Consider the following 227,384-nt stretch of genomic DNA (forward strand, 5'->3'; position numbering starts at 1 on the left):
TATAGGCCAGCACGGTGTTCCACTGGTTGGAACCCGCATACGGGGTGGTCAGCATGTAGCCGACGCCCGGGTCGAAGAACGACTGGGTGTAACCGAAGGTGAAGCCCGAGAACTGGATGAACGCGCGCTCGAAGTACGGGTTGTTCGCAGGACCGACGCCAGCGCCCGAAGACGAGTTCCACTCGATGCCGAAGCGGACGTAGGAGCGGAGGGTGCCGTAATCGGTCTGGGTGCGGGCGTCCATGTCGAACACGCCGCGGACGCGGGTCAGGTAATCCGGATCGTCGCCGTCGCGGAAGGGATAGGCGAACACGCCGACGCCGGGACCGTTGAAGTAGGTGCCGGTCGCGGAAGAGATTGCCGGGTTAAAGGTGCCGACCGCGTTCACATAAGTATCGAAACGGGCATAGCCGCCGATCTTGATGCAGGTGTCGGTGCCGGGGATGTAGAAGTAGCCCGCGCCGTAGGCAGAGCAGACCTTCACGTATTCAACCGGCTTTGCCTTGACAGGCAGGTCGGCGGCCTGGGCTCCAGCGACCGCGACGAGACCCGCCGCGCTGCCGAGGAGAAGGCTCTTCACCATCTTCATCGTGACCTCCAAGTTGGTTCCGAGGGAGCGAGTTCCGCTTCGCCGGTGCGGCTGCACCCCGAGAGGGTTCTTGCCCCGATTCCCATTCCGCTCTCAGACCCCCCGAGCGCGGACCGGTCGACCGGGGACTGCCCCCCTTCGTCGCAAAGCCAACATACAAAAGGCCAACCTGTGTTCAATCCAAACCACGCCGTTCACGGCCCCGAGAGGCTGCTTTTCCAGTAGGTGTTGCAGGAATGGCACGCCAGGTCATCGCCTACCTCGGTACCATGAGCAGCTTTCAGCCGTTTTCGGGCCGATCATGGTTAAGCGATTGATAAAAATAGTGTATTTCTGCAACACACGGCGTTTCCTCCCCACTTGAGGGAAGCTTTCGGGGGCGCCCATCCCCTGCAAATGCGGGCTCGATCGGGATACCGCCGATGGCGCGGCTGAGGGGTTTCCTTCCCCTACGTCCCGGCCCTGCCCGTGAGGGCCGCGACGTCGGCGCCAAACGCGAATACGGCAATTTTTCCGCGCGCAGCCATACGGCATAAGGGTTTCCCCATCTGGGCCGCGTCGAATCGGAGACAGCGCGGCTCAGCGACGGGCGAAATGCCGTGCGCCGGCCACGCAGAGCACCACCACCCCGGTGGCGGCGATCATCGGCCAGGCGATGGTCTCGCCGAGCACGACGGCCGCGAGCATCAGCCCAAGGAATGGCTGGAGCAGTTGCAACTGGCCGACGCCCGCGATTCCTCCCAACGCAAGGCCGCGATACCAGAAGACGAACCCCACAAGCATGCTGAACACCGAGACGTAGCCAAGGCTCACCCAGGCCGGCAGGCCGATGCCCGTCCAGTGGTCGGGGCGAACGGCCAGGGCGATGGCCGCCATGAACGGCAGCGCCAGCAGCAGCGCCCAGGAGATGACCTGCCAGCCGCCGAGGCGCCGTGAGAGCGTCGCCCCTTCCGCATAGCCGAGCCCGCACAGCACGACCGCCCCGATCATCAGGAGATCTCCCGAGATCGCGCCCTCTCCACTTCGCGCGAGCGCGAACCCGGCCACCGTCGCCGCCCCGAGACAGGAGAACAGCCAGAACGCCGGCTTCGGCCGTTCGCCGCCGCGCGCCACGCCGAAGATGGCGGTCGAAAGGGGCAGCAGGCCTATGAAGACGATGGAATGCGCCGCCGTGATGTGTTGGAGCGCAAGTCCGGTGAGCAAGGGAAACCCGACCACCACGCCGACGGCGACGATCACCAGCGAGAAGAGATCACCCGCGGCCGGCCGCACCTGCCGATGCGCCGCCAGGAACAGCCCGGCGATGAGCGCGGCAATCACCGCCCGTGCCGAGGTGAGAAACAGCGGAGAGAAATCGACGACGGCAAGCCGCGTCGCCGGCAACGACCCGCTGAAGATGACCACGCCCAGAAATCCGCTGCCCCAGCCGGCTGCACTGCGTTCCATGGTTCCTCGCTTTCGCGGCCCGCGATACGCCTGCGCTGGTGGCGGAAACAGCCACACTCACATACAATTCTGCCAAACTGTATTAGATTACGGAGCCACACAGTGGCATTGCCAAAGCCCGGCACCACACGCACCGAGGCCCTGATGGCGGAGATCCGGAGCCGTATCGCAGGCGAAGCGCTGCCTCCCGGTGATCGGCTGCCCTCGGTCCGCCGCTTCGCCGCGGCAATGGGCGTCTCGCCTTCCACGGTGGTGGAGGCCTATGACCGGCTGGAGGCGGAAGGGGTTATCCGGGGGCGGCGGGGCTCCGGCTTCTACGTGACGAACGCCGGCCTCTCGCCCCACGATCCACCGCGGATGGCGCTTGCCGAGGCAGGCGCGGCGCGCACGCCGGACATTGACCCCTTCTGGGTGTCGAAGCAGTCGCTCGATGCCGAGCCATCCGTCCCCAAGCCCGGGTGCGGCTGGCTCCCGGACGACTGGATGCCCGTCGCAGCCCTGCGCAAGGGCCTGCGGACGCTCGCCCGCGCAGACGGCGCGCTGCTCACGGAATACGGCGGCACACGCGGCCCGGTGGCGCTGCGCCGGCTGCTGCTGGGGCGGTTCGCCGAAGAGGGCATCGGCGCAACAATCGACCAGGTGATGCTCACCGGCTCGGGCACCCAGGCCATCGATCTCATCTGCCGGCTGCTGCTGCGTCCGGGCTATGCGGTGCTGGTCGACGACCCCTGCTACTTCAATTTCCAGGCGCTGTTGCGCGCCCATCCCGTCCGCATCGTCGGCGTGCCGATGACGCCGTCAGGGCCGGATCCGGCCATCTTCGAGGAGGTGCTCGCGAAGGAATCGCCGCGCCTCTACATCACCAATTCCGCGCTCCAGAATCCGACCGGAGCGACGATTTCTCCCCAGGTGGCCCATCGTGTCCTCATGCTCGCACACGCGCATGGGCTCACCATCGTCGAGGACGACATCTTCGCCGACTTCGAACCGGCCCCCTCCCCCCGCCTCGCCATCCTCGATGGCCTGAGCCGGGTGATCCGCATCGGCAGCTTCTCCAAGACCCTCTCCTCGGCCATCCGCTGCGGCTACATCGCGGCACGGCCGGAGTGGATCGAGGCGTTGAGCGACCTGCAGATCGCCACCAGCTTCGGCGCCGTCAGTCCCGTGGCGGGCGAACTGGTGGCAGGCATCCTCACCGGTGGCGGCTATCGCAAGCACATGGAGGAGGTGCGTCATCGCCTGACCCGCGCCCGGCTGGCGGCCGCCGAACAGCTCGGCCGGCTCGGCATCGTCCCTTGGCTGATGCCGCGGGGCGGCTTCTATCTGTGGTGCCGCCTGCCGGAGGGGCTGGATTCCGCAATGATCGCGGGGCGCTGCAGGGAAGAAGGGGTGATCCTCGCCCCCGGCAATGTGTTCAGCGTGGCCCAGACCGCCGGGGCCTTCCTGCGCTTCAACGTGGCGCAAATGAGCGATCCGCGCGTTCTCACTGCCCTGAAGGCGGCGCTGCGGTAGCAACCGCGCCGAAGATAATTGCTATGCGGATCAACAAGAGTGGCGGAGACGGAGGGATTCGAACCCTCGAGACCCTTTTGGGGGTCTGCTCATTTAGCAAACGAGTGCCTTCAGCCTCTCGGCCACGTCTCCAACGCTCCCTCCTATGCCGGACCGCTGCGCCCTTTGCAAGGCGCGATAGCCGTACTGTGGACGGCTTCTCCCCGCCAAACGGCTCTGCGGCATCGAAATTCACACTGCCAATCAGCCGCGGGCCAGCTCAGCGCGCTGCCGACATGGCACGGATTTCCGCGGCGATTTCGTTGAAAACGCCGCCCCAGTCTCCCGCTTCGGACTGACGGAAGAGACGCACGCTGGGAAAGAATATGCTTCGGTCGCCGGAGTATCCCCATCGCCAGTCCGGCACCGCTCGCAGAGCCGCAAACGTCGGGTGCGCCCGTGCACCGCACAGGTGGGTCAGTGCCGTGTCACTCGATACGACGAGATCCAGGTGATGGAGAATGCCGACGGTATCGATGAAGATGCCGTCCGCGTTGAAATCATCCCCAAGCTCGATGATGGAATTGGCGAATGCCACCTCGCGGAGCTGCTCCGTCCCCGGCCCGTGCTGAAGGCTGACGAGACGAACGCCGGGAAGGTTCGCGAGCGGCGCGAATGCATCCAGCGGAATGGAGCGGCCGACATCCACGTTCCGGGACGGGTTACCCTGCCAGTTGATGCCGACGTTGAAGCTCCCCTCGTCACGCACCCAGCGCCACTTCGCGATGCGCTCCGGCGGGGCTGTGAGATAGGGTGCGGCGGGCCATTTCGCCGGATCAGGCTGCAGCAGGAGCGGCAGGCTGCCAGCGGGAACCCAGCGCAGACCCGGCTGTGTGGTGTCGATTGTGGACAGGTCCCCGGTGACAGCAACGCGCGCATCGAGGTTCTTCAGCAGCGGCACGAGCCCAGGCCGCGTCAGAAGCACCGTGCGGATGCCGTCGTCGGCGAGCGACCGGGCCAGACGGAAGAACAACAGCTCGTCGCCAATTCCCTGCTCGCCAACCACCACGAGCAGTTCCGGCCTTTCGCGCCCATCCCACCGGATGAAATCCAGCGGTCGAAAGGGCGGCGGAAGAAGGCCATCGCGCGATTCGTAGGCCGCCCATCCCACCTCCCAGCGCGCCCGCGCCAGATCGTCGGCGGCAGCCATGAAACGGCCGTTAGGCTCTTGGGGGTCAAACCGAAGAGCCGTATCCAGGGCCGCGCGCATCTCATCTGGGCGGCCGAGGTCGCCGAGAAGGCGGGCACGGGTGACATGGCCAGAGGCAAGCCCCGGATCGGCGGCGAGGCAGGCTTCCACATCGGCCAGCGCCCCGGAGAAATCCCCCTCCGCCCGGCGGACTTCGGCGCGATGCTGCAGGAAGAGGGCCGCACCAGGGGCTTGGGCCAGAGCAAGGTTGCACTGTGCAAGCGCGGCTGGGAACTCCTCCAGATGCCGCAACACGATGATGAGCACCTCCCGCGCCTTCAGGTCCGCAGGGTCGCGCTCAAGGCCGGCCAAGAAGCAGTCCCGGGCCTCCTTGAGTTGACCGCTCGCCATGAGGCTTCGGCCCTTGATGATGTACCCCTCCGCTGATCGCGGTGCGAGGCGGATCGCCTGAGTTGCCGCATTCACGGCTTCACCCGGACGATTGAGCTCGTAAAGCGTGGTCGCCTTGGCCGCCCAGAATCGCGTTTCACCCGGCCGCTGGGCGATGAGCAATTCGATATCGCTGAGCGCAGCCTGCAGACGGCCGAGCTGGAGCGAGGCCGTCGAGCGGTTCGCGCGCGCCTCGACAGACTTGCCATCGATTTCAAGCACGCGGTCATAGCGCGCCACGGCCTCTTCCAGCCGGTTCAGCCGCGCTAGTGTGTTGGCGGCGAGGTATTGGGCCTCGGCGAGACCCGGGTCGAGCTCCGCCGATTTCTCGAAGGCGGCAAGGGCGCGGTCCCACTTCTCCTCGGCCTGATAGACCGCGCCCATGATGAGCTGGGCGTGTGGGTTGGTCTTGTGGCCGTCCCGCGCCTTGCGCGCGACGGCGTGGGCTTCCTTCGCACGGCCGGACTGGAGCAGCGCCAGCGTCAGCAGCCGGGCGACCTCGAAGGAATTCGGGGCCTCGCGCAAGATTGCCCTATAGATAGGGATCGCCTGATCGAGGCGCCCCTCCCGATGTAGTGCACCGGCGCGGGCAAGATCGGCCCGAAAATCCTTCTGCATCGCGCCCCCCAAATGGCGTGCGTGGTCAGTCTGCGAGGTCGCGGAATCCGGACTGCCGTCAGGTGCGGGCGCGCTGGCCGAACAGGATGCTCTGGGCTTCCTTGTCCTTGGAGAGATCGTGCTTGGCGCGCTCCTCCTGGTTCACAGCAAGGCCCCGCTGCACCGCCGGTCGGGCGAGCACCCGCTCCAGCCAGGCCTTGAAGTGCGGGAATTCCTCGATGTGCTGGCCCTGCCGCTCCCACAGCTTTGCCCACCCGATGCAGGCGATGTCGGCGATGGAATAGTCGCCGGCCAGGTACTCGCGATCCTTCAGGCGCGTGTTCATGACGCCGTAAAGGCGATGCACCTCATTGGTGTAGCGCTCGACCGCGTAGGGGATTTTTTCCGGCGCATAGATGCGGAAATGGTGCGCCTGCCCAGCCATGGGGCCGAGGCCGCCCATCTGCCAGAACAGCCACTGCTCCACCTCCACCCGCTTGCGCTCGTCGGCGGGATAGAACTGCCCGGTCTTGCGGCCGAGATACTGGAGAATGGCGCCCGACTCGAACACCGAGATCGGCGCTCCGCCGGGACCGTCGGGATCGACGATGGCGGGCATCTTGTTGTTGGGGGAGATGGCGAGGAAGTCGGGCTGGAACTGGTCGCCCTTGCCGATATTCACGAGCTTCACCGTGTAGGGAAGCCCGCACTCCTCGAGCATGATGCTGATCTTGTAGCCGTTTGGCGTGGGCCAATAATAAAGCTCGATCGGCGAAGTCTCGACTGCGGCCATCATGCCCTCCCTGCGGCCTGTGCCGCCGCTTCGGTAAGACGTAGACACCGCTCGGTGCCGCGGCAAGGGGGGAGGCGCCGAAGGCGCCGGCCCCTTTAGGCCAAGGCGATCTTGAAGCCCTCATGGGAGTTCGAGAACCCGAGCCGGCGATAGAATCGATGGGCATCACCGCGCAGCTTGCTGGAGGTGAGCGCGAGCGTGGCCGCGCCTTCGGCAGCGGCCCTCTCCATGGCGAAGCGCACCATCGCCTCGCCGATGCGCTGTCCGCGCAGGCTTTCATCCACCTGCACCGCCTCGATGAGCGCCCGCTTTGCCCCGCGGCCCGGCAGGCTGGTCACGAATACCAGCTGGAACGTGCCCACCACCCGCCCGTCCTTCTCGGCGACGTAGAGCTGCGCCCGCGGATCAGCGGCGATTGCTGCGAAGGCGGCGCGATAGCAGTCGGCCGCCTCCGGCGCCGTGGTGTCGCCATGACCGCCGAGCGCGTCGGCGGCAAACAGCGCGACCAGTGCGGGAAGGTCGCCGGGGCAGGCCTCGCGGATCAGGAGACCAGCGGGCGCCGCGGGCTCAGCCGTCACCGGCACAGCGGATCGTCGGGCGGGAGGATGGTCATCTGCCAGTCGCTCCAGCGATGGGGATTCATCCAGGGAGACCACCATTTCACCGAGACTTCGATGGTGCTCTGATCGGCCGGCGGCAACAGCAGCTTGGGCAGACCGTTGAAGATGCCGGTGACGCGGGCGCAGCCGGTGGCGGGGCGCGACGGCGGACGATACTGGTTCTCGCGCACGATCACGACCCGGGCGCCGGGAATGGCGGCCCTGAGCCGGCCGGCGGACGTGCGGTCGTCCGCGACCAGGGTCGGTGCGTCGCCGAGCTTGTTCGCGATGGCGACCTGAAGCTTGTAGAGCGGCTCGGCGGCGATGCAGCGCCCGCACAGCCGCGGATCGGGCCACAGTGGCACCACCATGCGCGAGAGCATGATGCCGCCGCTGACCACCGCCAGCAGGGTGAGATAGATCCAAACCCTCTGGCGCCAGCCCCCGAGCCGTTCCAGCTCCGCGAACAGATAGACCGGCAGCAGCAGCAGGAAGACGTGGAAATAGCGATCCCGCAGGCTGGACGTGCCCATGGCCAGCGTCGCCGCCAGGGTCGCGAGGATGCCGATGAGGATGATGGACCTGAGCACGCGCCGCGGCGCCCCGCGCTCGGCGTCGTCGGGAATGGCTCCCTCACCCCGGTTGTAGGGGAGGAACACCAGCGCAACGACCAGCACCAGCGGCAGCACGTAGCCGAACAGGGCGCCGACCATGGTGGAAACCACCGCGTCCCATCCCGCGCCGGTGGCGCCGATGGTCTGGGCCGTGGCCTCGGCCACGTTCTGGCCGTAGCGCCAGAGCGCGAAGCCGTAGATGCCGAGCGGCAGCCCCGCCACCGCGAACGTGACGAGAAGGCGCGGGTCGAGGATCACCTTCCGGTAGGACGGCTCCAGCAGGCAGGCCACCACCAGCACGCCGAGGAAGGCGACAAAGCCGAACTTGCCCAGCACGCCGGCAGCGATCCACAGGCCGAGTCCGGCATAGAGGCCAAGGCTGCGCTGGCGGCTCAGCGCCATCACAGTGAGGAAGGCGCCGGCGATCGCGACGATCATCACGTTTGAATGGGTGAGGATGCGGTGGCTGTGATAGCCGATCACCCAGATGAACGAGAGCGAGAACGTGGCCAGCGCCTGCAGCCGGGGATCGGCGATCACCCGACGGGCCACCCGGTAGACCAGCATGGCGCAGGCGAACAGCAGCGTGTAGCGCAGCACCGCGAAGGACAGAGTGCCGACACCGAACACCCGCTGCAGGCCCCAGAGCAGCCAGTCGAACAGCGGCGGATTTCGCGGAACGTAGGACAGCTCCAGCGACTGGACCATGTAGCTTTCGATGGCGTCGTCCGCGTTCACCGCGATCTCGAACACCACCGCGATCACCGCATGCAGAACCATCCAGAGGCCGACGATGAAGGCGACGCCTTCCGGCCGGGCCCAGAAGGGGACTGCCCCCTGCGCGCCTGTCGCGGCGGGCGCGGGCGCATCCCTGTCGAGATAAGTGTCGGTCACGGGGCACTCCTCATCCGCGCCTCTATACCGGCGCCGACGGCGCGGCGCCACCGCGCGGAGCGCGGGGCTCCGGCGCCGAGCGATGCCGGAACGGCCGGAAAACAGCCAGCGAAACTAGAGGGTTTCGAGCACGGTGAAGCGGTCGCCCCCGCCGGCAGCCAGCGCCGCGTCGGAGACTTCATGCACCAGCATCTCGTCGACGCGGCTCCCGGGAGGGCCCGCGCGGCAGGCCGTGAGCATGGCTTCCACCACCTCCGCCGGGCCGGCGAAAGCCGCTTCCACGGCGCCGGAACGGCGGTTGCGCGCGAAGCCGAGGAGACCGCGCCCCTCCGCCTCCCGCGCGCACCAGGCGCGATAGCCGACGCCCTGCACCCGGCCGCGCAGCATCACGTGGACATAGCGCATGGGCACCTATTCCGTGCAGGCGCCGGGGGGCGTCAGCGCCTCGAACGACGCCATGGCGCCGACCAGGGCGAAGCGGCCATAGTCGATCTTGAGGCTGTTGACGACGCCATTGTCATAGAGCGCGAAGCTCATGACATAGGCGGGCGTGCGGTCCACCCCGCCCTCGTCGAAATAGCTGATCGTCACGGGATAGAAGGTGCGGCCGGCCAGCGCGGCCTTGGCCGGGGCAGCGATGCGGCTGTCATCGGTGCTCGGGCGGCCGATCACGGCCAGCGTGTCAAACACCTTCTGGGGGTCGCTCGCGCCGTCGTACACCTTGGCCTGATAGACGCTTTCCCCGGCGGCGGCCGCGGCCAGCACCTTCTTCACATGCTCGGTGGGCATCAGGATATCGCCCTTGAGCGTGAAGGTGGCCGACTCGGGCTTGGTGACGATCACCCTCAATGCCGGCGGGTCCTGCCGCTCGACATTGGCCTCAAGCTCCAGGCCGTCGTCGTCGCCGCCCGTGGTGGTGGAGAGGAAGCGGTAGGACTTGCCTGTGCCGTCTTCCCACGCCTTGGAGGTGATGGTCTGGCGTAGCGGTTCGCCTCCCGTGGACGCCGCGCTCTGCTGGCTGGTGACGGTGGTGTATCCGGCGCAGACGTCGCCGGTGATCTCGTAGCGAATTTCGCCGTTCATTTCCTCGAGTTGGCCCGAGGGCTTGGACCCGTCGAGGGAAAGGCGATAGGTCGCCTTGTGCGGCAGCAGGGTCACCGCGCCGGCCGGCAGCGCGGAGAAGCACCACAGGCCGGCCACCGTCGCCGCGGCGAGGCGCAAATGCTTGGTCATGTCTCAACTCCTTCCGGCCATCCGGCGCCAGCGAACCACACGTGCCGCCCGCCTGGAGCCGTGCTTGCGCCGGCGCGGCTCTTCGGCGAAGAGGATGGCCTAATTGCGCGCTGCATATGGCAGGAGGCCATCATGACTTCATCCGTCGAAAAGAAGCTCGCCGAACTCGGAATCACCCTGCCGAGCCCCAAGCCGCCCATCGCCAATTATGTGCCGGCGGTGCGGACCGGCAACCTGCTGTTTATTTCCGGCCAGGTTTCCATCGACGGTGAAGGCAAGATCGCCACCGGCAAGCTCGGCGCCGGGGTCAGCATCGAGGCCGGCCAGGCTGCCGCGAAGCTCTGCGCCATCAACATCCTCGCCCAGGTAAAGGCGGCCATCGGCGATCTCGACAAGGTGGTGCGGATCGTGAAGCTCGTGGGCTTCGTCAATGCCACCGGCGACTTCACCGACCACCCCAAGGTCGTCAACGGCTGCTCGGACTTCTTCGTCGAGGCCCTGGGCGACAAGGGCCGCCATGCCCGCTCTGCTGTGGGCGTTTCCGGCCTGCCCTTCGATGCCTCGGTTGAGGTGGAAGCCATCGTCGAGATCGCCTGAGCGGATAGGACCATGGGCGACCTGAGCTGGATCACCGCCCGCCCGGTCGCCCATCGCGGCCTGCACGACAAGGCGCGCGGCCTCATCGAGAACTCCCTGTCGGCCGCCGAGGCAGCGGCCATCGCGGGCTATCCCATCGAGTTGGACATCCAGATCAGCGCCGATGGCGAGGCCATGGTGTTCCACGATTTCACCCTCGATCGCCTCACGGCGGCCAAGGGCGCGGTCTCGGCGCTGAGCGCGGCGGAGCTGGAGCGCACGAGGCTGGCGGGCACGCCGGACACGATCCCCACCCTCGCCGACTTCCTCGCCCGCGTCGGCGGCCGGGTGCCGCTCTTCATCGAGATCAAGAGCGCGTTTCCCGGCGATACGCGGCTCGCGGCGCGGGCGGTGGACGCGCTCGCAGGCTACGGCGGCAAGGTCGCGCTGATCTCCTTCGATCCGGCCATGCTGGCCGAGGCCAGGGCCAGGGCGCCGCAGATCCCGCGCGGCATCATCGCTCAGGCTCGCTATGACGGTGCCCACTGGCCGGGCATGACGCCCGAGCGCGCGCGGATGCTGGCGGACATGGATCACCACGCCGCCAGCGGCTACGATTTCATCACCTATCACTTCACCGATCTGGACCATCCTGCGCTGATCGCGGCCCGCGGGCGCGGCGTACCCGTGACCGCCTGGACGGTCCGCAGTCCGAATGATGCCGCTCGCGCGCTGGCGGGGGCGGACCAGATCGTGTTCGAGGGGTTCACGCCGCAGGGATAGGGGCGTAAATCTGCGGCGTCCTGTCGCGGTGGTCAGTCTCTGCCGCAATGCACACTTAAGCTCGATGCCCGACGCCCACATCCGCATCCTGCCCAACCTGTCCGAGATCAAGGCGGCCGACTGGGACGCCTGTGCGGCAGGCGGGGCGGCCCGCCCCGAACCGTTTGTGAGCCACGCTTTCCTCTCCGCCCTGGAGGAATCCGGCTGCGCCGCCGCGCGCACCGGCTGGCTGCCGCAGCACCTCGTGCTCGACGGGCCGGACGGCAAGGCCGCCGCGGTCTGCCCGGCCTATCTGAAGTCCCATTCGCGCGGGGAATATGTCTTCGACCAGGGCTGGGCCGACGCCTATATGCGGGCCGGCGGCGAATATTACCCCAAGGTGCAGGTGGCGGTGCCCTTCACCCCCGTCACCGGCCGGCGCCTGCTTCTGAAGGACCCGGCCGATCCGGTGGGCCGGCTGGCGCTGGGCGCGGGCATCAAGCAGCTGGTGCGGCTGCGCGGCGCCTCCTCGGCCCATGTGACCTTTTCCACCGAGGAGGAATGGGAGGAACTGGCGTCCCTCGGCTTCCTCAAGCGCACCGACCGGCAGTTCCACTGGACCAACGCGGGCTACGCCACCTACGACGATTTCCTCGCCGAACTCGCCTCCCGCAAGCGCAAGGCGCTCAAGAAAGAGCGGCGGGAAGCCATTTCGGAGAGCATCTCCATCGAATGGCTCACCGGCAAGAGCCTGACGGAAGAAGCCTTCGACGCCTTCTTCATGTTCTATCTCGACACCGGCGGCCGCAAATGGGGCACGCCCTATCTCAACCGCCAGTTCTTCCAGCACGCCGCCGAGCGCATGGCCGACCAGATCCTGCTGGTGATGGCCCGCCGGGACGGCCGCTACATCGCCGGCGCCTTGAATTTCATCGGCGCCGAGACGCTCTATGGCCGCTACTGGGGCGCGGTGGAGCACCACCCCTTCCTGCATTTCGAGGTCTGCTACCATCAGGCCATCGACTACGCGATCGCCACCGGGCTCAAGGTGGTGGAGGCCGGAGCGCAGGGCGAGCACAAGCTGGCGCGCGGCTATCTGCCCAAGGCCACCTATTCCGCTCACTACATCGTGCACCAGGGCCTTGCCGGTGCCGTCGCGCAATATCTGGAGCGCGAGCGCACCCATGTGGAAGAGGATTCGGCGGTGCTGACCGAACTTGGCCCGTTCCGGCGCTGCGTCGAGGACGAACAGGACTGAAGCGCCTCCCAGACAGCATCCCGCTTTCGTCCACTCGGTTGCCAATGCGACATCATCCGCCGGTTGCCCGGCTCACGGGCGGGTCGCTATAGTCCCCCCGCCAATCTGGGGACAGGCGATGACGTATTGCTGTGGGGTTCTGGTTCGGGATGGTCTGGTGCTGATCGCCGACACCCGGACCAATGCGGGCCTCGACAACATTTCCACCTTCCGCAAGCTCCACATCTTTGAGGAGCCGGGCCACCATGTGCTCGGCCTTGCGACCGCGGGCAATCTCTCCGTCTCCCAATCTGTCGTCAGCATGCTGCACGAGGGCGTCGAGGACCACGAGATCGGGGAGCGCAGGCAGTTGCGCGACTGCCGGACCATGTTCCAGGCCGCCCAGCTCGTGGGCACCGCCATCCGCCAGGTCCACAAGGTCAACGGCGCGTTCATGGAGCAGTCGAACGTCAGCTTCGACGTGTCGTTCCTGCTCGGCGGCCAGATCGCGGGCGACAGCCTGCGGCTCTACATGGTGTATTCCGCCGGCAATTTCATCGAATGCACGCAGGATACGCCCTTCCTGCAGATCGGCGAGCACAAGTACGGCAAGCCGGTGCTGGACCGCGCGGTGAACTACGACATGGAGATTTCCGAGGCGCTGAAATCCAGCCTCATCTCCATGGATTCGACCATGCGCTCCAATCTCGGCGTCGGCCTGCCCATCGACGTGATGGTGGTCACGCCCGATGCGCTCCGGTCCGAGCTGATCTACCGCATCGAGCCGGGCGAGCCCTATTTCCACGATCTGCGCGAGCGCTGGTCGGCCGCACTGCGCTCCGCCCATGCGTCTATCCCCAAGCCGCCCTACCTCAAGAACGGTCGCCCGCGGGTCGTCAACGAGGTCTGAGGCTCAAGCCTTTCCCGGCGCAACGAAAAAGGGCGCCCCAGCGGGCGCCCTTCTCGTTTTCAACGGACCCAAAGGCCGTAGATCAGGCCGCCTTGGGGGCGAGCTTGGCGGTGACGATCTTGTCCGGATCCTTCACGGGCTCGCCGCGCTTGATCTGATCGATGTTGTCCATGCCGTCGATCACCTCGCCCCACACCGTGTACTGGCGGTCGAGGAAGCGGGCGTCGGTGAAGCAGATGAAGAACTGGCTGTCGCCCGAGTCCGGGTTCTGCGCGCGCGCCATGGAAACGGTGCCGCGGACGTGGGGCTGCGCGTTGAACTCCGCCTTTAGCTTCTTGCCCGAGCCGCCCATGCCGGTGCCGGTCGGATCGCCGGTCTGGGCCATGAAGCCCTCGATCACGCGGTGGAACGGAACGCCGTTGTAGAAGCCCTGGGAGACCAGCTCCTTGATGCGGGCGACATGGCCGGGGGCGAGGTCCGGGCGGAACGCAATGGTCACCGGGCCCTTGGTGGTTTCGAGGATCAGGACTTCATCGCTCATCAATCTCTTCCTTCACTTGCAGCGCACCGGGCGCCGGTCGGGGAATTTGCTGCGGCGGCTGAGCCAGCGGCAGCGGGGCATCTTCTTGCTGGCAGTCGCGTCGGCCCTCACTTGGCGTCGGCGGCGACCTGCATCTTCACGATCTTGTCGGGATTGGACACCGTGCCGCCGGCACCGGAGCCCTTCTTGATCTTGTCCACGAACTCCATGCCCGACACCACCTGGCCGACGACCGTGTACTGGCCGTTCAGGCTCGGGGTCTCGTCGAACATGATGAAGAACTGGGAATTGGCGCTGTTGGGCGAGGAGGCGCGGGCCATGCCGACGATGCCGCGCTTGAACGGCACGTTGGAGAATTCCGCCGGCAGGTTGGGATACTTGGAGCCGCCGGTGCCGTTGCCATACTGGCCGTCGCCGGTCTGGGCCATGAAGCCGTCGATGACGCGGTGGAAGGGCACGTTGTTGTAATAACCCTCGCGGGTCAGGAGCTTGAGCCGCTCCACGTGCTGCGGGGCGAGGTCGGGGCGCAGCGCGATGACGACGCGGCCATAGGGCGTGTCGAGATAGAGCGTGTTCTGCGGGTCGGGCTTGGTCTGGGCCGCCGCCGGCAGCGCGAAGGCGAGCACGACGAACGCTGCGGCGAGGAAACGGCCGAGAAGGCGCGTCATATGGGTCTCTCCCGGAAAGCCCCGGCCTCGGGGCGGTTTGGCCGCATGGGCGCGGCGGCGAACGAGGGCGCTATCGCTTGAACTTGGCATTGAGCCGCGCCAGCACTTCGGGCGGCACGAAGGCGGAGACGTCCCCGCCCATGGACGCGATCTGGCGCACGAGAGTGGCGGTGATGGGGCGCACGCGAGGCGAGGCGGGCAGGAACACCGTCTGGATGCCGGGCGCCAGCGTGCCGTTCATGCCGGCCATCTGCATCTCGTAATCGAGGTCCGTGCCGTCGCGCAGGCCGCGGATGAGCAGTGTGGCACCGAGCTGCTGGGCGGTGGTGATGATGAGGTTGTCGAACGTGACGGCCTCGAGCGTCGCATGCTCCTCCGCCGCCACCGGCCCGCACACCTCGCGCAGCATGGCGAGCCGCTCCTCGGCGGTGAACAGCGGCGCCTTGCCGGGATGGATGCCCACCGCCAGCACCAGCCGGTCGGCGAGGCGGCAGGCGGAGCGCACCACGTCCAGATGGCCGTTGGTGAGCGGATCGAAGGAGCCGCCATAGATGGCGGTGCGCAGGGTATGTTCGCTCATGCGGCCTGTCTTCAGCCTGTTCTCGTCCCGCAAGGCCTAGCCTCGCGGGCGCCGGGACGCAATGGGCGGGGCTGCGAGGCCCCTCCCCGCTCAGACCTCGAACGAGCCGCCGCTCTCCGGCACCACCACCTTCACGGGGTGGCCCTTCAGCGCCTCGACGAAGGCGGAGGCGTCCTGCACCAGAATGGGGAAGGTGCCGTAGTGGATGGGCACCACGATCTCCACGCCCGGGAGGAAGCGCTTCACTGCCAGCGCGGCCACTTCCGGCCCCATGGTGAAGCGGTCGCCGATGGGGATGAACACCACCTTCGGCGTGTGGATCTCGCACAGCAGCGCCATGTCGGAGAAAATGTCCGTGTCCGCCATATGCCACACGGTCGGCTCGCCCGGCGCCTTCACGATGAGGCCGGTGGGGTTGCCGAGATATTCGGATGGCGCCGCCGGGCCGCCCGAGGAATGGTCCGCGCGCACCATGGTCACCGAGAAGCCGCCAAGGTCGAGCTTGCCGCCGGTGTTCATCATCTGCGGCGCATTGCCGGCGCCCTTGGCCGAGAGGTAGGCGCACAACTCGGGATTGGCGACCACCGGCAGGGTCCGGCTGGCGTCGGCGGCGTCTTCCACCAGGGAGAGCGTGTCGCCGATATGGTCACCGTGGCCGTGGGTGAGCAGGATGTGCGTCACCCCGCGCGCGGCTTCCTCCACGGTGGAGCGGAAGCTGGGGTTGCCGGTGAAGAAGGGATCGATGAGGACGGCCTTGTCGGCGAAATCGAGCCGGAAGGCGGCGTGGCCGTACCAGGTGATCTTCATGGGATTGCCTCTGGTGGCTGGGCGTGCGCGGGAAGGTCCGGCGGTGGGCCGGCGCGCAAGGACGTGTTCGGGGCGCGGAGTATCCCGGAAGCCCCGCGAACGCGCAATCTCCTCAGCCGATGGTGGACAGCGAGGGGAACGTCTCGATCAGCCAGTAGCTCACATGGGCGATCCAGCCGGACATGAAGGCGATGCCGGTGAGCACCAGCAAAGCGCCCATGGCTTTCTCCACCATCGGCAGCATCTTGCGCATGTGGACGAGGCTGCGCAGGAACGGCCGCACGGCAAACGCCGCCGCGAGGAAGGGCACGCCGAGCCCCAGCGAATAGATGGCCAGCAGCCCCGCCCCCTTCGAGACCGTCGCTTCCGAGCCCGCCACCGCGAGGATGGCACCGAGAACCGGGCCGAGGCACGGCGTCCAGCCGAAGGCGAAGGCGAGGCCCATCACGAACGCGCCCCACAGCCCCGTCGGCTCATGCACATGCGCCCGCGCGGTGCGATGCAGAAGATGGATACGGAATACGCCAAGGAAGTTCAGCCCCATGACGATGATGGCGAGCCCGGCGATGATGGACAGCACGTCGAGATGGGCGCGCAGAAGGTCGCCGATGGCCGAGGCCCCCGCCCCCAGTGCCACGAACACCACGGTGAAGCCCGAGACGAAGAGCCCCGCCCCGACCAGCGCGCGCCGCTCCACCTCCTTCACCGGCTCGGCGCCGGCGAGGTCTTCCAGCGTGCTGCCGCCGAGAAAGCACAGATAGGGCGGCACCAGGGGCAGGACGCAGGGGGAGACGAAGCTCGCAAGGCCGGCGAGGAAGGCGGCAGGCAGGGTCACGTCGGCCATTCTTGGGTCGCGGCTCTCTTCTGGTGGACGGGAACGCCCCTCTTTGCGCTCCTATTGGCGCCCCCAGCCTGCCGGAGCAAGCCACACATCGCCGCGCTCGCCGGCTTGTGAGCGGCGCCCTGCGCCGATGGCGCGCAACGCCGGCCCTTGCGGACGCCGCAATTGAAGGACATTTCAGCACCATGAGCGACGAGCGCACTTCCCCCCGGCGGCCGCAGGTGTTCCGCCTCGACGAGGCGAACATCACTTTGGCTCCGCCCGAGATGGCGGAGGTGGAAGCCGCCTTGCCCGTCCCTGTACCGGCAAAGCCGAAGCGCGGCTGGGGCATGTCGCTCGCGGGCCTGTTCTGGTCTGCCCTCGGCGGCGTCCTGAGCCTTGCCGCCTATGTGGGACTGAGCAAGCTGATCGAAGACCTCTATGCCCGCGCGCCGTGGCTCGGCTGGGTCGGCATCGGCGTCACCGCCCTGCTTGTCATCGCCGCCGTGCTGATCGTGGCACGCGAGGTGGCCGGCCTGTCGCGGTTGGCGCGCCTCGACGACATCCGCGACCGCGCCGAGCGCGCCCTGGCCGAGGACGACCGGCCGCTTGCCGAAGGCGTGGTCAAGGATGTGCTGAAGCTGTCTTCCCACGCACCGACCCTCGCCCGCGCGCGCATGGATCTGGAAGGCCATCTCTCCGGCATCATCGACGGCGCCGACCTTGTGCGCCTCGCCGAACGCACGCTGTTGCCGTCTCTCGATGCGCAGGCCCGGCAGATGGTGTCGGATACCGCCCGCAACGTTTCCGTGGTCACCGCCGTGTCGCCGCGCGCGGTGGTGGACCTCGCCTTCGTGCTCTACAGCGCCGTGACGCTGATGCGCCGCCTCGCCTATCTCTATGGCGGACGTCCGGGCGCGCTCGGCACCTTCCGACTGGTGCGCCATGTGCTCGGGCATCTCGCCGTCACCGGCGGCATGGCGGCGGGGGATACGCTGGTGCAGCAGCTCGTCGGCCAGGGCCTTGCCGCGCGGCTCTCCGCCCGGCTGGGGGAGGGCGTCGTGAACGGCCTGCTCACGGCCCGGCTCGGCCTTGCCGCCATCGCGGTGACACGGCCCCTGCCCTTCACCGCCCTCCCCGCCCCGCGCCTCGCCGACGTGGCCACCGGCCTGATGCGCAAGGTGGAGGAAGAGGAAGCCGCCGCCTCACGCCGGTAAGAGGTGCCGCGGCAGCGCGTCGGGCGTGTAGCCGACGGGACGGTTGCGCCAGATCATCTCGGCCGTGGGCCACACCACGAACGCGCCCAGCGCGCCCAGGAACAGGGCGAACGCCCATTCCCGCTGAAGCATGGCGAAGCCGAAGACCGCTAGCAGCCCCGCCAGCGCAGCGAGGCCGGCCGCGACCATCATCCAGAAGCGCAGCGGGGCATAGCCGCCCCGGCAGCGGGGTGCCACGGCCGAAGCGGCGAGCGCCCGGTGCAGCGCCCGCACGAAGGCTGCGTAATCCTCCCTTTGGTCGCGCACGCCGGTCAGGGAGATGCGCGAGGCGGACCCCGCCTTGAGCCGCGTGCCGTCGCGCCCGGCAATCTCCATCTCGAAGCTCGGCGCGGCGAACTTCGCCGGCTGGAAACGCAATTGCACAGCTGTGATGTCCGCCAGCGCCAGCCGCCCCTCGCGCGGGCCGATGCTCCAGAGCAGCGCCTCCGGCACCAGCTCCAGCCGCACGCCCGCACCGCCGAGGCGGGGAAGATGGGAATAGGCGATCGTTCCCGGAGGATAGGCGGCCGTCACGTCAGCTCCCGCATGGCGGCGTCGATGCCCTGCACGGTGAGGGGGAACATGCGCCCTTCCAGAATGTGGCGCATGAGGCGGATGGATTCCGTATAGCCCCAGTGGGGCTCCGGCACCGGGTTCAGCCAGACCGCCTTCGGGTAAGTGGTCAGCAGGCGTTCAAGCCAAAGCTTCCCCGGCTCTGCATTGTTGTGCTCAACGGAGCCGTTGGCGAAGGTGATCTCGTAGGGGCTCATGGACGCGTCGCCCACGAAGATCAGCTTGTAGTCGTGGCCATAGGTGTGCAGCACATCGAACAGCGGAATGCGCTCGGACGCCCGGCGGGCATTGGATTTCCACACGCTCTCATAGACGCAGTTGTGGAAATAGAAGTGCTCGAGGTGCTTGAACTCCATGCGCGCGGCGGAGAACAGCTCCTCCACCTGCTCCACATGCCAATCCATGGAGCCGCCCACGTCGAGGAACAGCAGCACCTTCACCGCATTGCGCCGCTCCGGCCGCAGCTTCACGTCGAGATAGCCCTGGCGGGCGGTCTCCCGGATGGTGCCGTCGAGGTCCAGTTCGTCCGGAGCGCCGACGCGGGCGAACTTGCGCAGGCGACGCAGCGCCACCTTGATGTTGCGGGTGCCGAGTTCCACCCCGTCGTCCAGGTCCTTGAACTCGCGTTTGTCCCAGACCTTCACCGCGCGGAAGTTGCGGTTGCCGTCCTGGCCGATGCGCACGCCTTCGGGATTGTAGCCATAGGCGCCGAAGGGCGATGTACCGGCGGTGCCGATCCATTTCGAGCCGCCCTGGTGCCGCCCTTTCTGCTCCTCGAGCCGCTTCTTGAGCGTCTCCATGAGCTTGTCGAGGCCGCCCATGGCCTCGATCTGGGCCTTCTCCTCGTCGGTGAGGTGCTTCTCGGCCAGCTTGCGCAGCCACTCCTCGGGGATGGAATGGCCGTCCTCCCCCAGCGCCTGCTCCAGCCCCTTGAAGCAGCGGCCGAACACCTGGTCGAAGCGGTCGAGGTGGCGCTCGTCCTTCACGAGGCTCGCGCGCGCGAGATAATAGAAGGCGTCCACCTGCCGGCCCGCCACGTCGCGGTCCATGGCCTCCATGAGGGTGAGATATTCCCGCACCGAGACCGGCACGCCCGCAGCCTTGAGCGCCTCGAAGAAGGCAATGAACATCCCGCCCTCGTCCTTCCAACGCCATGTGTCTCCGGCGAACCGGGACCGGATCGCAAGCATAGCGCGCCCGGCCACTGCGACGCAAAACGAGCTTCCGCCACGGCGGCCTGCCCAAAAGAAAATGCCCCGGCACCGGCCGGGGCATTTCTGATCGGGTGAGGTCCGCCGCCCTGATGGCGGCGGAATTGCTCAGTTGTAGCCGAAGAGGTTGTTGTTGCTGCTCGTCATGCTTTCCACGGTCAAGGCGCCGAGGAGCACGAGGTTCAGGAACTTGGTGAGTTCCACCGAACCGGCGTTGCCGATGTAGAGGATGTCCTTGTCTCGCATGGGCACTTTCGTCGAGAGCAGGTAGCCCGTCGGCTCGCGGAAGTTCACCTGATAGATGGTGGCGATCCGCTTCTCCGGGAGGTTGGAGACGTCGACGCCCATCCGCTCCAGCGTGGTGCGGTTCTCGATCCGGAACAGGAAGGCCGACTGCGGGTCCGCCTGCGTGTCCACGAGGCCCGACGCCTTGGCCACTGCCTCGCTGAGGCTGATGGAGTCGTTGTCGAAGTTGATCTGGCCCTGCTTGCCGGTGGCGCCAAAGGCCAGGAAGGTCCGCGGGCGGCTGAAGATGTAGATGGTGTCTTCCGGCTGCAGATAGACGTTGTTCGCGGGCTCGCGCACCAGCCGGTTGAAGCTGATGGTCGCCTCGCGGCCACCGCGCTGCAGGGTCACGAACAGGTCGTAGCCCTTGCTGGACGTGGCGCCAGCCCTGCCGAGGGCATCCAGAACCCTCACGCCGGTCGAGGTGAGCGGGAAGCGGACCGGGGCGCTCACCTCACCGATGACCGTCACCGAATTGGCCCGCTGCTCCTTCACCGCCACCACCGCCTGTGGCTCGATGGCTCGGTTGCGGAGCCGCTCGACGATTTCCTTCTCCACCTGAGAGGGCTGGAGACCGGCGGCCCTCACCTGTCCAGCGTAGGGCACGGAGATATTGCCGTTCGGATCCACGGTCTGGAGGGGGATGTCGACAAAGTTGCCGGCGCGGGACGCCGCCTCGGCCGGGATGAACAGGCCGCCCGAGGAGGCTTCGAAGATCGACACGCCGACGACGTCGCCGACACCGATCTTGATGTCCGGAACCGGACGGCGATCGTTGCGGAAGGTGCCGATCAGGCCCTGAGAGTCCATGGTGGCGAGCACGCTGACCACTTGGGCACTCAGCGGCACGAGCTTGTAGCTCAGGCCGTCCGTGTCCTGCGTCGCGGGATTGGTCACCTCGACCGAATACGGACCGGATGCGGGAAGGAGATTGCAGCCGGCCAATGCGACGGATACGGCGACCGATACGGCCATCCCCGTCGCGCGACGGAACCGTCCAAGCCAATTTTCGGTGGCAAAAAGCACTGCCAGAACCCCCGTGGGATACGTGCTTCTACCTAACACGACGGGCAGGGAGGGCATATTGCAGAGCAGCACAGAAATGGCTCAACGACGCCGTTTCACACCCCATGTGGCTCAATGGCAACAGGAAAAACCGTACCTCGGTAACGCCGTGATCGGGTGTAAAGGTTAATGGTGCCGGAGGAGCGATAGTCTCGCTTTTTGCGAGCTTTGCCGAGGCCGCGACTCAGCGTCCACAGCCACATGCCGCAACGGCATGGATTCAGGTTGCGATGAGGAACCGGTCCGCGCCCTCGAGCACGAGGCAGGTCAGGTGGCCCGTGGCATAGGCGCCGGTATCGATGTTGATGCGGTTGCTGAGAACCTCCGGGTCCTTCATCGGCGTATGGCCATGAACGACGCAGTGACCAAACCAGTCCGGATGGTCGAGGAACTCCCGCCGGATCCACATCATGTCTTCTCGGCTCTGCTCTTCCAGGGGGATGCCCGGGCGCAGGCCGGCGTGGACGAAAGCGTAGTCGCCACAGACGAAGTAGCTGGAGAGCTGGCGCAGGAACGAGATGTGCTCAGCAGGAACGGCGGCGCGCCATTCGTTCCACAGCCGCGCCTCGTCGGCGCCCGGCGCCGGACGGATATAGGAATAGACGGTCTCGAGCCCGCCCATGCGCAGCCAGCGCGAGAAGGAGTCCTGCGACAACAGGGACTCGAGCATCACCGCTTCATGATTGCCGGAGATGCAGATCGCCTTGTGGTCGCTCTTCCGCTGCAGCAGGGCATCCAGCACGCCGGACGATTGCGCGCCGCGGTCCACATAATCGCCGAGGTAAACCTCGACGCAGTCGGGACCGGGATGAGCGGCCATGTCCTCGTCGATGGCGGCCTGGAGGGACGTGAGCAGGTCGAGACGGCCGTGGACGTCCCCAACGGCATAGATGCGCATGTGGTCCGGGACGAGCGGGATGGCCGGATCGTGGAAGTGTTCTGTCACGGTGCTGTTCGGGCGGATCTTCAGCATCGTCATGTCCGCAACATCCCTGCTGGTGTCAATGCCCCCGCACGAACCACTGGCAAGTCCCTAATATAACGCACGAGTTCGATTCTGGCGATCATTTAGTTGCAGCGCAACAATAACAACACACACAAGCGTGAGTGGTGCAGCATTCTACCGCAATGCGGTAGCGGGGGAGAGAATGGCGTTTGATGTCGCGGCCCTGTCGGTCCTTTTTGAGGCCCTGCTTGGCTATCCGGCCGGCCTCGTGCGGCGGATCGGTCATCCCGTGATCTGGATTGGCCGACTCATCCTTGTGCTGGACCACCGGCTCAACAGGCCGGGATTTGCCCCCGGCCGGCGGCGCCTGATGGGTGTCGTGACCGTTGCGCTCGTGCTCGCGGCGGCCGCCCTGCCGGCTCTCGCGCTGGAAGTCCTTCTGCGCCCCCTCCCCTTCGGCATCATCATTCTCGGTCTCGCGGGGTCGAGCCTCATCGCCCAGCGCTCGCTGCACTGGCACGTGGCGCGGGTGGCCGAGGCGCTGGAAGGCGGCAGCCTCGCTGCGGCGCGCGAAGCCGTCGGCCATATCGTGGGCCGCGACCCTGAGACGCTGGACGCCTCGGGCGTCGCCCGCGCCGCCATCGAGAGCCTTGCGGAGAATTTTTCCGATGGCGTCGTCGCGCCGACCCTCTGGCTCAGCGTGGCCGGTCTTGCGGGGGGCGCGGCCTACAAGGCGCTCAACACCGCCGACAGCATGATCGGACATCTCACCGAGCGTCACGCCGCCTTCGGCTGGGCGGCAGCGCGGGCGGACGATTACGTGAACCTGCCCGCCTCGCGCCTTGCGGGCATGCTCATCATTGCCGGAGCGGCGCTGACGCCCGGCGCCCGTCCGCGCCATGCCCACCGGGCCATGCTGCGCGATGCGCCGCGCCACCGCTCGCCCAACGCGGGCTGGCCGGAGGCGGCCATGGCGGGGGCGCTCGGACTGCAGCTCAACGGGCCGAAGGTCTATGCGGGCGTGCTCACGCAGGACGCCTACATGGGCGACGGCCGGCGCGAGGCCACGGCGCAGGACGTGCGCATGGCACTCAAGGTCTACCGCCGCGCGGATGCCCTGATGATCCTGCTGGTGCTGGCCGGCGCGGGCTTGACGCTGCTGGTCTGATGGCTCAGCGCGCAAGAGCCAGCAGACGGTCGAGATCGAGGTGCGCGGCGAGATGCGCCGCCAGAGCGTCCAGCGTCGCCTCCACGCCATCCTCATAAGCGATGCCGCCGCCCTCCCCGCCCAGCCGGCGGAGCACGGCCGCGCGGAAGGCATCGGAGGCGAACAGGCCATGCACATAGGTGCCAGCGACACGGCCCGAAGCCGAGCGCGCGCCTTCCGGCCGCCCATCGGAGAGATGCCCGTAGGGCCGGGCGCAATCGACGCCATGGGTTGCGCCCATGTGCATCTCGTAGCCGTGGAATTGTGCCCCCTCGGCGGTCCCGCTCACCTCCTCCAGCCGCTTTTCGCCGGTCAGCACCGTATGGACATCGAGCAGGCCGAGGCCGCGGGCGATTGTCGTCTCGCCCTCCACGCCCTCGGGATCGGCGATGGTCTGGCCCAGCATCTGGTAGCCGCCGCACAGGCCAAGGACCGCGCCGCCGCGCCGGGCGAACGCGAGGATGTCGTGATGGAGGCCTCCGGCTTTCAGCGCCGTGAGATCGGCGATGGTCGCCTTGGAGCCGATCAGCAGCACGAGATCGGTGTCGAGTGGCAAGGTCTCATGGGGGCGGATGCGGCGCACCTCGACGGCCGGCTCGGCGTCGAGTGGATCGAGATCGTCGAAATTGGAGACGTGGGGCAGGATCGGCACGGCGATGCGGAGCCGCGCCCCGGCCTTGGGCGGCGGCGGTGCAGACAGGGCAAGGGCATCCTCCGCCGGCAGGCGGGCGGCATCGGGAAAGTGCGGCACGAGGCCGAGGGCATCCCAGCCGGTCAGGCGCGCGATCAGGTCCATCCCGGAGGTGAACAGCGCCGGGTCACCGCGGAAGCGGTTGACGATGAAGCCCCGGATCATGGCCGCGTCGGCCGGATCGATCACCGCCTTCGTCCCGGCGAGGCTGGCGATGACCCCGCCCCGATCGATGTCGCCGATGAGCACCACGGGCACGTCCGCCGCCCGCGCGAAGCCCATGTTCGCGATGTCGGCGGCGCGGAGATTGACCTCGGAGGCGCTGCCCGCCCCTTCCACCAGCACGAGGTCGGCCTCCGCCTTCAGGCGCGCGAAGCTGTCCAGCACGGCGGGCATGAGGGTCGGCTTGAGGGACTGGTAGGCGGCGGCCTTGGCCTTGCCGTGGACCTGTCCCTTCACCACCACCTGCGCGCCGCTCTCGCCCTGCGGCTTCAGCAGCACGGGATTCATGTGAACGCTCGGGCGCACCCGCGCGGCCCGCGCCTGAAGCGCCTGGGCGCGGCCGATCTCCCCGCCGTCCGCCGTCACGGCGGCATTGTTGGACATGTTCTGCGGCTTGAATGGCCGCACCGCGAGGCCGCGCAGGGTGAAGGCACGGGCGAGGCCGGCGACGATGAGGGACTTCCCCACATCCGACCCCGTGCCCTGGAACATGAGCGTGCGCGCCATCAGAACTCGATGCCCGGCTGCGCCTTCACCCCGGCGGCGAAATGGTGCTTCACCAGCCCCATCTCCGTCACCAGATCGGCGGCGGCGAGAAGCTCCGGCTTCGCATTGCGCCCAGTGACGACAACATGCAGGCCGGGGCGCCGCGCCTTGAGGGTGGCCACCACGTCGGCGAGGTCGAGATAGTCGTAGCGCAGGGCGATGTTCAGTTCGTCGAGGATGAGGAGGGCGATGGTCTCGTCCGCCATCAGCTCGCACGCCTTGCCGAAGGCACGGGCGGCAGCGGCCTTGTCACGGGCGAGGTCCTGCGTCTCCCAGGTGAAGCCCTCGCCCATGGTGTGCCAGCTCACGCGATCGCCGAAGGCCTGGAAGGCCTCCTGCTCGCCGGTCTGCCAGGCACCTTTGATGAACTGCACCACGCCGACCCGCCCGCCACGCCCCAGCATCCGCAAAGCGAGGCCGAACGCCGCCGTGCTCTTGCCCTTCCCGGGGCCGGTGTGGACCACCAGCAGGCCCTTCTCGATGGTCTTCTCGGCCACCTCCTTGTCCTGCACCGCCTTGCGCTTCTCCATCTTGGCGCGATGGCGGGCGGCGGCCTCGTCATCGAGGGGGGGCGGGGCGACGGGATCGCTCACGGGGTTACGTCCTTCACGGTCAGGGGCAGCCCGGCCACCACCAGCACCACCTTGCGGGCGCGGGCGGCGAGGCGCTGGTTGAGGAGGCCGGCGGCGTCACGGAAGCGGCGGGCCAGCGCATTGTCGGGCACGATGCCGAAGCCGACCTCGTTGGCGACGCAGAGGGTCGGCCCCGGCCGGGCGGCGAGGGCAGCCTCCAGCGCCGCCGCCTCGGCGTCGAGGTCGTGCTCGGCGAGGAGGTGGTTGGTGAGCCAGAGGGTGAGGCAATCCACCAGCACCGGCCGATCCGGAGGGAGCGCGCCGAGGGCGGCGGCGAGATCGAAGGGCGCCTCCACTGTCTCCCACCCCGCACCGCGACGGGCGCGATGAAGGGCGACGCGCGCCTCCATCTCCGGGTCCGGCTGGCCGCCATAGCCGAGTTGGGCGGTGGCGACATAGGTCCATGGACCCGGGTGCCGCACGGTTTCGCCTTCCGCGAACCGGCTTTTCCCCGAGCGCGCACCGCCGAGGACCAGGACGAAATTTGCCTCGGCAGGACCGTTGCGGGGCGCCAGCGCCATCAAACGCACACTCCTGAGCGGGGACCAGGTGGCGTACGTGTCGCCCTGGAATTGGGGCGGCCTGCAGGGCCGATCCGGCACATCCTCATCCCGTTTCCCCTCAACCCCAGCTTGGCGGACCAGGCGCGACTATAGGGGCCACCCCCATGCCCGCAAGGCAGGCCGACGATAGCGAGGAGAGCAGGATACCTCTTTCCTCTGGCCGACTCGGTGTTTCGTCCAGCTGCCGCCGGGGACCTGCGACCGCCCTCGGGGCAGAGACGACGAGCGGCAAAATGCTTTAACAAACGAATTATTATGTATATTTCTCAATGGTTTATGGTTAATATTTAACTTTAAGAGGCACTCGCAATTTAGATAATGCCATTTCTCAAAGAAGAAATGCTATATTTTTCAGAATCTTACCGCGATATCCCGCTACAGATTAGGGGAAAAGATGCACTTAAAGTGCTGCATTAAGACTTTATGTTTTTATGATAATGGACTGATTTAAATAGATAATTTCTTGATAGGATTAAAGTCTTAGATCCTGGGTGGGCTTATGGCTTTTCGGCTTCGGACAATCTGCCCCCCTACCCCGGTCCAAAATACGCGCCGCCTCTCCCCGCTCATGAGTCGCCCCGGAGCAGGGTCTCACGTAGGGGAAAAGGTTCATTGGCCGCATAAGCCGCGCAACCTGCTTGCTCGCCTAGGCATTAAACCCGCGGCGTGGATCAGCCGGCGCAATTGTTGGCCTGACGCAGGGTAAGACTTGCCCCCACCCGCAACAGGCGGCTCAGGCCGCCGCGCTCAGCCTCTGTAGGGCCTGCCACACGTCGGCAGCGGAGATGTCGGCGAGGCAGGGCGGCCCTTCCCGCACCTCCGGGGCGATGCGGCAGCTGGCCTTCTCGCAGGGGGCGCACTCCCGCCGCGCCTTCAGTTCGCGGACGCGGGCTCCGAACAGGCCGGTGAGGACCGGATTGGTCGGCCCGTAAAGACCGACAGTCGGCACGCCACAGGCCGCAGCCAGATGGCCGAGGCCGGTGTCCACCGTCACCACGCCTGCGGCGCCGGCGATCTGCGGGGCAAGTCCCTCCAGCCCCTGCGGCGGCAGCAGGCGGACATTGTCACGCCCTGCGGCGATGGCCTCGGCACGGGCGCGCTCTTCGGCGCCGTGGGCGAACAGGCGCACCTCCATGCCCGCCTCCCCCGCCAGCGCGGACAGGGCGCGCCAGCCGTCGAGGGTCCAGGTCTTCGTCGGCCAAGTCGTGCCATGCAGGAAGACGAGATAGGGCGCGCCGGCGGGCGCCGGACGCAGCCCCGTATCAGCGGACAGGCCCTCGAGCCCGTAGCCGAGCGATGCCGCGAACAGCTTGCGGATGCGCACGGCCATGTGCTCCACCTCGGGCACATGGTGACGCGCGCCGTAGAGCAGGCTGGCCAGCCCCTCCCGCGCGCTCTGCCGGTCGAATCCGTGTCGGGGGCCACGGGCGAGGGCGGCCACCGCCGCGCTCTTCATCAGACCCTGCCCGTCGATGACCAGATCATAGGGCTCGGCCGCCAGCGCCGCCCTCACCCGTCCGGCCTCCCCATTGGAAAGCGCGGCCATCGGCCGGCGCAGCATGCGGCGGAGCGGAACGGTGATGGTGCGGCGGACGGCGGGATGGAGCCGGGCCACCGGCGCGAAGGCCTCCTCCACCGCCCAGTCCACCGTGAGGCCGGGCACGCGGGCGGCGGCATCCGTCAGCGCGGGGAAGGTGTGAACCACATCCCCCAGCGACGACAGCTTCACCAGCAGCAGCTTCATCGGCGCATTTGCTCGGCCGCGGCGAGGACTTCCTCAGCGGCGATGCCTTCGAGGCACGCCAGCGTCTTGAGAGGGCATTCCCGCTTGTGGCAGGGCCGGCACGGCAGGTCGCGCGAGACCACGCGGGCGAAGGGCGAGGCAGGAGGCGTCATCTTCTCGGACGACGCGCCGTAGATCACCACCAGTCGGCGGTCGAAGGCGCCGGCGATGTGCATGAGGCCGGAATCGTTGGAGATCACCACGTCCGCGCCGGCGAGGATGGCCGCAGCCTCGATGAGCGTCGTGCGGCCGACCAGATTGTCCACCGGAACGCCCGCCGAGGCCTCGATGGCGCTCGCCGCCTCCGCATCCTTGGGCGAGCCGAGGATGCGGATGCGGTAGCCGTCCTTCACCGCCAGCGCGGCAAGGGCGGCGAATTTGGCGGCCGGCCAGCGCTTGGCAGGACCGTATTCGGCACCGGGGCACAGCACCATCACCGGCCCTTCGCCAGCGAGGGGGTATTTGGCGGCAGCAATGTCCACGGCGCCGTCCGGCAGCATCAGGCGCGGGCGCGGCGCGCGGGCGATGGAGCCGGGCGGCAGGCCAAGGGCGACGAAGCGGTCCAGCGTGCGGGCGGTCTTGCGGTCGGGATCGGGGCGGGCATCGGTGAGGAGCGCGCTGCGCAGCTCGGCGCGGTAGCCGACACGCTCGGGAATTTCTGCGGCGAGCGGAACGATGGCGGCCTTGAATGCCCGCGGCAGGATGATGGCCTTGCCATAGCCCTCGTTGCGCAGGGCACGACCCGCCTTCCAGCGGGCGAGGAGGCCGAGTTCGCCATGGCCCAGCCCCAGCGGGATGGTGCGGCGGACGCCGGGGATCATGCGGGCGACGGGAAGGGCGGCGGGCGGCGCCAGCACATCGATGGGGCGGCCCGGCTCACGCAGCCGCAGCACGTCCACAAGGCTCGCCGCCATGACCATGTCGCCGACCCAGGACGGGCCGACGAGCAGAAGCGGCGAAACGGAACCGAGGGCACGCATGCGAAAACTCGCGGGGTGGAACGCCCCGCGTCATGACAAGGCGGACCCGCCGCGTCAAGCACGCTGGCCCGGACGCGGCGGCCGTTGAGGAGCGGAAGCTCAGGCGGCCGGACGGATCGTCTTCTCGACCGACGACTTGATCGGCTCGGACGAGTCGGCGGCGACCTTCTGCGCGAGCGCGGAGAGATCCTTGGCCTGGCCGGTCAGCGCCTCGAACTGCTTGCGGGCGTGGCCGGTGGAAAGCTCCACGGCTTCGGCGACGGTCTTGGCGGTCAGCAGCGAATTGAAATAGTCGAACGCCGAGTTCACGTTCGATTGAACCGCCTCGAGCACCTTCGCATTGTACTGGGCCACGCCCTTGGAGGCGGTGGTGGCGCTGTCTTCGAGGGCGGCATTCACCTGCTCGGCCGCGGCCTTGAGCTTGCCGTAGTTCTCGCGGTAGGCGGCGAGGCCCTTTTCGGCGATCTCACGCACCGCCGGCGGCACTTCGACGCCGGGCACGGAATGGGTCGAGAACGCCTTTTTCGCCGCCTCGATCTGATCCTGATAAGCCTTGATGAAGGTGTCGTTCATGTCATCCTCGGAAACGGGGCATGGCGATCCGTGCCGAGGTGCATTGCTGCAGTGCCAACTTTGACGAGACGCAAGGCGCAGCGCCGTGCAACGACTTGCGTGTTGGACGTTCAAAGGTGAGCTGTGTTAACCCCGACGCTAGGGTTATACAGCAGTAAACGTGCAGCGCAAAATGAAATTCTGCGCTGCACAAGTCAAGCTTCCGTGCGTACAGCGGTACGGCCCGGACTGGTAGAGTAATCCCGTCAGCCCTGCTGGTTGGGATCCGTGGCCTTGGCCGCGGCGGCCTGGGCCTCGCGCACCGCGGTCTCGCCCACCGTCTTGAGATCCTGAGCCACTGCCTGCGCGCTCTGGGCGGCGGAGGCGGCGAGGGTCTTGAGCCGCTCGGCAAGGGTGCGGGCGTGCTCATCCATGGTGCGCACGGCGTTCTCGCCGAGCGCCTTGGCGTCGTCGCCGAAGGCCTTCGCCTGTTCGGAGACGTTCTTGAGCTGGTTGGTGAGGAACTCGGCCTGCAGGCCCATCATTTCCTGCGGGCTCTTGGCCGCGACCAGCTTGTGCAGGAAATCAAAGCTTGCCTCGACATTGGCTTCCATCAGGCCGATGGCCTTCTGGCGGAAGTCCTTGATATTGGAGCGGACCTCCTCGATATGACCTTCGCTCTCGCCGACCGTTTCCCGCGCGTTCTGAAACAGGGTCTCGAACGCCTGCCGGGCCTGCGCCACGTTCTTCTCGGCAATGGCCCGCATTTCGGGGGGCAGTTCCAGCTCCGGACCGAACTTTGTCGTCATGACGTCTCTCCTCCGGTGTCGGGCGGCGCAAGCCACCGCGAAGCGACCGATCTTAGTCTACGGTACTGCCGCTTCGCCAATATGAATGGCGGCCAACGCTGCGAAGTTGCACTGACGTTAATCAATAGGGGCGAGAATATGAGCCGGCGGGATTGGGCCCGCCTCCGTTCACTCCTCCACCGCAAGGTGCGATCCTGCAGAATATGACGCAGCACAACGGCAGCCCGGACGACCCGCCTCCCGCCTCGGAGAAAGGCGGGGACGCCATCACGTCCACGCTGCCCGGCGCCGACGCGGTGCTGGCGCCCCTGGCGCGGCAGGACTTCGTCTCCTTCCTCCTCGACGCCGGCTCGGGCCGCGTCCTGGCCGCAACGTCCGCCGCCGCGCGGATCGCCATCGAGCCGGGCAAACCCGCACCAGAGCCCGTGCTGGCGGCGGCCCCTCGCCTGGCGCGACGCACCGCCGCCGGTTTCGGCGTCGCGCGCCTGCGCCTGCCCGGCGATCTTTCGCCCCGCACCGTGCGATTTGCGGCGCTCGCCCTGCCCTCGGGTCCGGCGCTCCTGTTCGCGGACCCGGCCGCATTCGCCCCTTCCCGTGCCGCGCCTCCCGTCGTCCGCCCAGACACGGCGCCGGCCGTGCCGGCGGCGCTGCGCCCCCTGCTCGCCCAGCCCCTGCGGGTGACGTGGGAAAGCGATGCCGACGGCAGGCTGCGCGCCCTCTCTCCCCTGTTCGCGGCGGCACTCGGCGGCCGCGCCGCCACCTTCCTCGGCGCCAGCTTCGCGGAGCTGGAGCGCGCCGGCGACCTCGTCGACGCCGATGCCCTGGTGGAAGCCATGGCCTCCGGCGAAAGCTTCACCGAGCGAACGGCGACGGTCCCGGCGATGGGCGTCGAATCCCCGCTCGACCTCAGCCTCGGCGGTGCCCCGCTGTTCGATGCGGAGCGTCGGTTCAAGGGCGTGCGCGGCTTCGGCATCGTCACGGCTGCCGAGGCGCCGCTTCCGCTGTCCGCGCACGCACCCCATCCTGCCCCCCGCGCGCCTGAACCCGCGGTCTCCTTCGGCCGGAATGTGGTCCCGCTCAGACAGGGCAGCCTGTCGCCGCAGGAAAGCTCCGCCTTCCGCGAGATCGCCCGCACCCTTGCCGCCGCCATCGAAGACTGGCCGAGGATTCCGCCGGACACCGAACCATCCGCCGATCTCGATGCGGCGCAGGCCGAGCCGCAGCCGCAGTCTGCCTCCGGCGACGAGGCGGAGTTGCTGGACAAGCTTCCGGTGAGCCTTCTGGTGCAGCAGGAGGGCGCGCTGGTCCATGCCAACCGCGCCTTTCTCGCGCTGACCGGCTGGACCGGGCTCGACGCGCTCACGGAGGCCGGCGGACTGGAGGGGATCCTCACCCGGGAATCCGGTGCCCTTCATGTGCTGACGCCCGAAGGCACCCGCCTGCCGATCGAGGTTCGCCTCGTCGCCGCACCGTTCATCGGCCGGCCGGCGCTGATCCATGTTATCCGCCCGCTCGACAAGGCCGGCGACGACCGCGAGGCCCGGGCGAGTGCCCGTCGTGCAGCGCTGGACATGGTACCCTGGCCCGTCTTCCTTCTGGAGATGGACGGCACCATCCGCCTCGCCAACCTGGCGGCGGCGCAGCGGCTGGGCTTCCCGGCCAATGACCTCGCCGGCGAGCCCTTCACCACCGCCATCGCCCCGACCGATCGTGCGGAGGCCGTCGCAACCCTCGACCGCGTGCGGGACGAGGGCGCCTCCGCGCAGGTGGTGCTGGCGCTGCGCAACCGCGAGGGCGAGGTGCTGCCGGGGCTCGCGGCCGTGACCCGCGCCGGCGCCGAGGACCAGCTTCTGTGCGTCGTCATCGGTCCGGTCCCGGAGCCGTCCCGCTCCGAGCCGCCGCCCGAAGCCGCTCCCGCGGCGAACCTCCTGCCGCGGCTCGCCGGCCGCCTGCGCGCGGGCATCGAAGGCCCCATTGCGATCCTGCGGGAGGCGCCCGCCGAGGGCCTGAGCGATCCCCTCCGGCAGGCCCTCAAATCCCTGAGCGACACCCTCGACGACCTCACCGCGCTGTCCGAGCCATCGACGGCGGAAGCGGTTACCTGCGACGTGTCGGCGGCGGTGCGCGCCGCGGTGGCCACGCTCGTTCCCACTGCGCGGCGGCGTCGGCTGGCGCTGCGCCTCGACGATGCCGGAGGCGTCACGGCCAAAGCCGCCGAAGAGTCTCTCAACGAGCTCGTGGCGATGCTGGTGGAAGAGGCCGTCGCGGCCACGCCGGCGGGCGGGGCGGTGGCGGTCTCGGTCTACGCCGTGGACGACGGGGACATGGGACCGCGGGCCATGGTGCAGTTGAGCGACGCCGGCGCAGGGCTCGACGCTACGGCAGCGGCGGCGGCGCTCGATCCGCTATCGGGGCTTTCGGCGGACGACCGTTTCGCCGCCGAGGGACGTCCCCTGCGTCTTGCCCGCATGGCGGAGGCCGCGCGCAGCCTCGGTGGCGCGCTGGAGATCGACCCGGTCGGTATGAATCAGGCCGGCGAAGACCTTGGCCGGCGCCGGGGAATGATCGCCCGGCTCACATTGCCTGCCTGAACCCACCCCATTGAAGGTGCCGGGCCACCAATTGGGTGGGATCCGTACAATGGAACAACTCCATTGTGCAGGCGAAAGCCTGTCCAGGCGGCGTGCGACGCACCATGTCGCATATCTACGTAGTTGACGAAACCGGCGAGCTTCTGCGAAAAACGTAATAGAAACAAGTTTTTAGAAGCCTTCCAAGTTAGCTTCGAGCCGCGCCATGATCGTTTGTTCATGCAACGTCTTTTCAGACCGCCAGGTGCTTGATGCGCTTGCCGGCACCCCTTTGCGCTCCCCCAGCGAAGTTTATCGCTGCCTCGGCTGTTCGCCCCAGTGCGGACGCTGCGCCCGGACCATCCGCACGCTGATGGATCAGGTTCAGGCTCACGACTGCGGCGCCTGCGCCGACGAATGTCCCGTCGCGGGACTTACCGGAATGGTCGCGGCCGAATAAGCTTCCTAAAAGCACGGCCAATCGCCCGGTGACCCGCCGGGCGTTACCGCTGGGTACCTTGCCACCACATTAGAATTAGTCTAACGCTTAATCCAAACTAACTGTCCTTACGGCACCAGGAGCTGATAATGAAGGGCGATCCGAAGGTTATTGAATACCTCAATCGGGGCCTGCGCTCTGAGCTGACCGCCATCAATCAGTATTGGCTGCATTACCGAATGCTCGACAATTGGGGCTACAAGGCGCTGGCCAAGAAGTGGCGCGCCGAGTCCATCGAGGAGATGGTGCACGCCGATAAGTTCACCGACCGCATCCTGTTCCTCGACGGCTTCCCGAACATGCAGGTGCTCGACCCCCTGCGAATCGGCCAGGACGTGAAGGAAATCCTCGACTGCGATCTCGCCGCCGAGCTGGACGCCCGCGCCCTCTACCAGGAAGCGGCCACCTACTGCCACTCGGTGAAGGACTATCCGAGCCGCGACCTCTTCGAGGAGCTGATGGCGGACGAGGAAGGCCACATCGACTTCCTCGAGACCCAGCTGGACCTCGTGTCCAAGCTCGGCCTGCAGCTCTACGCCCAGCATCACATCGGCGAGCTGGACGAGGATTGATCCCTCCTCCCTCTGCCCGATACCGACACAAAGCCCGGCCCTTGCGCCGGGCTTTTTGTTTGGACCTCCAACTAGATTGGAGAAAGTATAAACTGGACGATCAAGCCCCAAAGCATTTCGGAATTAGATAATTTCCAATGTTTCCGGCCTCACACCCTTCTTCATTGACCCTTCGTAACGCCCCGGGCTAGCCAATTCTCCGCAGTCTTGTCGTGCTCGTTCCGAGCCCGCGTGTGGGGATTTCAATGGGTCGCCTTCATCTCTTGCGCAGCCTTCTCGCCGGTGGCGCACTGCTTGTCGCGGCGCAGACCGCCAGCGCCCAGCAGGTCGTCAACGTCTACACCACCCGCGAGCCCGGCCTTGCCGCCCCCCTGTTCGAGGCCTTCACCAAGGCGACGGGCATCGAGGTGAAGAGCGTCTTCATCAAGGATGGCCTCGCCGAGCGCGTGAAGGCCGAGGGCGCCGCCTCCCCCGCGGACGTGCTGATGACCGTGGACGTGGGCAACCTGCTCGACGTGGTGGATGCCGGCGTCACCCAGCCGGTGACGTCGCCTGCCCTCTCCGCCATTCCCGCCAACCTGCGCGATCCGGCGGGCAACTGGTACGCCCTCTCCCTGCGCGCCCGCCTCGTCTACACGGCGAAGGATGAGGTGAAACTCTCGGCCATCACCTACGAGGATCTGGCCGACCCCAAATGGAAGGGCAAGGTCTGCATCCGCTCCGGCCAGCACCCCTACAACGTGGGGCTGGTGGCGGCCTACATCGTCCATCACGGTGAGGAGAAGGCCGAGGCGTGGCTGCGCGGCCTCAAGGCGAACCTCGCCCGCAAGCCCGCCGGAGGCGACCGCGAGGGCGCCCGCGACATCCTCGGCGGCATCTGCGATCTGGCCGTGGGCAATTCCTACTATGTGGGCCTGATGCGCTCGGGCAAGGGCGGTGCGGATCAGAAGAAGTGGGGCGATGGCATCAACGTTCTGCTCCCCACCTTCCAGGGCGGCGGCACCCATGTGAACGTCTCCGGCGCCGCCGTGGCCAAGAACGCGCCCCACAAGGACGCGGCCGTGAAGCTGCTGGAATTCGCCATCTCGCCCGAGATGCAGGCGGTCTACGCCAAGCAGAACATGGAATATCCCGTCATCACCTCCGCCGAGGTCGATCCCATCATCGGGGCTCTGGGCCCGCTCAAGGTCGATCCCATCCCGCTGGTGGACATCGCCAAGAACCGCAAGCGCGCGAGCGAGCTCATCGACAAGGTCGGCTTCGACAACTGACGGCCGATGGCTGAGACCACACTGACCGGCGAGCCGCGCACGACGCGGCTCCGCCTCCCCCGCCACCTCTCCCCGCTCCTTCTGGCGTCGGGAGTGGTGGCTCTTTTCGTTATGCTGCCGCTTCTTGCCCTCGCCGGCATCGCCGCGCGCGGGTCCGGCGACATGTGGCCCCACCTCATCGCCACCGTGCTGCCCGATGCGCTGGCCGAGACCGGGCTGCTGGTACTCGGCGTGGGTGTGATGACGCTGGTGGTGGCCGTGCCGTGCGCGTGGCTGGTGGCCACCTGCACCTTTCCCGGCCGCTCGGTGCTGGAATGGGCGCTGCTGCTGCCGCTGGCAGTGCCGGGCTACATCGTCGCCTTCTCCTATCTCGATGTGTTGCACCCCCTCGGGCCGGTGCAGGAGGCGCTGCGCGCCATGCTCGGCATCTCCAGCCCGCGCGGCCTGCGCCTGCCGGATGTGCGCTCCACCGGCGGCTGCATCCTCGTGCTCTCGGCCGTGCTCTACCCTTATGTCTACCTCTCCGCGCGAGCGAGCTTCGTGCTGCAGTCGGCGGCCGCGCTTGAAGTGGCGCGCACACTGGGCGCCAGCCGCTGGCGCGCCTTCCTGCGCATCGGCCTGCCGCTGGCCCGCCCGGCCATCGTCGCAGGGTTGACGCTGGTGCTGCTGGAGGTGCTGGGCGATATCGGCGCCTCGGAATTCCTCGGTGTGCGCACCCTCACCGTCTCCATCTATTCCACCTGGGTGAACCGCTCGAACCTGCCCGGCGCGGCTCAGATTGCACTCGTCATGCTGGCCCTCGTGCTGGGCCTGATTCTTCTGGAGCGATGGGCGCGGCGGGCCCGGCGCTTCGTCGCCACCGGTTCGGCCCGGCCGCAGGCGCCGCTGCGGCTGACCGGGCTCCAGGGCCTCGCCGCCGCCGCCTTCTGCGCCCTGCCCGTGATGCTCGGCTTTCTCGTGCCGTTGCTGCACCTCTCCATCTCGGCCGCGCGGCGGATGGCGGAGACCGGCTTTCCCACCCGAATCGTCGGCGAAGCCGCGACCACCGCCGCCCTCGCCGCCGGCACCGTGACCCTCGCCCTCGGCCTCGGCCTCGTGGTGGCGCTGGGACAGCGGCTGACGCGCGTGCCGCTTGCCTCCGGCTTCGCCCGGGTGGCGAGCCTCGGCTATGCGGTGCCGGGCACGGTGCTCGCCGTGGGCCTGCTCAGCCCCCTCGCCGGCTTCGACAACGTGGTGGATGGGGCGATGAGGCAGGCGTTCGGCATCTCCACCGGCCTCCTGCTGTCGGGCTCGGGGGCGGCGCTCGTGATGGCCCTCGCCATCCGCTTCCTCGCCATTCCCGTCGGCGGCATCGAAGCGGGATTCGCCAAGCTCTCCCCGCACCTCGACATGGCGGCCCGCAGCCTCGGCTCGTCGCAGCCGCGCACAGTGCGGCGGGTGCTGCTGCCGCTGCTGCGGCCGGCCCTCGCCACTGCCGCCCTGCTGGTCTTCGTCGATGCCATGAAGGAGTTGCCGGCCACCCTCCTGCTGCGCCCCCTCGGCCTTGAGACGCTGGCGACCCACGTCTATGGCGAGGCGGCGCGCGGCACCTATGAGGACGGTGCGCTGGCCGCGCTGGTGATTCTGCTCATCGGGCTCGGGCCGGTGATGCTCCTCGCCCGCATGACCTCGTCCGCCCTCGCGGCCTCTTCCGACGGCGCACGCGGCGGCGCCTCGGCCCGCGACTAGCCGGCCGCCCCGTCCGCCCCCCAGCCATCAAAGCGACACAGAGCCCGCTAAAGGTGCGGCCACGATCCAACGTGGCCTCAGGCGTCGCGCGCATCGCCCCGCCTGCTCCCTCGGAGACCTCTGTATCTTCATGCTGCGTGTCGGCCAGAACACCCGCCGGGCCGGGCTCATCGCTGCATCCGCGCTGGGCGCGGGCGCTGCGCTGCTGCTCGTTGCCATGGCGGTGCTGCCTTTCCTGGTGCCGGCCGCCGAGCTCCGCCGGGTTGCGGCGCAGGCGCTCGCCGGCTCGACCGGCCAGAAGGTGGAGATCCTCGGCGAGCCGTCGATCCGCCTCTTCCCCTCCCCCCGCGTCGTGCTCGGAAAGGTCAGCTTCCCGCTCCCCGCCGGCCAGTCGCTCGACGCCGAGAACGTGGTGACCCGGCTCGATCTGCTCGAACTCGCAGCCGGGCGGGTGGCGGTGAACGACGTGATCGTCGAGCACCCCACCCTCGTGCTCACCGGCGAAGGCATGGCGCCCGCGCTCGGCATCGCGCCGGTGCTTGCTGCCACCGACCGGCCAGAGCTGCGTATTATCGACGGCACCATCGCGTGGCGCAGCGGCAGCGGCCTGACCCGCGAGCTGGTGAGCGGCATCACCGCCAGCCTCGACCGGGTGCTCGACCGCGCGGGCATCGCCGTCGCCATCCAGTTCGACTGGCGCGAGCAGCCGGTGAACGCGACGCTGTTCATCGACGACATCACCGCCTTCATGGCCGGCACGCCGGCGCCCATGCGCGTCTCCGTTGCGACGGACGGCGCCAAGGCCCGCTTCCACGGCCGCGCCGCGCTCGGCAAGGCGCCCACCATGGACGGCGCGGTGACGGCGGATGCCGATTCACTGCGCGACCTGTTCGACTGGGCCGGCATGGAAGCGCCGACCCGCAGCGGCTTCGGGCCGTTCTCCCTCTCCTCCCGCCTGAAGCTGGAGAAGGGCGAGGTGGCCCTGACCGAGGCAAGCGTCGATCTCGACGGCAACCGCGGCGATGGCGGCCTTCTGGTGAAGGTCTCCGGCGCGCGCCCGCTCATCCAGGGCACGTTTGCCGCCGATCACATCACGTTTGCTCCATACGGCGCCATGCGCCTGACCGGCGGCGAGCGGCAGGGCTGGGACCGGGGACCGGTCGATCTCTCCGCCCTCGGCGCCTGCGACCTCGACCTCAGACTCTCCGCGGCGCGGGTGGATGTAGGCGACACCGCGCTGTCCACCGTCGCCGCCAGCGCCGTCCTTTCGGCCGGCCGGCTCGTGCTCGCCATCGGCGAGGCCCATGGCTGGGGCGGACTGCTGCGCGCCTCCCTGACGCTGGCACCCGCGGCTGCAGACGCTTCCGGCACCCACACGCGACGGCCGGGCGCGGAACTGCGGCTCGAGGCGGAAGCGACCGACGTGGAACTCGCCCGCGCCCTCGATGACATCGGCGGCTTTCGCCGTATCGACGGCACCGGCACCCTCCAGCTCGACGTGACGGGGGCGGGACGCAGCATCCAGGACATCGCCGCGAACCTTCAGGGCAGCGCCGCTCTTACGGCGTCCAACGGCTATCTCAACGGCTTCGACGTGGCGCAGTTGCTGCAGCGGATCGAGCGCCGCCCGCTCTCCGCCGCCAGCGACTGGCGCGGTGGCCGCACCGCCTTCGCCGATCTCAACGGCCGCATCGCCATCAACGACGGCGTTGGCACCATCGAGGAACTGGCCATGCGCGGGCCGCGCGCGCAGATCGAGATGACCGGCTCGCTCTCCATCGCCCAGCGCGCGCTGGATCTCGCCGGCCACGCCGCGCTGCCGGCGACCAAGGGCGCGAAGACGGGCGCGATCGACCTGCCGTTCAGCGTCCGCGGGCCATGGGACGAGCCAAGCATCATGGCCGATCCGCTCAGCCTCATCGAACGCTCGGGCGCAGCCCTGCCGCTGCTGGAGGCAGTGAAGGGCCGCCTCACCGCGCCCGCAGCCGAGCGGGCGATGGATGGCGGCGCGTCGGCGGCCGACCCCCAGCAGCCTCCGGCGAACTGAGCGCCTCGCAGGAAGCCGAGACAAGCAGCAGACATGAAAAAGGCCGGCGCATTGGCGCCGGCCTTTTGATGTCTGTGACGTCCCCGGACGGATCAGCCCTTGAGGCTGGCCTGCATGGCGGCGCCGAGGCCCTTGAACGAGAGCGGCAGGATGACCGGCTGGCGCGAACCGTTCTCGAACACGATATCGCCCTTGCCGGAGCTGGCCTTGAGCGCCGCGAGCTGATCCTGCGTCAGCTCGGTCGAGGCGACGCAATGCTGGCCGCAGCGCTTGAAGGTCAACACCACATCGGCGACGCCGGGCACCTTGAGAGATACGTTGGACGGCAGCCACACGCCGGGCGGGGTGAGGACGATGAGGCGCACCGGGCCGCTCTTCTCGGCCCGCACCGCCACATGGGCGAGGATGTGCGCGAGATCGGGCGTCTGCAGCGTCTGCACCGCCTCGCAGCCGCGCTTGTCGTCCTTGCCCTTGCAGCGGACGGTCCAGTCGTCGTGCACCGAGTGGGTCTCGGTGGGGTCGGCAGGAGCAGCAGCAGGCGCAGCGGCCGGAGCCGGCGCGGCAGCCGTCTGGGCGACGGCGGGAAGGGCGAAGGCCGAAGCGGCAAAGACAGCGGACAGGAGCGAGAGACGGAAGGAAGGGATGAGACCGATAAGCGCCATCATTTACGTCCTCTCAATCGCACCCGCGCCCCGCAGCGGTGCCATTGGCGGGACATATCCGACAGCGGGCCCGTCAGGCAACGCAAATTGCGGTGGCCGCCGACGCTGACACTGGGGAAGACGGCGCGCGCGGCTCCCTTCGCAACGGGACAGGCGGGCGATCACGGTGTCCAGATGCCATTTTCCGGCCCCGCGTTCACGCGCATGCGGTGCCCTCTCGCCGCGCCGCGACGGAGGCCAGCACCCGCTCCGGTGTCGCTGGGGCATCCAGATGCACCGGCCCCTCCCCCGGCAGGCCGGCGATGGCGTCACGGATGGCGAGCCATACGGAAATGGCGAGCATCAGCGGGGGCTCGCCCACCGCCTTGGAGCGTAGCACCGTTTCCTCCGCATTGGGCTTGTCGAGGAGATGGACGTTGAGCACCGGCGGCACGTCGCGCGAGCCGGGGATCTTGTAGGTTGAGGGGCCGCGCGTGGCGAGGCGACCGGCGGCGTCCCACTTCAGCTCCTCGCAGGTGAGCCAGCCCATGCCCTGCACGAAGGCGCCCTCGATCTGGCCGATGTCGATGGCCGGGTTCAGCGAGCGCCCGCAATCCCCCACGATCTCGGCCCGAAGCACCCGTACCGCGCCGGAGAGCGAATCCACCGCCACCTCGGCCGCAGCCGCGCCATAGGTGTAATAGTAGAAAGGTCGCCCTTCCGACTTCGCCATGTCGAAATGAATCTTCGGCGTCTTGTAGAAGCCGGTGGCGGAGAGCGGCACGCGCTGCTGCCACGCCATGTGCGCCGCTTCGCCGAAGGAGAGGCTGCGGTTGCCCACGCTCACGCGTCCCTCGGCGAACACCACGTCCTCCACCGCCGCATCGAAATGCGCCGCCACCACGCCCGCCATGCGGCCTCGGATCTCCTTCGCCGCGATCAGCGCCGCCATGCCGTTGAGGTCGGAGCCCGAGGAGGCCGCAGTGGGGGAGGTGTTGGGCACCTTCGCGGTGCTGGTTGCGGAGACGCGCACATGGTCGAGCGGAATGCCGAAGGCGTCCGCGACGACCTGCGCCACCTTCACGAACAGCCCCTGCCCCATCTCCGTGCCGCCGTGGTTCAGGTGGACGGAGCCGTCCATATAGACATGCACCAGCGCCCCGGCCTGATTCAGCGTCGTCAGGTTGAAGGAGACGCCGAACTTGATGGGCATGGTGGCGAGGCCCTTGCGGATCACCGGGCTCTGCGCATTGAAGGCGTCGATCTCTGCGCGCCATGCGGCGAGGTTCGCCTTGGCGTCGAGGAGGGCCATGGCCTCGGCGATGAGGCTGTCCTCCACCTCCTGCCCGTAAGGCGTGATGTTGCGCGGGGCGTCGCCATAATGATTGGCGGCGCGCACGACCTCGATCGGCTTACCGAGGTGACGAGCGATCTCGTCCATCACCGCCTCGATGGCGAGCATGCCCTGCGGCGCGCCGAAGCCGCGAAAGGCGGTGTTGGAGACGGTGTTGGTCTTCACCAGCACGCCGCGGAAGCGCGTGGCCGGAATGAAATAGCAATTGTCCGCGTGGCACAGGGCGCGGGAGACAACGGCGGGCGAGAGGTCCGCCACGTTGCCGCAATCGGCGGCGAATTCCATGTCGAGCCCGGCGATGTGGCCGTCCGCATCGAAGCCGGCTTCCCAGCGCACGCGGAAGGGATGGCGCTTGCCGGTGGCTTCCATGTCCACCTCGCGGGGCAGGCGCAGCTTCACCGGCTTTCCGGCGTGGTGGGCGAGCAGCGCTGCGATGGCGGCGATGATGGTGGCCTGGCTCTCCTTGCCCCCGAACGCCCCACCCATGCGACGCACCTCCACCGTCACCGCCGCGAACGGCAGGCCGAGCACATGCGCGACGCCGTGCTGGGCCTCGGTGGGATGCTGGGTGGAGGAATAAACCTGCATGTCCCGGTCCTCGCCGGGGACGGCGATGGCGATCTGCCCTTCCAGATAGAAATGGTCCTGGCCGCCGCAGCGGACCTCGCCGGAAAGGCGCAAGGGCGCGCCGGCCAGCGCGGACGCCACATCGCCCCGCCCCACCTGCTGGTCCGGCCCGACGCGGGCGCCGGCCTCATAGGCGGAATCCAGATCGAGCAACGCCGGCAGCGCCTCATACTCAACCCGCACTAGAGCGGCGGCGGCGCGGGCGGCATCGAGGGTCGGCGCGGCCACGGCGGCGACGGGGTGGCCCACGTAGTCCACCTCGCCCGCCGCCAGCAGAGGCTCGTTGGTGCGGATCGGGGCGATGTCGTTGACGCCGGGAATGTCGCCCGCCGCCACCGCCACCACGCCCGGCAGAGCACGGGCTGCGGAGAGGTCGATGGAGACGATGCGGGCACGGGCATGCGGACTGAGCACCAAAGCGGCGTGGAGCAGGCCGGGCGGCTCCGGCATATCGTCGAGATAGATGGCGCGGCCGCTCACATGGGCGTTGGCGCTTTCGTGCCGGGCGGGGACATGGACGGCGCGGGTCATAGCGCTTCCAGCTCCAGCGGCACGCCGGGGCGCGTGGTTGCCAGATGCAGGCGACGCACGAGGTTGGCGGCGGCGGCACGGCGGTAGGTGGCGCTGGCGCGGTGGTCGGACAGGGGCGCGAAGTCTGCGGCCAGGGCCGCTTCGATGCCAACGGGCGGAACGTCGGTCCATGGCGCGCCCGTAAGAAGAGCTTCCAGCGCCGGCGCGCGCTTCGCCCGCTCCGCCATGCCGCCGAAGGCTGCGGCCAGATCAGCAAGACGTCCGCCCTCCACTCGCACGCGAAAGGCGCCGAGCAAGGTGGAGATGTCCTGATCGAACCGGCGCGAGAGCTTCCAGGCGCAGAGCGCTTCGCCCTCCGCGAGGCGGGGCAGTCGGATCGCGGCGATCACCTCGTCCGGCGCCAGCGCCGTCTGGCGATAACCGGTGAGGAAATCCGCGATCCTCTTGCGCCGCATCCCGGACGGCCCGGCAAGCTCCACCTCCGCATCGAGCGCCAGCAGCACCGGCAGCGTGTCGCCGACCGGAGAGGCGGTGCCAAGATTGCCGCCGAAGGTGCCCATGGTGCGGATCTGCCGCGAGCCGATGCGGCGGATGAGGGCGCCGAAGGCCGGGAAGGCCGCCTCCACCGTCTCCAGCCCGTCCGCATAGGTGACGGCGGCGCCGAGGACGAGGTGGCCGCCCTCCCATCCGATCTGCTTCAATTCAGCGACGCGGCGGGTGGAGATAGCGAGGGGGAAGCCGCGCCGCTTCTTGGCGGGGATGAGGCCAAGGTCGGTGGCACCGGCGATCAGCGTCGCGGTGGGATAGGCGGTGCGCAGCGCCACGAGTTCCGAGAGCGTCTGCGGCACCAGATGCAGCTCCCCTTGCCCCGCGATACGGGTGCCGGCAATCGGGGGGATGCACTCGGGCTCTGTCACCGGCGGCGCGGCGCAGAGCGCGCGGGCGGCATCCACGATGGGGCGATAGCCGGTGCAGCGGCAGAGGTTGCCGGCCAGCGCCTCGTGGATGTCGGCATCGCTCACCGGCCGACCGTCCGCGCGCCCCTGCGTGAACGCATACAGCGACATGACGATGCCAGGCGTGCAGAAGCCGCACTGGGTGCCGTCGCTCTCGGCCAGCACGGTCTGAACGGGATGGAGGCCGGACGCGCCGGCGAGCCCCTCCACCGTCTTCACCTCAGTGCCGTCGATTTGGGACAGAAGCAGGATGCAGGAATTGGCGACCTGCCAGCGCGCCGCCCCGCTTTCCTGACGGCCGATGGCGATGGTGCAGGCGCCGCAATCGCCTTCCGCGCAGCCTTCCTTGGTGCCGGTTAGGCGCTCGCGGGTGCGCAGGAAGTCCAGCACCGTCATGGAGGGGGCGGCGTCCGCCACCTCGATCCGCTCGCCGTTCAGGAGGAAGGCGATGGCCACGCCCTCAGCCTCCCGCGCTCTGGGACGAGCGGAAGGCCCAGGCCACCATGCGGCGCTCGAACACCGCAAAGACCGCGTACATGAGGATGCCCTGGATGGCGAGGGAGATCAGGCCGGCGAACACCAGCGGCATCTGGAAGTTGGAGCCCGCCTGCACCATGAGATGGCCCACCCCCGCATTGGCGCCGATGGTCTCGGACACCACCGCGCCCACGAAGGCGAGCGTGATGCCCACTTTGAGCGCCCCGAAGAGATAGGGTCCGGTGCGGGGAATGCCAACCTTGCGCATGATGTCGAGCTTGGAGGCGCCGAGCGCGCGCAGCACGTCCTCCAGCTCCGGCTCGGTGGTGGCAAGGCCGGTGGCCACGTTCACCACGATGGGGAAGAAGGAGATGAGGAAGGCGGTGAGGATGGCCGGCACCTCGCCGATGCCGAACCACATGATGAGGATCGGCACCACGGCCACCTTCGGCACCGAATTGAAGCCGATCATCACCGGATAAAGCCCGCGATAGATGGTGCGCGACCAGCCCACCACCACCCCCAGCGCGATGCCGAAGACCACGGCAATGGCGAAGCCTGCCATGGTGGTCCAGAGCGTGACGAAGGAATTCTTCAAAAGCGGCCACCAGTATTTCACCATGGCGGCGAAGATCTCGGTGGGGGCCGGCAGGATGAAGGTATCGATCCTGAACAGGCGGCACGCCGCCTCCCAGATCACGAACAAGGCGACGGTGAAGTAGACGGGGGCGAGGTTCTCGACAGAGAGCTTCTTCATCATGTCACGCCGCCTGCCGCACTTCGGCGATCTTGTTGCGCAACTCGTGGACCAGTTCGGTGAACTGGGGCCGGTAGCAGACATCGAGATCGCGCGGGCGCGGGAAGGGCACCTGCCGCGTCTCCACGATGCGACCGGGGCGCGCGCTCATGACGTGGATCGTGTCTGCAAGGAAGGCCGCCTCCCGCAGATCGTGGGTGACGAGGATGACCGTGAAACCGAACTCCTGCCAGAGGTCGCGCAGCACGCACCACAATTCCTCGCGGGTGAAGGCGTCGAGCGCGGCAAAGGGCTCGTCCAGCATCAGCAGCGCCGGCCGATGGATGAGCGAGCGGCAGAGCGAGGCGCGCTGCTGCATGCCGCCGGACATCTCCCACGGGAAGCGATCGGCGAAGGCGCCGAGGCCCACCACGTTGAGGAGCGCCATGGCCTTGTCCTGGAACTCGGCCTTGTCGCGAGAGAAGCGGCGGCGGTAGGGCTCGACGATCTCCAGCGGCAGCATCACGTTCTGCAGCACGGTGCGCCATGGCAGCAGGTTGGCGTGCTGGAAGGCCATGCCCGCCACCTTCACCGGCCCCTTCACCTCCTTGCCATCGATGGAGACGGTGCCGGCGGTGGGGCGGATGAGGCCGGTGACGAGCTTCATCAGAGTGGACTTGCCGCAGCCCGAAGGCCCCACCACCGCCGCGAACTCGCCCTTGCGCACGGTGAGCGTGGTGCCGGCGAGCGCCGTCACGGGCCCGGTGCGGCCGGGATAGGTGAGGGTCACGTTGTCGAGGACGATCACGGGAAGCCTTTCGGTTCGGCGTCGGCCGTTCCCCGGACAAGCGACACCGCAGGTGGAGCGCTGATCCGGGGTCCAGGAGAAAGGTCGGCGAAGCCGGCGATCGCCCCGGCAGCCTCAGGTCAGGTCGCCTCCGGCGCACCCTTGCGCTGGACCCCGGCTCGCATTCCGCTCGCGCTGCATGCGTCCGGGGTACGAGATGACCTCACATCTTCCGCTCGCTCGCCGGCGGCAGATATTCGCTGGTGAAGATGTCCGCGGCGGTGGGCTTGGCTTTGAAGTCGTAGGTGATGCCCACCTGGTCGATGGACTTCGCCAGCCGGGCCGGGTCCACGTCCCCGATGCCGTTGGCCTTCACCCAGTCGGTGACGATGTTGTCCTTCAGCGCCATTTCGAGGCGGGCCAGCTCGATGGCCTCGTCGGCCGTCTCATTGCGCTTCATGACGGACTTGATGGCGCCCTTGGGATCCTTGGCCGTGTCGATGATGCCCTTGATGGTGGCCTTCACGAAGCCCTTCACCACCTCGGGGTGGGCTTTAGCGAAGTCGGGATTGACCATGATGGCGTTGCCGTAGAGCACGAGGCCGTACTTGGACATCAGCATCACCACGATGTCGTCCGCCGGCACGCCCTTCTGGCGCAGGTTGAAGAAGGAGGAGAAGGAGAAGCCGGTGATGGCGTCCACCTTGCCGTCGGCCAGCATGGGCTCGCGCACCGGGAAGCCGATGTTCTCGATCTTCACCTTCTCGGCGTCGATGCCATTCTCCTTCACGAAGGCCTTCCACTGGGCGAAGGCCCCGTCCGGCGCGGGGGCGCCGAGGATCTTGCCTTCGAGGTCCTTCGGCTTTGTGATGCCGGTCTTCTTCAGGCTGACGATGGCGAAGGGCGGCTCGTCATAGACCATGAGCACGCCCTTCACCGCCTTGTCCGGGTTCTGGTCGCGGAACTTCATGAGCGAATTGATGTCGAAGAAGCCGATGGGATAGGTGCCCGCCGCCACCCGCGCGATGCCGGCCACCGAGCCGGGCCCGCTGTCGATGGTGACGTTGAGGCCCTCGGCCTTGTAGTAGCCCTTGTCCAACGCCACGAAATAAGGCGCGGACGGCCCCTCGAACTTCCAGTCGAGCGCGAATTTCACGTCGGTCTCGGCCAAGGCCGGCGCCGCCGCCAGGGTGGCGAGGACCGCGGCGAAAACGGAACGCATCAGGCTCATGAAAAGGCTCCTCGGTTTCGCTGCGACGACTGCAACCGCCATGCCAGCGGCCCATCACGCCGTAGCGGCAGGCGGGGCGCGCCGGCAGCAGCGGGGATCGGCGACTGCCGCACGATGAGGCAGACAGCGCCTGCCCTCAAGATCGGCAGATTGCTTAGACAGTGAGCATCGCCCGCGGCTGGACAGGCGTGGCGGCTTGGGCCATCCATCGGTGACCTTCAGAAGGAGCGGCGATGACGCGGCGGGTGCTGCTCGCCTGGGAGCAGGGGGCGGGCTTCGGCCATACCATTCAGCTGGCGCGCCTCGGCCGGCGGCTCGCTGATGCCGGCGTTGAGGTGGTGGCCGCGGTGCGCCACCTTCAGAATGCCGGGCCGCTGGCCGAAGCGGGAATCCGCCTCCTCCAGGCGCCGCCATGGCCCGCCCCTGCCCCCCGTGCCAACGACCACATCCCGGCGTCCGCGACACTGACCGACAGCCTCGCCCGCGTCGGCCTGCGCGACCCCGACAGCGTGCGCCCCGTGCTGCGCGCCTGGCTGGATGTGCTCGATGCCGAGCGGCCGGACCTGATGGTCTGTGACTATGCCCCCCTCGCTGGCCTTGTGGCGCGCGGACGCTGCCCGGTGATGCAGGTGAGCACGGCCTATTGCCTTCCACCGGCCGAGCTAGAGACCATGCCGGTGTTCCATGATTTCGTGCCGCCGCTGCACACCGATGCGGAGGTGGTGGCGGCGGTGAATGCCGCACTGGCGGACAACAGCCTTGCCCCCATCGACCGCATCGGCGCCCTCTTCACCGGTGACGACGCCTTCGTGCGCAGCTTCCAGTTGCTCGACCCTTACGCCGACCTGCGCAGCCGGCAGGCGGAAGGGCCGGTGATGGCCGAGGCGATGCGCGAGGCCTCGCCCGGCGCCCGCACCGTCTTTGCCTATATCCACACCGACGTGGCCTCGCGCCCGGACGTGGCCGCCGTGCTGATGGCGCTGGCGCCACGGCTGGAGATCTTCGTGCCCGGCGTCGATCCCGCATGGCTCGCGCCGCTCTCGGCCGCCGGGGCCACCGTCCATGGACGGCCGGTGTCCATGGCCGAGGCCATGGCCCGCAGCCGCCTGCTGATCCATCAGGGCAGCGCCGGCGTGGCGGCGGATGCGCTGGCGGCGGGCGTGCCGCAGGTCACCTTCTCGGTGCATGTGGAGCATTGGCTGAACGGCGAAGCGCTCGCCGCCGCAGGGATCAGCCGCAACTTCCCCCTGTTCCATCCCGATGCGCGGGTGGCGCCTGAGCCGGTTCTGGCCGCGCTGGAAGACAGGGACATGGCCATGATCGCCGCGGCGGCCGGCCGGATGCACCGGGCGGAACTCGCCGCCCGCGATCCGCTGGACGTGCTGACGGAACGCTGCCGCGCGCTCCTCTAGGATCGCTCAGTAGCCGATCGGCCCGCCGCCGCCACCGCCGCCGATGGGCCCGCCGCCCGGGAAACCGGGGATGTTCGGGAAAGTCGGCAGGTTGGGGAAGCTGGGGAAGCCGCCACCACCGCCATAGCCGCCGGGGAAGCCGCCGCCGCCACCATAGCCATAGGGTGGCGGGGTGACGGGGATGACGAGGTTGCCCTGGTTCTGCTGGGAGGCCTGCTGGGCGATGGTGTCCGCCTCACCCTGGAGCTGGGTGTTCACCGACCGGCAGGTGGCCGCCGCGAGATCCATGGTGGTCTGGCCCTGCACCGGCACGCCGCACGGATGGCTGGAACCCCGGTCGAGGCCGGTAATGTCCGCGATGGGACCACGGCGCCCACCATTCTGGCCGGTCTGGCTGCGGGTCTGCGCGATGACCGCGTCGATCTGCGCCTGCGACACCCGCACCGGCCCCGTCATGCCGCCGCGGCCCACCGTGACCATGAAGCCGGGCCGGCGGATGATGATCGTCTCCCCGCCCGGCCCCACCACTGTGAGCGTGCCGAACTGCAGGATGGCCTGGGTCTCGCCATCGCGATGGATGATGGCCGCGACGCCGCCGCGGATGCCGATGGTCGCCACCGGCGTCTTCACCTCGGCCCCGCCGGTGTGGCTGGCATTGCCGCCCACGAACCGTGCCGCGCCCTTGGTGAGAGTGAGCGCCATGGATCCGGCCTTGGCGTTGGGATCGTAGACGAACTCGTCGATGACGAGGTTCGAGTTGGGGCCGATGTTCAGCGTGGTCTTATCCACGAACAGGACCTGCACGCTGCCGGCGGAACTGGTCTCGATGCGCTCGCGGTGGATGATGCTGGAGCCGAGTTCCAGCGTCCGCACGCCCGAGCCGGCATTGCCCGTGGAGCGGGGATTGACCGCGGCGGCCGTGCCGACGCTGTTCTGCGCGAGGGCCGGTCCGGTGGCGGCCACGATGGCAAGGGAGGCGACGGACGCCAGGAGACGGGCCAGGAGACGGGCGGGGGTGCTGATGGGCATGATGCGTTGCTCCTCAGAACCGCACGTTCGGGCCGATGGAAACGCTGAAATTGTCGAACGCATAGTTCGGCAAGGTCGAGGTGGACCAGCTGTACTGGACCTGCGTCAGCAGTCCCCACTGCTCGTAGACCGGCATGTCGAGCGCAAGGCCCACCCGGTACTGGTTGTCCTGCTCGGTGATGAATTTGGTGATGAACGGGTTGGGCGCGTCGTAATTGTAGCGCGTGTAGCCAACGCTCGGGATGACGATCCAGCGCTTCACGCCCCACGGCCCCTGGAACTCGTAGGGCAGCGCGAGGTCCACCGCGAAGGTGTTGTAGGAATACCAGGGCAGGTCGCCCGAGGCGTCGTTGTAGGACAGCCGCGCGCGCCAGCGCCAGTCGTCGGTGATGCGGCCGAAGGCGTTGCCGCCCACCGTCCACATCTCGCCGCTTTGGAAGGAGGCGGTGGGATAATCCTGGGACGACTGGTAGTCGCGCTGGCGGATCTCTGCGAAGGGCTCCAGCCCGAACCAGGCGCTGAAGGGCAGATAGAGCGAGACGCCCGCGCCGTAGGTGCCGAGATAGCCCGAGCCGCCCAGCGCCACGCCGCCGGCGAGCACATAGGCGCGGATGGATGAGCCCGGCAGCGCATCCGGAGCCAGCGCGAAGCGCGGGCCGGTGTTGAACTCGGCGAAGCCGAGGTTCAGCTGCTGCAGCTGGAACTGCTGCGAATAATAGAGATTGAGGTTGGTTTCCCAGACATCGCCGCGCTGGTTGCCGAAGTCGTAGACGTGGCGGATGGAGGCGAGGGCGAAGGCGTTGCCGTCCGCCTGCGCGGCCGCGCTCGGCGGCAGCAGCGCGCCCACGTCCTGGCCGATCACGAGGCGGCTGGAGGGGCCATAATTGGCGTTGGACTGGTAGCGCACGCCCACCTGCCCGTAGACGCTCCACTGATTGGTGGAAAGACGGCGGTCGATCTCCACCAGATAGGCGGCGATGTTGTCCCGCTCCTGGCCGGTCAGTTCCGGCGACTGGGCGATGGGCTCGAAATAGGCCCGCGCGGATTCGTAGGCGCCCAGCCGGTAATAGAGCCGCGCCAGTTCGAGGCGCACGCGCACCAGCTTGGGATTGTAGAAAAGGATGCGTTCGTAGACGCCGATGGCCGCTTCGTAGTCGCCGACCTCCACCGCGCGCCGGGCGAGGCGGAAAGCGAGATCCACGTCCGCCGGACGCTTTAGCGACTGATCGAACAGGGCGTTGAATTCCGGGTCCGCGTCCGCCAGTGCGGTCTGTTGCGCCGCCAGCGCCGGCCCCATCATCGCGCACAGAGCTGCAGCCAGCACCGCGCCACGCACGGCCGCCCGCGCGCCCAAGCCACCCCGGCTCGGGTCCGCACCCCGAGTATTGTACCGCTTTACCAGCATGCCTGACCATCCGGCTCTTGCTGGCAAGGCCCCGCCCCTTGCCCGTAAAGCGATCCTTACCATTGCGTGTGACGGAAGGGGATTCCACGTCACCCACCAAGCTAAGGATTCATGCGCATTTCCGGAGGGCAAAAGCATTTTTGCCACAGGCGCATAGGACACGCGCCACGATCATACCGCCACCAATCGCTGCTCTCGCGATTTGCGGAAGATGCGATGGAAGCGACGGACGCCGGCGCATTCTCGGATTGCACGCATGCAATTCAATCCAGCTTTCAATCCGAAATTGCTTGCATAGATTGATGTCCAACGGCGGCCGCGGTGCCGCCCAGAGGATCAAGGAGCAGACCATGCGCAGCATCGGACTTCACCACGTGACCGCCATCGCCGGCCCGGCCCGTCGCAATCTCGACTTCTACACCCGCACCCTCGGGCTGCGGCTGGTGAAGAAGACGGTCAATTTCGACGATCCCGGCACCTATCACTTCTATTTCGGCGACGCCGCCGGTTCGCCCGGCTCCATCCTCACCTTCTTCCCCTGGGAAGCCGCCGGCACCGGGCGGGCAGGCGTGGGCGAGACGCAGGAGACCGCGTTCCGCATCCCGGAGGCAGCGGTGAGCTACTGGACCGAACGCCTCGTCACCGCCGGCCTGTCCCCGGACCTGCCGGAGAAGCGCTTCGGTGAGACCGTCCTCGCCTTCAAGGACCCGGACGGAATGCGCATCGCCCTCGTCGGCGTCCCCGGCATCGAGGCCGAGCCCGCCTGGGGCGGCGGCGAGGTGCCCGAGGCGCACGCCATCCGCGGCATGCACTCGGTGACCCTCCTTCTGAAGGAAGCCGGCGCCACCGCGGACATTCTCACCGATGTGTTCGGCTTCGAGGAGGCCGGTCGCGAGGGCACCCGCATCCGCTACCGGGCGCCGGGTGTCGCGGTCGGCGGCATCGTAGACATCCGCGAGGCCGGCGGCTTCCTCTCCGGCCGTCAGGGCCGCGGCAGCGTCCACCATATCGCCTTCCGCGCCGCCGACGACGCGGCTCAGGCCGAGATGGTGGAGAAGCTGACGGCCCGCCACGGCCGCCACGTCACCGAGCAGCGGGACCGGAACTACTTCCGCTCCGTTTACTTCCGCGAGCCCGGCGGCGTCCTGTTCGAGATCGCCACCGACGATCCCGGCTTCGCCGTGGATGAGGCGCCCGAGCATCTCGGCGAGGCGCTGAAGCTGCCGGTCCAGTACGAGGCGCACCGCGCCGAGATCGAGCGGATCCTGCCGCAGGTCGCCTGATCGGACAGGCTCGATACCCATCATCGCCCGGCCGCGCCAGCGGCCGGGCTGGAAAGGAACTGCCCCAATGAACACGCTTGCCGCCCCCGCGCGGGGCGCCCTCTCCTTCACCCATCGCTTCGTGCCGGCGACCGATCCGGCCGCCGCGCCGCTGCTGCTGCTCCACGGCACCGGTGGTGACGAGAACGACCTCATCCCCCTCGGCCGGATGCTCTCGCCCGGCGCGGCGCTGCTGTCGCCGCGTGGCAAGATCAGCGAAGGCGGCATGCCGCGCTTCTTCCGCCGGCTGGCGGAAGGCATCTTCGATGAAGAGGATGTGGTGCGGCGCGCCCACGAGCTGGCCGATTTCATCGGCGAGGCGCGCACCGCCTATGGCCTTGCCGCCCCGGTGGCGGTGGGATTCTCCAACGGCGCGAACATCGCCGCGGCCATGCTGATGCTGCGTCCGGACGTACTCTCCGGCGCGGCCTTGCTGCGGGCCATGGTGCCGCTGGCGAACCCGCCGGCAGGCACGCTTCCGGGAACGCCGGTGCTGATGCTCTCGGGAGCCGCCGATCCCATCGTGCCCGCCGCCAATGCGGCCCGCCTCGCCGCCCAGCTCAATGAGCGGGGCGCCCGCGTGGAGCACCGCGTGCTGCCGGGTGGCCACGGCCTCACGCCCACCGACATGACGGCCATGCGCGACTTTCTCACGCGCACGGGCGCCACTGCAGCCTGAGGCTCAGCGCGGCGGCTTGGCCGAGGCCGTGCCGCCACCGCCCTGCTTCGCGGCCGCGATGATGGCCGGCGCCAGGGCATCGGCCAGGCAGGTGTAGCCGGCGTCGTTCATGTGGAAGCTGTCCCACGACAGGGTGCCGCGGAACCCCTTGGGGTCTTCCGCGGCCCACTGCTTCATCATCGCGTAGCGGCGCAGCAGCGGCACGCCGCGCGCCGAGGCCGCCGCATTCACCGCCGCGACGAACGCCTCGTAGCGGCCGAGATCGTTGATGCCGGGGAAATACTGCTGGTCGATGACCACCACCGCCGCACCGGACGCCGCGATGGCGGCAAGGCCATCGGCGACCGTGGCGCGCAGCCGGGCCGGATCGCCGCCGAAGATCACATCGTTCGTCCCCACCTGCCACAGCACCAGATGCGGCGCCGGCTGGGTCTGCACGAGCGACTGCAGGCGCGCCAGCGTGGACGGCCCGGTCTCACCCGAGACGCCGGCATTCACCATGACCACCCTGCCCTCGCCCAGAGCGGCCGTCAGGCGGCGGGCGAGCTGGCTCGGATAGTTGGTGTCGCTGCTCGATGCGCCCACGCCGGCCGTGGTGGACGAGCCGATGGCGAGGATGCGCAGAGGCTGGCCCTCCCTGAGCGCCCCCGCCCCCGCAGGCATCGCCAACGCCGGCGAGGGCCGCGCCGTGCAGCCTGCGGCAAGGACGGCGCTCGGCGTGCCGGCGACAAGGGCGCAGCCCAGAACGGCGAGCAGCGGGAGGGCAAGGAAGGGAAGGCAGCGCATGGGGAAGGACCGATCCGGATGACACGGCGCCCGCCGGCGGGCGCCGGGCCGGATTGAACCCAAGGTGTCCGCGGCGTCAACTGCAAAGCTCTGCTGGGCACCCTACGCGACCGCGCCTCACTCCGCCGCGCGCAACGGCGATGCCCCGCCTTGCGCCGGCCCGGCGACCTCACGGCGGGGATCGATCCACCGGCCCGCCTCGATCTCGGCGATCTGCCGCGAGACATCGCGCACCACCTTTCGGGAAAAGGGGCCGAGGTGCATGTAGAACAGCGCCAGCGAAAGCAGCTGCTCCAGCCTGTCCAGCCGCTTCAGCCCGCGCAGCGCCACCAGCCAGATGTGGACCGCCACGCGCGGATGGCGCCACGTGACGGTGGCGAGCACGCCGAACAGCCGCGCGAGATCTGCGACCAGCTGCCGGACATCGACGGGCGCTGGCGGGGCCGGCGGCTCGCTCGAGGCGGCCTCCCCCTCCTGCCGCCCGACCAGCTCCGAGAGCCGGCGGATGCGGCCGAAGAAGGCGCCCGGCGCATACACCCGGGCATAGACCTCGCGGTAGCGCCGCAGCACATCGATGCGCGGCTCCAGGGTCGCGAAATTCAGGCCCGCGCCGGTCTGGTCCCCGTGGCGGAAGTCCTCTTCCTTGAGCGGGAACATGCGCCCTTCCCGCTCCAGCCTACGGGAGAGCTGGGTGTCGGGGAGCGCATAGAGTAGGCCCAGCGAGACCACCGGGATGGCCGCCTCCTCGATCAGCTCCGCCATGGCGTCCGCCGCGTCGGGCGACTCATTGTCGAAGCCGACGATGAAGCCGGCGATCACCACGATTCCGGCCGCATAGATCCGATGCACGCTGGCGGCGATGTCCCGCCGCGTGTTCTGCTTCTTCTGGGTCGAGCGCAGCACCTCGGGATCGGGGCTCTCGATGCCCACGAACACCAGATAGAACCCGGCCTGCGCCATCAGATCGAGCAACGCGGAATCATCGGCGAGGTTGAGCGACGCCTCGGTGGAGAAATGGAAGGGGTGACCGCGCGCCCGCTGCCATTCGATCAGGTGCGGCAGGAAGGCTTTGACCGCCTTCTTGTTGCCGATGAGGTTGTCGTCGACGAAATCCACATGGCCACGGTAGCCGAGCGCATACAGGGCCTCCAGTTCGGCCAGCATCTGCGCCGTCGTCTTGGTGCGTGGCACCCGCCCGTAAAGCTCGATGATGTCGCAGAATTCGCAGGTGAAGGGGCAGCCCCGGGAAAACTGCACGCCCACGAACAGATAATCCGGCAGGTTGAGCAAATCGAAGCGCGGCACAGGCGTTCGGGTCACGTCCGGCCGCTCCTCGGGTGCCGTGATGAGGCCGGACCGGGCACCGCCCTCCCAGGCTGCGACGAACGCGTCGAGGGTCGCTTCGGCCTCGCCGAGAACACGGAAATCAGCCGCCGCATAGGCCTCGGGGCTGGAGGACACATCCGGCCCGCCGACCACCACCACCTTGCCGGCGGCCTGCACGGCAGCGACGGCGGCAAGCGCCTCCTGGCGCTGGGGCAGCATTCCGCTGACGAATACCACATCCGCCCATTCCAGATCGGCGGGGTCCAGCGCGCGGGCGTTCAGATCGCATAGCCGCGCCTCCCACCGGGCCGGCAACAGCGCGGCGACGGTGATGAGGCCGAGCGGCGGCGCCATGCAGCGGGCACCCTTGAGCCGCGCGAGGTCCAGATTGCGCCAGAAGCTCTCCTGCGCGAACCGCGGATAAAGAAGCAGAACCCTGACGTCCGACATCGCCGCTCCACATGAGTACACGGCGGACCATAGGGCGGTTGCGCCCCCCTGTCATCGCAACGCGCGGGAAACCCGACGATCAAGTCGCGTGACGTCCTTCAGGGATATCGGGGAGGATATTGAAATGGCGGGAGTGACGGGGCTCGAACCCGCGACCTCCGGCGTGACAGGCCGGCGCTCTAACCAACTGAGCTACACCCCCTGACCGGCGGAAGGTCTTGCCGACCGCCGAGGAGAGCGGCGTGGTACGGCACCCCTCCGCCCAAGTCAAGCAAGCCGCGCATTTTTTGCCAGGAAGTTGTCCACAGCCCAGACAAAATCAAATGATTTCAGAGCCTTGTGCCACAGCTCGCGTGTCGCGCCCTTGGCGTAAAATGGGAGGTTTTGCCGGGCGGCGCGACCCCAGCGATGCAAGAGGGCTATGGGCGGAATCGCGGATGCCGAAGCAGGGAGCTCAGGAACCGGACATGGTGGGCGGTGACGGGCTCGAACCGCCGACCCTCTCGGTGTAAACGAGATGCTCTACCAACTGAGCTAACCGCCCGGTCGTCGCAGGACCTTTCGGCGCTATAGTCCGCCCGGGCCGCAGCGGCAAGAGCGAGCGCGCGTCAACGCCGATAGAACGGCGAGCGCACACAGGCGCACTCCGTGCTGGTCCATCCCGCCGGATCGAAAAATATCAGGAAATTGTGGTGGGCGCCGGGACCATCGGCTGGCGTTCGCGCGGAAACGTCATCGCCCCGGGCATTGTGCTCCGGGCATCGCGCTTGAGGCGTCGTGCGACGCGGCGCTGGGGGCTTGGTCGGATCGGGGACGCTCCGCCCGGTACGGCCGGGCCGGGAGCGTCCGGATAGCCCCCCGGAAAGCATTCCGGAGAGGCACATGACACGGCAACGGCGGCCGGCGCAGCGTGCGCCCGGGCCGCAGGGCCGGATCAGTCGTTGACGGCTTCCTTGAGGCCCTTGCCGGGGGTGAACTTCGGCGCCTTGGAAGCCTTGATCTTCACCGGCTTGCCGGTGCGCGGGTTGCGGCCTTCACGGGCAGCGCGCGTCACCACGGAGAAGCTGCCGAAACCGATCAGCTTGACTTCCTCGCCATCCTTGAGCGCCTTGGCGATGATGTCGAAGGTCGCGTCCACAGCCGCAGCCGCAGCGGTCTTCGTCAGCTTCGCCTCTTCGGCCACGGCGGCGATCAGTTCGTTCTTGGTGGTCATCTGACCTTTCCTTCCGTTGTCAGAACGCGAATCGTGCAGGGCGTGCCCTGACGAACGGCGCGAGCATCACGGAAAATAAGGCTTTTGCAAGCGCGATTGGCGCCAAACCCGCACCAATGCACGATTTTGCGCCTTGCGCCTGCGAAGGGGAGCGGCGCGGAGGATGCGCAGCGCAGCGGCATATGGGGCGTTAAGTGCTTGAAAAGACTGAGGGCGCGCCCCGCACACCCCGGTAGCCCGGAGATGGCGGCGACACGCCCTCTGAAAAAGTTTCAGAAACTGTTGATACAGGCCGGGTTGCGGACAATCCGGCCTGTTTTTCGCGTCAGTGGGCGACCACGCCCGCGTTGTCCTCGTCGGCGACCGGCGGGTTGTTCACCGGGCGCTCTTCCCAGGTGATGGGCTCGGGCGGGCGAACCAGCGCGTTGGCCAGCACCTCGTCCATGCGCGACACCGGGACGATCTCCAGCGCGTTCTTCACGTTGGCCGGGATGTCCGCCAGATCCTTGGCGTTCTCCTCGGGGATCAGCACCTTCTTGATGCCGCCGCGGAGCGCCGCAAGGAGCTTTTCCTTGAGGCCGCCGATGGGCAGCACCCGACCGCGCAGGGTGATCTCACCGGTCATCGCCACGTCGCGACGGACGGGGATGCCGGTGATGACCGACACGATGGCGGTGGCCATGGCGACGCCGGCGGAGGGGCCGTCCTTCGGGGTCGCCCCCTCGGGAACGTGGACGTGGATGTCGCGCCGCTCGAACAGGGGCGGCTCGATGCCGAAGTCCACCGCCCGCGAGCGGACGTAGGACGCCGCCGCGGAGATGCTCTCCTTCATCACGTCACGCAGGTTGCCCGTGACCGTCATCTTGCCCTTGCCGGGCATCATGAGGCCTTCGATGGTCAGCAGCTCGCCGCCAACCTCGGTCCAGGCAAGGCCGGTGACGACACCCACCTGGTCCTCGGTCTCCACCTCGCCGTAGCGGAAGCGCGGGGCGCCGAGGAAGTCCTCGAGATTCTTGCCCGTGACCTTCACCGACTTCTTCTTGGAGAGCATGAGCTCCTTCACCGCCTTGCGGGCGAGGGTGGAGATCTCACGCTCGAGGTTGCGCACGCCCGCTTCCCGCGTGTAGCGGCGAATGAGGGTGAGCAGGGCCTCGTTGTCGATGGTCCACTCCTTCTCGGTCATGCCGTGCTTCTGGAGCGAGTTGGGGATCAGGTGCTTGCGCGCGATCTCCACCTTCTCGTCTTCCGTGTAGCCGGCGATGCGGATCACCTCCATGCGGTCCAGAAGGGCCGGCGGGATGTTCAGCGTGTTCGCCGTGGTCACGAACATGACGTTCGAGAGGTCGTAGTCCACCTCCAGATAGTGGTCGTTGAAGGTGTGGTTCTGCTCGGGGTCCAGCACCTCGAGCAGGGCCGAGGACGGATCGCCGCGGAAATCGGCGCCCATCTTGTCGATCTCGTCCAGCAGGAAGAGCGGGTTCGACTTCTTCGCCTTGCGCATGGACTGGATGACCTTGCCCGGCATGGAGCCGATGTAGGTCCGCCGGTGGCCACGGATCTCCGCCTCGTCACGCACGCCGCCGAGCGCTACGCGCACGAACTCACGGCCCGTCGCCTTGGCGATGGACTTGCCGAGCGAGGTCTTGCCGACGCCGGGAGGACCGACGAGGCACAGGATGGGCCCGGTGAGCTTGTTGGCGCGGCTCTGCACGGCCAGGTACTCGACGATGCGCTCCTTGACCTTGTCGAGGCCGTAGTGATCGCTGTCGAGAATCTCCTGCGCGTAGTTCAGGTCCTTCTTGACCTTGCTCTTCACGCCCCACGGGATGGAGAGCAGCCAGTCCAGATAGTTGCGCACCACGGTGGCTTCGGCCGACATGGGCGACATCTGGCGGAGCTTCTTCAGCTCGTGCGTCGCCTTTTCGCGGGCTTCCTTGGTCAGCTTGGTCCGCTTGATGCGGTCCTCCAGCTCCTGCAGGTCGTCCTTGCCGTCCTCGTCGCCCAGCTCCTTCTGGATCGCCTTCATCTGCTCGTTCAGGTAGTACTCGCGCTGGGTCTTCTCCATCTGCCGCTTCACGCGGGTCCGGATGCGCTTTTCCACCTGGAGCACGGAGATCTCGCTCTCCATCAGGCCGAGCACCTTCTCCAGGCGGTCGGACACCTTCAGGGTCTCCAGCACGCCCTGCTTCTCGGGAATCTTCACCGCGAGATGCGAGGCGACGGTGTCGGCGAGCTTGGAGTGGTCGTCGATCTGGCTGACGACGCCGACCACCTCGGGCGACACCTTCTTGTTGAGCTTCACATAATTCTCGAACTCGGTGACCACCGAGCGCGCGAGGGCCTCGCCCTCGACGCGGTCACCGACCTCGTCGTCGAGCGTGATGGCCTCGGCCTCGTAGAGGTCGGTCCGGTCGGTGTAGCGGGTGACCTGGGCGCGGCTGACGCCTTCGACCAGCACCTTCACGGTGCCGTCGGGCAGCTTCAGCAGCTGCAGCACGGTCGCGAGCGTGCCCACCGGGAAAATGGCCTCGGGGGCGGGATCGTCATCCGACGCATTTTCCTGGGTGGCGAGCAGGATATAGGTATCGCCGCGCATGACCTCTTCGAGGGCGCGAATGGACTTTTCGCGCCCCACGAACAGGGGGACGATCATGTGCGGAAACACCACGATGTCGCGAAGCGGGAGGACCGGGAAGGTCTGGGACACTCCGGCAACGAGCGGCGGGCGCGGCTTCTGGCTCGTCATGACGCAATCCTTTCAAGAAGTGCACGCGCTGGATTTGGGCGCAGAACTGCGTTGCCGCGCGTGCACGCGGCCGGAGACGGGCGTGGATTTTCAATGCTGAAGCGGCTTGCGCCGCAGGAGGCACGAGGTCCGACCCCCGAGACCGGAACTTTCGAAAAGTAGATGGACACGCAACCTGCCCGTTTCAAGGGCACACCATTGACCTCTTTGGAGGATCGTCCCTTGCGGGCGAGCCCCCCGAGAAGAGGGCGAACCGGCGCATCGGCCCCGGTCGTCATCTCCCGCCTCATGCCCCGGGCCCTGACCCGAACCGGGACCATCCGCCGGCCGGAACGGATCCGTGCCGGCTGAACTCCGGTCGTGTCCCGCCCTCTCCCGAAACCGCGAGGTCTGGGGAGAGGCGCGGGGCCCGACACGTCACGCACTGGCGCCCGCGTCGCCGACGCGATCGGCGTAGATGTAAAGCGGGCGCGCATTCTGCTCGACGACTTCCCGGCTGATGACGACCTCTTCGACCCCTTCCAGACCGGGGAGGTCGAACATGGTGTCCAGCAGGATGCCTTCCATGATGGACCTAAGGCCACGGGCGCCGGTCTTGCGCTCGATCGCCTTGCGGGCGATGGCGCCGAGGGCCTCCTCGTGGATGGTGAGGTCCACGCTCTCCATCTCGAACAGCCGCTGGTACTGCTTGACCAGCGCGTTCTTCGGCTCGGAGAGGATCTTCTTCAGCGCCTCCTCGTCGAGATCACCCAGCGTCGCCAGCACGGGCAGGCGGCCGATGAACTCGGGGATGAGGCCGTACTTCAGCAGATCCTCGGGCTCGACCTCGCGGAACACCTCGCCGGGCCGGCGATCCTCGGGCGGTGCCACCTTGGCCTGAAAGCCGATGGAGGTGGAGCCCTTGGAGCGGGACGAGATGATCTTGTCGAGGCCGGCGAAGGCGCCGCCGCAGATGAAGAGGATGTTGGTGGTGTCCACCTGCAGGAATTCCTGCTGGGGATGCTTGCGGCCGCCCTGGGGAGGAACGGACGCCACCGTGCCTTCCATGATCTTCAGCAGGGCCTGCTGCACGCCCTCGCCCGAGACGTCACGGGTGATGGACGGATTGTCGGATTTGCGACTGATCTTGTCGATCTCGTCGATGTAGACGATGCCGCGCTGCGCCCGCTCGACATTGTAGTCGGCCGCCTGGAGCAGCTTGAGGATGATGTTCTCCACGTCCTCGCCCACGTAACCGGCTTCGGTCAGCGTGGTGGCGTCGGCCATGGTGAAGGGCACGTCGAGAATGCGCGCCAGCGTCTGCGCGAGCAGCGTCTTACCGGAGCCAGTGGGCCCGATCAGCAGGATGTTGGACTTCGCTAGCTCCACGTCGCCATGCTTGGTGGCGTGGTTGAGACGCTTGTAGTGGTTGTGCACCGCCACGGAGAGGACCTTCTTCGCGTGGTCCTGGCCGATGACATAGTCATCGAGGACCTTGCGGATCTCCTTCGGGGTCGGGATGCCATCCCGCGACTTCACCAGAGAGGACTTCGACTCTTCCCGGATGATGTCCATGCACAACTCGACGCACTCGTCGCAGATGAACACGGTGGGTCCGGCGATGAGCTTCCTGACCTCATGCTGGCTCTTGCCGCAGAACGAGCAGTAAAGCGTGTTCTTGCTGTCGCTGCCGCCGGTCTTGCTCATCTTACGTCTCCTAACGCCCTCACGAACCGGACATATGACCGGCCATTTCGTCAGGGCCTCATATGGGGTTTGTACGAAGCAAAAACCTCGCCAAGCCCGAATGTGGTGATCGACTTTTCACAAGCCAACCACCTTGAGGCGACGCGATCAAGGCAGGCGGGCGACATTCCCCAGACCAAGGGATGCACCGCCGCCGACCCTGGGGTCGCGCCGTCCGCCGATCGTCTGCCCACGACCTTTCGCAAGTCTGAACCCGGAACTCTCTACGAAGTCCGGCCCCCGACGGTTCATGGCCCTGAAACGCGAAGGCCCCCACCATCAGGCGGGGGCCGACAACGCGGCATCCGATGCCGGCTTAACGACATGCAAGCGCGATCTTGCACCGCACGCAAGTGGGGCAATGCGAGAACGCCGGGCCTGTTGCCCAACTATCGCAATTGCCCGACCCCGCCCTGCGGCCAAGCTCGTGCTCGACCTCAGGCGGCCTTGGCGGCCTCGTCAGTCGGGCGCTTGTCGATCACGGAATCGATGAGCCCGAACTCCTTGGCGGCTTCGGAGGTCATGAAGTTGTCGCGCTCGAGCGCATTCTCGATGGCCTCGAAGGGCTGGCCGGTATGCTTCACGTAGATTTCATTCAGCCGCTTCTTGAGGCTGAGGATTTCCTGGGCGTGGAGCATGATGTCCGTCACCTGGCCCTGGAAGCCGCCGGACGGCTGATGGACCATGATTCGGGCGTTCGGCAGCGCGAATCGCATCCCCTTCTCGCCCGCGGTCAGCAGCAGCGAGCCCATGGAGGCCGCCTGGCCGATGCAGAGCGTCGACACCGCCGGCTTGATGAACTGCATGGTGTCGTAGATGGCGAGGCCCGACGTCACCACTCCCCCGGGGGAGTTGATGTACATCGAGATTTCCTTCTTCGGATTGTCCGCCTCAAGGAACAGGAGCTGCGCCACCGCGAGGGTGGACATGCCGTCCTCAACGGGGCCGGTCAGGAAAAGGATGCGCTCCTTCAGGAGGCGGGAAAAGATGTCGTAGGACCGCTCGCCACGGTTGGTCTGCTCGACCACCATGGGGATCAGGTAATTCATGTAAGTATCGACAGGATCACGCATCTTAAATCCCCCGGGGGGCGCATGGGAGGGCGCGGGTAAGGGCACGCCGCCACCGGCGTGCCGCGCGATTTCGTCGCAGGACGGATCGCGACCCGAGCCTCAGGCCGCCTTCTCGTCCTCGTCATCCTTGAAGAGCTCTTCCTTGGTGACCGTCTTCTCGGTCACGTTGGCGAGCTCCAGGAGGAAGTCGACAACCTTCTCCTCGAACAGGGGGGCGCGCACGGACGCCAGAGCCTCAGGGGTGCGGCGGTAATAGTCCCACACCTGCTGCTCCTGGCCGGGGAACTGGCGGGCCCGTTCGACCACCGCGCGCGTCACCTCGTCGTCGGAAACCTGGATATTGTTGCGCTCCCCGATTTCCGCAAGCACCAGGCCGAGACGCACACGGCGCTCGGCGATGCGGCGGTAATCCTGGCGGGCCTCTTCCTCGGTCGTGCCTTCATCCGCGAAGGTGCGGCCCTGGGCGGCGAGATCTTCGTTCACCCGGCTCCACACGCCGTAGAATTCCTGCTCCACGAGGCCTTCCGGCACGTCGAACTTGTGGGTCGCATCAAGGCCGTCCAGGAGGGCGCGCTTCACCTTCTGGCGGGCGGCGCCGGCGTATTCCTGGGAGATCCGCTCCTTCACGGTCTCCTTGAGCTTCTCGAGGCTCTCCTGGCCGAGGGTCGCGGCGAACGCGTCGTCGATCGCAACCGCGCCGGGCGCGTCGACGGACTTCACGGTCACTTCGAAGGTCGCGGCCTTGCCTGCCAGTTCCTTGGCCGCATAGGCCTCGGGGAAGGTGACGCTCAGGGTGCGGTTCTCACCGGCGGTGGCGCCGACGAGCTGCTCCTCGAAGCCGGGGATGAAGCCCTTGGAGCCGATGAGGACGTCGATGTCCTGGCCTTCGCCGCCCTGGAACTTCTCGCCGTCCACATAGCCGGTGAAATCGATGGTGACGCGATCACCCTCGGCGGCCGCACCTTCCTTGGTGGCGAAGGGGCGGTTGGCGTCGGCGATGCGCTGCACCGCCTCGTCGACCTCGGCCTGGGTCACCTCGACCACCGGCTTCTCGACGGAGATGTCCTTGAAGTTGCCGAGCTCGATCTTCGGCAGAATCTCCAGCTCCACGTCGTAGGCGAGGTCCTTGCCGCCATCGAGCAGGGTCTGGAACTGCGGATCTTCCTCGGGCCCCTTGATCCGGGGCTGGAGCGCGAGCTTGAAGCCGTGCTCCTCGACGATCTTGCCGTTGGTCTCGTTGACGGTCTGCTCGATGATCTCGGACATCACGGACTTGCCGTAGACGCGCTTGAGATGGGCCACGGGCACCTTGCCGGGGCGGAAGCCGTTCAGCTTCACCTGGCCCTTCAGCTCGTTGAGCCGGGCGTCGGCCCGGGCGTCGAGGTCGGCGGCGGACACCACCACACGGAAAGCGCGCTTGAGGCCCTCGGCCCCGGTCTCGGTCACCTGCATCGTCTTGCCTTCACATCCTCATCGCGCCAGGCGCGTTAACTTGAATTCAGCGCTGTCACCGGCATCCCGCGGCAATCGCCGGAGGCCGCGCGGCACGGTGGACCTGCCCCCGACCGGACCGCCTTGCGGCGGCCGACGCGCGGGCATGCGGCGGCATTGGTGCGGGCGGAGGGTTTCGAACCCCCACGACTTGCGTCACGGGAACCTAAATCCCGCGCGTCTACCAGTTCCGCCACGCCCGCGGCCCCGTCTCGCCAAAGGCCCGTCGCGCCCAAAGGCCCGTCATGCCCGCGAAGGGAGGCCGGGCACGGGAAAACGTCAACGCGCTTGAGCGCAAGACGCCTCCGGGCACGGCTCCACCGCTCGCGCACGAGGCCGCACGCGCCGTTCGGGTCGCGGCTTATATCATGCCCGCGCGGGCGCGCAGCAAGAAAATGGCGCGCACGGGCGGAGGCTCCCATCCCGCTGGCGCAACGGCAGGACGCCGCATCCCGCGCCGGCGAAGCCCCGGCCGAAACGCGCCGGTCCGCAGGCCGAAAGCGAGTGCTGCCAAGCTCCCGCTCCTCGGTGACATGCGCAGCCCCCGCCCGCGCGGCGCGCGCCACCATCCACGGCGATGCGAAGCGCATGAGCAAAGCCGCTTGCCCTTTTTCCGGCCGCGTAACATGGTCCACCCACCCTGCCAGGAGATGCAGCGTGAGCACGCCGATTCCCTCTCGTCGCAACGTTCTCAAGGGGGCTGCGGCCCTGTCTTTTGCCGGGGCCGCCGGCGCCTTGATCCCGGATTGGGCGCTTGCGCAGGGGCCGGCCAACGGACCGGTTGCGCTTACGGCCGCAGAGGGTAGCCGGCCGGCCATTGCCGGCCAGGGCAACCTCGCGCTGTTCAACGACTCACTCCCCGGCCCGCTCCTGCGGGTGAAGAAGGGCAGCCAGCTCGCGGTGCAGTTCGCCAATTCGCTCAAGGAGAGCGTGGCTCTGACATGGCAAGGCGTGCGCCTGCCGGCCGACGCGGCCACCGCCGCCTCTGCCTCTGTCGCCGGCGGGCAGAGCAAGCTGCTCCAGTTCTCGCCGAAGGACGCCGGCACCTTTTGGTACCACGCGAGCTCCCCGACCCTCGCCCGCCGCGCGCTCTGCGGCGCCCTGATCGTGGATGAGCCCGGCACGCCGGCCTACGCCTCGGACAACCTCCTGTTCATCCAGTCGTTTCCGCCTGAGAGCGGGGTCCCGATCTTCCCCGTGAACGGCGAGTTCTCGCCGACTTTCCAGGGCCCGGCCAGCGGACGCAGCCGGTTGCGGCTGGTGAACGCCACGCCCCTGTTCCTGCGTCTGCGGCTCAAGGGGCCGGCAGTCTACGCCATTGCCATCGACGGGCAGCCGGTTGCCCAACCCTTCGAGCTGAAGGAAGGCCGCCTGCAGATCCCGCCGGGCGGCCGGGTGGACGTGGCCGCGACCATCGACGATGCGGACGCGACCATCATCGAGATCGAAACCTCGCAGGAGCCGATCCGGCTCGCGGTGGTTACGCCCGTCGGTCCGGCCGGGCCGATGCCCTCCGGCCCGCCCGCGCCGCTCCCGCCGAACGATTTGCCGGCTGATATTCCGCTGAAGGATGCCGTTCGTGTCGAACTCGCCATCGGCGGGAAGAGCGGCGCGCCCGCTTCGCTCGGCACCGTGAAGTCCGGCAAGGCAATGGTTTTGACCCTCGCGAACAGCCTCGATGCACCCGTCTCGGTGCATGTGGCCGGCCACGCCGTGCGGCTTCTCGATGGGCTTGACGACGGCTGGAAGCCCTGGTGGCACGACACAGTTCCTGTGCCGGCTAAAACGACAGTAAGGGTTGCCCTTCTCGCCCAGGCGGCGGGCACCTGGAACGTGACCGCGCAGCGCGGGGGTGATGGCGAAGTTGTCGCCTCAGCCACCTACCAGGTCACTGCCTGAGCCGTTTTGGTCGCAGAATCAGGGGTTTCGTCGCCGGACCCATCCGGCGGCTGCAAGTGGCTTGCGGCCATCCCCTGAAATCACCGATGAACAAGCGCCATTCCGACCACCCCAAGTGGCGTTCCGATTCGTGCGATTCGGTCAAGCCCTTTCGATCATAGAATATAGCCGGCTATAGACCCCTCGCAGTGCATCGGGCAGGTCGTCGGCGATCAATCCGGGTCCGGCCTCCCGCGCTGCCTCGCCATGCAGCCACACCGCCGCGCAGGCGGCCTCGAACGGGGGCATACCCTGCGCGAGCAGGCCGCCCGCGATTCCAGCCAGCACATCCCCCGCCCCCGCCGTCGCCAGATATGGCGGTGCATTCTCGGCAATGGCGGCGCGGCCGTCGGGATGGGCAATCACCGTGTCGGGCCCTTTCAGCACCACCACCGCCCCGAGCCGCCGCGCGGCGGCGCGGGTGCGGGCGAGCTTGGACGGCGCGTCCAGAACCTCGGGATCGCTGCGGAACATGCGGGCGAACTCACCCTCGTGGGGGGTCACGATGAGTCCCGCACTGCGCCCGGCCACATCGGCCAGCGCCCATGGCACGCCTTCGTAGCTGGTCAGTGCATCGGCATCGAGCACCAGACGGCGGCCGGGAGCGGCAACGTCGATCTTGCGGCGGGTTTCCGCACCGCTGCCGAGGCCCGGCCCAATCACCACCGCGTTCAGGCGCCGGTCGGACAGCAGGTCGGCCAACTCCCCTGCCCCGTCCACCGGGCGCGGCATGATGGCCGCGTAGGACGCCGCCTGCAGCGGCAAAGCCTCCCGCGGCAGTGCAATGGTGACGAGCCCGGCGCCGGCCCTGAGCGCCCCTCGCGCCGACAGCCGCGCCGCGCCTGAGGTCCAGGCCGGCCCGCTCACCACCACCGCGTGGCCCCGGGAATATTTGTGGCCGCTCGATGCGGGCATGGGGAAGGTGTCACGCCAGAGGTCCGGCGTATCCACAAAGGCCTGCGGGCGAATCGTCTCCAGCACTTCGTCGGGAATGCCGATGTCGGCCACCCGCACCCGGCCGCACAGGCTGCGCCCGGGCTCCAGCAGGTGGCCCGGCTTGCGGCGGAAAAAGGTGACGGTCTCCACCGCCTGCGCCGCCGCGCCCCGCACCTTGCCGGTGGCGCCATCGAGGCCGGACGGCAGATCCACGGCGATGATCGGCCTGCCGGATTGCGCCATGCGCTCCACCAGCGCCCGCGCCGCGCCGTCGAGGTCGCGGGCGAGTCCGGCACCGAAAAGGGCATCGACGATCACCCCCGCCTCGCCGAGATCCACGGCCGCCGGCTCCTCCACCGCGCCGCGCCAGCGCTCGGCGGCCCGGCGGGCGTCGCCGGTGAGCCTGTCCCGGTCGCCGAGAAGGGCGAGGCGCACCTTGAACCCGCGTTGCGCCAGCACCCGCGCCGCAACGAATCCGTCGCCCCCGTTGTTGCCCGGCCCGCAGAGCACCAGGATACGCGTGGGATAGGGATAGCGTGCGACGGCATCGGCAACCGCCGTGCCGGCGCGGTCCATCAGCGTCATGGACGGGGTGCCCAATTCGACGGCTAATTTATCCGCGTGCGCCATTTCGTTTGGATCAAGCAGTGCGTCCACCGATGCCCCCGTCCTCAGATGCTCAGATCATGCTCATGTCTGCAGGCTGAAAACCCAGGTGTAAGCCCAATATTTCATCACTAAGATCAAGAACTAGGCATTGTGACCCATCCCCGTTGCCTGTCTTCTGCATGGGCAAATGACGCAAGGCATGGCACATATCATGCTTACAAAAGGCGTCTCGACCGTGCGGCGGCGGATCGGGTCAGGGAGACGGAGCGGATGAAGAAGATCGAGGCAATCATCAAGCCCTTCAAGCTCGATGAGGTGAAGGAAGCCCTTCAGGACGTCGGCCTGCAAGGCATTACGGTTACGGAAGCCAAGGGATTCGGCCGCCAGAAGGGCCATACCGAGCTGTACCGCGGTGCCGAATATGTGGTCGATTTCCTGCCGAAGGTGAAAATCGAGGTTGTCCTCTCCGACGATATGGTAGACCGGGCCGTCGATGCCATTCGCCGCGCGGCCCAGACCGGGCGGATCGGAGACGGGAAGATCTTCGTGTCGTCCATCGAAGAGGCGATCCGTATCCGGACCGGCGAATCCGGCCTCGACGCGATCTGACGCGTCCGAAAACAAATCGTCCAAGAAACGAACTGCAGGCCAGCAGAAAGGTAGCTAACCCCATGACGACCAAGACGGCCAAGGACGTCCTCGACCTCATCAAGAGCGAGGACGTGAAATATGTCGACCTGCGCTTCACCGATCCGCGCGGCAAGTGGCAGCATGTCACGTTCGACATCAGCATGGTCGACGAGGAATTCCTGACCGAAGGCACCGCCTTCGACGGTTCGTCCATCGCCGGCTGGAAGGCCATCAACGAGTCCGACATGCTGCTCATGCCGGATCCGACGACCACCTGCGTCGATCCCTTCTTCTCGGAGACCACGCTCTCCATCGTCTGCGACGTGCTGGAGCCGACCACCGGCCAGCCCTACGGTCGCGACCCGCGCTCCATCGCCCGGAAGGCCGAGGCCTATGCCAAGTCCACCGGCGTCGGCGACGCGGTGTATTTCGGCCCCGAGGCCGAGTTCTTCATCTTCGACGACGTGCGCTTCAAGGCGGACCCGTACAACACCGGCTTCAAGCTCGACTCCATCGAGCTGCCGACCAACGGCGACACCGAATATGAAGGCGGCAACCTCGGTCACCGGGTGAAGACCAAGGGCGGCTACTTCCCCGTGCCCCCCATCGACTCGGCGCAGGACATGCGCTCCGAGATGCTGGCCGCCATGGCCAAGATGGGCGCCAAGGTGGAGAAGCACCACCACGAGGTGGCCTCCGCCCAGCACGAGCTCGGCCTCAAGTTCGGCTCGCTCGTGACCATGGCCGACCACCTGCAGGTCTACAAGTACTGCATCCACCAGGTGGCCAACATCTACGGCAAGACGGCGACCTTCATGCCGAAGCCGGTGTTCGGCGACAATGGCTCGGGCATGCACGTGCACCAGTCGATCTGGAAGGAGGGCAAGCCCCTCTTCGCCGGCGACAAGTATGCCGATCTCTCCGAGTACTGCCTGTGGTACATCGGCGGCATCATCAAGCACGCCAAGTCGCTGAACGCCTTCACCAACCCGCTGACCAACTCCTACAAGCGTCTGGTCCCGGGCTATGAGGCTCCCGTGCTGCTCGCCTATTCGGCGCGCAACCGCTCGGCCTCCTGCCGCATCCCCTACACCAACAACCCGAAGGCCAAGCGCGTCGAGGTTCGCTTCCCCGATCCCGGCGCGAACCCCTACCTCGCCTTCGCGGCCCTGTTCATGGCGGGCATGGACGGCATCCTGAACCGGATCGACCCCGGCCAGGCCATGGACAAGGATCTCTACGACCTGCCCCCGGCCGAGCTGAAGCAGATCCCCACCGTCTGCGGCTCGCTCCGCGAGGCCCTCGCCTCCCTCGAGGCGGATCACGAATACCTGCTGAAGGGCGACGTGTTCCAGAAGGACTTCATCGAGTCCTACATCGACCTGAAGATGACCGAGGTGATGCGCTTCGAGATGACGCCGCACCCGGTCGAGTTCGAGATGTACTACTCGGTCTGATCGACCTTCATCCGAAAGAGAGCGGGCGCCCCTTCGGGCGCCCGTTTTCGTTTGATACGGTCTCTGTGAAGGCCCGGCTCAGCTCGCCTCGCCGGAGCCCGCCTTGCGGGCGGCGGCGCGGGCGTTGTTCTCGGCCTTGCGCGCCTCGCGCCCTTCCCGCCCCTCCTCCAGCGCCGTCACCGCGCCATGCAGGGTGGCAAGATCCTGCCGGGTGAGACCCAGGCGGTGGAAGATATTGCGCAGGTTGCGGATGGTGGACGGCGCCTTCTCCGGCGAGCGGAAGAAGCCGGAGGTCTGCAGCGCCGTCTCCAGGTGGTCGAAGAAGGCGAACAGATCGCCCTTGTCGGCGAGCGGCGAGCGATCCGGCGGAGCGAAGGGCAGCGCGCCGCCGTTTTCCGCCTTCGACCATTCATAGGCCGCGACCGCCACGCAAGTGGCAAGGTTCAGCGAGGCGAAGGCCGGGTTCACGGGAAGGGTGAGGATGGCATCGCAAAGCGATACCTCCTCCGTATAGAGCCCCGTGCGCTCGCGGCCGAACACCAGCGCCACCTCCTCGCCGGCCGCCATGCGGCTGCGGGCCTCCTTAGCCGCGGCGTCCGCGCCCACCACGGTCTTGGCCATGCCGCGCTCGCGGGCGGTGGTGGCGAAGGCGAACTTCACGTCATGCAGCGCCGCGCGCAGGTCCGGGAAGAGTTGCGCCTCGTCGAGGATGCGGTCGGCGCCGGCAGCGAAGGTGCGTGCGCGGTCGTTCGGCCAGCCCTGGCGGGGATTGACGATGCGCAGGCGCGACAGGCCGAAATTGCCCATGGCGCGTGCCGCCGAGCCGATATTGTCCCCGAGCTGCGGCTCCACCAGGATGACGAGCGGCCCTCCGGCCGTCCACGGCTTGGTGCTGTCGGTACCCGAACCCGGCATGTGATCTCCTTGTGGCCGCCTTGGTCGCATAAGGCGGCCAGACGTGTCGAGGGCTGGCCTCCGGGGGCGCGCCGGCGTGGGAAACGATCTCACGGCATTAGCCGGGTTTCCGTCTTGCGCCGCACTGCACCGGTGCTATAGCGGCCCTTGCCGGAGGCCGGCTGGCGCTCACCGCGTCGTTGCGCCCTCCCCCGCTCTACCAAGGCTCATTGAGCAGTCGCGAAAGGCCGTCCCATGGCGAAGATCAAGGTGGCAAATCCGGTCGTCGAACTCGACGGCGACGAGATGACCCGGATCATCTGGCAGTACATCAAGGACAAGCTGATCCACCCCTATCTCGACCTCGACCTCGAGTATTACGACCTCTCCGTCGAGAACCGCGACGCCACCAACGATCAGGTCACGATCGCCGCCGCCGAGGCCATCAAGAAGCACGGCGTGGGCGTGAAGTGCGCCACCATCACGCCGGACGAGGCCCGCGTCGAGGAATTCAAGCTCAAGGAAATGTGGAAGTCGCCCAACGGCACCATCCGCAACATCCTCGGCGGCGTGATCTTCCGCGAGCCCATCATCTGCAAGAACGTGCCGCGCCTGGTGCCGGGCTGGACCCAGCCCATCGTCGTCGGCCGCCATGCCTTCGGTGACCAGTATCGCGCCACCGACTTCAAGGTGCCCGGCAAGGGCAAGCTGACCATCTCCTTCGTGGGCGAGGACGGCACCAAGATCGAGAAGGAAGTCTACAGCTTCCCCGGTGCCGGCGTGGCCATGGCCATGTACAACCTCGACGAGTCGATCCGCGAGTTCGCCCGCGCCTCGCTCAACTACGGCCTGCTGCGCAATTATCCCGTCTACCTCTCCACCAAGAACACGATCCTCAAGGCCTACGACGGCCGCTTCAAGGATATCTTCCAGGAAGTCTACGAGGCCGAGTTCAAGGCCGAGTTCGACAAGCGCGGCCTCACCTACGAGCACCGCCTCATCGACGACATGGTGGCCTCGGCCCTCAAGTGGTCCGGCGGCTATGTGTGGGCCTGCAAGAACTATGACGGCGACGTGCAGTCGGACATCGTGGCCCAGGGCTTCGGCTCGCTCGGCCTGATGACCTCCGTGCTGATGACGCCCGATGGCAAGACGGTGGAGGCGGAAGCCGCCCACGGCACCGTCACCCGCCACTATCGCGAGCACCAGAAGGGCAAGGAGACCTCCACCAACTCCATCGCCTCCATCTTCGCCTGGACCCGGGGCCTTGCCCATCGCGCCAAGCTCGACGGCAACGAGGAACTCGCCAAGTTCGCCGCGACGCTCGAGAAGGTGTGCGTGGACACGGTCGAGGCCGGCGACATGACCAAGGACCTCGCGCTCCTCGTCGGTGCCGACCAGAAGTGGCTCTCCACGACCGGCTTCCTCGACAAGGTGTCCGAGAACCTCACCAAGGCCATGGCGGCCTGAGGCAGCAACTAGATTGCAGATGCACGAACGAAGAAGGGGTCGCATTGCGACCCCTTTTTTGTTAGCCTTCGGTCAGTGCACAACTTCAAATTGGCAGATCGACGACCACATGGGAGCTATCGCTTCAGCTATCGTTGGTATTGGCTTCTTCCTCGCCGGGTGGGTCGTCCCGCTTATCGTGCATGAGCTGGCGGCGTGGATTCAATATGGGCTTTTGGCTCTTGGAATTCTCCTAATAGGACTAGGTATATTTCTCGGTCGGACAAAACCTGAAAGTCAGAACAGCATCTCCGTTACAATGAAAAACGGAAACTCGATAGGCCAAATAGGAAACATCTATGACCGAGGAAAAGAAATTCGGTGACATCAACGCTAAGATCGGAAATGGAAACACGATAGGTCATATCGGGCATAAGATTGTTTTCCACGAGCCACCGCCCAATCCAAACTCAATTTGGCAAAATGGCCGCGTTGTTGGCTTGATCGGTTCAGCACCCGAAACAGTCGCTCGCGGGGTGGTTTTTCAGAAGCTCTTTATTGACGCCCCCTTCGACGAAGGCAGTGAGTTTTCTGTTCAGGGCGTCCGGATGGTAATTGAGCATTATTACGGATTGACGAGTGGTAGCTCTGGCGGTCGCCCGCCACAGAGCACATACTGGAATGTTTCCTGCCGAGTCATCGGATAGATTGTAAGTCTCTATAGTTTTGGCGCTCCGCCCTCCGGCTTCGCGTCTGAATGCAGTTCCGAGAGGCGGCCGATCACGTCGGGGTGTCGCAAGGCGAGCATATAGAGCTCGTTTTCCTCTATGGAGAGGATCTTGGTCTTGGCCATTGCGCGGACCGTGACGGGATCTGGCTTCGTATGTCCCGGCAGCAGGCCGAACACCTCGCCCGGCCCCAGCGTGCGCACGCCCTCCGCGCCCTCCATCTCCACCTTGCCCTCCAGCACCACGAACAGGTGCGCCGCCTCCTCGCCTCGCCGCATGACGTGGTGGCCGCGGTCGAAGCTGCGCGAATGCAGGATGGGCAGGATGTCGCCGAGCACCGGCGCATCCAGATCCGAGAAGGGCGGCAGGCGTGAGATCATGGAGAAAGTGACGACGAAGTTGTGCTTCGAGATCACCTCCGAGAAGGAGCCGGCGATGATGGCAATGGGCAGCGCCAGCATCATCAGGCCGGAAATCATGGTGATGCCGCCGATGAACCGCCCGAGATTGGTCACAGGCACCACGTCGCCATAGCCCACCGTGGTGAGGGTGGTGATGGACCACCACATGGCCAGCGGGATGGAGCCGAACTTGTCCGGCTGCACATTTCGCTCCGTCAGGTACATGGCGGTGGCCGACATGAGCACGCCCGAGCACAGGATGATGAGGCAGGAGAGCAGCGCATAGCGCTCGCGCTTGATCGCGAGGTAGAGCGCGTTGAAGCCGGACGAATACCGCGCGAGCTTGAGGAAGCGCACGAGGCGCAGCACCAGCAAGGCGTGCGGGTCGAAATCGGTGGCAAGGGCCACGAACCACGGCAGGATCGCGATCAGGTCGATGAGTGCCGGTACGGTCATCGCGTAGCTGAGGCGGGCGCGGGCGTTGGACATGCCGCGCCGCAGCGGGTGCTCGGGCGCCACCCACAGGCGCAGGCCGTACTCCACCGTGAAGATCAGCAGCGCGCAGAACTCGCCGAGCTTGAACCACCACGCGTCGTGGATTTCCAGCGAGCGCACCGTCGCCAGCACCGCGCCGGCCACCGACAGCAGGACCATGGCGATGAGGAAGTAATGGACGAAATCCGCCGTGCGGTCGCCGGGCAGGTCGCGCTCCAGAATGTCGAATACCCGCCGGCGGGCCGATTGCACCTTCATCTCGTCCTCAATTTCCCTGCCCGCCCTGGCTTCGCGCATTGCCGAGCGCCGTCTCGATGCGGGCGCGGGCGCGCTCGGTGCGCGCCGTCACCACCTCGTCCGGCAGGCCGAGCTGCGTCAAGAGGCGGGCGGCGAGCTGGAGGCTTGCCTCCTGCGCCTCGGGGATCACGCCGGACACCCCGAGCGCGGAGAGACGGTGGGCGTGCTCCGTATCCTTGGCGCGCGCGAGGATCGCCGCCGCCGGCCAGTGTTGCCGCACCGCGGCCGCCATGCGCTCGGCCGCATTGGGGGCATCGAGGGTCACGACGAAAACGCTCGCCCGCTCGGCCCCGAGCCGCGCCAGCATCTCCGCCCGCCCGGCATCGCCGAAATAGACAGGAAGGTTGACGCCCCGAGCCTCGGCCACGCGGCGGGGGTCGTTGTCGAGCGCCACATAGGCGACCCCTTCCTCCTCCAGGGCCTCGGCCACCATGCGGCCCACCCGCCCGAAACCGCCGATCACCACGTGCCCAGCGACGCTGCTGTGTGGCGGCGCGGCAAGGTTGTCGTTGAGCCGCGCGTCGAGGGTCCGTCCCAGCCGGCGGCCCAGCCGCGCCAGCAGGGGCGTTGCCGCGAGGCTGAAGCCCACCATGGCGATGAGGACGCCGGCATCCGCCCGGGACAGCGCACCGCTGGCCGCCAGAAGCGCCAGCACCACGAGGGCGAACTCCCCGGTCTGGGCCAGCAGAACCGCCGCCTCCGCCGCAGCCGGCGGCGCAACCTTCATGAGGCGGCCAGCGGCATAGGTGCCGACGATCTTCACGGCGAGAATGCCGGCGACGCCCGCCACAACCCAGCCGAGGCGCGGCAGCACGACGGCAAAATCGACGCTCATGCCGACGGTCACGAAGAACACGCCGATGAGCAGGCCCTTGAAGGGTTCAAGGTCCACCTCGATCTGGTGGCGGTAGGCCGTCTCCGACAGCAGCATCCCCGCCAGAAAGGCGCCGAGGGCGCTGGACAGGCCCGCCCGGTGGGTGATCGCTGCGGAGCCCACCACCACGACCAGCGTGATGGCCATGATGAGGTCACGCGAGCGCGTGGACGCCGCGGCGGCGACCAGCGGTGCCAGCACGAAGCGCCCCGCGACCAAGATCAGCGCCACCGCGCTCACCGCCTTGACGAGCGCGAGGGCGGCCAGGGTGAGGACATCCGGCGCATTGCCGGTGAGAAGCTCGGCCGCCAGGAGGATGGGCACTACCATCAGGTCCTGGAACAGCAGGACGGCGATGACGAGCTGGCCGAGCGGCGCAAGCGCCCGGTGCTGATCGATCAGCAACTGGCTCACGACCGCCGTCGACGACAGCGCCAGCGCCAAGCCCAGCACCAGCGCCACCCCCGGCGGATAGCCGGCGAGCGCGGCCCCCAGCGCCAGCGGCGCACCGCACAGGACAACCTGCAGGCAGCCGACGCCGAACACCTCGCGCCGGAGTGCCCACAGCCGCGCGGTGGAGAATTCGAGGCCGAGCAAAAACAGGAGGAAGACGATGCCCAGCTCGCCAAAGGGCGCCGCCCGCGCGGGACTGGAAATGGTGACGAAGCGCACCAGGGGCAGCGTATCGGCGAGACGTCCCAGCCCGTGCGGGCCCACGAGCGCGCCCACCGCGATGAAGCCCACCACGGCACCGATGCGGGCGCGGTGAAACAGCGGCACCAGCACCCCGGCGGCGAGGAGATAGACGAACGCATCCTTCAGGAAGCTGTCGTTCAACGCACCGCCACTCCGCTGCCTGCTGCCGGCGCCCCGACCCCTGTGTGGCAAGAAGCGATGGCGCTGCGCAAGGGGCTTGCGTCAAATCCACGTCGCGCGCGTCGTGGACCGGTCGCACGAACGCTACCCACCAGGCCGGACCGGGTCCGGCCTGTCGCGTGCGCGGCGAGGGCGAAGCCGCCCGGCCGTTCAGCCCGCGAGGGCCGCCTCGATGGCGGAGAGTGCCGCGTCGGCCTTGTCGCCGTCGGGGCCGCCGGCCTGGGCCATGTCGGGGCGGCCGCCGCCGCCCTTGCCGCCCAGGGCCTCGGCGCCCAGCCGCACCAGAGAAACGGCATCGACGCGGGCGGTGAGGTCGGCGGTAACGCCCACCACGATGCCGGCCTTGCCATCGGACGTGACGCCGACGATGGCGACGACGCCCGAGCCGATCTGCTTCTTGCCCTCGTCCACCAGGCCCTTGAGATCCTTGATCTCGATGCCTTCCACCTGGCGCGCGAGCAGCTTGATGTCGCCGACCGTGCGCACGGCGTCTCCCGCGCCCTGGCTGCCGCCCATGGCCAGCTTCTTGCGGGTCTCGGCCAGCTCACGCTCCAGCTTGCGCCGTTCCTCGACGAGGGCGGCGACGCGCGCCTCCACCTCGCCAACCGGCGCCTTGAGCGCGGAGGCCGTGGCGATGAGGGCGGCATTCGCGCCGTTCAGGTGCTTGCGCGCCGCGCGGGCGGTAAGTGCCTCGATGCGGCGGACGCCGGAGGCCACCGCGCCTTCGGAGACCACGGAGATGAGGCCGATGTCGCCGGTGCGCTTCACATGGGTGCCGCCGCACAGCTCCACCGAATAGGGCGCGCCGTTGCCGTCGTCGGTACCCATGGAGACGACGCGCACCTCCTCGCCGTACTTCTCGCCGAACAGAGCGCGGGCGCCGGACTTGATGGCATCGTCCACGGCAAGGACGCGGGTTTCCACCGGCTCGTTGCGCAGCACGAAGCGGTTGGCGATCTCCTCCACCTCCGCCACCTCGGCCTCGCTGAGGGGCTTGGGGTGCGAGAAGTCGAAGCGCAGGCGGTCGGGCGCGACCAGCGAGCCCTTCTGCGCCACATGCTCGCCGAGAACACGGCGCAGCGCCTCGTGCAGCAGATGGGTGGCGGAATGGTTGGCGCGCACGGCGGCGCGGCGATCGTGGTCGACCTCCAGCACCAAAGCGGTGCCGGGCTTGAGCGTGCCGCTCTCCACCTTCACATCGTGCAGGAACAGGTCGCCCAGCTTCTTCTGGGTGATGCGCACCTCGGCAACGAGGCCGCCCTCTCCCGTCATGCGGCCGGTATCGCCGACCTGGCCGCCGGATTCGGCGTAGAACGGGGTCTGGTTGAGCACCACGAGGCCGGTCTCGCCAGCATTGAGAGCCGCCACCTCGGCACCGTCGCGCACCAGCGCGGTGACCACGCCTTCCGCCTTCTCGGTATCGTAGCCGAGGAAGTCGGTGGCGCCCACCTTGTCGCGAAGGCCGAACCACAGCGTGTCGGTGGCCGCCTCGCCGGAGCCGGCCCAGTTGGCGCGGGCCTCGGCCTTCTGGCGCGCCATGGCCGCATCGAACGCCGCCGTGTCGACGCCGATACCGCGGGCGCGCAGGGCATCCTGGGTCAGGTCAAGCGGGAAGCCGTAGGTGTCGTAGAGCTTGAACGCGACCTCGCCGGGGAAGCTGGCGCCGGAAACGAGGCCCTGGCTCTCCTCCTCGAGGATCGAGAGGCCGCGCTCGAGCGTGCGACGGAAGCGCGTCTCCTCCAGCAGCAGCGTCTCTTCCGCCAGCGGCTCGGCGCGCACGATCTCGGGATAGGCCCGGCCCATCTCGCGCACCAGGATAGGCACGAGGCGGTGCATCAGCGGGTCCTTGGCGCCGAGCAGCTGCGCGTGGCGCATGGCCCGGCGCATGATGCGGCGCAGGACGTAGCCGCGCCCCTCGTTCGAGGGCAGCACGCCATCGGCGGTGAGGAAGACCGACGCCCGCAGGTGGTCGGCGATCACCCGGTGGCTCGCCTTCTGCGGGCCCTCGGGATCCACGCCGGTGAATTCGGCGACCTCGGCGATGAGGGCGCGCATGAGGTCGGTTTCGTAATTGTCGTGGGTGCCCTGCAGCACCGCCGAGATGCGCTCGAGGCCCATGCCGGTGTCGATGGACGGCCGCGGCAGGCCGACGCGCTCGCCGCCCGGCAGCTGTTCATACTGCATGAACACGAGATTCCAGATCTCGATGAAGCGGTCGCCGTCCTGGTCCGCCGAGCCGGGCGGGCCGCCGAAGATGTGCGGGCCGTGGTCGAAGAAGATTTCCGAGCAGGGGCCGCACGGGCCGGTGTCGCCCATGGACCAGAAATTGTCCGACGACGCGATGCGGATGATGCGGTCGTCGGAGAGGCCGGCGATCTTCTTCCACAGGCCGTGGGCTTCCTCGTCCTCGCTGTAGACCGTGACGAGCAGGCGGTCCTTCGGCAATTCGAAGGTACGGGTGACGAGGTTCCAGGCGAGCTCGATCGCGCGATCCTTGAAATAATCGCCGAACGAGAAATTGCCGAGCATTTCGAAGAAGGTGTGGTGCCGCGCGGTGTAGCCCACATTGTCGAGGTCGTTGTGCTTGCCGCCGGCCCTGACGCACTTCTGCGACGTCACCGCCCGCGAATAGGGCCGCTTCTCGACGCCGGTGAAGACGTTCTTGAACTGCACCATGCCCGCGTTGGCGAACATGAGCGTGGGGTCGTTATGCGGCACGAGGGGCGACGAGGCGACGGCCTCGTGGCCCTCCTTGACGAAGTAGTCGATGAAGCTCGACCGGATCTCGTTGACGCCGCTCATGTGCCGGCACTGTCCCTCGGAGGCCGGGCCTTGCGGCCGCCGGCTCTGGTGATCGCTGCGCGCGCCAGCGCCTCGGGCCAACCTCCGGCCACCCCTCGGGCGTCGCGCGGTCCCCTCGACCGTGGCGGCCGGCGGAACCGGGTTCGTTTAACGATGGGCCCGCCGCTTGTCCAGAAACGCGAGGGCGCAACACGAAGCTGGGCCCCGGACACATCACGCTCCTCGATAAAAACGGGCGGGCACCGTTAGGTCCCCGCCCGCCCTGTAACCGTCACGACGCACTCCGCATCCGCCCCTCAGGCGTCGGCAGCGGAGCCCTCGGCATCTTCTTCGGGATCGCCGGCGAGGATCTTTTCGGCGATGAGGCCGGCGTTCTGGCGGATGGCCGCCTCGATGCGCCCGGCGATCTCCTGGTTCTGCTTCAGGAAGGTCTTGGCGTTCTCGCGGCCCTGGCCGAGGCGCTGGCTGTCGTGGGAGAACCAGGCGCCGGACTTCTCCACCACGCCGGCGCGCACGCCGAGGTCAAGAAGCTCGCCGGTCTTGGAGACGCCCTCGCCATACATGATGTCGAACTCGACCTGCTTGAAGGGCGGCGCCAGCTTGTTCTTCACCACCTTCACGCGGGTCTGGTTGCCCACGACCTCGTCGCGCTCCTTGATGGCGCCGATGCGGCGGATGTCGAGGCGCACGGAGGCATAGAACTTCAGCGCGTTGCCACCCGTGGTGGTCTCGGGCGAGCCGTACATCACGCCGATCTTCATCCGGATCTGGTTGATGAAGATGACCATGGTGTTGGACTTGGAGATGGAGGCGGTGAGCTTGCGCAGCGCCTGGCTCATGAGGCGAGCCTGCAGGCCGGGCTGGTTGTCGCCCATCTCGCCGTCGAGCTCGGCGCGCGGAGTGAGGGCGGCCACCGAATCGACCACCAGCACGTCGATGGCGCCGGAGCGCACCAGCGTGTCCGCGATCTCCAGCGCCTGCTCCCCAGCGTCCGGCTGGGAGATGAGCAGGTCGTCCAAATTCACGCCGAGCTTACGGGCATAGACCGGATCGAGCGCATGTTCGGCATCGATGAAGGCACAGGTACCGCCGCGCTTCTGCGATTCGGCGATGGTGTGCAGCGCAAGCGTGGTCTTGCCCGAGGATTCCGGGCCGTAGATCTCAACGACGCGCCCCTTGGGCAGCCCGCCGATGCCCAGCGCGATGTCGAGCCCCAGCGAACCGGTGGGAATGCTCTCGATCTCAAGGGCTTTCCCCCCCTTACCGAGCCGCATGATGGAGCCCTTGCCGAAATGCCGCTCGATCTGCGAGAGCGCGGCATCCAGCGCCTTGGTCTTGTCCATGGAAGAACCTTCGACGAGTCGGAGTGTCGCCTGAGTCATCGCCGCGCTCCGGTGCGGGTGCAAGGGGAATTAAGAACGTGGCAGTTGTACCTGTTTTGTTCTAAGTTCGCAATATGTTCTCTTTCGTCCACAGCATGTGGATAACATTTCGTAACGCGGCGCGTCCCGCACACCTGCCCTAACGCCGAGCTGCCGCTTCGGCGCGGCCTTCTTTCGCAGGTGCGGTGAAACCCTGAGCCGGCCTGCCGCGTTCAGGCCGAAGAGCACGGGACAAGCGCCCGCATCCTCGGTTCACATCGCGCCGGCGACGCCGGAGGAGACACATATGCGCATCGCCCAGATCGCGCCGCTCATCGAGAGCGTGCCCCCGCGTCGCTACGGCGGAACCGAACGCATCGTCTCCTATCTGTGCGAAGCGCTGGTGGCGCAGGGCCACGACGTGACGCTGTTCGCCAGCGGGGACTCCCTGACTTCGGCGCAGCTCGAACCCATGTGCGAGATGGGCCTGCGACTGTCGCCGGGGCCGGTCGATCCCATCGTCTTCCACATGCTCATGCTGGAGCAGGTGCGGCGGCGCGCGGACGAATTCGACATCCTCCACGTCCATGTGGACGTGCTGCACTATGCGGTGCTGAAGGAGCATGCTCCGCGCACGCTCACCACCCTGCACGGCCGGCTCGATAGCGTGGCCGCCCACCGGCTCTATGCGCTCTATGACGAGTTCCCGCTGGTCTCGATCTCGAACCACCAGCGCAAGCCCATGCCGCCGGTGAACTGGGCCTCGACCATCTATCACGGCCTGCCGGAGACCCTGCTGCCGTTCAATCCCCAAGGCGGCGACTACCTCGCCTTCCTCGGCCGCATCTCGCCGGAAAAGCGGCCCGACCGGGCCATCGAGATCGCCGCCCGCGCCGGCCTGCCGCTGAAGATCGCAGCCAAGGTGGACCGGGTGGACGAGGACTATTGGGAGCAGAAGATCCGCCCCATGGTGGAGGCCACGCCCGGCATCGAATTCATCGGCGAGATCGACGAGCGGCAGAAGGCGCACTTCCTGGGCAATGCCAAGGCCCTGCTCTTCCCCATCGACTGGCCGGAACCCTTCGGGCTGGTGATGATCGAGGCCATGTCCTGTGGCACGCCCACCATTGCCTATGGCTGCGGCTCCGTGCCCGAAGTGCTGGAGGACGGCCTCACCGGTTACATCGTCTCCGGTCAGGATGAGGCGGTCGCCCGTGTTGCCGACCTCGATCGGCTTGATCGCGCCGCGATCCGGCGGACCTTCGAGAAGCGTTTTTCCGCCGGGCGGATGGCGCGGGACTATGCGGCCCTTTACGAGCGCCTCGCCACCCCCGCGAGCCCGCGCAAGAAGCGCGAGCTGGGCGCAGGAAGTCTGAATGTCTCCGTCTGACGCGGCGGCCCGGGTCGCCGGTGCAGACCCGCAGGAACCGGGCTATGCGATCGCGGCCAGCGCCTCACAGATCGAGGCGGTGCCGCGCACGCTCAAGCACGACGACACGTTCGCCGTGTTCGATGCCCATGGTGATGCCGTCCCCGGTCTGGCCAGCAACCACGGCCTGTTCCATCGCGACACGCGCCATCTCTCGCAATTCTTCCTCACCATCGATGGCGTGCGGCCCCTGCTGCTCGGTTCCACCGTGCGGGACGACAATGCCACGCTAAGCTGCGACCTCACCAATCCGGACCTGCCGGCCCGCAGCGGGCGGGACGAGCTGGCGCACGATCTCATCCATCTGCGCCGCTCGCGCTTCCTGTTCCGGGGCGCGTGCCACGAATGCCTCTCCATCCGAAATTTCGATGGCGAGACCCGCACGTTCGAGATCGGCCTGTTCTTCGATGCGGACTTCGTGGACCTGTTCGAGGTGCGCGGTTCCCATAGGGCGAAGCGCGGGCGCGTCGCGGTGCCGGTGGTCGGGGAAAGTCATGTGGGCCTCGCCTATCGCGGCCTCGACGCCCGCACTCGCACAACCCGCCTCGCATTCGCGCCGCGGCCCAGCGTGCTCGCAGCCGACCGGGCGCTTTACCAACTCACCCTCAAGCCCGGCGAGGGGTTCGTGATCTTCGCCGAAATCCGCTGCGACGGGGCCGAGCCGGAGCGCGATGCCCGGCAGGCCTTCCGGCTGGGACTGAAAGATATCCGCGCCGACATGCGAGCGCGGACCGCGCGCTCGGCCGGCGTTTCCTCCTCGAACGATCACTTCAATGAGGGACTGCGGCGGGCGGTCAGCGATCTGAACGTGCTCATCACCGACCTGCCGGAGGGACCCTACCCCTATGCGGGCGTGCCGTGGTTCTCGACCGTGTTCGGGCGGGACGCGCTCATCACCGCCTTCGAGACCCTGTGGCTCACGCCCTCCCTTGCGCGCGGCGTGCTGCTGCACCTCGCTGCCAACCAGGCCACGACCTTCGATCCTGAAGCCGATGCCGAGCCCGGCAAGATCCTGCACGAGGTGCGGTTCGGCGAAATGGCGGAGCTGGGGGAGGTGCCATTCCGCCGCTATTACGGCAGCATCGATTCCACCCCGCTGTTCGTGATGCTGGCCGGCGCCTATCTGGAGCGCACCGGCGATCTGGAGACGGTTCGCATGCTGTGGCCAGCCGTCGAGGCGGCGTTGGGCTGGATGCGCGAGCACGGCGACCGCGACGGGGACGGCTTTATCGAATACGGCCGCCGGCGCGGCGACGGTCTGGTCAATCAAGGCTGGAAGGACAGCCACGACAGCATCTTCCACGCGGATGGACGGCTCGCGAAAGGCCCCATCGCACTGGTCGAGGTGCAGGGCTATGCCTATGCCGCGTGGAATGCGGCGGCGGCCATCGCCCACGCGCTCGGCGCGCCGGCTGCGGCGGAGACCTACGCGGCGCGGGCACGGGACATGCGAACGGCCTTCGATGCCGCCTTCTTCGATCCGGCCCTGGGCACCTATGTGCTGGCGCTGGACGGCGACAAGGCGCCCTGCCGGGTGCGCACCTCCAATGCCGGGCACGCCCTGTTCGCGGGCATCGCCTTGCCGGAGCGGGCGGAAGCGGTGGCGGCGACCTTGATGACCAGCAGTTCCTTCTCCGGCTGGGGCGTGCGGACGCTCGCGGCGGGCGAGGCGCGGTTCAATCCCATGAGCTATCACAATGGCTCGGTGTGGCCGCACGACAATGCGGTGGTCGCGCTGGGGCTTGCCCGCTACGGCTTTCGGGCCGAGGCGGCGCGCATCTTCGAGGGGCTGTTCCGCGCCTCGGTCTATTTCGACCTGCGACGCATCCCCGAGCTGTTCTGCGGCTTCGCGCGCCAACGCAACAGGGGGCCGGTGGGCTATCCGGTCGCCTGCGCGCCGCAGGCCTGGGCAGCAGCGGCGCCGCTGGCGCTTCTGCAGGCGTCCCTGGGCCTCGGCTTCGACGTGGCGGAACGGCGGGCGGTGTTCGAGAGGCCCATGCTGCCGGAATTCCTCGATACGCTCACTCTCACAGGCCTCGCCGTCGCGGATGGGAAGATCGACGTGAAGGTGGAGCGGGTGGGCACCACCGCCGCCCTGTCGGTCATCGACCGCCAGGGCAACGTGGGCATCCGGGTGGAGGCGTGAGCGCTAAAGGGCGGCGTGGTCGCGCACCGCCTCCCCGAGCGCATCCTTGAGCGTCGCGAAGCGGGCGTCGAGCGCGAGCGGGTCACTGCGGTTGAGGGCGATCATCTGCGCCCGCGCCTCGCCGCCCCGCACCACCTCGAAGGCGTCGGACGCGATGCCGGCCACGACCGCCTCGGCCACCGCCTCGGCCGGCTCGCGGCTGAAGCCGACCTCCGGTCCGGCGCGGCTGCTGCGCATCATGGGCGTGTCAGTCGCACCGGGATAGACGGTGAGCACCCGCACGCCTTCCCCCGCCAGTTCCCGCCGCAGCGCCTCGTCGAAGCGCGCGAGCCCCGCCTTCGCCGCCGCGTAGGTGGCGTAGAACGGCATGCCGATGAGCGCGATGGCGGAGGTGATGTCCACGATCAGCCCCTCCCTGCTCGCGCGCAGCGCCGGCAGCGCCGCGCGGGTGAGGAGGATGGGCGCGATCAGGTCCACTTCGATCATGGCGCGGATGTCGGCTTCGCTCGTCTCCTCCAGCCGGCCGGCGCGCACGCCACCCGCGTTGTTGATGAGGATGTCGAGCCCTCCGAGCGCCGCCACCGCGCCGTCCAGCATGGCCGCCCGGGCGGTTGGGTCAGTCACATCGCCGGCGATCCCGTAGACCTCGGCACCGGTAGCCTTGAGCGCGCCCACCGCCTCCGCCAACACGTCCGGCCGGCGGCCGGTGAGCACGAGGCGCGCCCCCTCCGTCGCCAGCGCGGTAGCGATGGCACGGCCGATGCCGCTTGATCCTCCGGTGAGGAGGATCCGCTTTCCCTGAATGTTCATGGCCGCTCTCTTCGTCCCTCACTCCGCCGCGGGCGGATAGTTGGAGGGGAAGAGCGCGCGCCGGGAGGCTTCGTCGCCCGAGGCCTTGAACGTGTGATCCTTGCCCACCTCACGGGCGCGGACGGCGGCGGGACGGGCATCGACATCGGCGAACCAGCGCTTGATGTGCGGGAAGCGCGCGAGGGGATCGTCCTCGCCCTTCAGCACCCGCGATGCCCGGAGGACCCAGCCCCAGGCCGACATGTCGGCGATGGTGTAGTCCTTGCCCGTGATGTAGGGGCGGGTGGCGAGGAGGTCGTCGAGCACCTGATAGTGCCGCTCCGCCTCGCGCCTGTAGCGGTTCACGGCATAGCCGAGCCCATCGGGCGCAGCGTGCTGGAAATGCACCGCCTGACCGGAGAACGGCCCGAGCCCGCTGGCGATGAAGAGGAGCCAGGACAGCAGTTCCGGACGGTCCTTGGGGTCGCCGCCGAAGCTGCCAGTCTTCTCGGCGAGATAGAGGAGGATGGCGGTGGAATCGAACACCCGCGCCTCGACGCCCCCCGGCCCGTCCGTATCCACGATGGCCGGCACCTTGCCGTTGGGATTGATGGCGCGGAACGCCGGCAGGTGCTGCTCGCCCTTGGCGGTGTCCACGGGGATCACCTCGTAGGGAAGGCCCGTCTCCTCCAGGAAGAGCGCGACCTTGGCCGGGTTGGGCGTGGGATGGAAATAGAAGCGGATCAACGGGATCACCCTTCGCTGGCAGCCGCCGAAGCGGGCGCGTTTGCGTTTTAGAACGACTGATATAGAATGCACGCATCGGACGTCCGCGCAAGCTGTCCGCCTCGCAAATTTCTGTCGCGTGCCAGATCCCGGCGGCGACATGACACGCCATGGATGATCCAGAATGATCGACTTGCATTATTGGCCGACCCCGAACGGTCACAAGATCACGATGTTCCTGGAAGAAACGGGCATCGACTACAACGTCATCCCCGTCGACATCAGCGCGGGCGATCAATTCAAGCCGGATTTTCTTGCCATCGCCCCCAACAACCGCATGCCGGCCATCGTCGATCATGCGCCTGCGGACGGCGGCGCGCCCATCTCGATCTTCGAGTCCGGCGCCATCCTCCTCTATCTCGCGGAGAAGACCGGCCGCTTCATTCCCGCCGACGTGCGCGGACGGAAAAGCGTGCTGGAATGGCTGTTCTGGCAGGTCGGCGGGCTCGGCCCCATGGCGGGGCAGAACCACCATTTCGTCCAGTACGCGCCGGAGCGGATCCCCTATGCCATGGAGCGCTACGTGAAGGAGACCAACCGTCTCTACGGCGTGCTCAACACCCGCCTCGGCAAGAGCGCGAACGTGGCGGGGGAGGACTATTCCATCGCCGACATGGCCATCTATCCCTGGATCGTGCCCTACCTGCGCCAGCAGCAGGACCTCGACACCTTCCCGCACCTCAAGCGCTGGTTCGATGCGGTGGCGGCGCGCCCGGCGACCATCGCCGCCTACGCCAAGGGCGAGCCCTTCACCAAGCGGCCAACGGTGACCGAGGAAGGCAAGAAGATCCTGTTCGGCCAGACCGCGCGGCAGGCCGGATGACGCCGCACCCGGCGCGGGTTACGCTGCACCGGGTGTCAGGCGGAAAGACGCGGGAAAGACGGGTTACGATGGCGCGGCCGAGGGCATTCGACGAGGGCGAGGTACTGGACGCGGCGTTGCGCTGCTTCTGGACCCGCGGCTACGAAGCGACCTCGGTGCGTGACCTTGCCGCCTCCATGGGCCTCACCGGCGCCAGCCTCTACAACGCCTTCGGCGACAAGCGCACGCTCTATGAGAAGGCGCTGGAGCGCTATGCCAGCCACAGCATGGCGGAACGCATCCGCCGGCTGGAGGCCCCCGGCATGGCCCCGCGCGACGCCATAACCGGCTTCTTCCGGGAGACGCTGGAGCGCGCGCTGGACGATCCGGACATGAAGGGCTGCTTCGTCGTGAATGCGGCGGTGGAGATGGGGCCGCATGATCCCGAACTGCGTGCCGCCGCCCTCGCCTCCCTCGGTGAGGTGGAAGCCTTCCTCACCCGCCGCGTCGAGGCCGGCCGCAAGGATGGGACGATCCAGAAGCGGGAGACCGCGCAGGAGTTGGCGCGCATGCTCCTCGGCGTCCACCTCGGCCTGCGCGTGCTGGCACGCCTGCGCCCCGGCCGTGAACTGCTGGAGGGGGTGGTGAAGCCCGCCCTCGCCGCCCTCGATCCGCGCCCGCCGGGCTGATCCGGCAGGCGATCCCTCCCCCGCAGCAGGACGCCTCCCATGATCCGGGCCTATGTGTTCGATGCCTATGGCACGCTGTTCGATGTGCAGTCGGTGAGTGCCGTTACCGATGCAGCCTTCCCCGGCCATGGCGAGATCATCACGCAGGTGTGGCGGATGAAACAGCTGGAATACAGCTGGCTCTGCTCGCTCATGGGGGATTATCAGGACTTCTGGTCCGTCACCCGCCGCGCCCTCACCTACACGCTCGGCATCCTCGGGCTCCAGCCGACCGAAGCGCTGTTCGATGCCCTTGCCGAGGCCTACAACCGCCTGACGCCGTATCCGGACGCCGCCGAGGCGCTGGCCGCCCTCACCGGCGTGCGACGGGCGATCCTCTCCAACGGAAGCCCCGGCATGTTGCAGGCGCTGGTGGGCAACTCGCCGCTGGCGCCCTTCATCGAGGACACCATCAGCGTCGATGCGAAGCGCAGCTTCAAGCCGGACCCTCGTGCCTATGAGCTGGTGGAGGAGCGCCTTGGTGTGAAGCCCGGCGAGGTGATGTTCGTTTCGTCCAACGGGTTCGACATCGCCGGCGCCAAGAAGTTTGGGTTCAACGTCGCCCGCATCTCCCGCGTGCCGGAAGCCGCCCTCGCGGCGGAGCTGGCGGCGACCGGGCCGCTGACGGCCTCGGCCTTCTACCGCGCCTTGCGGACGCAGGAGGAAGCCCTCGGCCATGCGCCGGACGTGGTGGTCGCCAGCCTGTCAGAACTGGTGAGCCGCCACATCGCGGTCTGAGGCGGGGCGCTATTTTGGCAGCGCTTCCATGAAATCCTCCTGAAACTCCTTCAGTTCCACCGGATTGAGATCGGACACCGCCCAATAGGAGAGCCCCGCCTCGCTCCAGCCCATGAGCGTGTAGCCGTCGCGGCCCTTCACCGTGTGGGCGCCGGACGCGCCGGGCCAGACGAAGACGTTGATGACATGGCCATTGCGGCGATAGACCAGCGCCGCCACGACCCGCCCCCCCACATAATCGAGCCGCCCGCCCACCAGCGGAAAGCCGCGGGCGGACAGGTCCACCACCGGCGGGGAGAAATCGATGCGGCCGCCGAACCACGGCTTCACCGTGTGCTGGTTGGAGGAGGCCACGTCGGTGAGGTGGTCGGCCAGTAAGGAGCGCACATGGCCGGCGACCAGTTCGTCCTCCAGCGCGCCCCCGCGCGGCGGCAGAACGGCGATGAAGAGCGCGACCGCCAGCACCGCGAGGGAGGGCACGAGGCTCCAGCGCGCAAAGCGCTCGCGCGAGACGGCCGGCGCGGCGCCCCACAGCCGCCGCCAGAGAGCCGTTGCGGTCCATTCGGTCCCCCGCGTAGTCGAGGCCTCCTCCGCCGCCAAGGCGGCGACCACGCTCCCGTGCAGCCCCTCGGGCACGGGCCAGCGTGCCGCGCCGGAGGAGAGCAGCGCGTGCGCATCTTCCAGCCGCCGCAGGTGCGCCGCGCAGGCGGGGCAGGAGGCCAGATGCCGCTCCACCTCCATCACATGGACGGCGTCGAGTTCCCCGTCGAGGTAGGAATTGAGAAGCGCGTCCCACTCCGCGCAGGGCTCGGGCGTGCGACCCGGATCTTCGCTCATCGCACCGCCTCCGCCCCTCCGGCGACGCGTTCCCACAGGTCGGCGAAATGGCGCCGCGCGCGGGAAAGGCGCGACATGACGGTGCCTACGGGCACGCCCGCAACGTCCGCGATTTCGCGATAGGAGAGGTCATCCAGCTCGCGCAGCACCAGCACCTCGCGCAGGGGCTCGGGCATCAGTTCGAGAGTGCCGCGCACCCGGTCCGCCTGCGCGCGGCGGAGCAGGATGGTTTCGGGCGTCTCGCCGTCCACCAGCAGATCGAGCGCATCCTCCATCCCTGCGTCCTCGTGCGCGGACGGGAGGTCCGGCGCGCGGCGCTGCATCTCGCGGCGGCGATCTTCCCGCCAGTTCAGATGGCAATTGCGCACGATGGCCAGCAGCCAGGCGCGCGCGCTGCCGCCCCGGAAATCGGCGAAGGCGCGATACGCGCGCAGATAGGCCTCCTGCACGATATCCTGCGCGGCGTCCGCATCGCGGGTGAGATAGCGGGCGAGCGTATAGGCGGCGTCGAGATGCGGCAGCATGCTGGCCCGGAAGCGCGCCGCCTCCGTCGAGGTGAGAGGCCGGCCGGGACGCGTCTCCTCGGCGCGCGGGGCAGCGCCCTCCACCGGTGCGGCGCCCACGGCGAAGAGGGCGCGCACCGCAGGGGCAACGGCAGCGAAGAGGCCGCGCAGCCCGCCCGGGCCCGCGCCGCACCACCGCCGCCCGCTTGCCAGCGGGAAGGTCGCAATCGAGATCATCCCATGCCCATTCCAGATGGAGGGAGCGGCCGCAGCCGCTCCCAACAGGGCGTCAGCCGCCCGCTTTCACGATGACCTTTCCGACCATGTGCGGGTGAAGGGAACAGAAATACGAGTAATCTCCCGCATTCGTGAAGGTGAAAGAGAACTTCCCTTCCGTATCGAGAGCCTTCGAGCGGAACGCCTGCTTTTTATCCACCACGGTGTGTGGAATATCGTCATTGTTGATCCAGGTGACCGTGGTCCCCGGCGTCACGGTGACTTCGGCGGGCGTGAAGGTAAAATTGTCGATGCTGACCGTGACGTCCTCGGCGATGGCCGGCGTGGCGAGTGCACCAAGGGCGAGACAGATTGCGAGCGCCGCGACCTGCGGCGGGATGAGAAGACGCGACGGTTTCAAGGGAAGCTCCTTGCTGGATGAGGCCGGCCGCAGCCGGCCGTAACGCGGCGGCGAACGGCGCCTCAGCCTTCAAGGGGGCTGTCGATGATGGCGAGCGGCTCCGAGCCGCGAATGAAATTGACCGTGGCGATGCCGAGATTCTTCCTCAGCTCACCCGCCGGCAGCTTCAGCGGCCCCGGCGAGGGGGCAGTGCCGGGCGCGGGTTGCGGGAAGGCGGTGGAGCGCGCGGTGTGGAAGGAGATGTTGCCCTCCACCTTCTGCATGACCTGATGGATGTGCCCGTTGAGCACCGTCACCGAGCCGAACCTTTTCAGGTAGGACAGGGCCTCCAGCCCATCGGCGGTGCCCCAGCCCCATTCGGGATAGACGGTCCAGAGCGGGATGTGGGCGAACACCACGAGGGGCGTCGAGGATGGCAGGCCGGCGACGTCATTCTCCAGCCATTCCAGCTGCTCGGCGCCGAGATTGCCGAGCCCGCCGGCCTTCAGGTTCACCACGTTGACCAGCGCGATGAAATGCACGCCGCCATGGTCGTAGCTATACCAGCCCGCGCCCTTCGATCCCTTGCCGTAGCGGTCGAGATAGGCCTTGCCCTGCCCCTCATCGAGCAGATCGTGCTCGCCCGGCACGTAGAAGACAGGGATGCCGGCTTCCTTGATGATCTGGTCGGCGTCGTCGAACTCCTTGTCCTTGGACAGGTGGCTGATGTCGCCGGTGTGGATCATGAAGGCGGGCTTTTCCTTCAGGGTTCGGATGCGCGCCACCGCCTCGCGCAGCGTGCCCAGCGCATCCGGATTGGCGGCCTTGTCGAAGCCCACATGGCTGTCTGAAATCTGCAGGAAGGTCAGCGTCTTCGCCGGCTCCGCCGCGAGCGCGCGCCCGAGGCCGACGCCACTTGCCACCCCGCCGGTCACGGACCACAGGATGCCGGTGCCGGCCCAGGTCATGCACTCGAGGAAGCCGCGCCGGTCGATGCCGTCCGCGTCGCGCAAGGGGGCGGTCTCGGAGGACAGCCGTTCGTGTCTGCTCATGGATCTCTCCGCATGGCGCCGGGTGCTCCCGGCGCTGGGACCGCGCGCCCGTTCGGAGCGGCGGCGGTCGAGGCGTGGGCGTCGCCTCAGGGCGTCCCACAGGGGCCAAGACCGGGGAGCGGGACGGTTTATTCCCGACCGGAGAGATTTTTTGCGGCGGAGGACACCGGCAAAGCGGCGAGCCGGCTGCGCAGGCGGGGCACAGTGAACGACACGAAAGCGCGCAGCTTCGCCGCCGGCAGGCGCGCCTCGGGGTAGACGATGGCCACCGGCAAGGGCGGCCCTTCATAATCTTCCAGAAGCAGCACGAGGCGCCCGGCGGCCACCGCCTCTTCCACCTGATAGGAGAGCACGCGCGTGATGCCACGGCCGCGCACGGCGGCGTCGATGGCCGCCTCGGCGCCGTTCACCACATAGTGCGGGCGCACCGTCACTTGCTTGCGCGAGCCGCCGCCGGGACCGGGCGCGAAGCTCCAGATGGCATTGTCGGTGATCTGGGAGAAGGAGACGACGCGGTGGCCGGCGAGGTCCGCCGGCACAAGCGGCACGCCATGGGCGGCGAGATAGGCCGGGCTGGCGCAGACCACGCGGCGCACCTCCCCGACCCGGGTGGCCACGAGGCTGGAATCCGGCAGAGGACCAATGCGCACCGCCGCGTCGTGGCCTTCATCGATGAGGCTCACCACGCGGTCCACCAGCAGCAGACGCGCCTCCAGCTTTGGATTTGCTTCCAGCAATTCCTCCACCAGCGGCGCCACATGCAGCCGCCCGAAGGTGACCGGCGCGGTGAGGGAGAGCAGGCCGCGCGGATCGGTGCGCTCGCCCGCCGCGAGCTGATCCGCCTCGGCGAGTTCGGCGAGGATGGCGCGGCAGGCGGCGAGATAGCTCTCGCCGGCCTTGGTGAGATGCAGCGCACGGGTCGTGCGGTGGAGGAGGCGCGTGCCAAGCCGCTCTTCCAGGAGGGCAACCGCCCGCGTGATGGCCGCCGGCGAGCGCCCGAGCCGCCGTGCCGCACCGGCAAGGCTCCCCTCGTCCAGCGCGGCGACGAAGGCGGTCATGGCGTCGATGCGGTCCATGGTTCGATTTCAGATAATGAAACAATAGCTTTCAGATTATAGCCATTCAGCACAAGAGCGGGAAGCCCTAGCTATTCGTCACCGGGCCGCGATCGAACGCCGGCCCGACCCCAAGCGAAACGCGAAAGGCGCCCCCATGGACCACACCAGCCGCATCCCGGCCCTCGATCCCGCCACCACCGCCGGCAAGGCCAAGGAGCTGCTCTCCGCCGTCCAGGCGAAGTTCGGCGCCACGCCGAACCTGTTCAAGGTCGCCGCCAATGCCCCCGCCGCCCTGGAAGGCCTCATCGGTCTGTCGGGCGCGCTGGGCGGCGGTGCTCTGCCGACGAAGACGCGCGAGAGCCTCGCCATCGCCGTCGCCGAGGTGAATGGTTGTGACTACTGCCTTTCCGCCCATACCCTGATCGGCAAGAGCGCCGGCCTCACCGACGCCGATGTCACCCTCGCCCGCGCCGGACGCGCGGCGGACAGCAAGGCGGAGGGCGCCCTGGCCTTCGCCCGCGCGGTGGTCGCCAAGCGCGGCCAGGTGAGCGATGCGGAGCTTTCCGCCGCTCGCGCTGCCGGCCTCGACGATGGTGCACTGGTGGAAGTGGTGGCGCATGTCGCCGTGAACATCTTCACCAACTACCTCAACAACGTCGCCGGCACCGAGATCGACTTTCCCGTGGTGCGCTCCGGCGCGCCGCGGGCTGCCTGAGGCCTGCGGCCGGCATCCGAACGCGCTCCGCCGGACGAACCGCCCCTCAAACGGCGGAGCGTGGACGGGTGCCAGCCGAAGCCTCACCGCCGGGCCCCTCACGGGGCCCGGCACCTCGTGTTTTCCGAAGGAGGCTGCCATGTCCGAACCCCATGCGATCCCCCCGTCCAGCGATGTCGCCTTCACGGCGGCGGTGAAGGCGGCGCAGCAGGCGCGCGGCTCGCGCCAGGCCTATGCCCGCGTCGAGGCGCGCGGCGGCTTCCGCACGGAGCTGACGCCGGATTTCGTGCAATTCCTCGGCGCCATCGACACCGCCTTCCTCGCCACCGCGAACGCCGCCGGCCAGCCCTATGTCCAGCATCGCGGCGGACCGAAGGGCTTCATCCGCGTGCTGGATGAACACACCCTCGGCATGGCGGACTTCAGCGGAAACCGGCAGTACATCACGGTCGGCAATGCCTCGGAAAACCCGAAGGCCTTCCTCTTCCTGATGGACTACACCCACCGCCGCCGCATCAAGGTTTGGGGCGAGCTTTCCGTGGTGGAGGGCGATGCGGATCTCGTGGCCCGCCTGATGCCCGAGGACTATGGCGCCATTCCCGAGCGCGCCCTGCTCCTCAAGGTCTCGGCGTGGGACGTCAACTGCCCCCAGCACATCCCGCAGAAGATCGACGCCGTGCTCGTCGCCGCCGCCTTGCAGGAGCGCGAGGCGCGCATCGCCGCCCTGGAAATGGAAGTCACGCGCCTGCGCGGCCTCGTCGGCGCGGGCGACACCGCAGTTACGTGAAGCGAAGCTCCCGTTCACTCGTTCGTGAGCGACGTAACGGGGGCCGCTTCCACCACGAATTCTTCCACAGACAAGCAAAACCGGAACGGGGACGAGCCATGATCGACCTGCGCGAGGACGCGCGTGCCTGTGCCATCGCCGTGATGGCGAAGGCCTCGGCGCCGGGCCGCACCAAGACACGGCTCTGTCCGCCTCTCTCCCCGTCGGAGGCGGCGGCGTTCAACACCGCCTTCATTCAGGACATCGTCGGCAACATCCTCGCCGCCGGACGAACGGCGCCGGTCTCGCCTTATGTGGCCTACGGACCGACCGGAGCTGCGCATTTCTTCGATGCCGTGCTCCCTCCGGGCGTCGGGAGGATGGAGGCCGTGGCCGCCAATTTCGGCGCCTGCCTCACGATGACCCTCGCCCATCTCTTCGCCCTCGGTCATCCCGCGGCGGCCGTTTTGAATTCCGACAGCCCGACGCTGCCCCCTGCCCTGCTCGCGGAGCTCGCGGAAGTTCTCGCCCGGCCCGGCGACCGCGCCGTGCTCGGCCCCTCCACGGACGGCGGCTATTATGTGCTCGGCCTGAAGGCGCCGCACTGGCACCTGTTCGCGGACATCGACTGGAGCACCGAGCGCGTCTTCGAGCAGACGCTGGCCCGCGCCGCCGAGATCGGCCTTCCCGTCCATGTGCTGCCCCCCTGGTACGACGTGGACGATGCACACGCGCTGCGCCTGCTCCATGGCGAGCTGATCGCCGGCGTCCCCTTCGGCACCACGCCCTTCGCCCGCGGCGCGGCGCGCAACAGCGCGGACCTGCTCCGGCGCCTTCTCGCCCAGGGACGCCTCGCCAAACGGCTCGGCCTGCCCATCGCCGACATCGATCCTCCCTGCCGCCGCGCCTCCTGATCGCGGCCGCCTCTCCTTCCAGCAACGGACCTTGCCGATGAACGCCCTCACCCCCGGCGCGCCCGCCATCTCCAAACGCTATTTCGAGCGGGTGGAAACGGACCGCACCAGCGTGCCGGTCCGGAAACCGGTGTGCCTCTATCTGGAGACCACGAACCGCTGCAACCTGCTCTGCACCACCTGCCCGCGCACCTATGAGGAGCTTGAGCCGCCGGCGGACATGAGCTGGGAGCTGTTCACCTCCATCGTGGACCAGATCCCCGACCTCGAGCGCTGCGTGCTCCATGGCGTGGGCGAGCCCATGCTGGTGCCAGACCTCGACCGCATGGTCCGCTACCTGAAGGACCGCGGCACCTACGTGCTGTTCAACACCAACGGCACGGTGCTGACCGAGAAGAACGGCCGGGCGATGATCGCCGCCGGCCTCGACGAATTGCGCGTCTCCCTCGACGCCGCCAACGCCCATTCCTACCGCGCCATCCGCGGCAAGAACTACTTCGACCGCATCCTGAAGAACGTGCGCGCTTTCCGGGAATTGCAGGAGCGGGAGGGCCACACCAATCCCCGCGTTTCCGCCTGGCTGACGGGCCTCAAGGAGACCATCTCCGAGCTGCCGGACTTCGTGCGCGTGGCGGCGGAGCTGGGGGTGCGGGAGGTCTATCTCCAGCGCCTCGTCTTCTTCGAGCAGGAGGCCATCGGCCGGGCCCGCCCGGACCAGGCGCTCTACGAGCAGATCAACACCGATGAAGCCGCCTATATCGCCGAGGCGGCGCGGGTGGCGGCGGAATTGGGGATGGTCTTTTCCGCCTCCGGCGCGGCCGCCGAGCCTGGCATGAGCCTGAAGCGGCCGGAGGACGGCTCGCCCTGGTCCATGTGCCGGCGGCCGTGGACGGTGATGTACTTCACCGCCAACGGGCGCGCTTTGCCCTGCTGCATCGCGCCCTTCTCCCAGCGCGGCTACGAAAACTACACGCTGGGCGACGCGACAACCCAGTCGCTGTACGACATCTGGCACGGCGACGCCTACAAGGCGTTCCGCGCCGGCCTCCTCTCCGAAACGCCGCCGGCCGCCTGCGCCAATTGCGGCCTGCGCTGGAGCCTCTAGATGGCCCGCGCAGGCGCTCCGAGGGTCGCCCTCGTCATCCCGACGCTGAACGAGGCCGAGGCCATCGCAGCCACGCTCGCGGAGATTCCCACCGGCGTCGTCGATCTCGTGGTGGTCGCCGACGGCGGTTCCACCGACGGCACGCGCGAGATCGCGGCAGCGTCAGGCGCCACCGTGCTCGCCTCAGGCCGCGGCTTCGGCCGCGCCTGTCTGGAAGGCGTGTGCGAGGCCCGCGACGCCGACATTATCGCCTTCATGGATGCGGACGGGGCGGACGATCCCGCCTTCCTGCCGGCGCTGCTGAAGCCGCTCGCCGAGGGCAAGGCGGACTTCGCCATCGCGTCGCGCACCCGGGGCGTGCGCGAGCCGGGCGCAATGGCCTGGCACCAGGTCGCGGCGGGACGGGCGGCAGGCTTCGGCATCCGCGCGCTCTACGGCGTCGCCTATTCGGACATGTGCACCTTCCGCGCCATCCGCCGCGAGGCGCTGGTCGGCCTCGGCATGCGGGAGCTGACCTACGGCTGGAACATCGAGATGCAGATGCGCGCCGCCCGCGCCGGGCTCGCCGTCGTCGAGATTCCCGTCGCCTACCGCCGCCGCAGAGGCGGTGTCTCCAAGGTGGCCGGCAACCTCTCCACCACCCTGACCGCCGGCACCCGCATCGTCTCCACCTTCCTGCGGGTCGCGACCCAGAGCGCCGCGCCCGCCGTCGCGCCGAACAAGATGTGAGTGATCGCCATGCTGCTCCAGCCCTTCGACGATGCCGACGAAATCACCCGCGTTCACCGCGCCGTGCCGGTGCCCTCCGGCTTTCTGCCGCTGATCGAGCGGGCCGACCACCGCGCGCCGTCGGTGTTCCGGCCCGAGAACATGATGCGCGAGGCGCGCCGCCAGAAGGGGCTCGATGCCGGCCCGGTGCCGCGCGTGGTGCTGCTCGATCCCGACGGGGACATGGTGGACTATGTGCGCGCGCATTTCGGCGCCGTCCGCTCGCCTTACTGGGCCTGCTACCACACGGATATGTGGACCTGGGAGGCGGAGGGCCTCTCCTTCGGCATCGTCGGCTATGCGGTGGGCGCGTCCTTCTCCGTGCTGGTGGCGGAGCAGGCCTTCGTCTGCGGCTGTGAGCTTCTGATCTCGGTGGCCTCGGCCGGGCAGATCGCCGCGCACGCGCCGCCCTCCTACCACATCATCATCGAGCGGGCGCTGCGCGACGAGGGCACCAGCTACCACTATCTGCCGCCCGCCGCTTTCGCCCCGGCAGACCCGGAGGTCATCACCATCGCCCGCGCGGCCTGCAGTGATGATACCGGGCCGGTGCTGACCGGCGCCACCTGGACCACCGACGCCCCCTTTCGCGAAACCGAGGCCGCCATCGCCCGCCGCAAGGCGGAGGGCCTGCTGGCGGTCGAGATGGAGGCGGCCGCGCTCTACGCCTTCGCACATGCGCAAGGAAAGCCGGTGCTGTGCCTTGCCCATGTCACCAACCAGCTTGGCCGCGTGCATGGCGATTTCGAGAAGGGCGACCACAACGGCGCGGCGCGCTCCATCGCCCTCGCCGCCGGCTTCGCCACCGCCTGGATGGCGCACTGCGCCGTTCACCCCCGCTGAGAGGACGGCCCGATGCTCGACCGCACCGCCTATCTCGCCCTCGACGCCGAAAGCCTGCCCCACCGCCTCGGCGAACGGCCGGAGCTTTTCCACCGCCTCGGCCCGGCAGAGGCGTGGCAGGTGCGGGAGGTGGGGGACGGCAACCTAAACCTCGTCTTCATCGTCGTGGGGCCGCAGGGCTCTGTCGTGGTGAAGCAGGCGCTGCCCTATGCCCGCGTGGTGGGCGAGAGCTGGCCCATGTCCCTCGACCGCGCCTTCTTCGAGCATGAGGCGCTCTCGCGCCTCGGCGCGCGCGATCCCGGCCGCACGCCGGAACTCCTCTTCTTCGATCCCGCCCAGGCGATGCTCGCCATGGAGCACCTCAGTCCGCACAAGGTGGTGCGCCGCGCCTTCATGGCGGGAGAGGAGCTGCCGCTGCTCGGCACGCATCTCGGGCTCTATCTCGCCCGCACGCTGTTCCGGGGCTCGGACTGGTCGATGCCCACCGTGGCCCGCAAGGCCGACCTCGCCTTGTTCGCGGGCAATGCGGAACTCGCAGGCATCACCGAGGAGCTGGTCTTTTCCGACCCGTTCAAAGCGGCCCCCCTCAACCGGCACACGCCGGGGCTGGACGATATCGCCACCGCCTTCCGCGTCGACCGCGCGCTGAAGCTCGCTGCGGTGGAGATGAAGGCGCGCTTCTGCACCTGCGGCGAGACCCTGCTGCACGGCGACCTGCACACCGGATCGGTGATGGCGACGCCCACCGATACGCGGGTGATCGACGCCGAGTTCGCCCTCTATGGCCCCATGGGCTTTGATGTGGGCGTGTGCCTCGCCAACCTCTGGATGGCGGCATTCGCGCAGGAAGGTCACCGCGCCGATGCGCGGGCGGCGGCCGCCTATTGCGAATTCCTGCTGGCCACCGCCGGCATCCTCTGGCGGACCTTCGAGGCGGAATTCTCCCGCCTCTGGGCCCATGAGCGCACCGGCATCCTCGGCGGCTCCGACCTGTTCGAGGCGCAGGGAGACGAGGCCGGCGCGCAGGTGGCGCTGGCTGCCCATCTCACGTCCGTCTGGCAGGATGCCCTGGGCTTCGCCGGCATGGAGATCAGCCGCCGCATCCTGGGCCTTGCCCATATCGCCGAGTTCGAGACCATCGCGGACGTTAGCCTGCGCGCACGGCTGGAACGGCGCGCCCTCGCCTTCGGCCGGCACCTTGCGCTGAACCGGCGGCAGATCCCCTCCATCGAGGCGGCGAACCTCCTCGCGGAAACGCAAAGGGCGCGGCCATGACCGCGCCCTTTCCCCATCAGCGCCGGGTGATGGCGATGCGGATGATGTCGTCCGCCGGCACGCTTTGGCCTGCGGCCGGCGTCCAGGAGGCGAGCTTCGGCAGGTCATCGCGCGGGATGTCGAGCAGCGCGATCTGCCGGCCAAGGATCGCCACCGTCTCGATGGGCACCGGCACCGCCCGGCCGCCGCGGCCGAACCAGCCTCCCACCGGCACCACCAGCACGATGCCCCCCTCCGGCGTGCGCGCCACCTCGGTGACGAAGCCCAGCGTGCGGTCGTCGAAATCAAGCAGCGGCAGGCCCACGAGATCTCCCACGCGCACCTTCTGGGGAAAGCGCTCGGCCATCCGCTCGGCGGGGGTCAGGTCGTCCTCCCCCGGCGCGGTCTGGGTGTTGGCGTGGGGTGGGCCGGCCGCGAACGCCGGCGCTCCGGCGGCGGTGACGCCGAGGACAAGAGCGAGGGCAAGAACAGAACGACTGGGGCGCATTCGAAGTCTCCAAGATCGTTTGATTGATTATACACACCTATATTTACGATGAACGGTCAACAGTTATTACGCGACACGAAATTAAATTCAATAAATCCGGAGCGAGAGCGATGCACATGAAAGAATACACATCAAGGCGCATGCATCCGCTCCCCTTGCGGATCATGCACTGGACCAACGCCATCGCCATGATCGTGATGATCGGCAGCGGCTGGAAAATCTATAATGACGAGGTGATCTTCGGCTTCCTGCACTTCCCGCAGGCCATCGTGCTCGGCGTCTGGGCGCAGCATGGGCTGCAATGGCACTTCTTCGGCATGTGGGTGCTGGTGCTGAACGGCCTTGCCTATCTCGCCTACGGCATCGTCACCGGCCGCTTCGCGCGCCTGTTCTTCCCCATCCGCTCGAGCGAGGTGGTGTCCGAGGCGCTCGCCGCTTTGACCTTCCGGCTGAAGCACCAGGATCTCACCCACTACAATGCGGTGCAGAAGCTGCTCTATGTGGGCGTGATCACAATCATCGTGGTGCAGGTGGCCTCCGGTCTCGCCATCTGGAAGCCGGTCCAGTTCTCGGGGCTGGTCTCGTTGTTCGGCGGCTTCCAGTCGGCGCGGCTCATCCACTTTCTCGGCATGGCGGCCATCGTGCTGTTCATGGTGGTGCACATGGCCCTCGCGCTGCTGGTGCCGAAGACGCTCGTCGCCATGTTCACGGGCGGCCCGCGCCTGCCCGATCCCGACACGATCCCCGCCGATGGCGCGCCCGCGCCCGATCCTTCGCGCTGACCTGAGGCCACGCCAATGTCCCTCCGCTCCTTCTTCCGGCCGAACCGGGCCTCCATTGCGCGGCCCGACCAGAGCCTGCTCGTGGAGAACCGTGCCCTCCTCGAGCGCATCGACCGCCGCAAGCTGCTGCGCGGCTCGCTGAGCCTCGGCGCGCTGTCGCTTCTTGCCGGCTGCGACATCTCCAATCGCGAAGAGGTGCAGGGCGTCCTGCGGACCGTTTCCGATTTCAACGACGGCGTACAGGCTGCCCTGTTCGATCCAAAGCGGCTCGCCCCCACCTATTCCCGCGACCTCGTGGTGAAGCCGCCGCGCTTCAACGCCTATTACGAGATCGACGAGGTGAAGCCGGTGGACCTCTCCACCTGGCAGCTGGAACTCTCCGGCCTCATCAAGGACAAGCGCCCCTGGACGCTGGATCGCATCAACGCCCTGCCGCAGCAGGAAGTCATCATCCGCCACATCTGCGTGGAGGGATGGGATTATATCGGCCAGTGGTCCGGGCCGAACCTGAGGGACTTCCTTACCCGCGTGGGCGCGGACCTTTCAGCCAAGTATATCGCCTTCTACGGCAATGACGACTACATGGAGAGCATCGACATGGCCTCGGCGCTCCACCCGCAGACCATCCTCGCCACGCACTATGCGGGCGAGCCCATCACCGACCCGTTCGGCGCGCCCATGCGGCTGCGCACGGCGGTGAAGCTCGGGTTCAAGAACCCCAAATGGATCCGCGCCATCGAGGTGACCAACACCTACCCCCTCGGCTTCTGGGAAAAGCAGGGCTTCAACTGGTTCGCGGGCCTGTGACGGCCGGCGCCGCCCGGTGATGGTGCCGCTCGCGAGCCTCCTCCTGTGCCTCCCGCTCGCGCTCCTGCTGTGGGGGGCGCCGGGCTGGTTGCTGGCGCGCGGGCTGGGTTACGGCCGGACAGCCGCGCTCGCGTTGGCTCCGGCGCTCGGATGGGCGACCCAGACGCCGGTCGCCCTCGCCGCGGCGCACCTGTTCGGCCTGTCGCCGGTCGTCATCATCGGATCGGCGGCGGCGGTGGGCCTGTGCGCGCTCGCCCTTCCCCGCGCACGGACTGAAGGGCGCTTTCCGCTGGTCGCGCTGGTGTTCGCCGGCCTCCTCGCGCTGGTGCCGATGCTGGGCGTGCTGCCGAAGGTGCTGCCGGGCGGCGCCATCGCCCTCGCCTCTCCCATCTACGACCACGCCAAGATCATCCTCATCGACGAAATCGCGCAGAACGGATCCATCCCGCCCGCCAACCCGGTGTTCGGGGCGGACGGCGCGGCGGGGACGGTGGCCTATTATTATCTCTGGCACTTCGGCGCGGCGGAACTCGCCATCCTGTCTGGCGCGCACGGCTGGGCCGCGGACGCGGCGGCCACCTGGTTCACGGGCTTCGCGGCGCTCGCCCTCGCGGCGGGGCTCGCCTTCCACCTGCGCCCCGGCATGTCCGCCCCACTCCTCGCGCTCCTCGCCGTGTCGGCCGGGTCCCTCCGGCCGGTGGCGGCGGCGCTGTTCGGCGGCGCGCGGGTGGACCTCGCGCTCGAACCCGCCTCGGGCCTCGCCGGCCTCCTCTATCAGACCAGCTGGAGCCCACATCATGTCGCATCGGCCACCGCCTGCGTGATCGCCGTGCTGCTGATGGCGCGGTTGCGCGCGGGCTCCGATGCCAGGCAAGGAGCGGTACTGGCGGGATTGATCGGGCTGGCGGCAGCGGCGGCCTTCAGCAGTTCGCTGTGGGTGGGTGGCGTCACCTTCGCGCTGGCAGGAACGGCGGCGGCGCTGGTGGTGGTGTTCTTGCCTCCGGCCAGGGGACGCCTGCGCGTCCTTGCGGCATTGGCGGGGGCGGCGCTGGTAGCGCTCGCACTCACCGCGCCCTTGTTGATGGCGCAGATTCAGGCGGCGACGGCGCGGGGCGGCGGCACGCCCATCCAACTTGCCCCGATGCCCGTGCTCGGCCCCGCCTGGACGGACGCGGCAAGGGCGGTGCTCGATCCCCTCGCCTACTGGCTGGTGCTCCTGCCGGTGGAGTTTCCGGCCATCCTGTTTGCCGGCGGGGCGGGTGTGGCGCTGGGGCTTGCCGGGCGTCTGGGCGGAAGGCCGGCCCGGCGCCTCACGCCTCCTCTGGCGGCGCTGGCGGTTGTCGCGCTGGTGGTGAGCGCCACCCTGCAGAGCACGGCGGGCGAGAACAACGATCTCGGCTGGCGCGCCGTGCTGCCCGCGGTCCTGGTGCTCGCGGCCTTTACGGGCGCCGCGCTCTCGGCGGCGCTGTCGATGGCGGTACAGACGATGCGGTCTCGGCGCGCGCGCGCCCTTCTCGCCGCCGGCCTCGCCCTCATCGCCCTCGGACTGCCGGACACCCTCGCCCTCGCCCACCGCAACATCACGGGCGAACCGAGCCCGGACGGCCGCGTCTTCGCCGGCGACCCGGTCCTGTGGCGGGCGGTGCGGCGGGAGGTGGGCCCGAAGGTGCGGATCGCCAGCAACCCGGGGCGACTGGAGAAGCTGACGCCCTGGCCCATCAACCTGTCCTGGGCGCTCCTGTCACGCCGCCGCTCCTGCTTCGGTGGACAGGAGATGGCGCTTGCCTTCGCGCCCCTCTCCGCGTCGGAGCGGGTGGAGGCGGCGGGATTCTTCGACCGGGTGTTCTCCGGCACCGGAACGGCAGAGGACGTGGCGACCTTGCGCCGGGCCTTCGGCTGCGGCGCCATCGTCGTCACCGCGCAGGACGGCGCCTGGACCGCCGATCCCTTCGCGTCCAGTCCGCTTTATCGGCTGACACAAGAGGAAGACGGACGCTGGCGCATCTATGTGGCGCGCGAGGCCGCACGCTGATTTCCCTCTCGAACGCAAAAAGCCGGCAGCGATGGGCGAACCACCGCGGCCGGCTCTTTCAGGCCCGATCAGTTGCTGCCGAGGCCGCGATCACCGAGCTTGAACAGCGCGCGGTCGGCGTCGGAAAGGGTGTGCTCGGCGCTCTGCGCGCCGGCGAAACCGTGGTGACCGCCGGAGATGGCGCCATAACCGAGCGGGGCCTGATCGGCGGGGCCGATGCCGGCGGCGACGCGCAGGCTCTCGCGGTTCACCGCGGTCTCGGTCTCGTCCGCGAAAGCGGCGGTGCCGAAGGCCAGCGCGGAGGCGAGGACGACGAAGGGCAGGATCGACTTACGCATGTATTTTCTCCAGTATCGAAGCGATGATGCTGGATATTCCGCAAGTCTAGGCACCCTGGTTACAGGGAGCGAGAAAGACATGTTCAACAGATTTTGAGGCCGCGCATTTCCCCTTAGCCCCCTCCGCAAACGCTGGCACGTCGAGGTCTCTTCGCTCCGCCGCCGACGCCTCGCATCCTCGTGATCGCGCGGGGCGTAACCTCTGAACACCGGCCCGCGAAGACGAGCTCATGAGGGGGAATTTCATGAGCCGAGAACCCGACCTGGAAGCGCTGATGCGCGCGAGCCAGTCCGGCGATACGCAAGCGCACCGTGTGCTTCTGCAGCATGTGTCCGTGCGCCTGCGCAGCTATTTCCGCAACCGCCTGCGCCGCAGCGGCGCCGGACCGGACGATGCGGAGGATCTGGTGCAGGACACGCTCCTGGTGATCCACACCAAGCGCCATACCTATGACGGCTCCTCGCCCGTCCTCGCCTGGATCTACGGCATTGCCCGCTACAAGCTCATCGATCATCTGCGCCTCAATGCGCGGGCGCTGCGCAATGTTCAGATCGACGAGATGGACGATCTCGCCGACGTCGACAGATACGAGGCGGTGGATACATCGCGGGAACTGCACCGGGCACTGGAGACGCTGCCCCGGCATTTTCGGCTCCCCATCGAATACGTGAAGATCGAAGGCCTCAGCATCGCCGAGGCCGCAGCCCGCATCGGCATGAGCGATGCCGCGGTGAAAATCGGAATCCATCGCGGCATGAAGAAGCTTGCTGCCCTTTTGTCGGAGGCACGCCCATGAACACCGACGACCTCATCGATTTCCTCGCCACCCGCGTCGAGGCCGTGGACCCCGCCCGGCAGGACCGGCTGCTGACGCTCGCCATGGCCGGCTCGCTCTGCCTCGCGGCGGTCGCCTGCATCTTCGCGCTGGGGGTGCGGCCGGACCTGCTGAAGGCCATCGGCACGTTCGGCTTCGTGGTGAAGGTCGGCTTCCTCTCGGCGGTGGTGGTCATCGCGGCCCATGGCCTGCGCCGCGCGGCCCGCGCAGGCCGGGCGAACGGACGGCTGCTGCGCCTTGTGCTCCTGCCTCTGGCGCTGGTGTGGTTCGCGGCGGTGATCCAGATCGTCGCCCTGCCGGCGTCGAGCGGCCTCGGAGGCATGTTCAAGGACTGGCTGGTCTGCGTGGTCGCCATCCCGCTCCTGTCGGTCATTCCGCTCGTGGTGCTGACCCTGGTGCTGCGCGAGACGGCGCCGACCGATCTGCATTATTGCGGCGCGCTGCTTGGTCTCGTAGCCGGCGGCATCGGCGCCCTCGCCTATGCGTCTTTCTGCGTGAATGACGCGCCGGCCTATGTGGGCGTCTGGTATGCGGCCGCACTCGCCATCGTCGCCGGCTTCGGCTGGCTGACGGGACCGCGCTTCCTCAAGTGGTGAGCCCAGCCCGGCCACCGCCCGCCCGCGAAGCGCGGACGATGGCCGGTCATGCCCTTCTCAACGCGCCGTGGGCTTTGCGGGCGCGTCGGCCGGGAGCGAGCGCGCGAGGAAGTCGCGCATCAGGACGGCGATCTCGGCGCCCTTGTCCTCCAGGGCGAAGTGGCCGCTGTTCAGGAGGTGAAGCTCCGCCTTCGGCAGATCCCTCAGATAGGCCCGTGCGCCGGCCGCCGGGAAGATCTCGTCATTGGCTCCCCAGACGATGAGCGTCGGGGGCTTCCGCTCGCGGAAGAAGGCGTGGAACTGCGGATAGAGAGCGATGTTGCTCGCATAGTCCTTGAAAAGATCGAGCATGATCTCGTCCACGCCGGGCCGATCGAGCAGGGCCTGATCCACCAGCCAGGTGTCGGGATCGACCCGCGAGACGTCGGCGACGCCGTTCACATATTGCGAGCGTGTCGCCGCAAGGGTCAGGCCTGCACGGAGCGCCTCGCGGTTGGCCTGTGATCCCTCTGCCCAATAGGCCTTGAGGGGCGACCAGAACGGGCTCAGGCCCTCCTCATAGGCATTGCCGTTCTGCACCACCAGCGCTGTCACCCGCTCGGGATGCTTGAGCGCCAGCCGGTACCCCACCGGCGCGCCGTAATCCATCACGTAGAGCGCATAGCGGTCGGCCTTAAGCGTGCCCATGAGGCCGTCGACCAGATCGGCGAAGGCGGCGAAGCCATAGGTGAACTGCGCGCGGTCCGGCACGCCGCTGTGGCCGAAGCCGGGATAGTCCGGCGCGATCACCCGGTAGCGGTCAGCGAGCAACGGGATGAGGTTTCGGAACATGTGGGAGGATGAGGGAAAGCCGTGCAGCAGCAGAAGCACGGGCGCATCCACCGGCCCCGCCTCACGATAGAAGACCTCCACGCCGCCGATGCTCTTCGAGCGGTAGTGCACCGTGGGCGAGAGCGTGGCCGGCGCCGCGGTTGCGGGCGCAGGCGGCGGGGCCGCGGAGGTGGGGGTCGGCAGCGACAGGGCCACCAGCGCGGCCATCGCGGCAAGTGACATCCGTCCCAAGACGGAAGACGGGGAAAGGATCAGGGGCACGGGGCTGGCTCCATTGAGGGGGAGGCCGCGCCGGATTCTCCGGCGCGGCGAGGACCGGGGTGGGCGTCAGGCGACGCGGGCGAGGAAGCCGCGGATGGCGCCAGCGATCTCGGGCAGGTGGGTTTCCAGCGCGAAGTGGCCCGCGTCGTAGGCGTGCACCTCGGTGGCGGGCACCAGTGCCTTGAACAGGTCGCGCCCCTCGGCGGTGAAGAAGGGATCGTTGTCCCCCCACACCACCAGGATGTTGGGCTGGCGGTCCTTCAGGTAGGACTGGAAGGCGGGATAGGCGCCCACATTGTCCTGATAGCGATAGAGCAGCTCCAGCTGGATGCGGTCATTGCCGGGGCGGTCGAGCAGCGCCTGATCGTGGGTCCAGGTGTCGGGCGAGAGGCGGTCGGCGCGGCTGGACGAGCCGTGCTCGTACTGGAAGCGGGTGGTCTCGGCGGCGAGGAAGCCGCGGACGGGCTTTTCGGTTTCCGCGTTGCGGTCGGTCCAGTAGGGGCCGAAGGCGGCGGCCGCATTGGCGTGGAAGCCTTCGAGGTTCGCCACCGCATTCTGCACGACGAGCCCAGTCACCCGCTCGGGATGCCGGACCGCGAGCCGGAAGCCCACCGGACCGCCGTAATCCTGCATGTAGAGCGCATAGCGGCGGATGCCGAGGCCTTCGAGCAGCGCCTCCACCACGTCCGCGAGCTTGTCGAAGCTGTAGGCGAAAGCCTCCGGCGCCGGCGCGCTGGACTGGCCGAAGCCCGGATAGTCGGGCGCGATCACCCGGTAGCGGTCGGCGAGGGCCGGAATGAGGTTGCGGAACATGTGCGAGGAGGAGGGAAAGCCGTGCAACAGCACGACCACCGGCGCATCGGCCGGGCCGGCCTCCCGGTAGAAGATGTCCTGCCCCTGGATGGAGGCACGGTGGTAGGCGACCTCGGTTCCGGCACCGGAGCGCGCGGCGGTGTTGACAGCGTGCATGGGATATCTCCACGTAACTGGCTTAATGCCAATTATGGGGTTACATGCCCAATCAAACCTGTCAATGTGAATTTTAGTGGTTACGGAGACGCTGCCCGCTTGTGCCCGACCGGTAATGGCCTATCTTTCCGGTTACACCTCCATTCCGAGCGGCCCAGAATGGGCAGAGACGAGAGGATCGCGTGACGACACCGCAAGAGAGCGATTTCCGCGACGGGATGCCCTTCCTGGGCAGCCGCCTGTGGATCGATCTCGTCAATTCCGCCCCGGTCGCGCTGGGGGATTTTCTGGGCACCGACGAGGGCTGGCAGCGCTGGCTGAAAGCGGCCGGCCTCGAAGGGGCCAGCGCCGATGCGCTGCGTCGGGAGGCGCTCGCCCTGCGCGAGACGCTCGCCCGCCTGTTCGAATGCCTGAGCACCGGCGCGAAGCCGAAGCCGGCGGATGTTGAGGTCATCAATGCCCTGCTGGCGGCGGGTGCGCCCCAGCCGCACCTTGTCTGGCGGGGTGACGCGCTGGAGGTGGAGCATCGCCGGCCCGAAGGCGCCGGGCCGCTGGCCGCCATCGCTGCCGATTTCGCCGATTTCGCCGCCTATTATGAGCGTGCGCGGCTCAGGCACTGTGCCAATCCCGAGTGCAGTCTCGTCTTCTACGACACCGCCCGCAACGGCACCCGCCGCTGGTGCTCCATGGCTGCCTGCGGCAACCGCAGCAAGGTGCGGAGCCACCGCCTGCGGGCTTCGGCGGTCACCGAGGGCTAGCGCGCCGATAGCTGCGTCGCTTCGCAAGCGCCCCTGCCGGCGGTTGGCAGTCCGCATCGACCGGCGGCACGAAGAAGGTTGCGCGGCCCAGACGGGCCTCGAACTCCAGCGCCGGGACGGGCCGGCCGAAGAGATAGCCCTGTCCCTCCGGACACCCGCGCTCGGTGAGGTAGGCGCGCTCGGCCTCGGTCTCGATGCCCTCGGCGATGACATCCATGTCCAGCGCCCGCCCCATCTCCAGGATGGCGGAAATCACCGCCGCCTCGCGCGGCGAGCGCAGCATGGCCTGAACGAAGCTGCGATCGATCTTGATGCAGTTCACCGGGCACCGCGTCAGCATGCTGAGCGAGGCATAACCGGTACCGAAATCGTCGAAGGCGATGCGCACGCCCATCTGCCGGAGCCGCGTCAGCACATCCATGGCGGTGGAATGGTCCGACAGGACGATGTTCTCGGTGATCTCGAGCTCCAGCGCCTCCGGCGGCAGGCCGTGCCGGGCCAGGGCCTCCGCCACCTCGCGGGGCAGATCGCCGGTGCGGAATTGCGACGCGAAGAGATTGACGGCGATGCGGAAATCCGTGGCCCCCTGCCGCCGCCAGCGGGCCGCCTGTGCGCACCCTTCCTCGATCACCCAGTGCCCGACCGGGAGCGCCAGCGCGCCCGCTTCCAGCGCCGGCAGGAAGGCCGCGGGAGACAGCAGGCCACGGCTGGGATGCAGCCAGCGGATGAGCGCCTCCGCGCCGACCAGCGCCCCATCGGACAACCGCACCTGCGGCTGGTAGAAGAGCACGAACTCCCCGTTGGCCACCGCCCGGTGGAGATCGATGCTGGAGAGGCGGCGGTCGAGCGCATCGGTGCGCAGCGCCGGCGAATAAAGCGCGATGCTCGCGCTCCCTTTCGCCTTGCCGGCATGGAGCGCGAGGTCGGCGTCGCCGATGAGTTCCACCGGCTCCAGGGCATCCCGCGGCGAAAGCGCAATGCCGCAACTGGCAGAGATCTGCATCTCCTCGTGCCCGGTGGGCGCGAGCTCGGAGATCCTTCCGAGGAGCCGGCGGGCAAAGGGCTCCGCCGCATCCTCCGTCAGACCGCCAACCAGAACGGCGAACTCGTCGCCGCCCATGCGGGCGACGGCGGCCCCCTTCGGCACCTCGGTGGACAGCATTTGGCCGATCGCTCTCAACACGTCATCGCCCGAGGTGGGGCCGAGGATGTTGTTGATGTCCTTGAAGCCGTCCACATCGATCATCAGCAGCCCGCACGGCCGGCCGGTGAGAAGCGCCGCCTCCACCGCTCGGTAGAAGTGGCGGCGGTTGGGCAGGCTCGTCAGGGCATCGATTTGGGCGAGATGTGCGAGCTGTTCCGGTCCCACCACCCGGCTCGGTGTCGCCATGCCGCCCACCGAGGCGGCGATGGCCATCCGGCGCATCTCCAGCCGGTCCATGACCATGTGCGCCAGATCGCTCAGGCGGACACGATCCTCGTCGGTAAAGCCGTCATAGGGGACTGTATCGAGGATGCAGAGCACGCCGATGGCATGCCCGTCCGACGAGAGCAGGGGGAATCCGGCATAGAAGCGGATGTTGGTAGCCCCGGAAACCAGGGGATTGTCGTGGAAGCGCTCGTCGTGCGTGGCATCCGGCACCACCATTGTGGCGCCCTGGAGGATGGTGTGGGCACAGAAGGAGACTTCCCGCCGCTTGTCCACATCGTCGCCGAAGCCCGCGCTTGCGGCGAAAAAGACGCTGTCGGCGCCGATCATGTTCACGGCGGCCATCGGCACATTGAAGATGCGCAGCGCAATCTCCACCAGCGGCGTGAGCCCCGCGACCGTTCCCTCCCCGGCAAGGCCGTAGCTATCGAGCGCCGCGAGCCGGTCCTTCTCGTGGGGAGGTATTGGAGGACATTTCATCCCTTTTCCCCTTTTCGCCAGCAGGTTAAGCCAAACGAAACCGGGTCGTTATTTCGCTTTAAAGTAGCACCAAACGGCCGGGAACGCGAGGAGAGCGTGCGCCGAGCCGTCTCAGGATTGATACGTAAGCTTGGGCTTACCCGGGTCCCGCCGCGCCCGGCCGAAACGCAAAAGGGCCGCCTTGCGGCGACCCTTTAAGACCTTGAGATCAAGGATTTTTGGTTGCGGGGGCAGGATTTGAACCTGCGACCTTCAGGTTATGAGCCTGACGAGCTACCGGGCTGCTCCACCCCGCGTCAGAACCGAGACTTTGCCGGCGAACCGGTGTTCGGCGAGGCGTATGTAGCAATCCCCGCCCCCGATGGAAAGGGCACGCGCCATTATTTATGGCCCGTCACGCCTGCCCTGTGGATGACGCATGACGACGGAGACCGGCCTCCCTCCCGCAACGCCTTCCCCCGCAACGGCTGGCGAAGGTACGGCGCAGCCTCAGCCATGAAGGAGATAAGCTCCGCCCATGAGCACGATCTCGCCCACCACCACGCCGACGAACACGGAGCGGCGCACCACGAGGAAGCCCGCGACCCCCGCCACGACCGCGCCGAGGCGCAGCGCCAGCGGCACCTCGGCGAGGGCGCCGGCCGGCGCGAACAAAAGGCGCGCGATCACGGCCGCGAGCAGTGCGGTGGCGACCGCCTTCACCCAGTGGAAGACGGCGCTGCCCTCCTCCACCCGGCGGCCGGCAATGACGGCGAGCGTGCGCCAGACCTCTGTCGGCAGGAAGCCGATGAGGACGACCAGCAGCAGAGCGGCGCCTTCGCTCATGGGGGTGATCGTGGGAGCAATCATGGGGTGACCCCTCGCCGCCGCTCCAGCAGCCGGCCGGCGATGAAGGCAAGCGTGCCCCCGCCGATGCCGGAGATCATCAGGTCGAGGCCGCCCTCAAGGTTCAGCGTCAGCGGCATCAGGATGAGACCGGCGGCGAGCGCCAGCCAGTCGGTGACGGATACGGAATTGCGCACCATCAGCACCGTGAAGGACAGGGGCGTCAGCAGCAGCAGCCCGGCAGCGACCCAGCCCGGCACCTCGCCCGCCACCGTATAGCCCGCCACGGTGCCGAGGCAGCTCACGCCGATCAGCGACAGGCCGAGGCCGAGGGTGAAGGGCACCCGCGCCTCGCCCGGCAGGTGCGGGAGCATCCGGAGCCCTTCGAGCCAGACCGTCATCGCGACGAAATGCGCGCAGACCAGCTCCCAGAACAGGCTGCGGCGCGGGCCGCGCATGTACGGCGCCACCGACACCACCATGGGCAGGAGGCGTATGGAGGACAGACCGACGGCGAGCGCGATGGCCGGCAGCGCCGTGCCCGCCGCAAGGCCGCCGATGAGGATCAACTGCGCCGGCAGCGCCCACACCAGCAAGGTCGAGGCAACGCCGGCCCCGAGGGGAAAGCCCACCCCCTGCAGCACCGCGCCGAATCCGAGATAGCTCGCGAACAGCACCAGCGCAGGCACCGAAACGGACCGGCGCATCCCCTGGAGGAAATAGACCGGCGGCGCATGATGCGCGTGGTGGAGGGACGGCGGGGCGTTCACGCGGCGTGGGTCCGGGGCGAGGGGCAGAGGAGATGCTGGTCGCCAGAAGCCGGCGAATGCCTCCCAATAGCACTTCCGCCCATCGCCGGGGAGTGAGGCCGCCGCAGGGCGCCGACGCCGGTCATGCGGGAATGGAACGTCTGGCGCGGGAGTCAGTGGGTGGTGCGGACGGCGGGACTCGAACCCGCACGCCTTGCGGCGCAAGATTTTAAGTCTCGTGCGTCTACCGGTTTCGCCACGTCCGCGGGGCCGGGCACAGGGCCCGGCGGACGTGTCTTAGAGCATGTTTCGCGGCGGGAGTGTACCTCCCGCCGAACGCGCCGTGCGCGGGGGTCAGCGCTTGCCGGTGCGCTCTTTCTCCAGGCGCCAGCACAGGATGGCGCCGATCATCAGGCCGCCGATCAGGCTGATGTGCTCCACCACCACGTGGAACTCGAACAGGCGCTGCTCGCCCTGCATGGTCCAGAAGGGGTGCGCGATGGGGATGGTCAGCGCGGTGAACACCGCCAGCATGCCGAAGCCGAGCCAGGCCATGCGGTTGGCGATGACCATGGCCGAGCCGCCGAGCAGCACGACGATGGCCAGCGGTACGAAGAACAGCGCAGGCTTCACGCCGAAGAACTCGAACAGCGCCAGCGCCTCGCCGAAATTGAACAGCTTGTCCAGGCCCGCTCCCCAGAAGATGAAGGTGAGCAGGGCACGGGCGACGATGCCGAATGCGGGGCTCGACAGGAGTGCGGCGATGGGACGAGGGGTCAAGATGGCACCTGTGGGCAGTTGATGCAGCGCGCACGAGCCGCCGGCCGAAGCCGGCGCCATGCGACGCCCCTCCTCTTGCCCGGGCCAGTCTGAACGGCGGCTGAACCGCCCTTCCCGTCCTGCGCGCGGCCGGCCCTCAGGACGCGTCGGCGGCCGCCGGAGTGATGGCGACAGATTCGCCGCAGCCGCAGGAGGACGTCTGGTTGGGATTGTTGAAGACGAACTGGGACGAGACCTTGTCCGTCTTGAAATCCATCTCGGTGCCGATGAGGAAGAGCACCGCCTTGGAATCCACCACCACCTTCACGCCCTTGTCCTCGACCACCGCGTCGAGCGGCGCCACGTCGGTGGTGAAATCGAGCTTGTAGGACATGCCGGCGCAACCGCCGTTCTCGATGCCGACCCGCACAGCCGTTCCCGGCTCGGCATCGGCGAGAATCTCGCGCAGGCGCTCGGCGGCGATGTCGGTGATGCGGATAACCGGCGGCAGGCTGCGCCGGGCGGGGCGGACGGGGGGCGTTTCGGCGACACTCATGGCAGACCTCCAGACCCGGCCGGTTCAAGGTCGGCGGGCCAGCCTCATACAAATGGTGGATGATCGCGGCAGGAGCAAGTCTCAGGATAAGGGTGCGGAAATGCCCTCATCCCCACACCGGCGCCACGCAACGCACGTTCGGTATTCTAAAACCTTTTCATCAGGGAAATTGCGTGGTTTCGCTTTTTCCCGGCAAAGGCCAAGATATAGGTCCAGGATACGGGCATCAGAGCGGCGGCTTAACGCCGGCCCGAAGGCGGCAGAACGAGGCATCATGAGGGCGCAACCGGCCAGCGGGCGGTTCCGCGCGGCGACCGCCATCATGGCGATTGCCGTGCTGTGGAGCCGTGCGGCCGAAGCCCAGCCCTCCCTATCCCCCGGCAGCCTCGGCGGTGCGCCCACGCTGAAGACCACGCTGATCGCCCTCGTTGCAGCCGCCGCAATCGGCGCCGCCGCGTTCATGGCCACGCTCCTTGTCTCCCGGCGTCGCGCGGCAGCGGGGATGGCCGGCACGCGCCAGCCGGCGACGGGCGCGGCCGTAACGGTAGAGGCTGCGACGGAACGAGCCGCGACCGGGCGTCCGGCCGCGGGACAGCCAAGGATGAACGGCGCAGCCCCGGCCTTGCCCAGCGGCGCCATGCGCGCCGTGCTCCTGCTGCTGGGGCTGGGCGCGCTCCTCCTCGTGGTCACGGTCCTCGTCTATCAGGCGAGCGTGCAGTCGGCGATCGCCGACACCCGCCGTCTTCTCGCCACCCTCGCGGAGGTGCAGGTGCGCAGCCTCGCCCAGGAGCGGCAGCGGCTGGAGACCGGAGCGCTTGCCCTCGGGTCAAGCCGCTTCCTGGCGGACGACGTGGCCGGCTGGCACGCCGAGCCCTCATCCGAGCGGCGCGAGCGCCTGCGTCTGCTGCTGGGGGAGAGCGCGCGCGCCTTCGGCTTCACCGGAGCCGAACTGTGGGCCAACAACGGGGCCTTCATCATGGCCTCCGGCGCGGAGCCCGGCCGGCCGGACGTGGCGGAGGCGGTGCGGCAGGTGGCGGCCACGGGCCAGATGGCGGAGGCGCCACCGCCGCGCGATTCCGCCCGCGCGCACGGCTTCGCCTTTCTCGTCAACGTGCCGGTGCGGGATGCCACGCATGATCCGTGCTGCGTGCTGTTCCTGCAGTCGGCGGTGCGGCCGGAAGCCCACCCCATGCTCTCGGCCGTGTTCCGCACCGCCCGCACCGCCGAGGCGCTGCTGGTGGGGCCGGACCCGCGCGGCGGCGTGCGCGTCACCTCGGCGGTCTCGCGCGATCAAGCCGCCCCGCTGCCGCGGACCTTCATCGCCGATCCTTTTGCCTTCGCGGCCGGCAGCGATCGGCCTGGCGTCGCCGGGACGGGCGCCGATCCTTCCGGCCGCGCCGTGCTGGCCGTGCGCACGGCCATCCCCGGCGATCAGTCGGCCCTGGTGCTCAAGGTGAACCGCGACGAGATCCTGAGCGGTGCGCGCACCTCTGCCTTTTTCTCGGCGGCGCTCGCCTGCGTGCTTCTGCTGCTGGCCCTGGCCGTGGGGCGCGGCCTGCTGCAAAAATCGCGGATGCGCGAGGCGGCGCGGGAGCTGTCCGCGGCCCGCGCGGTAAGCGAGGCGGAAGCGCGCTTCCGCGCCGCCTTCGATCAGGCCGCGACCGGCATCCTCCACCTCGACCTCGACGGCACCATTCTGCGGGCCAACGACAAGGCCTGCGGGATGCTTGGCCGGCCGGCGAGTGCGCTCGCCGGCGAAAGCCTCTGGCACCTGAGGGGGCCGGACCACGCCGCGGCCGGCACCGACGTGATCCGCCCACTGCTCGAAGGCCGGGCGGCCGAGATCGACACCGAGGAGAGCCTCGTGCGGCCGGACGGCTCGGCGGTCTGGCTCGCATTCACCTTCTCGCTGGTGCGCAATGCCGATCGCGAGGCGGACCACATCCTTCTGGTGGCGCAGGACATCTCCGCCCGGCGCGCCGCCGAGGCCGCACTGCGCGAGAGCGAGGAGCGCTTCGGGCTGGCGGTGAAAGGCTCCGACCAGGGCGTGTGGGATCTCAACCTGCGCACCGGCGGTCTCTATCTCTCGCAGCGGGCGCGCGAGATGCTCGGTGTCGGCGCGGACGAGGCCGTGGACGTCCAGCGCCCCTGGCACGAGCTGCTTCACCCCGACGACCGCCGCAAGGTGGCGGCTGCCTGGAAGGCCTTCCTGAGCGGCGGGGCGCCGACGCTGGAGCTGGACATCCGCCTGCGCCGGCCCGACGGCAGCTATCACGATTTCCGCTGGCACGGCCTCGCCGCCCGCGACGCCGCCGGCTCCGTCAGCCGCGCGGTCGGCCTTCTCGCGGACATCACGGGCTCAAAGCAAACCGAGCGCCACCTGCGGCTCGCGGCGGCGGTGTTCGCCAATTCCCACGACGGGCTGGTGGTGACGAACCTCAGGTCCGAGGTGTCGGCCGTCAATCCGGCCTTCTCGCGCATCACCGGCTACACCGAGGAGGAAATCCTTGGCCAGAACATGCGGCTCCTGCATTCCGGCCGACACGACCGCGAATTCTACCGCAGCCTGTGGAGCGAACTGACCACCACCGGCATCTGGCAGGGCGAAATCTGGAACCGCCGCAAGAACGGCGAGATCTTCCTCCAGCAGCTCAACATCACCACCGTCTATGACGACAGCGGCGCTCCGCAGAATTTCGTCGGGGCCTTCCAGGACATCACCCAGACCAAGCATTCCGAATTCGAGCTGGACCGGATCGCCCATTACGACCCGCTCACCGATCTGCCGAACCGGACGCTTCTCGCCTCGCTGCTCGACCTCGCCCTGAGCCGGCCGGGATCGCGCTGCGCGGTGCTGTTCGTGGACCTCGACCGCTTCAAGACCGTCAACGACAGCCTCGGCCACATGGCCGGCGACACCGTGCTGCAGATGGCCGCCCAGCGCATCCAGGACGGGCTGGAGAGCGGCGCGACCCTCGGGCGCCACGGCGGCGACGAGTTCGTCATCATCCTCGAAGGCATCGAGGGGCCGGAGACGGCCGCCACCGTCGCGACCCATATCATCCAGGAGATGGGCCGGCCCTTTGCCATGCCAAACGGCGGGGAAATCTACCTCGGCGCCAGCGTCGGCATCAGCCTGTTCCCCGAGGATGCGGACACGCCGGCGAGCCTGCTCCAGCACGCGGATTCGGCGCTGGCGGAGGCGAAGTCCCACGGCCGCGGCGGCTACGCCTTCTACACCCAGGCGCTCACCCGCGGCGCCCGGGTGCGCATGGAGATGGAGGCGGACCTCCGGCGCGCCCTGGCCCGCGAGGAATTCATCCTGAACTTCCAGCCGGTGGTGAACCTTGCCACCGGCCGCATCAGCGGCACCGAAGCGCTGGTGCGCTGGCAGAGCCCGACCCACGGTCTCGTCACCCCCAACCGCTTCATCCCGCTCGCCGAGGAAACCGGCCTCATCGAGCCGCTGGGCAACTGGGTCATGGAGGCGGCCTGCCGGCAGATGGTCGAATGGCTCGACAAGGGTGCCGATCTCGACTTCGTCGCGGTCAACCTGTCACCGCGCCAGTTCCAGCGGGGCGCCCTTTGCGAGTTCGTGGACGACGTGCTCCGCCGCACCGGCCTGCCCGCGCACAAGCTGGAGGTGGAGATCACCGAAAGCCTGTTGTTCGACGCCCGCGCGGCCGCCGAGCGCAAGCTGCGTCAGCTCAAGGAAACCGGCGTGCGCATCGCTCTGGACGATTTCGGCACCGGCTATTCCTCGCTCGCCTATCTCAAGCGCTTCCCCATTTCCAAGCTGAAGATCGATCGCAGCTTCGTACGCGACCTGCCGCGCACCGCCGACGCGGAGATCGCCACGGCCATCATCTCCATTGCCCGTGCGCTCGGCTTCTCGGTGGTGGCGGAGGGCATCGAGGATCCGCGCCAGCACGATTTCCTGCAGGCGCGCGGCTGCGACTTCGGCCAGGGCCACCTGTTCAGCCGGGCGGTGACGGGCGACCGCCTTCTGCGCCTTGCGCTCAGCGGGCCGCTGGCGCCCGGGCCTGCACCGGGCGCGCCGCGCGGCGCGGGACCGATCGGCAGCACCTCCCTGCACTGATGCCGGGAAGCTGGTTTCGGAAGGCAGCGCTTATTCCCGGTTCTTGCCTATTCCTGGGTCTTGAAAGGCATCGGGATGTCTTCCAGCGAGATGATGCCGCTGGTCATGATGTAGACGATGCCGGCGGTGATGATGAGCGCGATGACGCTGGTGGCGATCACCTTGTAGAGCATCAGCGGCCGCACCGGCGCGCCGGGATCGGTGCCCGGCGTGACGTCCGCGCTCTCGGCCTGGGAGCGCACGCCCCACGGCAGCACAGCGAACAGGCTGGTCCACCAGACGATGAAATAGATGGCGACGACGGCACCGACCGACACGGCGTCTTCCTTGACTGGCGGCGCCGCGAGGCCGGCGCCGCGAAGGGGATTTCAGGCCATCGGCCCCGGTCTTCGACCGGCGCCGAAAGGGCTCGCTCTCGCGCCGCGCGGGCTGGGCACGGCCAGTGAGACAAGCACGCAGGCCGTGGCCTCAGGCCTGCTCCAGTTCCACCAGCGTGCCGTTGAAATCCTTCGGATGAAGGAAGAGCACCGGCTTGCCGTGGGCGCCGATCTTCGGCTCGCCCGAGCCGAGGACGCGCGCGCCCTTCGCCTTGAGCTGGTCGCGGGCGACGATGATGTCGTCCACCTCGTAGCACAGATGGTGGATGCCGCCGTCCGGATTGCGCTCCAGAAACTTGGCGATGGGAGAATCCACGCCGAGGGGCTCCAGGAACTCGATCTTGGTGTTGGGCAGGGTCACGAACACCGTGGTCACCCCGTGCTCCTGCTGGGGCACGGCGGCGGAGACCTCCGCGCCGAGCGTATCGCGATAGAGCGCCGAGGCGGCCGCGATGTCGCGCACCGCGATGGCCACGTGGTTGAGCCGTCCGATCATGTTTCCCTCCGGTTCCTCACCGATCCATAGCGCAACGAGGCGAGCCGAGAAACACGACCTCCGCAGGAGAGCGGGAGGAGATAACTCACACCTCCAGCACGTGGACGTGGCAGACCGGCTTCTTGCCCCACGCCGCATTCACCGCCGAGCGCACCGCCCGCTCCAGGCTCTCCGCGAGCGCTTCCGGGTCACGGCGGCGGGCCTTGGGAAGGTTGTCGAGGGTCGCGACCACCGTGTCCAGCACGTGGTCGAGCATGTCGATGCCGCCCTCCCCGCGCTCCGGCACGCCGGTGATCTCGACGGAGGGATCGCCCGCAAGGCCGCCCTGCTTGTTCACCGCCACGGCGATGGAGATGGCGCCCACATAACCGAGCTTGCGCCGCTCGGGAATGGCGCGGGCGCCCTCGGCGAGCAGCAGGCGGCCATCCTTGTAGAGGCGGCCAAACGGCACGTCGTCCACCCGCTCGGCCGGGCCGGGGGCGAGCCGGATGACATTGCCGTCGTAGCAATTCACCACTTCCGGCACGCCGAGGCGGCGGGCGAGCAGCGCGTGCTCGTGCAGATGCAGCGCCTCGCCATGCACCGGAATCGCCACCTGCGGGCGGATCATGCGGTACATCTCCTCCAGCTCCCCGCGGCGGGGATGACCGGAGACGTGGACGAGGGCCGTGCGGTCGGTGATGACCTCCACTCCGCGCTTGATGAGCGCGTTGACGATGTGGTTCACCACCTTCTCGTTGCCGGGAATGGTGCGCGAGGAGAACACCACCTGGTCACCCGGCGAGAGCGCGATCTCGGGATGGTCATCGTCGGCGATGCGGCGAAGCGCGGCGCGCGGCTCACCCTGGCTGCCGGTGAGGATGGCCACCACGCGCTCGCGCGGCAGGTATCCGTAGGCGTCGGCGCCGCGGAAGGCGGGAATGCCGTCCAGCAGCCCCTGCTCGCGCGCGACGCCGATGACGCGCTCCAGCGCGCGGCCGACGAGCACCACCTCGCGCCCGTTGGCATGGGCGGCCTCGGCGATGGCGCGGATGCGGGCCACGTTGGAGGAAAAGGTGGTGAAGGCGATGCGGTGCTTCGCCTTGGCGACGATGCCCTTCAGCGAGGCGGCCACGTCTGACTCGGACGGGGAGATGCCGTCGCGGATGGCATTGGTGGAATCGCAGATGATGGCGCGCACGCCCTCATCTCCCAGCGCCTTCAGGCGCGCCACGTCGGTGGCCTCGCCCACGAGGGGGGTCGGGTCGAGCTTCCAGTCGCCGGTATGCACCACCAGACCCGCCTTGGTGCGGATGGCGAGGGCGTGGCTGTCCGGGATGGAGTGCGAGACCGGCACGAACTCGACGCTGAAGGGTCCGATCTGCACCGGCTGGCGGGCGCGCACGACCTCGATGGGCAGCTCGGACGGCGCGCCCGGCTCGCCGGCGCGCTTGGCTTCCAGAAGGCCGGCGGTGAAACGGGTGGTGTAGATGGGGCACTTCAGGCGCGGCCAGAGGTCCAACACCGCGCCGATATGGTCCTCATGACCATGGGTCAGCACAAGGCCGGCGATCTTCTTGCGCTCCCCTTCGAGGAAGCGGATGTCCGGCAGCACCAGGTCGACGCCCGGGGCCTCCTCGCCCGCGAAGCTCATGCCGAGGTCGACCACGAGCCATTCCCGCGCCTTCTTCGGGCCGAAGCCGTAAAGGCCGAGGTTCATTCCGATCTCGCCCACGCCGCCGAGGGGCGCGAAGACCAGTTCATCCGTGGGTGCCATCAAGGGGTCACTTCCAAACGCGGCGCCCTGCGCGCCGGCGCATGGGCGTGCCGGCAAGCGCGTGACGCGCCAAACAGGAAGAGCCCCGCGACGCGAGGCTCAGGAAAAGGCGGGCGGCCGTATGATGGGGTCCCGCCGCCGCAATGCAAGCCTTCAGAGCCCGGCCGCGACGATCAGTCGGGCTTGCCGAGGGAGACATCGCCCGCGGTGATGATCTCGGCCACGCCGTCCCGACGCCGCAGCATCATGGCGCCGCGCGTATCGATATTCTCGAAGCGCCCGACCACCTCGCGCTCGCCGATCTTCACGCTCACCTGATCGCCCATGCCCAAGGCGTGGCGCATCCAGTCCGAGCGGATGGCGGGGAAGCCGGCGCCGGCGTTCCACTGATTGAGCCGCACCGCCATGGCGAGGTCGAGGGCTTCCAGCATCCGGTCAGGCGCAGTGGGCGCGCCCAGCGCCTCGAGGCTGGTCGCCTTGTAGGGCAGGTCCTCGGGATGGTGCAGGCAATTGACGCCGAAGCCGATGACCGCAGCCGGGCGGCCGTGCGGATCGGTGCCGCCTTCCACCAGGATGCCGGCCACCTTGCCGCCGTCGATCAGGAGATCGTTCGGCCACTTGAGCTTCATGTTGTCCGTCGCGATCTGCGGCGCGGCGGAGATCACCGCATCCCGCAGCGCGAGGCCGGCGACGAAGCAGAGCTGCGCCAGATTCGCCACAGGCGCCGGGTTGGGCAGCACGAGGGTGGCGAAGAGATTGCCGAGCTCGGACGTCCAAGGGCGGCCGCGACGTCCCCGCCCGGCCGTCTGGATGTCGGCGACCAGCCACACCGGGAAGGTCTCGCCGCGTTGCAGGCGCGCCATCCCCTCGGCGTTGGTGGAGCCGATCTGGGTGAAGCGGACGATGGGAACCGTGGAACCCTGGAATTCGTAATGAGCCATCGTCTCAGAAGAGCGAACGGGCAGCGGCACTCGCAGCCTCAATGAGAGGAGCGGGATAGACGAAATAGAAGATGGTGAAAAGGCCGCTCACCGCCAGCACCGCCTTCAGCTCGGTCGGCATGGGGTCGAAGGCGTCCACCGGCTCGTCGAAATACATGATCTTGACGACGCGCAGGTAGTAGAAGGCGCCCACCACCGAGGCGAGCACGCCCACCACGGCGAGGCCGTAGAGGCCGGCCTGGATGGCGGCGACGAAGACGTAATACTTGGCGAGGAAGCCCGCGAGCGGCGGGATGCCGGCCAGCGAGAACATCAGAGCGCCGAGCATCAGCGCCATCAGCGGATTGCGGCGGGCGAGGCCGGCGAGGTCATCCACCGTCTCCACCGCCTGGCCCTTGCGGCGCATGGTGAGGACGCAGGCGAAGGTGCCGAGCGTCATTACCAGATAGATGGCCATGTAGAGCAGCACGCCACGCACACCCTCGGTGGTGCCGGCGGCGAGGCCGACGAGGGCGAAGCCCATGTGGCCGATGGAGGAATAGGCAAGCAGTCGCTTGATGTTGCGCTGGCCGATGGCGGCGAAGGCGCCGAGCACCATGGAGGCGAGCGAGACGAAGGCGACGATCTGCTGCCACTGGTGCGAGACGTGCGGGAACGCCTCGATCAGCACGCGCACGAAGATGGCCATGCCGGCGACCTTCGGGGCGGAAGCGAAGAAGGCGGTGACCGGAGTGGGCGCGCCTTCATACACGTCCGGCGTCCACATGTGGAACGGCACAGCCGACACCTTGAAGCACAGGCCCGCCACCAGGAACACGAGGCCGAAGATGAGGCCGATGCTCGGCTCCTTCGCCACGGCGGCGATCTGCAGGAAGTTCACCGAGCCGGTGAAGCCGTAGATCAGCGAGGCGCCGTAGAGCAGCATGCCCGAGGAGAGCGCGCCGAGGACGAAATACTTCAGGCCCGCCTCGGTGGAGCGCACCGAGTCGCGGTTGATAGCCGCCACCACATAGAGCGAGAGGCTCATCAGCTCCAGGCCGAGATAGAGGGCGATGAGGTCGCCGGCCGACACCAGCATGAACATGCCGAGCGTGGCGATGACCACCAGCACCGCATATTCAAACTTCGCCTGCTTCTCGCGCGCCTGCCAGTCCACCGACATGATGAGGGAGACCAGCGCGCCGATCGAGGCGAGCACCTTCATGAAGCGGCCGAAGGCATCGATGACCAGCGAGCCGTTGAAGGCGGCGACTTCGGTGCCCGGCTGAAGCAGCACCAGCACGCCCGCCGCGGCCAGCACCGCGATGGCGAGGCCGGTGACCAGATTGGCCGAGCCCTCCCCGCGGAACGCGCCGATGAGGATCAGCACGATGGCGGAGACGGCGAGCACCAGTTCCGGCAGGACCGCGCCGAGGGGAGGCAGGAGCTGCGACATGAGGCGTCCTCGAAAATCAGAAGCTCAGCAGCAGGGCGGTCTTCACCGCGCCCGCCACGGAATCGGTGCGCGCGACGACCGCGTTCACCGCATGGGATGTCATGTTGAGGATGGGCGCGGGCCACACGCCGAACAGGATGGTGAGGATCACCAGCGGGACCATGATGGCGATCTCGCGGGGCGAGAGATCCATCATGGACTTCAGCTTTTCCTTCTCCAGCGGGCCGAACACGACGCGCCAGTAGAGCCACAGCGCGTAGGCCGCGGAGAGGATGACGCCGGTGGCCGCGAAGAAGGCGACCCAGGTGTTGCGCTCGAAGGCGGCGAGCATGGTGAGGAATTCGCCGACGAAGCCCGAGGTGCCCGGCAGGCCCACGTTCGCCATGGTGAACACCATCAGCACCGTCGCGTAGAGCGGCATGCGCTTCACGAGGCCGCCATAGGCGGCGATCTCGCGGGTGTGCAGCCGGTCGTAGATGACGCCGACGCACAGGAACAGCGCGCCCGAGACGAAGCCGTGGGAGATCATGAGGAACATGGCGCCCTGCAGGCCCTGCTCGTTCATGGCGAAGATGCCCATGGTCACAAAGCCCATGTGGGCGATGGACGAGTAGGCGATCAGCTTCTTGATGTCCTCCTGCACCAGCGCGACGAGCGAGGTGTAGATGATGGCCACCACCGACAGGGTGAACACCAGAGGCGCGAAATAGTGGCTCGCCTCCGGGAACATGGGCAGCGAGAAGCGCAGGAAGCCGTAGCCGCCCATCTTCAGCAGCACGCCGGCCAGGATGACGGAGCCGGCGGTGGGCGCCTCCACGTGGGCGTCGGGCAGCCAGGTGTGCACCGGCCACATGGGCATCTTCACCGCGAAGGAGGCGAAGAACGCGAGCCAGAGCCAGTACTGCATGCCCGACGGGAAGCCGAACTGCATCAGGGTGGGCACGTCCGTCGTGCCGGCCTTCCAGTACATGGCCATGATGGCGAGCATCATCAGCACGGAGCCGGCCAGCGTGTAGAGGAAGAACTTGAAGGCCGCATAGATGCGGCGCGGCCCGCCCCACACGCCGATGATGAGGAACATCGGGATGAGGCCGCCCTCGAAGAAGAAGTAGAAGAGGACGAGGTCGAGGGCCGTGAAGGTGCCGAGCATCATGGTCTCGAGCACCAGGAAGGCGATCATGTATTCCTTCACCCGCTTATGCACGCTCTCCCAGGAGGCGAGAATGCAGAAGGGCATGAGGAAGGTGGTGAGGATGACGAAGGGCAGCGAAATGCCGTCCACACCCATGTGGTAGGAGGCGAGATCGCCGAGCCACGCCTTCTTTTCCACGAACTGGAAGCCGGGGGCGGACGCATCGAAGCCCGGGAGCAGCAGCAGCGACACCAGGAAGGTGACGAGCGTGGTCCACAGCGCCACCCAGCGGGCGTTGCGCGCGGACACCTCGTCGTCGCCCCGCACCACGAAGATGAAGAGCGCCCCGACCAACGGCAGGAAGGTGACGACGGAGAGGATGGGCCAGTCGGTCATCGTCACACTCCGGCGAACATGAACCAGGTGATGAGGGCCGCGACGCCGATCAGCATCACGAAGGCGTAGTGGTAGAGGTAGCCGGTCTGCAGCCGCACCACCCCGCGGGTGATGTCGAGCACGCGGGCGGAGACACCGTCCGGTCCCAGCCCATCGATGATGGTGCCGTCACCGCGCTTCCAGAGGGTGCGGCCGAGCCACAGGGCCGGGCGCACGAAGAGGAAGTTGTAGATCTCGTCGAAGTACCACTTGTTCAGGAGGAACTGGTACAGCGCATCCTGCGACTTCGCGAGGGCCGGCGGGATCTTCGGGTTCACGATGTAGAACCAGTAGGCGATCAGCGAACCCACCACCATCATCACCGTGGGCGCGAAGGCGGCCCAGCCGGGGATCTCGTGCATGGCGTGGAGGATGTGGTTCTCCGCCCCCATGAAGATCGAATGGCGGAAGAAGTCATGCACGCCTTCGCCCACGAAGATCCCATGGAAGGCCCAGCCCGCGAAGATCGCGCCGAGGGACAGCACGGCGAGCGGAATGGTCATCACCAGCGGGCTCTCGTGCGCGGCCTCATAGTGATGATGGTCGTGCGGATGGCCGAAGAAGGTGAGGAAGATCAGGCGCCAGGAATAGAAGGCGGTGAGCGCCGCAGCGATCACGGTCATCCAGTAGCCGTAGGTGCGGAAGTAGTTGTGGCTCGCATAGGCCGCCTCGATGATGGCGTCCTTGGAGTAATAGCCGGCGAGGAAGGGGAAGCCGGTGATGGCCAGCGTGCCGATCACCATCGTCCAGTAGGTGAAGGGGATCTTCTTCCGCAGGCCGCCCATGTGCCGCATGTCCTGCTCGTGGTGCATGGCGTGGATGACCGAGCCGGCACCGAGGAAGAGCAGCGCCTTGAAGAAGGCGTGCGTGAGCAGGTGGAACATGCCGATGGAATAGGCGCCCGCGCCCATGGCCACGAACATGTAGCCGAGCTGGGAGCAGGTGGAATAGGCGATCACCTTCTTGATGTCGTTCTGCACCAGGCCGACGGTGGCGGCGAAGAACGCGGTGGTCGCGCCCACCAGCATCACCACGTTCAGCGCGGTCTGCGACAGCTCGAAGATGGGCGACATGCGCGCCACCATGAACACGCCGGCCGTCACCATGGTGGCGGCGTGGATAAGGGCGGACACCGGGGTCGGGCCTTCCATCGCGTCCGGCAGCCAGGTGTGCAGCAGGAACTGGGCCGACTTGCCGCACGCGCCGACGAACAGCAGCAGCGCGATGACGGTCGGCGCATCCCAGTGCTGGCCGAGGAAGGTGATGGTCTTGCCGGCCAGGCCCGGGGCGGCGGCGAACACCTCCTCGAAGGCGATGGAGCCGGTCATCACGAAGATGGCGAAGATGCCCAGCATGAAGCCGAAGTCGCCCACGCGGTTCACCACGAAGGCCTTCATGGCCGCCGCGTTCGCCGAGGGCTTCTCGTACCAGAAGCCGATGAGCAGGTAGGAGGCGAGACCCACGCCTTCCCAGCCGAAGAACAGCTGGAGCAGGTTGTCCGCCGTCACCAGCATGAGCATGGCGAAGGTGAACAGCGAGAGATAGGCGAAGAAGCGCGGCCGGCTCGGGTCCTCGTGCATGTAGCCGATGGAGTAGAGGTGGACGAGCGAGGACACGGTGGTGACGACGATCAGCATGATCACCGTCATCGTGTCGATGCGGAACGCCCAGTCGACCTTGAGGTCGCCCACGTAGATCCACTTCATCACCTGAACGCGCGTGTCATGGTCGCCGAAGCCGACCGAGAAGAACGCGATCCAGGCGAGCAGGCACGCGACGAACAGGAACGAGGTGGTCACCACCTCGCTGGCGCGGTCACCGATCTTCTTGCCGAACAGGCCGGCGATGAGGAAGCCGAGAAGGGGGAGGAAGACGATCGCCTGATACATGGCCTCAGCCCTTCATGGCGTTGATGTCCTCGACGGCGATCGAACCGCGGTTGCGGTAGAACACCACGAGGATGGCGAGGCCGATGGCCGCCTCGGCTGCGGCGACGGTGAGCACCAGCAGCGCGAACACCTGGCCCGTCAGGTTTCCGAGGAAGGCGGAGAACGAGACGAGGTTGATGTTCACGGCGAGCAGGATCAGCTCCACCGACATGAGGATGACGATGACGTTCTTCCGGTTGAGGAAGATGCCGAGCGTCCCGAGCGTGAACAGGATCGCCGCGACGGTCAGATAGTGGGAGAGACCGATGTCCATGCCCATCCCCCTCAGAGGCCCTGGCCGGGACGCACCTTGACCACCTCGATGGTGGAGGAGCGCGTCACCTGAGCCGTGATGTTCTGCCGGCGCACGTTCACCTTGTGGCGCAGCGTGAGCACGATGGCGCCGATCATGGCGACGAGCAGCACGAAGCCGGCGGCCTGGAAGAAGTAGATGTAGTCCGTGTAGAGCACCTGCGCGATGGCGCGCACGTTGCTCTCGGTGGCGATGCCGCCGGGCGCGGACTTCACCGCCGAGGAGACCCCGGGGCCGGTCGCCCATGCGCCCACCACCAGCACCAGCTCGGCGAGGAAGATGAGGCCGACCACCACGCCCACCGGCAGATACTGCAGGAAGCCCTGGCGCAGCTCCACGAAATCCACGTCGAGCATCATCACGACGAAGAGGAAGAGCACCGCCACCGCGCCCACATAGACCACCACCAGGATCAGCGCGAGGAACTCGGCGCCGATGAGGATGAAGAGGCCCGCCGCGTTCACGAACGCGAGGATGAGGAACAGAACCGACTGCACCGGGTTGCGGGAGGAGATCACCATGAAGGCGGACGCCACCAGCACGAAGGCGAAGAGATAGAAAAACGCTGCCGCGACGCTCATGCGCGTAGCCCCCCTGCCCGCGGCGCGCCCGCGCCGGCCATGTCCGGCCCCGCAAGGCGGCCGGCCCCTCTGATGTCCTGACGCATCCCGAAAACCCGACGCATCCCGAAAGTCCGATCTATGACGCCGCGCGTCGCCGCACGTCGCCGGTCCCGTTCCAGAAGACCGGCAGGATGCCGGCCGTGTTCGTTTCGCCGCTCAGCGATAAGGCGCATCAAGCGCGATGGACCGCGCGATCTCGCGCTCCCACCGGTCGCCGTTCGCGAGCAGCTTTTCCTTGTCGTAGTAGAGTTCTTCGCGCGTCTCGGTGGCGAACTCGAAGTTCGGGCCCTCGACGATGGCATCCACCGGGCACGCCTCCTGGCAGAAGCCGCAATAGATGCACTTCACCATGTCGATGTCGTAACGCGTCGTGCGGCGGGTGCCGTCGTTGCGGCGCGGGCCGGCCTCGATGGTGATGGCCTGCGCCGGGCAGATGGCCTCGCACAGCTTGCAAGCGATGCAGCGCTCTTCGCCGTTGGGATAGCGGCGCAGGGCGTGCTCGCCGCGGAAGCGCGGCGAGAGCGGGCCCTTCTCGAAGGGATAGTTCAGCGTCGCCTTGGGCTTGAAGAAGTAGCGCATGGCGAGGAAGAAGCCCGAGACGAGCTCGGTGAGAAAGATGGCGCGCGCGGCCTGATCGAGCTTCACAGGCGCTCTCCCCGAAGGCTGTGCGAAAGGGCGGAAGGAACGGTCATTGCGGCGCCGTCCCGGTGAAGTGCAGCACGCCCGCGACCACCACGACGGCGACGAGGGAGATCGGCAGGAACACCTTCCAGCCGAGCCGCATGAGCTGGTCATAGCGATAGCGGGGCACCATGGCCTTGGCCATCGCGAACAGGAAGAACATGAAGCAGAGCTTGAGGACGAACCACACCAGCCCCGGCACCCAGGTGAAGGGCGCGAACGGGATGGGCGAGAGCCAGCCGCCGAGGAACAGGATGGTCCCCATGGCGCACATGGTCAGGATCGCCACGTATTCGCCAAGCATGAACAGCAGATAGGGCGTCGAGCCGTATTCGGTCATGAAGCCCGCCACCAGCTCCGACTCCGCTTCCACGAGATCGAAGGGCGGGCGGTTCGTCTCGGCGAGGGCCGACACGAAGAAGATGACGAACATGGGCAAGAGCGGCAGCCAGTACCAGCCGAGGAAGCCGAAGCGCCCGTTCTGCGCCTCGACGATCTCGGAGAGGTTCAGCGAGCCGGCGCACATCAACACGGTGATGATGACGAAGCCGATGGAGACTTCGTAGGACACCATCTGCGCCGCAGAGCGGAGCGCGGCGAGGAAGGGGTACTTCGAGTTCGAAGCCCAGCCGCCCATGATGATGCCGTACACGCCGAGCGACGAGATGGCGAAGATGTAGAGCACGCCGATGTTGAGGTCGGCGATCACCCAGCCCTGCGCAATCGGCACCACCGCCCAGGCGGCGAGCGCCAGCACGCAGGTGACGAGCGGGGCCAGCAGGAAGATCGCCTTGTTGGCGCCCGCCGGGATGGTGGGCTCCTTCAGCACGAACTTCAAAAGGTCGGCGAAGGATTGCAGGAGGCCGAACGGCCCCACCACGTTGGGACCGCGGCGCAGTTGCACCGCCGCCCAGATCTTGCGGTCCGCCAGCAGGATGAAGGCGATGAAGATCAGGAGCGCCACGAGCAGAGCAAGGCTCTGCCCGAGGATGATGAGCACCTGGATGAGGGTGTCCTGCCAGTTCATGTCCGCGTTTCCGTGAAGCTCGCAGCCGTCCGGTTCACCGTGCCCATCGCCTACTCCGCCGCTTCCGCCGCCGCCGCAAGGCGCAGCGCGGAGCATTCGGCCATCACGGCGGAGGCCCGCGCGATGGGGTTCGTGAGGAAGAAGTCCTCGATCACCGGCGCGAACGCCGCCTTGTCCACGCTGCCGCCGACGCCCGCGAGCGCGGACACGGCACCGGCGTCAGCCACTGCCGCCTCGTCGATATGGCCGAGGTGGGGATAGGCCGAAACGAGCTGGGCGCGCAGCGCCTGCATGTTGTCGAAGGGCAGGGTCTGGCCGAGCACCTCGGACAGCGCCCGCAGGATCGCCCAGTCCTCGCGCGCCTCGCCGGGCGGGAAGGCGGCGCGGTTGGCGAACTGCACCCGGCCTTCCGTATTCACATAGATGCCCGACTTCTCGGGATAGGCCGCACCGGGCAGGATCAAGTCCGCCCGGTGGGCGCCGCGATCGCCATGGGTGCCGAGATAGACGACGAAGGCGCCGGGGGCGACCTCCACCTCGTCCGCGCCCATCAGGAAGGCGACATCAAGCGCGCCGGGGGCGGTCATGGCGGCGACGTCCAGCCCGCCGGGGCCGGGCACCGCGCCCACATCGAGGGCGCCCACGCGGGCCGCCGCGGTGTGCAGCACGCCGAAGCCGTTCCAGCCGTCCTTCACCGCGCCCACAGCAACCGCCACGCGGGCGGCCAGCGAAAGCACCGCCGCGCCATCCGGCCGCGCCAGCGCGCCCTGGCCGACGATGACCAGCGGGCGTTCGGCCTTGCGCAGCACGTCGCCGAAAGCGGACGAGCCGGCGAGGTCGGCGAGGCTGTCAGGGCCCGCACCGAGATAGTCGTAGGCGTAGGTGAGGTCCACCTTGGCGCCGATGAGGCCGATCTTCAGCCCGCCCTGCCGCCACCGCTTGCGGATGCGCGCATTGATGACGGACGCCTCATGCCTGGGGTCGGTGCCCACGAGGAGGATGGCGTCCGCCTGCTCGATGCCGGCAATGGTGGGGTTGAACACGTAAGTTGCGCGGCCGAGCGCAGGATCGAGCTTCGCGCCGTCCTGGCGCGCATCGATGTTGGCGGAGCCGAGCTTGCCGATCAGCGTCTTGAGGGCGAACACCTCTTCCACGCTGGCGAGGTCGCCGACGATCGCGCCGACCTTGGCGGGGGTGGCGCCCTTCACCTTGGCGGCGATGGCGGCGAACGCCTCGCTCCAGCTGGCGGGCACGAGGCGGCCGTCCTTGCGCACATAGGGGCGATCGAGCCGCTGGACCTTGAGGCCGTCCCACACATAGCGGGACTTGTCGGAGATCCACTCCTCGTTCACGAGGTCGTTGTTGCGCGGCAGGATGCGCATGACCTCACGGCCGCGGGTATCGATGCGGATGTTGGCGCCCACCGCATCCATGACGTCGATGGACTCGGTCTTGATGAGCTCCCACGGCCGGGCGTGGAACTGGTAGGGCTTGTGGGTCAGCGCGCCCACCGGGCAGAGGTCCGCCACATTGCCCTGCATCTCGGAGCGCATGGCGTGCTCGAGATAGGTGGTGATCTCCATGTCCTCGCCGCGCCCGATGGCGCCGAGGTCGGGCACGCCGGCCACTTCCGTGGAGAAGCGCACGCAGCGGGTGCACTGGATGCACCGGTTCATGGAGGTCTTGACCAGCGGGCCGATATACTTGTCTTCCACGGCGCGCTTGTTCTCGGCGAAGCGCGAGGTGTCCGCGCCGTAGGCCATGGCCTGGTCCTGCAGATCGCACTCGCCGCCCTGGTCGCAGATCGGGCAATCCAGCGGGTGGTTGATGAGCAGGAATTCCATCACCCCTTCGCGGGCCTTCTTCACCATGGGGCTCTTGGTGAGCACCACGGGCGGCTCGCCGTTGGGGCCGGGACGCAGGTCCTTCACCGCCATGGCGCAGGAGGCGGTGGGCTTGGGCGGGCCACCCTTCACTTCCACAAGGCACATGCGGCAGTTGCCCGCGATGGACAGCCGCTCATGGAAGCAGAAGCGCGGAATCTCGACGCCCGCCGCCTCGCACGCCTGAAGCAGCGTGAACTCGGCAGGTACATCGACCTCGGTTCCGTCGACGACGATCTTCGCCATCACTTCCACCTCACCTTGAACCGCGCCGGGCGCGGCTGGAGCCGGACGCACGGCGCCCGCTCCTTGAGACAACTCCCCTCCCCGCCCGTCGCGTCGGCGCGCCCGGCGGGGTGCTCTTCACTCCGCCGCGACCGGGACCACGGGGTCCGGATGCGGGTTGGCGGCATACTGGTCGATGCGCGCCTCGATCACATGACGATAGTGCCGGATGAGGCCCTGCACCGGCCACGCGGCGGCATCGCCGAGCGCGCAGATGGTGTGGCCCTCGATCTGGGTGGTCACTTCCAGCAGCAGGTCGATCTCGCGCTTCTGGGCGCGGCCCTCGGCCATGCGGTTGACCACGCGCCACATCCAGCCGGTGCCCTCGCGGCACGGCGTGCACTGGCCGCAGCTCTCGTGCTTGAAGAAGGCCGAGATGCGGGCGATGGCCTTGATGATGTCGGTGGACTTGTCCATCACCAGCACGCCGGCCGTACCGAAGGACGACTTCACCGCGCGGGTGCCGTCGAAGTCCATGATGAGGTCTTCGCACTGCTCGCCGGGAATCACCGGGCAGGACGCGCCGCCGGGGATGATGGCGAGCAAATTGTCCCAGCCGCCGCGCACGCCGCCGCCATGCTTCTCCACCAGCTCCTTGAACGGGATGCTCATGGCCTCCTCGATCACGCAGGGCGTATTCACATGGCCGGCGAGGGAGAACAGCTTGGTGCCCACATTGTTGGGGCGGCCGATGGAGGAGAACCACGCCGCGCCGCGCCGCAGGATGGTAGGCGCGACCGCGATGCTCTCCACGTTGTTCACCGTGGTGGGGCAGCCGTAAAGGCCCATGTTCGCGGGGAACGGGGGCTTCAGGCGCGGCATGCCCTTCTTGCCCTCGAGGCTCTCCAGCAGCGCGGTCTCCTCGCCACAGATATAGGCGCCGGCACCGTGGTGCACATAGAGGTCGAAGGGATAGTCGTGGACGTTGTCCTTGCCGATGAGGCGCGCCTCATAGGCCTGATCCACCGCCGCCTGCAGGCGCTCGCGCTCGAAGATGTATTCGCCGCGGATGTAGATGTAGGCCGCATGGGCGCCCATGGCGAAGGAGGCGATCAGGCAGCCCTCGATCAGCGTATGCGGATCGTTGCGCATGATCTCCCGGTCCTTGCAGGTGCCGGGCTCGGATTCGTCGGCGTTCACCACCAGATAGTGGGGACGGCCATCGGACTGCTTGGGCATGAAGGACCACTTCATGCCCGTGGAGAAGCCGGCGCCGCCGCGACCCCGCAGGCCGGACGCCTTCATCTCGTTGATGATCCAGTCGCGGCCCTTTTCCAGGATGGCCTTGGTGCCGTCCCAGTTGCCGCGCTTGAGCGCGCCCTCAAGACCGAAGTCGTGGAAGCCGTAGAGATTGGTGAAGATGCGGTCCTTGTCGGCGAGCATGGGCCTCACTCCTCCGGATCGCGCACGCCGGTGCCGGTCTTCACCGGCTCACGGTCGGAACCTGTAACGGACGGGCTGGAGGCCTGCGCCTCCGCGGCGACGGTCTCGCGCTTCTCACGCGTGTCGGCGCCGTCGGCCGCCTTTTCCTGAGCCGCCGCGGTGGCGCCCAGGGGATCGGCCGGGCTTTCCGACGCCGCACGGGCGCGGCCGGCGGAGAGAAGATCCGGCGTCTCGGTGCCAGCACCACCGGCGGCGGGCACGGTGGTCTTGAAATCATAAAGCGCGGGGTCGAGCAGCACCCGCGGGCCGCCCTCGGGCTCGGAGCCCTTGCGGGAATTCTGCGGCCCCACCTTCACCGGACGGCCGGCGGCGAGATCGTCGAGCAGCTTCTCGAAGTTCTCGGGGGTGAGGTCTTCGTAATAATCGTCGTTGATCTGCACCATGGGCGCGTTGGTGCAGGCGCCGAGGCATTCCACCTCAAGCCAGGAGAAGGTGCCGTCGGCCGAGACATGCCGCTCGTGGCCGATCTTCTTCTCGCAGACGTGGCGGATGGCTTCCGCGCCGCGCAGCATGCAGGGCGTGGTGCCGCACAGCTGCACGAAATACTTCCCCACCGGCTCAAGGTTGAACATGGTGTAGAAAGTGGCGACCTCGAGCACGCGGATGTGCGCCATGCCGAGGCGATCGGCGACCGCGCGGATGGCGGGCTCGGGGAGCCAGCCGCCGGCGGCCTTCTGGGTTTCCCACAGGAGGGGCACCACGGCGCTGGCCTGCCGGCCTTCCGGATATTTGGCGATCAGCTTCTGCGCGATGGCCTCAAGCTCCGGCGTGAAGCTGAAGCTCTCGGGCTGCTCGGCGGCGAGGCGGCGGACGGACATGGTTCAGATCCCGGAAGAAGCCGCGCGCAGGCTGCGCGCGAGCATCGGGCAAAGGGCGAGAGGAAGGCGGGCCATCAGCGATCCACCTCCCCGAACACGATGTCGAGCGAGCCGAGCACCGCGGAGACGTCGGCCAGCATGTGGCCGCGATTGAGGAAGTCCATGGCCTGCAGGTGCGCGAAGCCCGGAGCGCGGATCTTGCAGCGATACGGCTTGTTGGTGCCGTCCGAGACGAGATAGACGCCGAACTCGCCCTTGGGCGCTTCCACCGCGGCATACACGTCGCCTTCCGGCACGTGGAAGCCTTCGGTGTAGAGCTTGAAGTGGTGGATGAGCGCTTCCATGGAGCGCTTCATCTCCGCCCGCTTCGGCGGCGCGACCTTGTGGTCCTGGGTGTGGACCGGGCCCGTCTCCTTCAGCAGGCGCTCGACGCACTGCTTCATGATGGAGGTGGACTGGCGCATCTCCTCCATGCGGACGAGATAGCGGTCGTAGCAGTCCCCGTGCTTGCCCACCGGAATGTCGAAGTCGAGTTCCGAATAGCACTCGTAGGGCTGCGAGCGGCGCAGGTCCCACGCCGCGCCGGAGCCGCGCAGCACCGGGCCGGAGAAGCCCCAGGACAGCGCCTCTTCCACCGACACCACGCCGATGTCGACGGTGCGCTGCTTGAAGATGCGGTTGTTGGTGACGAGCGCGTCGAGGTCCGCCACCAGCTTCAGGAACGGGTCGCAGAAGGCGCCGATGTCTTCCACCAGCGCGCGCGGCAGATCCTGATGGACGCCGCCGGGCCGGAAGTAGGCGGCGTGCATGCGGCTGCCGGAGGCGCGCTCATAGAAGATCATGAGCTTCTCGCGCTCCTCGAAGCCCCACAAAGGCGGGGTCAGCGCGCCCACGTCCATGGCGAACGTGGTGACGTTGAGGAGGTGCGAGAGCAGGCGCCCGATCTCGGAATAGAGTACGCGGATGAGCTGGCCGCGCTTGGGCACCTCGATGCCCAGCAGCTTCTCCACCGCGAGGCAGTAGGCGTGCTCCTGGTTCATCGGCGCGCAATAGTCGAGCCGGTCGAAATAGGGCACGGCCTGAAGGTAGGTCTTGGCCTCGATCAGCTTCTCGGTGCCGCGGTGCAGGAGGCCGATGTGCGGGTCCACCCGCTCCACCACCTCGCCGTCCAGCTCCAGCACAAGGCGCAGCACGCCGTGCGCCGCAGGATGCTGCGGGCCGAAATTGATCTGGAAGTTGCGGACCTTGTCCGCGGGCTTCATCTCGTCGGCGACATCAACCATGAGACGCTCCCTCACCCGGCCTTGGGCGGCGCGGGCGGCTGGCCCGAGGCCTTCTCGTCACCGGGAAGGACGTATTCGACACCCTCCCACGGCGAGAGGAAGTCGAAGTTCCGGAACTCCTGCGGCAGGCGGACCGGCTCGTAGACCACGCGCTTCTGGGCGTCGTCGTAGCGCACCTCCACGAAGCCCGTGGTCGGGAAGTCCTTGCGCAGGGGGTGGCCGTCGAAGCCGTAGTCCGTCAAAAGGCGGCGCAGCTCCGGGTGGCCGGTGAACAGGATGCCGTACATGTCGTAGGCCTCCCGCTCGAACCAGTTGGCACCGGGGAAGACGCCGGTGATGGAGGGCACCGGGGTGTCCTCATCGGTGGCGACCTTCAGGCGGATGCGGGCGTTCTGCTTCACGGAAAGCAGGTGGTACACCACGTCGAACCGCTTCTCGCGGGCCGGATAATCAACGCCGCACACGTCCACGATGCAGGTGAACAGGCAGGCCGGGTCATCCCGCAGGAAGGTCACGGCCTTGACGATCTGCGACGGCTCGATGAGCAGCGCCAGCTCGCCAAAGGCGATCTCGGTGCCGATCACCACGCCCGGCAGGGCGCCGGAGACGTGGGCGGCGAGGTCGTTGAGGGTCTCGTCCATCACACCGGCTCCCGATCAGCGCTCGATGGTGCCGACGCGGCGGATCTTCTTCTGCAGCAGCAGGATGCCGTAGAGGAGCGCTTCCGCGGTGGGCGGGCAGCCCGGCACGTAGATGTCCACCGGCACGATGCGGTCGCAGCCGCGCACCACCGAATAGGAGAAGTGGTAGTAGCCGCCGCCATTGGCGCAGGAGCCCATGGAGATGACGTAGCGCGGCTCCGGCATCTGGTCGTAGACCTTGCGGAGCGCGGGGGCCATCTTGTTGGTCAGCGTGCCGGCGACGATCATCACGTCCGACTGCCGCGGCGAGGCGCGCGGCGCGAAGCCGAAGCGCTCCACGTCGTAGCGCGGCATGGAGGCCTGCATCATCTCCACCGCGCAGCAGGCGAGACCGAAGGTCATCCACATGAGCGAGCCGGTGCGCGCCCAGGTGATGAGGTCGTCGGCGGTGGTGAGGAGGAAGCCCTTGTCCGCCAGCTCGTTGTTGATCTCCTTGAAGAAGGGATCATCCGCGCCCACGGGGCGGCCGGTGGAGGGATCGACGATGCCGGTCGCGGCGCGCGCGATCTCGGGCTTGGTGGCCGAAGGGGTCAGTCCCATTCCAGAGCTCCCTTGCGCCATTCGTAGATGAACCCGACGGTGAGCACGCCGAGGAAGATCATCATCGACCAGAAGCCGAGGTCGCCGAGGCCACCGAAGCTGATCGCCCACGGGAAGAGGAAGGCGACCTCGAGGTCGAAGATGATGAAGAGGATGGACACCAAGTAGAAGCGCACGTCGAACGTCATGCGCGCATCATCGAATGCGTTGAAGCCGCACTCGTAGGCGGAGAGCTTCTCCGGGTCCGGATTCTGGTAGGCGACGATGAAGGGCGACACCAGCAGGGCCAGGCCGATCACCGCCGAAACGCCGATGAAGATCACCACCGGCAGATAGTCCATGAGCAACGCGTTCATCTTGCTCGCACCTCGGAGCGCTCGGTCGGTGCCATGGGCGCCGCGCTTGGGTCACCCAATTGGGTCTTAAGGAGCTTGAAACGGCTGATCGCCTGAAGCGTTACCGCGCCGTCCGGCTAGAGAAGTTCGAAACGACGCGAGAGCCTTATCGCAGCGCCAGAAGGGAGGCAAGTGCGCGGATCGGCCAAGGTGTCATGCCTTTGGCGGAGGATCGCGGGTGCGCCCGGGGCAGCCGGTCCACGCCCGCCGCGCCACCCCTTTCGCAGCGCCGCGAAAGCTGGGCCGGAGCCGGCCTGCGGTTCTCTCGCGGGAGGTAGATCGGGAGGGCCTCAATTCTGTGCAAGATGCAGTTGCGGGCGACTGTTGCATCCGTGCGACACAATGCCGTGTGCGTCTTCTCCTCCACCTGTCCGGCGGATCGGCCGCTTGCACAGACCAACCGGCACCGGCGCGAGTCGCGCCGGTCGATCACCGATGCCCGGCCGGGGCGATTCCGCCCCGGCGATTCTGCGGGCATGCCGGAGCCGGGGCTTCCCCCGGCACCTGCTCAGCGATGGGGCCGTGCGCCGCCCGGACGTCCACCGCCGCTGCGCCCGCCGCCGCCGCCCTGGATCTTGGGGCCGCCGCCGCTGCGGTACTGCTTCGGCTGCCCGGAGGGCCTGCCTGCGGGCTTCACGCTCGACTTGCCGCCGCTGCCCTTCTTGAGCTGCTGCGAGCTGCCGGTGGGCTTCACCGGCTTCGCCGTCGTGCCCGGACCGCCGGGCTTGCCGGCACTTCCGGGAGCACCGGGCTTGCCTGCATTCCCGGGACCACCGGGACCGCCCGGCTGGCCGGGAGCGCCCGGTCCACCCGGTCCACCCGGCTTGCCCGGACCACCGGGACCACCCGGATAACCCGGTCCGCCCGGACCGCCGGGCTTGCCGGGGCCACCGGGATAGCCGGGTCCACCCGGACCACCCGGACCTCCGGGATAGCCGGGGCCGCCCGGTCCACCGGGCTTGCCGGGATAACCCGGGCCACCTGGATAGCCGGGCTTGCCCGGAAGCGGCTTGGCGGGATTCGGCTTCCACGGACCGACAGGGCCGCCGGGACCACCGGGATAGCCGGGGCCGCCGGGATACCCGGGACCGCCCGGCTTGCCGGGATAGCCCGGATAGCCGGGATAGCCCGGATAGCCGGGACCACCGGGCTTGCCCGGGTAGCCGGGATAGCCCGGGCCTCCGGGATAGCCGGGAGGCGGGGGCCAGCCGGGGTGGCCAGGACCGCCCGGCCAGCCGCCCGGCGGGCGGGGCGGCGGCGGACGCCAGCCGGGATAGCCCGGCCACGGGGGCGGATAGACCCAGCCGCGGCCCCAGTTCCACGGATTGCTCCAGGCGCTGCCGACGAGCACGCCGGCCCCGAAGGCCAGGAGGCCCACGCCGGCCGCGGTGTAGATCGTGGTCGGGTCGTAGGTCGGCACGTAGACCATCGTGGGGTCGGCCGAGGTGATGTAGACCACGTTCCGGCCGTCTTCCTGCCGGCTGGTCACGACCTGCTTGTCGTTGGTCTTCAGCGTGCCGGCCGCCTCGGCCTTGGCGCGCAGGGTCTGGATGGCGACCGACACGTCCTCCGGCTGGCTGACGAAGGCGTAGCCGATGGACTGGGTGGCATCGAGGTTTTCATTCAGCTTGGCGACGACGGTGGGGAAGCGCGTCAGCGCCTTCACCGAGGAGTCCCACTTCTGGGCGTCGGCACCGGAGAAATCGCCCTTCTTCACCGCGCTCTTGTGGGTATCCAGCCAGCGCTGCGCCTGCACCAGCTCCAGCGGATAGGCGGTGGCCGGCAGCATCTGGGCGAGCAGCGTGTCGGGGTAGAGCGCATAGGGCGCGAGCAGGGTCTCAAGCTCGGCCAGCGTGTAGAGCGAGGAGGCCGGCGCGGCCGGAGGCGCACCGGCGGGAGTACCGTCAGTCGGCGCGCCAGGCGGGGGCGCAACGGCCGTGGCGGGCGGCGGGGCCGAAGAAGGAGCAGCGGGCGGCGTCGCCGCCTGGGGATCAGCGGGCGGCGGGGCCGCTTGAGGCGCGACCTGAGGCGCGGCATCCGGCGGCGTTGTCGGCGGGGCGGCCGGCGCTTGGGTCGCCGGGGCGCCGGTGTCAGGCGCGCCCTGCTGGGCGAAGGCCGGATAGAGGCTCGTGGTCCAGCCGAAGGCCAGCGCCACGGCGATGCGGGACCAGCCCGCCAGCTCCCGGCGCCGCATGTTCGTGCGTCTTGGTGTCAAGTCAGGGTCCTCCCCCTCGCCGGCCCGCCCCGGCCGCAGACCGGGCTCGGTGCGCCGATCTGGCGGCCGCCGGCAGGGCCGCGCCTTGACAATGCGCAATCGCAGGCCGCCCGTCTAGAGCGCGCGGCACCTGACGGAGCGCCACGGGGGCGCCGATATCCCTTCTCTCTCATTACGTTAGAGAAATGCACCAGCGCCGGAGGCGCCGGGTTCAGGCCCTCAGCGTCTCGCTCACCGCGGCGACCAGCTGCTTCAGGGAGAAGGGCTTGGGCAGGAAGGAGAAATGCTCGCTCGGAGGCAGGTTGCGGGCGAATGCCTCCTCGGCATAGCCGGAGATGAAGATCACCTTCAGCCCCGGCTCGCGGCTCCTCAACTCCCGCAGCAGGGTCGGGCCGTCCATCTCCGGCATCACCACGTCCGAGATGACGAGATCGACGCTGCCTTCCCGGTTCATCAGCTCCAGCGCCTCGACGCCGCTCGCCGCGGCCAGCACCTCGTAGCCGCGATTGGCCAGCGCCCGGCTGGCGAAGGCGCGCACGGCATCCTCGTCCTCCACCAGCAGCACGCGGCGCCCCTGCCCCGTGGTGTCGCCGGCCTTCGGCTCCGGCTCGGCGGGCTTGGGTGCCTCTTCCTCCTCAAGGCCGCCCACATGGCGGGGCAGGAAGACGCGGAAGGTGGTGCCATGCCCCATCTCGCTGTCGGCGAGAATGGTGCCGCCGGTCTGCTGCACGATGCCATAGACCGTGGACAGGCCGAGCCCGGTGCCCTTGCCCACTTCCTTGGTGGAGAAGAAGGGCTCGAAAATCTTGTCCATGATGTCGGGCGGAATGCCGGTGCCGGTGTCGGCCACCTCCACCATGACATAGTCGCCCTCCTGCAACCCCTGCCCGTAGGCGGCGCAGCCGGCGGCCGGCACGTTGCCGGTGCGAATGGTGAGGGTCCCGCCGTCTGGCATGGCGTCGCGGGCGTTCACCGCGAGGTTCACGATCACCTGCTCGAACTGGTTCACGTCCACCTTCACCGGCCACAGGTCGCGGGCGTGCTCCACATCCAGCGTGATGCGCTCGCCGATGAGGCGGCGCAGCAGCGCGGCGGCGTCCGAGATCACGTCGGCCAGCTCGATCACCTGCGGGCGCAGGGTCTGGCGGCGGGAGAAGGCGAGCAGCTGCCGAACGAGCCCGGCGGCGCGGTTCGCGTTCTGCTTGATCTGCATGATGTCCGGGAAGGACGGATCGCTCGGCCGGTGCTTGGCCAGCAGCAGGTCGCAATAGCCGATGATGGCGGTGAGCACGTTGTTGAAGTCGTGCGCCACGCCGCCCGCGAGATGCCCCACCGCCTGCAGCTTCTGCGACTGGGCGAACTGCACCTCCAGCGCCCGCTGCTCGGTCATGTCGATGGCGCACAAGGCGATGTCGCCGCTGGCCCCCAGGGGTGCCGCATAGAAGCGGGCCGAGCGGGCGTTGGCGCCGGCCAGGGTCACGTCGCAGGGCGCAGGCGGCTCGCTGGCGCCGGCCGCGGCGGCGAGCAGCGCCTCGGTGCCGGCGGCATCGGCCACCAGCGCGGCGAGCGGCCGGCCGGCGGCATCGCGGCCGAACAGGCGCTCGAACGCCGCATTGGCGGCGCGCACGCCGCCGGAGCGGTCCACCAGCGCCATGGCCAGCGGAGCACGCCGGAAGAACAGGTCGCCGAGGATTTGGGCGCCACCGGCTTCGGCGCCAGCGGCCGGGCCTCCCCGGGCGGGGGCCGCGCCGAGCGCGCCCTCCACCGCATCGAGCGGCAATGCAACGGCGCCGGTGCCCTCGGCGGTGGCAGCGATGCGCAGCAGCACCGGAAGCGCCGCGCCATCCTTGCGCCGGAACGCCGCGACCAGCGACGCCCGGCCGCCGTTCGCCTGCGCCGCCGCCAAGGCCGGCAGGCTTTCGGGCGTGACGACCCGGCTGAGCGCCATGCCGTCCGGGCCCCAATCGGCGAGGGCGTAGCCGAGCATCCGGCAGAAGGTGAGGTTGGGGTCCACCACCCGGCCGCCGACGATGCGCAGCAGGCCGGCCGGCAATTCCTCCCACGCCGCCACCAGGTCCGGCCCGGCATAGCCTTCGGGCGCGGGCGACGGGGGCGTCGGAGGGAGAGGTCCGGGAGAGGGAGCGGCGACGGCGGGAGCCACCGCGGGAGCAGTCGGTGCGGGTGCCACCACCACCGGCTCCGGCGCGCGCACCGCGGGCACCGCCGGCAGCGGCTTCGCCACGACGGGCGCGGGAGCGGCGGCAGGAGACGGAGCGGCAGCGGGCACTGGTGCGGGAGCGAACGCCGGCGCCGGCTCGGCCACGGCGGTATCGACCATGCGCAGGGTCCACAGCACGCGCCGGGTTCCGCCCACGGGATGCACCGAGACCTCAAGCTGCCGACCACCCACGCCTCCGCCGAACGGCATGGTGCTCAGGTGAGGGCTGGCCCCGGCGACGGCATTGAGCAACTCGCCCACCGTCCCCTGGCTGCCGGGGATACGAGCGAGGAAGCGTTCCGGCAGCGGCGGCTCGGCGGTGCCGCTGCGGCACATGCGCAGGTAGGCGGCATTGGCCTCGACGATGCGCTCGCCATCCTCCACCACGACCATGGCGTCGCCGGATGCCGCAAGGGCAATCTCGCCGAGCGGATCGTCCGGCTGTGCGCCCTTGAAGGCGCGCCGGGCGGCGAGGAAAAGCTCGACCACCCCGACCACGGCGAGCGCCGCGATGATGGCGGAGGCGATGCCGCCCCCGTCCCGCCCGAGGATCGTCGCGCCCACGAAGCCCCCCGCCAGCGCGAAGGCGACGATGAAGAGGCGGGCGCCCAGCGGCCCCGCCCCACGACCCTTCTTGCGCCGCACGGCGGTTCCCTGGTCCTTCGTCTGACGACCCCGCATGCGCTCTTTTACCATTCCGGCGACCCGTTCAGGCGATCTGCCGCCCAGATGCGTGCATCATTCGCACGGATTTAAGGGAGAGAATCGCCGGTGACTTAAATCCTGCCACGATTATCAACAAAACCTTAGGCCCTGAGGCTCACGATGCGCTTCCGGCGCGGCTATTGGCGCGTCCGGACGTCCGGGCATTTCGTGATATTGACGGCGCGATGGTCCAGGGGACGATGCTTCTGGTCAGGAGGGTCCGAGGGACGTCGCGCGTTCCGGAAGGATGCCGGAGGGAGGCCACCGACGGGCCCATGCCCGAGGACGTGCCCGGTTCGAGTTAAGCGGAGGCATGATGCTACAGCAGATGTTCGGTACCCAGCTCGCGCTCCCGATTCGGGTGGCCGTTGCGGCCATCGTGATCGCGGCGCTGCTGGGCTTGACGGTGCTGGTGATGCGCCGCCTCGCCGCCCGCACCGCCGGAGGCGAGCGCCGCGGCCGGGCCGGCCCCCGCCTCTCCGTGCTCGACAGCGTATCCGTGGACCAGCGCCGCCGCCTCGTTCTCATCCGCCGCGACGAGGTGGAGCACCTGCTGCTGATCGGCGGCAACAGCGACCTCGTGATCGAAAAGAACATCGGCGGTGCCGAGGCGGTGGAAGCCACGCCTGCCGCCGTGCCGCCCCCGCGCGAGGCGCCGAGCCTGCAACGTCCCACGCCGCGCCGCCCCCTCTCCGCCGCGCCGGCTCCGGTGGCCCTCGCAGCGGATGTCCCCGCCGCCAGTCTTCCGGCGCCCGAACCTGCCGCTGCGGAAGAAGCACCGCCCGCCAACACCCGCGAGGAGCGCCGCTCCGCCCTGGCGCGGCGGCCCCTGATGCGGGGCGACGGCACCCTCTCCGGCCGCTCCGCCCCGCGTGCCGCCGATGGCGCGCCCGAGGCCGCCGCAGCCAAGGACGCCCCAAAGGAACCCTCCAGGGACAGCGTGCGGGCCGAGGCCCCCCGACCCGACCAGGCCCGCCTGGACGCCCTCAAGGCCGAGTTCGCCTCCAGCACGCCGTCGCGGCTCGATGCCGGCAAAAGCGACGCGGGCAAGAGCGATGCGCCACGAATTGATGCGCCACGAATTGACTCGCCGAAGGTCGAAGCCCCGAAGGTCGAGGCCGCCAAGGTCGAGGCTCCCCGCGTTGAGACCGAGGACGCGCCGCCCGCGGTCAGCGAGGTCGCCGCTGAACTCGAGGATCTCACCCACCGCCTCGACGCCGCGCTCGTCCACCCGCAGCCGGCTTCCGCCGCGCCGCAGATCAGCCTTTCCGACCTGCTCGGCGACGAGCCCGAGACGCCCGCCGAACCGGCGCCGGCCCCCCGCCCCGAGCCGGTGATCGAGCCCCCGCCGCCGCCGCGGTCGAGCGAGGGTCCGCTGTCGCGCTTCCTGTCCCAGTCGCGCCTGCGCTCGACCGAGCCGCGGCCGCGCACGGAGCCCACCCCGCGCACCGAGGCGCCCCGCCCGGACGCGTCCTTGCGCCCGCGGGAGTTCGCCTTCCGCCCGGCCGGCGAGAGCCGCCCGCTGCCGGCGCCGGAACAGCCGCGCCGTGAGCCGCTCGCCTTGCGTGACGTGAGCCGTGAAGAGGCCCCGCTCCGGCCCGAGACCTCGAGCCCGTTGCTGCGTGCCCCCTCCCCGACCGTGACGCCGGTGTCCACCGATGTCGCCGCTCCTGTGATCCACGCCCCGGCCCCTGCGGGCGCGTCCCACGCGGCGCCTCCCCTGCCGCCCGTCGTCGCCGCGCCCCCGAGCGCCCCACACGCCGGCGAGGCGCCCCGTGTCGAGCCGGAGGCCCCGCGCGACCCGCTGGACGATTTCGACGCCGAGATGGCCAACCTGCTCGGCCGCACCAACGCGCGCAGCCGCTGAACCGTTCGCCGGCCATGGGGCCGGTGCCAGACGCAAGAAGGCCGGCGGGGCAATGGCTCCGCCGGCCTTCTTCACATTTGAAATGGCGCCACCCGGGCGGACGGCTCAGTCGTCGCGATAGACCCGCTCGCGCCGCTCGTGACGCTCCTGAGCCTCCACCGAAAGGGTGGCGATGGGCCGGGCCTCGAGGCGCTTCAGCGAGATGGGCTCGCCGGTGTCCTCGCAATAGCCGTAGGAGCCGTCCTCGATCCGCTGGAGGGCCGCGTCGATCTTGGCGATCAGCTTGCGCTGGCGATCGCGGGCCCGCAGCTCGATGGAGCGATCGGTCTCGGACGAGGCCCGGTCCGCCAGATCCGGGTGATTCTGGTTCTCGTCCTGAAGGTGCTGCAGGGTCTCGCGGGCCTCCTTCAGAATATCGTCCTTCCAACGCAGCAGCTTGAGGCGAAAATATTCGCGCTGCCGATCGTTCATGAAGGGCTCATCCTCACGGGGCCGATAGTCCTCGTCGATTTGGATCGACATCAGCAAGGTCCTCGATATGCGTCGCTCTGCCGTCGAAGCGAGACGCGGCAAGGCGGATCATGCCCATCCGGCCTTGCGTGGAGCCAAGCACCGACGACGAACTCCCCGTCACGGAACTCAAGGGCTGCCGCCCCGGCGTGCGGGCCGGCGGAGCCGACCTTTCGGCCAGGAGGAGGCCCCATGGTCGCCGCGCTTATATCGACGCCTTCGGGTTACGACAACCGGCATGTCCTTGTCCTGCGGGCTCCGCCCCTTGACGGATGGGCGCGGCGTGCCGACCTTGCTGCGGCGCGAGAGAGCGCGGGAAGGGATCACGTCTCATGCGGTTCGAGGGCACCAAGAGCTATGTAGCCACCGACGACCTCAAGGTCGCCGTGAACGCGGCCCTCGTCCTCGAACGCCCGCTCCTCATCAAGGGCGAGCCCGGCACCGGAAAGACCGTGTTGGCACAGGAGGTTGCGTCGGCCCTCGGGGCGCCGCTGATCGAGTGGCACGTGAAGTCCACCACCAAGGCGCAGCAAGGCCTCTACGAATATGACGCCGTGGCCCGCCTGCGCGACAGCCAGCTCGGCGACCCCAAGGTCCACGACATCGCCAATTACATCCGCAAGGGAAAGTTGTGGACGGCCTTCTCGTCCGACGCGCGGCCGGTGCTTCTGATCGACGAGGTGGACAAGGCGGACATCGAGTTTCCCAACGACCTGCTGCAGGAACTCGACCGCATGGAGTTCCATGTCTACGAGACCGGCGAGCAGGTGAAGGCGCACCAGCGCCCCCTCGTCATCATCACCTCCAACAACGAGAAGGAGCTGCCGGACGCCTTCCTGCGCCGCTGCTTCTTCCACTACATCCGCTTCCCCGATCCCGAGACCATGCGGGCCATCGTCGATGTGCATTTCCCGGGCATCAAGCAGCGGCTCGTGGGCGAGGCCCTGCGCATCTTCTACGAACTGCGCGACGTGCCGGGGCTGAAGAAGAAGCCGTCCACCTCCGAGCTGATCGACTGGCTCAAGCTGCTGATGGCCGAGGACATCGAGCTTGAGACCCTGCGCGAGAAGGACGTGCGCAAGGCCATTCCGCCGCTCGCCGGCGCGCTTCTGAAGAACGAGCAGGACGTCCACATGTTCGAGCGCCTTGCCTTCCTCGCCCGGCGGGAGCAGCGCTGACCCATGGACGCGACGCAGATCCTCGTCGCCCTTCTCGTCATCGGTGCGCCGCTGGCGCTGTTTCTCAGTGTGCGCGGCGGCGGGAAGGCCACGGGGGATGGCGCGAAGGCTGCCGCAGCGAAGCCGAATACCGGGACGGGTCGCGCGAAGCCGCCGGCTGACTACGGGATCGGCCGGGAGGACTCCCCCGCCCCCGCCGCGTCGGCTGCCAGCAGCGAGCCCGACGCGGCCAATGCGGCGCGGGCTGCAGCGGCGGCGGCAGCGGGCGGCGCGCTCATCATCGCGGCGGGATATTCCGCCCACCACCATTCCGGCGAGGCGGGGGGCGAATCCCCCCATGTGGGCCACAGCGGCGGCGGCCCCGATTCCGGCGACAGCGGCGGCTCGGGTGACGGGGACGGCGGTGGTGGTGGCGGCGGCGAATAGAGCCTTCTGCGCCGCGCGGGAGACAATACTTAGCTAAGCAGCGAAGTTTTCCTTGCGGCGGCCGCTTGCGCCTCTATACTTAGCAAGATGGCTAAGCATGATCCCGATCTCTCGCTGCTCTTCCACGCGCTGGCCGATCCGACCCGCCGGTCGATCCTGACGCGCCTCGCCGAGGGGCCTGCCGCGGTGACGGATCTTGCCGGCCCTACGGGCCTGCGCCTGCCAACGGTGATGCGGCATCTGTCCGTGCTGGAGGAGGCCGGGCTGATCGCCACGGCCAAGGACGGGCGTGTGCGCACCTGCGCCATCCGCCCGGAGGCGCTGGAGCCCGCGCGCACCTGGCTCGACGAACAGCGCGCCCTCTGGGAGGCCCGGCTCGACCGGCTGGATGCCTTCGTGACCAACGTGATGAAGGGAGGACCCCAATGACCGTGCAGGACGCACCCGGCCGCTTCGCCACCCTGACCTTTGAGCGCGCGGTCTCAGCCCCGCTCTCGACCCTCTGGCAGGCCTGGACCGCCCCGGCCGCGCGAGCGGTGTGGGCCGCGCCGACACCCGCCGTCACTGTGGAATTCCTTGAGGCCGACACCCGCGTGGGCGGTCGCGAGGTATCGGTCTGCAAGGTCGAGGGCCAGCCTGACATCCGGTGCGAATGCGGCTGGCTGGCGATCTCGCCCGCCGCGCGCAGCGTGAACTACGAGGTGGTCTCCACCGAGGACGCCACGCAGTCGGCGGCTCTGGTGACGGCGGATTTCTCCGGCGACGGCGAACGCAGCCGGCTCGTCGTGACGGTCCAGCTCTCCGCGCTCGCCGCCGACATGGAAGAAGGTTACCGGCAGGGCTTCGATGCCGGGCTCGGCAATCTCGCCGGCGCTGCGGAACGCACCATGGTGCTGGAGCGGGTCATCAAGGCCCCGCGCGCCGTGGTCTGGGGTGCCTGGATGAATCCCCAGTCGCTGCCGCAGTGGTGGGGGCCGGACGGCTTCTCCTGCCGCACCACGCGCATCGATCTCAGGCAGGGCGGGGAGTGGGTGTTTGACATGATCGGCCCGGACGGCACCGTCTTCCCCAACCACCATCTCTACCGGGAAGTGCGGCCGCAGGAGAGGATCGCCTATTCCCTGCTCTGGGGCGAGAACGGGCCGAAGCACGCCGACGCCTGGGCGGCGTTCGACGACAAGGACGGGGCGACCAAGGTCACGCTGGGAATGGTGTTCAGCACGGCGGCCGAATTTCAGGCCGCCAAGGGCTTCGGCGCGATCGAACTCGGCCAGCAGACTCTGGCCAAGCTGGAACGACGCGTCATGGGCTGAACCTCAGCCCGGAACCCTCACCCTCAAACCTCTCACCACCAAATCTCTCACCACCAGGACTTGCCGATGTTGAAGGTGTAGCTGAGGGAGACGCCGGCGGTGAACTGGTTGGCGTCGGTGGTGAGGGGCGAGGACGCCGCATCGCCCAGCAAGCGGCCATAACCGCCGAACACGCCGGTCTCGAAGCCATTGCGGAAATTGTAGGTGAGCTGCGCCATGGCGCCCACCATGTCGAAGCCGGCAGAGGCGTTGTAGACCGGCAGCGGATTGCCATAGGCGTTGGCCACCACCGACTGCAGCGGCGTCACGCCGAAATAGGTGCTCATGTAGCCCGAGCCGCCATAGGTGAGGCGGGGGCCGACGGCGAAGCGCCACTGGCCGTAGGGCAGGATCACGTCGGCCCCGAGCAGGCCGCGGATGCCCTCGAAGCCGCCGACGCCGTAGCGCAGTTCCGCGCGGGTGCGGAACCAGTCCGTCAGGTACCACTCGGCGAAGGCGCCAGCTTCCACTGCCGGATCAATATTGCCGAGGCCGGTCAGACGCAGGGAATCGCCGGCATCGCGGCCCCAGTCGATGCGGCCGACGGCGCCGACGCGGAAATTGCCCGTGTCGAAGATGGCGAAGGACGGATTGTCGTCCACGCTGCGGAAGACGTTGAGCTGGCTCGCCTTGCGGATGGAGAAGATGAGGCCGGGCCGCGCCGAGTAGTTGTCCGCGCCGGGATAGCTCGGGTCCGCCGAGAGGGACGCGCCGATGGTGAGGTACCAGTCCTCGTTGGCCGAGGGCGGGACCGGGTTGGCCGGCGGCGGCGAGAACATGTCGGCCGCATGCGCGACGCCGCACGCTCCCCCCGCGAAAGCCGTGGCGAGGAGGAGGGAACGCAGCTTGCGGAACACGACCATTGGGGAAACCTCTGACAGAACCTGCGGCCATCCTGCCGCGGCGCCGCTTTATGAATTGCCAACACCGCGACGCCTGTGCACGGCAAAAAAGCCGGCAAAACCGCTGGCGCAGGGTGAGGGTTAACCAAGTGCCGGGTCAAGGCCGCCGCGACGATCCCGGCCCCGCGTTGCAGATCGGCAACGCCTCCCGTCAGGACGCGCGCCGGCGCCGGCTGATGAAAACGGCGATGGCGACGCCCACCAGCGACGCCGCGAGGCCGTACCAGGTGAGCGCATATTCAAGATGCCGATTGGGGAACGCGATGCGGGTGCCGCCGCCGATGGGCAGGCCGCCTGGCACCGGCGTCGCATCCGCATCGATGAGGAAGGGTGCCGCGCCGGATATGCCGCGGGCCGCGGCGATGTCGGCCGGCTCCATGCGGTAGAAGCTGCCGTGGGCCGGATCGTTGGCCGGCACGAACCAGCTCGCCTCCTCGGGGAAGCGCAGCAGGCCGACCACCTCCACCTCGCCCGTGACCTGGCCTTCCGCCCGCGTCGCGGGATCGCGCCGGTCAGCCGGGACGAAGCCGCGGTTGATGAGGATGGGCGGGCCATCGGCGCGAATCAGCGGCGTCACCACCAGGAACCCCTGCCCCTTCACCGGGCCGGCCGCATCCTCGCCGCGCACGGTGTAGACGAAGGCTTCCTTCGCGTGGTCGAAGGTGCCGCGCACCTTCACCCGGCGATATTCATCCGCCTCGCGGGTAAGCGACGGCCAGCGATCGGGGGACGGCACCGCCTCGGGCGCGGCGTGGACGCGGGCCTCCACGCGGGCGAGCAGCGCCTCCTTCCAGGCGAGCCGGTTGAGCTGCCACGTGCCGAGGCCGATGAGCACGGCGAAGGCGGCACCGGCGAGGACGAGCAGGAGAAGGCCCCGCCCGCGCGGCGCAGGGGAAGGCATGGTTCCGGTCACTGGCCGCGATGATCCAGCCGGCCCTCGGAGGCCTTGTTGCGATACTGCAGCGCCACCATGATCGCCTTCAGCGGCCGCAACAGGCCGAGGGTCACCACGAGGATGGCGGGGATCCACAACAGCGCATGCACCCACATGGGCGGCTCGAACTTCGCCTCCACCCAGAAGGCGAGGGCCACCACGATGAAGCCGGCGAACAGGATGACGAACACCGCCGGCCCGTCGCCCGCATCGGCGAAGTCATAGTCGAGGCCGCAGGAGGTGCAGGAGGGCGCGAGGTCCAGGAAGCCCTTGAACAGCGGGCCACGGCCGCAGCGCGGGCAGCGGCAGGAGAGGCCCGCCGCGAAGGGCGAGACGGGAGCGTGATAGGGATCAAGCGACACGGGGCACCTCCGGTGCCGAAATGAGAAGGCCGGCGCGTGGGTGCGCCGGCCTGCGTGTTGTCTCTGGCGCGGTCGAGCCCGCGCGGATCAGGCGTGCCCGCCCTGCGCCCACACATAGACGAAGGTGAACAGGAACAGCCAGACCACGTCCACGAAGTGCCAGTACCAGGCGGCCGCCTCGAAGCCGAAGTGCTTCTCGGGGGTGAAGTCGCCCATGTAGGTGCGCATGAGGCACACGGCGAGGAAGATGGTGCCGACGATCACATGGAAGCCGTGGAAGCCGGTCGCCATGAAGAAGGTCGCACCATAGATGTTGCCGGCGAAGTGGAAGTGCGCGTGGACGTACTCGTACGCCTGGCACATGGAGAACAGAACGCCGAGCACCACCGTGCACCACAGGCCCCACTTGAGGCCCTGGCGGTCGCCATGCACCAGCGCGTGGTGCGCCCAGGTCACGGTCGTGCCCGAGGTGAGCAGGATCAGCGTGTTGAGCAGCGGCAGGTGCCAGGGATCGAGGCTCTCGATGCCCTTCGGCGGCCAAACGCCGCCGGTGAAGTCCATGCGCATGAAATTGATGGCTTCGCCGGAGAACAGCGACGCATCGAAGAAGGCCCAGAACCAGGCGACGAAGAACATCACCTCGGAGGCGATGAACAGGATCATGCCGTAGCGCAGGCCGAGCACCACCACGCGGGTATGGAAGCCGGCGCGGCTCTCGCGGATCACGTCCCGCCACCAGCCGAACATGGTGTAGAGCACGCCGAGGAAGCCGACGATCATGATGAGCGAGGTGCCGCCGTGCATCCACACCACGGCGCCCGAGGTGAGGATCAGCGCCGCCACCGAGCCGATGATCGGCCACGGGCTCGGGTCGACGACGTGGTAATCGTGCTGCTTGACGTGTACGTCGGCCATGGCGAACCGGCCTCCCCTTTTCCCTGTCTCGTCGAGCCCGCCCGGCTTCACGCCGGGGGACCCTTTGCGTTCTGGACGGCGGCGCCGCCCGAATGTCATGCCCCGGTCGGGGCGGTGATCGTTCCGCGCGCCGCCTAGAGCGGCTTGCGCACCCCGTCGGCGTCGGCGCGCACCTGCGGCCTGTCCGCCTTCGCCGGGAAGAAGGTGTAGGACAGGGTGATGTCCTTCAGTGTCTTCAGGTCCGGATCGTCGGCGATGGCCGGGTCCACGTAGAACACCACCGGCATGTCCATCTTCTCGCGGCCGGCCAGCGTCTGCTCCTCGAAGCAGAAGCACTGCAGCTTCACGAAATAGGCGCCGGCCTGGGGTGGGGACACGTTGTAGGTGGCGTTGGCGCGGGTGTCGTCGCCGGAGCGGTTCTGCGCGGTGTAGTGCGCGAGGCTGGTGGCGCCGATCTTCACCGTCATCTCGCGCTGCACCGGCGCGAAGGCCCACGGCAGGCCGGGCGAGACGTTGGCGTCGAACCGGATGGTGATCTCGCGCTCGAGAGGAGCTGCAGTGGGCGTGGCACCGACGCGAGTAGCGCCGCCGAAGCCGGTGAGCGAGCAGAACATGGCGTAGAGCGGCACGGAGGCGTAGGTGACACCCACCATGGCGGCGATGAAACCGACGCACGCGGCCGCCACCACCCAGTGTCGGGCGGCGCGGGGGGCGCTCTCGGCCATCGTCTCGTTCGCCTCGTCCATTCCTCGTCCTCGCGTCCGGAAGCCCCCCGGACCCTTTTGCCTGTTACCCTCGCCTGTTACCCTTGCCCTTCCGCCTCACCCAGCCCTAGAGCGGGCGATTGAGCACGTTGGGGCCGAGCTTCACGATGGTCACCACGTAGAACAGCAGCGCCAGGAACCCCAGCACGGAAGCGATGGCGATGCTGCGCGCCCGCCGCCGCTTCAACTGCTCCGGTGTGAGCACGACGCCCTCCTCCTGCGGAGGACGCGGCTTCTGCTTCTTCTCACCGCTCATCGCAGCAGGCCACCAATGACCGCCTCGCCGAGCAGCGTCGCGAACAATGCAAACAGATACACGATGGAAAATCCGAACAGGCCCTTGGCCGCCTTGACCGCCGCCTCGCCCTCACGGACGCGGAAGACGCGCACGGCAAGGACGATCATCCAGGCTCCGGCAAGCACCGAGACCGCGCCATAGGCGAGTCCGGCATAGCCGAGGAAGGCGGGGCTCGCGGCCAGCGGCACGAGGAACAGGGTGTAGAGGAGAATCTGGAGGCGGGTCTCGTCCGGCCCCGCCGTCACCGGCAGCATGGGCACGCCGGCGCGGGCGTAGTCGTCGGCCCGGTACAGCGCCAGCGCCCAGAAGTGGGGCGGCGTCCAGAAGAAGATGATGGCGAACAGCAGCACCGGCTCCAGCGACACCGTGCCGGAGGCGGCCGCCCAGGCGACCAGGGGCGGGAAGGCGCCGGCGGCGCCGCCGATGACGATGTTCTGCGAGGTCGAGCGCTTCAGCCACATGGTGTAGATCACCACGTAGAAGAAGATCGTGAAGGCGAGCAGCGCCCCGGCGAGCGCATTGACCAGGAGGCCGAGCACCACCACCGAGAAGGCGGAGAGGGTGAGGCCGAAGGCCAGCGCCTCCTGCCCGGTCACGCGGCCGGACGGCACCGGACGACCGCGGGTGCGGGTCATCACGGCATCGATGTCCGCATCCCACCACATGTTGAGCGCGCCGGACGCGCCCGCGCCCACGGCGATGCATAGGAGCGCGGTGAAGGCGATAACCGGATGCACGTCGCCCGGCGCGCGGACGAGGCCGACCAGCGCGGTGAAGATCACCAGCGACATCACGCGCGGCTTCAGAAGCTCGAAATAGTCGCGCGGCGCGGCCAGGCCCTCGCCGGCAGCGGCGACGCCGGCCGATGCAGCCCCGCCCGCCACAACGCCGCCCGACGCCATGGCGTACGGGTCGGGTCCGGTCAGGCTGGCACGCTCATCACTCATTTCGCTACTCCGGCAACCTTGGACGCACGTTCGAGACTTCGTTTCGGAAGAGACGGCCGGGTGGGCCGAAAGGGAGCCGCGGTTTCCCGCGGCTCCGGAGCTGCGTCACGGCCTCACTTGATGCGGGGCAGGACCTCGAACTGGTGGTAGGGCGGCGGGGAGGACAGGGTCCATTCCAGCGTGGTCGCGCCCTCGCCCCACGGATTGTCCGCCGCCTTTTCCTTGCGCAGGAAGGCGAGGGTCGTGCCGGTGAGGAAGATCAGCACCGCGATGCCCGAGATGTAGGAACCGACCGAGGAGACGAAGTTCCAGTGGGCGAACGCGTCCGGATAGTCCGCATAGCGGCGGGGCATGCCGGCGAGGCCGAGGAAGTGCTGCGGGAAGAACACCAGGTTCACGCCGATGAAGGTGACCCAGAAGTGCAGCTTGCCCCAGAACTCGGGGATCATGTAGCCGAACATCTTCGGGAACCAGTAGTACCAGCCCGCGAAGATGGCGAACACGGCGCCGAGCGAGAGCACGTAGTGGAAGTGCGCCACCACGTAGTAGGTGTCGTGCAGCGAGCGGTCGATGCCGGCGTTGGAGAGCACCACGCCGGTGACGCCGCCCACGGTGAACAGGAAGATGAAGCCGATCGCCCACAGCATGGGCGTGCGGAACTGGATGGAGCCGCCCCACATGGTGGCGATCCAGGAGAAGATCTTCACGCCCGTCGGCACCGCGATGATCATGGTCGCGGCCACGAAGTAGGACTGGGTCGAGGAGGACAGGCCCACCGTGTACATGTGGTGCGCCCACACCACGAAGCCCACCACGCCGATGGCGACCATCGCGTAGGCCATGCCGAGATAACCGAACACGGGCTTGCGCGAGAAGGTGGAGATGATGTGGGAGATCAGCCCGAAGCCGGGCAGGATCAGGATGTACACCTCGGGGTGGCCGAAGAACCAGAACAGGTGCTGGAACAGGATCGGGTCACCGCCGCCGGCCGGGTCGAAGAAGGTGGTGCCGAAGTTGCGGTCCGTCAGCAGCATGGTGATGGCGCCGGCCAGAACGGGCAGCGACAGCAGCAGCAGGAAGCCGGTGATGAGCTGCGACCAGGCGAACAGCGGCATCTTGTGCAGCGTCATGCCTGGGGCGCGCATGTTGAAGATGGTGGTGATGAGGTTGATCGCGCCGAGCAGCGAGGACGCGCCCGCGATGTGCAGCGAGAAGATCAGCAGGTCCATGGCCGGGCCGGGGTGGCCGAGCTTGGACGAGAGCGGGGGATAGATGGTCCAGCCGCCGCCGAAGCCGTTGGTGCCCGGCGCGCCTTCCACGAACAGCGAGGACAGCGCGAGGATGAAGGCGGGCGGCAGCAGCCAGAAGGCGATGTTGTTGATGCGCGGGAAAGCCGTGTCCGGCGCGCCGATCATCAGCGGGGCGAAGTAGTTGCCGTAGCCGCCGATGAGCGCGGGCATCACCATGAAGAAGATCATGATGAGGCCGTGGCCGGTGGTGAAGACGTTGAAGGTCTGCGGATCCTTGAAGATCTGGAGACCCGGCTCCTGCAGCTCCATGCGGATGGCGATGGAGAGGGCGCCGCCCACGATCCCCGCCACGATGGCGAAGATCAGGTACATCACGCCGATGTCCTTGTGGTTGGTCGAGAAGACCCAGCGCTTCCAGCCCGTGGGGATGTGGGAATCGTGGGTGTCGTGATCGTCGTGATGGCTGTGGGTGACTGCCTCGGTGGCCATTCCCGCTTTCCTCGTGTTCCCGGCGCCGCCCCGTCCCGCCGCGCCGCATCTATTCTGGGAACCGCACGGCCGTCCGCCGCGCGGGGAAACCTCAAGGGCCCGCCGGGGCGGGCCCGGAACCGTCAGCGCGCGGTCGCGACACCCTCGGAGGTGCCGGCATCGGCGAACTTGCCCTCGGCATCCTTGGCGGAGGCGAACTTGGCCTTCGCCTGGGCAACCCAGGCGTTGAAGTCGGCCTCGCTCACGGCGCGCACGGCGATGGGCATGAAGGCATGGTCGCGGCCGCACAGCTCGGAGCACTGGCCGTAATAGACGCCCTCGCGGGTGATCTTGAACCAGCTCTCGTTCAGGCGGCCCGGCATGGCGTCGATCTTCACGCCGAAGGAGGGCACCGCGAAGGAGTGGATCACGTCCGCCGCCGTCACCTGGATGCGGATGTTCTTGTTGATCGGCACCACCACCTCGTTGTCCACCGCGAGGAGGCGGGGCTGGCCGGGCTTCAGGTCCTTCTCGGCGACGAGGTAGGAGTCGAAGCCGAAGCCGCCGTTATCCGGATATTCGTAGGACCAGTACCACTGGTGGCCCGTCACCTTCACGGTGAGGTCGGGCTTGGGGATGTTCAGCTCGAGGTGCAGCAGCCGGAACGAGGGGATGGCGATGGCCACCAGGATCAGCACCGGCACCACCGTCCAGGCCACCTCGATCATGGTGTTGTGGCTGGTCTTGGAGGGCACCGGATTGGCGCGCTCGTTGAACCGCACCACCACGATCACCAGCAGCACCAGCACGAACAGCACGATGGCGGTGATGATGGTGATGAGCAGCACGTTGAAGCTGTGGATGTTCTCCATCACCGGGGTGACGGCATCCTGCAGGTTGATCTGCCACGGGGCCGGCTGGCCCATCTGGGCGTGGGCCGCCGCGCTCGCGAGCATCGCCGCGGCGAAGGCGCCGGCGGCGAGGGCAGCATCGCGCAGACGGGCCGCGGTGCGAATGAGCGACATCATCTTCTACCCATCTCCCTGGCCGGCGGAGACCCGCCGGAAAATTCCCCACCGCCGGCGCGCCGATGAAGCGCGACACGCAGCCTATTCGAGTGCGAAACCCGCGTTTTGCAGCCGCGCGGACTGCGTTGTTTTTGGGCAGGCACTCTCCCTAAGATTCATCAAACACAATTGGGGGCGCCTTGCAATCGCCCGGGGTTTGCCCAATTGGACAAAACGTCCAAGGCCGTCCCGGCTGGCGGCGGCGGGCGCGCCGGCCGTTTTAGTAACCAATTGTTCTAACTCCATTTTAGCCCGCGCTACACACCCCCTTGAACGAGTCGCACGGGGTTCCAAACGGGGCGCAAGAGACAAAATACCGCGCACCCCGTCCGTGGTTTACGCAAGGATGCCCGGCCGGATTGCCGGCGGGGGAAAGTGTGTCCTGCCCCATTGTTGACGCGATGCCTTGGGCATTAAGGCATTGGTTCACGAAATCAGATAAGGCAGGATCGTCCGGCCTCCCCCGCCGGACCCTGCCGGAGCTTGCGATGGTCCTGTCGTTCCGACCTTTTCCCGCCATTGAGACCGATCGCGCCGAAACGCCCGGCACCGCGACCCGCCGCGCCGGGGGGCGCGCTCTGGCGCTGTTTGTCGGCGCGTTCGTGGCCGCGCTGTTCTCGGCGGCGGCCCCGGCGGCGGCGCAGGGCGTGGTGAAGTCGGTGTTCGGCGAGTGGCAGATTCGCTGCGATACCCCGCCCGGCGCGCAGAGCGAGCAGTGCGTGCTGCTCCAGTCGGTGCAGGCGGAGGACCGGCCCAACGTCGGCCTCACCGTGATCGTGTTGAAGACCTCGGACCAGAAGAGCCGCCTCCTGCGCGTGCTGGCGCCGCTGGGCGTGCTGCTGCCCGCCGGCCTCGGCCTCAAGATCGACGACCAGGACATCGGCCGCGCCGGCTTCGTGCGCTGCCTGCCCAATGGCTGCGTCGCCGAGGTGGTGATGGACGAAACCCTCGTCGGTCGCCTCAAGACCGGCAAGCTCGCCACCTTCATCATCTTCCAGACCCCCGAGGAAGGCATCGGCGTCCCGCTCAGCCTCAACGGATTCGGCCCGGGATTTGATGCCCTCAAGTAAGGGCGTGGACGGTCGTCACGCTCGCGCGGACGGCCACCCCCGCGCCGCGTCCACGGCATGGTTTCGACACGCTCGCCGGTCATGAGCGATGAGCAGGGGCCGCCGGGGATGGGTGGCGCCGAAGTTGCTTGAATGCAGCCCTTGCGGAAGGCGTTCTGATCCGTCAGGGATCGGGACGGTCGGGGGAGGACGTCGCGCATGCCAGTCGATGAACACGCCTTGTTCGGTGGGGCGCTGGCCTTCATGTGCGCCGCCGTCATCGCGGTCCTCGTCGCCAAGCGCATCGGCTTCTCGCCCATCGTCGGCTACCTTCTGGTCGGCATCGCCATCGGCCCCATCGGCCTCAACGTCGCCGATCCCTCGGTGGTGCATACGGTCGCCGAGCTGGGCGTGGTCATGCTCCTGTTCCTCGTCGGGCTGGAGCTGAAGCCGTCCCACCTCCTTTCCATGGGCCACTACATCTTCGGGCTGGGCACGGCGCAGCTGGTGCTCACGTCGCTGGCCTTCGCGCTGCTCGCCTATTTCGGCCTTGGATTCGGCGTCGCGGCGGCAGTGGTCTCCGGCCTCGCGCTCTCGGTGTCGGGCACGGCCATCGCGCTCCAGCTCGTGGGCGAGCGCGGCGACCTCGGCAGCCCCTACGGGCAGCGCACCTTCTCCATCCTGCTGTTCCAGGACATCGCGGTGGTGCCCCTGCTGGCGCTGGTGCCGCTGCTCGCCCCCGGCAGCGAGAGCGAGATCCACGATCCCAAGGCGACTCTGATGCAGGCGGCCATGGCCGTGGGCGCCATCGCCGTCATCGTCGTCGCCGGCCGCTACCTGCTCAATCCCCTGTTCCGGGTGCTGGCCCGCTCCGGCGCGCGCGAGGCGATGACGGCGGCGGCGCTCATGGTGGTGCTCGGCGCCGCAGGCCTCATGGAGATGGCCGGCATGTCGGCGGCCATGGGCGCGTTCCTCGCCGGCCTCCTGCTTTCGGAAAGCACCTTTCGCCACGAACTCGAAGCCAATGTGGATGCCTTCCGCGGCCTGCTGCTCGCCATCTTCTTCATGAGCATCGGCATGACGCTGAACATCGACGTGATCCTCCACCACATCCCGCGCCTGGTGGTGGGCGCGCTGGCGGTGGCGGTCATCAAGTCGGTGGTGGTCTATCTCGTGTTCCGGGCCGACAACATCGCGCCCGGCGATTCCCTGCGCGCCTCGGTGGCGCTGATGGCGGCCGGCGAATTCGCCTTCGTGCTGTTCCCCCTCGGCCTCGCCAACGGCATCCTGCGCACGGAGCAGGCCGACCTGCTCATCGCCCTTGCCGCACTCACCATGGTGCTTGGCCCGCTGCTGTTCGCCGGCGTGTCGCGCTTCCTGCCGCGCTTTGCCCCGCCGGCGCCGGAGCCGCCCGCAGACGACTTCACCGACGCCGACGGCTCGGTGCTGGTCATCGGCTTCGGCCGGTTCGGGCAGATCGTCTCCCAGTGCCTTCTGGCGCAGGATGTCAGCGTCACGATCATCGACAAGGACGTGGAGATGATCCAGAGCGCCGGCCGGTTCGGCGTGCACATCTACTATGGCGACGGCACGCGGCTCGACGTGCTGCGCGCGGCGGGCGCGGAGTCCATGGAGGTCATCTGCGTCTGCGTCGACAACAAGGACGACGCCAACCGCATCGTCGAGATCGTGCGCACCTCCATCCAGGGGCCGCGCCTGTTCGTGCGCAGCTTCGATCGCGTGCATTCCATGGAGCTGGTGCGCCTCGGCGTCGATTTCGAGCTGCGCGAGACCCTTGAGTCGGCCCTCTCCTTCGGCGCCCGCACGCTGGAAGCGCTGGGGGTGAGCGAGAGCGCCGCCGAAGCCCGCATCGCCGACGTGCGCGAGCGCGACCGGGCGCGGCTGGAACGGCAGATGCAGGACGGCCTGTTCGCCGGTGGCGATGCCTTCTCGCGGCCCAAGGTGGAGCCCGAGCCCCTCACCGAGCCCGAACGCCGCGCCCGCCCGCTCAACCCCGAGGCGCAGGACATCCTCAGCCACGAGACCGAATTCTCGGGGTGAGCGGGAGCACCGCTCTCGGGATTTTGGCCGCTGCGCGGAAGTCCCGCGCTGGACCCCGGATCAGCGCTCCGGCTGTGCCGTCGCTTGTCCGGTGAACCATTGGCCGTCGTCCTCCGACTTGATCGGAGGACCCATTTCGCCGTTTGCCCGCTGTCCGGACGCCCGCTCTACCGAGCGATGGGCCCTCCGGTCATGCCGGAGGGCGACGGCGGACAAATGAACCCTCGCGCCCCGGACGCATGCAGCGTTAGCGGAATGCGAGCCGGGGCCCAGCGCAAAAGACCGCCGAAGGCGCTTCCGCCCGCCGATCGCTCTCAGGCATTGCCCCGCTGCGCGGAACTTCCACGCTGGACATCGGATCGGCGCCCCGGCTGCGCCGTCGCCTGTCCGGTGAAGGGCACCGCCCTCCCCCTCAATTCTCCTGACACCACCGAACCATTTCGTGATTTCGGCAGGATGATGGCGTAAGCTCGCTGCCAAGATTTCGGGCAGATGCCCGTGCGGAACGCCTCCGCCCGTTGCGTGCCCGTGGTCCGACGGAGTTCGTGTATGGATCAGTTCGTGGAGATGCTGCGCGCCGCCCAGGGTGGGCAGGCGATGGACAATATCGGCCGGATGTATGGCCTTTCCGCGCAGCAGGCCCAGCAGGTCGCCGAGGCGGTGATGCCTGCCTTCGCCGAAGCCTTCAAGCAGGCCTCCCAGTCCCCCGAATCCCTCGCCGCGCTGATGACCCTGATGACCAGCGGCCCCTACGGCGCCTTCTATTCCCAGCCCGCCGCCCCGGCCGAACTGACCCGGGCCGGTTCCGAGGCGCTCGATACCGTCTTCGGCTCGTCCGAGGTCAGCCGCGCCGTGGCCGCGCACGTCGCCTCCTCCACCGGCCTCGGCATGGCCATGGTGAAGCAGGTGATGCCGACCTACGCCACCCTGGTGGTGGGCGGGCTCGCCAAGTCGCTCGCCGCCTCCGGCGCGCTGCAGCAGATGCTGGCCGCCATGCTGAGCCGGATGCCGGGCCAGACCGAGCAGAAGATCGCCCCGATCTCCTCGGGCAATCCCTGGATCGACGCCTTCCTCGCCTTCACCAGCACCGCCACCGAGCAGGGCGGGCGGCCCTACACCACCGGCAATCCCTGGGCCGATGCCTATGCCCAGATGATGTTCCAGCGCGCGGCGCCGGCCCCAGCGCCCCAGCGCAATCCGGCCAACGCATGGCAGGACGTGGTGAACGCCATGTCCAAGACCATGATGCAGGCCGGCGTCCCGCCCACGCGGGAAAAGCCGCCGGAGCCCCCGCCCGCGCCGCTGCTGCCGTTCCAGAACTTCTTCGCCCAGATGTTCGCGCAGGGCTTCCCGCCGCCCTTCCCCCCGCCGGCCCAGCCCGGCGCCCCGGAGGCGAGCCGGCAGGCCTATGCGGTTCCGGAGTTCTGGATGAACATCATGCGCTCGGCCGCGGCCTCCATGGCCGCCGCCACCCAGAGCATGAATGCGGCCGCGCAGAATGTGCAGGAAGCCGAGACCCTGCCGCCGGACCGCCCCCGCCTCGGCCGCCCCGATAACGGGTTCTCGGGCGACAAGTCGTCGGGCGGCGGCGGAAAGTAGGCCTTAGCAAAGAAAAAAATCGACCCGCGCCGGTTGCGGACGGCGCGGGTCGAGGCACGGCGGAGTCGAGGGGCGCTTCCGCCGGATCGTTGAACGTCTCGATACTTGAACTCATCAAGTCGCGGGATCGCGGAAACTGGTGCTCGCGCAGTCCCGGATCGTCAAAATCTCGGGCCTGCGGTCAGTCCGCCGGATAACCGCGCCAGCTGGCGAGCCGCGCCGCAGCGCGCCGCTCCTTGGCACGCAGCACCAGAAGCTGGGTCGGGTCCTCGAACAGCGGCGCAGCGACGGCATCGCGCACATCCGCCCGCGTCACCCCGATGTCGCGCAGCATATGGTCGTCGAGATGCGCGAGGTCGGCCATCATCTGACGGCGCTCGATGACGCGGCCGATGGTCTTCACCGAGTCCAGGCCCTTGGCCGCGACGCCGATGGCCGACAGGCACAAGGCGGCGACGAGTTCGCCCGCGGGGGCGAAGGGGGTCCTGCGGGTCTCACCATGGTACGTCATCTTCATCTCCGTTGCCTGGATGCGCTCCGCCGACCCTCCTTTCCGGGGCCGTGATGGTCTGAACACACCCGGCATGTGCTGAACGGGCCTGAAACTGGCCCTGACACCCCGGTGAAACCACCCGATTTCGCGCCGCATCCGATCGGCAGGACCTTTCTGGATGCTTCGCACAAATCACGCTAGCGAATGTTTTTCATCTCTCGTATCGTTTTGCGTGATGATTGCGGCGACGGGGCGGCCGGCCCATGCGGCTGGCGCAGGGCTGCCCCACAGGAGCGCGACGATGACGGCCATGCTTGACCCCGACCAGCTGAGAACCTTTGTGGCCATTGCCGAAACCGGCAGTTTCACCAAGGCGGCGGAGGTGGTCCACAAGACCCAGTCGGCGGTGTCCATGCAGATGAAGCGGCTCGAGGAGCGGGTCGGCCGCCCCGTCTTCGTCCGCGACGGCCGCGCCTCCCGCCTCACCGAAGACGGCGAGCGGCTCCTGGACTATGCCCGGCGCATCGTGAAGCTGAACATGGAAGCGGTTTCGAGCTTCGCCGACGCGGAGCTGTCCGGGCGGGTGTGCCTGGGGGTGCCGGACGATTACGCCGACCGCTATCTGCCTGATATCATGGCGCGATTTTCGCGCACCCATCCGTCCGTCGAGCTGACCGTTATCTGCGAGCCCACCGCCGAACTCGTGCAGTACATCGCCTCCGGCACCATCGATCTTGCCATCATCACCGCCACGGAAATCACCTCCCGCAACGCCCATGTGATCCGCCGGGAACGGCTGCTCTGGGTTTCCTCTGCCCGCCATGCGGCGCATCTGGAAACCCCGGTGCCGCTGGCTCTGGGGCGGCCCACCTGCCAGTGGCGCGATATCGCGGTATCGCGCCTGGCCGGGGCCGGGCGCAGCCACCGCATCCTCTACACCAGCCCCAATTGCGGCGCCGTGGTGGCGGCGGTCCTCTCCGGCCTCGCCGTCTCGGTGCTGCCGGAATCGGCGCTGCGGACGGGCATGCGCGTGCTCGGCGCCGCGGAAGGCTACCCGCCGCTACCCCCTTGCGATATCGGGCTTTTGCGCAATCGTCACGAGCCGTCACCGTTGGCGGATGCGCTAGCGCAGCACATCGTGCAGGGCCTCGACAACCTGACGGACGCGGACGCGGCGGAATAGATCCGCGATCGCCGTCACACCGTCTCGGCGTAGCGCTCGTAGGCGTCCTCGACCGTGAGGATGTGCGAACGCATGGCCTGCGCCGCCTCTTCCTTGTTTCCGCGCAGGATGGCCGTCACCACGCGATCATGCTCCTCGTACGAGCGGGCAAGGCGACCGAGGGTGCGGAACTGCGCGCGGCGGAAGGGCTGGAGCCGGGCGCGTGTGGCGAGGGTCAGCTCGGTCAGGTAATCGTTGTGGCTGCCGGCATAGAGCGTTGTGTGGAAACGCTCATTGAGCACCGTATAGCTGCCCTCATCACCCCGCCGAGTGAGATCGGCCAGCTCGGAATGGATGGATTCGAGCCCCGCCCGCTCGGCCGGTGTCATGTTCACCGCGCAGAGGCCGGCGCACAGGGCTTCCAATTCCGCCATCACATCGAACATGCCGCGCAGCCGCTCCAGCGAAGGCTGGGCCACCAGGGCGCTGCGATGAGGTCGCGCCTCCACCAGACCGGAGGCGGCAAGGTCGCGCAGGGCCTCGCGAACCGGGGTACGGGATACGCCGTAACGCTTTGCGATTTCGACCTCTTCCAGCGCGGTCCCGGGGGCGAGCCGGCCGCGAACGATGTCGTCGGCAATCTGCAGGCGCAGTTCCTCGGTGCGCGTCACCGGCCGGCCGACCGCACGGCGCTTGCGCACGCGCGGGGCCGGGGCGGCGGTCTTGAGGGTGGGCGGCGCAAAGAGTGTCATGACGCTGGATTTTACCGGGATTCCCGCACGCGGCGAAGTCCGTGAAAGGTCGTAGGAAGCCGGGTCAGGCCTGGGGCTCCTCGATCATGGAGACATGGGCGGCAACGACGCGCCAGCCGCCGGGAAACCGCACCCAGGTCTGCTGCTGGCGGCCGACCTTGCCCGGCGCGCTGTCGCGATGGAACAGGGTCGATGCCACGGCAAAGTCACGGCCGTAGGAGGTGATGACCGTCTGCGCGAGGTCGCGTGCGAGGCCTGCCGGCGAGCGGGCGCGGCGGAAGGCGCGGATGGCGTCCATGCCATAGAGGTTCTCGCCGCCGCCGTAGCGGATGGTGCGCGGATCGTCGTTGAACAACGCTTCCAGCGTCTCCACGTCGTTGCCGACGAGCGCGGCCTCATAAAGCGCGAACGCGGCTTCCACCTCGGCCTTCACCTCGGGAATGTCGATCTCCAAAAGGTCCTCCTTCAAAGGGCCGCGGCAGGAGCCGCGGCGACGCCCTGCCGCTCCAGCTCAGCGGCCACGCGCAACGCGATGTCTTCCCGCCACGGCGGGGCGATGACCTGGACGGCGACGGGCAGGTCCGGCTCATCGCCAACCGCCACCCGCACTGGTACGGCCACGACGGGCAGACCGATAAACGAAATAGGCTGGGTGAACAGGCCGAGATTCGGCCGCACCAGCATCTCTTCGCCGTCGAGCACGAAGGTCTTCTGCCCCAGCTTCGGCGCCCGGCAGGGCGTGGCAGGGGCGAGAAGCACGTCGTGGGCCTCGAACAGCTTCAGCATCTCACTCCGGAAGTGCCGGCGGAAACGCTGGGCAGCATCCACCCACGAGGCGGGAATGGCGAGGCCGGCGAGTAGCCGGTCGCGCACGGCGGGATCGAAATCGTCCGGCCGCACGGCGAGACGCCGCGCATGCAGGCTCGCGCCCTCGGCGGCCGTGATGATGTAGGCCGAGGCGCGGGCGCGCGCAGCATCGGGGATGTCCACCGTCTCGCCCACACCGAGCGCGGCGGCGACCTTATCCACGGCGGCGAATGCCTCCGGATGCGCCTTGGCGCGAAACCAGCCACCGGCGATGGCGATGCGCAGCCCGCCGATTCCCTGCCCCAGCAGCCCTCCAACCGGCTCGAAAGGCCGAGGCGTCTGGCCCGGATCGCGTTCGTCCTCGCCCTGCATGGCGTCATAGGAAAGCGCGAGATCGGCGACGGAGCGGGCGAGCGGGCCGAGATGATCCAGTGCTGTCACGAACGGGAAGCTCCCGCCCCGCCCGAGCCGGCCATAGGTGGGCTTCAGCCCGAACGTGCCGCACAGGGAAGACGGCACGCGGATGGAGCCGTTGGTGTCGGAGCCGAGCGCAATGGGCACCATGGCCGCCGCCACCGCCGCCCCGGTGCCGCCGGACGAGCCACCGGACATGCGGGTAAGGTCGTGCGGGTTGCGCGAGGCGCCGTCATGGACGTTCTCGCCGGTGAAGTCATAGGCGTATTCGCCCATGTTCAGCCCGCCGACGAGGATGGCACCAGCCGCCTCCAGCCGCACCACCAGAAAGGCATCCTGCGGGGACGGCGCACGCTCCCGGTTGATCTTCGAGCCGGCGCGGGTGGGCAGGCCGGCGATGTCGAACAGGTTCTTCACCGCGAACGGCACACCCGCGAGCGGCCCCAACGGTTTGCCCGCGGCACGGGCGGCGTCGATGCTGTCCGCATGGGCGCGGGCGCGCGCGGCGGTGACATCGGTGAAGGCGTTGATGGCGGGATCGAGGGTGCCGATGCGCGCCAGCGTCGCCTCGGTGACGGCGCGGGCCGTGACGGTGCCGGAAGCGACGGCGGCGGCGATCTCGGCGGCGGTCGCACCGGCAAGGCGGGTGGCGTCGGGAACGGGGACGGGCGCGTTCATGACCACCTCACGGACGATAGACGGGAGCCGGCTCCTCGGCATCGCCGAGGTCGAGGCTGCGGACCAGGGTCGCGGCATCGGCGATGCTGCGCAGATAGGCGAGCGCTTCCGCGCGCCATTCCGGGCGCGCGGTGACGCCGTGGGCGGAGAGCGCGCCGTCGAGAAGCTGCGCGAGGGCGGCCTCCTCGACCTTGGGCAGGGTGGTTTCGCTGGCCATGGCGTGCCTCAGACCGGGGGATGGGGAATGGCGGCGATGAGTTCGCGGGTATAGGCGTCCTTGGGCGCCTCCAGCACCTGCTGCGATGTCCCCTCCTCCACGATCCGCCCCTGCCGCATCACGATCACCCGGTCGCACAGAAGCCCGACCACGTGAAGGTCGTGGGAGACGAAGAGATAGCTCATGCCGAGCCGATGTTTCAGCTCTTCCAGCAGGTTCAGGACCACGGCCTGCACCGACACGTCCAGCGCCGCCGTCGGCTCATCGAGGATGACGAGATCGGGGTCGAGGGCGATGGCGCGGGCGATGCCGATGCGGGCCTTCTGGCCACCGGACAGCTGATGCGGGAACCGCTCCAGAAGATTCTGGGGCAGGCCGACCATCTCGGCCAGCTCCGCCACACGGGCATCGAGCTTCGCGCCGCCCGAATAGCCACCCATGCGCAGCAAGGGATCGGCGATGGCGCGGGAGGCGGTGTAGCGGGGATTGAGGCTCTCGGTCGGGTCCTGGAACACCATCTGGATGCGCTTGCGCATGGGATGGTGAGCGAAGTCCTTGGCCGGGATCGCGCCGATGTCTTCGCCCGCGAAGGTGATCTTTCCCGCCGTGGGATCGATGAGGCGCATCACCATGGTGGAGGTGGTGGACTTGCCGCAGCCGCTCTCGCCCACGAGGCCGACGCTCTCGCCGCGCTTCACCTCGAACGAGATGCCGTCCACGGCGCGGAAGATGGTTTCCTCCGACGTCAGGGTCTTGCCTTTGATCTTCGCGAGGAAGGCCGAGGGCGCGCCTTGGCGGGGATATTCCCGGACGAGGTTTTGGACGGTGAGAAGCGTTTCCCCCGTCCCCGTCGCGGGGGCGGGCATCGCAGCCGCAGCGGGTGCACCCTCGCCTTCCGGCAACAGGTCCTTGAGCGTGATGCCCGGGCGCGGCGTCGCACGCATGAGCTTGCGGGTGTAGGGGTGCTGGGGATCGCGGAAGATGCGCTCCGCGGGCGCGGTCTCCACCACCTTGCCCTTCTCCATCACCATCACCGTGTCGCAATAGGCGGCGGCGAGGCCGAGGTCGTGGGTGATGAGGATGGTGGACATGCCGCGCTCGCGCGTCAGCTCCGTCACGAGATCCATGACCGCCTTCTGGGTGGTCACGTCGAGGCCGGTGGTGGGCTCGTCCGCGATCATCAGCTGCGGCCGGCAGGCGAGCGCGAGCGCAATGACGATGCGCTGGCACATGCCGCCGGACAGCTCGAACGGATAGGCGTGGTAGCGGTCCTCGGGGCGCGCGATGCGCACCTGCTTGAGGATGTCGATGACCTTGTGCTTCACGTTGCGCGGGTCGGCCTGGACATGCTGGAGCAGCACGTCGCCGATCTGCGCGCCGACGGTGCGGATGGGGTTCAGCGCCGCCCGCGGGTTCTGGAAGATCATCGACATCTCGCGGCCGCGCAGGTCGCGCATCTCGCTCTCGGGCGCGTGGGCCACATCGATGCCGGAGAAGGTGATGGAGCCCTCCGCGATGCGGCCGGCCCGGTCGAGAATGCGCATCACCGTGTAGGAGGTCACGGACTTGCCCGAGCCCGACTCGCCCACGATGCCCAACGTCTCGCCCTTGCCGAGGGTCAGGTCCACCTTGCTCACCGCCGTGACGATGCCGCGGCGGGTGACGAACTCGACGGTGAGGTCGCGCACCTGAAGCAGCGGGCCGCTCGGCGTTTCGGAGGACTTGGCGGCGTGTTCCTTCACGTCCACAACTCCATGCATGGCGGCCTCCTCAGGTGCGGCGCTGGGGATCGACGATGTCGCGCAGACCGTCGCCCAGGAGGTTGAAGCAGAAGACCGCGAACATGAGCGCGAGGCCGGGGAACAGCGCGATCCACCATTCGCCGGAGACAATGTAGGCCGAGCCCTCGGCCACCATGATGCCCCACTCCGGCGTCGGCGGACGCACGCCGAGGCCGATGAAGGAGAGGCCCGCCGCGTTCAGGATGGCGTAGCCCATGGTGAGCGACATCTGGACCATCATGATGGGCATGATGTTGGGCAGAATGGTCGTCAGCAGGATGCGCCATTCCGAATTGCCGGTGAGGCGCGCCGCCTGCACGTAGCCGGCATTGCGGCGGATGGCGGCTTCCGACTTCGCCACGCGCACATAGAGCGGGAAGTTGATGATGGCGGTGGCGATGACGATGTTCGTCACCGTATTGCCCAGCGCCGCCACGATGCCCATGGCCAGCACGAACAGCGGGAAGGCCATGATGGTGTCGGAGATGCGGCCGATGATCCGGTCCGTCCAGCCGCCGAAGAAGCCGGACGCGATGCCGGCGACGCCGCCCACGGCGAACACCAGCGCCACCGAGAAGATGGCGATGGCCATGTCCAGCCGGCTCGCCACCACCACGCGGGAGAAGATGTCTCGGCCGAGGTTGTCGGTGCCGAACCAGTGGGCGGCGGACGGGGCCTGCAAGGCCGCCGCCGTGTCGGAGGCCAGCGGATCATAGGGCACGATGAGCGGCCCGAACGTGGCGCACACCACCAGCACCAGGAACATGCCGAAGGCGATGCCCGTGACGGGATTGTCCGAGATCACGTAGCGGGCGTGGGCGAGGGTCGCGGCAAGGCCGCCCGGGGCCTTCTGGGTGTCGGCCGTTGCGAGGGTCATGCTTCGCTCCGCGCGCGGGGATCGATGATGCCGTAGGCAAGGTCGATCAGGAGGTTGAGGATCACGTAGAGGATCGCCATGGCGAGCACGAAGCCCTGCACCGGCGCATAATCCGAGGTAATCAGCGCCTCGACCGCATAGGAGCCGATGCCCGGCCAGGCGAACACCTTCTCCACCAGCACATTGGCGCCGAGCAGGAAGGAGAACACCATGCCCAGCGTCGTCACCACCGGCAGCATGGCATTGCGGAAGGCGTAGGTGATGATGACCGTGTAGTCGGTCAGCCCTGCCGCCTTGGCCGTGCGCACGAACTCGGAGGAGAGCACCGCCAGCATGGACGCGCGGGTCATGCGGGCAATGGGCGCAAGAGCGAAGATGGCGAGCGTGATCGCGGGCACCGCAAGCTGCGCCAGTGCCGCGCGGAAAGTCTCGAGATCTCGGGCGATCAGGCTGTCGATGAGGTAGAAGCCCGTGACCGTCTCCGGCGCGGAATAGAACACGTCGAGCCGCCCCAGCGGCGCCGGCGCCCATCCCAGCTTGAAGTAGAAGACATAGACCAGCAGGAGCCCGGTGAAGAACACCGGTAGCGAGACGCCGGCCGTGGTGATGATGCGGCAGGCATGGTCGATCCACGATCCCTGTCGCACCGCCGCCATGATGCCGAAGGGCACCGCGATGAGCAGCGCCAGCACCAGGCCCGCCAGCGTCAATTCGGCCGAGGCCGGCAGGCGGGCCGCGATCTCGGTCGCGACCGGCTGGCCGGTGGAGAGCGAGGCGCCGAGGTCGCCCTTCGCCAGCGCCGAGACGTAATCAGCGAACTGCACTGGCAACGGCTTGTCGAGGCCGAGCTTGGTGCGGATCTCGGCGATGGCTTGCGGGGTGGCTGCGGGCCCCGCGAAATAGGCCGCCGTGTCGCCGGGCAGCACGCGGGTGAGCAGGAAGGTCACGATCACCACGCCGATCAGGCTGGGCACGGCTGTGGCGAGACGACTGCCTAGGAGCTTCAGCATGGCGATATTCCTGTGTCCGATCGGGGCTGCGGGGCATTGGGGCGCCGCGACCATTTTCGTGTCCGGCATTCTGCCGGGTGTGGGGTGAGGGGCGGCACCGATGCCGGCATCCGGACTGGCCCGGGCGCCGGCTTCCGCCCCCGGCGCCACCCCTCACGCCGCTTCCTCCCTTGAGAGGAACGGGAGAGACCTCAGCCCTTCTGGAAGGCGCGATAGTCCAGCCGGCGGTGGAACCAGTATTCGTAGCCGGTGATGTTCTTCTGCATGGCGACGTTGACGAACGGCTGGTAGAGCGGAATGCGCGGAACGTCGGCAAAGGCGAGGTCCACCATGCCCTTCACGTCCGTATCGTAGGCCGCCTTGTCACCGCTGGCGGCCGCAGCGCGCGCGCCGTCGATGAAGGTGTCCATGGCCGCCGACTGGTAGCTCATGGTGTTGAAGACCGAATTGGAGCCGTGGTAGCACCAGAAGAAGAAGTATTCCGGATAGTCGAGCCAGCCCGAGAACACGTTGGTGTAGAGCGGCAGCACCTTCTTGTTCAGCTCCGTGCGCCAATTGGCGCCGGGGATCTTGTTGATGGTGGTCTTGATGCCGATCTGAGCGAGATTTTCCTGCAGCAGCACGCAGATGGGCTCGTTGACACCGGCGAAGCCGAGATCGAAGGAGAGCGTGGTGTCGATGCCGCCGGCAAAGCCCGCCTCGGCCATCAGCTGCTTGGCCTTGGCAAGGTCGGTCTTGAACTTGGTGGGCTGCGGCCAGGCCACCTTGGTGGCGGCATCGGCCGGCGCGCCGAACATGGGGCGGCCGAGACCGTAGAGCACGGCCTCCATGATCTTCTCGTAGGGAATGGCGTAGGCGACTGCCTCGCGCACCTTCGGATTGTCGAAGGGCGGGTTCTTCACGTTCATGCCGATGTATTGCACGCCGTTGGAATACGGCACCGACGTGATGTTGAGCTTTCCGGCCTGCTTCAGCTCCACGAAATCCTTGTTGGGCAGGTCGTAGGAGATATCCGCATCGCCACGCTCCAGCAGGGCCCGGCGGTTGCCGGCGGAGGGCACCATGCGCCAGATCACGCGCTTGATCTTGGGCAGCGGGCCGCCCTTCCAGTCATCGAAACGCTCGAAGATGACTTCGGTGCCGGGCGTCCACTTGGTGACGCGGTAGGCACCGGAGCCCGCGGTGTTCTGCTTGGTGTATTCGAGGCCCCAGGGGTCCTTCTCGGTGGCGTTCTTCTTCACCAGCTCGGAATTGATGACGCAGGGCACGATGACCGCGAGGTCGGGGATGGTCAGACGATCCTTGCGCAGGAAGTCCACGCGCACGGTGTGATCGTCCACCACCACGAACTGCTCGGGCTTCTCCAGCGAGCCGGCCTTCATCTGAAAGGTCGGGAAGCCGCCGACGGAGACGGCGCGATCCAGCGACCACTTCACGTCCTTGGCGGTGACGGGCGTGCCGTCCTGGAAGGTCGCGTTCTTCTTCAGCTTGAAGGTGACGGACATGTCGCCGATGTTCATGTCCTCGGCAAGCTCGCCCTTGAGCTTGTCGCGGTCGTAGTACCGCACGCCCTCCTTCTCGGTCATCTCGTGGGTGATGAGCCGGTCGTAGGTGTTCCAGCTCGCCTCATAGCCGGGCACGTTGGTGCCGACGCCGTGGATGTCGAGGTTGTTCGGGCCGCTCTCGGAGACGATCAGCAGCGTCTCGTTGCGGGCCTGCGCCTTCGCCGGAGAGAACACCGCCGGAGCGGCGACGCCCGTGCCGGTCGCGACGGCGGTGGCGGAGGCGGACTTCATGAATTCGCGGCGGTTCATCGGCGACGTTCCTGTGGTGGCGGTCGCCCAATGCCATTCAAGCCGCGTGCCAATTGCATACAGTTTTTAGAAAATCAAACTATATCAATACATTGCCCACTTCACACCAACTGCAGCCCCAGAGGCATCCGTCCGGATATGACTATATAATAGTCATTATCGTGCGCATTGTATGCAATACCGTGCGCAAGGCTGCGGCAGCGCTTGCTCAGCGAGGCGCCACCCTCCAACCGAGCACAGATCAGGAGGGAAGCACGTCCGAGGTGACGACCGCAGCGGCGGCGCGTTCCGCCCTCCAGGCCTTCATCTGGCGCCGATAGCGCAGGGTCGAGACCGGCAACAGGGCCAGATAGAGCGCGGAGCAGACCGAGAGCACGATCCAGGGATAGCTCGCCAGCAGCGCGAAATAGATGGCCACAGCTACGAACAGCGGCAGCACCATGTCGCGCCGCACCCGCCGCCCCAGCGTCTTGCCGGACCAGGCCGGTACCGTGGAGATCATGAGGAAGGCGATGGCGAGGCAATAGACAAGCGCGATCGCTGCGCTCACCCGCCCGTGCGGCAGGCCGATCAGCTCCAGATACACCGGCAGCAGCACGGTGATGGCGCCCGCAGGGGCCGGAATGCCGGTGAAATAGTCGCCGGCGAAGGGCGGCTTGTTCGGGTCGTCCAGCATCACGTTGAAGCGCGCGAGGCGCAGCGCCGCGCAGATGGCATAGGCGAGCGCGGCGATCCAGCCGAACGAGCCGGCTTCGTTGAGGCCCCAGAAATAGAGCATCAGTGCCGGAACGCAGCCGAAGTTCACGAAATCGGCGAGGCTATCCAGCTCCGCGCCGAAGCGCGAGGTGCCCTTCAGCGCCCGCGCGAGCCGCCCGTCCACCCCGTCGAGGATGGCGGCGAAGACGATCGCCGCCAGCGCCAGCTCGATCCGCTCCTCGATGGCGAGCCGCACGGCGGTGAGGCCGGAGCACAGGGCCAGCAAGGTCACGAGATTGGGCAGCAGCACCCGGATCGGCACCTTGCCGATGCTGCCGCCGAGACGCGGCCGGGGACGGCCTTCCGGATCGAACGGGGGAAAGGGGGTTTCCATCAGCTCACCCGATAGGCGGTCTCGCGCTGCTGCGGCTGGGAGAGATCGCACAGGACGGTCTCGCCCGCCACCGTCAACTGCCCTTCGCTGACCAGCACGCGCGAGCCGACGGGCAGATAGACGTCCACACGAGAACCGAAGCGGATCAGGCCGAAGCGCTCGCCGGCACCGATGGATTCGCCCTCCCGCACGAAAGACACGATGCGGCGCGCCACGAGGCCGGCGATCTGCACGCAGCCCACGCGGCAGTAGGGGGTGGAGATGATGAGGCCGTTGCGCTCATTGTCCTCGCTCGCCTTGTCGAGGTCGGCATTGAGGAAGAGACCCGGCTTGTAGGCGATGCGCTCGATGCGTCCCGTCACCGGCGCGCGGTTCACGTGGACGTTGAACACGTTCATGAAGATCGACACGCGCAGCAGCGGCTCGTCGGAAAGGTCCAGCTCCCGCGGCGGGCGCGCCAGCCCCACCTGCGAGACGCGGCCATCGGCGGGCGCGATCACCAGCCCCTCGCGTACCGGCGTCACGCGCTCCGGGTCGCGGAAGAACAGCGCCGTCCAGATGGCGAGGCCGAAGCCGATCATGCCCAGGAAGGTCGAAAAGAAGAACAGCACGAGCGCGATCACCACCGCGATGGCGATGAACGGATAGCCCTCGCGGTGGATGGGAACGAGAGTCTTGCGGATGCTGGCAATGATCGACAACAGCTTACTCCAGGGCGCACCGGCCGGCGCCGCCGCAGCGCCGCAATTCATGGTTCGTCGGCGCCAGGCGCCATCGTTGGCGCACAGGTAGAGAGCCGCCGGCCCGCCGTCAAATGGCGGAACGCCGCTCTCCCTCAGGCGGCAGCACGCCGGAAGGCGCCGGGGCTCAGGTCCGTCCATTTGCGGAAGGCCCTGTGGAAGGCGCTCGGCTCGGAAAAGCCGAGCTCAGCCGATATCTCTCCCACCGGCCGGTCGGTATCGCGCAACAGCTCCTCCGCCTTCATCCGGCGCAGCTCGTCCTTGATGTCGCGATAGGCGGCCCCCTCCTCCGCCAGTCGCCGCCGCAGGGTGGAGGCAGGCAGGCGCAATTGCCGGGCCAGATCCTCGAAGGACGGCCAGGCCGCGGCCGGCTGGTCCCGGAGACGCGCGCGGACACGGGCCGCAAGTCCTTCGTCGTGGCGGTAGCGCACCAGGATGTTGGCCGGCGCCCCCCGCAGGAAGTCGCGCAAGGCCCGCTCGCTGCGGTGGGCGGGCAGCTTCAGGAAGGCGGCATCGAAAGCGAGCCGGCTCTCCGGCGCGTCGAAGCGCACGGGTGCACCGAAGAAAAGACGGTAATCGGCCCCATGGTCGGGCGGCCCGCAGCGGAAATCCACCTGCCGGAGCGGTATGCGCCGGCCCACCAGCCAGCAGGTAATGCCGTGGAGGATGATCCAATAAGTGCGATAGGCGAAGGCCGATCGCACGGCGCCCCTGTCCGAGAGCACGACGGAGGCGAGCCCTTCGCCGACGACGAGTTCGCCACTTGGGTCATCCAGCACCACCCGCAGGAAGCGCAGCGCTCGCCGCAGGGCCTGCTCCAGCGTCTGCGCACCCATGAGCGCATGGCACAGCAGGGTGAAGCTGCCACACCGCATGGGGCGGGCGGCGAGGCCGAAGAACTCGTCGTCCAGCGCCTCGGCGGCCGCCGTCCACAATGCCCCATACTGGTCGGCCGAGACGGCCTCCGTCACGGGCAGCGCGAGCCCCGCCCGGGCGAGCACCGGACCAGCGTCGATGCCCCGCGCCGTCAGGCAGCCGAGGGCATCGTCCACGAAGGTCCCGGAAATCATGCGGCGTTCCACGCTACGCTCCCGAGTGGCAAAAACGCTCATCTGAATAGATCGCTAGTGTCATCGAATGTCACTCGGCTTTTCTGCTAGACGAGAGCCAACGGCCGCCGAAGCGGCGGCATGTCTCCTCGGGAGGAGCACCATGAAGATCGAAGGGCGCGTTTTTCTCGTCACCGGTGGCGGCTCGGGCCTCGGCGCGGCGGTGGCGCGGATGGTGGTGGACAATGGCGGCCGCGTCGTCATCGTCGATATCAACGCCGATGCCGGCGCCGCCATGACGGCAGAGCTTGGTGACGCCGCCCGCTTCCAGCGCGCCGACGTGAGCAGCGAGGCCGACGGAAAGGCCGCCGTGCAGCTCGCCCTCGACAGCTTCGGCCACGTTCACGGCCTCGTGAACTGCGCCGGCGTCGCGCCCGGCGAGAAGGTGGTGGGCCGTGACGGCCCGCACCGGCTCGAAAGCTTCGTGCGCGGCATCACCGTCAATCTCATCGGCACCTTCAACATGCTCCGGCTCGCTGCCGACGCCATCGTGAAGGAGGCGCCGGACGCCGACGGGGAACGCGGCGTCATCGTCAACACCGCCTCCATCGCCGCCTTCGACGGACAGATCGGCCAGGCCGCCTATGCCGCCTCGAAGGGCGGCGTCGCGGCCCTCACCCTGCCCGTGGCGCGCGAGCTGGCGCGGTTCGGCATCCGTGTCGTCACCATCGCGCCCGGCATTTTCGAGACGCCGATGATGGCCGGCCTGCCGCAGGATGTTCAGGACAGCCTCGGCAAGAGCGTGCCCTTCCCCTCGCGTCTCGGACGGCCGTCCGAATATGCCGGCCTCGTCAAGCACATCTGCGAAAACACCATGCTGAACGGCGAGGTGATCCGTCTCGACGGCGCGCTGCGGATGGCGCCGCGCTGACTCCCTACCGCTGACGACTTCCTCCCGCTATCGGAGACAAGACTCATGACGGCTTCCGACCCGATCGTCATCGTCGGCACCGCCCGCACGCCCATGGGCGGCTTCCAGGGCGACCTCAAGGACGTGGCCGCGCCCGCGCTCGGCTCCGCGGCCATCGGTGCCGCCCTCTCCCGCGCCGGCCTCGCGCCGGATCAGGTGGAGGAAGTGGTGTTCGGCTGCGTGCTGCCCGCCGGCCTCGGCCAGGCTCCGGCGCGGCAGGCGGCGCTGGGCGCGGGCCTTCCGCTCTCCACCGGAGCCACCACGGTCAACAAGATGTGCGGTTCCGGCATGAAGGCGGCCATGTTCGCCCACGACCTCCTCGCCGCCGGCTCGGCCTCCGTCGCAGTTGCGGGCGGCATGGAGAGCATGACCAACGCTCCATACCTGCTCGACCGCGCCCGTGGCGGCTACCGCATGGGCCACGGCAGGGTCATCGACCACATGTTCTTCGACGGGCTGGAGGACGCCTACGACAAGGGCCGCCTCATGGGTACCTTCGCGGAGGAATGCGCGGAGGCCTATCAGTTCACCCGCGAGGCGCAGGATGCCTTCGCCATCGCCTCTCTGACCAAGGCGCAGAAGGCCATGTCAGGCGGCGCTTTCGACAAGGAGATCGTCCCAGTCACCGTTAAGGCCGGCAAGACCGAGCGCGTGGTATCGGCGGACGAGCAGCCCCCGAAGGCGAAGCTGGACAAGATCCCGACGCTGAAGCCCGCCTTCCGCGACGGCGGCACGGTGACGGCGGCAAACTCCTCCTCCATCTCTGACGGCGCGGCCGCCCTCGTGCTCATGCGCCGCTCGGAGGCGGAGAAGCGCGGCCTCACGCCGCTCGCCGCCATCGTCGGCCATGCCACCCACGCCCAGGCGCCGAACCTTTTCACCACCGCCCCCATCGGCGCGGTTCAGAAGCTCGCCGGCAAGACCGGCTGGGATTTGAAGGACGTGGACCTGTTCGAGATCAACGAGGCGTTCGCCGTGGTGCCCATGGCCGCCATGCGCGACCTCGGCCTGCCGGAGGACAAGGTGAATGTCCACGGCGGCGCCTGCGCCCTCGGCCATCCCATCGGCGCTTCGGGGGCGCGCGTTATGGTAACCCTGCTGGCAGCGCTGGAGCGCTACGGGCTCAAGCGCGGCATCGCCTCGCTGTGCATCGGCGGTGGCGAGGCGACGGCCGTGGCCATCGAGCGCCTGAGCTGAGGCAGAGGTCGCCAAGCACATCCAACAACAAGAACCGGAGGAGCCTGCCATGATCCTCACCGAAACCCAGGTTGCCATCCGCGACGCGGTGCGCGCCTTCGCGCAGGAGCGCCTCGCTCCGGGCGTGGCGGCGCGCGACAGGGAGCACCGTTTCCCGGGCGAAGAACTGAAGGAGCTGGGCGCCCTCGGCTTCCTGGGCATGCTGGTGCCCGAGGACCATGGCGGCTCGGCCACCGATCTCGTCTCCTATGCCCTCGCGCTGGAGGAGATCGCCGCGGCGGACGGCGCCTGCTCCACCATCGTCAGCGTGCATTCCTCCGTCGGCTGCATGCCCATCGTGAAGTTCGGCACGGATGCGCAGAAGGCGCGCTTCCTGCCCAAGCTCGCCTCCGGCGAATGGATCGGAGGCTTTGCCCTCACCGAGCCGCAGGCCGGATCGGACGCGGCCGCGCTGCGCACCCGCGCCCGGCGGGACGGCGACCACTACGTGCTCTCCGGCGCCAAGCAGTTCATCACCTCCGGCAAGAACGGCGACGTGATTATCGTCTTTGCCGTCACCGATCCTGATGCGGGCAAGAAGGGCATCTCCGCCTTCATCGTGCCCACCGACACGCCCGGCTACGAGGTCGTGCGGGTGGAGGAGAAGCTCGGCCAGCATTCCTCCGACACCTGCCAGCTCGCCTTCAACGACATGCGCCTACCGGCCGACCTCAGGCTCGGGGCCGAGGGCGAGGGCCTGAAGATCGCCCTGTCCAATCTGGAAGGCGGACGTATCGGCATCGCCTCCCAATGCGTGGGCATGGCGCGCGCGGGGTTCGAAGCGGCGCGCGCCTATGCCAGGGAGCGTGTGACGTTCGGCAAGCCCATCATGGAGCATCAGGCGGTTGCCTTCCGCCTCGCCGACATGGCGACCCGCATCGAAGCGGCCCGCCAGATGGTGCTGCACGCCGCCTCCCTGCGCGAGGCCGGCCTGCCCTGCCTCACCGAGGCCTCCATGGCGAAGCTGTTCGCCTCCGAGATGGCGGAGCAGGTGTGCTCCGCGGCCATCCAGACCTTCGGCGGCTACGGCTATCTGGCGGACTTCCCGGTGGAGCGGATCTACCGCGATGTGCGGGTGTGCCAGATCTACGAGGGCACGAGCGACGTGCAGCGCATCGTCATTGCGCGGGGGCTGTGATGGCGGAAGCGCTCTCCCCTGCCCCGCGTGGTCCCCTCGCCGGCATTCGGGTCGTCGATCTCTCCCGGCTCGCCCCCGGCCCCTATTGCACCATGCTGCTGGCGGACTTCGGGGCGGAGGTGATCGTGGTGGGCGGCGGCCGCGCCGGCGTCGCCATTCCGGAATTCTCCCGCGGTAAGCGGCATATCTCCCTCGACCTGAAAGCACCCGCCGGCCGGGCCGCACTCCACGCGCTGGTGAAGACCGCCGACGTGCTGGTGGAGGGCTTCCGCCCCGGCGTCGCCGATCGGATCGGGGCGGGCTATGAGACGTTGGCGGCGCTCAATCCACGCCTCGTCTACTGCTCCCTGACCGGCTTCGGGCAGGACGGCCCGCGTGCCCTGGAGGCTGGGCACGACATCACCTATCTCGCGCTCGCCGGCGTGCTGGGGTCGATGGGGCCGAAGGATGGACCGCCCGAAGCCCCACTCAATCTCGTCGCGGACTTCGCCAGTGGCAGCCTGATCGCCGCGCTGGGCATCCTCGCCGCGGTGATCGAGGCGAAGAGCACCGGACAGGGCCAGAAGATCGACGCCGCCATGGTGGACGGCGCGCTCTCCCTGATGGCGATGCACTGGCCGCTGTGGAAGACGCCGCACTGGCCCACGCGCGGCGACGGGCTGCTCGGCGGCGGCGCGCCTTTCTATCGCTCCTATCGCTGCGCCGACGGCGGCTTCATCGCGGTCGGCGCGCTGGAGAGGGGCTTCTTCGAGGCCCTGTGGCGCCGCCTCGACCTCGGCGATCCGCCAGACCACATGCGGCGCGACCTGTGGCCGGAAATCGAGCGCACGCTCGCTGCCACCTTCGCCGGCGCGCCGCGCGACCACTGGACCGCCCTGTTCGCCGGCACGGACGCCTGCGTCGCGCCCGTTCTGGCGCCGGACGAGGTGTGGAGCGATCCCCACATCGCCGCCCGCCATCCGGACAGCGGACCCAACCGAGTGCCCGCGGTGCCCCGCCTTTCGCGCACGCCCGCACAGGCCCATCCGCTCGATCTCAGTGATCGCACCGCCGAGGTCCTGCGCGAGGCCGGCCTCGGCGACGACGAGATAGCCGCCGCAGCCGCCCCGCCCGACCCGGCGGGCCGTTCCGGCCTCGACTGGCCGCCGGAGCTGCGCTGAACCTCAGAAGGCGGGATCGGCCGCGGCGGCCTTCGGCTTGTGGAGGCTCCGACTGTCGTCGGGCGCCTCGTCACGCTCGAACATGCCGTAGTCGCGCACCACGGCCGCGACCCGCAGGCGATAGTCGCGGAACACCCCGGCCCGCCCCGCCGCCTGCGTCTTGCGATGGGAGGTGAGGTTGCGCCAGGCCTTCACCGATTCCTCATCGCGCCAGATGGAGAGCGAGAGCATCTTTCCCGGGTTGGTGAGGCTCTCGAACCGCTCCACCGAGATGAAGCCGTCCATCGTCTCCAGTTCAACGCGCAGGCGCGCGGCAAGGTCGAGATAGGTGTCGCGCTGGCCCTCGGCCGGCCACACCTCGAAAATGATGGCGATCATGCCCCTGCTTCCCTTCTTGCTTTTCTGCAGGGCTAAACCTTGTCGCCCGGCCGGCGCTGCACCTCCGGGAACACCCACATGGCGACGACCATGAAGACGCCGAGGAAGGCGACGGCATATTTGGGCCCCTCCTGCCCGAGCGCGGACTGGAACGCATAGCCCGCCGCTGCGACGGCGAGGACGACGAGGGACAGGATGAACTTGATGTGGGTGGGCATGGGATGTCCCCTCTTGCTGGCCGGACGATGCCGGCGCTGACCTTCAGATGAGCCCGGAACCGCCGCCGGGAAGCACGGCCCAGACGGCGAGCGCCGATCCCTGGAGCGCAACCAGAGCGGCGAGACCCCGGCGTCCATCACGGAATGGCGTCGGCAGCAGATCGAACGGTGCCGGGGCGAACAGCAGCACGAGGCCGCCGACGACGATCAGGCTCGTGAGGCGCAGGTTGGCGTAGCCGTAGGCGAGCGCCGCGGCCGCCAGCGCCAGCCACAAAAGGCTGTTCACCAGAACGAGGGCGCGGCCCCCCGCCTGCCGCGCCCCCGCCGGCCGGGTGCTCGCCGGGAACATGCCGGAGAGCACGAGGAAGCCGAGACAGGCCGCCGTCCACAGCCCCGCGAAGATCGCGAGGCCTGCCACATTGGGTTCGATCGCAGCCATGCCCTCACTCCGCCGGAGCGACGTGGCCGGATTCGCCCGTCGCGCCCTTCGGCGTGCGCGCGGTGCGGCGCATGTCGGTCTTCAGGTGGCGGGTGTCATAGCCGTTGAAGAGATGGCCGAAGAGGCCGCGGTTGAGGTCCGACGTGCCGAACGCCCAGTCCATGATGGGGAACGTCAGGTTCATGTTGCGCTCCATCATGAGCGACTGGTTGTGGTGCGCGGCGTGGTGGCGGCGGTTGGTGTTGATGAAGGGCACGTTCCGCACGAACCAGTTCTCGTCGATGTGCGTGGTGAAGTGCATGAACTCGTAGAGCAGGTAGACCGAGGTGGTGGTCGTAATGAACAGCCAGCCCACATTCGGCGAGATCAGCCAGCCGAACACGATGGCACCGGGAATGGACATCAGCGTGAAGGTCACCAGCGCGTAAGGCGGGAAGAAGGTGACGCGCCAGTCGTGGTGACCGGCAAAGCGCATCTCTTCTTCGGTGAAGAACTGATGGTGCATCAGCGTGTGACGGTTATACACCGCGCGGAACAGCGGAAAGCTTGACGGCCGGTGCATCACGTAGCGGTGGAGCCACCACTCGAAGAAATTGCAGAACAGGAACACGACGGGAATGGTGAGCCACTCCCACCAGCGGATCGCGTTCATGTTCGAGATGTAGATGTACAGGGCGGTGAAGCCGATCGTGTAGATGATGGCAATGTGCAGCCAGCCATTATACCAGCCGGTGACCCGCTCGCGGTAGGTCGCGCGGTATTTGCGTTGGCGATCCGTCATGGGGCTCGACGTGAGTTCCATCGCTCTCTCCCTTGCGCGCTGTCGGCGCGCGCCATTGTCTTGATTCTCTCAGCACCGCTTCTGGAGGCTCCGTCTCCCTCGCACCCAGACGGGAAGGGACGCCCTGCGACGGCGGATGCCTCCACTAATATGTCAGTCACACATCATATGCAAGGCGCGGTTCCGGGGCCACAAAAGGCCTTTGGTCCGACGAATGCGACCAAAGTTCAACACAATAACTATATGATTTAATTTCATTTTCCCGACTCATCATCCTTAAAAATGATCCAGATCAAAAAAGCTGCTTGCAGACATTCTTCTGGAATATCTATGATATGTCAGTTCACGAAGGCGGGCACGAGACCCGCCTAGGGGAGGACGCCAATGAACATTTCTCGCCGCACCTTGATGCGGGGGATCGGTGCTGCCGGTCTCGCCGCCGCCGCCCCGGGGGTCTTTTCCCCCGCCATTGCCCAGTCGAAGCCGGTGCGCATCGGCATTCTCGCACCGCGCTCCGGGGCCATGGGCACGGTGGGCGAATGCGGAGTCCGGGCGGTGCAGTGGGCGGCTGAACGGATGAACAAGGATGGCGGCATCGCCGGCCGCCCGATCGAGCTGGTGTTCGAGGAAGAGACCTCGCCGAAGGACACCATTGAACGCTTCCGCCGCCTGGCGCTGCAGGAGAAGGTGGACTGCGTGCAGGGCCTCATCTCCACCGGCGTTTCGCTCGGCGTCGCGCCCGTGGCGGAGGAGGAGCAGGCGCTCCTCATCATGTGGGACGGCACCACTCAGGACGGCGTGAAGGAGGCGATGCCCAAGTCGCGCTACGTCTTCCGCTCCACGGACAATGAATGCGAGGCGGTGATGGCCTCGCTGCTCTCGATCAAATACTTCAAGGGCAAGATCAAGCGCATCGCCGGAATCAATCCGGACTATTCCTACGGCCGCAACAACTGGGAGGCCTTCCAGCAGATCCTGAAGCGGGCTGGTGTCGAGGTCGAGGTGGTGGCCGAGCAGTGGCCCAAGGTCGGGACCATGGACCTCACGTCCCACGTTGCCGCGCTGAAGGCAGCCAAGCCCGATTTCATCTTCTCCTCCATGCTGTTCGCCGATCTGCCGGTGTTCATGAAGCAGGGCTCGGCCGCCGGCCTGTTCGAGGGCGTGAACCTGGCCTTGCCCGCCGCCGGCTGGCAGATCAACCAGTTGAAGAAGGAGTTCATGCCCGAGAACATCGTGTTCGGGCACAACACGCTCTACTTCGCGCTGCCCAATGCTTCCGCGCTGCAGAAGGCGTTCGTTGAAGACTATATGGGGCGCTACAAGGAAGCCCCGCACTGGGAGGCCGACCGCGCCTATTTCGCGCTTGCCGCCTACAAGGCGGGCGTCGAAGCCGCGGCAAAGGCCACCGGGCGCTGGCCGAAGCTGGATGAGATCATCGAATCGATTCCCAAGCAGAAGGTCGAGAGCCTCGGCGGGCCGGGGCAGTTCCGCGCCGACAAGATCGCCGAGCAGACCTTCTACCAGGGCCTGTCCACCAACCAGAATTCCTACGACTTCCCGACGCTGAAGACAGTCGACAGCTTCACCGCTGACCAGCTCCAGAAGCCGCCGGGCGTGGACTTCTGGGAATGGCTCAAGACCTCCAAGCTTCCCGTTTGAGGAGCGCCGCGTGACCGTCTTCCTCGACGTCCTCCTCGGCGGCGTGTTTCACGCCGCCATTCTCTTCCTCGTCGCAGCCGGACTCCAGCTGGTGTTCGGCGTGCAGAAGGTCATCAACCTCGCCTGCGGCTCCTTCTATGCTTTGGGCGCCTATTTCGGCATCACCGCCGTGGGCCTCGCCTCGGCCGTGGGCTTTCCGGCCTGGACGGTGCTGCCGGTGCTGGTGCTCGCGGGCCTCGCGATCGGCCTCGTGGGCCTTCCGGTGGAGCGCATCCTGCGCACCGTCTATCGCCGGGACGAGAGCTATCAATTGCTCCTCACCTTCGGCCTGCTGCTGATGTTCCAGGACGTGTTCCGTTTCTTCTGGGGCGCGACGCCGCGAACCTTGGACAATGCCTATCTGGCCTACGGTACGGCCGAATTCCTCGGCCTTCGGGTCCCCACCTACAACCTCCTCGTGATCGCCGCCTCCATCGCCATCGCGGTGGCTCTGGGCGCCTTCCTGCAGAAGACCCGCACGGGCCGCATCATCCGCGCCACCGCGGAAAACCGCGACATGAGCGAGGGCCTCGGCGTCAATTCCTCCCGCGTCTTCGCGGCCGTGTTCACCGTGGGCTGCATGCTCGGCACGGTGGGCGGCGCGCTGGTGGTGCCGGCCTCGGCCTCCTCGCTTGAAATGGCCGTGGAACTGGTGGTGGAAGCCTTGGCGGTGGTGGTCATCGGCGGCCTCGGCTCCATGCGCGGCGCGCTGGCCGGAGCGCTCATCGTCGGCCTCATCCGGGCGGCGGCCATCATGGTTCTGCCCGAGGCCGAAATTCTCTCCATCTATCTGGTCGTCATCGCCGTGCTCATCCTGCGGCCGGCCGGGCTTTTCGGAAAGGCAATGGCATGAGCACGCCCACCCTCGGCACCCCCACGGCCGCCCGTGCGGCTGCGGCGGCGCCCGCCGCCGGCATGCGATGGCCGAGCGGCCTCGCTGCCTTCCTCGTGATCGTGGTGGCGATGGCGGGCCTGCCTCTCGTCGCCTCCACCTACATGCTCACCCTGATGGTGCCCTTCTTCGGCTTCGCCATCGCGCTGCTCGGCTTCAATCTCCTGTTCGGCTACACCGGGCTCCTCTCCTTCGGCCACGCCATGTTCCTCGGTATCGGCGCCTATGCGGCGGCGGTGATGACCTCGAAGCTGGGCGTCCGGTCGCTGGAGCTGACCCTGCTCGTCGCGGTGGCCGCGGCGGTGGTCATCGCGGTGCCGGTGGGCTTCCTGTGCGTGCGCTACACGCGCATCTTCTTCGGCATGCTGACGCTGGCGTTCGGCATGCTGTTCCACTCCATCCTGTTCAAGTTCTACGGTCTCACCGGTGGTGACCAGGGCATGCGGGTGATGCGCCCGCTGCTGTTCGGCATGGAGTTCGAGGGCGGCAAGACGGCCTTCATCACGGGCCCGTTCTATTACTACGCCCTCGGCCTGCTCACCCTGCTCGGCTACGCCATGTGGCGGATCGTGCGCTCGCCGTTCGGGCTGCACCTCACCGCCATCCGCGAGAATGCGCAGAAGGCGGCCTATCTCGGCGTCACCGTCTCGCGGATGCGGCTGGCGGCCTATGTCATCTCCGGGGTCTATGGCGCCATCGGCGGTGTCATCCTCGCCGTCACCATCGGCCTTGCGGACCCGGAGATCGTCTACTGGACGCAGTCCGGAAACCTCGTGTTCATGGCGGTCCTCGGCGGGTCCGGCGCCTTCGCCGGCCCGGTGGTGGGCGGCCTTGCCTTCGTGCTGCTGCAGGACACGGTGATGTCCGCCACCCAGTACTGGCGGTTCGTGATGGGCGCGGTGCTGGTGCTCATCGTCATCTTCTTCCCGCGGGGGATCGCCGGCCTGTTCGGCGACGCCTTCGCCCGCCTCAAGCGCGGGAGCTGACCCATGGCCTCACGCGCCCTCCTCTCCGCCCATCAGGTCTCCAAGAGCTACGGCGACTTCCACGCGCTCCGGAATGTCTCGGTGCATGTGGACGACGGCGAGTTCATCTCCATCGTCGGGCCCAACGGAGCCGGCAAGTCCACCCTCGTCAACGTGCTCACGGGGCTGCTGAAGCCGACCACCGGGCACGTCCACTTCCGTGGCCAGGACATCGCCGGCATCGGGCCGGTGGAGCTGTCCCGCCGCGGCATGGCGCGGGGATTCCAGCTGGTGAACATCTTCCCGGCCCTCACCGTGCGCGAAACGCTGGGCGTCGCCGCCGCCTCGCGCCTGAGGCGCATCGGCAACCCCTTCCGCAGCCTCGGCGCCGATCGCGAGGTCCGCGACGCCGTGGAGGAGGTGGCCGACATCTTCAACCTGCGCCACCGTCTGGACCAGCAGGCGAGCGCCCTTTCCCAGGGCGAGAAGAAGCTGCTGGACGTGGCCAGCGCCTTCACCCTCAAGCCCGAACTGATCCTCATCGACGAGCCCACTTCCGGCGTCTCCACCGGCGACAAGCACGCCATCATGGAGCTGCTCGTGAGCGCATCCCACAAGGCCGGCGTGCGCGGCATCATCCAGGTCGAGCACGACATGGACCTCGTGGCCCGCTATTCGGACCGCATCGTCGCGCTCCAGGCGGGGACCGTGCTTGCGGACGAGAAGCCGGAAACCTTCTTCAAGGATCCCGCCCTCATCGCTGCCGTGGTGGGCACGCGCCCGCCCAAGATGACCCAGAAGCCCGCCGTTCAGGAGATCCGGCCATGCTGAGCATTTCGGGCCTCAAGGTGGATATCGCCGGCAGCCGCATCCTCTCCGGCATCGATCTTGCCGTGGAGCCGGGCGAACTCGTCTGCCTCATTGGCCGCAATGGCGCGGGCAAGACCACCACGTTCCGGTCCATCATGGGCTATCGCAAGCCGGTGTCCGGCTCCATCCGCTTCGCGGGCAAGGAGCTGATCGGCCGCGCGCCGCATGAGATCGCGCAGATGGGCGTCGGCTTCTCGCCGGAGGAATCGGAGGTCTACGCCGACCTCACCGTGGCGGAGAATCTGGAGCTGCCAACCTGGACGCGGCGCTCGAAGATGTCGGAGAAGGATCGCGTCGAGCGCTCCCTGAACGTTTTCCCGAAACTCCGGCAGTATCTGCATCGGGGCGGGGCGCAGCTCTCCGGCGGCGAGCGCAAGATGGTGTCGGTGGCCCGCGCCCTCGCGCTCGACCCCAGCCTCCTGCTGCTGGACGAGCCGTTCGAGGGCCTCTCGCCGGCGATCATCCCGGTCATATCGGAGGGCATCGCCTCCATCCGCGCCATGGGGCAGGCGGTGCTGATGGCGGAATCCAACGTGCATCACCTGCCGGACTATGTGGATCGTCTCTACGTGCTGGAGCGCGGCGAGATGATCTTCTCCGGCACGCTGGCCGAGGCGCACCGCGACAAGGCGGTCATGCGCGTCATCGCCGGCGAGGTGGAGCTGGAGCACGCCTGAGCCATGCCCCTCACCTATCGTGCCGCGGTGCTTCACGCGCCGCAGACGCCGCTCGCCATCGAGACGGTGCAGGCGGCGGCGCTCGGGCCATGCGACGTGCTGGTCCGCATCAAGGCCGCCGGACTTTGCCACACAGACCTCGAGGTGATCGAGGGCGGGCTCGTCTATCCCATGCCCATCGTGCTCGGCCACGAGGCGGCCGGCATCGTGGAAGAGGTGGGGCGGGAGACCAAGGGCGTCCGCAAGGGCGACCATGTGGTACTGTCCTGGAACCCCCATTGTGGTCACTGCTTCTATTGCGACCGCGCGCTGCCCATCCTGTGCGAGGGCTATCTCGCCGAAGGGCCGAAGGCGCGCGCCTTCGACGGCGCCGCCAAGGCGCGGCTCGCGGACGGGCGTGAGCTGGGCAACCTCATGTTCCTCGGCGCCTTCGGCGAATACTGCATCGTGACCGACCAGCAGGCGGTGCCGGTGCCGAAAGAACTGCCGTTCGAGGAGGCCTGCCTCATCGGCTGCGGGATCATGACCGGTGTCGGCGCGGCACTGAACGTCGCCCGCATCGGGCCGGGCGACACGGCACTCGTCATCGGCTGCGGCGCCGTGGGCCTTGCGGCGGTCCAGGGCGCGCGGCTGGCGGGCGCCGAAACCATCCTTGCTGCCGACCTGGACGACGCCAAGCTCGCCCTCGCCCGCACCATGGGCGCCACCCACACGGTGAACGCCCGCACCGGCGATGTAGTGGAGGCGGCGCGCGCCCTCACAGGTGGCCGCGGGGCGGACGTGGTGCTGGAATCCGCCGGCAGCCCCATCGCCTTCCGCACGACGGTGGAGGCGGTGCGGCCGGGTGGTGAGGTGATCTGGCTGGGCAAGATCGACGTGACGAAGGACGTGTCGTTCCGCTGGGGTTCGCTGATGGCGGAAAAGCGCATCCGCCGCGTCTCCTACGGCGGCGCCCGGCCCGCCCGTGATTTCCCCTTCCTGGCGCGTGCCGCGCTCGCGGGGCGCCTCGACCTCAACGGTCTCATCTCCCGCCGGATCGCGCTGGAGGAGATCAACGAAGGCTTCGCCGCGCTCAAGGCCGGCGAAACGATCCGCAGCGTGGTGGTGTTCTGAGTGAACGAGACTCCCTCTCCCCTTGCGGGAGAGGGAGCATCACACCTCACGCATCCAACGTCTTGCGGGCGAAATCCTCGATATAGTCCACGAGATTGGAGGCCGCCGTCTCGGCCGCCTTGCGGTCGCGGCGGGCCACCGCCTCGGCCACCTCGGCGTGAAGCCGGGCGGCGAGCGGCAGGTCGGCCACTTCCTTGTAGTGCTGGTACCAGAAGCGGCGCGACAGCGCGTTCATCAGCCCCATCGAGCGCACCGCGAACTCGTTGCGCGAAGCCTGCGCCATCAAGAGGTTGAACCGCCTGTCGAGGCGCATGAAGGCGAGGTCGTCCTCCACTTCCGCCGCCTGCCGCATGGAGCCGGCAATCTCCGCGAAGGCGTCCCGCTCCTCGGCCGTCGCGCGCTCGGCGGCGAGGCCCGCCATCAGCACCTCCAACACCCGCCGCACCTCCAGCAGGCGAAGCTGGGTCCGCAGGTTGATGTCCGACACCAGCACGCCGCGCCGCGGCAGCACAACCACCAGTCCATCGCGCGCGAGCCGTTGCAACGCCTCGCGAATGGGCGTGCGGCCGATCTTCAGCCGGTCGGAAAGCGTGAGTTCGGAGAGCACCGCTCCGGGGGGGAGCTGGAGGGTCGCGATCAGTTCTTCGAGGATGCGATAGGCCCGGTCGGTGAGGCTCGCATCCTCCACCGGCGCATCCTCGCGGCGCGGGCGGCGCGCCGGTGGGCGCGGTTCCTTGCGGGTTTCGCGCAACGGCTCCAGCAGGAGGTCGATCCCGACCTCCGCCCCCTCGATAACCGATTGCCGCTTCTGGCGCTTCACCGGCGCCCTGGAACCTGCTTTGGCCCCCACCTTCGCCATGCCGCGCGCTCCCGTGCCGATTGTCCCTGTGACGACGGATTCGCCTCCCGCCGTCAAGCCGTCGCGGCGCGCGTCAGGCCGCGACGCGATGGATGGCGGCAGCGATGTCGTCGGAAGTCATCTCCCATTCATTGGCGAAATTCGCCACCACATCGCGCATGAACTGGTCGTGCAGCGCATAGGCGCGCCGGTCGTCGCCAAGGTGGTCGGCCAGAAGAGCGAGCGCGAGCTGGGCGGGAGCCTGCCCCTCATAGCTCCATTCGAAGCCGTCGCTGCTCAGTTTGGCGATGTCGGTGCGCTGCGGCAGCGGCTTGCCGTCCACCGTCACCGCGATGCCGTCGATGGTGCGGTCTCCCCGATAGGTCTTCATGCGTCCTGCCCTGCCTGTTATTGCCCGTCCAATTGGGATTGCACTGATATGTTACATGAGCAGCAGGTGCCATTCAACGGCCTGCGACGCAAAGGCGGCGGGCAAGACGGCGCGGGCTCGGGTAAGCTCGGCGCTTTCAGACGGGAGATTGCGATGGCGACGACGATCTATGGCATCAAGGCCTGCGACACCATGAAGAAGGCGCGGGCCTGGCTCGACGATCAGGGCATCGCCTATGCCTTCCACGACTACAAGGCGGCGGGCATCGATGCGAAGACGCTTCAGGGCTGGGCGAAGAAAGTCGGCTGGGAGAAGCTGCTCAACCGAGCCGGCACCACCTTCAGGAAGCTGCCGGATGCCGACAAGGCGGACATTGACGAGCAAAAGGCGCTGGCGCTGATGCTGGCGCATCCGTCCATGATCAAGCGCCCGGTGCTGGAGCACGGGCGCGATCTCATCGTCGGCTTCAAGCCGGAGGATTATGCGGCAAAGGTGAAGTGAGGCCGGCTGCGCGCGCCGGCCTCGTGGGCCCTGCGCTCAGGAGGCTTCGGCCGCCGGCGGCACCTCGACCGGCGCGTTCAGCGCTTCGGCGAAGCTGGTGAAGAACTGGTCTGAGAGCTTCTTGGCGGTCGCCTGCACGAGGCGCCCGCCAAGGGACGCGAGCTTGCCGCCGATCTGGGCGTCCGCCACATAGTTGAGGATGGTGTCCGCCCCATCCTCCGCCAGCGAAACCTTGGCCTCGCCCTTGGCGAAACCGGCGATGCCGCCATTGCCCTGCCCCACGATGCGGCAGCCGGCGGGAGCCTCCATGTCGGTCAGTTCCACCGAACCGGCGAATGTGGCCGAGACGGGTCCCACCTTCACCTGCACCTTGGCGGCATAGGCATTGTCGCCCGTCTGCTCCAGCTCCTTGCAGCCGGGAATGCAGCGCTTGAGCATTTCGGGATCAAGGATCGCCTTCCACACGGTCTCGCGCGGTGCGCTGATGCGATATTCGCCGGTCAGTTCCATGGGATGCTCCTCCCCGTGTTCTCGTTCGCGCGTGCCGCTCTCAGGCGACGCCGCTCAGACCGCACAATAGCGATCCTGGATGTCCTTGTCGGCGAGCAGTGCAGCGGCGCTCGATTGATGCACCAGTTCGCCCTGGTCGATGATGATGGCGCGGCTCGCCAGATTGAGCGCCCACTCCACATTCTGCTCCACCAGAAGCAGCGTCGTGCCCTGATCGCGCAGGCGCCGGAACAGCACGCCCATCTCCTCCACCAGCACCGGCATGATGCCCTCGGAGGGCTCATCCAGCAGCACCATCTTCGGCTTGGAGATGATGGCACGGGCGATGGCGAGCATCTGCTGCTCGCCGCCGGACATGGTTGTGCCCTGCTGCTCCAGCCGCTCCTTGAGGCGCGGGAAGCTCTTGGCAATTTCGTCGATCGCCGCCCGCTCGTCCGTACGCGCTGCCGCGACGAGGCCGAGCTGCAGGTTTTCCCGCACCGTGAGGCCGGAAACGATCCGCCGCTCCTCCGGCACGTAGCCGAGGCCGAGGCGGAACCGGGCGTGGGCGCCGAGCGGCAGAAGGTCCGTGCCGTCGAACGTCACCCGGCCTTCCGCGCGCGGCATCAGCCCCATGATCGCGCGCAGCGTCGAGGTCTTGCCCGCGCCGTTGCGGCCGACGAGGGCGACGATCTCGCCCTGCTCGATGCTGAACGTCAGGTCATGGACGACGTGGCTCGGCCCGTACCAGGCGTTGAGCTTCTCGACCTCAAGCATAGCCATCGTTCTGCCCCAGATAGACGCGGCGGACTTCCGGATCGGCCTGCACCGCGACCGGCGTGCCGTCGGCGATGAGCCGGCCGTGATGCAGCACGAGGATCCGGTCCGACAGGCCGAGGATCATCTTCATCTTGTGCTCGACGAGGAGGATGGTGCGATCCGCCGCGAGGCGCTCGATCAGCGCCACCATCTCCTTGGTCTCTTCCGGCCCCATGCCGGCCGTGGGCTCGTCCAGCAGCAGCAGCTCGGGGTCCGCCACCAGCGCGATGGCGATCTCCAGCGCCCGCTGCTCGCCATGGGCGAGGTCCCGGGCGCGACGGGCGCGGCGATGGGTGAGGCCCACCTCGGCGAGGGCCGCATCCGCCTTCTGCGTCAGTTCGGGATAGCGGTCGCGATGGCTGAAGACGTCGTAGCGCGTCTTCAGCGCCTGGGCGGCTACCCGGACATTCTCCTCCACCGACAGTTCGGGGAAGAGATTGGTGATCTGGTAGGAGCGGGCGATGCCGAGGTGGGCGAAGCGGTGCTGCTTCAACCCCTTCAGCTCCTGCCCCTTGAAGCGGATGGAGCCGGTGGAGGGCTGGAGCACGCCGGACAGCACGTTGAAGAAGGTGCTCTTGCCGGCGCCATTGGGGCCGATCACCGCCGTGACCTTGTTCCGCTCGAACTTGGCCGAGATGCCGGCGAGGGCGACGAAGCCACCGAAGGAGCGGCCCACGTCCGTCACTTCCATCAGCGCGGTCATGACGCCCTCCTGCGACGCACGATCTGGATCAGGCTGCCCCAGATACCCTTGGGCAGGAACAGCACGAACAGGATGAAGACGATGCCGACGATGAGCTGCCAGTGGGTGGTCCAGAGCGAAGCGACATCCTCGATGAGCAGGAACACCAGCGCCCCCACGAACGGCCCGAAGAAGGAGCCGGCGCCGCCCAGCATGGTCATCATCACCACGATGGACGAGGTGTGAACGCTCAAAGCATCCAGCGGCACGATGGAGAGGTGCAGCGCCGAGAGCGTGCCGGCGAGGCCGCAGAGGGCGCCGGACAGGACGAAGGACAGGAGCTTGGTGCGTTCCACGTCGAAGCCGCAGGCGCGGGCGCGGGTCTCGTTCTCGCGCACCGCCTCGATGGCCGCGCCGAAGGGCGAGTTCAGCACGCGCGAGACGAACCACAGGGCCAGCGCCGCGAAGAACATGATGAAGTAGTATTTCGCCAGCGGGTTCAGCAGGTTCACCGAGAAGCCGCCAATCAGGTCGGCCTTCGCCACGGTGAAGCCGCGCAGGCCGTTCTCGCCGCCGGTCCAGCCCGAGGCCTGGAGCGCGACGTAATAGACGAGCTGCGCAAGTGCCAGCGTGACCATGCAGAAGTAGATGCCGCGCGTGCGGATGGAGAGAGCACCGATCACCGCGGACAGCAGGCTCGCGCCGACGATGCCGGTGAGCATGGCGGGAAACCAGCCGAACCCGAAATGCGCGATGGACATTCCAGTGAGATAGGCGCCCGCGCCGAAGAAGGCCGCATGGCCGAAGGAGAGGAGGCCCGTGTAGCCGAACAGCAGGTTGAAGCCCACGGTGAACAGGCCGTAGATCAGCACGTTCACCGCCAGCGCCTGCGAGGGCAGCACGAAGGGCAGCACCGCCAGCACGGCGATGGTGAGCGGCACGCGCCAGCGGTCCAGCGCGGCGCCGGCCTTCGGCAGCGTGCGCGGCGCCACGCTTTGCCCGGCGGCGAGGTCGGTCGAGGTCATGGGGTCGTCTCCGTTCACGCGCCGGTTCCGTCAGGCGCCCGCCGGCCGGCCGAACAGGCCCTGCGGTCGGACGAGGAGAATGAGAGCCATCAGCCCGAACATGACGATGGTCGCCATCTCGGGGGCGAACAGCGCGGTCATGCTCACCGCGACGCCCACGAGCAGTCCCGCAACCACCGCTCCGAGCAGCGAGCCCATGCCGCCGATGACGGTGACGACGAAAGCTTCCGCCAGCACCAGCGTGCCCATTTCGGGGCTCACGTTGCGCATGGGCGCCGCCAGCACGCCGCCCAGCGCGGTGAGGCCAACGCCCAGGCCGAACACGAGAAGCCACAGGCGGCTCACGTCCACCCCCAGAACTTTCATGATGAGCGGATCGCGCGCGCCGGCCCGCACGATGAGGCCGAAGCGCGTCTTCTCCAGCGCCACCCAGAGCAGCAGCAGGATGACCGCCACCACGCCCACCACAAACAGGCGATAGATGGGGAAATAGCCGACCCCGAGGTCCACCACGCCCTGGAGCGCATCCGGTGCCGAGAAGGGGATGCCGTCCGTGCCGAAGGTGATGCGCACGGTCTCTACCAGCACATAGCCGAGGCCGAAGGTGAGCAGCAGCGGATCGTCCGGCGTGCGGCCGTAAAGTGGGCGGATCAGAAAGCGCTCGATGAGCATGCCGAGCACGCCCACGCCAATGGGCGCAACGATCAACGCCCACCAGAAGCTGCCCGTCTGCGCGGCGATCCACAGCCCCGCATAGGCGCCCACCATGAACAGGGCGCCGTGGGCGAAATTCACGATGCCGAGCATTCCGAACACAATGGTGAGCCCGAGGGCGACCATCACCAGGATCGCCCCGAGCGCGAGCCCGGAGAACAGCTGCATGAGGATGAGTTCAAGGTCCATCGGTTCTCTCGGGGCGGTCGTTCGGGGTGATCGGTCTTGCGTTCCCCCTCTTCCGACGAAAGCGGCTGATGCCAAGTTCGAGGGACGAGAGGCCGCGGGTGACGGGGGGCGGCGCCGGAGTTCCAGACGCTGCCCCCTCATCCGTCTCGCGGCTGCGCCGCGATCCACCTTCTCCCTCAAGGGGAGAAGGATCTTCCGCTCACATCCCCCGCGAACGGGCGGAAGAAGCGATGATCCTCAGGTCGGGAAGCCCAGCTCGCCGCAAGAGCGCAGCATCTGCTCGGAACCGGGGACGTTCTCCACGATGTCGAACAGGTCCTGCTCGCTCTTCATGTCAGCCTTCGCCTTGGACTTCAGCACAAGCACCGACTGAACCGACTGGTGATCGCACTTGCGGAAGTATTGCGGGCCCTTGGCCACGTCATACTTCAGGCCTTCAATGGCCTCGATCACCTTGTCGGTGTCGGTGCCGTCGGCCTTCGCCATGGCCAGCAGCAACGCCGAGACGCCGGTGAAGCCATAGGCGCCGTAGTCCGTGGGAAGCGAGCCATAGGCCGCCTTGTAGGCATCGTTGAAGGCCTTGGCGGAGGGAATGGTGTTCTCCAGCGCCCAATAATAGTTGGCGCCGCCGATGATGCCCTCGAAGACGTCGGGCGCCACGGCGATGCGCTGGTTGTGCAGCAGCACTGGCACCACGATCTGCATCTGCTTCTTCATGCCAAAGTCGTTGGCCTGCTTGATCGAATTGGCCTGGTCGCGACCGAAGTTGCAGATGGCAAGGATGTCCGGCTTCAGGGCGCGGATGCGCGGCATCAGCGTGGAATAATCCGCAGCGCCGAAGGGGTGCAGGATCTCGCCGACGATCTCCGCGCCCAGTTCGCCGGCCGCGCGCTTGAAGCCGCGCATCATCTCGTGGCCATAGGCGTAGTCGGCGCCGAGCAAGGCGACCTTGGAGCCCTTCTTGAAGGTCGCCCGCGCCACGGCGGCCGTGGTCATGTGCGGGTTCAGCGCCTCGTGGAAGGTGTACTTCGAGAAGTCCTTTACCTCGTTGATGGTGTCGGACTGGCTGATGGAGACGTAGATGACGCCGCGTGCGCGCGTCACTTCGTTCACCGCGAGCTGAACGGCGCTGGAAAGCGCGCCGACCACCGCATGGACCTTGTCCTTCTCGATCAGCTCGAGGGTGCGGGTGGCGGCCTCGCCGGCGTTCAGCTTGTCGTCACGAACCAGCAGCTCGACCTTGCGGCCGGCGATGCCGCCCTTGTCGTTGACGAGCTTCACGGCAAGTTCCGCGCTTTTCACCTGGTCCTTCGCCTCGGCGCCGAAGGGGCCGGTGAGCGGGGTGGGGAAACCGATGCGGATGGTCTCCGCCTGCGCACGCACGATGGCCGGCGACGCGATGAGGCCGACGCCCGCGGCGCCGAGGCCGGCGAGCACGGTGCGGCGGGATACGCTGGAGAGGGGATGGTCGGTCCGCTTGGTCATGAAATCCTCCCGGTGTGTCTTGTTTTTTGGCTGTGGGCGGTCGTCAGTAGGCGCCGAGCGCTTTCAGGATGCGCGCGGGGGTCATGGGAATCTGGGTCAGCTCCGCGCCCAGCGGCGCCAGTGCATCATTGACCGCGTTGAGCGCGGCGGCGGACGAGGCGGCGGTGCCCGCCTCCCCGCAGCCCTTGGCACCGAGTTCGGTGTCGCGGGTCGGCGTTTCCATGTGGGTGATGACGATATCCGGCATCTCGCAGGCCATGGGCACGAGATAATCGGCGAGCGAGCCATTCACGAGCTGGCCGGCCTCGTCGTAACGGCATTCCTCGAAGAAGGCAGCGCCCAGCCCCTGCACCACGCCACCGCGCACCTGCTCCTCGACCAGGAGCGGGTTGATGATGCGGCCGCAGTCCTCCACCACGAAGTGCTTGAGGATTTTGACAAGTCCCGTCTCCGCATCCACCTCCACATGGCAACCGTGGATGCCGTTGGTGAAGGCGAAGGGATAGCCGGACGGCGCGAAATGATGCGCCACGGTCAGTTGCGCGTCGGTGCCCGGCGGCAGCGTGTCGGAGCGGAAATAGGCGATACGCGCCACCTCGGCGAGGCTGAGGCGCGCCGCGCCGCCCGCCTTGTCCACCACCTCGGCATCGACAAGATCGAGGTCGCCCGGCTGGGCCTGGAGGATGGCGGCGGCCACGTTCAGCACGTTGGTCTTGAGCTTGCGCGCTGCCTGCAGCGCCGTCTCGCCGCCGATGCCGGCGCCGCGGCAGGCCCAGGTGGCGCCGCCATGGGGCGTAACCTCGGTGTCGCCGGTGATGACGCGCACGATGTCGCGCGAGACGCCGAGATAATCGGCGACGATCTGGCCGATGATGGCCTCCGTCCCCTGCCCCTGCTCCGTCACCGAGATGAGGCAGCGCACCTCGCCGGACGGCGTGATCTTGATGACCGCCCCATCCTGCGCCGAGATGCGCGCGCCGCCGATGCCGTAGAAGGCGGGCGTGGGATTGGTGATCTCCACGAACGCCGCGATGCCGATGCCGCGATGGATGCCCCGCGCCCGCAGCTCAGCCTGCTCGGCGCGCAAGCGGTCATAGTCCATCAGCGCCTTGAGCTTGCCGAGGCAGGCTTCGTGGGACAACTGCTCGAACTTGTAGCCGGTGAGCGACTGGCAGGGATAGGCGTCGTCCGGAATGAAGTTGCGCGCGCGCACCTCGAAAGGATCGAGGCCCGTCGCGGCGGCCGCCTTCTCCATCAGATGCTCGGTGACGGCGCAGGCGATGGGGTGGCCCACCGCGCGATACTGGCTCGTCTGCGTCTTGTTCTGGAACACCACCTTCAGGTCGGCCCGGTAGGCCTCCAGCCGATAGGGCGCGCCGATGAGGCGGATGACCTGGTTGCCCTCCACCGCGCTGGTGCGGGGATAGGTGGAGAAGGGGCCGATGGCGGTCTCGTCCTCCACCGCCATGGCGAGGATGCGGCCGTCCGCGCCGACTGCCGCCTTCGCCTTCACGCGATGGTCGCGGGCGTGGATGTCGGAGACGAAGGCCTCCAGCCGGTCCGCCACGAACTTCACCGGCCGGCCCGCCAGCATGGACAGGCCGATGACTGCCATGTCCTCGTGATAGACGTGCAGCTTCACGCCAAAGGACCCGCCCACGTCCGGCGCCGCCACACGCACCCGGCCCTCGGGGATACCGTAGTGACGTGCATAGAGGTCCTGAAACTGGAAGGGCGTCTGCGTGCCGTGATGGACGGTGAGGGCGTGCTCGCTGGCATCGTAATCGGCGATGAGCGCGCGCGGCTCCAGTGTCACGCCGGTGTGGCGGCCGAAGGCGAGGTCCGCTTCCACCACATGGGCGGCGGCGGCGAACAGGTCGTCCACCGCGCCGCTCTCCAGCGCGCTGCGGAAGCAGAGATTGTCGGCGAAGCCTTCCACGAGGCGCGGCGCATCAGGCGCGAGCGCGGTGTCGAGATCGGCGAGGACGGGCAAGTCCTCATACTCCACCTCCACCAGCTCGCAGGCATCCTCGGCGGCCGCGCGGCTTTCAGCGACCACGGCCACCACCGCCTGCCCGCTCCAGGTTACGCGATCGAGTGGGAGGGGACGCTGGGGCTCGGATTTCATGCCCTTGAAATGGTCGAGCGTGCCGACCCAGGGCGTGCAAAGCTTCGCAAGGTCTTCGCCCGTCGCCACCAGCGCGACACCGGGGGCGGCGCGGGCGGCTTCCACGTCGATACGCACGATGCGGGCGTGGGCGAAGGGCGAGCGAACGAAGGCCGCATGCAGCATGCGCGGCAGCTTCATGTCGGTGACGTAGTTCCCCCGCCCCGCCACCAGCCGCTTGGCGTTGGGGCGCGGCAGCGGGCGGCCCACATGAACGCCTGGCTGAAGATGGGGCGCCGCGGCGAGCGGACGGTCGAAGGGGGCGTTCATTCCGCGCCCTCCCCGTTCGCCTTGCGAGCAGCCGCCTCGATGGCGTCGACGATGGCCTCGTAACCGGTGCAGCGGCAGTAATTGCCGGAGATGGCGTCGCGGATCTCCTCGCGGTCCGGCATGCCGCCGCGGGCGATCAGGGCGTGGGCATTCACCAGCATGCCCGGCGTGCAGAAGCCGCATTGCAGCGCGTTTCGCTCATGGAACGCCTGCTGGAGCGGCGCCAGCGCGCCGCTGGCCACCAGCCCCTCCACCGTCTCCACCGACTGCCCCTGCGCCTGAACCGCGAAGACGAGGCAGGAATGCACCGGCACGCCATCCAGCAGCACAAGGCAGGCGCCGCACGCCCCCATCTCGCAGCCCACGTGGGTGGCGGTGAGTTCCAGGTCCATGCGCAGAAAATCCGCCAGCGTGGTGCGCGGCGCGACCATGCGCGCGGTTTCCACGCCGTTGACGGTGAGCGTGAGGGGGACGGCGCCCGCCATCATGTTCATGAGCAGGTCTCCAGCTTGCGCAGCAGGCGCCCGAGCAGGACGCGCGCCAGATGGCGGCGCATGGCGGCGGGAATTTCGGCATCGTCGAGCGGGTCGATGTCGCCATCGAGTGCGCGCTGGGCCGTGGCGATCGTCTCGGCATCGAGCGCCTTGTTGGCGATCTCGGCCTCGGCATTGCGGGCGCGCACTGGCGTTGGGCCAACCGAGAACAGGGCGATGCGCGGATTCGCGATCACGGCCCCGTCGCGCTCGGCGAGGATGCCGCCGCCGATCATGGCGTAATCGCCACGCCGACGCGCCATCTCGTCGAAGGCCCAGACATGGCGCGGGCCCGCGGCGGGCACATGCAGGGCCACGAGGATTTCGCCGGGCTCGATGGCGGTCTGGTAGAGATCCTGAAAGTAATCGTCTGCCGCAACGCGCCGAACGCCGTCAGCCCCGAAAATCTCCATCTCGGCGCCCATCGCCAGCATCATGGCCGGGAACTCGGACGCCGGATCAGCCAGCGCCACGCTGCCGCCGACCGTGCCGCGATTGCGGATCGCGGGATGGGCGACGAAAGGCGCGGCTGCCGCGAGCAGCGGCGCATGGGCGCGGATCAGCGGCTCGGTCAGGGTTTCGGCATGGCGGGTGAGCGCGCCGATGCGCAGGGTTTCCCCTTCCAGTCGAACGCCACGCATCTCGGAAATGTCGGAGAGGTCAATCAGAACCTGCGGCCCCTGCAGCCGCATCGCCAGCGCCGGCACCAGGCTCTGCCCGCCGGAGATGTAGCTCGCATCGCCATCGGCCCCGGCAAAGGCGGCATGCGCCTCGGCAAGGCTCGACGGACGCGCATAGGCGAAAGCGCGGGCTTTCAAGGGCAGATCCTCCCGGTCGTGGCTTCATTTTAGTGACCACTTGGTCACAACATGATCTCAGGCCGGCCTGCCTGTCAATAGTGCTGCATGGCCATTGCCGGAAAACTTGGAAACCGCGTCAGCGCGGGAGTTATTGCAGCGCACCACAACGCTATTCCCATTCGTATATATGATTATTGCCTTCGCTATTCTTTTCTTCGACTTTCCGCATGCCCGCCTCGTTGCGACGCGTGCGCGAGATTGCGCCTCAACATGCTGAGGCCCTTGGTGGCGCGGGAAGGTTGCGCTATCGCAGGACCGCGGGCGCCCAGCCCATGCGCCGAACGGACACGCCTTGAAGCCCACGCCCGACCAGAAGCAGTCGCCCGCCCGCCCGCGCCGCCAGCACATGCGTGCGGCGGATCGCGAGCAGGCCATCATCGAGGAGGCGGTCCGCTTCTTCGCCGAGCACGGGTTCGAGGGCCAGACGCGTGAGTTGGCGAAGCGAATGGGAATTACCCACTCCGCCATCTACCGCTACATCCCCTCCAAGGAAGCGCTCATCGAGCGGGTCTACGAGCACGTCTATCTCAGCCGCTGGAAGGCGGACTGGTCGGCGCTGGTGACGGATCGGTCGAGGCCGCTGGAAGCCCGGCTCACGCAGTTCTATCTCGAATATGTGGAACAGGTCTTCGACTACCACTGGGTGCGAATCTTCGCCTTTTCCGGCTTGAAGTCCTTCGACATCACCAGCCGCTACCTCGCCATCGTGGGTGACCAGATCATCCTGCCCGCCTGCGCCGAATTGAGGGCGGAGCTGGAGCTTCCGGCCCCGAGTCGGATACCCGTCAGCGAACGCGAGGCCGAACTGTTCTGGGGCCTCCACGGGCGCATTTTCTATCTGGCCATCCGCCGCTATGTGTACGGAACGACTACGCCCGAGGACCTCGATCCCATCGTCCGTGACGCGGTTCGTGCCTTCCGTGCTGGTGTCGCACCCGTGCTGAAGGACATCCTGGCGCAAGCTGACTCTTGAAGAATGAAGGGGTTGGCAGAGATCGGCGCGGATGACCTAGCGTCAGCACAACCCCTCGCCAAAACCGCCTTCGCTTGGTAAAGTTTGCGTGCGAACGGCCTTGTTCTCGCCGTCGTGATCTGGTCTAGCGAGGGGCGTAAAGGGAAAAGAAACCGAATTTCGGCAGGTTTGCAGGGGCTGGCGGTAATGTGCGGCGGGCCGCACGGGCGCAGCGTTCAGGGCCGGTGGCCGGTCGGAGATGATCCGAACCGGGCAAGACTTGTGCGGTGCGAAAACCGAAGGACCCTGCAATGGACGAACGGAGCCGGTACCGACCGGCAGCGCTGATAGCGGGGACCATGAGGCACTCGGACCGGCAGGAATACGCAGCTTGGCAGGACCACGCGAGCGAGCAGGATGCGCGCGCGGGTCACGATGCGGGCTGGCGCGACCACGCTGAATGGGACCGGGACGACGCCGATCCCTACGCCGACTGGCACGACCGGGCCGACTGGCACTGGACGCCCCACGTCCATGAGGAGGAGATCGACGCCTCCGACTACGACCCCCACGCCGCCGATCCCCATGCCGACGATTCCCGTTCCGAAGGCATGTCCCGTCGCGGAACGCTCGTGGGCATCGGCACCGGCATCGTTGCCGGCCTGCTCGTTGCCGCCGGGGCCGTCTGGTACTCGCAGGGCTCGTTCGCCTTCGGCGTCTCCGCGCCGCCACCCCAGGTCGCCGAGCGCCCGGCCGTCCGCGCGCTGAGCATGGCCGCCGCCGGCACGACCGTGACCGAGATTTCCCTCGTCGTCGGCTCCGGTTCGCTGGGCGTCGATGCCGGCAGCATCTACCTGACCAACGTGGCCATCGATGGCCGCTCCTTTGCCGCCACAGCAGAGCCTTCCGACAATTCCGCGCGCCTCACCGGCCGCGTCGTGCCCCTGCCGATGGCCAATCCGCTGAACCGAAACCAGATTGCGGCGGCCGACGGTATCAAGGCGCTGGAGCAGTTCGACCAGGGCGGGGTCCCCCTCCCCCTGCGCAAGCCGGCCATGCCGAACCAGCGCCTCGCCTACGCGTCCCTGCCCGACGCCTCCCTCACCGACACGCCCTCCGCCGTTCCCGGCAGCCAGGCGCCTGCGCCGGACACGCCGACGCTCTCCGAAGATGAGCCGGCGCTGCCCACGCCGGGCAGCGGCTATGCCATCTACGATATCAAGGCCAAGGTCGTTTACATGCCGAACGGGGATCGGCTGGAGGCGCATTCGGGCTACGGTGATACCTTTGACGACGTCCGCGCCGTGAACAAGCGGATGGTGGGCCCGACGCCGCCCAACACCTACCAGCTGACCATGCGCGAATCCCTGTTCCACGGCATCGAGGCGGTGCGCCTGAACCCGATCGGGACCGGGCGGATGTACGGCCGCGCCGGCATCCTCGCCCACCCCTATCTCCTTGGCCCGCGTGGAGATTCCAACGGCTGCGTGTCGGTCAAGGACTACGACAAGTTCCTCGCCGCCTTCAAACGGGGCGAGGTGAAGAAGATGGTGGTGGTGGCCGAGCTGAAGCACGGCCCGAAGAAGGAGGAGAATTTCCTCCTGTCCTTCCTGAAGCCCAAGGACTAGCGGCTCCGGCCGCTCCTGACCCCCATGGGTTGGCCGCGCAGGGCTGTGCTTTGCGCGCCACGGCGGAAAGCAGGACATCGCAAGGGGATCGCTCCCTTCCGGTAGCGATCAACCTCCCGCTTTCGCTGCACCGCGAGGATTTGCGCGCCATCCTTGCGCCAGATCAAATTCCCTCGACTTTCCGGACACATACGGATGCTCCCGCACCCGTAGATCAACGGAATTGACCCCGACGACGGACGGGACCTTAGCTGCGGCCATTCGCACCTGCGAAGCAGCGTCCGGCCTGCGAAACCGTTGGGCCGGCTAAAGACGGGAGCCCGTCATGGCCGCCGATACGACTGCCCCCTCCCCCTTCCAGAACCTGCTGCCGTTCGACCCGAATGCCGCCATGTCGGCATTCCAGAAGGGACTTTCACCGGCATTCAACCCACCGTTCGGGGCCGGTTCGGCGGCGGTTCAGTCCGGACCGCTCGGCGCCTACCTCGTGGACGCCGCCCAGCGCAATGTCCTCTTCCTCGATCTCCTCCGCCGGAGGGGAAACGAGCAGCGCGACATGACCTCGCATCCCATGGCGACGGTGCTCACCTTCGACCATGAGGTGCTGGTGAGCGGGCGGGCGCTGCCGCGGCCGATCAACTACTCCCTGTCCCGCATCGTCCCCCCTCCGGGTGTCGCGGTGGATCCGCGCAAGCGGCCGGTAGCGGTGGTGGATCCGCGCGCCGGGCAGGGGCCGGGCATCGGCGGGTTCAAGACCGAGAGCGAGATCGGCGAGGCGCTGGCCACGGGGCATCCCGTGTACTTCATCGGCTTTGCCGCCGAGCCGGAGCCGGGGCAGACCTTCCTGGACGTGGTGGAGGGGCAGGTCGCCTTCTTCGAGCGCATCCGCGAGATGCACCCGGAGGCGCCGCCCACCTTCGCCATCGGCAATTGCCAGGCCGGCTACCAGACGCTGATGGTGGCGATGCTGCGGCCGGACCTGTTCGGGCCCTGCATGGTGGCGGGCTCGCCCATGTCCTACTGGCAGGGCGTGCACGGCAAGAACCCCATGCGCTATTCGGGCGGCCTCCTGGGCGGCTCGTGGCTCACCAACCTCGTCAGCGACCTCGGCCGCGGCAAGTTCGACGGCACCTGGCTGATCCTGAACTTCGACAATCTGAACCCGGCCAACTGGCTGTGGGGCAAGCAGTATGACGTCTGGTCGAAGGTGGACACGGAAGGGCCGCGCTATCTCGAATTCGAGAAGTGGTGGGGCGACTTCATCAAGCTGAACGGCGACGAGATCCAGTTCCTCGTCGATGAATTCTTCATCGGCGACAAGCTCACCCGCAACGAGGTGCGCTCCACCGACGGCAAGGTGTTCGACCTGCGCAACATCGCCTCGCCGATCATCGTCTTCACCTCGCAGGGCGACAATATCTCGCCACCGCCGCAGACGCTGGGCTGGATTCTCGACCTCTACAAGGACGTGGACGACATCCGCGCCGAGGGCCGCACCATCGTCTATTGCATGAACCAGAAGGTGGGCCACCTCGCCATCTTCGTCTCGGCCAAGGTCGGGGCGAAGGAGGACGAGGAGCTGGTGCGCCTCATGGACCTCATCGACTGCCTGCCCCCCGGCCTCTACGAGCTGGTGATCGAGCCGGCATCGGCGGAGCAGGTGAAGGCCGGCGGCGCGGCGTGGCATTCGCGCTTCGAGCTGCGCTCGCTGGACGACCTGCGCGCCTACGGCCGCAACAGTGTGGAGGATGATCGCGCCTTCGCCGCCGCGCGGCGGGTGTCGGAGATCAACCACTCGCTCTATCGCACCTTCCTCCAGCCGGTCGTGAAGGCGGTGGCGACGCCGCAGCTCGCGGATGCGCTGTTCACCTTCAATCCGCTGCGGCTCTCCTACACCCTGTTCGCGGACACCAACCCCCTGATGAAGGGCGTGGAGAAGCTCGCCGCCGAGGTAACGACCGCCCGCAAGGCCGTCGACGCCGCCAATCCGCTCCTCGCGGTCCAGACCTTCTGGTCCGACCAGATCAACGCGGTCCTCGACGGCTGGCGCGATGTGCGGGACCGGGCGGTGGAGCAGTCCTTCTTCGCCATCTACGGCTCGCCGGTCCTGCAGGGGATGCTGGGCCTGAACATCGAGGGCAAGGTGCGCGAGTTGCCGGCCAACAGCCCACAGAAGGAAGCCTTCCGCGACCGCAAGATCGCCGAGTTCCGTGACCGCGTGACCGAAGGCGGCTTCAACGAGGCGCTGGTGCGCGCCTCTCTCTACGTGCTCTCGGTGACACGCGCGCTGGACGAGGCTGCCGCCAGCTCGCTCAATGAGACGCGGCAGAAGCTGATGCAGCTCTCGCTACCCGAGTTCAAGACGCTGGTGCGTGACCAGTTCTACATCCTGCTCCTGGAACGGGAGAAGGCGGTGGAGGCCATCGCCCATTTGGTCACCGATCCGGGCCAGCGACAGGATCTGGTGAACAAGGTCGTCGGCGTCGCCACGGCGGATGGCACCTATACGCCCGGCGAGCGGGCCCTGGTGGAGCGCCTCGCCGAAATCCTCGGCGTCACGTCGCCCAAGAATGTGGCGCTGGCGGCGGTGAAGACCGCGCCGGTTCCCGTTTCCGGCCAGAACCTCCCCGCAGCCGTCTGAGCCGGAAAGGCGGGCGCGGCGCATCCCCCGCGCCGCGCCCGGACCTCCCCGTTCGACGCCCGTCTCTCCTGCCATCCCTGGGATGGCCCGAAGGAGGCATTGCCGTGCCCACCATCGCCAATCGCCTGTTCGAGGATATCAAGGCGGGGGACAAGGCCTCCGCCATCCGTATCGTCCGCACGCCGGACCTGCGCGCCTGGGGCGCCGCCTTCGGCGATGCCGGCATGCTCGCCGGCGTGGGGGCGGGTCAGGCCGACGCGGGCCTTGCCGCCTCCCTGTTCGCCGCCCTCGTGGGCACGGCGCTGCCCGGCCCCGGCGCGGCCATCCGCGCCTCCAGCGTGAGCATCGTCGCGCCGCTGCCGGCGGACGTGCCGCTCACCGTCTCCCTCGCCGTGCGCGAGACCCAAGCGGCGGACCGCACGATCGGGCTCGACGGCGCGATCGCGGCGCCCTCCGGCGCCGTCGTCGCCACCGCCCGGATCACCGTCGCCGCACCAGACAAAGCCATCAGCGTCAGCGTGCCCGAGCACCGGCTGGAGGGCCTGCTGGAGCGCTGCAAGGGGCTCGATCCCCTGCCCACCGGCGTGGTCCATCCCCTGAGCCTCGATGCCCTCTCCGGCGCCCTCGATGCGGCGGCCGCGGGGCTCATCCAGCCGGTGCTGTTCGGGCCGGAGGCGGACATCCGCCGCATCGCCGCGGCCGGTGGCCTCGACCTCTCCGGCACGCGCATCGTCTCCACCACGGGCGAGGACGATTCCGCCGCCAAGGCCGCCGCCGCCGCCGGCGCCGGCGAGGTGGGGGCGCTGATGAAGGGCAGCCTCCACACCGACGTGCTGCTCCATGCCGTGATGGCCAAGGAGGCGGGGCTGCGCACCGGCCGGCTGCTGAGCCATTGCGCCATCCTCTCCGTGCCCACCTATGCCCGGCGCGTGCTGGTGACGGATGTGGCGCTCAACATCGCGCCCGACACCGACCAGAAGCGCGACATCTGCCAGAACGCCATCGGCCTCGCGAAGGCGCTAGGCATCGAGACGCCCAAGGTCGCGGTGCTGGCGGCGGTGGAGATGGTCCACACCAAGATGGCCGCCACCCTCGACGGCGCCATCCTCTCCAAGATGGCGGACCGCGGCCAGATCGTCGGCGGCATCGTGGACGGACCGCTCGATCTCGACGCGGCGGTGGACGTCGCGGCGGCGCAGGTGAAGCACATCGCCTCGCCCGTCGCCGGGGTGGCGGACGTGCTGCTGGTGCCCAACATCGAGGCCGGCAACATGGTCTACAAGAACCTCGCCTTCATGGCCGACGCCCAGACCGCCGGCCTCGTGGTGGGCGCCCGCGTGCCCGTGATGCTGACGAGCCGCGCCGACAGCGCCGAGGCGCGCCGCTTCTCCGCCGCCGCGGCGGTGATCTACGCCGATGCGCTGAAGCGCTCCCCCGACGCCATCCTTCCCCGCGCCGCCGACTGAGCGAGGCACCGCCATGACCGACGCCGTTTTGGTCGTCAATTCCGGCTCCACCAGCCTCAAGTTCGGCGCCTATGCGACGTCGAACGCGGAGGACCCGCCGCTGCTCTGCCGCGGAGGCATCGACAGCATGGCGGGTGATCCGCACTTCATCGCCAAGGAGCCCGATGGCAAGCCCATCGACGCCCACGAATGGGGCTCCGGCCATGCGCTGAGCCACAAGGAGGCGCTGGCCTACATCGTCACGTGGCTGGAGCAGCACGAGGCCAACATCAAGGTGGTGGCGGCCGGCCACCGCGTGGTGCTGGGTGGCACGCGCTTTTCGGGGCCGGCGCAGATCACGCCCGAGGTGCTGGACTATCTCGATGGCCTGTCGGCCATGGAGCCCTCGCACCAGCCGTTCAACGTGCGCGGCGCGCGGGCCATCGCCGAAGCCTTCCCCGGCCTGCCGCAGGTGGCGGTGTTCGACACCTCCTTCCACCGCACCATGCCGGAGGTGGCGCAGATCTATGCCCTGCCCAAGACCGTGCGCGACACCGGCGTGCGGCACTGGGGCTATCACGGCATCTCCTACGACTACATCAGCCGGCAGGTGCCCAAGGTCGCGCCCGGCGCGCGGCGGGTCATCGCCGCCCATCTCGGCGGCGGCGCCTCGGTGTGTGCCATGCTGGACGGCAGGAGCGTCGAGACCTCCATGGCCTTCGCCGGCCTCACCGGCCTGCCCATGGCCACCCGCTCCGGCGACGTGCCGGCGGACGTGATCTTCTATCTGCTGCGCTCGGCCGGCTACACGCCCGAGGCGCTGGAAAAGCTGCTCTACGGCCAGTCCGGCCTCCTCGGCCTCTCCGGCGACAGCGCCGACATGCGGGTGCTGCAGGACAGCGCGGTGGCCGACGACAGGCTGGCCATGGACTATTTCGTCTATTGCCTCGTGAAGTTCATCGGCGCCTATGCGGCGGTGCTGGGCGGGCTCGACGCGCTCGTCTTCACCGCCGGCATCGGCGAGAACTCGGCCAAGGTGCGCGCCGCCGTGCTGGAGCGCCTCTCCACCCTCGGCCTCACCCTCGATCCGGCGGCCAATGCCGCCAACGGGCCGCGCATCACCACGGCGGACAGCGCCGTCGCGGCCTTCGTCATCCCCACCAACGAAGAACTGATGATCGCCCAGCACACGCTGGCGCTCACCCGTTCCGCCTGACCGGGAGCTATCCAATGGCACAGAGCGCAGCCCTCGCCGCCACCCCGCCCGCCCAAGCGCCAGCCGGGAAGCCGGCCGAGAAGCCCGCATCGTCCTCCAGCGGGCCGGTCCGCCTCGACGCCGCGGCCATCGCCGCCAAGTTCACCGAACTCGGCTCCTCGCCCAAGGGCCTCACCGCCGCCGAGGTCGCCCAGCTTCAGGCGAAATACGGCCCCAACGCCATCGTCGCCCACGAGGACAGCCGCTGGGAGAAGCTGGTCGGCTATTTCTGGGGGCCGATCCCCTGGATGATCGAGGCGGCGGCGCTGCTCTCCCTCATCCGGCAGGACTGGCCCGACTTCATCGTGGTGATGGGCCTGCTCATCTACAACGCCATCGTCGGCTTCTGGCAGGACAGCAAGGCCGCGAGCGCACTCGCCGCGCTGAAGAAGGGCCTCGCGCTGAAGGCCCGCGTGCTGCGCGACGGCCAGTGGGTCACGGTCGACACCGCCGCCCTCGTGCCCGGCGACGTGGTGAGCGTGGCCGGCGGCGAGACGCTGCCCGCCGACCTTCTCCTCACCGAAGGCAAGTATCTCTCCGTCGATCAGGCGGCGCTGACCGGTGAGTCGCTCCCCGTCTCGAAGGCGGTGGGCGACAGCGGCTATTCCGGCTCCATCGTGCGGCAGGGCACCATGACGGGCCTCGTGACCGCCACCGGCAATGCCACCTTCTTCGGCCGCACCGCGAAGCTCGTCGCCTCGGCCGGCGCCAAGTCGCATGCGGAGAAGGCGGTCATCCAGATGGGTGACTTCCTCATCATCCTCTCCGCCGCGCTGGCGCTGGTGCTGGTGGTGGCGCAGGTCCACCGCGACATCATCGCCGATGGGCATTGGGAGTGGCAGCACGCCGGCGCCATCGTGCAGATCGTGCTCGTGCTGCTGGTGGCCTCGGTGCCGGTGGCGACGCCGGCCGTCATGTCCGTGACCATGGCCCTGGGCGCGCTGGCGCTCTCCAAGCAACAGGCCATCGTCTCCCGCCTCTCCGCCATCGAGGAACTGGCCGGCGTGGACGTGCTGTGCTCCGACAAGACCGGCACGCTGACGCTGAACCAGCTCACCCTCCAGGCGCCCATCCCGTGGGGCAGCGCCAGGCCGGACGATCTCATCCTCGGTGCCGCCCTCGCCTCCCAGCGCCAGAGCGACGACGCCATCGACAAGGCGGTGATCGCCGCGGTGAAGGAGCCGAAGGTGCTCGACGCCTACAAGAGCGTGGACTTCACGCCCTTCGATCCCGTCAGCAAGAAGACGGTGGCGAGCGTCACCGGCCCCGATGGCAAGACCGTGCATTTCGCCAAGGGCGCGCCGCAGGCCATCGCCGCCCAGTGCGGCCTCTCGGAAGCCGATGCGAAGGGCTATTTCGACGCCGTGGAAACCCTCGCCCGCAGCGGCACCCGCGCGCTCGGCGTCGCCCGCTCGGACGACGGCAAGACCTGGGCGCTGCTCGGCCTCCTGCCCATGCTCGATCCGCCCCGGCCGGACGCAGCGGAGACCATCGCCAAGGCCAAGGCGCTCGGCGTCTCGGTGAAGATGGTGACGGGCGATGATGTGGCCATCGGCGGCGAGATTTCCCGCCAGCTCGGCCTCGGCGACCGCCTGCTGGTGGCGAGCGACGTGTTCGGCCAGGATTCCAGCCCCGAGCACATCGCCATCGACGCCGCCCGCGCGGTGGAGGTGGCCGACGGCTTCGGCCGCGTCTTCCCCGAGCACAAGTTCCAGATCGTGAAGGCCTTGCAGGAGCGCGGCCACATCGTCGCCATGACCGGCGACGGCGTGAACGACGCCCCCGCCTTGAAGCAGGCCGATTGCGGCGTCGCCGTCTCCGGCGCCACGGACGCGGCCCGCAGCGCCGCGGCGCTCATTCTCACGGCGCCGGGCCTCTCCACCATCATCAACGCCATCATGGAGGCGCGGGCGATCTTCGAGCGGATCACCAGCTACATTTACTACCGCATCGCCATGACGCTGAACATCATGCTGGTGGTGGTTCTGGTTTATCTGGTCTACGACTTCATGCCGCTCACCGCGATCATGATCGTCGTCATGGCTTTGCTTGACGATATCCCCATCATGACGATCGCCTATGACAACGTGAAGGTTCAGGACTCCCCGGTGCGCTGGAACATGCACCGCATCCTCTCCTTCTCGACCATCATGGGCATCATGGCGCTGGTGCAGAGCTTCGGCATCGTCATGCTCGGCATGTTCTGGATGAAGAGCCCGGAACTCATGGCCCGCCTGCCCATGGACCTCTCCCACATCCAGACCATGCTTTTCCTGCAATTGTGCGCCGGCGGGCATCTCCTGTTCTTCGTCTCGCGGGTGCAGGGCACGCTGTTCCGCCCGCCCTATCCCAGCCTGCCCGTGCTCGCGGCGGTGATGGGCACGCAGGTGTTCGCCATCCTCATGTGTGCCTTCGGCTGGTTCATGCCGGCCCTGCCGTGGCTGCTCATCGGCGTGGTCTGGGCCTATTGCCTCGTGTGGACGCTGGTGATGGACCTCGTGAAGGTCATCTACTTCCGCTTCGTGAATGCACGGGAGCGGCGCATGAGCCTGATCGACGCCTCCATCGGCCCGGTGCTGCCGGGCTGAGGGGGCGCCCCCCTCTCCCCTTGCGGGAGAGGGGAGATAGGCCGCACCACGCCTGCCCCTGCGGCGCGGTTGCGTCGCTGGCGTGCGGCGAGGATGCTGCGGGCGCGGGGGGAGACCTCCGCGCCCGTTTTGCGTCACGACACCCGGACCGCTTTCGCCGATGACACGTCTTCTGCCCGCCCTCCTCCTCGCCTTGCTCCCGGCCGCCGCCCTCGCCAATGACGACGTATTGGCGCGCACCGCCACCGGCGCAGAACAGGTGCTGCAGACGGTGGACTATGCCAACACGCGCTTCTCCCCGCTGAAGCAGATCGACACCGGCAATGTGGGCCGCCTCCAGGTGGCGTGGACCTTCTCCACCGGCGTCCTGCGCGGGCACGAGGGCGCGCCGCTGGTGGTGGGGGACGTGATGTATGTCCACACCCCCTTCCCCAATGTGGTCTATGCCCTCGACCTGAAAAACGAAGGCCGCATCCTCTGGAAATACGAGCCCCGGCAGAAGAAGGACGTGGCCGCGGTGATGTGCTGCGATCTCGTCAATCGCGGCCTCGCCTATGCGGACGGCCTTATCTTCCTGCATCAGGCCGACACCACCATCGTCGCGCTCGATGCGAAGACGGGGGCGAAGCGCTGGTCGGTGGCCAACGGCGATCCGGCCCTCGGCGCGTCCAACACCGCCACCGTGATGCCGGTGAAGGACAAGCTCATCGTCGGCATCTCCGGCGCCGAGGCGGGCGTGCGCGGGCACCTGTCCGCCTACGACCTGAAGGACGGCCACCTCGTCTGGCGCGCCTACAGCACGGGGCCGGATGCGGAGATGCTGTTCGATCCGGAAAAGACCACCGAGCTGGGCAAGCCCGTGGGCCGCGGCTCGTCGCTCAAGAGCTGGTCGGGCGATCAGTGGAAGATCGGCGGCGGCGCCACCTGGGGCTGGTTCGCTTACGACCCGAAGCTGAACCTCGTCTATTACGGCACCGCCAACCCCGCCACCTGGAACCCCACCCAGCGGCCCGGCGACAACCGCTGGTCCGACACCATCATCGCCCGCGACGCGGACACGGGCGTCGCCCGGTGGGTCTACCAGATGACCCCCCACGACGAGTGGGACTACGACGGCGTCAACGAGATGATCCTCACCGAGCAGGAGGTGGACGGGAAATCCACCCCGCTCCTCACCCATTTCGACCGCAACGGCTTCGCCTACACCCTGAACCGCGAAACCGGCGCCCTGCTTCGGGCGGGGAAATACGAGACGACGGCTAATTGGGCCACGGGCATCGATCTCGACCCCGCCAGCGCCACCTATGGCCGCCCGAAGCGCGATCCGGCCTATTCCACCGAGCGGGAGGGTGAGGATGTCACCTATACCGGCATCTGCCCTTCCTCGCTGGGCGCCAAGAACCAGCAGCCGGCGGCCTTCTCGCCGCAGACGCGGCTGTTCTACGTGCCCGTGACCCGCATGTGCATGGACTACGAGCCGTTCCACGTGGATTACGTGCCCGGCCAGCCCTATGTGGGCGCCACCCTCTCCATGCACCCCGCCCCCGGCATGGACGGCAGCACCGGCGCCTTCCTCGCCTGGGACGCGCTGAAGGGCGCGGCGGTCTGGTCGAAGCCGGAGCTGTTCTCCGTCTGGTCCGGGGCGCTGGCGACGGCGGGGGGCGTCGTCTTCTACGGCACGCTGGAAGGCTGGCTGAAGGCAGTGGATGCGAGGACCGGCCAGGAGCTGTACCGCTTCAAGACGCCCTCCGGCATCGTCGGCAACGTCACCACCTTCATGCAGGGCGGCCGGCAATATGTGGCCGTGCTCTCCGGCGTCGGTGGCTGGGCCGGCATCGGCCTCGCCGCGGGGCTTTCCGACCCCGGCGACGGCTCCGGGGCGAACGAGGCCTATGCGGCGCTGAACCAGTACACGGCGCTGGGCGGGCAGCTCACGGTGTTCGCGCTGCCGAAGGGAGAGTGAGGGGGGAGCGCTTCTCCCCTCTCCCCTTGCGGGAGAGGGGCCGGGGGTGAGGGGTGGGGTTCATCCGGAAGCGCAGGCGCTGGAACTGACGGCGCGATACCCCTCACCCCAGCCCTCTCCCGCAAGGGGAGAGGGAGTTCCGCCGGCACGTGAAGACGCCGCCGGCCTCTCCGAGCATCCCGCCGCCCTGCCCCGTTCCCCGGACAAGCGACGGCGCAGCCGGAGCGCTGATCCGGGGTCCAGCGCAAGAGTCCCCGCCCAGCGGGGCAAAACGCGAGGGCGGTGGGGTCAGGAAGCGCCTGCGGCGAACTCTTGCGCTGGGCCCCGGCTCGCATTCCGCTGACGCTGCATGCGTCCGGGGCGCGAGGGTGGCTCATCGCGCCACCATCGCGAAGAAACGCGCGTGCCCCCTACTGCGCCGCCGGCGGGACGCGGCTGAGGCGGGTGGCGAGGGTGTCGTCGCGGGACCTGAGCCGGGCGATGGGGTCGCTCTTGAGGCGGGCGAAGAGGATGTGGTCCTCCCACGACCCGTTGATGCAGAGATATTCCCTGGAATAGCCCTCGCGGGTGAAGCCGCAGCTCTCCAGGAGGCGGATGGAGGCCTGGTTGGTGGGCATGCAGGCCGCCTCGACCCGGCGCAGGTGGAGCACGTCGTGGGCCACGGGAAGCAGCGCCGTCACCGCCGCGCGCATGTAGCCCTGCCCGGCATAGGGCGCGCCCATCCAGTAGCCGAGGCTCGCCGCCTGGCACACGCCGCGCCGCACGTTGGAGAGGGTGAGGCCGCCGACAAGCTCGTCGTCCGCGCGGCGGAAGATGAAGAGCGGATAGGCCTCGTCCGTCACCATGTCGCGGGCGTAGCGGCGCAGGCGCCGGCGGAAGGCGCCGCGGGTGAGGTCATCGGCGGGCCACAGGGGTTCCCACGGCGTGAGGAAGCCGCGGCTGATGTCGCGCAGGGTCCGCCACGCCACGAAGTCCTTCATCTGCGGCACGCGCAGATACACGCCCTTCCCCTCAATGGTGGGGAGGGGCTCGGCCGGGAAGGGAAAGAGTGCGGACAGCCACATCAGGTTGCGCCCGAGCCAGACTCCGTTACGGGGCGGACGGCAAGGCGCCGCCGACGCTCCGGCTAATGCCCCGACAAACGCTGCACCACCCGCGCAGCCGGTTCAAGCCCGCCCTTCGGCCCGATGACGCTGAGCGTCGGCCGGCCGCGGCCGATGAGACGCGAGGCTGCGGCGCGCACGGCGGCCACATCCACCGCCTCCACCTTGGCGACGATCTCTTCCACCGGGATCACCCGGCCGAAGCCGAGGATCTGCCGGGCGAGCTGGTCGGCGCGGGCGCCGGAGCTTTCCAGCGCGGCGAGCAGACCCACCTTCATCTGCGCCTTGGCGCGGGCCACCTCCAGCTCGGTCACCGTCTCCGCCGTGTCGAAGATCTGGTCCACCACCGCGTTGGAGAGTTCCTCAACGTCACCGGTGTCGGTGCCGGCGTAGATGCCGAACAGGCCGGTGTCCTGATAGCTCCAGTGGAAGGCGTAGATGGAGTAGCAGAGCCCCCGCTCCTCCCGCACATCCTGGAACAGGCGGGAGGACATGCCGCCGCCCAGCACGTTCGAGAGCACCTGCAGGGCGTGGTAGTCCGCATCCTTGTAGGAGCAGCCCTCCAGTCCCATCAGCACGTGAACCTGCTCCAGATCTCGCGCGGTCAGCCGCGTGCCGCCGGCGTAGGTGGCGGGCGACAGCTCGGGCGCGACACCGTTGCCGACGCCGGACAGGCGGGCGGCGGCCTCGTCCACGAGGCGGTCGTGCTCCACCGCGCCGGCGGCGGAGACCACCATGCGCGGGCCGCGATAGGTGCGCCCCAGATAGGCGCCGAGCTGGTCGCGATTGAAGCCGCGCACGGTCTCCGGCGTGCCGAGGATGGAGCGGCCGACGCTCTGGCCGGGGAAGGCCTGCTCCTGGAACAGGTCGAACACCAGGTCGTCGGGCGTGTCCATGACCGCGCCGATCTCCTGCACGATCACATTCTTCTCCCGCTCCAGCTCGTCGGGGGCGAAGGCCGGCTCGGTGAGGATGTCGGCGAGGATGTCGATGCCGAGGCCCACGTCCTCGCCCAGCACGCGGACGTTGTAGGTGGTCTGCTCCACCGAGGTGGCGGCGTTGATGTCGCCGCCCACCTGCTCGATCTCCTCGGCGATGCGCCGGGCGGAGCGGCGGCGGGTGCCCTTGAACGCCATGTGCTCGAGGAGGTGCGAGATGCCGTGCTCGTCGCCCATCTCGTGCCGCGCGCCGGCCCCCACCCAGATGCCGAGGGAGGCGGTGCCGAGATGGGTCATCTCGTCGGTGATGACGGTGATGCCGTTGTCGAGGGTCGAGATCTTCACGCTCATGCCGCGGCGCCCCGGCCGACGCGGGCATGGGTGCGGATGAAGGTCTCGATGGCCACGAGGTCGTTGGGCAGCACGCTCACGCTTTCCTTGCGGGTCAGAAGGTCCGCCATGTGGGGCGGCAGGCCGGGACGGATGCCGGTGGCGGCTTCCACCGCATCGGGGAACTTGGCCGGATGGGCGGTGGAGAGCACCACCTGCGGCACCTTCGCCGCGTGCTCCACCTTGTCCGCCACCGCCAGCGCCACCGCCGTGTGCGGGTCGGCGAGATAGCCGGAGGACTGGTAGAGCTTGGCGATGGTCTTCGCCGTCTCCGGCTCGTCGGCGCGGCCGGCGGAGAAGTCGCCGCAGATGGCGGCGAGCGCCTCGCGCGGCACGGTGAAGGCGCCGGACTGGCCGAGCGAGGCCATGAGCTGGCGCACCGCCGCGCTGTCGCGGTCCAGCGCCTCGAACAGCAGGCGCTCGAAGTTGGACGACACTTGGATGTCCATGGAGGGCGAGGAGGAGGGATGCACCCCCTTCACCTCGTAGCGCCCCGTCTCCAGCGTGCGGGCGAGGATGTCATTGACGTTGGTGGCGATGGAGAGGTCGCGGATGGGCAGGCCCATGCGCTTGGCCACATAGCCGGCGAAGATGTCGCCGAAATTGCCGGTCGGCACCACGAAGGAGACTTCCCGGTGCGGCGCGCCGAGCGCGGTGGCGGCATAGAAATAATAGACCACCTGGGCGACGATGCGCGCCCAGTTGATGGAGTTCACGCCCGCCAGCGCGAGGGAATCGCGGAAGGCGTGGTGGTTGAACATGGCCTTCACATGGGCCTGGCAATCGTCGAACGTGCCCTCCACGGCGATGGCGTGGACGTTGTGCGCGTTCACGGTGGTCATCTGGCGGCGCTGCACTTCGGACACCCGCTTGTGCGGGTAGAGGATGAACACATCCACTGCGTCCGAATGGCGGAACGCCTCGATGGCCGCGCTGCCGGTGTCGCCCGAGGTGGCGCCAACGATGGTGGCGCGGGCGCCGCGGGCGGCGAGCACATGGTCCATCATGCGGGCGAGCAGCTGCATCGCCACGTCCTTGAAGGCCAGGGTCGGGCCGTGGAACAGCTCCAGCAGGAAGCGGTTGGGGCCGAGCTGCGTCAGCGGCGTCACCGCCGGGTGGCGGAAGGAGGCGTAGGCGTCGGCGATCATCAGGTCGAGCACGCGCTCGGGCAGCGCATCACCGACGAAGGGGGAAATCACCGCCTTGGCCACCGCCGGATAGGGTTTTCCCGCCAGCGCGGCGATCTGGTCCACGCTCAAGGTGGGGAATGCCTCCGGCACATAGAGGCCGCCGTCGCGCGCCAGACCAGCCAGCAGCGCATCGGAAAACGACAGGACAGGAGCTTCGCCCCGGGTGGAAACGTAACGCACGGGCCCTCGACAGGTCTTGAGAGGCCCAAAGCGGGCCTCAAGCCAAACTACCCGCAAGCGCGCTCGCGGGAAAGGCGGGGTGGAGATGGGGTGTAAAGAGGGGCGCTTGGGCGGTGAGCGCTGGCCCCTGCGCCGTCGTCCTCCGGCTCGACCGGAGGACCCATGGTCGCGTTTGTCCCGGTGTTCGCGTCATGGCGCCATCGGGGAGATGGGCCCTCCGGTCGAGCCGGAGGGCGACGGCGAAAAAGAGAGGCGCCGCAGCGGGCAAGAACAGGCGGGCGGTGGCGACAGGCGCCACACCCAGAGCCAAGCCACGCCTGCCGTCGTCCTCCGGCTTGACCGGAGGACCCATGGCCGCGTTTGTCACACTGCCCGCGGGATGGCTCCGGCGGAGGGATGAGCCCTCCGGTCAAGCCGGAGGGCGACGGTTCTTAAACCCTCAGCTCTTCTCGCGCACGTAGCGGCCGGGGGCGTCCTCGATGGGGGTGAAGTGGCCGCCGCCGATGGCGCGGGCGGGCACGTCCTCGGGATAGTAGGTGGAGAACCAGTTCAGCCAGTCCGGCCACCAGGAGCCCTTGTGCTCCTGCGCGCCCTGGAGCCACAGATCGTAGCTCGGTCCGGTGGGGCCGTCCGCCCAGTACTGGTACTTCATCTTGGCGGGCGGGTTCACCACGCCGGCGATGTGGCCGGAGCCGGCGAGCACGTAGCGCACCGGGCCGGAGAGCATGTTGGCGCCGATGAACACCGAGTTGGGCGGGGCGATGTGGTCTTCCCGCGTCGCCAGCGAATAGACCGGCACGTTCACCTTGGTCATGTCGATGCGCACGCCGGACAGCTCGGCGAGGCCCCGGGCGATGTTGTTGGTGAGGTAGCAGTTGCGCAGGTAATAGGAATGGTTCGCCGCCGGCATGCGGGTGGAATCGGCGTTCCAGAACAGAAGGTCGAAGGGGAACGGCGCCTTGCCCTTCATGTAGTTGTTCACGACATAGGGCCAGATCAGGTCGTTCGAGCGCAGCATGTTGAAGGCCGAGGCCATCTTGCTGCCTTCGAGATACCCCGTCTGCTTCATCTTGCGCTCGATGGCGGCGAGCTGGTCCTCGTCCACGAACACCTTCAGATCGCCCGCGTGGGTGAAGTCGATCTGGGTGGTGAGGAAGGTGGCGGAGGCGATGCGGTCATCCCCCGTCGCGGCCATGTAGGCGAGGGTCGTAGCGAGCAGCGTGCCGCCAACGCAATAGCCCATGGCGTGGGCCTGCCGCTCGCCGGTGGCGACGGCCACCTTGTCGAGGGCGGCCATGATGCCCTCGCGCATGTAATCGTCGAAGCCCTTCTCGGCGAGCCGGGCATCGGGATTGACCCAGGAGATGACGAAGACGCTGATGCCCTGGTCCACCAGCCACTTGATGAAGGACTTCTCCGCCGTCAGGTCGAGGATGTAGAACTTGTTGATCCACGGCGGCACGATCAGCAGCGGCATCTTCTTCACGCTGCCGGTTGTGGCCTCGTACTGGATGAGCTGCATCAGATCGTTTTCGTAGATCACCTTGCCCGGCGTGGTGGCGAGGTTGCGGCCCACCTCGAACGCGCTCAGATCCGACTGGCGAATCTTCAGCGAGCCTTTGCCGGCGACGAGATCCTCCGTGAGGTTCTTCATCCCCTTCACGAGATTCTCGCCGGAGGAGGAGAAGGTCTCGCGGATCAGCTCCGGATTGGTCATCACGAAGTTGGAGGGCGAGATCGCGTTCGTCACCTGCTTCACCAGGAAGCCGGCCTTGTGCTTGGTGTGCGCGTCGAGGCCCTCGGCCTCCTCCACCATGTCCTCGGCCCAGCGGCTGGTGACGAGATAGGCCTGCTTGAGCGCGTCGAAGATGGGGCTTTCGCGCCAGCCCTCGTCCTTGAAGCGGGCGTCGCGGGCGTCCGGCGCGGTCACCGGCTCCACCTGCTCGCCGCCGAGACGCTTGAGCGTGTTGGTCCAGACCGAGAGATAGCCGGCCATGAGGCGGGTCTGCGCCTCCAGCGAGCGCTGGGGGTCGGTCATCCAGTATTCGGCGACCTGCCCCACGGTCTTGAGGGCGTCGGCAATCTCTTCGGCGAGGTCGTCGGTTTTCGCCTGCGTGCGCGGGCCGAGATAGGCGGCGAGCGCCTTGCCGCCCTCGTCCACCATCTGCGCGAGATTCTGGGAGAAGGCCTCGATGTCGAGGCCGGAGCGGGCGCCCTCGGAGGGACCGTCGGCCGCGGGCTTCGGCCCCGCACTGGCCTTCGGCGCCTCGACCTTGGGGGCCGGCGCGGATTCGGGGGCGGGAGACGCGCTGTGCTGGGCCGCGGGGGGGACAACGCTGAGATGCGGGGGCGCCTCTACCGGCATCATCGGGGCGGCGGATACGTTAGGCGTTTCCTCAACACGGGACATTCGCGTTTCCTCTCGCGGGTCTTGCTCGCGGGCCGTTACGAAACGTAGCCCATCTTTATCGCTGCCTGCGCTTCCTTCATACTCTAGAGTGTGAAAGTGACAGGATCGAGCCTCACGGCCACGCCAGAGGCACCCTTAGACACACCTCCTTGGTCGAGTGTGCGGTATGCCCGCACGGCAGCGGCCCCTCAGGAGGTATCTCGCCCCGGCATTCTCACCGCCGGGACCGGGAGCCAGCCGGAACGGACAATGGACTTCTTCTCCCCGACGGCACGAGGCCGTGTCGTCCCGACTCTGCGCGCCGCGCTTCTTCTCGCCCTCGGCGCGAGCCTGTCCGCGTGCGCCGGCTCGAACATCCCGGGCCTCGCGCCGCCGCAGACCTCGGTGCCGGAGGTGGACGCCACGCATTTCCCCACGCTCGGCGCCCCGCCCGCCGAACGGCGCGATCCGCTGACCCCCGAGCAGCAGCAGAAGCTGCAGCGCGACCTCGAACGCCTCGCCCGCCAGCAGCAGGCGAAACAGCTGCAGCAGGCCCAGTAAGTCGCCGCTGCCCCGCGGGAGTCGGAGCATTGTGCGGTGCGATATGCGGGCCGTCGCCCCATCGCCACCGCAATCAAGGCTTTTTCATTCACCGAACAGTGCTACAAAGCCCGACTGCCGCGCCGGGAGACAACATGCGCGGCCTCTGGAGCCATTGAGATGACGACCGATTTCCACCGCATTCGCCGGCTGCCGCCCTACGTGTTCGAGCAAGTGAACCGTGTGAAGGCCGCCGCCCGCAATGCCGGGGTGGACATCGTCGACCTCGGCATGGGCAATCCGGACCTCGACGCGCCGGCGCATGTCTATGAGAAGCTGAAAGAGACCATCGGCAAGCCGCGCACCGACCGCTATTCCGCCTCCAAGGGCATCCCCGGTCTGCGCAAGGCGCAGGCGGCTTATTACGAGCGGCGATTCGGCGTGAAGCTGGACCCCGACCGGCAGGTCGTGGCGACGCTGGGCTCCAAGGAAGGCTTCGCCAACATGGCGCAGGCCATCACCGCCCCCGGCGACGTGATCCTGACGCCCAATCCCTCCTACCCCATCCACGCCTTCGGCTTCCTGATGGCCGGCGGCGTCATCCGCTCGGTTCCGGCCGAGCCGGGGCCGGAGTTCTTCCACGCCATGGAGCGGGCGGTCCAGCACTCCATCCCCAAGCCCATCGCGGTGGTGCTGTGCTATCCGTCCAACCCCACGGCTTGCGTGGCGGACCTCGAGTTCTACAAGGACGTGGTGGCCTTCGCGAAGAAGAACGACCTCATCGTTCTCTCCGACCTCGCCTATGCCGAGCTCTATTTCGACGGCAACCCGCCCCCCTCGGTGCTGCAGGTGCCGGGCGCCATGGACGTGACGGTGGAGTTCACCTCCATGTCCAAGACCTATTCCATGGCCGGCTGGCGCATGGGCTTCGCGGTGGGCAACGAGCGCCTCATCGCCGCGCTCTCGCGGGTGAAGTCCTATCTCGACTACGGCGCCTATACCCCCATCCAGGTGGCGGCCACCGCGGCGCTCAACGGCCCGCAGGAGTGCATCGCCGAGATGCGCGAGACCTACAAGAAGCGCCGCGACGCGCTGGTGGAGAGCTTCGGCCGCGCCGGCTGGAACATCCCCGTGCCCCGCGCCACCATGTTCGCCTGGTCGCCGATCCCGGAGCCCTTCCGGGCCATGGGCTCGGTGGAATTCGCCAAGCTCCTCATCGAGAAGGCGGAGGTGGCGGTGTCGCCCGGCGTCGGCTTCGGCGAGCATGGCGACGACTACGTGCGCATCGCCGTGGTGGAGAACGAGCAGCGCATCCGTCAGGCGGCACGCAATGTCCGCCGCTTCTTCGAGCAGGCCGGCACCACGCTCCACAACGTGGTTCCGCTCAGCGCCGCGCGCTGAACCTTCGCCATCGGCCCCGGCTGAGGACGGGGCCGGTCGGGCTGGCCATCGACCATGGAGCGTTCCGGCAACAGCCGGAACCTCGCGCAGCGCGGGCTGTGGTATGACGGCCAGCCGCGGACAGAAACCGGACGGACAGATGAGCGAATTGAAAGTGGGCCTCGCCGGCCTCGGCACCGTCGGGGCCGCGGTCTTCCGCATGCTCGAGCGCCGCGCCGGCGAGCTGGAGGCGCGCACCGGGCGCACCGTGAAGGTGACCGCCGTGGCCGCCCGCGACCGCAGCCGCGACCGCGGCCTCGATCTCTCCGGCGTGGCCTGGTTCGAGGACCCGGTGGCGCTCGCCCGCGAGGGTGACATCGACGTGTTCGTGGAGCTGATGGGCGGCGACGGCGATCCGGCCAAGGCGGCCGTGGCGGCCGCGCTGGACCGTGGCATTCCGGTCGTCACCGCCAACAAGGCGCTGCTCGCCAAATGCGGCGTGGACCTTGCCCGCCGGGCCGAGGCCGGAAGCGCGGGCCTGCATTTCGAGGCCGCGGTGGCGGGCGGCATCCCCATCGTGAAGACCCTGCGCGAGGCGCTGACGGGCAACGCCATCGAGCGCGTGTCGGGCATCCTCAACGGCACCTGCAACTACATCCTCACCCGCATGGCGGACGAGAAGCTCTCGTTCAACGTCTGCCTGACCGAGGCCCAGCGCCTCGGCTATGCGGAGGCCGACCCGACCTTCGACATCGACGGCTTCGACACCGCCCACAAGCTCGCCATCCTCACCTCGCTCGCCTTCGGCACGCAGGTGGATGCGGAGGCTATCTATGTGGAGGGCATCCGCCAGCTCACCCTCGCCGACCTCGAGGCGGCGGATGATCTCGGCTATCGGGTCAAGCTGCTCGGCGTGGCGGTGAAGACCGACACCGGCATCGAGCAGCGGGTGCATCCCACCATGGTGCCCAAGCACTGGCCCATCGCGCAGGTTTCCGGCGTCACCAATGCGGTGGCGGTGGACGGCGACGCGGTGACGCTGACGCTGGTCGGCCCCGGCGCCGGCGGCGATGCCACCGCCTCTGCGGTGGTGGGCGACCTGTTCGACGTCGCGCGCGGCGCCAAGGGCTATGCCTTCGGCCTGCCGGTGGACCGCCTCGCCAAGGCCGAGCGCGCCGCCATGCAGCGCCACGAGGGCGGCTACTACATCCGCCTCGCCGTGGTGAACAAGCCGGGCACCGCCGCCACCATCACCCGCCGCATGGCGGACGAGCAGATTTCGCTGGAATCCATCGTGCAGCGGCAGCCGGGCGGCGCGGTGCCGTCCGATACGGCGCACGTGATCCTCATCACCTATGCCACGACCGAGGCCGCCGTGCGCCGCGCCATCGCCGCCATCGAGGCGGACGGCGTGGTCGCCTCCCTGCCCCAGGTCATCCGGATCGAGAAGGACTGATCCGGAAGCGCGTGACAGAACCAGAAGGACCGACCTCATGAGCGGTGCCCGGACCCAGAGGACGCCTCAAGTGCTCGACCGCCGTCTCGCCCTCGACATGGCCCAGGCCATGGAGCGCTGCGCCGTCGCCGCCGCCCGCCTGCGGGGCCACGGCGACGAGCAGGCCGCCGATATCGCCGCCATGTCCGTCTGCCACCGCGAGGTGAACGAGATCCCGGTCTCCGGCACGCTGGTGATCGGCGAGGGCATCGAGGGCGAGTGCGACCAGCTGTTCGTCGGCGAGACGCTGGGGCGCGGCGGCACCGAGGTGGATCTCGCGGTCGATGCGCTGGAAGGCACCACCCTCTGCGCCAAGAACATGGAGGGCTCGCTCTGCGTGCTGGTGCTCGCGGAGCGTGATTCGCTGCTCAAGATGCCGCCCTGCTACATGGAGAAGATCGCCATCGGGCCGGGCTATCCCGAGGGCATCGTCTCCCTCTCCCAGAGCCCGCAGGACAACATCCGCGCGCTGGCCGAGGCCAAGGGCGTGCCGCCTTCCGACGTCACCGCCCTCATCCTCGACCGGCCGCGCCACGGCCCGCTGATCGATGCGGTGCGCAAGACCGGCGCGGCCATCAAGCTCATCACCGACGGGGACGTGGCCGGCGTGGTCCACACCGCCAACCCGCACGAGAGCGGCATCGACATCTATCTCGGCCTCGGCGGCGCCGCCGAGGGCGTGCTGGCCGCCGCCGCGCTGCGCTGCATCGGCGGGCAGATGGAGGGCCGCCTCGTGCTCGACACCGAGAAGAAGCGCGCCCAGGCCAAGGCGCTCGGCATCAGCGACTTTTCCAAGATCTACAAGCTGAACGAGATGGTGCGCGGCGACTGCCTGTTCGCCGCCACCGGGGTGACGGACGGCGCGCTCTTGAAGGGCGTGCGCTTCGGCCGGGACGTGATCTCGACTGACACCATCGTCATGCGCGCCGCCACCGGCACCGTCCGCCGCATCGCCACCGAGCACCGCGACTTCTCCAAGTTCGGCCTGGCTTGAGGGCACCTTTCTCTCCCTTTTTGGGAAAGAGACCGGTGCTGGTTATCGGTGTCATCGCCCGGCTCGTCCGGGCGATCCACCCGTCCGCAGCCTGGATGTACGAAGAGATGTACGAAGACCTGCCCCGGTCCAGCCGTGGATTGCCCGGACGAGCCGGGCAATGACGGTCCCGGTTCTCCCCCTGCGGGAGAGGGGTCGGGGGTGAGGGGTACTCGCTCCGCGCACCCCGCTATGGGACGGCCGCGCCAGCCCCCCTCACCCGTCTCGCGGCGTCGCCGCGATCCACCCTCTCCCATAGAAGTCGGCTGCTGCCGACTTCGACCTTCACGAACCGAACTCGGCAGCAGCCGAGTTCGGGCGGGAGAGGGAAAACCGCTGAACGCGGAACGGACATGCGCGCGCCTGTCGTTTCCCTGACGTGGGATTGGGTGTAAGCACCTTGGCCCCGTTCGCCGGCTGCGGCCGGGCGACGGGAGACCCTCGGGAGAGCAAGATGTCTGACGCAAAGGCAAGGATCGCGGTATTGGGCGCCTCGGGCTACACCGGCTCCGAGCTGGTGCGCCTGCTGCTGCGCCATCCGCGCGTCGAGATCGTCGCGCTCACCGCGGATCGGAAGGCCGGCCAGTCCATGGCCGAGGTCTTCCCCCAGTTCGCGCCCTTCCCGCTGCCGAAGCTCGTGACCATCGACGAGGTGGATTTCACCGCCGTGGACGTGGTGTTCTGCGCTTTGCCGCACGCCACCACGCAGTTGGTCATCAAGAAGGTCTTCGACGCGGCGCCGAACGTGAAGGTGGTGGACCTTTCCGCCGACTTCCGCCTCTCCGATCCCGGCGCCTATGAGGAATGGTACGGCCATCCCCATCAGGTGCTGGAGCTGCAGAAGGAGGCCGTCTACGGCATCGCCGAGATTTATCGCGACGAGATCAAGAAGGCGCGCCTCGTCGCCAATCCCGGCTGCCATTCCTCCACCGCCATCCTGCCCATCGTGCCGCTGCTGGAAGCCGGCGCGCTGGAGCCGGAGAGCATCGTGATCGATTCCAAGACCGGCATGTCCGGCGCCGGGCGCTCGGCCAAGGAGGCGATGCTGTTCTCCGAGGTGTCGGAGGGCATCCACGCCTATGCGGTCTCCGGCCATCGCCACATGGGCGAGCTGGACCAGGAATTCTCCAAGGCCGCCGGCCGGCCGGTGCGGCCCATGTTCGTGCCGGTGCTCTCGCCCATGAACCGGGGCATCTACGCCACCATCTATGTGCGCACCACCGGCGCCACCGCCGAGGACCTGCACCGCATCCTGACCGATTTCTACAAGGGCGCGGCCTTCGTCCACGTCCTGCCCTTCGGCCAGGTGCCCCAGTCGCGCCACGTGCGCGGGTCCAACATGGTGTTCCTCGGCGTGGTGGCGGACCGCGTGCCCGGCCGGGCCGTCATCATCTCCACGCTGGACAACCTCGTGAAGGGCGCGTCCGGCTCGGCGGTGCAGAACATGAACCTCGTCATGGGCTTCCCCGAGACCGAGGGGCTGGAGCAGATCGCACTGATGCCGTGAGGCCGTGATCCCGACCTGACGCGAAAAGGCCGCGCCCTCATCAGGCGCGGCCTTTTTGTATCTGCGATGCCAATCACGCGGATCAGCCGCCACCTCGGCAGGACCATGGCCGTAGCAACAGCCGCCAAGCGGGCGGTGCAAGTGGCCATCAGGACCCCCATACCAATGGACAAGCTGTGTCCGGTCGCGGGCCGCACTAGTGTCCGGTCCGATCGCTTTCTTACCTCCACCGGATTCATCCCATGAGCTTTGTCGTCTGCCTTGCGGCGCTCTTCTTCCTGATGCTCGTGGCCTATCGGGGCTTCAGCGTCATCCTGTTCGCCCCCGTCGCCGCCATCGGCGCGGTGCTGCTCACTGATCCGGCCGCGGTGCCGGTCGTCTTTTCCGGCCTGTTCATGGAAAAGATGGTCGGCTTCATCAAGCTCTACTTCCCGGTGTTCCTGCTGGGAGCGGTGTTCGGGAAGCTCATCGAACTGTCCGGCTTTTCGCGGTCCATCGTCTCGGCGGTGGTGAAGCTGCTGGGGCCGGGCCGCGCCATCCTTTCCATCGTTCTCGTGGGCGCGCTGCTCACCTATGGCGGCGTCTCGCTGTTCGTGGTGGTGTTCGCCGTCTATCCCTTCGGCGCGGAAATGTTCCGGCAGGTGGGCATTCCCAAGCGGCTCCTGCCGGCGGTGGTGGCGCTCGGGGCGTTCTCCTTCACCATGGACACGCTGCCCGGCACGCCGCAGATCCAGAACATCATCCCCACCACCTTCTTCCACACCACCGCCTATGCCGCGCCCATCCTGGGCCTCGTGGGAACCGCCTTCATCCTCGCGGTGGGGCTGTCCTACCTCGAGTTCCGCCGCCGCCAGGCCGCGAAGGCCGGCGAGGGCTACGGCACCGGCCACCTCAACGAGGTGGTGGTGGACGACACCGTGCCGCTCGTTTCCCCGATTCTCGCCTTGCTGCCGCTGGTGGTGGTGGGCATCGCCAACCTGATCTTCGCCCGCCTCATCCCGCAGTGGTTCGACGCCACGGCGACCGCCACGCTGGTTCCGGGCGCGGCGCCCGTCAGCGTGCCGACCAGCACCTGGGCGGCGATCTGGGCGGTGGAAGCCGCGCTGCTTCTCGGCATTTTCACGGTCGCGGTGTTCGGCTTCAAATCCATCGCCGGCAAATTCTCCACCGGCTCCAAGGATGCCGTGTCGGGCGCGCTGCTCGCGGGCCTCAACACCGCCACCGAATACGGCTTCGGCGCGGTCATCGCGGCGCTGCCGGGCTTCCTTGTCATCAAGTCGGCGCTGTCGGCCATTCCCAATCCGCTGGTCAACGAGGCCATCACCGTGACCACGCTGGCCGGCATCACCGGCTCGGCCTCGGGCGGCCTGTCCATCGCGCTCGCGGCCATGGCGGAGCAGTTCATCGCCCAGGCCAATGCGGCCGGCATCCCCATGGAGGTGCTGCACCGCGTCGCCTCCATGGCCTCCGGCGGCATGGACACGCTGCCCCACAACGGCGCCGTCATCACCCTGCTCGCCGTGACCGGCCTGAGCCACCGGCAGGCCTATGGCGACATCTTCGCCATCACGCTGGTGAAGACCGCCGCGGTGTTCTTCGTGATCGGCTTCTATTATCTCACTGGCCTCTATTGAGCGGGTGCAGCGGCGCGACCGGTCACGCCCGGGTCGCGCCGCGATAGGGGCAGGGAATGAGGCCGCCCCGCCGCACGCGGGGGCGGCGGCAAACCATTGCAGTGCAACAATTCTTATGATTTCCGAAGCTGGTGCTCGGCCGTAGGGCGCATTACTGTCCCGCTTGAGGGATCACCCACCCTGCGCCGGATGGACCGCCATGAGCTTCGTCGTCTGCCTCGCCGCGCTCTTCTTCCTGATGCTCGTGGCCTATCGCGGCTTCAGCGTCATCCTGTTCGCCCCCGTCGCCGCCATCGGCGCGGTGCTGCTCACTGATCCGGCCGCGGTGCCGGTGATCTTTTCCGGCCTGTTCATGGAAAAGATGGTGGGCTTCATCAAGCTCTACTTCCCGGTCTTCCTGCTCGGCGCCATCTTCGGCAAGCTCATCGAGCTCGCCGGCTTCTCGCGCTCCATCGTCTCGGCGGTGGTGAACCTGCTGGGGCCGACGCGGGCCATCGTCTCCATCGTGCTGGTGGGCGCGGTGCTCACCTATGGCGGCGTCTCGCTGTTCGTGGTGGTGTTCGCGCTCTATCCCTTCGGGGCGGAGATGTTCCGGCAGGTGGGCATCCCCAAGCGCCTGCTGCCGGCGGTGATCGCGCTCGGCGCCTTCTCCTTCACGGCGGACACGCTGCCCGGCACGCCGCAGCTTCAGAACATCATCCCCACCGCCTTCTTCGGCACCACGGCCTATGCGGCGCCCATCCTCGGCGTTGTCGGCTCCATCTTCATCTTCGTGACGGGCATCGCCTATCTGGAATTCCGCCGGATGCAGGCCCACCGCGCCGGCGAGGGCTATGGCACCGGCCACATCAACGAGAGCCTGCCGGACGACAGCGTTCCCCCGGTCCCGCCGCTGCTCGCCGTGCTGCCGCTGGTGGTGGTGGGGCTCGCCAATCTGTTCTTCGCCTGGCACATCCCCGGCTGGTTCGGGCCGCAGGCAAGCGCGACGCTGGTGGAGGGCGGCCCGGCGGTGAGCGTCGAAACCCATGTATGGGCCGGCATCTGGGCGGTGGAGGCAGCCCTGCTGCTGGGCATCCTCACGGTGGTGGCGTTCGGCTACCGGGCCATCGCCGGCCATTTCGCCGGCGGCTCGAAGGAAGCGGTGGGCGGCGCGCTGCTCGCCGGCCTCAACACCGCGACAGAATACGGCTTCGGCGCGGTCATCGCGGCGTTGCCGGGCTTCCTCGTCATCAAGGCGGCGCTCACCTCCATCCCCAATCCCCTCATCAATGAGGCGATCACGGTGACAACGCTGGCCGGCATCACCGGCTCGGCCTCGGGCGGGCTCTCCATCGCGCTCGGGGCCATGGCGCAGCAATTCATCGCCGAAGCGCACGCCTATGGCATCCCGCTGGAGGTGATGCACCGCGTCGCCTCCATGGCCGCCGGCGGCATGGACACGCTGCCGCACAACGGCGCGGTCATCACGCTGCTCACCGTTACCGGGCTAACGCACCGGCAGTCCTACGGCGACATCTTCGCCGTCACCATCATCAAGACCACCGCGGCCTTCTTCGTGATCGGCTTCTATTATTTGACCGGCCTCTATTGAGCAGGTGCAGCATCGCCTTTAGGTTGCGGCGCAGCATGAGCTGGCTGGCAGGGGTGGTGCAGAGATGGCGGATGCCGGGGGGCAGGTGATCGCCGTCGCCAACATGAAGGGCGGCGTGGGCAAGACCACCACCGTGGTCATGCTGGCGGAGGGCTTCGCGGAGCAGGGCGCGCGGGTGGCCGTGGTCGATCTCGACGCCCAGGCCAACGCCTCCTACTGTTTCGCCCATGACGACGAGCTGCGCGCCATCCTCGACCGGCGCCAGTCGGTCACGTCCTTCCTCGCCGACCGGCTGCTCTACGGCGACCGCAAATCCATTGCCGAATACGTCACGCCGCACATCTGCCACGTGATGAAGGCGGGTGAGGAGCTGGCCATCGACATGGTGGTGGCGAGCCCCCGCCTGCGCCTCCTGGAGCGCGAGATCGTGCTCAGGCTGGCAGAAAAGAATTACGGCCTGCGCTCGCTGGAGGGCCAGTCGCTGAAGGTGCTCGACGAGGCGCTCGGCTACCTGCGCGCGCACTATGACGTGGTGCTGTTCGATTGCGCGCCGGGCATCTCCGCCTTCACCGAAGTGGCCATCCGCCTCGCCGACATGGTGATCGTGCCCACCATTCCGGACTATCTCTCGACGCTGGGCTTCGACGCCTTCCGCGCCTCGGTGTGGGAGAACGCCCACGTCACGCGCTCCGCCTTGCCCCAGCCCAAGCGCCTCCCTCTGGTGCTGGCGAGCCGGGTGCATGCGCAGAAGATCCAGCACCGCGACACCCTCATCAGCCTGCGGGAAGAGGCGGCAGAGGACGGCGCGGTCTACGAGATCTTCGACACCGAGGTCCGCAACCTCGCTGCCATCGAGCGGGCCATGGACCCCGAGAACTTCCCCTACGCCCCCTCCTTCGAGCAGAAATGGTACAACGCGGTGGACGCCGTGCGTGATCTGGTGAACGAGACGCGGAGGCGGCTCAATGGCTGAGACTTCGGATTTCTTCGCTCTGCTCGCGGCCATCGGCGGCCGGGCCAGCCTGTTTCCGGCCGGCGGCAACCTCGCGCGCAAGGCGGTCAACGAGATCGCGCGCGCCCAGCTCGTGGCTGACGGCACCGATCTTGAAGCCCTGCGCGCCATCCGCGCCCTGCTCGGCCCCGCCGCCTTCGCCGAAGCGCTGGACGGGGTGCCCGCGCCCAAGACCAAGGCGCTGCTCACCCGCGTCGATCCGCACGCCCCTGCCCTCGCCCAGCCCGGCGACCGGGTGAAGGCGCTGCTTGCCTTGGCCGACGGCAGCCGCGCACCGGCCGCCAAGCCGGCGAAGAAGGCCTCTTCGCGCAAGGCGGCAGCTCCAGCGCCCGCCGCCCCCATAGAGACCGCGCCGGCCGATGGGAAGCCCGCGCCGCGCAAGCGAAAGATCACCGGGCGGACGGCGCTGCGGGTATCGGAAGAGCGCTGAGGCGCAGGATTACGCCTTGTCCTTCTGCGGCGCCGGGTCCGGCCCCAGCGTGAAGATTTCCGCCACCGCCACGAAGGTGGGCACGAACAGGCACCACATGCCCACCGCGCGATAGAGCAGCGCGGCCGAGAGGCAGCCGAAGAGGAAGGCGGCGAGGTAGGCGCTCATCCGCCCGAGACGGGCGCGGGTGGCGGGAATGTTGGTACCTTCCAGCGGTCGCAAGAGATTGGCGATGTCCACCAGCACCTGCGTGAACGTGCCCGTCATCACGGTGGAGGGCGGCGAGTCGGTGAGGTGGGTGCGGTGGAGCGCGTTCTGCAGCGCCATGGCCGCCACCAGCGTCATGCCCATCATCACGGCAGCGGGAGCGTCGTGGTCGTAGAACGGCCCGTTCTGCACCGCCACCAGCGCCGCATGGGCGAGCAGCACGAGCTTTGCCGCCATCAGGATGCGGAAATCGTCCCGCCCCCGCCGGGCGAGAAACAGGCTCAGCTCCCGCGCGCACAACACCACGATGGCGAACACCGGCAGCGCCAGGACCTTCGCCAGCGACGGCGCCTCCCCATGGGCCAGCGAGGCGGCGATGGTGACGAAATTCCCGGTCACATGGGCCGCGAACAGACCGCCGAGCGCGACGAAGCCCGCCGCATCCACGAAGCCGGCGTTGAAGCAGAGGAGGACGGCGAGCAGCACCTTCACGCAAGCACCTTCACGGCAGAACCCTCATCCGGCCTCGGCCACGTCGCGGATGCGCAGCGCGACCCGCGTCTCACCCTGCCAGGTGTCGATGTCGAGGCACCCGGCCACATGCAGGTTGCGCCCGCGCGCGGCCAGAAGCGCCCGGCCCAGCGGCTCCTCGGCGCAGCGGAAGGCGGTGGCCTTCAGGGTCGTGCCGTCCGGCGAGGAGATGCGGGCGCGCACATGGCCGGCGCCGAAGCTCTCCACGTAGCTGATGCGGTGGCCGGGAAATGCGAACACCGGCTCGGGGTTGCCGGCGCCGAACGGGCCGGCGCGGGAGACCGTCTCCACCATGTCCACCGTCGCCCCGCGCGCGGTCAGCGCGCCGTCGATGGAGAGCGTGCCTTCGGCGCGGGCGCGCTCCACATCCGGCGCGAGGCGCTGCTCCAGCTCCGCGCGGAGCGCCCCGAGCTGGCGGCGCTCCACGGTGAGGCCGGCCGCCATGGCATGGCCGCCGCCCTTGACCAGCAATCCCAGCTCCACCGCCCCGCGCACCGCCCGGCCGATGTCCACGCCGGGAATGGAGCGGCCCGAACCCGTGCCCGTCTCCCCATTGAAGGCGATGGCAAAGGCCGGGCGCTGGAAGCGCTCCTTCAGCCGCGCCGCGACGAGGCCGACGACGCCGGGGTGCCACCCCTCGCCGCTCACCACCACCACGGCGCCCTCCTCCGAGATGCCGAGCGCTGCATGCGCCTCGGCCTCGGCGGCGGCGAGGATGGCGCGCTCCACCTCCTGCCGCTCGGCGTTCAGGCGGTCCAGCTCGGCGGCGATGCCGCGCGCCTCGGCGGGGTCCTGCGTCAGCAGCAGACGCGCGCCCAAAGTCGCCTCGCCGATGCGCCCGCCGGCATTGATGCGCGGGCCGATGAGGAAGCCGAGATGGAACGGCCGGGGCGGCCCGTCGAGCCGCGCGGCATCCATCAGCGCCGTGAGGCCGATGCGGGTGCGCCGGCGCATGGCGATGAGCCCCTTCGCCACGAACGCCCGGTTGAGGCCGATGAGCGGCACCACGTCCGCCACGGTCGCCAGCGCCACGATGTCGAGGGCGTCCAGCAGATCCGGCGCCGGACGCTCGGCATTGAAATGCCCGTTCTGGCGCAGCGCCCGCACGAGGCCCACCGCGACGACGAAGGCGAGCCCCGCCGCGCAGACATGGCCGAGGCCGGAGAGGTCGTCCTCCCGGTTCGGGTTCACGATGGCGGTGGCGGGGGGTAGCGTCTCCCCCGCCTGATGGTGATCGATGACCACCACATCCATGCCATGCCGCTGAGCGGCGGCGAGCGGCTCCAGCGAGGTCGTGCCGCAATCCACCGTCACCAGCAGCGTCACGCCGCGCGCGGCGAGCTGCTCGATGGCCGGCACGTTGGGGCCGTAGCCCTCAAAGATGCGGTCTGGAATGTGGAAGAACGGGTCGAGCCCGCCGGCCTGCAGCACGCCCACCATGAGGGCGGTGGCGCAGGCGCCGTCCACGTCATAATCGCCGAACACCGCCACCTGCTCGCCGGTCGTCACCGCGCGGGCGAGGCGGGCCACGGCTGCGGGCATGTCGGTGAGGGTATCGGGATCGGGCAGAAGGGTGCGGATGGAGGGGTCGAGATAGCGCTCCACCTCGTCCAGCTGCACGTTGCGGGCGGCGAGCACGCGGGCCAGAAGCTCGCTGATGCCGAAGCGCTGGGCCATGGCGAGGGCCGTCTGCCCCCCGCGCACGTCCAAGCGCTCCCGCCAGGTGCGGCCGGTGGCGGAGCGGGCGACGTCGAGGAAGAGGCGATTCGGCACGGCTATGTTCACGCGCGCATGAAGCCAGAGGAGAGGCGCGGCGTCGAGCGCGGGCGGGCATGGCTCAATTGTTGCCATTCTGTTCCCCTCGCCCGCCGGCTCTGTCACACTGGGGAAAGCAGGGGCCGCGGCGGCGTCCCGATTCGCGCCGGCCCTGCCGTTCTGCTATCTGGCGCCCAAACCTCCGACCTCAGAGTCCCATGTCCGAATCCGACAATTCCGACGATCTCTTCGCTGCCCGCCCGCGCGGTGCCAGCAAGTCGCCTGCGCGGGAAACGACCGCGAAGGAGAGCGCGCGCGGCAAGGCCGCCGTGGTGCCCGCCATGGCTGGCGACTACACCGCCGCCCATATCGAGGTGCTGGAAGGGCTGGAGCCGGTGCGGCGCCGGCCGGGCATGTATATCGGCGGCACCGATTCCAAGGCGCTGCACCACCTCTTCGCCGAGGTGGTGGACAATTCCATGGACGAGGCGGTGGCCGGCCACGCCACCTTCATCGAGGTGCAGCTCGGCGCCGATGGCTATCTCACCGTCTCGGATAATGGCCGCGGCATCCCGGTTGAGGAGCACCCCAAGTTTCCCGGCAAGTCGGCGCTCGAGGTCATCATGACCACGCTCCACGCCGGCGGTAAGTTCGACAGCAAGGTCTACGAGACCTCCGGCGGTCTGCACGGCGTGGGCGTCTCGGTGGTGAACGCGCTGTCCGACGACCTGGAGGTGGAGGTCGCCCGCAATCAGACCCTCTATCGCCAGAGCTTTTCCAGGGGCATTCCGCAGGGTCCGCTCAAGGAAGTCGGCCGCATCACCAACCGCCGCGGCACCCGCGTGCGCTTCCATCCCGATCCGGAAATCTTCGGCGCCGGCGCCCATTTCGAGCCGGCCCGCGTGTTCCGCATGGCGCGCTCGAAGGCGTACTTGTTCGGCGGCGTGGAAATCCGCTGGGCGTGCGACCCGGAACTGCTGAAGGCCGGCGAGAACATCCCGGAGAAGACGGTATTCCGCTTCCCCGGCGGCCTCAAGGACTATCTGGCGGCCGATCTCGAAGGCAACACGCTGGTGCATCCGGACATCTTCGCCGGCCGCATCCAGAAGACCGGTGGGCACGGCTCGGTGGAATGGGCGGTGGCCTGGGTAGCGGACGCCGACGGCGGCATCTCCTCCTACTGCAACACCATCCCGACCCCCGATGGCGGCACGCACGAGAACGGCCTGCGCAATGTGCTGCTCAAGGGCCTGAAGGACTATGCGGAGCGCGCCGGACAGGGCAAGCGCGGCTCCGTCATCACCGGCGACGACGTGATCACCGGCTGCGCCGCCATGCTCTCCGTGTTCGTGCGCGAGCCGGAATTCCAGGGCCAGACCAAGGACCGCCTCGCCACCGCCGAGGCCGCCCGCATCGTCGAGCAGGCGCTGCGCGACCCGTTCGACCACTGGCTGGCCGCCAATCCCGTGCAGGCCTCGCGCCTGCTCGACCATGTGATCGACCGCGCCGAGGAGCGGCTGCGCCGCAAGCAGGAGAAGGAGGTCTCCCGCAAGACCGCCGTGCGCAAGCTGCGCCTGCCTGGCAAGCTCGCCGACTGCTCCAACACCGAGGCGGCGGGCTCCGAGATCTTCATCGTCGAGGGCGACTCGGCCGGCGGCTCGGCCAAGCAGGCTCGGGATCGCAAGACGCAGGCGGTGCTGCCGCTCCGCGGCAAGATCCTCAACGTCGCCAACGCCACCCGCGACAAGCTCGCCGCCAACCAGCAGCTCGCCGACCTCGGCCAGGCGCTGGGCTGCGGCACGCTCACCCACTACCGCGAGACCGACCTTCGCTACGAGAAGGTCATCATCATGACCGACGCCGACGTGGACGGGGCGCACATCGCCTCCCTCCTCGTCACCTATTTCTTCCGCCAGATGCCGAAGCTGATCGAGGAGGGCCACCTCTTCCTCGCCGTGCCGCCGCTCTACCGCATCACCCAGGGGGCCAAGACCCTCTATGCGCGCGACGACGCCCACCGCGAGCGGCTGCTGAAGAAGGAATTCACCGGCAAAGGCAAGGTGGAAGTGGGACGCTTCAAGGGCCTCGGCGAAATGATGCCGGCGCAGCTCAAGGAAACCACCATGGACCCGAAGACGCGCACGCTTCAGCGCGTCTCCGTGGAGGATGCCGAGCGCGCCGCCACCGTCGATCTCGTGGAGCGCCTCATGGGCAACAAGCCGGAAGCGCGCTTCGCCTTCATCTCCGAGCGCGCGGCTTTCGCGGGCGAGGAGATGCTGGACATCTGAGCCGGCGCGGGGGCGCCGGGGTGCATGGGCCAGTCGGTGCAATCCATGTCCAGGGCGCCGCAGGTCCACCGCAATGGCGTCACCGCCCGCTGCGCCAAGCAGGGCGCATCGGTGAAGATCAACATCTGACCCGGGCGGCCCGCCCTCACTGCGGGGCGGGCTCCGCCTTCACGAACTCCCGGCCTTCACGAAATCCACGAAGGCCCGCAGCGGCGCCGGCATCAGCCGGCGGCTGGGGAAATAGAGGCGCGGGCCGGGGAATTCCTGCTCCCAGTCCTCCAGCACCGGCACCAGCCGACCGGCCTCGATGGAGGGCTTGAGCAGCTGATCGAAGCTGTGGATCAGGCCGAGCCCCGCCTCGGCGGCAGCCACCTTGAGGTCGATGCTGGAGGCAATGATGCGCCCCTCCGGCCGCACCTTCACGATCTCCCCCGCCTTCTCGAACTCCCATATCGGCATGTGCCCGCTGGCGAAGCGGTGGCGGAGGGCGGCGTGCTTCAGCACGTCGTCGGGATGCTCGGGCCGTCCGTGGCGCGCCAGATAGGACGGCGCGGCGGCGGTGACGAAGCGCTGCACGCGCGGGCCGATGGGCACGGCGATCATGTCCCGCTCCAGCCGCTCGTCGTAGCGGATGCCGGCATCGAAGCCGCCTGCCACCACGTCGATGAAGGTGTCGTCCGCTGACACCTCCAGCGCGACGCCCGGATGGCGGGCGAGGAAGGGCGTGATAATCGGCGGCAGGATGACGCGCGCCACCGCGCTCGGCACGCTGAGCCGCAAGGTGCCGGTGGGGCTGTCGCGGAAGGCGTTCACCGCGTCGAGCGCGCCCTCCACCTCGGCCAGCACCGGCGCAAGCCGCTCCATGAGCCGTTCGCCGGCTTCGGTGGGCGTGACGCTCCGGGTGGTGCGGTTGAGCAGGCGCACCCCCATGCGGGCCTCCAGCCGCCGCACCGCCGCGCTGAGGGACGAGGGCGACACCCCGCGCGCCACCGCCGCCCCGCGAAAGCCGCGGGCGCGCGCCACCGCCACGAAGGCGTCGAGATCGGACAGGCTGGCACTGCTCATTGTGCAAAATATCGCACAGGGCTTGCCGCACTGACAGGATTATCGAACAGCCGATCGCGAGGCATGCTCCGGCCATCCCATACGCCATCCGGTCACGGAGCATGAAGATGACTGCCCTTGTCCCCTCCCCCCGCCGCCTCGGCACCACCGGCCCGGAGGTCTACCCCCTCGGCCTCGGCTGCATGGGCATGTCGGATTTCTACGGCCCCTCCGACCGCGCGGAGAGCATCGCGACCATCCACGCCGCGCTCGATGCCGGCGTGACGCTGCTCGACACCGGC

The 227,384-nt window shown here is 68.1% G+C and carries 203 protein-coding genes and 6 tRNA genes (2 of these 209 running past the window's edge); 78 read left to right on the top strand and 131 right to left on the bottom strand.

The window, feature by feature from the left end; translation table 11 throughout:
- On the bottom strand, positions 1-589 hold the 5' portion of the coding sequence (locus ACT535_RS03920; RefSeq protein ID WP_476363418.1) for a porin. 875 nt of this gene lie to the left of the window's left edge; 589 of the gene's 1,464 nt are visible here — the first part of the coding sequence; its start codon is at positions 587-589; the stop codon falls past the left edge of the window.
- Positions 590-1,168: 579 nt separating this feature from the next.
- A complete protein-coding gene (locus ACT535_RS03925; RefSeq protein ID WP_476363988.1) occupies positions 1,169-2,035 on the bottom strand; it encodes a DMT family transporter in 867 nt (288 codons plus the stop codon).
- 144 nt (positions 2,036-2,179) lie between these two features.
- Between ACT535_RS03925 and ACT535_RS03930 the strand changes: the two genes are divergently transcribed.
- Positions 2,180-3,547, top strand: a complete 1,368-nt coding sequence (locus ACT535_RS03930; RefSeq protein ID WP_476363989.1) for an aminotransferase-like domain-containing protein — start codon at positions 2,180-2,182, stop codon at positions 3,545-3,547.
- 40 nt (positions 3,548-3,587) lie between these two features.
- Here the strand turns inward: ACT535_RS03930 and ACT535_RS03935 are convergent.
- The 7 genes from ACT535_RS03935 to ACT535_RS03965 form a co-directional block, all read right to left on the bottom strand.
- Positions 3,588-3,679: transfer RNA gene (locus ACT535_RS03935), tRNA-Ser, on the bottom strand.
- A gap of 127 nt (positions 3,680-3,806) precedes the next feature.
- Positions 3,807-5,783 (bottom strand): tetratricopeptide repeat protein, encoded by a 1,977-nt coding sequence (locus ACT535_RS03940; protein ID WP_476363419.1) that lies wholly within the window; start codon positions 5,781-5,783, stop codon positions 3,807-3,809.
- 58 nt (positions 5,784-5,841) lie between these two features.
- Positions 5,842-6,555, bottom strand: coding sequence for a glutathione S-transferase N-terminal domain-containing protein (locus ACT535_RS03945; RefSeq protein WP_168458060.1), 714 nt, complete (start codon positions 6,553-6,555; stop codon positions 5,842-5,844).
- A gap of 95 nt (positions 6,556-6,650) precedes the next feature.
- Complete coding sequence (locus tag ACT535_RS03950; protein ID WP_476363420.1) at positions 6,651-7,133, bottom strand: GNAT family N-acetyltransferase; 483 nt, start codon at positions 7,131-7,133, stop codon at positions 6,651-6,653.
- Positions 7,130-8,662 carry an ArnT family glycosyltransferase gene (locus tag ACT535_RS03955; RefSeq protein ID WP_476363421.1) on the bottom strand — a complete coding sequence of 511 codons (1,533 nt, stop codon included), beginning with the start codon at positions 8,660-8,662 and terminating at the stop codon, positions 7,130-7,132. The genes ACT535_RS03950 and ACT535_RS03955 overlap by 4 nt, the downstream gene beginning before the upstream one ends.
- A 114-nt stretch (positions 8,663-8,776) precedes the next feature.
- The gene (locus ACT535_RS03960; protein WP_476363422.1) at positions 8,777-9,067 is read right to left on the bottom strand and encodes an acylphosphatase; all 291 of its coding nucleotides are present in this window, start codon (positions 9,065-9,067) and stop codon (positions 8,777-8,779) included.
- Between the two features lie 6 nt (positions 9,068-9,073).
- Positions 9,074-9,895: an EipB family protein gene (locus ACT535_RS03965; RefSeq protein WP_168458064.1), complete on the bottom strand. Its 822-nt coding sequence runs from the start codon at positions 9,893-9,895 to the stop codon at positions 9,074-9,076.
- 132 nt (positions 9,896-10,027) lie between these two features.
- Between ACT535_RS03965 and ACT535_RS03970 the strand changes: the two genes are divergently transcribed.
- From ACT535_RS03970 to ACT535_RS03985, 4 genes are all read left to right on the top strand, one after another.
- Positions 10,028-10,492 carry a RidA family protein gene (locus tag ACT535_RS03970; RefSeq protein WP_029558132.1) on the top strand — a complete coding sequence of 155 codons (465 nt, stop codon included), beginning with the start codon at positions 10,028-10,030 and terminating at the stop codon, positions 10,490-10,492.
- A gap of 12 nt (positions 10,493-10,504) precedes the next feature.
- Complete coding sequence (locus ACT535_RS03975) at positions 10,505-11,254, top strand: glycerophosphodiester phosphodiesterase family protein (RefSeq protein ID WP_476363423.1); 750 nt, start codon at positions 10,505-10,507, stop codon at positions 11,252-11,254.
- Positions 11,255-11,318: 64 nt separating this feature from the next.
- A complete protein-coding gene (locus ACT535_RS03980) occupies positions 11,319-12,491 on the top strand; it encodes a GNAT family N-acetyltransferase (protein ID WP_476363424.1) in 1,173 nt (390 codons plus the stop codon).
- Positions 12,492-12,609: 118 nt separating this feature from the next.
- A complete protein-coding gene (locus ACT535_RS03985) occupies positions 12,610-13,380 on the top strand; it encodes a proteasome-type protease (RefSeq protein ID WP_168458067.1) in 771 nt (256 codons plus the stop codon).
- Positions 13,381-13,462: 82 nt separating this feature from the next.
- On the opposite strand, the gene ACT535_RS03990 is transcribed toward ACT535_RS03985, so the two are convergent.
- The 5 genes from ACT535_RS03990 to ACT535_RS04010 all read right to left on the bottom strand — a co-directional run bounded on the left by ACT535_RS03990 (position 13,463) and on the right by ACT535_RS04010 (position 16,820).
- Positions 13,463-13,921, bottom strand: a complete 459-nt coding sequence (locus ACT535_RS03990) for a peptidylprolyl isomerase (protein WP_476322345.1) — start codon at positions 13,919-13,921, stop codon at positions 13,463-13,465.
- Positions 13,922-14,028: 107 nt separating this feature from the next.
- Positions 14,029-14,589: a peptidylprolyl isomerase gene (locus ACT535_RS03995; protein ID WP_476363425.1), complete on the bottom strand. Its 561-nt coding sequence runs from the start codon at positions 14,587-14,589 to the stop codon at positions 14,029-14,031.
- A gap of 70 nt (positions 14,590-14,659) precedes the next feature.
- Entirely contained in the window at positions 14,660-15,169 is a 510-nt protein-coding gene (gene coaD / locus ACT535_RS04000) for a pantetheine-phosphate adenylyltransferase (RefSeq protein WP_476363426.1), read from the bottom strand.
- A 90-nt stretch (positions 15,170-15,259) separates the two neighbouring features.
- Complete coding sequence (locus ACT535_RS04005; protein WP_476363427.1) at positions 15,260-15,976, bottom strand: metal-dependent hydrolase; 717 nt, start codon at positions 15,974-15,976, stop codon at positions 15,260-15,262.
- 112 nt (positions 15,977-16,088) lie between these two features.
- Positions 16,089-16,820 (bottom strand): cytochrome c biogenesis CcdA family protein, encoded by a 732-nt coding sequence (locus ACT535_RS04010; RefSeq protein WP_476322357.1) that lies wholly within the window; start codon positions 16,818-16,820, stop codon positions 16,089-16,091.
- Between the two features lie 182 nt (positions 16,821-17,002).
- On the opposite strand from ACT535_RS04010, the gene ACT535_RS04015 reads away from it, so the two are divergent.
- The gene (locus ACT535_RS04015) at positions 17,003-18,013 is read left to right on the top strand and encodes a YcjF family protein (protein ID WP_476363428.1); all 1,011 of its coding nucleotides are present in this window, start codon (positions 17,003-17,005) and stop codon (positions 18,011-18,013) included.
- On the opposite strand, the gene ACT535_RS04020 is transcribed toward ACT535_RS04015, so the two are convergent.
- The 4 genes from ACT535_RS04020 to ACT535_RS04035 all read right to left on the bottom strand — a co-directional run bounded on the left by ACT535_RS04020 (position 18,002) and on the right by ACT535_RS04035 (position 22,165).
- The gene (locus ACT535_RS04020; RefSeq protein ID WP_476363429.1) at positions 18,002-18,586 is read right to left on the bottom strand and encodes a hypothetical protein; all 585 of its coding nucleotides are present in this window, start codon (positions 18,584-18,586) and stop codon (positions 18,002-18,004) included. The two genes, ACT535_RS04015 and ACT535_RS04020, sit on opposite strands and share 12 nt — an antisense overlap.
- Positions 18,583-19,755 carry a vWA domain-containing protein gene (locus ACT535_RS04025; RefSeq protein ID WP_476363430.1) on the bottom strand — a complete coding sequence of 391 codons (1,173 nt, stop codon included), beginning with the start codon at positions 19,753-19,755 and terminating at the stop codon, positions 18,583-18,585. The genes ACT535_RS04020 and ACT535_RS04025 overlap by 4 nt, the downstream gene beginning before the upstream one ends.
- A 189-nt stretch (positions 19,756-19,944) precedes the next feature.
- Positions 19,945-21,096 carry a polysaccharide biosynthesis/export family protein gene (locus tag ACT535_RS04030; RefSeq protein WP_476363431.1) on the bottom strand — a complete coding sequence of 384 codons (1,152 nt, stop codon included), beginning with the start codon at positions 21,094-21,096 and terminating at the stop codon, positions 19,945-19,947.
- Positions 21,097-21,406: 310 nt separating this feature from the next.
- Entirely contained in the window at positions 21,407-22,165 is a 759-nt protein-coding gene (locus ACT535_RS04035; protein ID WP_476363432.1) for a metallophosphoesterase, read from the bottom strand.
- 169 nt (positions 22,166-22,334) lie between these two features.
- On the opposite strand from ACT535_RS04035, the gene cbiB reads away from it, so the two are divergent.
- Positions 22,335-23,300: an adenosylcobinamide-phosphate synthase CbiB gene (cbiB, locus tag ACT535_RS04040; protein WP_476363433.1), complete on the top strand. Its 966-nt coding sequence runs from the start codon at positions 22,335-22,337 to the stop codon at positions 23,298-23,300.
- 4 nt (positions 23,301-23,304) lie between these two features.
- Here the strand turns inward: cbiB and ACT535_RS04045 are convergent, their stop codons facing one another.
- The 7 genes from ACT535_RS04045 to ACT535_RS04075 all read right to left on the bottom strand — a co-directional run bounded on the left by ACT535_RS04045 (position 23,305) and on the right by ACT535_RS04075 (position 30,117).
- On the bottom strand, positions 23,305-24,759 hold the full coding sequence (locus tag ACT535_RS04045) for a cobyric acid synthase (protein ID WP_476363434.1): 1,455 nt from the start codon (positions 24,757-24,759) through the stop codon (positions 23,305-23,307).
- Entirely contained in the window at positions 24,759-25,391 is a 633-nt protein-coding gene (gene cobO / locus ACT535_RS04050) for a cob(I)yrinic acid a,c-diamide adenosyltransferase (protein WP_476363435.1), read from the bottom strand. Before cobO ends, ACT535_RS04045 begins: the two co-directional genes overlap by 1 nt.
- Complete coding sequence (cobU, locus tag ACT535_RS04055) at positions 25,388-25,951, bottom strand: bifunctional adenosylcobinamide kinase/adenosylcobinamide-phosphate guanylyltransferase (protein WP_476363436.1); 564 nt, start codon at positions 25,949-25,951, stop codon at positions 25,388-25,390. Before cobU ends, cobO begins: the two co-directional genes overlap by 4 nt.
- 775 nt (positions 25,952-26,726) lie before the next feature.
- Positions 26,727-27,737: a lipopolysaccharide heptosyltransferase I gene (gene waaC, locus ACT535_RS04060; protein WP_476363437.1), complete on the bottom strand. Its 1,011-nt coding sequence runs from the start codon at positions 27,735-27,737 to the stop codon at positions 26,727-26,729.
- Positions 27,734-28,756, bottom strand: coding sequence for a lipopolysaccharide heptosyltransferase II (waaF, locus tag ACT535_RS04065; RefSeq protein WP_476363438.1), 1,023 nt, complete (start codon positions 28,754-28,756; stop codon positions 27,734-27,736). The genes waaC and waaF overlap by 4 nt, the downstream gene beginning before the upstream one ends.
- Before the next feature lie 99 nt (positions 28,757-28,855).
- Positions 28,856-29,329, bottom strand: coding sequence for a phasin (locus ACT535_RS04070; RefSeq protein ID WP_168458082.1), 474 nt, complete (start codon positions 29,327-29,329; stop codon positions 28,856-28,858).
- Positions 29,330-29,574: 245 nt separating this feature from the next.
- Positions 29,575-30,117 carry a phasin family protein gene (locus tag ACT535_RS04075; RefSeq protein WP_168458083.1) on the bottom strand — a complete coding sequence of 181 codons (543 nt, stop codon included), beginning with the start codon at positions 30,115-30,117 and terminating at the stop codon, positions 29,575-29,577.
- 203 nt (positions 30,118-30,320) lie between these two features.
- Between ACT535_RS04075 and ACT535_RS04080 the strand changes: the two genes are divergently transcribed.
- The 6 genes from ACT535_RS04080 (at position 30,321) to ACT535_RS04105 (ending at position 38,804) form a co-directional block, all read left to right on the top strand.
- The gene (locus ACT535_RS04080) at positions 30,321-32,708 is read left to right on the top strand and encodes a PAS domain-containing protein (RefSeq protein WP_476363439.1); all 2,388 of its coding nucleotides are present in this window, start codon (positions 30,321-30,323) and stop codon (positions 32,706-32,708) included.
- 205 nt (positions 32,709-32,913) lie between these two features.
- A complete protein-coding gene (locus ACT535_RS04085) occupies positions 32,914-33,147 on the top strand; it encodes a (2Fe-2S)-binding protein (protein WP_081762651.1) in 234 nt (77 codons plus the stop codon).
- A gap of 128 nt (positions 33,148-33,275) precedes the next feature.
- Positions 33,276-33,758: a bacterioferritin gene (gene bfr / locus ACT535_RS04090; protein ID WP_168458085.1), complete on the top strand. Its 483-nt coding sequence runs from the start codon at positions 33,276-33,278 to the stop codon at positions 33,756-33,758.
- A gap of 245 nt (positions 33,759-34,003) precedes the next feature.
- Complete coding sequence (locus ACT535_RS04095; RefSeq protein ID WP_476363440.1) at positions 34,004-35,029, top strand: extracellular solute-binding protein; 1,026 nt, start codon at positions 34,004-34,006, stop codon at positions 35,027-35,029.
- A 6-nt stretch (positions 35,030-35,035) separates the two neighbouring features.
- Positions 35,036-36,757, top strand: a complete 1,722-nt coding sequence (locus tag ACT535_RS04100; protein WP_476363441.1) for an ABC transporter permease — start codon at positions 35,036-35,038, stop codon at positions 36,755-36,757.
- Positions 36,758-36,887: 130 nt separating this feature from the next.
- Positions 36,888-38,804: an AsmA family protein gene (locus ACT535_RS04105; RefSeq protein ID WP_476363442.1), complete on the top strand. Its 1,917-nt coding sequence runs from the start codon at positions 36,888-36,890 to the stop codon at positions 38,802-38,804.
- Between the two features lie 92 nt (positions 38,805-38,896).
- Here ACT535_RS04105 and ACT535_RS04110 read toward each other — a convergent pair whose 3' ends face one another.
- The 6 genes from ACT535_RS04110 to ACT535_RS04135 form a co-directional block, all read right to left on the bottom strand.
- The gene (locus ACT535_RS04110; RefSeq protein WP_476363443.1) at positions 38,897-39,469 is read right to left on the bottom strand and encodes an invasion associated locus B family protein; all 573 of its coding nucleotides are present in this window, start codon (positions 39,467-39,469) and stop codon (positions 38,897-38,899) included.
- Positions 39,470-39,662: 193 nt separating this feature from the next.
- Positions 39,663-41,957, bottom strand: a complete 2,295-nt coding sequence (gene xdhB, locus ACT535_RS04115; RefSeq protein ID WP_476363444.1) for a xanthine dehydrogenase molybdopterin binding subunit — start codon at positions 41,955-41,957, stop codon at positions 39,663-39,665.
- A complete protein-coding gene (xdhA, locus tag ACT535_RS04120) occupies positions 41,954-43,369 on the bottom strand; it encodes a xanthine dehydrogenase small subunit (protein ID WP_476363445.1) in 1,416 nt (471 codons plus the stop codon). Before xdhA ends, xdhB begins: the two co-directional genes overlap by 4 nt.
- A 4-nt stretch (positions 43,370-43,373) precedes the next feature.
- Positions 43,374-44,150 (bottom strand): ABC transporter permease, encoded by a 777-nt coding sequence (locus ACT535_RS04125; protein WP_476363446.1) that lies wholly within the window; start codon positions 44,148-44,150, stop codon positions 43,374-43,376.
- Position 44,151: 1 nt separating this feature from the next.
- Positions 44,152-44,934 (bottom strand): ABC transporter ATP-binding protein, encoded by a 783-nt coding sequence (locus ACT535_RS04130; RefSeq protein ID WP_476363447.1) that lies wholly within the window; start codon positions 44,932-44,934, stop codon positions 44,152-44,154.
- Positions 44,935-45,136: 202 nt separating this feature from the next.
- Positions 45,137-46,144: an ABC transporter substrate-binding protein gene (locus ACT535_RS04135; protein ID WP_476363448.1), complete on the bottom strand. Its 1,008-nt coding sequence runs from the start codon at positions 46,142-46,144 to the stop codon at positions 45,137-45,139.
- A 233-nt stretch (positions 46,145-46,377) separates the two neighbouring features.
- Here ACT535_RS04135 and ACT535_RS04140 point away from each other — a divergent pair, with 233 nt between their 5' ends.
- Positions 46,378-47,556, top strand: a complete 1,179-nt coding sequence (locus tag ACT535_RS04140; RefSeq protein ID WP_476363449.1) for a hypothetical protein — start codon at positions 46,378-46,380, stop codon at positions 47,554-47,556.
- Positions 47,557-47,562: 6 nt separating this feature from the next.
- On the opposite strand, the gene ACT535_RS04145 is transcribed toward ACT535_RS04140, so the two are convergent.
- Both ACT535_RS04145 and ACT535_RS04150 read right to left on the bottom strand, forming a co-directional pair.
- A complete protein-coding gene (locus tag ACT535_RS04145; RefSeq protein ID WP_476363450.1) occupies positions 47,563-48,585 on the bottom strand; it encodes a FecR family protein in 1,023 nt (340 codons plus the stop codon).
- Positions 48,586-48,598: 13 nt separating this feature from the next.
- Positions 48,599-49,990: a tetratricopeptide repeat protein gene (locus tag ACT535_RS04150; RefSeq protein WP_476363451.1), complete on the bottom strand. Its 1,392-nt coding sequence runs from the start codon at positions 49,988-49,990 to the stop codon at positions 48,599-48,601.
- Between the two features lie 350 nt (positions 49,991-50,340).
- On the opposite strand from ACT535_RS04150, the gene ACT535_RS04155 reads away from it, so the two are divergent.
- Both ACT535_RS04155 and ACT535_RS04160 read left to right on the top strand, forming a co-directional pair.
- Entirely contained in the window at positions 50,341-51,273 is a 933-nt protein-coding gene (locus ACT535_RS04155) for a ring-cleaving dioxygenase (RefSeq protein WP_476363452.1), read from the top strand.
- 67 nt (positions 51,274-51,340) lie between these two features.
- Positions 51,341-51,991, top strand: coding sequence for an alpha/beta hydrolase (locus tag ACT535_RS04160; protein ID WP_476363453.1), 651 nt, complete (start codon positions 51,341-51,343; stop codon positions 51,989-51,991).
- 3 nt (positions 51,992-51,994) lie between these two features.
- Here ACT535_RS04160 and ACT535_RS04165 read toward each other — a convergent pair whose 3' ends face one another.
- From ACT535_RS04165 to ACT535_RS04210, 10 genes are all read right to left on the bottom strand, one after another.
- A complete protein-coding gene (locus ACT535_RS04165) occupies positions 51,995-52,777 on the bottom strand; it encodes an SGNH/GDSL hydrolase family protein (RefSeq protein WP_476363454.1) in 783 nt (260 codons plus the stop codon).
- Positions 52,778-52,894: 117 nt separating this feature from the next.
- Positions 52,895-54,553 carry a B12-binding domain-containing radical SAM protein gene (locus ACT535_RS04170; protein WP_476363455.1) on the bottom strand — a complete coding sequence of 553 codons (1,659 nt, stop codon included), beginning with the start codon at positions 54,551-54,553 and terminating at the stop codon, positions 52,895-52,897.
- 125 nt (positions 54,554-54,678) lie between these two features.
- Positions 54,679-54,755: transfer RNA gene (locus tag ACT535_RS04175), tRNA-Asp, on the bottom strand.
- Between the two features lie 266 nt (positions 54,756-55,021).
- Positions 55,022-55,097, bottom strand: a tRNA-Val gene (locus tag ACT535_RS04180).
- 390 nt (positions 55,098-55,487) lie between these two features.
- Positions 55,488-55,766 (bottom strand): HU family DNA-binding protein, encoded by a 279-nt coding sequence (locus ACT535_RS04185; protein ID WP_024278722.1) that lies wholly within the window; start codon positions 55,764-55,766, stop codon positions 55,488-55,490.
- Positions 55,767-56,091: 325 nt separating this feature from the next.
- Complete coding sequence (lon, locus tag ACT535_RS04190; protein WP_168458100.1) at positions 56,092-58,512, bottom strand: endopeptidase La; 2,421 nt, start codon at positions 58,510-58,512, stop codon at positions 56,092-56,094.
- 417 nt (positions 58,513-58,929) lie between these two features.
- Positions 58,930-60,198 carry an ATP-dependent Clp protease ATP-binding subunit ClpX gene (gene clpX, locus ACT535_RS04195; protein ID WP_024278720.1) on the bottom strand — a complete coding sequence of 423 codons (1,269 nt, stop codon included), beginning with the start codon at positions 60,196-60,198 and terminating at the stop codon, positions 58,930-58,932.
- A gap of 476 nt (positions 60,199-60,674) precedes the next feature.
- Complete coding sequence (locus ACT535_RS04200; RefSeq protein ID WP_168458101.1) at positions 60,675-61,310, bottom strand: ATP-dependent Clp protease proteolytic subunit; 636 nt, start codon at positions 61,308-61,310, stop codon at positions 60,675-60,677.
- 99 nt (positions 61,311-61,409) lie between these two features.
- Entirely contained in the window at positions 61,410-62,762 is a 1,353-nt protein-coding gene (tig, locus tag ACT535_RS04205; protein ID WP_168458102.1) for a trigger factor, read from the bottom strand.
- A gap of 157 nt (positions 62,763-62,919) precedes the next feature.
- Positions 62,920-63,004 (bottom strand) — tRNA-Leu (locus ACT535_RS04210).
- A 454-nt stretch (positions 63,005-63,458) separates the two neighbouring features.
- Between ACT535_RS04210 and ACT535_RS04215 the strand changes: the two genes are divergently transcribed.
- Positions 63,459-64,700, top strand: a complete 1,242-nt coding sequence (locus ACT535_RS04215) for a multicopper oxidase family protein (protein WP_476363456.1) — start codon at positions 63,459-63,461, stop codon at positions 64,698-64,700.
- Between the two features lie 141 nt (positions 64,701-64,841).
- On the opposite strand, the gene ACT535_RS04220 is transcribed toward ACT535_RS04215, so the two are convergent.
- Positions 64,842-66,332 carry an NAD(P)H-hydrate dehydratase gene (locus ACT535_RS04220; protein ID WP_476363457.1) on the bottom strand — a complete coding sequence of 497 codons (1,491 nt, stop codon included), beginning with the start codon at positions 66,330-66,332 and terminating at the stop codon, positions 64,842-64,844.
- 222 nt (positions 66,333-66,554) lie between these two features.
- Here ACT535_RS04220 and ACT535_RS04225 point away from each other — a divergent pair, with 222 nt between their 5' ends.
- Positions 66,555-66,893, top strand: coding sequence for a P-II family nitrogen regulator (locus tag ACT535_RS04225; protein WP_012115561.1), 339 nt, complete (start codon positions 66,555-66,557; stop codon positions 66,891-66,893).
- A gap of 62 nt (positions 66,894-66,955) precedes the next feature.
- Complete coding sequence (gene glnA / locus ACT535_RS04230) at positions 66,956-68,371, top strand: type I glutamate--ammonia ligase (protein ID WP_476322456.1); 1,416 nt, start codon at positions 66,956-66,958, stop codon at positions 68,369-68,371.
- Positions 68,372-68,449: 78 nt separating this feature from the next.
- Here glnA and ACT535_RS04235 read toward each other — a convergent pair whose 3' ends face one another.
- Positions 68,450-69,286 (bottom strand): RNA methyltransferase, encoded by an 837-nt coding sequence (locus ACT535_RS04235; RefSeq protein ID WP_476363458.1) that lies wholly within the window; start codon positions 69,284-69,286, stop codon positions 68,450-68,452.
- Positions 69,287-69,520: 234 nt separating this feature from the next.
- Between ACT535_RS04235 and ACT535_RS04240 the strand changes: the two genes are divergently transcribed.
- Positions 69,521-70,735 (top strand): NADP-dependent isocitrate dehydrogenase, encoded by a 1,215-nt coding sequence (locus ACT535_RS04240; protein ID WP_168458107.1) that lies wholly within the window; start codon positions 69,521-69,523, stop codon positions 70,733-70,735.
- A 338-nt stretch (positions 70,736-71,073) separates the two neighbouring features.
- Positions 71,074-71,421 (top strand): hypothetical protein, encoded by a 348-nt coding sequence (locus ACT535_RS04245; protein WP_168458108.1) that lies wholly within the window; start codon positions 71,074-71,076, stop codon positions 71,419-71,421.
- Positions 71,422-71,432: 11 nt separating this feature from the next.
- Here the strand turns inward: ACT535_RS04245 and ACT535_RS04250 are convergent, their stop codons facing one another.
- From ACT535_RS04250 to recA, 4 genes are all read right to left on the bottom strand, one after another.
- The gene (locus tag ACT535_RS04250) at positions 71,433-72,596 is read right to left on the bottom strand and encodes a cyclic nucleotide-gated ion channel (RefSeq protein WP_476363459.1); all 1,164 of its coding nucleotides are present in this window, start codon (positions 72,594-72,596) and stop codon (positions 71,433-71,435) included.
- Between the two features lie 7 nt (positions 72,597-72,603).
- A complete protein-coding gene (locus ACT535_RS04255) occupies positions 72,604-74,346 on the bottom strand; it encodes a cation:proton antiporter domain-containing protein (RefSeq protein ID WP_476363460.1) in 1,743 nt (580 codons plus the stop codon).
- A gap of 189 nt (positions 74,347-74,535) precedes the next feature.
- Complete coding sequence (gene alaS / locus ACT535_RS04260; RefSeq protein WP_168458111.1) at positions 74,536-77,187, bottom strand: alanine--tRNA ligase; 2,652 nt, start codon at positions 77,185-77,187, stop codon at positions 74,536-74,538.
- A gap of 296 nt (positions 77,188-77,483) precedes the next feature.
- Complete coding sequence (recA, locus tag ACT535_RS04265; RefSeq protein WP_168458112.1) at positions 77,484-78,569, bottom strand: recombinase RecA; 1,086 nt, start codon at positions 78,567-78,569, stop codon at positions 77,484-77,486.
- Positions 78,570-78,855: 286 nt separating this feature from the next.
- On the opposite strand from recA, the gene ACT535_RS04270 reads away from it, so the two are divergent.
- Entirely contained in the window at positions 78,856-79,938 is a 1,083-nt protein-coding gene (locus ACT535_RS04270) for a glycosyltransferase family 4 protein (RefSeq protein WP_476363461.1), read from the top strand.
- Positions 79,925-82,123: an amylo-alpha-1,6-glucosidase gene (locus ACT535_RS04275; RefSeq protein WP_476363462.1), complete on the top strand. Its 2,199-nt coding sequence runs from the start codon at positions 79,925-79,927 to the stop codon at positions 82,121-82,123. Before ACT535_RS04270 ends, ACT535_RS04275 begins: the two co-directional genes overlap by 14 nt.
- A gap of 3 nt (positions 82,124-82,126) precedes the next feature.
- Here ACT535_RS04275 and ACT535_RS04280 read toward each other — a convergent pair whose 3' ends face one another.
- Entirely contained in the window at positions 82,127-82,933 is an 807-nt protein-coding gene (locus ACT535_RS04280) for an SDR family NAD(P)-dependent oxidoreductase (protein ID WP_476363463.1), read from the bottom strand.
- A gap of 18 nt (positions 82,934-82,951) precedes the next feature.
- Positions 82,952-83,659 carry a glutathione S-transferase family protein gene (locus ACT535_RS04285; protein ID WP_476363464.1) on the bottom strand — a complete coding sequence of 236 codons (708 nt, stop codon included), beginning with the start codon at positions 83,657-83,659 and terminating at the stop codon, positions 82,952-82,954.
- 163 nt (positions 83,660-83,822) lie between these two features.
- Between ACT535_RS04285 and ACT535_RS04290 the strand changes: the two genes are divergently transcribed.
- From ACT535_RS04290 to ACT535_RS04300, 3 genes are all read left to right on the top strand, one after another.
- Positions 83,823-84,521: a glutathione binding-like protein gene (locus tag ACT535_RS04290; protein WP_476363465.1), complete on the top strand. Its 699-nt coding sequence runs from the start codon at positions 83,823-83,825 to the stop codon at positions 84,519-84,521.
- 68 nt (positions 84,522-84,589) lie between these two features.
- Positions 84,590-85,189, top strand: coding sequence for a TetR/AcrR family transcriptional regulator (locus ACT535_RS04295; protein WP_476363466.1), 600 nt, complete (start codon positions 84,590-84,592; stop codon positions 85,187-85,189).
- Between the two features lie 39 nt (positions 85,190-85,228).
- The gene (locus tag ACT535_RS04300; RefSeq protein WP_476363467.1) at positions 85,229-85,966 is read left to right on the top strand and encodes a haloacid dehalogenase type II; all 738 of its coding nucleotides are present in this window, start codon (positions 85,229-85,231) and stop codon (positions 85,964-85,966) included.
- A gap of 9 nt (positions 85,967-85,975) precedes the next feature.
- Here ACT535_RS04300 and ACT535_RS04305 read toward each other — a convergent pair whose 3' ends face one another.
- The 5 genes from ACT535_RS04305 to ACT535_RS04325 all read right to left on the bottom strand — a co-directional run bounded on the left by ACT535_RS04305 (position 85,976) and on the right by ACT535_RS04325 (position 90,050).
- Positions 85,976-86,803 (bottom strand): anti-sigma factor family protein, encoded by an 828-nt coding sequence (locus ACT535_RS04305; RefSeq protein WP_476363468.1) that lies wholly within the window; start codon positions 86,801-86,803, stop codon positions 85,976-85,978.
- The gene (locus tag ACT535_RS04310) at positions 86,800-87,543 is read right to left on the bottom strand and encodes a sigma-70 family RNA polymerase sigma factor (protein ID WP_476363469.1); all 744 of its coding nucleotides are present in this window, start codon (positions 87,541-87,543) and stop codon (positions 86,800-86,802) included. The genes ACT535_RS04305 and ACT535_RS04310 overlap by 4 nt, the downstream gene beginning before the upstream one ends.
- Before the next feature lie 52 nt (positions 87,544-87,595).
- Positions 87,596-87,943: a cupredoxin domain-containing protein gene (locus tag ACT535_RS04315; protein WP_476363470.1), complete on the bottom strand. Its 348-nt coding sequence runs from the start codon at positions 87,941-87,943 to the stop codon at positions 87,596-87,598.
- A 62-nt stretch (positions 87,944-88,005) separates the two neighbouring features.
- Entirely contained in the window at positions 88,006-88,974 is a 969-nt protein-coding gene (locus ACT535_RS04320; RefSeq protein ID WP_476363471.1) for a metallophosphoesterase family protein, read from the bottom strand.
- A 128-nt stretch (positions 88,975-89,102) separates the two neighbouring features.
- Positions 89,103-90,050, bottom strand: coding sequence for a LysR family transcriptional regulator (locus ACT535_RS04325; protein ID WP_476363472.1), 948 nt, complete (start codon positions 90,048-90,050; stop codon positions 89,103-89,105).
- A gap of 136 nt (positions 90,051-90,186) precedes the next feature.
- On the opposite strand from ACT535_RS04325, the gene ACT535_RS04330 reads away from it, so the two are divergent.
- The 7 genes from ACT535_RS04330 (at position 90,187) to mtnK (ending at position 96,418) form a co-directional block, all read left to right on the top strand.
- Entirely contained in the window at positions 90,187-90,747 is a 561-nt protein-coding gene (locus ACT535_RS04330) for a carboxymuconolactone decarboxylase family protein (RefSeq protein ID WP_476363473.1), read from the top strand.
- A gap of 139 nt (positions 90,748-90,886) precedes the next feature.
- Positions 90,887-91,534: a pyridoxamine 5'-phosphate oxidase family protein gene (locus ACT535_RS04335; RefSeq protein ID WP_476363474.1), complete on the top strand. Its 648-nt coding sequence runs from the start codon at positions 90,887-90,889 to the stop codon at positions 91,532-91,534.
- Between the two features lie 98 nt (positions 91,535-91,632).
- Positions 91,633-92,427 carry a TIGR04282 family arsenosugar biosynthesis glycosyltransferase gene (locus tag ACT535_RS04340; RefSeq protein WP_476363475.1) on the top strand — a complete coding sequence of 265 codons (795 nt, stop codon included), beginning with the start codon at positions 91,633-91,635 and terminating at the stop codon, positions 92,425-92,427.
- A gap of 37 nt (positions 92,428-92,464) precedes the next feature.
- Complete coding sequence (locus ACT535_RS04345; RefSeq protein ID WP_476363476.1) at positions 92,465-93,532, top strand: radical SAM protein; 1,068 nt, start codon at positions 92,465-92,467, stop codon at positions 93,530-93,532.
- A complete protein-coding gene (locus ACT535_RS04350; protein ID WP_476363477.1) occupies positions 93,533-94,261 on the top strand; it encodes a glycosyltransferase family 2 protein in 729 nt (242 codons plus the stop codon).
- 9 nt (positions 94,262-94,270) lie between these two features.
- Complete coding sequence (locus ACT535_RS04355; RefSeq protein ID WP_476363990.1) at positions 94,271-95,143, top strand: nucleoside phosphorylase; 873 nt, start codon at positions 94,271-94,273, stop codon at positions 95,141-95,143.
- 12 nt (positions 95,144-95,155) lie between these two features.
- On the top strand, positions 95,156-96,418 hold the full coding sequence (gene mtnK / locus ACT535_RS04360) for an S-methyl-5-thioribose kinase (RefSeq protein WP_476363478.1): 1,263 nt from the start codon (positions 95,156-95,158) through the stop codon (positions 96,416-96,418).
- 16 nt (positions 96,419-96,434) lie between these two features.
- On the opposite strand, the gene ACT535_RS04365 is transcribed toward mtnK, so the two are convergent.
- A complete protein-coding gene (locus ACT535_RS04365) occupies positions 96,435-96,905 on the bottom strand; it encodes a PRC-barrel domain-containing protein (protein ID WP_476363479.1) in 471 nt (156 codons plus the stop codon).
- A 140-nt stretch (positions 96,906-97,045) separates the two neighbouring features.
- Between ACT535_RS04365 and ACT535_RS04370 the strand changes: the two genes are divergently transcribed.
- The 3 genes from ACT535_RS04370 to ACT535_RS04380 are packed head-to-tail and all read left to right on the top strand — an operon-like array spanning position 97,046 to position 100,526.
- Positions 97,046-97,687 (top strand): cytochrome b/b6 domain-containing protein, encoded by a 642-nt coding sequence (locus tag ACT535_RS04370; RefSeq protein WP_476363480.1) that lies wholly within the window; start codon positions 97,046-97,048, stop codon positions 97,685-97,687.
- A 15-nt stretch (positions 97,688-97,702) separates the two neighbouring features.
- Complete coding sequence (locus ACT535_RS04375) at positions 97,703-98,494, top strand: molybdopterin-dependent oxidoreductase (protein WP_476363481.1); 792 nt, start codon at positions 97,703-97,705, stop codon at positions 98,492-98,494.
- Between the two features lie 16 nt (positions 98,495-98,510).
- A complete protein-coding gene (locus ACT535_RS04380; RefSeq protein ID WP_476363482.1) occupies positions 98,511-100,526 on the top strand; it encodes a hypothetical protein in 2,016 nt (671 codons plus the stop codon).
- A 68-nt stretch (positions 100,527-100,594) separates the two neighbouring features.
- Here ACT535_RS04380 and ACT535_RS04385 read toward each other — a convergent pair whose 3' ends face one another.
- Positions 100,595-100,864 (bottom strand): hypothetical protein, encoded by a 270-nt coding sequence (locus ACT535_RS04385; RefSeq protein ID WP_168458134.1) that lies wholly within the window; start codon positions 100,862-100,864, stop codon positions 100,595-100,597.
- A 245-nt stretch (positions 100,865-101,109) separates the two neighbouring features.
- Here ACT535_RS04385 and ACT535_RS04390 point away from each other — a divergent pair, with 245 nt between their 5' ends.
- The gene (locus ACT535_RS04390; protein WP_168458135.1) at positions 101,110-101,661 is read left to right on the top strand and encodes a sigma-70 family RNA polymerase sigma factor; all 552 of its coding nucleotides are present in this window, start codon (positions 101,110-101,112) and stop codon (positions 101,659-101,661) included.
- Complete coding sequence (locus ACT535_RS04395) at positions 101,658-102,296, top strand: DUF1109 domain-containing protein (RefSeq protein WP_168458136.1); 639 nt, start codon at positions 101,658-101,660, stop codon at positions 102,294-102,296. The genes ACT535_RS04390 and ACT535_RS04395 overlap by 4 nt, the downstream gene beginning before the upstream one ends.
- Before the next feature lie 57 nt (positions 102,297-102,353).
- On the opposite strand, the gene ACT535_RS04400 is transcribed toward ACT535_RS04395, so the two are convergent.
- Positions 102,354-103,349, bottom strand: a complete 996-nt coding sequence (locus ACT535_RS04400; RefSeq protein ID WP_476363483.1) for an alpha/beta fold hydrolase — start codon at positions 103,347-103,349, stop codon at positions 102,354-102,356.
- Between the two features lie 105 nt (positions 103,350-103,454).
- On the bottom strand, positions 103,455-104,357 hold the full coding sequence (locus tag ACT535_RS04405) for an alpha/beta fold hydrolase (protein ID WP_476363484.1): 903 nt from the start codon (positions 104,355-104,357) through the stop codon (positions 103,455-103,457).
- 182 nt (positions 104,358-104,539) lie between these two features.
- On the opposite strand from ACT535_RS04405, the gene ACT535_RS04410 reads away from it, so the two are divergent.
- Complete coding sequence (locus tag ACT535_RS04410) at positions 104,540-105,115, top strand: CGNR zinc finger domain-containing protein (protein ID WP_476363485.1); 576 nt, start codon at positions 104,540-104,542, stop codon at positions 105,113-105,115.
- Here the strand turns inward: ACT535_RS04410 and ACT535_RS04415 are convergent.
- The 7 genes from ACT535_RS04415 to ACT535_RS04445 all read right to left on the bottom strand — a co-directional run bounded on the left by ACT535_RS04415 (position 105,102) and on the right by ACT535_RS04445 (position 109,913).
- Positions 105,102-107,024 (bottom strand): sensor domain-containing phosphodiesterase, encoded by a 1,923-nt coding sequence (locus ACT535_RS04415; RefSeq protein ID WP_476363486.1) that lies wholly within the window; start codon positions 107,022-107,024, stop codon positions 105,102-105,104. The two genes, ACT535_RS04410 and ACT535_RS04415, sit on opposite strands and share 14 nt — an antisense overlap.
- 219 nt (positions 107,025-107,243) lie before the next feature.
- Positions 107,244-107,320 (bottom strand) — tRNA-Met (locus ACT535_RS04420).
- Positions 107,321-107,513: 193 nt separating this feature from the next.
- A complete protein-coding gene (locus ACT535_RS04425) occupies positions 107,514-107,873 on the bottom strand; it encodes an AzlD domain-containing protein (protein ID WP_476363487.1) in 360 nt (119 codons plus the stop codon).
- On the bottom strand, positions 107,870-108,619 hold the full coding sequence (locus ACT535_RS04430) for an AzlC family ABC transporter permease (RefSeq protein ID WP_476363488.1): 750 nt from the start codon (positions 108,617-108,619) through the stop codon (positions 107,870-107,872). Before ACT535_RS04430 ends, ACT535_RS04425 begins: the two co-directional genes overlap by 4 nt.
- 160 nt (positions 108,620-108,779) lie before the next feature.
- Positions 108,780-108,864 (bottom strand) — tRNA-Leu (locus ACT535_RS04435).
- Positions 108,865-108,952: 88 nt separating this feature from the next.
- Positions 108,953-109,378 carry a DoxX family protein gene (locus ACT535_RS04440; RefSeq protein WP_476363489.1) on the bottom strand — a complete coding sequence of 142 codons (426 nt, stop codon included), beginning with the start codon at positions 109,376-109,378 and terminating at the stop codon, positions 108,953-108,955.
- Between the two features lie 136 nt (positions 109,379-109,514).
- Positions 109,515-109,913, bottom strand: a complete 399-nt coding sequence (locus ACT535_RS04445; RefSeq protein ID WP_168458140.1) for a HesB/IscA family protein — start codon at positions 109,911-109,913, stop codon at positions 109,515-109,517.
- Positions 109,914-110,187: 274 nt separating this feature from the next.
- On the opposite strand from ACT535_RS04445, the gene ACT535_RS04450 reads away from it, so the two are divergent.
- A complete protein-coding gene (locus ACT535_RS04450; RefSeq protein ID WP_476363490.1) occupies positions 110,188-114,012 on the top strand; it encodes a sensor domain-containing protein in 3,825 nt (1,274 codons plus the stop codon).
- Positions 114,013-114,059: 47 nt separating this feature from the next.
- Here ACT535_RS04450 and ACT535_RS04455 read toward each other — a convergent pair whose 3' ends face one another.
- The 20 genes from ACT535_RS04455 to ACT535_RS04550 form a co-directional block, all read right to left on the bottom strand.
- Positions 114,060-114,329 carry a DUF1467 family protein gene (locus tag ACT535_RS04455; protein ID WP_168458142.1) on the bottom strand — a complete coding sequence of 90 codons (270 nt, stop codon included), beginning with the start codon at positions 114,327-114,329 and terminating at the stop codon, positions 114,060-114,062.
- Positions 114,330-114,480: 151 nt separating this feature from the next.
- Positions 114,481-114,885, bottom strand: a complete 405-nt coding sequence (gene mce / locus ACT535_RS04460; protein ID WP_476363491.1) for a methylmalonyl-CoA epimerase — start codon at positions 114,883-114,885, stop codon at positions 114,481-114,483.
- Positions 114,886-114,970: 85 nt separating this feature from the next.
- Positions 114,971-116,641, bottom strand: coding sequence for a ribonuclease J (locus tag ACT535_RS04465; protein ID WP_476363492.1), 1,671 nt, complete (start codon positions 116,639-116,641; stop codon positions 114,971-114,973).
- A 173-nt stretch (positions 116,642-116,814) separates the two neighbouring features.
- A complete protein-coding gene (locus tag ACT535_RS04470) occupies positions 116,815-117,582 on the bottom strand; it encodes a biotin--[acetyl-CoA-carboxylase] ligase (protein WP_168458145.1) in 768 nt (255 codons plus the stop codon).
- Positions 117,583-117,586: 4 nt separating this feature from the next.
- Entirely contained in the window at positions 117,587-119,017 is a 1,431-nt protein-coding gene (gene nuoN, locus ACT535_RS04475) for an NADH-quinone oxidoreductase subunit NuoN (protein WP_476363493.1), read from the bottom strand.
- 16 nt (positions 119,018-119,033) lie between these two features.
- Positions 119,034-120,545: an NADH-quinone oxidoreductase subunit M gene (locus ACT535_RS04480; protein WP_476322565.1), complete on the bottom strand. Its 1,512-nt coding sequence runs from the start codon at positions 120,543-120,545 to the stop codon at positions 119,034-119,036.
- Between the two features lie 2 nt (positions 120,546-120,547).
- Positions 120,548-122,473, bottom strand: a complete 1,926-nt coding sequence (gene nuoL / locus ACT535_RS04485) for an NADH-quinone oxidoreductase subunit L (RefSeq protein ID WP_476363494.1) — start codon at positions 122,471-122,473, stop codon at positions 120,548-120,550.
- Positions 122,474-122,477: 4 nt separating this feature from the next.
- Positions 122,478-122,786 (bottom strand): NADH-quinone oxidoreductase subunit NuoK, encoded by a 309-nt coding sequence (gene nuoK, locus ACT535_RS04490; RefSeq protein ID WP_024278575.1) that lies wholly within the window; start codon positions 122,784-122,786, stop codon positions 122,478-122,480.
- Between the two features lie 11 nt (positions 122,787-122,797).
- Complete coding sequence (locus ACT535_RS04495) at positions 122,798-123,406, bottom strand: NADH-quinone oxidoreductase subunit J (protein ID WP_168458149.1); 609 nt, start codon at positions 123,404-123,406, stop codon at positions 122,798-122,800.
- Between the two features lie 198 nt (positions 123,407-123,604).
- Entirely contained in the window at positions 123,605-124,093 is a 489-nt protein-coding gene (gene nuoI, locus ACT535_RS04500; RefSeq protein WP_024278573.1) for an NADH-quinone oxidoreductase subunit NuoI, read from the bottom strand.
- Between the two features lie 43 nt (positions 124,094-124,136).
- Complete coding sequence (gene nuoH, locus ACT535_RS04505; protein WP_476363495.1) at positions 124,137-125,156, bottom strand: NADH-quinone oxidoreductase subunit NuoH; 1,020 nt, start codon at positions 125,154-125,156, stop codon at positions 124,137-124,139.
- Between the two features lie 50 nt (positions 125,157-125,206).
- On the bottom strand, positions 125,207-127,285 hold the full coding sequence (gene nuoG, locus ACT535_RS04510) for an NADH-quinone oxidoreductase subunit NuoG (RefSeq protein WP_476363991.1): 2,079 nt from the start codon (positions 127,283-127,285) through the stop codon (positions 125,207-125,209).
- A 117-nt stretch (positions 127,286-127,402) separates the two neighbouring features.
- Positions 127,403-128,707, bottom strand: a complete 1,305-nt coding sequence (nuoF, locus tag ACT535_RS04515; RefSeq protein WP_168458151.1) for an NADH-quinone oxidoreductase subunit NuoF — start codon at positions 128,705-128,707, stop codon at positions 127,403-127,405.
- 5 nt (positions 128,708-128,712) lie between these two features.
- Entirely contained in the window at positions 128,713-129,585 is an 873-nt protein-coding gene (gene nuoE, locus ACT535_RS04520) for an NADH-quinone oxidoreductase subunit NuoE (protein ID WP_476322573.1), read from the bottom strand.
- Between the two features lie 74 nt (positions 129,586-129,659).
- Positions 129,660-130,847, bottom strand: a complete 1,188-nt coding sequence (locus ACT535_RS04525; protein ID WP_476307667.1) for an NADH-quinone oxidoreductase subunit D — start codon at positions 130,845-130,847, stop codon at positions 129,660-129,662.
- A 32-nt stretch (positions 130,848-130,879) separates the two neighbouring features.
- Positions 130,880-131,509 carry an NADH-quinone oxidoreductase subunit C gene (locus ACT535_RS04530; protein WP_168458152.1) on the bottom strand — a complete coding sequence of 210 codons (630 nt, stop codon included), beginning with the start codon at positions 131,507-131,509 and terminating at the stop codon, positions 130,880-130,882.
- Between the two features lie 15 nt (positions 131,510-131,524).
- The gene (locus ACT535_RS04535) at positions 131,525-132,109 is read right to left on the bottom strand and encodes a NuoB/complex I 20 kDa subunit family protein (protein WP_168458153.1); all 585 of its coding nucleotides are present in this window, start codon (positions 132,107-132,109) and stop codon (positions 131,525-131,527) included.
- Positions 132,100-132,465, bottom strand: a complete 366-nt coding sequence (locus tag ACT535_RS04540; protein ID WP_024278565.1) for an NADH-quinone oxidoreductase subunit A — start codon at positions 132,463-132,465, stop codon at positions 132,100-132,102. Before ACT535_RS04540 ends, ACT535_RS04535 begins: the two co-directional genes overlap by 10 nt.
- Before the next feature lie 547 nt (positions 132,466-133,012).
- Positions 133,013-134,698, bottom strand: a complete 1,686-nt coding sequence (locus ACT535_RS04545; RefSeq protein WP_476363496.1) for a DUF3300 domain-containing protein — start codon at positions 134,696-134,698, stop codon at positions 133,013-133,015.
- A 232-nt stretch (positions 134,699-134,930) separates the two neighbouring features.
- Positions 134,931-137,618: a response regulator gene (locus tag ACT535_RS04550; protein ID WP_476363497.1), complete on the bottom strand. Its 2,688-nt coding sequence runs from the start codon at positions 137,616-137,618 to the stop codon at positions 134,931-134,933.
- A 337-nt stretch (positions 137,619-137,955) separates the two neighbouring features.
- Between ACT535_RS04550 and ACT535_RS04555 the strand changes: the two genes are divergently transcribed.
- Entirely contained in the window at positions 137,956-139,509 is a 1,554-nt protein-coding gene (locus ACT535_RS04555; RefSeq protein ID WP_476363498.1) for a flagellar biosynthetic protein FliO, read from the top strand.
- 105 nt (positions 139,510-139,614) lie between these two features.
- Here the strand turns inward: ACT535_RS04555 and dksA are convergent, their stop codons facing one another.
- Complete coding sequence (dksA, locus tag ACT535_RS04560; protein WP_168458155.1) at positions 139,615-140,031, bottom strand: RNA polymerase-binding protein DksA; 417 nt, start codon at positions 140,029-140,031, stop codon at positions 139,615-139,617.
- A 320-nt stretch (positions 140,032-140,351) separates the two neighbouring features.
- Here dksA and ACT535_RS04565 point away from each other — a divergent pair, with 320 nt between their 5' ends.
- From ACT535_RS04565 to ACT535_RS04580, 4 genes are all read left to right on the top strand, one after another.
- Positions 140,352-141,197, top strand: a complete 846-nt coding sequence (locus ACT535_RS04565; protein ID WP_476363499.1) for an AAA family ATPase — start codon at positions 140,352-140,354, stop codon at positions 141,195-141,197.
- A 3-nt stretch (positions 141,198-141,200) separates the two neighbouring features.
- Positions 141,201-141,623, top strand: coding sequence for a hypothetical protein (locus ACT535_RS04570; protein ID WP_476363500.1), 423 nt, complete (start codon positions 141,201-141,203; stop codon positions 141,621-141,623).
- An 87-nt stretch (positions 141,624-141,710) separates the two neighbouring features.
- Positions 141,711-142,052 (top strand): ArsR/SmtB family transcription factor, encoded by a 342-nt coding sequence (locus ACT535_RS04575; protein WP_476322593.1) that lies wholly within the window; start codon positions 141,711-141,713, stop codon positions 142,050-142,052.
- The gene (locus ACT535_RS04580) at positions 142,049-142,936 is read left to right on the top strand and encodes an SRPBCC family protein (protein WP_476363501.1); all 888 of its coding nucleotides are present in this window, start codon (positions 142,049-142,051) and stop codon (positions 142,934-142,936) included. The genes ACT535_RS04575 and ACT535_RS04580 overlap by 4 nt, the downstream gene beginning before the upstream one ends.
- 47 nt (positions 142,937-142,983) lie before the next feature.
- Here ACT535_RS04580 and ACT535_RS04585 read toward each other — a convergent pair whose 3' ends face one another.
- The 9 genes from ACT535_RS04585 to coxB form a co-directional block, all read right to left on the bottom strand.
- Positions 142,984-143,838, bottom strand: a complete 855-nt coding sequence (locus tag ACT535_RS04585; RefSeq protein ID WP_168458160.1) for a MipA/OmpV family protein — start codon at positions 143,836-143,838, stop codon at positions 142,984-142,986.
- Between the two features lie 190 nt (positions 143,839-144,028).
- Positions 144,029-144,778, bottom strand: coding sequence for an SURF1 family protein (locus ACT535_RS04590; RefSeq protein WP_476363502.1), 750 nt, complete (start codon positions 144,776-144,778; stop codon positions 144,029-144,031).
- Positions 144,779-144,786: 8 nt separating this feature from the next.
- Positions 144,787-145,173, bottom strand: a complete 387-nt coding sequence (locus ACT535_RS04595; protein WP_476363503.1) for a DUF983 domain-containing protein — start codon at positions 145,171-145,173, stop codon at positions 144,787-144,789.
- Between the two features lie 87 nt (positions 145,174-145,260).
- Positions 145,261-146,088 carry a cytochrome c oxidase subunit 3 gene (locus tag ACT535_RS04600; protein ID WP_168458162.1) on the bottom strand — a complete coding sequence of 276 codons (828 nt, stop codon included), beginning with the start codon at positions 146,086-146,088 and terminating at the stop codon, positions 145,261-145,263.
- 134 nt (positions 146,089-146,222) lie between these two features.
- A complete protein-coding gene (locus ACT535_RS04605) occupies positions 146,223-146,834 on the bottom strand; it encodes a cytochrome c oxidase assembly protein (RefSeq protein ID WP_168458163.1) in 612 nt (203 codons plus the stop codon).
- 85 nt (positions 146,835-146,919) lie between these two features.
- Entirely contained in the window at positions 146,920-147,108 is a 189-nt protein-coding gene (locus ACT535_RS04610; protein ID WP_168458164.1) for a hypothetical protein, read from the bottom strand.
- Positions 147,105-148,097, bottom strand: a complete 993-nt coding sequence (locus ACT535_RS04615; protein ID WP_476322610.1) for a heme o synthase — start codon at positions 148,095-148,097, stop codon at positions 147,105-147,107. The genes ACT535_RS04610 and ACT535_RS04615 overlap by 4 nt, the downstream gene beginning before the upstream one ends.
- A 113-nt stretch (positions 148,098-148,210) precedes the next feature.
- Positions 148,211-149,836, bottom strand: coding sequence for a cytochrome c oxidase subunit I (gene ctaD, locus ACT535_RS04620; RefSeq protein ID WP_168458166.1), 1,626 nt, complete (start codon positions 149,834-149,836; stop codon positions 148,211-148,213).
- Between the two features lie 122 nt (positions 149,837-149,958).
- The gene (gene coxB, locus ACT535_RS04625; RefSeq protein WP_476326332.1) at positions 149,959-150,840 is read right to left on the bottom strand and encodes a cytochrome c oxidase subunit II; all 882 of its coding nucleotides are present in this window, start codon (positions 150,838-150,840) and stop codon (positions 149,959-149,961) included.
- A gap of 530 nt (positions 150,841-151,370) precedes the next feature.
- Here coxB and ACT535_RS04630 point away from each other — a divergent pair.
- The 3 genes from ACT535_RS04630 (at position 151,371) to ACT535_RS04640 (ending at position 155,591) form a co-directional block, all read left to right on the top strand.
- Entirely contained in the window at positions 151,371-151,952 is a 582-nt protein-coding gene (locus tag ACT535_RS04630) for an invasion associated locus B family protein (RefSeq protein WP_476363504.1), read from the top strand.
- 198 nt (positions 151,953-152,150) lie between these two features.
- On the top strand, positions 152,151-153,992 hold the full coding sequence (locus ACT535_RS04635; protein WP_168458169.1) for a monovalent cation:proton antiporter-2 (CPA2) family protein: 1,842 nt from the start codon (positions 152,151-152,153) through the stop codon (positions 153,990-153,992).
- Positions 153,993-154,541: 549 nt separating this feature from the next.
- A complete protein-coding gene (locus ACT535_RS04640) occupies positions 154,542-155,591 on the top strand; it encodes a DUF937 domain-containing protein (protein ID WP_168458170.1) in 1,050 nt (349 codons plus the stop codon).
- 181 nt (positions 155,592-155,772) lie between these two features.
- Here ACT535_RS04640 and ACT535_RS04645 read toward each other — a convergent pair whose 3' ends face one another.
- Positions 155,773-156,102, bottom strand: coding sequence for a DUF1127 domain-containing protein (locus ACT535_RS04645; RefSeq protein WP_168458171.1), 330 nt, complete (start codon positions 156,100-156,102; stop codon positions 155,773-155,775).
- A gap of 283 nt (positions 156,103-156,385) precedes the next feature.
- On the opposite strand from ACT535_RS04645, the gene ACT535_RS04650 reads away from it, so the two are divergent.
- Complete coding sequence (locus tag ACT535_RS04650; protein WP_168458172.1) at positions 156,386-157,267, top strand: LysR substrate-binding domain-containing protein; 882 nt, start codon at positions 156,386-156,388, stop codon at positions 157,265-157,267.
- A 14-nt stretch (positions 157,268-157,281) separates the two neighbouring features.
- On the opposite strand, the gene ACT535_RS04655 is transcribed toward ACT535_RS04650, so the two are convergent.
- From ACT535_RS04655 to ACT535_RS04705, 11 genes are all read right to left on the bottom strand, one after another.
- The gene (locus ACT535_RS04655; RefSeq protein ID WP_476322629.1) at positions 157,282-157,998 is read right to left on the bottom strand and encodes a GntR family transcriptional regulator; all 717 of its coding nucleotides are present in this window, start codon (positions 157,996-157,998) and stop codon (positions 157,282-157,284) included.
- Between the two features lie 64 nt (positions 157,999-158,062).
- Complete coding sequence (gene hpxZ / locus ACT535_RS04660; protein ID WP_168458173.1) at positions 158,063-158,452, bottom strand: oxalurate catabolism protein HpxZ; 390 nt, start codon at positions 158,450-158,452, stop codon at positions 158,063-158,065.
- 11 nt (positions 158,453-158,463) lie between these two features.
- Positions 158,464-159,897 (bottom strand): AtzE family amidohydrolase, encoded by a 1,434-nt coding sequence (locus tag ACT535_RS04665; RefSeq protein WP_476363505.1) that lies wholly within the window; start codon positions 159,895-159,897, stop codon positions 158,464-158,466.
- A 7-nt stretch (positions 159,898-159,904) separates the two neighbouring features.
- Complete coding sequence (locus tag ACT535_RS04670; protein WP_476363506.1) at positions 159,905-160,114, bottom strand: AtzG-like protein; 210 nt, start codon at positions 160,112-160,114, stop codon at positions 159,905-159,907.
- An 8-nt stretch (positions 160,115-160,122) separates the two neighbouring features.
- Positions 160,123-161,874, bottom strand: coding sequence for a dipeptide ABC transporter ATP-binding protein (locus ACT535_RS04675; RefSeq protein ID WP_476363507.1), 1,752 nt, complete (start codon positions 161,872-161,874; stop codon positions 160,123-160,125).
- 10 nt (positions 161,875-161,884) lie between these two features.
- On the bottom strand, positions 161,885-162,772 hold the full coding sequence (locus ACT535_RS04680; protein ID WP_168458177.1) for an ABC transporter permease: 888 nt from the start codon (positions 162,770-162,772) through the stop codon (positions 161,885-161,887).
- Entirely contained in the window at positions 162,769-163,782 is a 1,014-nt protein-coding gene (locus ACT535_RS04685) for an ABC transporter permease (RefSeq protein WP_168458178.1), read from the bottom strand. Before ACT535_RS04685 ends, ACT535_RS04680 begins: the two co-directional genes overlap by 4 nt.
- Before the next feature lie 191 nt (positions 163,783-163,973).
- Positions 163,974-165,596 carry an ABC transporter substrate-binding protein gene (locus tag ACT535_RS04690; RefSeq protein ID WP_168458179.1) on the bottom strand — a complete coding sequence of 541 codons (1,623 nt, stop codon included), beginning with the start codon at positions 165,594-165,596 and terminating at the stop codon, positions 163,974-163,976.
- Between the two features lie 241 nt (positions 165,597-165,837).
- Complete coding sequence (pssA, locus tag ACT535_RS04695) at positions 165,838-166,686, bottom strand: CDP-diacylglycerol--serine O-phosphatidyltransferase (protein WP_168458180.1); 849 nt, start codon at positions 166,684-166,686, stop codon at positions 165,838-165,840.
- Positions 166,686-167,387: a phosphatidylserine decarboxylase gene (locus tag ACT535_RS04700; RefSeq protein WP_168458181.1), complete on the bottom strand. Its 702-nt coding sequence runs from the start codon at positions 167,385-167,387 to the stop codon at positions 166,686-166,688. The genes pssA and ACT535_RS04700 overlap by 1 nt, the downstream gene beginning before the upstream one ends.
- Positions 167,388-167,521: 134 nt before the next feature.
- Entirely contained in the window at positions 167,522-168,508 is a 987-nt protein-coding gene (locus ACT535_RS04705; RefSeq protein ID WP_476363508.1) for an AraC family transcriptional regulator, read from the bottom strand.
- Between the two features lie 130 nt (positions 168,509-168,638).
- Here ACT535_RS04705 and ACT535_RS04710 point away from each other — a divergent pair, with 130 nt between their 5' ends.
- The 4 genes from ACT535_RS04710 to ACT535_RS04725 are packed head-to-tail and all read left to right on the top strand — an operon-like array spanning position 168,639 to position 172,979.
- Positions 168,639-169,406: a 3-hydroxyacyl-CoA dehydrogenase gene (locus tag ACT535_RS04710; protein ID WP_476322653.1), complete on the top strand. Its 768-nt coding sequence runs from the start codon at positions 168,639-168,641 to the stop codon at positions 169,404-169,406.
- Between the two features lie 45 nt (positions 169,407-169,451).
- Complete coding sequence (locus ACT535_RS04715; RefSeq protein ID WP_476363509.1) at positions 169,452-170,642, top strand: acetyl-CoA C-acyltransferase; 1,191 nt, start codon at positions 169,452-169,454, stop codon at positions 170,640-170,642.
- 49 nt (positions 170,643-170,691) lie between these two features.
- Positions 170,692-171,819: an acyl-CoA dehydrogenase family protein gene (locus ACT535_RS04720; protein ID WP_476363510.1), complete on the top strand. Its 1,128-nt coding sequence runs from the start codon at positions 170,692-170,694 to the stop codon at positions 171,817-171,819.
- Positions 171,819-172,979, top strand: a complete 1,161-nt coding sequence (locus ACT535_RS04725) for a CaiB/BaiF CoA transferase family protein (protein WP_476363511.1) — start codon at positions 171,819-171,821, stop codon at positions 172,977-172,979. Before ACT535_RS04720 ends, ACT535_RS04725 begins: the two co-directional genes overlap by 1 nt.
- A 3-nt stretch (positions 172,980-172,982) precedes the next feature.
- Here ACT535_RS04725 and ACT535_RS04730 read toward each other — a convergent pair whose 3' ends face one another.
- The 4 genes from ACT535_RS04730 to ACT535_RS04745 are packed head-to-tail and all read right to left on the bottom strand — an operon-like array spanning position 172,983 to position 174,816.
- Positions 172,983-173,357, bottom strand: coding sequence for an antibiotic biosynthesis monooxygenase family protein (locus tag ACT535_RS04730; RefSeq protein ID WP_168458187.1), 375 nt, complete (start codon positions 173,355-173,357; stop codon positions 172,983-172,985).
- A 32-nt stretch (positions 173,358-173,389) separates the two neighbouring features.
- Entirely contained in the window at positions 173,390-173,575 is a 186-nt protein-coding gene (locus tag ACT535_RS04735; protein WP_168458188.1) for a hypothetical protein, read from the bottom strand.
- Positions 173,576-173,618: 43 nt separating this feature from the next.
- A complete protein-coding gene (locus ACT535_RS04740; protein WP_168458189.1) occupies positions 173,619-174,014 on the bottom strand; it encodes a hypothetical protein in 396 nt (131 codons plus the stop codon).
- 4 nt (positions 174,015-174,018) lie between these two features.
- A complete protein-coding gene (locus ACT535_RS04745; RefSeq protein WP_476363512.1) occupies positions 174,019-174,816 on the bottom strand; it encodes a sterol desaturase family protein in 798 nt (265 codons plus the stop codon).
- A gap of 363 nt (positions 174,817-175,179) precedes the next feature.
- Between ACT535_RS04745 and ACT535_RS04750 the strand changes: the two genes are divergently transcribed.
- Genes ACT535_RS04750 through ACT535_RS04775 form a run of 6 tightly spaced genes read left to right on the top strand, consistent with a single transcriptional unit; the run spans position 175,180 to position 181,010 of the window.
- Positions 175,180-176,454 carry an ABC transporter substrate-binding protein gene (locus ACT535_RS04750; protein WP_168458191.1) on the top strand — a complete coding sequence of 425 codons (1,275 nt, stop codon included), beginning with the start codon at positions 175,180-175,182 and terminating at the stop codon, positions 176,452-176,454.
- A 10-nt stretch (positions 176,455-176,464) separates the two neighbouring features.
- A complete protein-coding gene (locus tag ACT535_RS04755; RefSeq protein WP_476363513.1) occupies positions 176,465-177,346 on the top strand; it encodes a branched-chain amino acid ABC transporter permease in 882 nt (293 codons plus the stop codon).
- Positions 177,343-178,371, top strand: a complete 1,029-nt coding sequence (locus ACT535_RS04760; RefSeq protein ID WP_476322676.1) for a branched-chain amino acid ABC transporter permease — start codon at positions 177,343-177,345, stop codon at positions 178,369-178,371. The genes ACT535_RS04755 and ACT535_RS04760 overlap by 4 nt, the downstream gene beginning before the upstream one ends.
- Before the next feature lie 3 nt (positions 178,372-178,374).
- Complete coding sequence (locus ACT535_RS04765) at positions 178,375-179,181, top strand: ABC transporter ATP-binding protein (protein ID WP_476363514.1); 807 nt, start codon at positions 178,375-178,377, stop codon at positions 179,179-179,181.
- Positions 179,175-179,897 (top strand): ATP-binding cassette domain-containing protein, encoded by a 723-nt coding sequence (locus tag ACT535_RS04770; protein WP_168458194.1) that lies wholly within the window; start codon positions 179,175-179,177, stop codon positions 179,895-179,897. Before ACT535_RS04765 ends, ACT535_RS04770 begins: the two co-directional genes overlap by 7 nt.
- Before the next feature lie 3 nt (positions 179,898-179,900).
- The gene (locus tag ACT535_RS04775) at positions 179,901-181,010 is read left to right on the top strand and encodes a Zn-dependent alcohol dehydrogenase (RefSeq protein ID WP_476363515.1); all 1,110 of its coding nucleotides are present in this window, start codon (positions 179,901-179,903) and stop codon (positions 181,008-181,010) included.
- A 46-nt stretch (positions 181,011-181,056) separates the two neighbouring features.
- On the opposite strand, the gene ACT535_RS04780 is transcribed toward ACT535_RS04775, so the two are convergent.
- Both ACT535_RS04780 and ACT535_RS04785 read right to left on the bottom strand, forming a co-directional pair.
- Positions 181,057-181,869 (bottom strand): GntR family transcriptional regulator, encoded by an 813-nt coding sequence (locus ACT535_RS04780; protein ID WP_476363516.1) that lies wholly within the window; start codon positions 181,867-181,869, stop codon positions 181,057-181,059.
- A gap of 73 nt (positions 181,870-181,942) precedes the next feature.
- A complete protein-coding gene (locus ACT535_RS04785) occupies positions 181,943-182,239 on the bottom strand; it encodes a DUF6166 domain-containing protein (protein WP_209483513.1) in 297 nt (98 codons plus the stop codon).
- A gap of 153 nt (positions 182,240-182,392) precedes the next feature.
- On the opposite strand from ACT535_RS04785, the gene ACT535_RS04790 reads away from it, so the two are divergent.
- Positions 182,393-182,740, top strand: coding sequence for an ArsC family reductase (locus ACT535_RS04790; protein WP_476363517.1), 348 nt, complete (start codon positions 182,393-182,395; stop codon positions 182,738-182,740).
- A 36-nt stretch (positions 182,741-182,776) separates the two neighbouring features.
- On the opposite strand, the gene ACT535_RS04795 is transcribed toward ACT535_RS04790, so the two are convergent.
- The 9 genes from ACT535_RS04795 to ACT535_RS04835 all read right to left on the bottom strand — a co-directional run bounded on the left by ACT535_RS04795 (position 182,777) and on the right by ACT535_RS04835 (position 191,931).
- On the bottom strand, positions 182,777-183,250 hold the full coding sequence (locus ACT535_RS04795) for a CoxG family protein (RefSeq protein WP_476363518.1): 474 nt from the start codon (positions 183,248-183,250) through the stop codon (positions 182,777-182,779).
- 54 nt (positions 183,251-183,304) lie between these two features.
- On the bottom strand, positions 183,305-184,006 hold the full coding sequence (locus tag ACT535_RS04800) for an ABC transporter ATP-binding protein (protein WP_476363992.1): 702 nt from the start codon (positions 184,004-184,006) through the stop codon (positions 183,305-183,307).
- Positions 183,999-184,751: an ABC transporter ATP-binding protein gene (locus tag ACT535_RS04805; protein ID WP_168458200.1), complete on the bottom strand. Its 753-nt coding sequence runs from the start codon at positions 184,749-184,751 to the stop codon at positions 183,999-184,001. The genes ACT535_RS04800 and ACT535_RS04805 overlap by 8 nt, the downstream gene beginning before the upstream one ends.
- The gene (locus ACT535_RS04810) at positions 184,748-185,755 is read right to left on the bottom strand and encodes a branched-chain amino acid ABC transporter permease (RefSeq protein ID WP_168458201.1); all 1,008 of its coding nucleotides are present in this window, start codon (positions 185,753-185,755) and stop codon (positions 184,748-184,750) included. The genes ACT535_RS04805 and ACT535_RS04810 overlap by 4 nt, the downstream gene beginning before the upstream one ends.
- A gap of 30 nt (positions 185,756-185,785) precedes the next feature.
- Entirely contained in the window at positions 185,786-186,658 is an 873-nt protein-coding gene (locus tag ACT535_RS04815) for a branched-chain amino acid ABC transporter permease (protein WP_476363519.1), read from the bottom strand.
- 237 nt (positions 186,659-186,895) lie between these two features.
- Entirely contained in the window at positions 186,896-188,143 is a 1,248-nt protein-coding gene (locus ACT535_RS04820; protein ID WP_476363520.1) for an ABC transporter substrate-binding protein, read from the bottom strand.
- 43 nt (positions 188,144-188,186) lie between these two features.
- Entirely contained in the window at positions 188,187-190,580 is a 2,394-nt protein-coding gene (locus tag ACT535_RS04825) for a xanthine dehydrogenase family protein molybdopterin-binding subunit (RefSeq protein WP_476363521.1), read from the bottom strand.
- On the bottom strand, positions 190,577-191,065 hold the full coding sequence (locus ACT535_RS04830) for a (2Fe-2S)-binding protein (protein WP_476363993.1): 489 nt from the start codon (positions 191,063-191,065) through the stop codon (positions 190,577-190,579). Before ACT535_RS04830 ends, ACT535_RS04825 begins: the two co-directional genes overlap by 4 nt.
- Positions 191,066-191,070: 5 nt before the next feature.
- Positions 191,071-191,931 carry an FAD binding domain-containing protein gene (locus tag ACT535_RS04835; protein WP_476363522.1) on the bottom strand — a complete coding sequence of 287 codons (861 nt, stop codon included), beginning with the start codon at positions 191,929-191,931 and terminating at the stop codon, positions 191,071-191,073.
- A gap of 388 nt (positions 191,932-192,319) precedes the next feature.
- Here ACT535_RS04835 and ACT535_RS04840 point away from each other — a divergent pair, with 388 nt between their 5' ends.
- The 7 genes from ACT535_RS04840 (at position 192,320) to ACT535_RS04870 (ending at position 204,445) form a co-directional block, all read left to right on the top strand.
- A complete protein-coding gene (locus tag ACT535_RS04840; RefSeq protein WP_476363994.1) occupies positions 192,320-192,946 on the top strand; it encodes a TetR/AcrR family transcriptional regulator in 627 nt (208 codons plus the stop codon).
- Between the two features lie 338 nt (positions 192,947-193,284).
- Positions 193,285-194,553 carry a DUF2778 domain-containing protein gene (locus tag ACT535_RS04845; RefSeq protein ID WP_476363523.1) on the top strand — a complete coding sequence of 423 codons (1,269 nt, stop codon included), beginning with the start codon at positions 193,285-193,287 and terminating at the stop codon, positions 194,551-194,553.
- 325 nt (positions 194,554-194,878) lie between these two features.
- Positions 194,879-197,194, top strand: a complete 2,316-nt coding sequence (locus ACT535_RS04850) for a DUF3141 domain-containing protein (RefSeq protein ID WP_476363524.1) — start codon at positions 194,879-194,881, stop codon at positions 197,192-197,194.
- A gap of 104 nt (positions 197,195-197,298) precedes the next feature.
- On the top strand, positions 197,299-198,660 hold the full coding sequence (locus tag ACT535_RS04855) for a bifunctional enoyl-CoA hydratase/phosphate acetyltransferase (RefSeq protein WP_476363525.1): 1,362 nt from the start codon (positions 197,299-197,301) through the stop codon (positions 198,658-198,660).
- A gap of 13 nt (positions 198,661-198,673) precedes the next feature.
- Positions 198,674-199,855, top strand: coding sequence for an acetate/propionate family kinase (locus tag ACT535_RS04860; RefSeq protein WP_168458207.1), 1,182 nt, complete (start codon positions 198,674-198,676; stop codon positions 199,853-199,855).
- Between the two features lie 14 nt (positions 199,856-199,869).
- The gene (locus tag ACT535_RS04865) at positions 199,870-202,482 is read left to right on the top strand and encodes a plasma-membrane proton-efflux P-type ATPase (RefSeq protein WP_476363526.1); all 2,613 of its coding nucleotides are present in this window, start codon (positions 199,870-199,872) and stop codon (positions 202,480-202,482) included.
- A gap of 160 nt (positions 202,483-202,642) precedes the next feature.
- On the top strand, positions 202,643-204,445 hold the full coding sequence (locus ACT535_RS04870) for a methanol/ethanol family PQQ-dependent dehydrogenase (RefSeq protein WP_476363527.1): 1,803 nt from the start codon (positions 202,643-202,645) through the stop codon (positions 204,443-204,445).
- A 410-nt stretch (positions 204,446-204,855) separates the two neighbouring features.
- Here the strand turns inward: ACT535_RS04870 and ACT535_RS04875 are convergent, their stop codons facing one another.
- The 4 genes from ACT535_RS04875 to phaC all read right to left on the bottom strand — a co-directional run bounded on the left by ACT535_RS04875 (position 204,856) and on the right by phaC (position 210,656).
- The gene (locus tag ACT535_RS04875; RefSeq protein WP_476363528.1) at positions 204,856-205,509 is read right to left on the bottom strand and encodes a GNAT family N-acetyltransferase; all 654 of its coding nucleotides are present in this window, start codon (positions 205,507-205,509) and stop codon (positions 204,856-204,858) included.
- A 62-nt stretch (positions 205,510-205,571) separates the two neighbouring features.
- A complete protein-coding gene (locus ACT535_RS04880; RefSeq protein ID WP_476363529.1) occupies positions 205,572-206,837 on the bottom strand; it encodes a M16 family metallopeptidase in 1,266 nt (421 codons plus the stop codon).
- The gene (thrC, locus tag ACT535_RS04885; protein ID WP_476363530.1) at positions 206,834-208,246 is read right to left on the bottom strand and encodes a threonine synthase; all 1,413 of its coding nucleotides are present in this window, start codon (positions 208,244-208,246) and stop codon (positions 206,834-206,836) included. Before thrC ends, ACT535_RS04880 begins: the two co-directional genes overlap by 4 nt.
- A 439-nt stretch (positions 208,247-208,685) precedes the next feature.
- Positions 208,686-210,656: a class I poly(R)-hydroxyalkanoic acid synthase gene (phaC, locus tag ACT535_RS04890; RefSeq protein ID WP_476363531.1), complete on the bottom strand. Its 1,971-nt coding sequence runs from the start codon at positions 210,654-210,656 to the stop codon at positions 208,686-208,688.
- 249 nt (positions 210,657-210,905) lie between these two features.
- Between phaC and ACT535_RS04895 the strand changes: the two genes are divergently transcribed.
- The 9 genes from ACT535_RS04895 to ACT535_RS04935 all read left to right on the top strand — a co-directional run bounded on the left by ACT535_RS04895 (position 210,906) and on the right by ACT535_RS04935 (position 221,257).
- On the top strand, positions 210,906-211,196 hold the full coding sequence (locus ACT535_RS04895) for a hypothetical protein (RefSeq protein ID WP_476363532.1): 291 nt from the start codon (positions 210,906-210,908) through the stop codon (positions 211,194-211,196).
- 159 nt (positions 211,197-211,355) lie between these two features.
- Positions 211,356-212,576, top strand: coding sequence for an LL-diaminopimelate aminotransferase (locus ACT535_RS04900; protein ID WP_476322749.1), 1,221 nt, complete (start codon positions 211,356-211,358; stop codon positions 212,574-212,576).
- 139 nt (positions 212,577-212,715) lie between these two features.
- The gene (locus tag ACT535_RS04905; protein ID WP_476363533.1) at positions 212,716-214,011 is read left to right on the top strand and encodes a homoserine dehydrogenase; all 1,296 of its coding nucleotides are present in this window, start codon (positions 212,716-212,718) and stop codon (positions 214,009-214,011) included.
- 37 nt (positions 214,012-214,048) lie between these two features.
- Positions 214,049-215,044 carry a class II fructose-bisphosphatase gene (glpX, locus tag ACT535_RS04910; protein WP_168458216.1) on the top strand — a complete coding sequence of 332 codons (996 nt, stop codon included), beginning with the start codon at positions 214,049-214,051 and terminating at the stop codon, positions 215,042-215,044.
- 493 nt (positions 215,045-215,537) lie between these two features.
- A complete protein-coding gene (gene argC / locus ACT535_RS04915) occupies positions 215,538-216,590 on the top strand; it encodes an N-acetyl-gamma-glutamyl-phosphate reductase (RefSeq protein WP_476322755.1) in 1,053 nt (350 codons plus the stop codon).
- Between the two features lie 242 nt (positions 216,591-216,832).
- Positions 216,833-218,224 (top strand): GntP family permease, encoded by a 1,392-nt coding sequence (locus ACT535_RS04920; protein ID WP_476363534.1) that lies wholly within the window; start codon positions 216,833-216,835, stop codon positions 218,222-218,224.
- A gap of 199 nt (positions 218,225-218,423) precedes the next feature.
- On the top strand, positions 218,424-219,815 hold the full coding sequence (locus ACT535_RS04925; protein ID WP_476363535.1) for a GntP family permease: 1,392 nt from the start codon (positions 218,424-218,426) through the stop codon (positions 219,813-219,815).
- A 64-nt stretch (positions 219,816-219,879) separates the two neighbouring features.
- Positions 219,880-220,788, top strand: a complete 909-nt coding sequence (locus ACT535_RS04930; protein WP_476322764.1) for a ParA family protein — start codon at positions 219,880-219,882, stop codon at positions 220,786-220,788.
- The gene (locus tag ACT535_RS04935) at positions 220,781-221,257 is read left to right on the top strand and encodes a hypothetical protein (protein WP_476363536.1); all 477 of its coding nucleotides are present in this window, start codon (positions 220,781-220,783) and stop codon (positions 221,255-221,257) included. The genes ACT535_RS04930 and ACT535_RS04935 overlap by 8 nt, the downstream gene beginning before the upstream one ends.
- 9 nt (positions 221,258-221,266) lie before the next feature.
- Here the strand turns inward: ACT535_RS04935 and ACT535_RS04940 are convergent, their stop codons facing one another.
- Together ACT535_RS04940 and recJ are read right to left on the bottom strand one after the other, a co-directional pair.
- Complete coding sequence (locus tag ACT535_RS04940) at positions 221,267-221,956, bottom strand: YoaK family protein (RefSeq protein WP_476363537.1); 690 nt, start codon at positions 221,954-221,956, stop codon at positions 221,267-221,269.
- A 24-nt stretch (positions 221,957-221,980) separates the two neighbouring features.
- Positions 221,981-223,846 (bottom strand): single-stranded-DNA-specific exonuclease RecJ, encoded by a 1,866-nt coding sequence (gene recJ / locus ACT535_RS04945; RefSeq protein ID WP_476363538.1) that lies wholly within the window; start codon positions 223,844-223,846, stop codon positions 221,981-221,983.
- A gap of 122 nt (positions 223,847-223,968) precedes the next feature.
- Between recJ and parE the strand changes: the two genes are divergently transcribed.
- Complete coding sequence (gene parE, locus ACT535_RS04950) at positions 223,969-226,038, top strand: DNA topoisomerase IV subunit B (protein WP_476363539.1); 2,070 nt, start codon at positions 223,969-223,971, stop codon at positions 226,036-226,038.
- Between the two features lie 168 nt (positions 226,039-226,206).
- Here the strand turns inward: parE and ACT535_RS04955 are convergent, their stop codons facing one another.
- Positions 226,207-227,103, bottom strand: coding sequence for a LysR family transcriptional regulator (locus ACT535_RS04955; RefSeq protein ID WP_476363540.1), 897 nt, complete (start codon positions 227,101-227,103; stop codon positions 226,207-226,209).
- A gap of 107 nt (positions 227,104-227,210) precedes the next feature.
- Here ACT535_RS04955 and ACT535_RS04960 point away from each other — a divergent pair, with 107 nt between their 5' ends.
- Positions 227,211-227,384: the 5' end (the start) of an aldo/keto reductase gene (locus ACT535_RS04960; RefSeq protein ID WP_476363541.1), read on the top strand. Its footprint extends 837 nt past the window's final position; only the first 174 of its 1,011 coding nucleotides appear in the window; it begins with the start codon at positions 227,211-227,213; its stop codon lies beyond the right edge, outside the window.

The sequence above is a fragment of the Xanthobacter sp. DMC12 genome (assembly GCF_056314105.1).

What these genes read in the sequence shown, in the direction of transcription:
- ACT535_RS03925 (WP_476363988.1), bottom strand. Translation starts at nt 2,035, where the DNA reads ATGGAACGCAGTGCAGCCGGCTGGGGCAGCGGATTTCTGGGCGTGGTC.
- ACT535_RS03930 (WP_476363989.1), top strand. Translation starts at nt 2,180, where the DNA reads ATGGCGGAGATCCGGAGCCGTATCGCAGGCGAAGCGCTGCCTCCCGGT.
- ACT535_RS03940 (WP_476363419.1), bottom strand. Translation starts at nt 5,783, where the DNA reads ATGCAGAAGGATTTTCGGGCCGATCTTGCCCGCGCCGGTGCACTACAT.
- ACT535_RS03945 (WP_168458060.1), bottom strand. Translation starts at nt 6,555, where the DNA reads ATGGCCGCAGTCGAGACTTCGCCGATCGAGCTTTATTATTGGCCCACG.
- ACT535_RS03960 (WP_476363422.1), bottom strand. Translation starts at nt 9,067, where the DNA reads ATGCGCTATGTCCACGTGATGCTGCGCGGCCGGGTGCAGGGCGTCGGC.
- ACT535_RS03965 (WP_168458064.1), bottom strand. Translation starts at nt 9,895, where the DNA reads ATGACCAAGCATTTGCGCCTCGCCGCGGCGACGGTGGCCGGCCTGTGG.
- ACT535_RS03970 (WP_029558132.1), top strand. Translation starts at nt 10,028, where the DNA reads ATGACTTCATCCGTCGAAAAGAAGCTCGCCGAACTCGGAATCACCCTG.
- ACT535_RS03975 (WP_476363423.1), top strand. Translation starts at nt 10,505, where the DNA reads ATGGGCGACCTGAGCTGGATCACCGCCCGCCCGGTCGCCCATCGCGGC.
- ACT535_RS03980 (WP_476363424.1), top strand. Translation starts at nt 11,319, where the DNA reads ATGCCCGACGCCCACATCCGCATCCTGCCCAACCTGTCCGAGATCAAG.
- ACT535_RS03985 (WP_168458067.1), top strand. Translation starts at nt 12,610, where the DNA reads ATGACGTATTGCTGTGGGGTTCTGGTTCGGGATGGTCTGGTGCTGATC.
- ACT535_RS03990 (WP_476322345.1), bottom strand. Translation starts at nt 13,921, where the DNA reads ATGAGCGATGAAGTCCTGATCCTCGAAACCACCAAGGGCCCGGTGACC.
- ACT535_RS03995 (WP_476363425.1), bottom strand. Translation starts at nt 14,589, where the DNA reads ATGACGCGCCTTCTCGGCCGTTTCCTCGCCGCAGCGTTCGTCGTGCTC.
- coaD (WP_476363426.1), bottom strand. Translation starts at nt 15,169, where the DNA reads ATGAGCGAACATACCCTGCGCACCGCCATCTATGGCGGCTCCTTCGAT.
- ACT535_RS04005 (WP_476363427.1), bottom strand. Translation starts at nt 15,976, where the DNA reads ATGAAGATCACCTGGTACGGCCACGCCGCCTTCCGGCTCGATTTCGCC.
- ACT535_RS04010 (WP_476322357.1), bottom strand. Translation starts at nt 16,820, where the DNA reads ATGGCCGACGTGACCCTGCCTGCCGCCTTCCTCGCCGGCCTTGCGAGC.
- ACT535_RS04015 (WP_476363428.1), top strand. Translation starts at nt 17,003, where the DNA reads ATGAGCGACGAGCGCACTTCCCCCCGGCGGCCGCAGGTGTTCCGCCTC.
- ACT535_RS04025 (WP_476363430.1), bottom strand. Translation starts at nt 19,755, where the DNA reads ATGTTCATTGCCTTCTTCGAGGCGCTCAAGGCTGCGGGCGTGCCGGTC.
- ACT535_RS04030 (WP_476363431.1), bottom strand. Translation starts at nt 21,096, where the DNA reads ATGGCCGTATCGGTCGCCGTATCCGTCGCATTGGCCGGCTGCAATCTC.
- ACT535_RS04035 (WP_476363432.1), bottom strand. Translation starts at nt 22,165, where the DNA reads ATGACGATGCTGAAGATCCGCCCGAACAGCACCGTGACAGAACACTTC.
- cbiB (WP_476363433.1), top strand. Translation starts at nt 22,335, where the DNA reads ATGGCGTTTGATGTCGCGGCCCTGTCGGTCCTTTTTGAGGCCCTGCTT.
- ACT535_RS04045 (WP_476363434.1), bottom strand. Translation starts at nt 24,759, where the DNA reads ATGGCGCGCACGCTCATGTTCCAGGGCACGGGGTCGGATGTGGGGAAG.
- cobU (WP_476363436.1), bottom strand. Translation starts at nt 25,951, where the DNA reads ATGGCGCTGGCGCCCCGCAACGGTCCTGCCGAGGCAAATTTCGTCCTG.
- waaC (WP_476363437.1), bottom strand. Translation starts at nt 27,737, where the DNA reads ATGAAGCTGCTGCTGGTGAAGCTGTCGTCGCTGGGGGATGTGGTTCAC.
- waaF (WP_476363438.1), bottom strand. Translation starts at nt 28,756, where the DNA reads ATGCGTGCCCTCGGTTCCGTTTCGCCGCTTCTGCTCGTCGGCCCGTCC.
- ACT535_RS04070 (WP_168458082.1), bottom strand. Translation starts at nt 29,329, where the DNA reads ATGAACGACACCTTCATCAAGGCTTATCAGGATCAGATCGAGGCGGCG.
- ACT535_RS04075 (WP_168458083.1), bottom strand. Translation starts at nt 30,117, where the DNA reads ATGACGACAAAGTTCGGTCCGGAGCTGGAACTGCCCCCCGAAATGCGG.
- ACT535_RS04080 (WP_476363439.1), top strand. Translation starts at nt 30,321, where the DNA reads ATGACGCAGCACAACGGCAGCCCGGACGACCCGCCTCCCGCCTCGGAG.
- ACT535_RS04085 (WP_081762651.1), top strand. Translation starts at nt 32,914, where the DNA reads ATGATCGTTTGTTCATGCAACGTCTTTTCAGACCGCCAGGTGCTTGAT.
- bfr (WP_168458085.1), top strand. Translation starts at nt 33,276, where the DNA reads ATGAAGGGCGATCCGAAGGTTATTGAATACCTCAATCGGGGCCTGCGC.
- ACT535_RS04095 (WP_476363440.1), top strand. Translation starts at nt 34,004, where the DNA reads ATGGGTCGCCTTCATCTCTTGCGCAGCCTTCTCGCCGGTGGCGCACTG.
- ACT535_RS04100 (WP_476363441.1), top strand. Translation starts at nt 35,036, where the DNA reads ATGGCTGAGACCACACTGACCGGCGAGCCGCGCACGACGCGGCTCCGC.
- ACT535_RS04105 (WP_476363442.1), top strand. Translation starts at nt 36,888, where the DNA reads ATGCTGCGTGTCGGCCAGAACACCCGCCGGGCCGGGCTCATCGCTGCA.
- ACT535_RS04110 (WP_476363443.1), bottom strand. Translation starts at nt 39,469, where the DNA reads ATGATGGCGCTTATCGGTCTCATCCCTTCCTTCCGTCTCTCGCTCCTG.
- xdhB (WP_476363444.1), bottom strand. Translation starts at nt 41,957, where the DNA reads ATGACCCGCGCCGTCCATGTCCCCGCCCGGCACGAAAGCGCCAACGCC.
- ACT535_RS04125 (WP_476363446.1), bottom strand. Translation starts at nt 44,150, where the DNA reads ATGATGAAGAAGCTCTCTGTCGAGAACCTCGCCCCCGTCTACTTCACC.
- ACT535_RS04135 (WP_476363448.1), bottom strand. Translation starts at nt 46,144, where the DNA reads ATGAGCCTGATGCGTTCCGTTTTCGCCGCGGTCCTCGCCACCCTGGCG.
- ACT535_RS04140 (WP_476363449.1), top strand. Translation starts at nt 46,378, where the DNA reads ATGACGCGGCGGGTGCTGCTCGCCTGGGAGCAGGGGGCGGGCTTCGGC.
- ACT535_RS04145 (WP_476363450.1), bottom strand. Translation starts at nt 48,585, where the DNA reads ATGCCCATCAGCACCCCCGCCCGTCTCCTGGCCCGTCTCCTGGCGTCC.
- ACT535_RS04150 (WP_476363451.1), bottom strand. Translation starts at nt 49,990, where the DNA reads ATGCTGGTAAAGCGGTACAATACTCGGGGTGCGGACCCGAGCCGGGGT.
- ACT535_RS04155 (WP_476363452.1), top strand. Translation starts at nt 50,341, where the DNA reads ATGCGCAGCATCGGACTTCACCACGTGACCGCCATCGCCGGCCCGGCC.
- ACT535_RS04160 (WP_476363453.1), top strand. Translation starts at nt 51,341, where the DNA reads ATGAACACGCTTGCCGCCCCCGCGCGGGGCGCCCTCTCCTTCACCCAT.
- ACT535_RS04165 (WP_476363454.1), bottom strand. Translation starts at nt 52,777, where the DNA reads ATGCGCTGCCTTCCCTTCCTTGCCCTCCCGCTGCTCGCCGTTCTGGGC.
- ACT535_RS04170 (WP_476363455.1), bottom strand. Translation starts at nt 54,553, where the DNA reads ATGTCGGACGTCAGGGTTCTGCTTCTTTATCCGCGGTTCGCGCAGGAG.
- ACT535_RS04185 (WP_024278722.1), bottom strand. Translation starts at nt 55,766, where the DNA reads ATGACCACCAAGAACGAACTGATCGCCGCCGTGGCCGAAGAGGCGAAG.
- lon (WP_168458100.1), bottom strand. Translation starts at nt 58,512, where the DNA reads ATGACGAGCCAGAAGCCGCGCCCGCCGCTCGTTGCCGGAGTGTCCCAG.
- clpX (WP_024278720.1), bottom strand. Translation starts at nt 60,198, where the DNA reads ATGAGCAAGACCGGCGGCAGCGACAGCAAGAACACGCTTTACTGCTCG.
- ACT535_RS04200 (WP_168458101.1), bottom strand. Translation starts at nt 61,310, where the DNA reads ATGCGTGATCCTGTCGATACTTACATGAATTACCTGATCCCCATGGTG.
- tig (WP_168458102.1), bottom strand. Translation starts at nt 62,762, where the DNA reads ATGCAGGTGACCGAGACCGGGGCCGAGGGCCTCAAGCGCGCTTTCCGT.
- ACT535_RS04225 (WP_012115561.1), top strand. Translation starts at nt 66,555, where the DNA reads ATGAAGAAGATCGAGGCAATCATCAAGCCCTTCAAGCTCGATGAGGTG.
- glnA (WP_476322456.1), top strand. Translation starts at nt 66,956, where the DNA reads ATGACGACCAAGACGGCCAAGGACGTCCTCGACCTCATCAAGAGCGAG.
- ACT535_RS04235 (WP_476363458.1), bottom strand. Translation starts at nt 69,286, where the DNA reads ATGCCGGGTTCGGGTACCGACAGCACCAAGCCGTGGACGGCCGGAGGG.
- ACT535_RS04240 (WP_168458107.1), top strand. Translation starts at nt 69,521, where the DNA reads ATGGCGAAGATCAAGGTGGCAAATCCGGTCGTCGAACTCGACGGCGAC.
- ACT535_RS04245 (WP_168458108.1), top strand. Translation starts at nt 71,074, where the DNA reads ATGACCGAGGAAAAGAAATTCGGTGACATCAACGCTAAGATCGGAAAT.
- ACT535_RS04250 (WP_476363459.1), bottom strand. Translation starts at nt 72,596, where the DNA reads ATGAAGGTGCAATCGGCCCGCCGGCGGGTATTCGACATTCTGGAGCGC.
- alaS (WP_168458111.1), bottom strand. Translation starts at nt 77,187, where the DNA reads ATGAGCGGCGTCAACGAGATCCGGTCGAGCTTCATCGACTACTTCGTC.
- recA (WP_168458112.1), bottom strand. Translation starts at nt 78,569, where the DNA reads ATGACTCAGGCGACACTCCGACTCGTCGAAGGTTCTTCCATGGACAAG.
- ACT535_RS04270 (WP_476363461.1), top strand. Translation starts at nt 78,856, where the DNA reads ATGCGCATCGCCCAGATCGCGCCGCTCATCGAGAGCGTGCCCCCGCGT.
- ACT535_RS04275 (WP_476363462.1), top strand. Translation starts at nt 79,925, where the DNA reads ATGTCTCCGTCTGACGCGGCGGCCCGGGTCGCCGGTGCAGACCCGCAG.
- ACT535_RS04280 (WP_476363463.1), bottom strand. Translation starts at nt 82,933, where the DNA reads ATGAACATTCAGGGAAAGCGGATCCTCCTCACCGGAGGATCAAGCGGC.
- ACT535_RS04290 (WP_476363465.1), top strand. Translation starts at nt 83,823, where the DNA reads ATGATCGACTTGCATTATTGGCCGACCCCGAACGGTCACAAGATCACG.
- ACT535_RS04295 (WP_476363466.1), top strand. Translation starts at nt 84,590, where the DNA reads ATGGCGCGGCCGAGGGCATTCGACGAGGGCGAGGTACTGGACGCGGCG.
- ACT535_RS04300 (WP_476363467.1), top strand. Translation starts at nt 85,229, where the DNA reads ATGATCCGGGCCTATGTGTTCGATGCCTATGGCACGCTGTTCGATGTG.
- ACT535_RS04305 (WP_476363468.1), bottom strand. Translation starts at nt 86,803, where the DNA reads ATGAGCGAAGATCCGGGTCGCACGCCCGAGCCCTGCGCGGAGTGGGAC.
- ACT535_RS04310 (WP_476363469.1), bottom strand. Translation starts at nt 87,543, where the DNA reads ATGATCTCGATTGCGACCTTCCCGCTGGCAAGCGGGCGGCGGTGGTGC.
- ACT535_RS04320 (WP_476363471.1), bottom strand. Translation starts at nt 88,974, where the DNA reads ATGAGCAGACACGAACGGCTGTCCTCCGAGACCGCCCCCTTGCGCGAC.
- ACT535_RS04325 (WP_476363472.1), bottom strand. Translation starts at nt 90,050, where the DNA reads ATGGACCGCATCGACGCCATGACCGCCTTCGTCGCCGCGCTGGACGAG.
- ACT535_RS04330 (WP_476363473.1), top strand. Translation starts at nt 90,187, where the DNA reads ATGGACCACACCAGCCGCATCCCGGCCCTCGATCCCGCCACCACCGCC.
- ACT535_RS04335 (WP_476363474.1), top strand. Translation starts at nt 90,887, where the DNA reads ATGTCCGAACCCCATGCGATCCCCCCGTCCAGCGATGTCGCCTTCACG.
- ACT535_RS04340 (WP_476363475.1), top strand. Translation starts at nt 91,633, where the DNA reads ATGATCGACCTGCGCGAGGACGCGCGTGCCTGTGCCATCGCCGTGATG.
- ACT535_RS04345 (WP_476363476.1), top strand. Translation starts at nt 92,465, where the DNA reads ATGAACGCCCTCACCCCCGGCGCGCCCGCCATCTCCAAACGCTATTTC.
- ACT535_RS04350 (WP_476363477.1), top strand. Translation starts at nt 93,533, where the DNA reads ATGGCCCGCGCAGGCGCTCCGAGGGTCGCCCTCGTCATCCCGACGCTG.
- ACT535_RS04355 (WP_476363990.1), top strand. Translation starts at nt 94,271, where the DNA reads ATGCTGCTCCAGCCCTTCGACGATGCCGACGAAATCACCCGCGTTCAC.
- mtnK (WP_476363478.1), top strand. Translation starts at nt 95,156, where the DNA reads ATGCTCGACCGCACCGCCTATCTCGCCCTCGACGCCGAAAGCCTGCCC.
- ACT535_RS04365 (WP_476363479.1), bottom strand. Translation starts at nt 96,905, where the DNA reads ATGCGCCCCAGTCGTTCTGTTCTTGCCCTCGCTCTTGTCCTCGGCGTC.
- ACT535_RS04370 (WP_476363480.1), top strand. Translation starts at nt 97,046, where the DNA reads ATGCATCCGCTCCCCTTGCGGATCATGCACTGGACCAACGCCATCGCC.
- ACT535_RS04375 (WP_476363481.1), top strand. Translation starts at nt 97,703, where the DNA reads ATGTCCCTCCGCTCCTTCTTCCGGCCGAACCGGGCCTCCATTGCGCGG.
- ACT535_RS04385 (WP_168458134.1), bottom strand. Translation starts at nt 100,864, where the DNA reads ATGCGTAAGTCGATCCTGCCCTTCGTCGTCCTCGCCTCCGCGCTGGCC.
- ACT535_RS04390 (WP_168458135.1), top strand. Translation starts at nt 101,110, where the DNA reads ATGAGCCGAGAACCCGACCTGGAAGCGCTGATGCGCGCGAGCCAGTCC.
- ACT535_RS04395 (WP_168458136.1), top strand. Translation starts at nt 101,658, where the DNA reads ATGAACACCGACGACCTCATCGATTTCCTCGCCACCCGCGTCGAGGCC.
- ACT535_RS04400 (WP_476363483.1), bottom strand. Translation starts at nt 103,349, where the DNA reads ATGTCACTTGCCGCGATGGCCGCGCTGGTGGCCCTGTCGCTGCCGACC.
- ACT535_RS04405 (WP_476363484.1), bottom strand. Translation starts at nt 104,357, where the DNA reads ATGCACGCTGTCAACACCGCCGCGCGCTCCGGTGCCGGAACCGAGGTC.
- ACT535_RS04415 (WP_476363486.1), bottom strand. Translation starts at nt 107,024, where the DNA reads ATGAAATGTCCTCCAATACCTCCCCACGAGAAGGACCGGCTCGCGGCG.
- ACT535_RS04425 (WP_476363487.1), bottom strand. Translation starts at nt 107,873, where the DNA reads ATGATTGCTCCCACGATCACCCCCATGAGCGAAGGCGCCGCTCTGCTG.
- ACT535_RS04445 (WP_168458140.1), bottom strand. Translation starts at nt 109,913, where the DNA reads ATGAGTGTCGCCGAAACGCCCCCCGTCCGCCCCGCCCGGCGCAGCCTG.
- ACT535_RS04450 (WP_476363490.1), top strand. Translation starts at nt 110,188, where the DNA reads ATGAGGGCGCAACCGGCCAGCGGGCGGTTCCGCGCGGCGACCGCCATC.
- mce (WP_476363491.1), bottom strand. Translation starts at nt 114,885, where the DNA reads ATGATCGGACGGCTCAACCACGTGGCCATCGCGGTGCGCGACATCGCG.
- ACT535_RS04465 (WP_476363492.1), bottom strand. Translation starts at nt 116,641, where the DNA reads ATGGCACCCACGGATGAACTGGTCTTCGCGCCCCTCGGCGGCGTGGGC.
- ACT535_RS04470 (WP_168458145.1), bottom strand. Translation starts at nt 117,582, where the DNA reads ATGGCTCATTACGAATTCCAGGGTTCCACGGTTCCCATCGTCCGCTTC.
- nuoN (WP_476363493.1), bottom strand. Translation starts at nt 119,017, where the DNA reads ATGTCGCAGCTCCTGCCTCCCCTCGGCGCGGTCCTGCCGGAACTGGTG.
- ACT535_RS04480 (WP_476322565.1), bottom strand. Translation starts at nt 120,545, where the DNA reads ATGACCGACTGGCCCATCCTCTCCGTCGTCACCTTCCTGCCGTTGGTC.
- nuoL (WP_476363494.1), bottom strand. Translation starts at nt 122,473, where the DNA reads ATGTATCAGGCGATCGTCTTCCTCCCCCTTCTCGGCTTCCTCATCGCC.
- nuoK (WP_024278575.1), bottom strand. Translation starts at nt 122,786, where the DNA reads ATGGACATCGGTCTCTCCCACTATCTGACCGTCGCGGCGATCCTGTTC.
- ACT535_RS04495 (WP_168458149.1), bottom strand. Translation starts at nt 123,406, where the DNA reads ATGAGCGTCGCGGCAGCGTTTTTCTATCTCTTCGCCTTCGTGCTGGTG.
- nuoH (WP_476363495.1), bottom strand. Translation starts at nt 125,156, where the DNA reads ATGAACTGGCAGGACACCCTCATCCAGGTGCTCATCATCCTCGGGCAG.
- nuoG (WP_476363991.1), bottom strand. Translation starts at nt 127,285, where the DNA reads ATGGCGAAGATCGTCGTCGACGGAACCGAGGTCGATGTACCTGCCGAG.
- nuoF (WP_168458151.1), bottom strand. Translation starts at nt 128,707, where the DNA reads ATGCTCGCCGACAAGGACCGCATCTTCACCAATCTCTACGGCTTCCAC.
- nuoE (WP_476322573.1), bottom strand. Translation starts at nt 129,585, where the DNA reads ATGTCCGTCCGCCGCCTCGCCGCCGAGCAGCCCGAGAGCTTCAGCTTC.
- ACT535_RS04525 (WP_476307667.1), bottom strand. Translation starts at nt 130,847, where the DNA reads ATGAAGCCCGCGGACAAGGTCCGCAACTTCCAGATCAATTTCGGCCCG.
- ACT535_RS04530 (WP_168458152.1), bottom strand. Translation starts at nt 131,509, where the DNA reads ATGGACGAGACCCTCAACGACCTCGCCGCCCACGTCTCCGGCGCCCTG.
- ACT535_RS04535 (WP_168458153.1), bottom strand. Translation starts at nt 132,109, where the DNA reads ATGGGACTGACCCCTTCGGCCACCAAGCCCGAGATCGCGCGCGCCGCG.
- ACT535_RS04540 (WP_024278565.1), bottom strand. Translation starts at nt 132,465, where the DNA reads ATGAACGCGTTGCTCATGGACTATCTGCCGGTGGTGATCTTCATCGGC.
- ACT535_RS04545 (WP_476363496.1), bottom strand. Translation starts at nt 134,698, where the DNA reads ATGCGGCGCCGGGAGCTGGCGGGCTGGTCCCGCATCGCCGTGGCGCTG.
- ACT535_RS04550 (WP_476363497.1), bottom strand. Translation starts at nt 137,618, where the DNA reads ATGCGGGGTCGTCAGACGAAGGACCAGGGAACCGCCGTGCGGCGCAAG.
- ACT535_RS04555 (WP_476363498.1), top strand. Translation starts at nt 137,956, where the DNA reads ATGATGCTACAGCAGATGTTCGGTACCCAGCTCGCGCTCCCGATTCGG.
- dksA (WP_168458155.1), bottom strand. Translation starts at nt 140,031, where the DNA reads ATGTCGATCCAAATCGACGAGGACTATCGGCCCCGTGAGGATGAGCCC.
- ACT535_RS04565 (WP_476363499.1), top strand. Translation starts at nt 140,352, where the DNA reads ATGCGGTTCGAGGGCACCAAGAGCTATGTAGCCACCGACGACCTCAAG.
- ACT535_RS04570 (WP_476363500.1), top strand. Translation starts at nt 141,201, where the DNA reads ATGGACGCGACGCAGATCCTCGTCGCCCTTCTCGTCATCGGTGCGCCG.
- ACT535_RS04575 (WP_476322593.1), top strand. Translation starts at nt 141,711, where the DNA reads ATGGCTAAGCATGATCCCGATCTCTCGCTGCTCTTCCACGCGCTGGCC.
- ACT535_RS04580 (WP_476363501.1), top strand. Translation starts at nt 142,049, where the DNA reads ATGACCGTGCAGGACGCACCCGGCCGCTTCGCCACCCTGACCTTTGAG.
- ACT535_RS04585 (WP_168458160.1), bottom strand. Translation starts at nt 143,838, where the DNA reads ATGGTCGTGTTCCGCAAGCTGCGTTCCCTCCTCCTCGCCACGGCTTTC.
- ACT535_RS04590 (WP_476363502.1), bottom strand. Translation starts at nt 144,778, where the DNA reads ATGCCTTCCCCTGCGCCGCGCGGGCGGGGCCTTCTCCTGCTCGTCCTC.
- ACT535_RS04600 (WP_168458162.1), bottom strand. Translation starts at nt 146,088, where the DNA reads ATGGCCGACGTACACGTCAAGCAGCACGATTACCACGTCGTCGACCCG.
- ACT535_RS04605 (WP_168458163.1), bottom strand. Translation starts at nt 146,834, where the DNA reads ATGGACGAGGCGAACGAGACGATGGCCGAGAGCGCCCCCCGCGCCGCC.
- ACT535_RS04610 (WP_168458164.1), bottom strand. Translation starts at nt 147,108, where the DNA reads ATGAGCGGTGAGAAGAAGCAGAAGCCGCGTCCTCCGCAGGAGGAGGGC.
- ACT535_RS04615 (WP_476322610.1), bottom strand. Translation starts at nt 148,097, where the DNA reads ATGAGTGATGAGCGTGCCAGCCTGACCGGACCCGACCCGTACGCCATG.
- ctaD (WP_168458166.1), bottom strand. Translation starts at nt 149,836, where the DNA reads ATGGCCACCGAGGCAGTCACCCACAGCCATCACGACGATCACGACACC.
- coxB (WP_476326332.1), bottom strand. Translation starts at nt 150,840, where the DNA reads ATGTCGCTCATTCGCACCGCGGCCCGTCTGCGCGATGCTGCCCTCGCC.
- ACT535_RS04630 (WP_476363504.1), top strand. Translation starts at nt 151,371, where the DNA reads ATGGTCCTGTCGTTCCGACCTTTTCCCGCCATTGAGACCGATCGCGCC.
- ACT535_RS04635 (WP_168458169.1), top strand. Translation starts at nt 152,151, where the DNA reads ATGCCAGTCGATGAACACGCCTTGTTCGGTGGGGCGCTGGCCTTCATG.
- ACT535_RS04640 (WP_168458170.1), top strand. Translation starts at nt 154,542, where the DNA reads ATGGATCAGTTCGTGGAGATGCTGCGCGCCGCCCAGGGTGGGCAGGCG.
- ACT535_RS04645 (WP_168458171.1), bottom strand. Translation starts at nt 156,102, where the DNA reads ATGACGTACCATGGTGAGACCCGCAGGACCCCCTTCGCCCCCGCGGGC.
- ACT535_RS04650 (WP_168458172.1), top strand. Translation starts at nt 156,386, where the DNA reads ATGACGGCCATGCTTGACCCCGACCAGCTGAGAACCTTTGTGGCCATT.
- ACT535_RS04655 (WP_476322629.1), bottom strand. Translation starts at nt 157,998, where the DNA reads ATGACACTCTTTGCGCCGCCCACCCTCAAGACCGCCGCCCCGGCCCCG.
- ACT535_RS04665 (WP_476363505.1), bottom strand. Translation starts at nt 159,897, where the DNA reads ATGAACGCGCCCGTCCCCGTTCCCGACGCCACCCGCCTTGCCGGTGCG.
- ACT535_RS04670 (WP_476363506.1), bottom strand. Translation starts at nt 160,114, where the DNA reads ATGGCCAGCGAAACCACCCTGCCCAAGGTCGAGGAGGCCGCCCTCGCG.
- ACT535_RS04675 (WP_476363507.1), bottom strand. Translation starts at nt 161,874, where the DNA reads ATGCATGGAGTTGTGGACGTGAAGGAACACGCCGCCAAGTCCTCCGAA.
- ACT535_RS04680 (WP_168458177.1), bottom strand. Translation starts at nt 162,772, where the DNA reads ATGACCCTCGCAACGGCCGACACCCAGAAGGCCCCGGGCGGCCTTGCC.
- ACT535_RS04685 (WP_168458178.1), bottom strand. Translation starts at nt 163,782, where the DNA reads ATGCTGAAGCTCCTAGGCAGTCGTCTCGCCACAGCCGTGCCCAGCCTG.
- ACT535_RS04690 (WP_168458179.1), bottom strand. Translation starts at nt 165,596, where the DNA reads ATGAACCGCCGCGAATTCATGAAGTCCGCCTCCGCCACCGCCGTCGCG.
- pssA (WP_168458180.1), bottom strand. Translation starts at nt 166,686, where the DNA reads ATGGAAACCCCCTTTCCCCCGTTCGATCCGGAAGGCCGTCCCCGGCCG.
- ACT535_RS04710 (WP_476322653.1), top strand. Translation starts at nt 168,639, where the DNA reads ATGAAGATCGAAGGGCGCGTTTTTCTCGTCACCGGTGGCGGCTCGGGC.
- ACT535_RS04715 (WP_476363509.1), top strand. Translation starts at nt 169,452, where the DNA reads ATGACGGCTTCCGACCCGATCGTCATCGTCGGCACCGCCCGCACGCCC.
- ACT535_RS04720 (WP_476363510.1), top strand. Translation starts at nt 170,692, where the DNA reads ATGATCCTCACCGAAACCCAGGTTGCCATCCGCGACGCGGTGCGCGCC.
- ACT535_RS04725 (WP_476363511.1), top strand. Translation starts at nt 171,819, where the DNA reads ATGGCGGAAGCGCTCTCCCCTGCCCCGCGTGGTCCCCTCGCCGGCATT.
- ACT535_RS04730 (WP_168458187.1), bottom strand. Translation starts at nt 173,357, where the DNA reads ATGATCGCCATCATTTTCGAGGTGTGGCCGGCCGAGGGCCAGCGCGAC.
- ACT535_RS04735 (WP_168458188.1), bottom strand. Translation starts at nt 173,575, where the DNA reads ATGCCCACCCACATCAAGTTCATCCTGTCCCTCGTCGTCCTCGCCGTC.
- ACT535_RS04740 (WP_168458189.1), bottom strand. Translation starts at nt 174,014, where the DNA reads ATGGCTGCGATCGAACCCAATGTGGCAGGCCTCGCGATCTTCGCGGGG.
- ACT535_RS04745 (WP_476363512.1), bottom strand. Translation starts at nt 174,816, where the DNA reads ATGGAACTCACGTCGAGCCCCATGACGGATCGCCAACGCAAATACCGC.
- ACT535_RS04750 (WP_168458191.1), top strand. Translation starts at nt 175,180, where the DNA reads ATGAACATTTCTCGCCGCACCTTGATGCGGGGGATCGGTGCTGCCGGT.
- ACT535_RS04760 (WP_476322676.1), top strand. Translation starts at nt 177,343, where the DNA reads ATGAGCACGCCCACCCTCGGCACCCCCACGGCCGCCCGTGCGGCTGCG.
- ACT535_RS04765 (WP_476363514.1), top strand. Translation starts at nt 178,375, where the DNA reads ATGGCCTCACGCGCCCTCCTCTCCGCCCATCAGGTCTCCAAGAGCTAC.
- ACT535_RS04770 (WP_168458194.1), top strand. Translation starts at nt 179,175, where the DNA reads ATGCTGAGCATTTCGGGCCTCAAGGTGGATATCGCCGGCAGCCGCATC.
- ACT535_RS04775 (WP_476363515.1), top strand. Translation starts at nt 179,901, where the DNA reads ATGCCCCTCACCTATCGTGCCGCGGTGCTTCACGCGCCGCAGACGCCG.
- ACT535_RS04780 (WP_476363516.1), bottom strand. Translation starts at nt 181,869, where the DNA reads ATGGCGAAGGTGGGGGCCAAAGCAGGTTCCAGGGCGCCGGTGAAGCGC.
- ACT535_RS04785 (WP_209483513.1), bottom strand. Translation starts at nt 182,239, where the DNA reads ATGAAGACCTATCGGGGAGACCGCACCATCGACGGCATCGCGGTGACG.
- ACT535_RS04790 (WP_476363517.1), top strand. Translation starts at nt 182,393, where the DNA reads ATGGCGACGACGATCTATGGCATCAAGGCCTGCGACACCATGAAGAAG.
- ACT535_RS04795 (WP_476363518.1), bottom strand. Translation starts at nt 183,250, where the DNA reads ATGGAACTGACCGGCGAATATCGCATCAGCGCACCGCGCGAGACCGTG.
- ACT535_RS04800 (WP_476363992.1), bottom strand. Translation starts at nt 184,006, where the DNA reads ATGCTTGAGGTCGAGAAGCTCAACGCCTGGTACGGGCCGAGCCACGTC.
- ACT535_RS04805 (WP_168458200.1), bottom strand. Translation starts at nt 184,751, where the DNA reads ATGACCGCGCTGATGGAAGTGACGGACGTGGGCCGCTCCTTCGGTGGC.
- ACT535_RS04810 (WP_168458201.1), bottom strand. Translation starts at nt 185,755, where the DNA reads ATGACCTCGACCGACCTCGCCGCCGGGCAAAGCGTGGCGCCGCGCACG.
- ACT535_RS04815 (WP_476363519.1), bottom strand. Translation starts at nt 186,658, where the DNA reads ATGGACCTTGAACTCATCCTCATGCAGCTGTTCTCCGGGCTCGCGCTC.
- ACT535_RS04820 (WP_476363520.1), bottom strand. Translation starts at nt 188,143, where the DNA reads ATGACCAAGCGGACCGACCATCCCCTCTCCAGCGTATCCCGCCGCACC.
- ACT535_RS04825 (WP_476363521.1), bottom strand. Translation starts at nt 190,580, where the DNA reads ATGAACGCCCCCTTCGACCGTCCGCTCGCCGCGGCGCCCCATCTTCAG.
- ACT535_RS04830 (WP_476363993.1), bottom strand. Translation starts at nt 191,065, where the DNA reads ATGGCGGGCGCCGTCCCCCTCACGCTCACCGTCAACGGCGTGGAAACC.
- ACT535_RS04840 (WP_476363994.1), top strand. Translation starts at nt 192,320, where the DNA reads ATGCGTGCGGCGGATCGCGAGCAGGCCATCATCGAGGAGGCGGTCCGC.
- ACT535_RS04845 (WP_476363523.1), top strand. Translation starts at nt 193,285, where the DNA reads ATGAGGCACTCGGACCGGCAGGAATACGCAGCTTGGCAGGACCACGCG.
- ACT535_RS04850 (WP_476363524.1), top strand. Translation starts at nt 194,879, where the DNA reads ATGGCCGCCGATACGACTGCCCCCTCCCCCTTCCAGAACCTGCTGCCG.
- ACT535_RS04860 (WP_168458207.1), top strand. Translation starts at nt 198,674, where the DNA reads ATGACCGACGCCGTTTTGGTCGTCAATTCCGGCTCCACCAGCCTCAAG.
- ACT535_RS04865 (WP_476363526.1), top strand. Translation starts at nt 199,870, where the DNA reads ATGGCACAGAGCGCAGCCCTCGCCGCCACCCCGCCCGCCCAAGCGCCA.
- ACT535_RS04870 (WP_476363527.1), top strand. Translation starts at nt 202,643, where the DNA reads ATGACACGTCTTCTGCCCGCCCTCCTCCTCGCCTTGCTCCCGGCCGCC.
- ACT535_RS04875 (WP_476363528.1), bottom strand. Translation starts at nt 205,509, where the DNA reads ATGTGGCTGTCCGCACTCTTTCCCTTCCCGGCCGAGCCCCTCCCCACC.
- ACT535_RS04880 (WP_476363529.1), bottom strand. Translation starts at nt 206,837, where the DNA reads ATGAGCGTGAAGATCTCGACCCTCGACAACGGCATCACCGTCATCACC.
- phaC (WP_476363531.1), bottom strand. Translation starts at nt 210,656, where the DNA reads ATGTCCCGTGTTGAGGAAACGCCTAACGTATCCGCCGCCCCGATGATG.
- ACT535_RS04895 (WP_476363532.1), top strand. Translation starts at nt 210,906, where the DNA reads ATGGACTTCTTCTCCCCGACGGCACGAGGCCGTGTCGTCCCGACTCTG.
- ACT535_RS04900 (WP_476322749.1), top strand. Translation starts at nt 211,356, where the DNA reads ATGACGACCGATTTCCACCGCATTCGCCGGCTGCCGCCCTACGTGTTC.
- ACT535_RS04905 (WP_476363533.1), top strand. Translation starts at nt 212,716, where the DNA reads ATGAGCGAATTGAAAGTGGGCCTCGCCGGCCTCGGCACCGTCGGGGCC.
- glpX (WP_168458216.1), top strand. Translation starts at nt 214,049, where the DNA reads ATGAGCGGTGCCCGGACCCAGAGGACGCCTCAAGTGCTCGACCGCCGT.
- argC (WP_476322755.1), top strand. Translation starts at nt 215,538, where the DNA reads ATGTCTGACGCAAAGGCAAGGATCGCGGTATTGGGCGCCTCGGGCTAC.
- ACT535_RS04920 (WP_476363534.1), top strand. Translation starts at nt 216,833, where the DNA reads ATGAGCTTTGTCGTCTGCCTTGCGGCGCTCTTCTTCCTGATGCTCGTG.
- ACT535_RS04925 (WP_476363535.1), top strand. Translation starts at nt 218,424, where the DNA reads ATGAGCTTCGTCGTCTGCCTCGCCGCGCTCTTCTTCCTGATGCTCGTG.
- ACT535_RS04930 (WP_476322764.1), top strand. Translation starts at nt 219,880, where the DNA reads ATGGCGGATGCCGGGGGGCAGGTGATCGCCGTCGCCAACATGAAGGGC.
- ACT535_RS04935 (WP_476363536.1), top strand. Translation starts at nt 220,781, where the DNA reads ATGGCTGAGACTTCGGATTTCTTCGCTCTGCTCGCGGCCATCGGCGGC.
- recJ (WP_476363538.1), bottom strand. Translation starts at nt 223,846, where the DNA reads ATGGCAACAATTGAGCCATGCCCGCCCGCGCTCGACGCCGCGCCTCTC.
- parE (WP_476363539.1), top strand. Translation starts at nt 223,969, where the DNA reads ATGTCCGAATCCGACAATTCCGACGATCTCTTCGCTGCCCGCCCGCGC.
- ACT535_RS04955 (WP_476363540.1), bottom strand. Translation starts at nt 227,103, where the DNA reads ATGAGCAGTGCCAGCCTGTCCGATCTCGACGCCTTCGTGGCGGTGGCG.